The organism is Klebsiella sp. GB_Kp047 (assembly GCF_040065235.1).
GTDB lineage: Bacteria > Pseudomonadota > Gammaproteobacteria > Enterobacterales > Enterobacteriaceae > Klebsiella > Klebsiella quasipneumoniae.
The window spans coordinates 1-222,438 of record NZ_JBEAJG010000041.1; the positions used below are offsets into that span (position 1 = coordinate 1).

Here is a 222,438-nt window from a genome sequence, read left to right on the forward strand (position 1 = left end):
CGGCCTGCTGTTCAGCTTTGCGCGCTTTGGCGCGGGCGATAGCGGCTTCCACCGCCGCTTTGCGGGGATCGGCTGCGTCGGTCGACGGGGATTCTGCCGGCGCGGCCTGCTGCTGCGCTTTACGCGCCCGGGCTTCGGCCTTCCGCGCTTCGCGGGCGGCAATCGCCTCGCTGTTGTCCGGTCTGGCGCCGGCCTGAATCACGATAGGCTGCGCGGCGTCGCGCTGTTTATCACGTACCCGGGCCAGGGCGGCGTTAATCGCATCCTGATCTTTGGCGGCTGGCTGGACGGCGGCTTTTTTATGCCGCTCGGCGCGGGCCGCTTTCTCACGCTCCAGGCGCGCCTGTCGGGCCTCGAATCGCGCCTTGGCTTCCGCAGCGCGCTGCTCTTCCAGACGAATCGCCGCGATCTCGGCTTTCTCCTGGCGGAAGTACTGCACCAGCGGAATATTGCTTGGGCATACCCACGCGCACGCGCCGCATTCGATGCAGTCCGCCAGATTGTGAGCGGTGGCTTTATCGTGCTGCTGGCCTTTGCTGAACCAGTACAGCTGCTGCGGCAGCAGATCGGCCGGGCAGGCGTCGGCGCAGGCGCTACAGCGAATGCAGCCTTTTTCTTCCTGCGGCTCGCCCATTTCGCTGGCGGAGGGCGCTAAGAGACAGTTGGTGATCTTCACTACCGGGACGTCGAGCCCCGGCAGAGTAAAGCCCATCAGCGGGCCGCCCATGATCACCATCGGCTCAGCGCTGGCGCAGAATCCGGCGTCGTTCAACAGATGGCGCACCGGCGTGCCAAGGCGCGCCCAGACATTGCCCGGCCGGGTTACCGCCTCGCCGGTGAGGGTGACCACGCGCTCGGTTAACGGTTCGCCGTCAATTACCGCGCGTTTCACCGCGTAGGCTGTACCGACGTTCTGCATTAGCACGCCAATGTCCGAAGAACGACCGCCGTGCGGCGCCTGTTTCCCGGTGAGAATCTGGGTGAGCTGCTTGGCGCCACCGGAGGGGTATTTGGTGGGAATCACGCGCAGCGAAATGCCATGGGCGTCGCAGAGTACAGCCCGCAGCATGGAGATGGCCTGCGGCTTATTGTCTTCAATGCCGATCAGCACCTCGTCAGGCTGCAGAATGTGGGCGAGGATGCGGATCCCTTCGACAATCTGCGCCGCGCAGTCCTGCATCAGGCGGTCGTCCGCCGTGATATAGGGTTCGCACTCGGCGGCGTTAATGATCAGCGTTTTAATTTTATCGCCGCCGCCGCGCAGTTTACTGCCGGTGGGGAAGCCGGCGCCGCCGAGGCCGGCAACGCCAAACTGGTGGATGCGCTCAATCAGCGCTTCACGTGTGCGGGTCTGGTAGTCGCTCCAGCCGTCGCGTTCGATCCAGCGGTCTTCGCCGTCGGCGTCAATGATCACGCTCATCTCCGCCAGCGCGGATGGATGGGCGGTGGTGTGCGGGGCGATAGCGGCAACGGTGCCGGAGGTGGGGGCGTGAACCGGCAGCATTCTTCCCCAACCGCGGGTTAGCGGCTGGCCGCGCAGCACCCGGTCGCCTACTTTGACGCACAGTTCGCCTTCGGCGCCGATGTGCTGCTTCAGCGGGATCACAAAGCGCTGCGGCAGGGAAACCTGGCGCAGCGGGGTGCCGTTTGACTGGGTTTTCATCTCCGGCGGGTGAATACCGCCGTTAAAATCCCAGACTTTGTCTTTTCGGAAAGCGGAAAATAGCTTAAACATGTTGTTCCACAGGAATATTTCGCACCGGGATCGTGTGCAGATCCCATTTCCAGGTCTCCGGGGTGGTCGCCACCGGAACGAGTGAAATGCACTGGGTCGGGCAGGGGGCAACGCACAGGTTGCAGCCGGTGCACAGGTCGCTCATCACGGTATGCATGGCGCGGGTCGCCCCGACAATGGCATCCACGGGACACGCCTGAATACATTTGGTGCAGCCGATGCAGTTCGGCTCGTCAATCACGGCGAGCATGCGGGCCGGCTCGGCTGCCTGCTCGTCGCCATCGACAGGCTGCGGGTCGACGTTGAGCAAGGCGGCGATTTTTAACATCACCGCTTCGCCACCCGGCGCGCAGCGATTAATTTTCTCACCCTGCACGCCCACCGCTTCCGCATAGGGGCGGCAGCCAGGGTAGCCGCACTGCCCACATTGGCTCTGCGGTAACAGTTCATCAATTTTTTCCACCACCGGGTCGTCCTGCACCGCGAAACGGCGCGACGCATACCCCAGTATTAAGCCGAAAATCAGCCCTAACAGGCTGATGGCGATCACGGCTATCCAGACTGCGCTCATTACAACTTCACCAAACCACTAAAGCCCATAAAGGCCAGAGACATTAAACCGGCGGTAATCAGCGCGATGGCATTACCGCGGAACGGCGCGGGGACATCGGCCACCACCAGACGTTCGCGGATCGCCGCGAACAGCACCATCACCAGCGAGAAGCCGACGGCGGCGGCAAAGCCGTACAGCGCCGACTGCAGGAAATTGTGGCCCAGGTTGATGTTCAGCAGCGCCACCCCGAGCACCGCGCAGTTGGTGGTGATAAGGGGCAAAAAGATGCCCAGCAGGCGATAGAGCGCCGGGCTGGTTTTACGCACCACCATCTCAGTGAACTGGACCACCACGGCGATAACCAGAATAAAGGCCAGGGTACGTAAATAAACCAGATTTAGCGGGATAAGGATCCAGGTATCAATCAGCCAGGCGCAAATAGAGGCCAGGGTCATCACGAAGGTGGTGGCGAGCCCCATCCCCATTGCGGTTTCCAGCTTTTTGGAAACCCCCATAAACGGACACAGGCCAAGGAACTTCACCAAAACGAAGTTATTGACAAGGACAGTACCGATAAAGAGCAGTAAATAATCAGCCATCATGCGACCTGAAACGAAAAAAAGCCGCTTATTATCGAATAAAACGATACCGGCGACAACAGGTTAAGTGTGGGGTTATTACGGATTAACAAAGGTCCGTTTTACCCGCTGTGAACGGCGAAAATAGGGCGCCAGCAGCGCGGCGGCCAGCAGCGGAAACAGTAGCTGACGCAGTGCAAGGACATCCGAAACGGGGGAGAAGGCAAACGCCTTTATCGCCAGCAGCAGCGTAATGAGCAGCCAGATAATATAGTGTTTCGGCACCAGCGAGCGCCGCTTGAAAAAGGCGATGGTCAGCCAGAGCGTATAAAACCACATGGCGAGGGCAAACAGCAACGAGGCGACCCACAGCGCCATGTGTCCGGTGCTCATGGCGCGCAGCAGGGCCCAGGTTTGCGGCGACATGAGGGCATTGGCAAAAAACAGCAGCGATAACGAGGCGCTCAGCAGCGCCACCAGCAACCAGGCCAGCGGTGCCAGCAGCCATCCGCCGATGCGTTCCGCAGATTGAGACGTCATGGTTCTCCCCTATTTAACGCCAGTATATAAAAGCAGGCCGGGAAGTATAAGCAACTGGCGTGAAGGATGACAGTCTTACTGCACGAATCGCCAAACGGATTTAGGCACCTGGCCCACATCGAACAATTTACCGCCGGAAACCAGCTCTGCCCGGCGGTGATCGGCGGCGCGATACATATTAACGATCTCTTCGGTGTCAGTCAGGGAGTAGTTAAGGTGATCAAATAGTTTTTCAAGACTTTCCAGCGAACTGATTTTGCGGAATTTTAATAAATAGTCCAGAACGGTCATTTTCGTATCCATTTTATAATCGGAATAATTACGTTGAATATTATCAGCATTCACTAAACCTACTCTCAACCAACGGCGCCTTCTGCCGGGGCCGCGTGGAATGTTTCAGGTTATATAAACCCATGACAAGGGGCAAAGCCAGCCTTGAAGAGCAGGGAGATGTTTAAGAATATTCTAAATCAGACCGGGCGCCGAATGGCGCCCGCAGGAGAAGATTAACGCTGTTCGCCGCGACTGGCAATAACAGATTTGTACCAATAAAAACTCTTCTTTCGTTTCCGTGCCAGATTTTGCTGGTGGTCCACATAGACAAAGCCATATTGCTTTTGATATCCGTTGAGCCAGCTAAGCAGATCGATAAACGACCAGGGATAATAGCCGCGAACGTCAGCTCCCTGCGCCAGCGCCTTTTCCAGAGCGCCAATATGGCTGCTCAGGTAGTCGATTCGCGGATCGTCGACCACCTCACCGGCAATAATCGGGTCTTTCGCTCCCAGGCCATTCTCGGTGATATAGATCGGGATATCGCCATAGCGCGCCTTGATCATCATAATGCCGTCGGTTAGCCCCTGCGGCCAGATCTCCCAGCCCCATTCGGTATAAGTGCTCTGCGGATTACGCACGAAATAGAATAACCCCTCCACGCCAGGCTCGCCGCCGGTGGGGATTTCGGGCGGCTGGGCGGATACCGTTTCCCGACGATAGTAATTCAGACCGATAAAGTCACAGCGGTTGTCTCGCAGCAGCGCGTCGTCGCCTGGAGCAAAGCGCGGTACTCCCCACAGGGCTTGAGTCTGCGCCAGCAGGGCAGCAGGATAGGTGCCTTTTAGCACCGGATCGTACAGCCAGTGGGTATGGATGGCGTCAGCCAGGTCGGTAGCCTGCCTGTCCGCCTCGCTGTCGGTGAGCGGGGTATGCGGCTGCAGCACATTGACGAAACCAATCTCGCCCGCCACGGCCATCTCGCGAAACGCCTTCACCGCCAGCGCATGGGCGATAAACACGTGATGACAGGCCTGGATGGCGCGCGCCGGATCGCGAACGGCCGGCGGATGCAGGCCGTTAATGTAGCCGTGGCCGATAAAGACGATGGTCTCGTTAAAGGTAGCCCACAGCTTCACCCGCGAACCAAAGCGGGCGTAGCACAGGCGGGCGTACTCGGCGAAGGCTTCGGCGGTGCTGCGTGCTTCCCAGCCGCCCTCATCCTGCAGGGCCTGCGGCAGGTCCCAGTGATAGAGGGTAATCATCGGCTCAATATTATGCGCCAGCAGTTCATCGATCAGATCGCTATAAAACTGCACGCCTGCTTCATTAATCTCGCCGCGCCCGGTGGGCAGCAGGCGCGGCCAGGAGATGGAAAAGCGATAGCTCTGCAGGCCCATCTCGGCCATCAACGCCACGTCTTCGCGAAAACGGTGATAGTGATCGACGGCGATATCGCCGGTGGTCCCTTCAAAGGTGGTTCCCGGCAGGTGAGAGTAGATATCCCAGATTGACGGTCCTTTACCGTCAGCGTCGTGCCCACCTTCAACCTGATACGCTGCGGTAGCGGCACCCCATAAAAAATGTTGCGGAAAAGCGGCCATGAAAAAGCTCCCAGTCTGATGATAGAGGGAGTGTAATCAAAGCAAGGATAACTGTGCAACCGGTTTCTGAAACCGGTTGCACAGTTGCGAAGCGGGTCACTGTTTCACGGCGGCGCTACTTTGTCTGCACCACATCCGCTGGCGGTGGCGACTGGTAGTTATCAATATGGTGCGCGATAACCAAAAGCAGTGCGGAAATCCCAAAAACAATCCAGCCAATAAGTTCTACAATACGAGTAAAAACAGTCGTCATAACACTTCAATATCCTTTGAACACAGTGGGAAATGTTACTCTATGGTCAGCAGATCACAAGGGGTATCTGTCTGATTTTGCACGCATGCGTTAAAACCTTAAGTGAAAAAATGATAAGTTTTATTCACGTTTTGTAAGAATATTCTCATTAGTCAGATATTGACATCAGCTGAATAAGAGAGGCGGTTAAATGAGTGATGCGATCCGGGTGGGGCTGGTGGGCTATGGCTATGCCAGCAAAACGTTTCACGCGCCATTAATCAGCGGCACGCCGGGCCTGGCGCTGACGACGGTCTCCAGCAGCGACGCGGCCAAAGTTCATGCCGACTGGCCTGGCGCGAAGGTGGTTAGTGCGGCGGGTGAATTGCTGAACGACCCGGAGATCGATCTGGTGGTCATCGCCACGCCGAACGACACCCACTTCCCACTGGCGAAAGCGGCGCTGGAGGCCGGTAAGCACGTGGTGGTGGATAAACCCTTTACCGTGACACTGTCACAGGCTCGTGAGCTGGAGAGCCTGGCGAAGCACTGTGGCCGGGTGCTGTCGGTATTTCACAATCGGCGCTGGGACAGTGATTTTTTAACGGTCAGAACGTTAATCGACGAAGGCCTGCTGGGAGAGGTGTGTTACTTCGAATCCCATTTCGACCGCTTCCGCCCGCAGGTACGCCAGCGCTGGCGGGAACAGGCGGGCCCCGGGAGTGGAATTTGGTATGATCTCGGACCGCATCTGCTCGACCAGGCGGTGGTGCTGTTTGGTCTGCCGGTGAGCATCACGGTGGATCTCGCTCAACTTCGGCCCGGCGCGCAATCCACCGACTATTTTCACGCGGTGCTGGCCTATCCACAGCGGCGGGTGGTGCTGCACGGCACATTGCTCGCCGCCGCGGAGAGCGCGCGCTTTATCGTCCACGGCTCGCGGGCCAGCTTTATCAAGTACGGTCTCGACCCGCAGGAGGAGCGGCTGAAAAATGGCGAGCGTTTGCCGCAGGAGGACTGGGGGTATGATATGCGTGACGGTACCTTGACCCGCGCCGAAGGCGACGAACGTAGCGAGGAGACATGGCTGACGCTACCGGGCAATTATCCCGCTTACTATGCCGCTATCCGCGATGCGCTCAATGGGGTGGGAGAAAACCCGGTTCCGGCCAGCGAGGCGATTCAAATCATGACCCTGCTTGAGCTCGGTATCGAGTCGGCCCGGCATCGCGCCACGCTCAGCCTTGTGTAAGAGATAGCCCGGCAGCGCGGCTGCCGGGCCGGCTATCAGCCTTTAGCCACCCGCTGAATGAGCGCGGCTTTTTCCTGTTCGCTCAGAAACGCCTGGGTCAGACCATTGATCTGGGCCTGGCGGATCTGCTCCCGGCTCAGGCCCGCCGCCGGCGCCGCCACGGTGTATTCGTGGATAATATCGACCCCCTGGACCGCCGGATCGTCAGTGTTGAGGCTCGCCAGCACGCCGTGCTCAAGGAACTGCTTCAGCGGATGCTGGGCCAGAGAGGGTACGGTGCTGGTTTGCACGTTCGAGGTGAGACAGGATTCAATCCCGATGCGGTGCTCGGCCAGATAGTCCATCAGGGCGGGATCCTGTACCGCTTTTACCCCGTGGCCGATACGCTCGGCGCCCAGCTCACGAATGGCCTGCCAGATACTTTCCGGGCCGGCCGCTTCGCCAGCGTGAACGGTGATATGCCACCCGGCATCGCGGGCCTGGTTAAAATGACTGAGGAACAGCGCCCCCGGGAAGCCCAGCTCATCGCCAGCGAGGTCGAGGGCGGTGATGCCATCGCGGTGGGCGAGCAGCGCCGCCAGCTCTTCCTGACAGGCCGCTTCGCCAAAGGTGCGGCTCAAAATGCCGATCAGGCGGGCGTCGACCTGAAAATCGCGGCACCCCTCACGTACCCCGGCGATCACTGCCTCTACCACGCCGTCAACCGGCAATTGGTGGGTCATCGCCATATAGCGTGGGGAGAAGCGCAGCTCCACGTAGTGCAGGCCATTGCGCGCCGCGTCTTCGACGTTCTCATACGCCACGCGACGGCAGGCTTCCAGCGAGGCCAGGACTTTCACCCCCCAGTCGAGCTTGGCGAGAAAACTGACCAGATCGGGCTCCAGGCTGGTGACCTGGACGTGGGGACGCAGCGTGTCAAGGGTGGTAGCGGGAAGGGTGATATTAAACTCGCGGCCAAGATCGAGGATGGTTTGGGCCCGGATGTTACCGTCAAGGTGGCGGTGAATGTCGGTTAATGGCAATGAGGAATCAATCATGGTCGCACTCTTTTTTTAGTTAAAGTGCACGTCATTATACAACATGAGCATAACTGTTTAAAAGCATTGAAAAAATCTATGCGATACAAACAGCTGGGGGCAATCAGGTCATTTTTACGCGCTTTTTGACTGGCCCCTTCAAAACAGGGGCCGAATGTCATGATCGACGCGATCCTGACCAGACAAGAAAAGCACACGTGCTAACCGCGGCACCCGCAAGGCAGACCGCCTGCCATCCCCAGTGGGAATAAAGCTGTGTGGCAACGATAGCCCCTGCCGCGCTACCCAGCGAATAAAAACACATGTAAGCCCCAACCAGGCGGCTTGCCGCTGCAGGCCTGGCGGCAATGATCAGGCTCTGGTTAGAGACATGTACGGCCTGTACCGCAAAGTCCAGCGCAATGACGCCAACTAACAGCCAGAGCAAAGAGGTTTCAACATAGGCGATAGGCAGCCATGAGAGAGCCAGCAGCGCCAGCGCCAAGCCGGTAGTACGCTGAGCCCATCCCTGGTCAGCCCACTTTCCCGCTCTTGAGGCGGCCAGCACGCCAGCGAGGCCGGCTAAGCCAAACATCCCCGCCTGGGTGTGCGAGAGGGAAAGGGCGGTAAGCGGCATGACCATAGTTGTCCATAGCATGCTGAAGGCGGCAAAGATAAGAAGCGCCAGTATGCCGCGCTTTCTCAGTTGCGGTTCAGTGATATATAGCTGAAACACTGACTTCAATAAGGAAAGGTAGGTGGACTTTTGTGGCTGCGATTGCTTTGAGGGCGGAGGCATGACCTTCCAGACGACACCGGCCATCAACAGCATCATACAGGCAGCCGTGAGATAAACGGCTCGCCAGCCGGCAATATCGGCTATCGCGCCTGAGATAAACCGAGACAACAGGATGCCTGAAACAATTCCGCTGGTCAGGGTACCCACCGCCTGGCCTCGTTTCTGCGGTGTCGCCAGTATTGCCACCCACGCCACCATCAACTGCACCACAACGGCCATCAGGCCAACGATCAGCATGGCGCCAAACAGAGTGGCTATATTGGGGGATAACCCTGCTACAACTAACGCCGCCGCTGAAAGCAACAGCTGAGTCATCGCCACGTATTTACGGTTCAGCCAGTCCCCGAGCGGAACCAGGAACAGTAAGCCAATGGCATAGCCCAACTGCGTAGCGGTGATGACGCCGCCAATCATGCCTGGCGCCACCTTGAGGCTGACCGCCATCGAGTCGAGTAAAGGTTGAGCTGAATAAACGTTGGCTACCGCCAGCGCGCAGGTCAGTGAAAACAACGTCGTTATCCCTGCGGTGAGCATCGCGTCAGGGGCTGACGCGGTTTGAATTCCGTGGCCGGTACACCTGCTTGTCTTATCTTTCATAAGAGACCTTCTATCTGGTTGCTTTTTAAAACTCGTTTACCTATAGAAATAGCCATAGTGGTTTTTTTTTGCAACTGGTAAAACGAAAGATTAAGCTAGCATTAGTAGACAGATTGATGAGGAGCGCGCAGATGGCAAAACAGGAATCACTCAGAACCAGTGAATGTCCGGTGGCGAGAACGTTGGAATCAATTGGTGAACGCTGGTGCCTGATGATTATCCGCGAAGCATTTGACGATGTACGGAGATTCAGCGAGTTTCAAAAAAATTTAGGGCTGGCCAAAAATATCCTTGCCGCGCGCCTGAAGCACCTGGTCGAGATCGGTATTTTCGAGATTTTACCGGCATCGGATGGCAGCGCATATAAGGAATACGTCCTGACTGAAAAGGGGCGCTCCGTGTTTCCCATTGTTGTGGCGATGCGTCAATGGGGAGAGCGTTATATGTTTGAGCAGGGAGAAACCTACTCTGTCCTGCTGGATAACGAACACGGCCAGCCGCTTCAATATCTGGATGTGCGTTCCGCTCAGGGAGATAAATTGCAACCAGGCGACTGTCATCGCCGGCGCGTTGTATCAGATACCAGCGCCGAATAATGTCGTGAAGGGTTTGCGGAATTCTAGTGAGAATACGATCGTACCGCTAAAGGGTTGTGGAACAATCCTGACCTATTTTTTGCGCACTGCTTCTGATGCTAACTCCCCGGACGCGTAACAGTGACCCGCCGCCAGCCGCATAATCATTTACATTTATATTTTATTTGAATGTATTCATGTTACATATTAAATTCTGCTTACTTTATCGACGATGAGGCAGGGATGCGGATGTGGAAAGCGTAATCCATAATAATATTGAGGGTTTTCTGCTGTTGTTATTAAGCATGTGGCCCATTCTGCTGGTGGTATTCGTTGGCGTCGCGATCTCCTTCTATACCATGCTGTTACGCAAAACGGCGCTGGCCTGCCTGCTGTTCGCCGTCGCCATCGGCGCCGCAGGCTGGAGCTTTGCCTGACGCCAGGCCTCAGGGTTTATCCAGCAGGCTCATACTGGAGGTGGCGGCGCCATCATTCAGATTGGACGGCGAATGCCAGTCGCGACCCGCCAGGGCGCTGTCTCTCTGACCACTACTGGCGACGCTGTCCTGCTGCGTCGACAGCGTTGACCCTTCAAGCGCTTCCTCTGCCCCCGACTGGTCGGGCAGAGAACTGCTATACCCGCCATTATTCGAATACGTATCCATACCGTTGACTTCATTCGGCACCGTGTCGGTAGTGGTCCCGTCATCGTTAATGCAAAATGAGCCGCCGATGCCGTTAGGCTGACAGTCCGCGGCGAAAGTCGGGCTGGCCAGCGCGGTCAGCAGCAATAGCGGTAAGCTGATTTTCTTCATTTTCATCTCCATACGCAGCGTGGCCGACAGATGTTCTCAACTATAGAGGGGAGAGCGCGGCGGCAGGTAACAAAAATGTTTAATTTTGTAATAGCGGATGGTATCCGGCGCCCGTTTGCGTGGTCCGGGTGCAGCGGCTCAGCACAATGCGGTAATCAATTGTTAATTCAACGTAAAGGTTAATGAAAATTTAAGAGAAGGCCGCTATGTTGGCACAATCACACTTTCCATTAAGGATATTCCATGCGCGATAAATATTCCGGCCTGCAGATCGGCATCCACTGGCTGGTCTTTCTGCTGGTGGTGGTGGCCTATGCGGCGATGGAGCTGCGCGGATTTTTCCCCCGCAGCGATCGGCCGCTGATCAATATGGTTCATGTTTCCTGCGGAATCACCATTGGCGTGCTGATGGTGGCGCGTCTGCTGGTGCGGCTGAAAATGCCGACGCCGCCGATCGTGCCAAAGCCCTCACCGATGATGACTGGTTTCGCCCATCTCGGCCATCTGATTATCTATCTGCTGTTTATCGGCCTGCCGCTGATTGGCATGGTAATGATGTACTGGCGCGGGAATCCCTGGTACGCCTTTGGCCTGACGATGCCGTATGCTCCGCAGAGCGATTTTGAGCGGGTGGACACCCTGAAAGCGATCCATGAATGGTTAGCGAACGCCGGTTACTTCGTGATTGGCCTGCATGCCTTTGCTGCGCTGCTCCATCATTACTGGTGGAAAGATAATACCCTGCTGCGAATGATGCCCCGTAAGCGCTGAAGGGTTTGCTTCAACATTCAGACCCCGTCCCGAGACGGGGTTTTTTTTTGCCTTTGTGGTAAATAAAATATAGTATACCCCCCTATATGATACGGAGGCGTTATCGTGCCACATTCACCTGAAGATAAAAAACGGGCGCTCAGCCGCGTACGACGCATCCGCGGCCAGGTTGAAGCCCTTGAACGCGCGCTGGAGTCCGGCGAGCCCTGTATGACCATCCTGCAGCAGATCGCCTCGATTCGCGGGGCGGCAAACGGTCTGATGGGCGAAATGGTGGAGATCCACCTGCAGGACGAGCTGGTCAGCGGCGACACCACCCCGGACCAGCGGGCCGCGAGAATGGCAGAGGTCGGTCATCTGCTACGATCCTATTTAAAATAACATCACGACGAGGAAGAGACAGTTATGAAATCACGCGCAGCAGTGGCCTTTGGCCCCGGTCAGCCGTTAAAAATCGTAGAGATTGACGTCGCGCCGCCGAAAAAAGGCGAAGTTCTGGTGAAAATCACCCATACCGGCGTGTGCCATACCGATGCTTTCACCCTTTCCGGCGACGATCCGGAAGGGGTCTTCCCGGCGGTGCTGGGCCATGAAGGCGGCGGCGTGGTCGTGGAAGTGGGCGAGGGCGTCACCAGCCTTAAGCCGGGCGATCATGTCATCCCCCTGTATACCGCCGAATGCGGCGAGTGCAAATTTTGTAAGTCGGGTAAAACCAATCTCTGTCAGGCGGTACGCGCTACCCAGGGCAAAGGGCTGATGCCGGACGGCACCACCCGTTTCTCGTATAACGGCGAACCGATTTATCACTACATGGGCACCAGCACCTTCAGCGAATACACGGTCTGCGCTGAGATCTCGCTGGCGAAAGTCAATCCGCAGGCGCCGCTGGATAAAGTGTGTCTGCTGGGCTGCGGCGTGACCACCGGTATCGGCGCGGTGCACAACACGGCGAAGGTTAAGGCCGGGGATACCGTCGCGGTCTTTGGTCTGGGCGGCATCGGCCTGGCGGTGATCCAGGGCGCTGTGCAGGCGCAAGCCGGGCGCATTCTGGCAGTCGATACCAACCCGGATAAGTTCACTCTCGCTAAAGAGATGGGGGCTACCGACTTTATCAACCCCAACGACTACGATAAGCCGATTCAGGATGTGATTGTTGAGCTGACCGACGGCGGGGTGGATTTCAGCTTCGAGTGCATCGGTAATGTCAATGTGATGCGCGCGGCGCTGGAGTGCTGCCATAAGGGCTGGGGCGAGAGCGTCATTATCGGCGTGGCCGGCGCCGGGCAGGAGATCAAGACCCGTCCGTTCCAGCTGGTGACAGGCCGCGTGTGGCGCGGCTCCGCCTTTGGCGGCGTGAAAGGCCGTAGCCAGCTGCCGGGAATGGTGGAAGACGCGATGGCGGGTAAAATTCGCCTCGACCCGTTTATTACTCATCGCCTGCCGCTGGAGCAGATTAACGAGGCCTTTGACCTGATGCATGAAGGCAAATCGATTCGCACCGTGATCCACTTTGGCGACCAGTAATCGCTAACGCGCAAGGCGTTTCGGCAACAGCAAAAAAGGGCCCGGATGGGCCCTTTTGCTTAAGTCAATCAGTGATGGTCAGGGAGCGCGTAGGCGATAATGTAATCGCCGCGATCCGGAGACTGACGGGCGCCGCCCGCATTGATAATGATGTACTGCTTACCGGTTTTCGGCGACACGTAGGTCATCGGGCCTGACTGGCTGCCAACCGGCAGACGGGATTTCCAGATCTCCTTGCCGTTAGCGGTATCAAAGGCGCGCAGGTAGAAATCCTGAGTGCCGGCGAAGAACAGCAGCCCGGACTGCGTCGCCAGCGACGCGCCAAGGGTCGGCATACCGATTGGAATCGGCATGTGCATGCGGATCCCCAGCGGCCCGGTATCCTCTACGGTACCTACCGGCACCTGCCACACCAGTTTCCCGGTTTTCAGATCCACCGCGGACATGGTGCCGAACGGCGGCTTCTGGCACGGAATGCCCAGCGGCGACAGGAAACGTTCGCGCATGGCGCCAAACGGCGTGCCTTCCATCGGCACGATGCCCATCTCGATGCCGCTGGCGTCTTTCGCCACCTTCTCGCGCGGCACCATATAGTTGGCGAGACCCAGACGCATATCGTTAACGAACATCAGGCTGTTGTTGGGATCCACCGAGACGCTGCCCCAGTTCATGCCGCCAAGCGAGCCCGGGAACTGCAGGGAGCGGTCTTCCCCCGGCGGGGTAAAGACGCCCTGATGGCGCATTTCTTTGAACTGGATACGGCACAGCAGCAGGTCGATCGGCGTCGCTCCCCACATATCGGACTCGGTCAGAGTCTGGTTACCGATCATCGGCATTCCCACCGAGTAAGGCTGCGTCGGCGAGTAGCGCTCGCCTTTGACATTGCCCACCGGCACCGGCCGCTCTTCCACTTTCGCCACCGGCTCGCCGGTTTCGCGGTTGAGCATAAAGATCATGCCCTGCTTGCTGGTCTGCACCAGCACCGGGGTGGTGCCGCCCTTGCCGTCAGGCAGATCGTACAGCAGCGGCTGGGACGGCAGGTCAAAGTCCCACAGGTCGTGGTGGGTGGTCTGGAAGTGCCAGCGTACCTGGCCGGTAGCGGCATCCACGGCGACGATGGAAGAGCTGTATTTATCGTCCAGCGCGGTTCGTTCGCCGCCAAAGAAGTCAGGCGTAGCGTTACCGGTCGGCAGATAGATCAGGTTCAGCTTCGCGTCGTAAGACATCGCCGACCAGACGTTCGGCGTGCCGCGCGTATAGGTCTGGCCCTCCGGCGGTACGCCGGTCAGCGCCGGATTACCCGGATCCCACGCCCAGGCCAGTTTACCGGTGTGGACGTCAAACGCACGGACCACCCCCGGCGGTTCGCCGGTAGAGTAGTTATCCGCGACGCGGCCGCCGACCACCACCACATTACCCGCGACCAGCGGGGTGGAGGTCTGCTGATAGTAGCCTGCTTTGACTTCGCCCATCCCGACGCTAAGGTCGACAATACCGCGATCGCCGAAGCTCTCGCACAGTTTGCCGGTGTCGGCATCAATGGCGATCAGGCGGGCATCGATCGTTGGCAGGAACAGACGACGGGAGCAAGCGGCAGGCTGAGCGCCTGACGCTGGCGTCGTCTGCGCCTGGCTATCTTCGTAATAGCCTAAGCCGCGGCAGCGCTGCCAGTTAGGCGAAGAGGATTTGGAGTCATAGCGCCATTTCTCTTTGCCGCTGTCGACATCCAGCGCCAGCACTTTGCTGTAAGGGGTACAGACGTAGAGGGTATCGCCAATCTGCAACGGGGTATTCTGATCTTCCGCGCCGGAGCCATTGCTCTGTGGGATATCGCCAGTATGCGCCACCCAGGCTACCTGCAGCTGGTTGACGTTTTGCTTGTTGATTTGATCCAGGGCGGCGAAGCGGTCTCCGTGGGTGGTGTTGCCCCAGTGCGCCCAGTTTTTCTGCTCTTCGCCCGGCGCGACGGGTTTCACCGGCACCGCTTCCGTGGCGCTGACCAGCGGTTCGGATTTAAACATCCAGCCAAAGCTTCCCGCCAGCGCCACGGCGAGCACGGCGGCGATGGCAAAAGCCGGGCCTTTTTTCGCCGGCGAGCTGGCAAGGAAAGGCCAGACCAGGGCGGCGAGGAAGGCCAGCACGCCAAGGGCGAACAGACGCGAGAAGAGCGGCCAGAAGTTCCAGCCAGCGTCGCCGATCGCCCAGATCACCGAAGCGATAAACGCCACGGCGTACAGCAGAATACCCCCGCGGCGGCGACGGAAAATCAGCACCGCCGCGATAACCATCACCACGCCCATCAGCGCGAAGTACAGCGTGCCGCCGACGAGAGCCAGTTTTACCCCCAGAATACCGATAGCCAGACCGATGATGAGCATCAGTCCGGCGAGAAGCCACTGCAGGATCCGGGGGAATCCGCGCGGCGCGTTGCCAGTTGTCATGAAATCTCCTTAACCACACCAGCCACCTCAGTGCGAACCAAATGAAATAAAGTTATTTTGTTTTATTTTTGAATGAAGTGGTTTGTATCTTCATAAAGCCAAATTTATTGCCTGTTTTGATTTCGTATGAACCATTTGGTGAAATCGCGATATGATAGATCTGTTAAAGAAATTTGCGCAAATGTTAATAAATAATTTCGCACTAAATGATTATTTTGCTGAATGTGACGCAGTCAGCGTTGGCTCCCCGGCCGCTACGGGCCGGGGGATCATCGGATCAGGCAGGCATTGATTTACGAATAGCGCTGAGCAGGGTTTGTGTCCCGGGGGTCAGCGTCGCATCGACGCGGGTTAGAATGCCGATGGGCTCCCCGGCGCCCTGGGTGGCAATCGGCAGGGCGGTCAGTACGCCACGGCGAAGATCGTCTTTCACCGCCCCGGAAGGGACGAACCAGACATAGTCAAAATCGACCGTCAGCTGGCGCGACAGTGAAGCGGAGAGGGTCTCGATGCAGCCGGCGGGCATTTTACAGCCCTGGCTCTGGAGCAGCGCTTCGGCGTTTTGCCGCGGCACGGTGCCCTTTGGCGAGACCACCACCGGCCACTCCATCACCCGACTGAGGGTCACGGTCTCCTGCAGCAGAGGATGTCCCGGGCGTACCACCAGCTTAAGGGATTCCAGGAACAGCAGTTCGTAATGCAGCCCGCTCATCAGCTCCGGATCGGACATCCGTCCGATGCCGATGTCGATCTCCCCGGATTTTAAGCCGGCGAGCAGCATGGTGTTGTTCATGGTGGCGACCTGCAGCGTGATATCTTTTTGCTGCTTATGGAGCTGGCCGATCACCGTCGGCAGGATCCCCAGCGCGGCGGTAGGCAGCGCGCCGATGCGCACGATATCGTTATTCAGCCCCTCTTTACGGTTCAGCGCCTGGCCCGCCGAGTTAAGGGCATCAAGCACTTTCACGGCATGAGTCAGAAACTGTTCCCCGACCAGGGTCAATTGCGCCCCCAGACGTCCCCGCTCAAACAGACGGGTACCGGTCAGCTGTTCAAGCTCGTTAAGCGTTTTTGAAAGTGCTGGCTGGCTCAGATTTAAAGTTTCAGCCGCGCGCCCCAGCGTTCCCTGTTGAGCGACGGCCACGAAGGTGTGTAGATGGCGCAAGCGAATGCGCTGACTGAAGAGACCATTTTTTTCCATAGTAAGATGATGTTAAAAACACAGCGGTGAAAGAGACAAGCGGCCTTGTTTAAATTTGATAACCAGATAGCAAAATATTATTAACATTTGAGCTGATTACATTACAAGATCTTTCCCTATGGTTTAACACGCCGTCGCCCCGGCTGTACGGGGCGACGGCGGTGGTCAGCATGGCCGCTAGATATCGAAAAAGACGGTTTCGTTCTCGCCCTGCAGATAAATGTCGAAACGATAGACCACTTCCGCACCGCGAACCTCGCGCTCGGCGATTAAGGTTTTGCGTCTCACCTCCCATTCGATGAGATTCAGCACCGGGTCGCTGGCATTGGCCTCGTGCTCATCGGCGAAATACATCCGCGTATTCAGGCCAATGTTGATCCCCCGCGCCACCACCCACAGATTGACGTGCGGCGCCATCAGACGGCCGTCGCGGCCAACCACCGCGCCGGGCTTGATGGTTTCAAAGCGCCAGACGCCGGAGGTGAAGTCAGAGCAGGTGCGCCCCCAGCCGCGAAAGCCTGGGTCGACCGCTTTCTGCTGCTGACGGTCCTCAGGATGGTTATAGCGTCCCGCGGCGTTAGCCTGCCAGATCTCCAGCAGCACGTCGCGGACCGGGGTCCCGGAGCCGTCGATAACCCGGCCTTCAATGGTGATCCGTTCCCCGACCGTATCGGCGGTGGTGAGAACCGGACCAAAATTTTTTTCAAAAATATGAAAACCCGCCGCGTCCGGTGCCAGACCGATATGAACATAGGGTCCCGCAGTCTGCGAGGCAGTTTCAGGCAGATACTCTTTCATCGGGCGGCCCCCTGAGTGCGATTTTCAAACAGCGTGGCGCGATGGCCGCGCAGAACAAGGTCGAAGCGGTAGGCCAGACAATCCAGCGGCACGGCGGCGTGCATGTCCAGCTCGGCGATCAGGGTGCGCACGGCGTCGTCATTATTAATGGTCCTGACGATCGGGCACTGCTTGATCAACGGGTCGCCTTCGAAATACATCTGGGTGATCAGGCGCTGGGCCCAGGCGTCGCCTGAAAGCGAGAAATGAATATGCGCCGGACGCCAGTCGCTGGCCTGGTTGCGCCAGGGGTAGGGGCCGGGCTTGATGGTGCGAAAACAGTAATAACCGTTCTCGTCGGTCAGCACCCGACCGCAGCCGCCGAAGTTCGGGTCAATCGGTGCCAGATACTGATCTTTTTTATGTCGATAGCGACCGCCGGCATTGGCCTGCCACACTTCCACCAGGGTGTTTTTCATTGGTCGGCCGAAACCATCCCGCACATAGCCGTGCACAATGATCCGCTCGCCAATCGGCAGGCCTTCTTTGGCATAGTTAAGGATAAGGTCATTATCCAGCGGGCCCAGGTCGTCGCGGCTAAACACCGGGCCGGTGATCTCTGACAGCGAGTTCTGCAGGGAGATTAGGGCGTTTTTCGGGGAGCGCAGGACGCTGGTTTTATAGCCCGGGGCGTAAGCGGGCGGGTGACTACTGTAATCGCGATGGATAACCTCGCGCGGGGACCATTTATCGTTCATCGGGTACTCCGTATAGAGGGTAGAGAGGCATGTTGTTGTAATGTCGCCAGAAACAGTGTGTGTAAATATATTGTTAATTTAAAGTGAAATTACCGGGTGTTTTTCATAACCGTCGGTTATGCCCTGCGCCATGCCCATGACCGGAAGCAGGTTATCGCCATCACAGTTTGTAAATTCTTCCCCCCGCCGGGAGGCAGCTTTCCTACACTCCAGGAAGTATTCACTGGAGGTAACACATCATGGCGAACACCATCACGGCTGATGAGATTCGGGAGCAGTTTTCGCAGGCCATGTCGGCCATGTACCAGCAGGAAGTTCCGCAGTACGGGACGCTGCTGGAGCTGGTGGCTGACGTCAACCTGGCGGTACTGGAAAATAATCCGAAGTTGCATGAACAACTGGCCAACGCCGACGAGCTGGCTCGCCTGAACGTTGAGCGCCACGGGGCGATCCGCGTGGGCACAGCGGAGGAACTGGCGACGCTGCGTCGCATGTTTGCCATCATGGGGATGTATCCCGTCAGCTATTATGATCTTTCACAGGCCGGCGTGCCGGTTCATTCCACGGCGTTTCGTCCTGTCGACGATGCTGCGCTGGCGCGCAATCCGTTTCGGGTTTTTACCTCGCTGCTGCGTCTGGAGCTGATCGAAAACTGCGCTCTGCGTGAGCGAGCCGAGGCGATCCTCGCCCGGCGCAACATATTCACTCCCCGCTGTCTGGCGCTGATCGCCCGGCATGAGGCCGAAGGGGCGTTCACCCCTGCGGAAGCCCGCGAGTTCGTGCAGGAGGCGCTGGAGACCTTCCGCTGGCACCGGCATGCCACCGTCGATGAGGAGACCTACCACGCGCTGCATCGCGAGCATCGCTTGATAGCCGATGTGGTCTGCTTCCCGGGATGCCATATCAACCACCTCACGCCGCGAACGTTGGATATTGACCGCGCGCAGGCCCTGATGCCGGAGTGCGGCATTGAGCCAAAGGCCCTGATCGAAGGTCCGCCGCGCCGGGAGGTACCGATCCTCCTGCGACAGACCAGCTTCAAGGCGCTTGAGGAGCCAGTAATGTTCGCCGGCGAACACCGCGGCACTCACAGCGCCCGCTTCGGCGAAATTGAGCAGCGCGGCGTGGCGCTGACGCCAAAAGGACGCGCGCTATACGACCGATTGCTGCAGGCAGCAGGGACCGGCAAAGACAATCTCAGCCACCAGCTGCATCTGCAGGAGGTATTCCGCGAATTTCCCGACAGCGAATTTCTGCTGCGTCAGCAGGGGCTGGCCTGGTTTCGCTACCGCCTGACGCCGGCTGGCGAGGCCCATCGCCACGCGTTTCGCCCGGGCGACGATCCCCAGCCGCTGATCGAGCGCGGGTGGATAGTGGCCCAGCCTATCGTCTATGAGGATTTTTTACCGGTCAGCGCGGCGGGCATTTTTCAGTCCAACCTGGGTAACGAAACCCAGGCCCGCAGCCACGGGAATGCCAGCCGCGAAGCCTTTGAAGCGGCGCTGGGCTGTCCGGTGCAGGATGAATTTGAACTGTACCAGCAGGCGGAGGAGCGCAGCAAACGACGTTGCGGTCTGCTGTAAAATCAGTAACCTGCTGGCATCAGCCTTACAGGGAGCAGGTTATGCAACATCCGTCGAAACCGCTGGCGAAAACCCGGCAGGGCACGCTGGCCGGGAGTGCAGAGCAGGGGATCCATATCTGGCGCGGCATTCCGTACGCCGCGCCGCCCGTGGGGCCGCTGCGCTGGCGCGCGCCGCAGCCTCCCGCCCGCTGGCCGGGCGTGCGTCAGGCCGACGCCTTTTCCGCCGCCAGCTGGCAGGACATTGACTACTGCCGCGAACTTGGCGGCGGGGATCCCGGTCGCTTCAGCGAAGACTGTCTCTATCTCAACGTCTGGGCCCCCGCCAGCGCAGCGCAGCCGCTGCCGGTGATGGTCTGGCTGCACGGTGGCGGGTTTACCATCGGCGCCGGTAGCCTGCCGCCTTACGATGGCCTGGCGCTGGCCAGCCGCGACGTGGTGGTGGTGACGGTCAACTACCGTCTGGGCCACCTCGGCTTTTTCGCCCACCCGGCGCTGGAAGAAGAGGCGGGCGAGCGGCTGTATAACTTCGCGCTGCTCGACCAGATCGCCGCCCTGCAGTGGGTCCAGGAAAACATTCACGCCTTCGGCGGCGACGCCGCCAACGTCACGCTGTTTGGCGAATCCGCCGGGGCGCGCAGCGTGCTGTCGCTGATGGCCTCGCCGAAAGCGAAAGGGTTGTTCCATAAAGCGATTATTCAGAGCGGGTATACCTTACCCGATCTGCCGCGGGAAAAGGCGCTGGAGAAAGGCCGTCTGCTGGCGGAGCATTTCGCCTTACCACAGGCCAGCGCTGAGCAACTGCGGGCAATCCCGGCGGAGGCCTTCTGGTCGCTTTCCGCCCCGCTGAATATCGGGCCAGCGCCCATTGCAGGCGATATCGTGCTCCCGCAGCCGATGCTGGAGACCTTTTTTGCCGGGCGCCAGCATCCGATGCCGGTGATCATCGGCTCCAACAGCGATGAAGCCAGCGTGATGGCTGTGTTTGGCGTCGACATCGCCGGGCAGATCCAGAAACTGCGCCGTGAGCGCCGTCTGGGTCTGGGACTGATCAAACTCCTCTATCCCGGCGTAAAAGGCGATGAAGCGCTGGGGCGGGAAGTCTGTCGGGATATGGCGTTTACCACCCTCGGCTATGTGGTGATGCAGGCCCAGCAGCGCGTGGGCCAGCCATGCTGGCGGTACTGGTTCGATTATGTCGCGGAAGCGGAACATGACGCCTATCCGCACGGCGCCTGGCACGGCAACGAGGTGCCCTACGTGTTTGATAACCTGCGGCTCACCGACCCGGTGCGGCAGTATGCCAGTGAAGCGGATCTGGCCTTCGCCGCTCAGGTCGCTGACTACTGGGTCCAGTTTGCCCGCGTCGCCAGCGGCGAGCAGGTGCTTGCCGGCGCGGTGCGCTGGCCGGCGTGCCTGCGCGGACGGGATCGTTTGCTGCGCATTGGCCTGCATAAGCGTGCCGGGTTTAAAGTGGAGAATCGCTTTATGCGCGCCCGGCTGGCGCTGTTTCGCCGGGTGATGAAGCACCACGTGACCCTCGAATAAAGGGGATGGGGGCGGCTCAGCGGGGCACGCCCCTGCTGCAGGCCGCGGGTGGCTAAGAAACGGCCCGGCGATGAGACAGGGCGCCGGGAGAGTGCTGTCCGCTTTGTTTAAGGCGGGTTTGCGTTAGATATTGCGCTCTCCCTCCGCCGGCGATGAAAAAACAGCCTGTTCTGGTAGACAGGGCTTTTTTACCGTTTTTCTGCTGGCAACAATTGGATTATTAATCGTTTTTGTCTAGAGTGGGCGGAAATTATCACGCAGCGTGATGACGCGTTGCGAATCATTTCACCCGTGCAGAAGGACGCTTTCTCAGGCATGAACCGCAGACGTTTTCTTAAATCTTCCATGGCTGTTGCCGCCGTATGCGGAACGTCAGGAGTCGCTTCCTTATTCAGTCAGGCCGCGTTTGCTGAAGACGCGGGCATTGCCGACGGGCAGACGCGTCGGTTCGATTATGCCGTGCTGCAGGCGATGGCCCACGATCTGGCGCGCCAGCCGTGGGGCGGGGCACCGCGCGATCTGCCGCCGACGCTGGCCAATCTCACCCCGCAGGCTTATAACAGCATTCAGTATGACGCTAACCACTCGCTATGGAACAATATTGAAGAACGCAAACTGGATATCCAGTTTTTCCACGTCGGGATGGGGTTCCGTCGCCGCGTGCGCATGTTCTCTTTAGACGCCGCCACCCAGCAGGCGCGCGAGATCCACTTCCGTCCGGAGCTGTTCAAGTACAATGACGCCGGGGTAGATACCCGGCAGCTGGAAGGGCAGTCCGACCTCGGCTTCGCCGGGTTCCGGGTATTTAAAGCACCTGAGCTGGCGCGCCGGGATATCGTGGCGTTTCTCGGCGCCAGCTATTTTCGCGCGGTAGACAGCACCTACCAGTATGGCCTGTCGGCCCGTGGGCTGGCGGTGGATACCTTTACCGATACCCCGGAAGAGTTCCCCGATTTCACCTCTTTCTGGTTCGAAACGGTCAAAGGGGACGCCACGGTCTTTACCGTTTACGCCCTGCTCGACAGCCCGAGCATCACTGGCGCCTACAAGTTCACCATCCACTGCCAGGATACCCAGGTCATTATGGACGTGGAGAACCATCTCTACGCCCGCAAGGATATCAAACAGCTGGGGATCGCGCCGATGACCAGCATGTTCAGCTGCGGCAACAACGAGCGTCGGATGTGCGATACCATCCACCCGCAGATCCACGACTCCGATCGGCTGTCGATGTGGCTGGGCAACGGCGAATGGGTCTGCCGGCCGCTGAACAACCCGCAGAAGCTGCAGTTCAACGCCTTCCAGGACAAGAACCCGCGCGGCTTTGGTCTGCTGCAGCTGGACCGTGATTTCTCCCACTACCAGGACGTGATGGGCTGGTATAACAAGCGTCCCAGCCTGTGGGTTGAGCCGCGTAACCAGTGGGGCAAAGGGGCGGTCAGCCTGATGGAGATCCCGACCACCGGTGAAACGCTGGATAACATCGTCTGCTTCTGGCAGCCGGAAAAGGCAGTGAAGGCGGGCGACGAACTCGACTTCAGCTACCGTCTCTACTGGAGCGCACAGCCGCCGGTCAGCACACCGCTGGCGCGTGTGCTCGCCACCCGCACCGGGATGGGGGGCTTCCCGGAGGGGTGGGCGCCGGGCGAACACTACCCGGACAAGTGGGCGCGTCGTTTTGCCATCGACTTTGTTGGCGGCGATCTGAAAGCGGCCGCGCCGCGCGGTATTGAACCGGTGATCACCCTCTCCAGCGGCGAAGCGAAGCAGATTGAAATCCTCTACGTCGAGCCGTTCGATGGCTACCGGATCCTCTTCGACTGGTATCCGACTTCCAACTCGACCGACCCGGTGGAGATGCGTCTGTTCCTGCGCTGTCAGGGAGAAGCCATCAGCGAAACCTGGCTCTATCAGTACTTCCCGCCGGCGCCGGATAAACGTAACTACATTGACGACCGGATCATGAAATAACCCCGTGACAGCCGTGGCCCCAGGCACCCCCTGCGGGCCCGTAGAGAGCCCCATGACCACAGACATTCCAGCAGTACCGGAGTCGATCCCGGTGACCGAGGCGCTGACGCTTATCGCCATTGATGAACGCTACGTCAGCGACCTGCACCAGCTGGTGGTGAAAAACCAGCGCTGGCTACAGCAGTCGCTCAGCTGGGCCGGCGAGGTGCGCAGCGAAGAGGAGACCCGCCGCCATGTGCAGGGTAACGTGATGCTGCATCAGCGGGATTACGCCAAAATGTTTTTGCTGTTTCTCGAAAAGCGGCCGATTGGCGTTCTGTCGTTTAACCAGATCGAGCCGCAGAATAAGACGGCCTATATTGGCTACTGGATCGATGAGGATCACCAGGGGCAGGGGTATCTGTCCCGTTCCCTGCAGGCCTTTATCCACCACTATGCCCGCAGCGGGCTGGTGCGCCGGTTTGTGATCAAATGTCGGGTGGCGAATACCCGCAGCAACCAGGTGGCGTTGCGTAACGGGTTTGTTCTGGAAGGCTGTCTCCGACAGGCCGAGTATCTGAACGGCAGCTATGACGATCAGAATATCTACGCCCGTATTATTGACCGCGACGAGGCGCTACAGGGCGCCTAACAGCGGCGTTCGGGTGATCTGCTGTTGGCCGCCGAGGGTCTTCGGGCCGCGCAGGTGAATGGCTTCTCCTTCCCGTGCGGCGATTTGCACCTCGTCCCCAAGAGTGACCTGGTGCTCAACGATCACATCGCCGACGATGACAGCCCGCCCCTGGATCAGCACGTCGTCATCAAGCAGAATCGGTCCACCGCGCAGCTGCGCCTCGCCGCCCACCATCGCCCGATGCTTTAGCAGACAGTTGCCTTCAATCACCGCATTCTCCGCGACCTGCGAGCTGTAGCGCACGGTGGGAATGGCGTCCTCACCGCGTCCCGCGATCAGACGGGCATGCCCGTAAATCCGCGCGTTATCGCACACCCAGACGTCGTTCTCCTCGTTTCCCTCGAGCCTGGCATGCTCAAAGACTTCCGCCCGATGTTCGACAAAAGCGTGTTCGACGAAGGCCTCGCCATAGATCTGCGCCTGGTGGAGAATGCGCGACGCGCTGACGGTGGCTCGCTGATAAATCTGCAGCACTTTGTCGCGATCGGCGGTCAGCCCACGGGCGGCAATGACTTGACAGTGGGGCAGAAGACGCGCCTCGTCGGCGAGGCGACAGTAGCCGCGCACCAGACTCTGGCTAATCGTGACGTTGTCACCAATCTGCGCGTGATGGCTGACCTGCGAGGCGTGAATGGATGCCCGTCCGCTGATGATAGCCCCATGGCTGACCACGCAGGGGCCATTGAGTTGGGCATCGTCGAGGATGCGCGCCCCGGCGAAGACCACGCTATTGGCATCGTAGATCCAGCACTCTCCCTGCTGGCTGAGGGCGCTTTCTTCATCCACCCAGCCGCCTTCGCTGCCCGCTTTGACGTCAGCGAAATCGATAAGCGCCACGATCTGGCGCACGGTGACGCACTGTTTACCATCCTCTTCCTGGTAACAATACTGCCGGGTCTGTTCGCTGAGACGGTATTTACGCATTCCCGATCCTCATTACTTATGGTTAACATAAACATAGCAAAGATCGCCGTAGCGCGTGGTATAAGGTTCCTTTAGAATGCAACTTCAAATTTAATTGATAACATCAATAAAATGAACAAAACGTATAGGTCGCAGCAGGTGCTTAACCTGCCGGCGGGATATTTTGGCATGGTGCTTGGCACCATCGGGTTGGGCTTTGCCTGGCGTTACGCCAGCACCCTCTGGCCGGTCAGCCGCAGTATTGGTGATGGGCTGGTGACGCTGGCGATAGCGATATGGGTCCTGCTCAGTATGGCGTTTATCAGCCGGGCGATCCGCTTTCCGGCGAGTGTGCTGCAGGAGATGCGACATCCGGTCAGCAGCAGCTTCGTCAGCCTGTTTCCCGCCACCACGTTGCTGGTATCGATTGGTCTGGTGCCCTGGTGCCGACCGCTGGCCATCGGGCTGTTTGTGCCGGGCGTGGCGCTGCAGCTGGCCTATGCCGCCTGGCAAAGCGGCGGCCTGTGGCGGGGAAACCATCCTCGCGAGGCCACTACGCCGGGGCTGTATCTGCCCACGGTGGCGAATAATTTTATCAGCGCGATGGCCTGCGGCGCGCTGGGGTTTACCGACGCCGGACTGGTGTTCCTTGGCGCCGGGGTCTTCTCCTGGCTGAGCCTCGAGCCGGCTATCCTCCATCGTCTGCGCAGCGCAGGCGAACTGCCGACCGCGCTGCGCACGTCGCTGGGGATCCAGCTGGCGCCTGCGCTGGTGGCCTGCAGCGCCTGGCTCAGCGTTAACGGCGGTGAGGCCGATACCTTCGCTAAGCTGCTGTTCGGCTACGGTCTGTTGCAGCTGCTGTTTATGCTGCGTCTGATGCCCTGGTATCTTCGCCAGCCGTTCAATGCTTCTTTCTGGAGCTTCTCGTTCGGTATCTCCGCCCTGGCCACCACCGGCCTGCATCTGGGCCAGGCGAAGGCGGACGGCTTTTTTCATCATCTGGCGCTGCCGCTCTTTATTTTTAGCAATCTGGTCATCGGCCTGCTGCTGCTGCGCACAGGGCTGCTGTTGGTCAGCGGGAAACTGTTGCTACAGGTCGACCGGGAAACACTCCTGAATAAGAAGGAAGGATCATGACAACGCGAGACGCGGATTATTTTAGTGAAAAATATGGCCTGACCCGCACCCACTCTGAGGTGTTGCATGCCGCGACGATTGTGCCGCCGGGAAGGGCGCTGGATCTGGGCTGCGGCAACGGACGTAACAGTCTTTATCTGGCGGCGAATGGCTTCACGGTGACGGCGTGGGATAAAAATGCGATGAGCATCAACAATCTGGAGACTATTCGCGCCGCCGAAGGGCTGGATAATCTGCAGACCGCGGTGAAAGACCTCAACAGCCTGGCCTTTGACGGCGAGTATGATCTGATCCTCTCCACCGTGGTGATGATGTTCCTTGAGGCCGACACTATCCCTGGACTCATCGGCAATATGCAGCGCTGCACCGCCGCCGGGGGCTATAACCTGATTGTCGCGGCGATGGACACTGAGGACTATCCCTGCACCGTCGGCTTCCCGTTTGCTTTTAAACCCGATGAGCTTCGGGAGTACTACCGGGACTGGGAATTACTGAAATACAATGAGGACGTCGGTGAGTTGCATCGGACCGACGCCAGCGGCAACCGGATCAAATTGCGCTTCGCCACGCTGCTGGCGCGCAAGCCCACATAATCCTCAGCGGCGCGTGAAATTACTGAGATTGACCGCGCCGCCTCTCACGAATACACCTCGGATCAAGAAGCGCGAAAATCCTCGCTGAAAAGAAGGGTTAAAGCCGACCTGTTAACGTTTTAAGTAATTATTTAATAACGTAATGTTGATCCCATCAATATTTGTATATCTTCCTTGACGAAGCCCTCATTTTGTCACAAAACTAGTGGGTCTTATCTGCTATAACGTCTGCCGAAAAAACTGCATTTACAGGGATCTCTTTATGCGTACTCGCGTGTTATTTAAAGTCGCCGCTCTGGCGGGGATGTTAGCGTTGACGGGCTGTGCGTCCAAACTGGCGCAACCGAATCAGTATTCGGGCTTTTTAAAAGACTATTCCAACCTGAAAGAAGCCACCACTGCCTCCGGTAAGTCGGAGCTGCGTTGGATCGATCCAAACTACAATCCGGCCAACTACGATAATGTCGTCTACCATCCGGTAACGTACTATCCAGTACCGAAGCCGACGACCCAGGTGGGTGAAAAGGCGCTGCAGGATATTTTGAATTACACCAACAAACAGCTCAAACAGGCCATTTCCGAGCGTAAACCGCTGGCAACCACCGCCGGCAAGCGTAGCCTTATTTTCCGCGGGGCGATTACCGGAGTGGACTCCAGCAAAGAAGGGCTGCAGTTCTATGAAGTGGTTCCGGTAGCGATGATTGTTGCCGGTACTCAAGCCGCCACCGGCCATCGTACGATGGACACCGACCTCTATTTTGAAGCCGAACTGATTGACGCCAGCACCAACAAGCCAGTGATCAAAGTGGTTCGTAAAGGTGAGGGCAAAACCCTGGCCAATGAAAACACGCCGCTGACTATCGAAACCATGAAGCAGGTGATCGATGATATGGCGGTAGACGCCGTCAAATTCGACCCTTCCCAGCGGTAATCTCGTCAGCGCCGTCTGCCGACGGCGCTGATTTATCTTCCGCCGTTTCAGGCCAGCTTTCGGCGCAGCAGCAGCTGTTCCGGTTTGGCAAACATCACCAGATTACCCAACAGGATCAGCGCCAGTCCGATAACGGCGTTGCTGTGCCATACATACCCTTCATAGACGGTGGAGATGGACAGGGCGACCAGCGGAAACAGCAGCGTACTGTAGGCGGCTTTGCTGGCGCCGATGCGCCCTACAAGGGTGAAATAGGCGCCGAAGGCGACAACTGAGCCGAACAGCGCCAGGTAAAGCAGGGCGCCAAGATAGCTGACGGTCCACTCCGGCATGAAATTATCCCCGCGGAGCAGAGCGATAGCCCCCATCACCAGCGTGCCGTACAGCATCGCCCAGCTGTTGGTGGTCAGCGTCTCCAGCCCCCGCCGCTGGTGACGAATACTGAACATATTGCCCAGCGAAAAGCCATAGGTGCCCAGCGCGCTCAGACCGATCCCCCACAGTAGCGTAGCGTTTAGCCCGTTGGCCAGCAGGTCATCCCAGAACAGGGTGACGATACCGGCCAGACCGAGCGCGGCGGCAGCCCAGAAGCGTCCCGGCGGCTGCTGGCGGAAGAAAAGAAAGCTGTTGATGGCGTTAAACAGTACCGCCATGGAAAAGATCACCGACTCCAGACCGGTGTTGATCCAGGCGGCGGCGGTATAAAAGCACCAGAAATTGAAGCAGAAGACGCAGCAGCCCTGCAGCAGGCAGCAGAAATGGTCCTTCGCGCCCAGCGGCCGCAGACGTCGTGTGACGAGCAGAATCGTCAGCATTGTGACGCTGGCCACGGCGAAACGCCAGAATATCGATACCGGCGCCGCCACCGACCCCTGTTGTAAAAAAATAGCAATCCACGTCGTCCCCCAGATAACGACAACGAGTGCATAAAGTAATGCGTTCACCCTGGTTCTCCTCTGCTTGTTGAACGGAGGAGTATGCCGCCTGCCGCAACCTGCGGCTTTCATCCGCTTGTTGTCGGCTTGCAAATTCTTGCGCTTATTTGTCTTTTGCCGGCGGTGAGGACTGGAAACCGCATCGCAGTCTCCCTAGACTAGAGTTTTCTTGACAGAACAGATGTGTGAAGGCGATGGGTTACGGGACGTTTGAAACATTACGGCGACAGAATGCGGTGCTGAAGGGCACCGTGGAGCTGAATTCCGGTATTCAACTGGCCGCGTGGTATAACAACTGCGATACCGTGACGGTGCGCAGCGATCATCATACCTTAAGCCTGTACATCGCCGATGGTTATGAAAGCTATCAAAAGACGCCGCACGGCTGGAAGAATGGCGGCGGCCCGGATCGCTTTTGCCTGATGCCGAAAGGCGATGAAAGCGTCTGGGATATCCGCGGCGATCTGTCGTTTGTCCATCTCTATTGTACCGATGCGCATCTGCGCCGCGTTGGGGAGGAAGTGTGGGATCGCAGCCCGGCTAACTTCACCCTGCAGGAAAAAACCTTCGCCAGCGATGACAAAATCACCAGCGTGTATCGTCAGTTTTTGCTGGCTAATGACTGGCGACAGCCGGCGAACCAGCTGACACTTAGCGCCGCCAGCAGTTTGTTGCTCACCCATCTGATCCAGCACTATTCCACAGTGCAGTGGCGCTTGCCCTCGGTCACAGGAGGACTGGCGCCAGGGGTGAAGCGTCACGTGCTGGCCTGGATTGACGCTCATCTCGATCAGCCGTTGACCCTGGCCGACCTGGCGCAGCAGGCGGGACTGAGTGAATTTCATTTTGCCCGTATGTTCCGCCAGTCGCTGAATATGGCTCCGCATCAATATGTGATGCAGCAGCGAATGGCGAAGGCGCAAAACCTGATCTGCCACAGCGCGCTGCCGCTCACCGAGATCGCTCTGGCATGCGGTTTCAGCTCCGCCAGCCATTTCAGCCATCGGGTCAAAGCCGCCACCGGCCTGACGCCCTCCCAGCTACGGGCGGCGCAGCGCGGATAACACGCCGTAGCTCACTCCGCCGAGCATCACGCCCCAGAACGCCGAACCAATTCCCGCCAGCGTCACCCCGCTGGCGGTGATCAGAAAGGTCAGCACCGCCGCGTCGCGCTCACTGGCCTGGTGTACCGCCTGAAACAGGCTACCGCCGATGGTGCCGAGCAGCGCCAGGCCGGCCAGCATCTGGATCCACGCTGTCGGCAGGGCCGACATCAGCGCAGTGATCGATCCCCCGAACAGACCGGCCAGCAGATAAAAACCGCCGGCAGCCATGGCCGCCAGCCAGCGCTGCTGAGGATCCGGGTGCGCTTCCGGGCTCTGGCAGATGGCGGCAGTGATCGCCGCAATACAGATGGAGTAGACCCCAAACGGCGCCAGCAGCAGCGCCAGCCCCCCGCAGACAACGATCAGCGCGGAGACCGGTACGACATAGCCTGCTGCCTGCAGGGTAGCGAACCCGGGCGCGTTCTGTGAAGCCATGGTGACGAGGAAGAACGGCAGGCCGACGCTGAGAAGCAGCGCCGGGGTAAACTGCGGGGCGATCCATTCCGGTGCGACAAACGCCAGCGGCACAGCGGCGCTGGCTACTTCCCCGGAGACCGCGGCTATCAGCGCCCCCGCAGCCAGCGCGGCCACCACGGCGAAGCGGGGCCACAGCGCCTTACACAGAAGCCAGGCGGCGAGCATGCCGCCGCACAGCAGCAGATGATCCTGTAAGCCGGCGAAGGCTTGCAAACCGAAACGCAGCAGAATGCCGGCCAGCATTGCGGCGGCCAGCGAATGGGGAATGATTTTCATCAGCCAGGCAAACAGGCCTGTGACGCCGCAGAGGACGATCAGCGCATTGGCGAAGATAAATACCCCCACCGCCTCGGGTAGGGTCACCCCCTGCAGGCCGCTGACCAGCAGGGCGGCGCCCGGCGTTGACCAGGCGGTGAGCACCGGCACTTTTCGCCAGCCGCTCAACGCGAGGGTGCTGACGCCCATGGCGAGGCCCAGGGCCGTCATCCAGCCGGCGATCTGCCCGGGCGTGGCGCCGGCGGCCGCGGCGGCCTGCCAGATGATGGCGGCAGAACTGGCGTAGCCCACCAGCACGGCGACGAAGCCGGCGAACAGGGTGGGAAGCGGAACGGTAAACGAGCGCATAGTTTTCTCTTGTGCGTTATAACGTCCGTTTACTCTATCATTGTACGTTATAGCGTACAAGCTATCCGCGGCGTGAGGGTAGCGCCACCGAGGCGCTCGTCGCAAACGGCCCGCGATGCCGCTAATCGCCCTGTAGAATGAGGCAAATGGGGGTATACTCTGGGCTGAAAAATCAGGAGGTAGGATGAATATTGCGCAACATCTGGCGGCCACCCTCAAACATCTGCGTCAGCAGCGCGGCTGGAGCCTGTCGCGTCTGGCGGAAGAGACCGGGGTGTCGAAAGCCATGCTCGGGCAGATAGAGCGGAATGAATCGAGTCCGACGGTAGCGACGCTGTGGAAGATTGCCACCGGGCTGAACGTGCCGTTTTCGGCATTTATCGTTCCGGATGACAGCGTGGCGCCCTCCGCGTTTGACCCGCAGCAGCAGGCGATGGTGGTAACCCCGGTCTTTCCGTGGGACCCGGAGCTGCGCTTTGATCATTTCTCGATAACCCTCGCTCCCGGGGCGCTGAGTGAATCGACGCCGCATGAACAAGGGGTGATTGAGCATGTGGTGGTGATTAGCGGTACTCTGGAGCTCTGCTTACAGGGGGAATGGCACTCGCTGCAGGCGGGTGAGGGTCGGCGCTTTGCCGGCGATGCGGCGCATGCCTATCGGAACAGCGGCGTCCTGGCGGCTCATTTCCATTCGCTTATCCATTATCCAAAAGAAAAAACCGCGGGCGAACCCGCGGCCAGACAAGATGACTGATGATAACCACTCACAACGTGACGAGGAAAATCCGGAATACGTAATGACAGTACTCTGTACGGTGATTTGAAGGAAATATCTTTTCCTTCAATACTTTGCTGAAAACTGAAAATTCGTCGTCCCATGACGGCGGAAAAGGTTTTCGTCTGCGCCCGGTTCTGACTACAATAGCCGCCATTTCGACCCCCTTATACTGGATAACAACACGCGTATGCGCCTGCACAATCATCGTCTTGAACTTCTTAGTCCTGCCCGCGACGCCGGTATCGCTCGCGAAGCGATCCTTCACGGCGCTGACGCCGTTTATATCGGTGGACCTGGCTTTGGCGCCCGCCACAACGCCAGCAACAGCCTGAGTGACATCGCCGGGCTGGTGCCTTTCGCCCATCGCTTTGGCGCCAAGGTCTTTGTGACGCTGAACACCATTCTGCATGACGATGAGCTGGAGCCGGCGCAGCGGCTGATCACGGATCTCTATGACGCGGGCGTCGATGCGCTGATTGTTCAGGATATGGGGATCATGGAGCTGGATCTGCCGCCAATCGAGCTGCACGCCAGCACCCAGTGCGATATCCGTAGCGTGGAGAAAGCAAAGTTTCTCTCAGACGCCGGCTTCAGCCAGATCGTGCTGGCGCGCGAGCTGAACCTCAGTCAAATCAAAGCCATCTACGATAATACTGACGCCACCATTGAATTCTTTATCCATGGCGCACTGTGCGTGGCCTATTCCGGCCAGTGCTACATTTCCCACGCCCAGACCGGACGCAGCGCCAACCGCGGCGACTGCTCGCAGGCCTGTCGCCTGCCGTATACCCTGAAGGACGATCAGGGGCGCGTGGTGGCCTATGAAAAGCATCTCCTGTCGATGAAAGACAACGACCAGACCGCCAACCTGGCGGCGCTGATCGACGCCGGGGTACGCTCCTTCAAAATTGAAGGCCGTTACAAAGACATGAGCTACGTGAAAAACATCACCGCTCACTACCGCCAGATGCTGGACGCCATAATCGAAGACCGCGGCGACCTCGCGCGCGCTTCAGCCGGCCGCACTGAGCATTTCTTTATCCCGTCCACCGATAAAACCTTCCACCGCGGCAGCACCGACTACTTCGTTAATGCCCGTAAAGGCGATATCGGCGCCTTTGATTCGCCAAAATTTATCGGACTGCCGGTGGGCGAAGTGCTGAAGGTGGGTAAAGACCATCTCGACGTCGAGGTTAGCGAACCGTTAACCAACGGCGACGGCCTTAACGTGATGATTAAGCGCGAAGTGGTGGGTTTCCGCGCCAATACCGTGGAAAAAACTGGCGAAAATCGCTATCGAGTGTGGCCGAACGAGATGCCTGCGGATCTGCATAAAGTGCGTCCGCATCAGGCGCTTAACCGCAACCTCGACCACAACTGGCAGCAGGCGCTGCTGAAGACCTCCAGCGAACGCCGCATCGCCGTAGACGTCACCCTAAGCGGCTGGCAGGAGCAGCTGGTTCTCACCATGACCTGTGAAGATGGCGTCAGCGTGACCCATACCCTTGACGGGGTGTTTGCCGAAGCTAACCAGGCAGAGAAAGCGCTAACCAACCTGCGTGACAGTGTCACAAAACTGGGGCAAACCATTTATTATGCGCGCGATGTGCAGGTCAACCTGCCGCCGCTGTTTGTTCCCAACAGCCTGCTCAACCAGCTGCGTCGTGAAACCGCCGAAATGCTGGATGACGCGCGTCTCAACGCCTGGCAGCGCGGTACCCGCAAGCCGGTCTCCGTGCCGCCCCCGGTTTACCCGGAGACCCATCTCTCCTTCCTCGCCAACGTCTATAACCATAAGGCGCGGGCGTTCTACCAGCGCTATGGCGTGCAGCTGATTGATGCCGCCTATGAAGCGCACGAAGAGAAGGGCGATGTGCCGGTGATGATCACCAAACACTGCCTGCGCTTTGCCTTCAATCTCTGTCCGAAACAGGCGAAAGGCTCCATCAAGAGCTGGAAAGCCACGCCGATGCAGCTGATCCATGGCGATGAAGTGTTGACCCTGAAGTTTGACTGCCGTCCGTGCGAAATGCACGTGGTCGGCAAGATCAAAAACCATATCCTCAAAATGCCGCATCCGGGGAGCATCGTGGCCTCCGTTAGCCCTGACGAGCTGATGAAGACCCTGCCGAAGCGCAAAGGGGCCTGATCTGCGGCGACGCTACTGGCTGTGTGATGCCCGCGGTTTGCGGGCGTCCTGCCAGCGGTGATGCTCGCGCAGGTCGGCGGCGTTCTCTTCGCACCGGCTGCGAAGCTCATCGCTATCCGCCTCATGCAGCAGCTGCTGTTCGAGACCCTGTACCGGAAAGTAATCGTGCCCCTGACGGTGGGCCAGCAGATGCCCGGAAAATAGCGCGCACAACAACAGCAGGGCACTCGTGCTTCTTCTCAACATACCTTTTCTCTGCGAATCAATGGCGTGGGCTTACTATGCCAGGGGCTGTGCAGGTTTTTTTCCCGGTTTATCAAAGAAGGGCAAGGGTTTGTCAATGTCTACTGAAAGAGGGTGAAAAAAGCCTGGCGTAGAAGGCCAGGCCTGAGGGATTACGCTTTTGGCGGCAGTGGTTTCCCGCTGTGCTCGCCGCCTTTTGGCGGCTGCTTACCACCATGCTGCGGTTGTTTGCCGTCTCGTTGCGGCTGCTTGCCATCATGCTGCGGCTGCTTGCCGTTGTGTTGCACTTGCTTACCGTCGTGTTGGCCCTTTTTCGCCGGCAATTTACCCTGATGGTGCGCGCCTTTTTCTGGCGGCGGCGGCGGGTTGTCGGCAGCGAAAGCCCATGACGATATTCCCAGCGTCAACGCGGCGGAGAGTAAAGCTAACTTCTTCATAGCAATATCCTTTATTCTGATGTGTCCGCGTATTTCAGCAGGTAAAAGTGAAGACAAGATGGAGAAGTCCAGATCCGGAATACTCTGCATCCCGGTTCAAACTTTAAGACCTGCGGCGGTCATCAGCAGGCGAAACAGCAGGCTGATGGCGGCCAGCGTCAGCACGCTGCCTCCCCACAGCGCGATCAGCCACAGCAGACGTTTGGACCAGACGGTTTTCATCAATGATACCCCTCCCCGGGCTGGACTTTGCCGCGGAACACGTAATAGCTCCAGCAGGTATAGCCAAGAATAACCGGAATAATCAGCAGCGCGCCCACCAGCATAAAGCCCTGGCTTTGCGGCGGGGCGGCGGCCTGCCACAGGGTGATCGACGGCGGAATAATATGCGGCCAGATGCTGATCCCCAGTCCGCTAAAGCCGAGAAACACCAGGCCCAGCGTCAGGGTGAAAGGCGAGACATGGCGGTCATGCAGAGGTAGCGTGCGCCATAGCCAGGCGCTAATCAGGAGCACCAGCAGCGGCACCGGCAGCAGGAAATAGAGATTCGGCAGGCTGAACCAGCGGGCGGCGATCGCCGGGTGCGCCAGCGGCGTCCACAGGCTGATGACGGCAAATACCCCCAGCAGCGCGACCAGCATCTGCCGCGACGCCCTGCGCATCCGCTGCTGCAGCGCGCCTTCGCTCTTCATTACCAGCCAGGTGGCGCCGAGGAGCGCATAGGCCACGCACAGCCCGAGTCCGCAAAAGAGGTTGAACGGGGTCAGCCAGTCAAACATGCCGCCGCTGAAGGTGCGACCGCTGACGGTAAAACCATTAATCACCGCTCCGACCACCACGCCCTGGCTGAAGGTTGCCAGCAGGGAACCGCCGAAAAAGGCGCGATCCCAGAACGGCCGGTGCGACGGCGTGGCCTGGAAGCGAAATTCAAAGGCCACGCCGCGAAAGATCAGGCCGATCAGCATCAGGGTCAGGGGGATCGACAGGGCGTCGATAATCACCGCGTAGGCAAGAGGAAAGGCGCCAAACAGACCGGCGCCGCCCAGCACCAGCCAGGTCTCATTGCCATCCCAAACCGGGGCGACGCTGTTCACCATCACGTCGCGCTCTGTGCTGCCCTGGACCGTGCCGAACAGTATGCCAATGCCCAGATCAAAGCCGTCCATGACGATGTACATCAGCGTGGCAAAGACGATAATCACGAACCAGATCACCGATAATTCGATACCCATTAGCGGGACTCCTTCTGCAGATAACCTTCAGTAGCGGCGGACAGCGGGCGGGCTGGCGTACCGGTTGTCGCGGGTTGCACCGCCTGCGGCCCCTTGCGGATCAGGCGCAGCATATAGCTGTAGCCAACGCCGAAGACGGCGCTATAAACCACAATAAAGGTCAACAAACTGACCGACATATGCAGATCGCCGTGGGCGGAAACGGCCTCGGCGGTGCGCTGAACGCCATACACTACCCATGGCTGGCGGCCCACTTCGGTGGTCACCCAGCCGGCGAGAATGGCAATCAGTCCTGAGGGGCCCATCCACAGGGCGAAGCGCAGAAACGGCCGCGAGTGGTACAGCCGGTCGCCACGGCGCAGCCACAGGGCCAGCACCCCGAGCAGCAGCATCAGCATACCCAGACCGGCCATCAGGCGAAATGACCAGAACACCACGGTGGAGTTTGGGCGATCCTCTGGGGCGAACTCCTTCAGCGCCGGCACCTGTTTATCCAGGCTATGGGTGAGGATCAGACTGCCCAGCGCCGGGATCTCAAGCCCGTAGCGGGTGCGCTCCTGCTCCATATCTGGCCAGCCAAACAGCAATAATGGCGTAGGCTCGCCGGGCGGGTTTTCCCAGTGGCCCTCAATGGCGGCGATTTTTGCCGGCTGGTGTTTCAGGGTGTTCAGGCCATGCATATCGCCGATCAGCGCCTGGACCGGCGCGACCAGCAGCGTCATCCATAGCGCCATGGAGAACATCTTGCGGATCGCTGGCGACTGATTGCCGCGCAGCAGATGCCAGGCCGCCGAGGCGCCGACGAACAGCGCGCTGCTGAGAAATGCCGCCACCGTCATGTGCAGTAAGCGGTAGGGGAACGACGGGTTAAAAATCACCGCCAGCCAGTCGACGGGCACCACCTGGCCATCGACGATTTCAAATCCCTGCGGAGTCTGCATCCAGCTGTTGGAGGCGAGGATCCAGAAGGTTGAGATGATGGTCCCCAGGGCTACCATGCAGGTGGCGAAAAAGTGCAGCCCCGGCCCCACCCGGTTCCAGCCGAAGAGCATGACCCCGAGAAAACCGGCTTCGAGAAAGAACGCCGTCAGGACTTCATAGGTCAGCAGGGGGCCGGTGATGCTGCCCGCGAACTGCGAGAAACCGCTCCAGTTAGTGCCGAACTGATAGGCCATCACCAGCCCGGATACCACTCCCATACCGAAGTTGACGGCGAAGATCTTCGACCAGAAATGGTACAGCGAGCGCCAGGTGGGATTTTTGCTTTTCAGCCACAGGCCTTCGAGAACCGCCAGGTAGCTCGCCAGGCCAATGGTGATGGCGGGAAAGATAATATGAAACGAGACCGTAAAGGCGAATTGAATTCGCGCCAGATGGAATGCATCAAGACCGAACATGCAGGACTCCACAACAAAATTGATTCAGCGCAATTTTAGGCAGGGCGGCGGCAAGGGGGCAGAGGCAGTCGGGCCATTTTTTAGCATAACAGTTAGCGGCTGTTATGATCTTTTTGCCGGTCTCCGGGGACCGCCAACATGGAGATCCCCCGGGTGAACAGCGTCATTTTTAACGCTGAAAGCAAAGCCAGATTGTTGGCCAGGAAAATATTAATAATCTATTTCACTGTATTATCGTAGTCTTACGGATCAGCTTAGACCTATAGCTGCCCGGGAAAGCGCGGTCGTTTAATTTTTGTGAGCAATATCTTCTGATTACGACAGATATAGCATTTTATTATCTGTTCTTTATTAATGAATTTAACGTCTGCACACGTTTGCTAGTATGAGAATCAGTAAAAAGGATGAGTCAGTTAATTATGAATTAAATAATTTTAAATTTTCGTATTTAGCCGTGCTTTGTATTTTATTCTCAGGATATCAATAAAAGGGAATGGTCATGTCAGAAAAAGGATTACATAGCTTATGTATTACCATCGGTATCATGTTCATTTTTTGGTTATGCATCATATCGTTTTTTTGGACAATTTTCTCGTGAACCTTTCCTGCGGGCGTTCTGTGTGACCGGGTTGCGCTGTTTTACATAACAGTTTCTTAAAACTGTTAATTTATTACAACTGATATATGATAAAAGGAGGTTGCAGCAAGGAAAGGGTAACAATGAAAAAGTATCAACAGCTGGCGCAGCAGTTGACCGACCAGATCGCGCTGGGCGTCTGGTTGCCGGGCGATCGGCTCCCCTCGCTGCGCGAGCAGGTGGTCAGCAGCGGCATGAGCTTTATGACCGTCAGCCATGCCTATCAGCTACTGGAAAGCCAGGGGCGCATCGTCGCCCGACCACAGTCAGGGTATTACGTTGCCCCCCAGCCGGTGAAGCTTCGTCAGCCGGCGCCGCCTGCCCAGGTGACCCGCGATGAAGCGGTTGATATCAATACCTACATCTTTGAGGTGCTTCAGGCCAGCCGCCAGGCGTCAATGCTGCCCTTTGCCTCGGCCTTCCCGGATCCGCGCCTCTTTCCGCTCCAGCAGCTTAACCGTTCGCTGGCGCAGGTGAGTAAAACCGCCACCGCCATGAGCGTGATTGAGAACCTGCCGCCGGGCAACGCGGAGCTACGGCACGCCATTGCCCGGCGCTATGCTCTGCAGGGGATGAACGTCTCGCCCGACGAGATCGTCATTACCGCCGGAGCGCTGGAGGCGCTAAACCTCAGCCTGCAGGCGGTGACCGAGCCGGGGGACTGGGTGGTGGTGGAAAATCCCTGTTTTTACGGGGCCCTGCAGGCGCTGGAGCGGCTGCGCCTGAAGGCGCTGTCGGTGGCCACCGACGTCAAGGAGGGCATTGACCTGACGGCGCTGGAGGCGGCCCTGCAAAACTATCCGGTCAAGGCCTGCTGGCTGATGACCAACGGTCAGAACCCGCTCGGCTTCACCCTCCGCGCCGAAAAAAAAGCGGCGCTGGTGGCATTGTTGGCGCGCTATAACGTGATGCTGATTGAAGATGATGTTTACAGTGAGCTCTATTTTGGCCGCGAGAAGCCGTTGCCGGCGAAGTTCTGGGATCAACAGGATATGACGCTGCACTGCAGTTCGTTTTCAAAATGTCTGGTGCCCGGCTTTCGTATCGGCTGGGTGGCTGCCGGGAAACAGGCGCGACGGATCCAGCAGTTGCAGCTGATGAGTACGCTCTCCACCAGCTCGCCGATGCAATTAGCCCTGGTGGATTACCTGTCGACCAAACGCTACGACGCCCATCTGCGCCGTCTCCGTCGCCAGCTGGCGGAACGTAAACAGCAGGCCTGGCAGGCGCTGCTGCGCCATCTGCCGCCGGAGGTCACTATTCATCACAGCGACAGCGGCTATTTTCTGTGGATCGAACTACCGGAAGGGGCGGACGCCAGCGTGCTGAGCGCCAGGGCGCTGGCGTCGCACATCAGCATCGCTCCGGGAAAAATGTTTTCCACCTCTGCCAGCTGGACCTCGTTTTTCCGTTTCAATACCGCCTGGGGCTGGGGAGAACGCGAAGAGCAGGGGGTGAAGCGGTTGGGTGAACTAATTCGTGAGCAGCTTTCCTGATCGCTTTGGCTATTTTTCGCCGCGATAACCAATCGCTATAAATAAACGAAGAGTTTTTTTTATCGAGGCCGGTCATTATTTTACCGGCACTCACCATAGGAAATATGCATACCCCTCCTTTTTCTCTAACTCGTTGTCTATAATCCATAAAGTCATTCTTGTGTTGGCGATTTTTGCGTAATGCGTCCCGGGTCACAACCTGAATAAAATCCCTCGAGGGCGTTAATCCGCTGACTACCCTTATTTCAGGAGATATTTTTACGGCACGGCTGCCGCTAATTCCCTTGTGACAGGAGTAACACCTGATGAGCAAAAAATTGGCCCGTTGCAGCCTTTATGTGCTGGGGATGGCCTGCCTGACCGTACAGGCGGCTGAGCCACTCACCTCGCTGGATAAACCGGAAGGGCGCCTGGATATTATCGCCTGGCCGGGGTATATCGAACGCGGTCAGACCGACAAGCAGTACGACTGGGTCAGCCAGTTTGAAAAGGAGACCGGCTGTCAGGTCAATGTGAAAACCGCCGCCACCTCCGACGAAATGGTCAGCCTGATGGCTAAGGGGGGCTACGATCTGGTGACCGCCTCGGGCGATGCTTCGCTGCGTCTGATCATGGGTAAACGCGTTCAGCCGATTAACACAGCGCTGATTGCCGGGTGGCGCACTCTTGACCCGCGCATTGCGCAAGGGGCATGGTTTAACGTCGGGGGCAAAGTCTACGGCACGCCGTATCAGTGGGGACCGAACCTGCTGATGTACAACACCCGCGTATTCCCGACGCCGCCGGACAGCTGGAGCGTGGTCTTCGTGAAGCAGGATCTTCCGGATGGCAAAACCAATCAGGGGCGAGTGCAGGCCTATGATGGCCCGATCTATATCGCCGACGCCGCGCTGTTTGTCAAAGCCACCCAACCACAGCTCGGGATCGACGACCCCTATCAGCTAACCGAAACCCAGTACAACGCGGTGCTGAAAGTGCTGCGTGACCAGCAACCGCTGATTCACCGCTACTGGCATGACGCCACCGTGCAGATGAACGACTTCAAAAACGAAGGGGTGGCCGCCTCCAGCTCGTGGCCCTATCAGGCAAACGGCCTCAAGGCGGAAGGCCAGCCTGTCGCCACCGTATTTCCGAAGGAGGGGGTGACCGGCTGGGCGGATACCACCATGCTGCACAGCGAGGCGAAGCACCCGGTCTGCGCCTATAAATGGATGAACTGGTCGCTCACGCCGAAGGTGCAGGGCGATGTGGCGGCCTGGTTCGGCTCGTTGCCGGTGGTGCCTGAGGGCTGTAAAGCCAGCGCGCTGCTCGGAGAGAAAGGCTGTGAGACCAACGGCTATGACCAGTTTACCCGCATCCACTTCTGGAAAACGCCGATTGCCGAGGGGGGGAAATACGTTCCCTACAGCCGCTGGACGCAGGACTACATTGCGATAATGGGCGGCCGCTAAGGATCGGAGGCAAACAATGACGTACGCGGTCGAGTTTCAGAATGTATCGCGCCTGTATGGCGATGTACGGGCAGTGGACGGGGTCAGCATTGGCATCCGTGACGGCGAGTTTTTCTCGATGCTGGGTCCTTCGGGCTCGGGGAAAACCACCTGCCTGCGGCTGATTGCCGGTTTTGAGCAGCTCTCCGGCGGCACCATCCGGATCTTCGGTCAGCCGGCCAGCGAGCTGCCGCCCTGGCAGCGGGACGTCAATACCGTGTTCCAGGACTATGCGCTGTTTCCCCATATGTCGATCCTCGACAATGTTGCTTACGGCCTGATGGTCAAAGGCGTGGCGAAGAAAGCGCGCCATGCCCGCGCCCAGGAAGCGCTGGAGAAAGTGGCCCTCGGTTTTGCGCACCATCGCAAGCCCTCCCAGCTCTCCGGCGGTCAGCGGCAGCGGGTCGCCATCGCCCGGGCGCTGGTGAACCAGCCGCGGGTGCTGCTGCTCGACGAGCCGCTGGGCGCTCTGGATTTAAAGCTGCGCGAGCAGATGCAGGTGGAGCTGAAAAAGCTACAGCAGTCGCTGGGGATCACCTTCATCTTCGTTACCCACGACCAGAGCGAAGCGCTGTCGATGTCCGATCGCGTGGCGGTGTTTAACAACGGGCGCATTGAGCAGGTGGACGCCCCGCAGGATCTTTATCTGCATCCGAAGACCGCCTTTGTCGCCGGTTTTGTCGGCACCGCCAACGTCTTTGAGGCCGAGGCGGCCCGGCGGTTATGCGGCCTGGCGGGCTGCTGGTCGCTGCGCCCGGAGCATGTTCGCCTGCAGGGCGGCGGGGAGGTGCAGGTGCAGGGCGTGGTTCAGGCGGTACAGTATCAGGGGGCGGCGACGCGGATCGAGCTCCGGCTGGCGGATGGCGACAAGCTGCTGGTTAGCCAGGCCAATATCGACGGCGCGGCGGCGGCGAGCGTTCCTCGAACCGGGCAAACGGTGCAGGCGTCATGGTCGCGTGCGGCGATGACCCCGCTGGAAAGCGGAGGCTGAGATGACCATGGCGATTATTCCTGCGCAGGCCGGACGCGTATCGGGGATCTTCTGGCGCCGGCCGGCGCTGGGCCTGTTTTTGCTGCTGCTTGGGCCGTTGATGTGGTTTGGCATCGTCTATCTGGGCTCGCTGTTGACCCTGCTGTGGCAGAGTATCTACACTTTTGACGACTTCACCATGTCGGTGACCAGCGACTTTACGCTGGCCAACCTGCAGGCATTGTTCAACCCCGCCAACTACGACATTATCGTCCGCACCCTGGTGATGGCGCTGTGCGTGACCTTGGCCAGCGCCCTGCTGGCGCTGCCGATGGCCTGGTATATGGCGCGCTACACCAGCGGCAAAATGAAGGCCTTCTTTTATATCGCGGTCATGCTGCCGATGTGGGCCAGCTATATCGTCAAGGCCTACGCGTGGGTGCTGCTGCTGGCCAAAGATGGCGTAGCGCAGTGGTTCCTCGGCCATCTCGGGCTGGAAGGGGCGCTGAACGCTCTGTTGACCGTCCCGGCGGTGGGCGGCAACACCTTATCCACTTCCGGCCTCGGACGCTTTCTGGTCTTCGTCTACATCTGGCTGCCTTTTATGATCCTGCCGGTGCAGGCGGCGCTGGAGCGTATTCCGGGCTCTCTGCTGCAGGCCTCGGCCGATCTTGGCGCTGCCCCACGGCAGACCTTTCGCTACGTGGTCCTGCCGCTGGCTATTCCCGGAATTGCCGCCGGGTCGATCTTCACCTTTTCGCTGACACTGGGCGATTTTATCGTGCCGCAACTGGTCGGCCCACCGGGGTACTTTATCGGCAATATGGTCTACTCGCAGCAGGGGGCGATCGGCAATATGCCGATGGCGGCGGCGTTTACCCTCGTGCCGATCGTGCTGATTGCCCTTTATCTGGCGTTCGTGAAACGTCTGGGAGCCTTCGATGCACTCTGAACGCGCACCCTGGTACCTGAAACTGGCGACATGGGGCGGGGTTGTGTTCCTCCACTTTCCGCTGCTGATCATCGCCATCTATGCTTTTAATACCGAAGATGCTGCCTTCAGCTTTCCGCCGCAGGGGCTGACGTTGCGCTGGTTCAGTGAGGCGGCAGGGCGCAGCGATATTTTGGAAGCAGTGACGTTGTCACTTAAGATCGCCGCCCTGTCGACGGCCATTGCCTTAGTGCTTGGCACGCTTGCTGCAGGCGCCCTGTGGCGGAGCACCTTTTTTGGTAAGAACGCGGTGTCGCTACTGCTGCTGCTGCCCATCGCCCTGCCGGGGATTATAACCGGCCTGGCGCTCCTGACAGCCTTTAAAGCGGTCGGCCTGGAGCCTGGTCTGCTGACCATCGTGGTGGGGCACGCGACCTTCTGCGTGGTGGTGGTGTTTAACAACGTCATCGCTCGCTTCCGCAGGACCTCCTGGAGCCTGGTGGAGGCCTCGATGGATTTGGGGGCGACTGGCTGGCAGACCTTTCGCTACGTGGTGCTACCCAATCTGGGTTCGGCGCTGCTGGCGGGCGGGATGCTGGCATTCGCCCTGTCATTTGATGAAATCATCGTCACGACTTTTACCGCGGGGCATGAGCGAACCTTGCCGCTGTGGTTACTGAATCAGCTGGGGCGGCCGCGAGATGTGCCCGTTACCAACGTTGTCGCGCTGTTGGTGATGCTGGTAACAACGATACCAATCTTAGGGGCCTGGTGGCTCACCCGCGACGGCGATAACGTCGCCGGAAACGGGAAATAAAACCATGAAACAGGATAATGCTATGCAACACAACCTCTTAATAAACGGTAAGTTAGTGGCAGGTGAAGGCGAAAAGGTGCCGGTATACAACCCTGCGACCGGCGAAGTGATCCTGGAGATTGCCGAAGCGACAGCGGCCCAGGTGGATGCCGCCGTTGAGGCGGCGGATCGGGCGTTTGATGCCTGGAGCCAGACGACGCCGAAAACGCGCGCGGAATGTCTGCTGAAGCTGGCGGATGCCATCGCGGCGCAGGCGGAGCCCCTGGCGCAGCTGGAGTCGCTGAACTGCGGCAAGCCGCTGCACTGCGTGCTTAACGATGAGATGCCGGCCATTGCGGACGTTTTCCGCTTCTTCGCCGGCGCCGCCCGTTGCCTGCCGGGGATGGCGGCCGGAGAGTATCTGGAAGGGCATACCTCGATGATCCGTCGCGACCCGGTGGGCGTGGTAGCCTCCATCGCGCCGTGGAACTATCCCCTGATGATGGCGGCCTGGAAGCTGGCCCCGGCGCTGGCGGCAGGCAACTGTGTGGTGATAAAACCCTCCGAGATCACGCCGCTGACGGCGCTGAAGCTGGCAGAGCTGGCAAAAGATATTTTCCCGGAAGGGGTGATCAACGTACTGTTCGGCCGCGGCAAAACGGTGGGCGATCCGCTGACCGCCCACGCGAAAGTGCGGATGGTTTCCCTGACCGGGTCGATTGCCACCGGCGCCCATATCATCGGCCATACCGCCTCGTCGATTAAACGTACCCATATGGAGCTGGGCGGTAAGGCGCCGGTCATCGTCTTTGACGACGCGGATATCGACGCGGTAGTGGATGGCGTTCGGACCTTCGGGTTTTACAACGCCGGCCAGGACTGTACGGCCGCCTGCCGGATCTACGCCCAGCAGGGTATTTATGAGCAGCTGGTGGAGAAGCTCGGGGCGGCGGTGGCCAGCCTGAAAATGGGGGCGCCGGAGGATGCCGCCACCGAGCTGGGGCCGCTGAGCTCGCTGGCCCATCTTGAGCGGGTCAGCGCCGCGGTGGAAGCCGCAAAGGCGCTACCGCATATTAAAGTGGTTACCGGTGGCAATCGGGCTGACGGCGCCGGCTATTATTTCCAGCCGACGCTGCTCGCCGGAGCCCGGCAGGAGGACGCTATCGTGCAGCGCGAAGTGTTTGGCCCGGTGGTCAGCGTGACGCCTTTCAGCGATGAAGCGCAGGCCCTGAGCTGGGCAAATGACTCCCAGTATGGGCTGGCCTCTTCGGTGTGGACGAAAGATGTTGGCCGCGCCCACCGGCTCAGCGCCAGGCTGCAGTACGGCTGCACCTGGGTCAACACCCACTTTATGCTGGTGAGTGAAATGCCGCATGGCGGCCAGAAGCTGTCGGGCTACGGGAAAGACATGTCGATGTATGGCCTTGAGGATTACACCGTGGTTCGCCATGTGATGGTTAAACATGGCTAACGGATTGACCCTTAAGCGGCAAAAGATTATTACGCAATGGGTGTGTTAGTGCGCTAATAGTCACGATGGCAAAAATGGTTAAAACTCGCGGCGGGGGATGTGAGATTATTCTGATACCCCTTCAAGAGCTAAGCCATCGTGAGTGCCGGAGATAAGCGCCGGATGGGGTTCGCCAGCCACCCTGGGCGCATCGCGCCCGGCGGGTGAGGCGGCAACGTCGCGGTTTGCGACCGGATACCGGCCCCTGCCTGATGGCAGGGGCTTTTTTATGTCCACAGTAAGCCAGGAAGAGGAGGATGCCAGCGACGCTGGAGCAGGGAGGAATTTGTTTTAACCGTGTTCAGCGTTTGGTTTTTTTGCTCGGCAAGCTGGCGCTGCGACGGTCACGTATATAGGAAATAAGATTATACACCGCCGCGACCAGCAGGATCAGCGCGATGACCAGCGTGATGATTCCGGACATATCCACCTCGAAATATAAAAGCGCACTGCGCTAAAAACATTACCAATAGTTATGAATGTAAGTATTCTCTGCAGAGAAGGCAAATGATATTTGTTGTCATTTAGCGCTATTTTGGGCCCTGGCCAGCGAGGCCAGACAGGAAAAGGTTTGGTTACAATAGCTTGTAGCCGCCTGTTATCTTATTCAGATCCAGCGCCAGCGTGGTATATCGCATTTTCGGTCAACGCGCGCTAATCTTTTCATTTGCGATTGGCGAAATATTATCTTTATCAGATGAATCAGATTGCGCTGAACAGAAACTATTTCACGACTATAAATAAGGCTTTTATATTTGCAGTCAGCGGGTGATATTTATTCGCAATATTTAATCACCGACGAATCAATCCACCATACGCGCCAGCGCGGTGGCGCACGCTCCCGGGTTTGACTTTCCGCCGCCGCTCATGCGATCATTTCATGCATATTCGGTTTTAACGTTGATGTCGCTGTGAAAATTTTGGCTTTTATTCTGCTGGCAATCGGCACCGTGGCGCTGAGCTATGGTAACGCGCCGGCAAAACGTATTAAGGACTGTGAGAACGCGGGAGTGGGGCAGGCCGTCTGCGCCGCTGCCGAATGGGATAATGAGAAAGTGAATGTTCTGCCTCATTATAACCCTGAGCTGAACAAGGTTATTATCGCAGGCCATTCAGCCCGTAGCGTTTATGACCCTGATAATGGCGCCAGCCTCCGCACGTAAAAAAGCAGCCCAGTGGGCTGCTTTTTTAGGTTTCGTTGCTGAGTAAAATGATTAAAACCAGCCAAATCTCACCGACAGCAGGCTGATAAGCGCGAACGCGGCGCAGACATTAATCATAACGACGGTCTTGCTGGAGACATCCATAACGCCACCTTAATGAGTAAGTCCCTAAAGGTATAGTACGGCGGGCGCGGTTGCGCTATCGGAATAAGACGAATCAGGCTTTGTTCTGAATATTGAGCCCGATTCTGAATTTGTTATACAGGTATCTCTGAATCACGACGTCATGGCAGATAATTATCCCACCATGGAACGCTCCTCAGGGAAGGAAAACTAAGAATGACGTTATATCAAAAAATGTTGGTGTTTTACGCCATTATGGGCGTGATCTGTGCCGTAATTAGCTGGTTTTTAACCAAAGAGAGTTGGGTGATCCGCCTGCTGGCGGCCCTGTTGATCGGTGCCACCTGGCCGTTCAGCTTCCCCATGGCGCTGCTCGTCTCGCTGTTTTAACCTTCCGGCGGCGGACGACAGAAAAGGGTGGCGGCAAAGGTAAGGCTACTGTATAAAAACACAGTAACCTTATCATGGAGGCAAACAGGTGAACGGTTTCTTTTCGTCCGTCGCAGGCGCCACATTGCGCTGGCTCGATCTCCCGGGAGAGGGGCTTCCGCTGGTGTTTATCCACGGCCTCGGCTGCGCGTCCTCTTACGACTACCCCCGCGTCGCCAGCGACCCCGCGCTCAACGGGCGGCGCAAAATACTTATCGACCTCCCGGGCTTCGGCTACAGCGATAAACCGCACGACTTTAGTTACAACATACATAAGCAAGCGCAAGCTGTGGAGCAGGTCCTCAACCACCTGCGCCTGCAGCGCTTCGCGCTGTATGGGCATAGCATGGGTGGAAGCATCGCCATCGAAGCGGCAGGGCTGCTGGCGGAGCGAGTGACGACGCTGCTGGTGTCTGAACCCAACCTGTTCGCCGGAGGCGGTGAGTACAGCAGACGCATTGCGGCGCAGGCAGAGGGGGCCTTTATCGCTGAAGGTTACGCCAGGATGCTGGCGGAAGAGCGCTCGCCGTGGGCCGGCTGTTTGCAAAACAGCGCCCCCTGGGCCGTCTGGCGAGCCGCCAGCAGCCTGATAAACGGCAGCGACACGCCCTGGTTTACCCAGCTCTGCCAGCTGCGCTGTCAGAAGATGCTGATCGTCGGCGAGCAGTCGCTCCCTTATGCGGATATCGAACGGGTAGAGGCGCACGGGATCCCGGTCGGGATTGTGCCCCACGCGGGGCACTCGATGGCGTGGGAAAACCCGGAAGGGCTGGCGCAACTCATCGCCAGCCACGGCTAAGGGGAGACGGCGTCAGAAAGGCAGTTCGCGGGGCTGGGTCTGGAGCGTTATCCAGCGCAGCTCAGTGAATTCTGCAATTCCGGCCCGGCCGCCGAACCGGCCATAGCCGGAGGCTTTGCAGCCGCCAAACGGCATTTGCGCTTCATCATGAACGGTTGGACCATTGATATGGCAAATGCCGGTTTGCAGACGTTGCGCCAGGTTCCACGCTCTGGCGCTGTCGCGGCTGTAGACCGCCGCGGAAAGGCCATATTCGCTGTCGTTGGCTACCGCCAGCGCCTCTTCGTCATTATTAACCCGAATAATCGCTTTTACCGGGCCGAAGGACTCTTCGTTCCACAGCCGCATCTCGCGGGTGACGCCGTCCAGTAAGGTCGGCGCCATGTGGGTATCGCTGGCTTTACCGCCGGTCAGCAGGCGGGCGCCCTTGGCTAAGGCATCGTCGATTAACGCGTTGCAGCGGGTGACGGTATTCATGTCGACCACCGGGCCGGTCAGGCTGGCGGGGAGAGAGGCGGCGCGCCTGGCCAGCAGAGGGATAAAGCGCTCCGCCACGGCGTTGTCGACAATAATGCGCTCGGTGGACATGCAGATCTGTCCGGCGTTGGCGAAGGCGCCAAAAATGGCGCCCGCCGCCGCCTGTTCGATATCGGCATCGTCGAGGACCAGCAGCGGTGCTTTGCCACCGAGCTCCAGCACCGCTGGTTTTAGATACTGCCCGCAGGTGCGGGCGATAATCCGCCCCACCGGTGTGGAGCCGGTAAAGTTGACGCGCCGCACCGCCGGATGGGCGATCAGCGACTCCACCAGCGCCGGTGCGTCTTGCGGCGCGCAGGTAAGATAGTTCACCACACCCGGCGGGAAGCCCGCCGCGTCGAGGGCGTCGATAATCAATCCTTGTGTCGCCGGGGAGAGCTCAGCGCCCTTGAGGATCACCGTGTTGCCGCAGGCCAGCGGCGTCGCCAGCGCCCGGGTGGCAAGGATCAGCGGCGCGTTCCACGGCGCCATGCCCAGCACCACGCCAGCCCCCTGGCGGACGCCCATCGCCAGATTGCCCGGTACGTTGGATGGAATGATCTGTCCTTCAATCTGGGTGGTCAGCGCCGCCGCTTCGCGCAGGATATCAGCCGCCAGATGGACGTTAAATCCGGCCCAGTGCGCGGTCGCGCCGGTTTCCGCCGCCATGGCGGCGATAAATTTAGCCTCCCGCAACAGCATATGTTCCGCCGCGTCGAGCAGTAAGCGACGCCGTTCCGCCGGGAGCGTATCGCGCCACTGTGGGAAGGCGCTGGCCGCGGCCTCGACGCAGCGTTTGCCGTCGGCGAGACTGGCGGCAGCGGCAACAGAAGCGACATCGTCTTGGGCCGGGTGGCGCCGGGTGAAGGTCCGACGGTCTTCGGCATCATGCCACTGGCCATCAATGTACAGATTGCAGGTGATTGTCATGGGGGTAGTAACCTCTTGTTCTGCGGTCCCTCCAGTGTACCGATCGCCGCTGATGGCGAGCGTGAGCGGGGCGGTTATCGCACATTTTTTTGCCGGAATTGTGCGTAGCTCACAACATCCCAATCGTGCCTGACGCAAAAAGCAGCGCGACGCCGATTAAACCAGCAAATTCAGCGCGATTGGCATAAGGTGATAGCCATTGATTATTTGCCGGTGGCGAGGGGCTGTGCTGTTATTACTGTTCTTATAATCAATAATCAGGACTTATAACCATGTCTACAGGGAAAACTACGCTGGCGCTGCTGCTGAGCGCGCTGTTGCCGGTCAGCGCCGCATGGGCCGCGGGCAATGATACGCTGGTCTATTGCTCAGAGGCCTCCCCGGAGTCTTTCAACCCGCAGATCGCCAGCTCCGGCCCGTCGTTCGTCGCCAGCTCGCAGGTGCTGTATAACCGCCTGGTCACTTTTGACCCGGTGAAGAACACGCCGATCCCGTCGCTGGCCACCGAGTGGCACGTCTCTGAGGATGGCAAGACCTGGACCTTCACGCTGCGTCAGGGGGTGAAGTTCAACAGCAATAAATTCTTCAAACCGACCCGCGATTTTAACGCCGACGACGTCCTGTTTTCTGTGCTGCGCCAGATGGATCCTCAGCATCCTTATCACAAGGTGTCGCAGGGGAACTATGAGTACTTCCACGACGTGGGCCTCGATAAGCTGATTAAGTCGGTGAAAAAGGTCGATGACTATCACGTCCAGTTCGTACTTAACGAGCCGAACGCGGCGTTTCTTGCCGACTGGGGAATGGACTTCGCCTCTATTCTGTCGGCGGAGTATGGCGAGGCGATGCTGAAGAAAGGGACGCCGGAAAACGTTGATAACTGGCCTGTCGGTACCGGACCCTATGCCCTGCAGCAGTATAAAGTGGATTCGCAAATCCGCTATATCGCCAATCCCCACTACTGGGAAGGCGAGGTGCCGACTAAGCACTTAATCTTTTCCATCACGCCAAACGTCGAGACACGACTGGCGAAACTGCAGACTAACGAGTGCCAGATTATTCCTGCGCCTTCGCCGGTTCAGTTCCCGGTAATTAAGGGCAATAAAGATCTGGCGCTGCACGCCGTCGAGGCGCTGAACGTCGGCTACCTGGCGTTTAACACGGAGAAAAAACCGTTTGATAATGTGCTGGTGCGCCAGGCGTTAAACTATGCCACCGACAAGCAGGCGATCGTTAAGGCGGTGTTCCTCGATTCCGGTACGGTGGCGAAGTCACCGATCCCGTCCACCATGCTCGGGTATAAAAAAGACCTCCCGGACTACGACTACGATCCGCAGAAAGCGAAAGCGCTGCTCAAGCAGGCGGGTCTGGAGCAAGGGGCGGAAGTGACCCTGTGGTCGATGCCGGTTCAACGTCCGTACAACCCGAACTCAAAACGCATTGCTGAAATGATCCAAAATGACTGGGCGAAAGTCGGGGTGAAAGCGAAGATCGTCAGCTATGAGTGGGGCGAATACCTCGCCGGCATGCGTAAAGGTGAACACTATAGCGCGCTGTACGGCTGGATGTCGGACAATGGCGACCCGGACAACTTTGCCGGCACGCTGCTCAGCTGTGATAATATCCAGACCGGCTCTAACGCCGCCCGCTGGTGCGATAAGTCGTATGACGCGCTGGTGAAGAAAGCGCTGCTGGTGAGCGATCCGCAGGCGCGCGCCACACTCTATGAACAGGCGCAAGAGATCTTCTACCAGCAGGCGCCGTGGATCACCCTGGCGACCGGCAAGACCTTCTATGCCACCCGCAGTAACGTCAGCGGCTACCGCGTGAGCATGATGGGCAGCGATTTTTCCAAAGCGAAGCTGAATTAAGCGAAAGGAGAACAGGATGGCACATCTGGATGAGGTTATCGTCAAAGTCGATGACACTATTGCCGAGGGGGTTATCGCTCATATGAATGAGCTGCTGATCGCCCTGAGCGATGACGCGCAACTCAGTCGTGAGGAGCGCTATACCCAGCAGCAGCGCCTGCGCACCGCTATCGCCCACCATGGCCGACAGCATCAGGAAGAGCAGGACGCGCGCCGCGAGCAGTTGACCAAAGGCGGCGCGATCCTCTGAAGAGGTGCTCAGAACTGGCGTCTGGCCACCAGCCAGGCGCCCACTACCAGCATCACCGCGCCGCATAATGGCCCGATCAGCGCCCGCAGCGGTACGCCGTGGGCGCGAATTAAATCCATGATCAACCCGCCGACCAGCTGGCTGGCCACCAGTACCGCAATGGTAGTGGCCGCGCCGACGTTTTGATAGCCGCTGATGCTGGCAAAAACGAAAAAGGACCCCAGCAGGCCAGGGATCAGCGTCCACCACTTCACGCTCAGGGCCAGCTCCTGAAAGCCAGCGGCGCCCTGGCGCAGGAGCAACAGGGTCACGAAAATAACGATACCCACCAGCGAATTGAGCAGCATGGCGATGAGGATCGTCGACGCCGACTGGGTGATGCGCACCATCAGGGTGTTCTGTAGTACCAGGCCTACGCCGGCGGCCACCAGACAGGCGAGGGTGAGCGACGCATTCATGCCTTACCGTCCGGTTCCTGGCGCGCATCCAGCTGCAGCTGCATAAAGGTGAGATCCAGCCAGCGGCCAAATTTGGTTCCCACCTGCGGCATCTGCCCGGTGGTGATAAAGCCCAGCGTTTCATGCAGGTGCAGCGAGGCGTGGTTCTGCGACTCGATCCCGGCGACCATCACATGTTTATTCAGCCGCCGCGCTTCGGCGATCAGCGCAACCAGCAGTTTGCGGCCCAGGCCTTTCCCCTGATGGTCGGGGTGAATGTACACCGAATGCTCCACGGTGTGGCGAAAGCCGTCAAACGCGCGCCAGTCGCCAAAAGAGGAATAGCCGGTGATGACGCCGTTTTCCTCGCTCACCAGCACCGGAAAGCCGGCCAGCTGGCGGGCTTCAAACCACGCGATGCGGTTGTCGGTATCCACGGTTTTATCATTCCAGATAGCGGCGGTATGCACGACGGCGTGGTTATAGATCTCGGCGATCGCCGCGCAATCGTCTTTAATGGCAGGGCGGATGGACATAGCAAACCTCAGTTCTCGTACACTATAGTAGTACGTTATTATTACAATAATGTACGCCACGCTGTCATCCGTTTTCAGCGAAATATTGCTGATGGGCCAGGGGGGGCGCGGCCCAACGGGCGATTGTGTAATGCGTGCGCGCACACTATAGTGTTACGTTATGAATACTATAGAAGACAACCTCAATCAGCGCATCAGCGCGCGCATCCGCATCGAGCGCGAATCCCGCGGCTGGTCGCTGAACGACCTCGCCGAACGGGCTGGCGCTTCGCGGGCGATGATCCATAAGATCGAGCGCGGTGAAAGCAGCCCGACGGCCTCAATGCTGGGCCGCCTTTCCGGCGCCTTCGGGATCAGTATGTCAACGCTGATCGCCCGGGCGGAAATGCAGGAAGGCAAGCTGCTGCGTTTTGCCAGCCAGCCGGTGTGGCACGACCCGCAAAGCCACTATCTCCGTCGCCACGTCTCGCCGCGCAGCGATCTGCCCATTGACATGGTGCAGATCGAGCTGCCGCCCGGCAGCGATGTGCCGATGCCGGCCTCGTCCTACGCGCTGGCCCGCCAGCTGATCTGGCTGCAGCAGGGCGAACTGGTGTTCATGGAAGGGAATACCCGCCACGAGATGCAGACCGGGGACTGTCTGGAGCTCGGCCCGCCGAACGACTGCCGCTTTATCAATGAGTCCGCAGAGACCTGCGTCTATCTGGTGGTGCGCCTTAATCAATCGCCATCCGGCTCTTAATGTTAAAGCGCATTGCGCATAAAGCATCTAGCCTCAGTACAGTCTGCTAACAAGAGGAGTTTGCTATGACAGAACAAACGCAACGCCATCGCCGCTGGGTACTGGCTTCCCGTCCCCATGGTGAACCGACGGCAGAGCATTTCCGCCTGGAAGAGAGCGAGGTACCGACGCCAGGGCCGGGCCAGGTTCTGCTGCGTACCGTTTATTTATCGCTGGATCCCTATATGCGCGGGCGGATGAGCGACGCGCCGTCCTATTCACCGCCGGTGGCCATTGGCGCGGTGATGGTGGGCGGGACCGTGAGTCGCGTCGTGATCTCGCAGCATGATGATTTTCAACCAGGCGACTGGGTGCTGGGCTACAGCGGCTGGCAGGATTATGAGCTTTCCGACGGCAGCGGACTGGTGAAGCTGGGGGACAACCCGCAGCACCCGTCCTGGTCGCTGGGGGTTCTGGGGATGCCGGGCTTCACCGCCTACATGGGGTTGCTGGACATTGGCCAGCCGAAGGCGGGTGACACGCTGGTGGTCGCTGCGGCCACCGGGCCGGTGGGCGCCACGGTCGGACAGATCGGCAACATTAAGGGCTGCCGTACCGTCGGCATCGCCGGCGGCGCGGAGAAGTGTCGCTATGCGGTTGACACCTTAGGCTTTGATGTCTGCCTTGACCATCGCGCAGCGGACTTTGCCGAACAGCTGGCCCAGGCCTGCCCGCAGGGCATTGACGTCTACTACGAAAACGTCGGCGGCAAGGTGTTTGACGCGGTGCTGCCGCTGCTGAATACCGCGGCCCGGGTTCCGGTCTGCGGGCTGGTGAGCGGCTATAACGCCACCGGTCTGCCGGATGGGCCGGATCGTCTGCCGTTGCTGATGGCGACCATCCTCAAGAAACGCATCCGGATGCAGGGCTTTATTATCGGCCAGGATTACGGGCATCGGATCGCGGAATTCCAGCAGCAGATGGGGCGCTGGGTGCAGGAGGGGAAAATTAAATATCGCGAACAGCTGATTGACGGTCTGGAGCAGGCGCCGCAGGCGCTGATCGGCCTGTTGAAAGGCGAAAACTTTGGTAAGGTGGTGCTCCGCGTGTCGGCGGACGACTAATACGCCGGGTTTAGCCTGAATGCGCCTCTCTCCCGGCCGGGAAGAGAGGCGCTGCATGAATATCAGGCGTAAAAGGCTAACCGCTGGGCGAGCAGATCGACAAAGGCTTCGCGGTCCACATCCAGCAGCAGGGTGGTATTGGGCGGATTGCCGGTCAGATGGTAGTAATCGACCACCGTCATCCCCTGGGTATATTTTCCTTCCGTTTCCACGCCGACCCAGCGCTCGATGGTGGTAAAGAGCTCCGGCTTGAGGAGCCAGGCGATGGTGCAAGGGTCGTGCAGCGGTGCGCCGTCGAAGCCCCACTTTTCATCCTTATGGTAGGCCATAAAGAAGTCGAGCAGTTCGGCGACGATAGTGGATACCGGATTGCCAATCTTGCGGAATCGCTCAATATCCGCAGGAAGGATCTGCGCCCGGTGGGTGACATCCAGGCCCGCCATTACCACCGGGATCCCCGACTGAAAGACCATCTCCGCAGCCTGCGGATCAACGTAGATATTAAACTCCGCCGCCGGCTGCCAGTTGCCCAGCCCCATGGCGCCCCCCATGATCACGATGCGGGCGATCTTCACGTGCAGCTCCGGATGGCTGGCGAGCAGCAACGCCACGTTAGTCTGCGGCCCGGTGGCCACCAGAGTCACCGGCTCCCGGCTTTCCCGCAGCACTCTGGCCATCAGCTCGACGGCGGTGCAGTTCTGCGGGGAAAAGGCCGGCTCCGGCAGGTTCGGTCCATCCAGTCCGCTTTCCCCGTGCACGTTATCGGCGATGATCAGATCGCGCATCAATGGCTTCCACGCGCCGCCGGCGACCGGAATATCCGCTCGGTTCAGCAGGGTCAGCATACGCAGCACGTTGCGCAGGGTCTTCTCCGGCGTCTGGTTGCCTGCGGAGGCGGTGACGGCTTTCACCTCCAGCTCCGGCGAGGCGAGGGCGAGGACCAGGGCGATCGCGTCATCATGTCCCGGATCGCAATCAATCATAATCGGCAGTGCCATAGCAGCTCCTTGTTGGCGTTGTTCTGTGACCAGACTAACGCTGCGGCGCGAAGCAGACGAGATAGTGTGCAGAATAGTGTGATGATAAGCACGGTTGCAGCGGCAATCGCACGGTTAGTCGCGGCGTTCCTGCGTCATCAGGCCTCGCCTTGCGGTGGCGCAAGCTAGCGCCCGCCGCGGCGCGATAGAATAAAAATCGCTAATCCTTACGGATATTAATGGTTTGCTTTTCGGCGAGCGGATTCTTATCCTTAAGAAAACTCAAGAGGTTATGACGATGAAAGATGTAGTAGATAAATGCAGCACCAAAGGCTGCGCCATTGATGTCGGGACGATCATTGATAACGAGGACTGCGTCTACCGGGCTGAGAAATTATTCCCGAGCCGCGAGGAAGCGGAGTCAACCGTAGCCGCCGTTCGCGAGCGTGCCGCCGCGGCGGCGCCCGCCAGTGAACCGCCGCAGGTTGACTACACCCTCGCCGCCGCCGGCGACGAGGTGAAGCTCGATCTGTCCATCGCCTTCTCCTGCCAGGCGGAAAAGATCATTTTCGAATTGTCCCTGAGAAACCTGCTTTAATCAGCGTCCTGGGCGCCAGCGCCTGAGAAAAACGCCTGCGCCCGCGAATCCGCGGGCGAAGTCGAGCGTTACTCGAAGCGCCAGGCGAGGTTCAGTCCGATACCGTAGTTGCGTCCGGGCGCGGGCTCGTAGTAGCGTCCGTTGGACTCGTTAACGATGACGGACCCGACGTACTCGCGGTCGAACAGGTTGTCGACCCGGCCGAACAGATCCATATCCATCCTGCCATAGCTCCACTTATAGCCGGTCGTCAGGCCGACCACCGTCCAGGACGGGGCTTTGGCGGTGTTTTCGTCATTCGCCATGATGTCGCTCATGTAGCGAATATCGCTTCCGGCGTACCAGCCCTGCTCAGGCTGATAGCCGAAGGAGGCGTAGCCCATATTGCGCGCGATCCCCGGAATACGGTTACCGTTGCAGCTGGCGTCGCCGCAGACGTTGGTGCGATAGGTCGCGTCCAGCCAGGTCCAGGCCGCCTTCAGGCGCCAGCTCTCGCCAAACTGCTGATCCAGTCCCAGCTCCATGCCCTGACGACGGGTCTTGCCGGCGTTTTTATAGCTGGTGCGCCCGCCGCTGCTGCTGTCGACCACGATCTCATTATCGGTATCAGTCTGGAACAGGGCGGCGGTGAGCAGCCCATTGCCGATCCGCGTCTTGCTGCCGATCTCCACCGTGTCGTTGGTGGAGGGCTTCAGGCCGAAATTAAGGCCGCTCTGGTTATCGGAGCGGTATGACAGTTCGTTGATGGTCGGCGTCTCGAAGCCGCGGCCGGCGGAGAGGTAGACGTTCCACGCGTCGGTCAGGGCATACTTCAGCGAGCCTGCGGGCAGCCATTTGTGATAGCTGGCATCGCCGCTGTCATCGCCATTGCCCGGCGTGATGTAGTAGTCATTCGAATCGAACCATACCGAGCTGTAGCGCACCCCGGCATCGAGCGAAAGTTTGTCGGTGAGCTGCCACTGGGTCTGCAGGTAAGGGTCGACGTTCCACATCAGGTTGCGTTCGTTACGACGCAGCGCGCCCTGTTCGCCATACTGCGGCGCGCCGTTGACCATCACAAAGTTTTCATAGCCTTTGCGGCGCTCGCTCATGTTCTCGTAGTCAAGACCGGCGGTCAGGGTGACCGGCACCAGCAGCTCGCCGCGATGGGTCAGCCGGGTATCGATCCCCTGGTAGTGGCGGGTGAGGTCAATCACCCCGCCGGCATGGCTCGGCTTCAGCTGCGGCGCGCGCGGGATCGACTGGTACTGGGTGGTTTCGCGTTCCCCGGCGTACATCATGACGCTGAGATCGTCCTGGTCGCTCAGCTGACGCTCGTAGCGCAGGCCAGCCTGGGTCTGCCGGGTATCCTTGCGGGTATTATACTGGTCGCCGCGCGGCGACTGGCGCGGGTTATCGCGCCATTCATCGGCGGTTAAGCCGCCGGCGTCATTGGCTTTGATATCGACGCTATTCAGCAGCAGAGTCAGCTTACTGACGTCGTTGATACGCACCCCCAGCCGGGCGTTGGCCAGATTTTTGCGCGCGCCGCTGTGATCGCGATAGCCGTGGGTGGTGAAGCGGTTAGTCGACACCGTGTAATCCACATCGCCCGCGTGGCTGCCGTCGCCAACGGCGCCGGTGGCTTTCATTCCATAGTGCCAGGTGCCAAAGCTGCCATAGTAGCTGCTGGCTTCCACGGTGGGCGGCTGGGTGCCGGTCTGGCTGGTGACGTTGATCACCCCGCCGGACGAGTTACCGTAGAGGGCAGAGAAGGGGCCGCGCAGCACCTCAATGGTGTCGACGCTGCCGATATCGATATTGGACGTCTGCCCCTGGCCGTCGGGCATGGTCGCCGGAATGCCGTCCACATAGATGCGCAGCCCGCGCACGCCGTAGGTGGAGCGGGAGCCAAAGCCGCGAATCGACAGCTGCAGATCCTGGGCATAGTTTTGCCGGTTCTGCACCTGCAGGCCCGGCACGGCGCCCAGCGATTCAGAAAGGTTGACGCGCGGCGCGGCCTGGCGCATCTCATCCCCATTGACCACGCTGACGGCGGCGGGGGTATCCAGTTCAGAAACGGTGGTTGGCGCAGCGGTCACCACCATGGTTTGTTCATCGGCGGCCTGGGCGGCGGCGATGAGCGGCAGCAGCAGGGCCGGCAAGGCCGCATGTCGCACGGATAGGATTTTCATCGATAGTACTCGGGAGACGAACCAAATGGAACATATGTATATATGTTACCCCGTTTGTAAAATATTTGAAAATTATTAACTGCCGTTGGTTAACGGATAGTGCTCAAGGCTGACGAATTTACCGAACAACAACAATTAGCGCTCCACTTTAATAAGAATAATGATTACTATTCTCATTCAAAACAAGGTAGAGCCATGACTTTGCCGCCGGAAGCGATGTCGGGTCAGCACATACAGGTTTATCAAAGGGAGTCGTCATGTCATTACGTCAGTTTGCCGCGCCGCGTCTGCGCCATTCACTGTTATTCACTTCTCTGCTGCTGGCAGGCAGCTTTAGCGCCCACGCCGCGGAAGAGATGCTGCGCAAGGCCGTCGGAAAAGGGGCCTACGAAATGGCCTACAGCCAGCAGGAGAACGCGCTGTGGGTCGCCACTTCGCAAAGTCGTTCGCTGGACAAAGGGGGGATTGTTTATCGTCTTGACCCCACCACCCTCGACGTGACGCAGATTATTCACAACGATCTGAAGCCGTTTGGCGCCGCTATCAACCATGCCACCGGTACGCTGTGGTTTGGTAATACCGTCGACAGCACCGTCACCGCCATTGACGCCAAAACCGGCGCCGTGAAGGGGCGACTGGTGCTGGACGAGCGTCAGCGCAGTGAAACCGTGCGCCCGCTGCAGCCGCGCGAGCTGGCGGTCAATGAGCAGACCAACACTATCTACATTACCGGTCTGGGCAAAGAGAGCGTGATTTGGGTGGTGGACGGCGCTACCCTGAAGCTGAAAACGACGATTACCGGCACCGGGGCGATGGCCACCGGCCTGGCGATCGATCCGCAGGCGAAACGCCTTTATACCACCAATGCCGACGGCGAACTGCTGACCATCGACAGCGAGAGCAACACCATTGTGTCGCGCAAAAAATTGCTGGATGACGGCAAGGCGCATTTCTACCTTAACCTGAGCCTCGATACCGCCGGCCACCGCGCCTTTATTACCGACAGCAAGCAGCCGGAAGTGCTGGTGGTCGATACCCGCGACGGTAAGGTGCTGGAGAAAATCGCCGCGCCGGAATCGCTGGCGGTGCTGTTCAACCCCACCCGCAACGAAGCCTATGTGACGCATCGTAAAGCGGGGGAGGTGAGCGTTATCGACGGCAAGAGTTATAAGGTGGTGAAGACCTTTAAAACGCCGACCCATCCCAACAGCCTGGCGCTCTCTGATGACGGCAAAACGCTGTACGTCAGCGTGAAACAAGCTTCCAGCCGTGAGAAAGAGGCCACCGCCCCGGACGATGTGATCCGCATCGCGCTGTAAGGTCCCCGGGCGCGACGACCACTGCCACCGGTGGTCGCGCCCGGCATCTCACCCTCTGTTACAAACGCGTATTGGCCTGATAAACCAGATGGTTATACACTTACCCCTTTCCCGCCTCGCGCGGGCAGTGGTAATCAGTGGAGATAAAATGAAAAAGCCATTTATGGTGATTTGCGCCGGCGCGATGCTGGCCTTGCTGGCAGGCTGTTCGTCCAACTACGTTATGACCACCAAAAGCGGTCAGACGATCGTGACTCACGGCAAGCCGCAGCTGGATAAAGAAACGGGGATGACCAGCTATATCGATGAGTCTGGTAATAAGCGAGAAATTAACAGCAGCGACGTGTCGCAGCTGGTTGAGGATAACTAAGTCCTGACCTCCCGGTTTGCCCGCGATGGACAAACCGGGAGTCCTGCCATTTACTGCTTGAGCGTCGGCGCTGTGCTGTGAATCGCATGCACGCGCTTACGCACGCCAAACCAGCCCGCCACCAACAGCACCGCCAGCAACGGGATGGAGCCAATGGTATAGGTGCCGTTCGGATAATCGAAGGCCATCAGCACCAGCACGCTAAACAGGAACAGCAGCGTCAGCCACGAGGTGAACGGCGCCCCCGGCATTCTGAAGCTCACCTGAGCCGCTTTCCCTTCCTTAATCGCTTTGCGCAGACGCATCTGACACACCACGATAAAGCCCCAGGAAGCAATGATCCCCAGCGAAGCGACGTTGAGGACGATCTCAAACACCTGCGACGGCACCAGATAGTTGAGGAACACCCCGACCACGTACACCGCCAGCGTCGCCAGGATCCCGGCGTAAGGGACGTGGTGACGGCTCATCTTCGACATGAACTTCGGCGCGGAGCCCCCCATCGACATGGAGCGCAGAATACGTCCGGTGCTGTAGAGGCCGGAGTTAAGGCTGGAGAGGGCGGCGGTTAATACCACGATGTTCATCACGCTGCCGATGTACGGCACGCCCAGTTTTGAGAAGAAGGTAACAAACGGGCTCTGTCCCGCCTGGTAGGCGTTCCACGGCAGCAGCAGCACCAGCAGCACCACCGACCCAACGTAAAACAGGCCGATACGCCAGATCACGCTGTTGATGGCCTTCGGCACCATCGTCTCCGGATCTTTACACTCACCGGCCGCGGTGCCCACCAGCTCAATGGAGGCGAAGGCGAAGACCACGCCCTGCACCAGCACCAGCGCCGGCAGGAGGCCGTGCGGGAAGAAGCCGCCGTTATCGGTGATCAGGTGGAAGCCTGTGGCATTACCGTCCAGCGGCTTACCGGAGCCGAGGAAAATGGTACCGACCACGAGAAACGCGACGATCGCCAGTACTTTGACCAGTGCGAACCAGAACTCCATCTCGGCGAACCACTTCACGCCGATCATGTTCATGGTGCCAACGATGGCTAGCGCGCCAAGGGCGAAGACCCACTGCGGCACATCGCCAAAGGCGCCCCAATAGTGCATATACAGCGCCACGGCGGTGATATCGACGATCCCGGTCATTGCCCAGTTAACGAAGTACATCCAGCCGGCCACGTAGGCGGCTTTTTCGCCGAGGAATTCCCTGGCATAAGAGACGAAGCTGCCGCTCGAGGGGCGGTGGAGAACCAGTTCGCCGAGCGCGCGAAGAATAAAGAAAGAGAAGATGCCGCAGACCAGATAGACCAGTGCGAGCGCTGGCCCTGCCATTTGTAAACGTGCCCCGGCGCCGAGGAACAAACCGGTACCGATGGCGCCGCCGATGGCAATCATCTGTACCTGACGGTTGCCCATCGCTTTGTGATAACCCGCTTCGTGTGAGTTGAGCCAGTGGCGTTTTGCAGCATGGTGCTCCGCTGCAGTGTCGTGTTTCGTATTCATTGATGTATCAGTTTCCTGTCAATGCCCATGTTTGCAGCCGGTGTGGAGGACGGCTGGCACATTATGCTGGCTTTCTCATCATTCTGACGTAGGAGATAAGCTCAGACATGGCGCTGAATCCTACACGTAACCTAATAGTTACGCACCTAAAACATTTACCGATAGCATTTGACAGATTTATCAATGAGATCAGCGTCGCAGAGTTTCCCGCAACAGAATGAAAGCGCTGGTATGTTGGCGTCGACTGGGGTAATAGCGAGGCTGTCCGGGGACGGCGTGGGGCCAGTTCGCCTGCTGGCGCATTCGTTGGTCACAGGCGATAGCCAGCTGTTCGCCGAGTCGCAGCCCAGCGTTTAACCGGTCATCGACGACCACCGTTTGGCCATTATCATCAGTGCTTTTGATGTTAATATCCGGATATTCCAGCATAAATGGCTTCAGCGTCAGTCACGGCGGGGATGCGCAGACGGGAGAAGCATGACGCCTGCCTGCCGAAGAGCAGAATGAACAGAGCGGTTAAGCCTTAGTGTTTAATTCATTCTGGCGGCGCAGGTATTGTAAGATGCAAGATCAGACCCATAGCGCCAGGCGACCCCACACAATGACCCCCTTACAGTTTCATAAATATCACGGACTGGGTAATGATTACCTGGTATGCCATCGCGCCGTTGCCGACCAGCTGAGCAACGAGCATATTCGAATTCTGTGCCATCGCCACTATGGCGTTGGTTCCGATGGTCTGCTGATCGACAGTGGCGATCAAACCCATCCCACGCTGCGTATTATCAATCCGGACGGCTCCGAGGCGGAGAAAAGCGGTAATGGGCTACGGATCTATGCGCGCTATCTGTTTGATAGCGGTCGCGTCGGCCATGAGCCTTTTTTAGTGCACACGGCGGGCGGAGATGTCTATTGCACCGTGGAGAGTGATTTTCATCAGATTAGCGTGGATATGGGGCGGGCGAATTTCAATCCGGCGGCGTTACCCGCCTTAGTGAATTTGCCCGAGGCGGTGAATTATCCGTTGACGCTGGCGGATGAAACCCTGTCCGTCGTGCTGGTCTCCATGGGCAATCCCCACTGCGTTGTCCTCGTGGATAAGCTCGACCTGGAACAGGTTCATCGTTTAGGACCGCAAATTGAACATCATCCCTTATTCCCCAAACGCTGCAATGTGCAGTTCGTGGAAATTGTCGATCGCCATACGCTGAAGATTGGTATCTGGGAGCGGGGCGCCGGGTTTACGATGGCCTCCGGGAGCAGCAGCTGCGCGGCGGCCAGCGCCATGCGCCGGTTAGGGAAGGTGGACGATCGGGTGGATGTCAACATGCCAGGCGGCCAGCTGTGCATCACCTTCGGCGCGGATTTTCAGGTGAATATGCGCGGTCCGGTGCATAAGATCGCCAGCCTGACGCTGGATAAAGACTGCTTTGTTGGCGGCAGCGCCATCTTTACTGGCGCGGCATGACAGGTGGGGCGATCAGCCGGAAATTTTTTGCCTTTCGCTTGCTGGCGTAAGCGGCTGTACATACTGCCTTTTCCCATCCGGGCAAAGGCGGCGAACAACGGGAATGGCTACCAGGGAGAATCAGAGATGAACATCAACGTGGTCGGCACCAGCGGCTCAGGTAAATCCACCCTGGCTCGTCGCCTGGCGCACAGGCTGGGGCTGCGCTGGATCGAACTGGATCGCCTGTACTGGCGGCCAAACTGGCAGGGCACGCCGGATGAGGCGTTTTTCGCCGCCATTGCCGCCGCGACGGCCACCCCGGGCTGGGTGCTGGACGGCAACTACAATCGCAGCCGCGGGGTCAAATGGCGCGAGGTGGATCTGGTGATCTGGCTGGATTATGGCCTCTGGCGCACGCTGCGCCAGGCGGTGTGGCGGGCCGCGAGCCGGGCGTGGCGACAACAGGAGCTATGGCCGGGCACCGGCAACCGCGAGAGTTTCCGCCGTTCGTTCTGCAGCCGGGAATCCATCATCCTCTGGACGCTGAAGACCTGGCGGCAGAATCGTCGACGCTATCTGGCCGATATGCAGGATCCGCAATATCGGCATATTCGCTTCGTCCGGCTGCGCAGTCCGCGGCAGGCTGAGGCGCTGCTCCGCGAGCTGGAAGCGCAGCGGTCAGGCGGGCATATCTAATTTTCAGCAGTACACATGTGAATTAATTGTTTCTCAATAGTTAGCAGAGATTTTAATAATGCAGGCACGTACTTTCATATGAGCCTGCGAAATGTCTTATCGAATCAGTATCCTGGATAAAAGTCCGCTTGCCGCCGGGGAAACCGCCGCGCAGGCGCTGGCGCGCACATTAACGCTGGCGCAACACGCCGAAGCCTGGGGCTATCACCGCTTCTGGGTCGCCGAACACCACAATACCGATCAGCTGGCGAGCCCCTCTCCGGAGCTGGTTATCGCCTGGCTGCTGGGCCACACCCGGCGCATTCGTCTTGGGTCCGGCGGCGTCATGCTCCAGCACTACAGCCCCTATAAAGTCGCGGAAAACTTTAACCTGCTGGCCGCCCTCGCGCCGGGTCGCATCGATCTCGGGGTGGGCAAGGCGCCTGGCGGCCTGCCGCTCTCCACCCGCGCCCTGCAGCAGGGCCTGCATCAGGAGGAGAAAGGGACCTTTGCCGATCAGCTGGCGCAGCTGGATAACTGGCTGTCACTGACTGAGCCAGGGGGAGAGGAGAGCCTGCGCGCCACGCCGATCCCGCCGCGCCGGGCCGACGGATTTCTGCTCGGCGCCAGCCTGGAGAGTGCGGAACTGGCCGCCCGTCTTGACTGGAACTTTGTCTTTGCGGCCCATCTCAATGGCGACAGCGCGCTGCGCCGCACGGTGATCAACCGCTGGCGCGAGCTCAGCCCGCGTGAGGCGATCGTCGCCGTGCAGGTGGTGGTGGCTGACGATCCGGCCACCGCCGCTGCGCTGGCGCAGCAGGTCGAGGTGTGGGGCGTCGAGCTGGAGAACGGCCAGCGGGTGACCGTCGGCAGTGAGGCTCAGGCCGTCGCCTTTGCCCGCCAGGCTGGCAGCCGGCCGACACGCATCCACCGCCGCGAATCTTCACTGATCTCCGGTACTCCCGAACAGGTTAAAGCCCGGCTTGACGCGCTGCAGGCGGAAGATCAGCTGGATGAATTAATCATTGATACCCCCATTAGCGACGGGCCTGCGCGCCTGCGCTCCCTGCGCCTGCTGGCGCAGGCTCACTACGGCAAGGAGGTGCTGAATGTCCTTTGAACAACAACTGATTAGCTGGCGGCGCGAGCTGCACCAGAACCCGGAGCTCTCCCTACAGGAAGTAGCCACCACCGCGCGGATCCGCGACTGGCTGCAGAGCGGCGGGCTGACTCTGCTGCCCTTCGATCTGAAAACCGGGCTGGTCGCCGAAGTCGGCAGCGGCGACAAGGTGATTGCCCTGCGGGCGGACATCGACGCGTTGCCCATCGAGGAGGCGACCGGTCTGCCTTACCGCTCGCAAAATGAAGGGGTGATGCATGCCTGCGGCCACGATATTCACACCAGCGTGATGCTGGGGGCGGCGCTGCTGCTGAAGGATCGGGAAGCGGAACTCCCGGGGCGGGTACGGATCCTGTTTCAGCCGGCGGAAGAAAATTTTGGCGGCGCGAAAACCCTGATCCGCGCCGGGGCGCTGGAGGACGTGTCGGCGATCTTTGGTATGCACAATGAGCCCGGCCTGCCGGTGGGCGAATTTGCCACCCGCGGCGGCGCGTTCTACGCCAACGTCGATCGCTTCGTCTTCAAAGTGACCGGGAAGGGGGCGCATGCCGCCCGCCCACATGAAGGAAAGGATGCGATCCTGCTGGCCAGCCAGCTGGTGACGGTGCTGCAGAGCGTGGCCAGCCGGGAAGTGAACACCCTCGACTCAGTGGTGCTCAGCGTGACGCGGGTCCAGGGAGGCAATACCTGGAACGTGCTGCCGGAGAGCGTCGAACTGGAGGGGACGCTGCGCACCCACAGCAGTGAAGTGCAGCAGCGGGTCAAGGCCCGGGTCAGCGAGATCGCGGCCGGTTTCGCCAGCGCCTTTGGCGCACAGATTGACGTCTTCTGGTATGCCGGCCCGACGGCGCTGGTCAATGACGCCCGCTGGGCCGACTTCGCCAGCGACGTGGCGGCCCAGGCCGGGTACCGCACCCATCACGCCGATCTGCATCTCGGTGGCGAAGATTTTGCGGTCTATCTTCAGCATATTCCCGGGGCGTTCGTCAGCATCGGCAGCGCCAGCGAATATGGTCTGCACCATCCGGCATTTAATCCGGATGAACGGCTGATTGCGCCCGCGGCGCATTATTTCGCCCGGCTCGCGGAAGAAGCGTTACAACACATTTAACGGATGGCAGGGGAAGGGGTAGCTATGTCTGAAAATCGACAATTGCGTCTGGGAACCATATTACATGGTGCATCGGGAAATATGTCCGCATGGCGTCATCCGGCGGCCCAGGCCGACGCCAGTATTAATTTTGATTTTGTTACAGAGACGGCGTTAAAAGCGGAAGCGGGTAAGCTGGATTTTATTTTTGTCGCCGACGGTTTATATATTAATGAAAAATCGATTCCCCATTTTTTAAATCGCTTCGAGCCCTTAACGGTGCTTTCCGCGCTGGCCGCGGTTACCCGGCGGCTGGGGCTGGTGGGGACCTTATCCACTTCGTACAGCGAGCCGTTTACCTCCGCCCGACAGTTCGCCAGCCTTGACCATTTAAGCCAGGGGCGGGCGGGCTGGAACGTGGTCACTTCGCCGCTGGAAGGGTCGGCGAAAAACTTCTCCCGGGCCCAGCATCCGGATCATGCGCTGCGCTATCGCATTGCCGATGAATATCTGCAGGTGGTGAAAGGCTTATGGGATTCATGGGAAGAGGACGCCTTTGTGCGCAATAAGGAGACTGGCCAGTTCTTTGATAAAAATAAACTGCATACGCTCGATCACCATGGCGATTTCTTTAAAGTGGCCGGGCCGCTAAATATTGCCCGCACGCCACAGGGACGGCCGATTATTTTCCAGGCTGGCGCGTCGGACGACGGCAAGAAATTAGCCGCACGCCACGCCGATGCCATTTTTACCCATCAGGAATCGCTGGCCGAGGCGCAGGCATTTTATCAGGATGTCAAAAGCCAACTCAGCGCATATCAGCGCACCCCGGACCAACTGCATATCTTCCAGGGCGTCAGCGTCATCGTCGGGGATGACGCCCAGGATGCGGAACGTCAGTACCAGACTACCGCGGCGCTGGTTTCCATCGAGGATGCGCTGAACTATCTTGGGCGCTATTTCGAACACCATGATTTTTCGCAGTACCCGCTTGATGAACCGTTCCCGGATATTGGCGACCTGGGACAAAACAGCTTCCGCAGCACCACCGACGAGATTAAACGTCACGCCCGCGAGCGGGGATTAACCCTGCGCCAGGTGGCCCTGGAGGCCGCGAGCCCACGTCCGCGCTTTACCGGCACCGCCAGCGATGTCGCCGATGGCCTGCAATTGTGGTTCGAACAGCGCGCGGCGGACGGTTTCATCATTCAGGGCGGCACGCCGGAAACCTTCCCGCGCTTTGTTGACGAGGTGGTGCCTCTGTTACAGGCGCGCGGTCTATTCCGTCGCGACTATCCGGGCACTACCCTGCGGGAAAGTCTGGGCCTGGCGCTACCCGCTAATCAATTCCAAAAATAAGAAAAGAGAATCACGCTATGCAGAAAACAACACTCTTGCTGGCCGTCGCGTTGGCATTTAGCGCCTCGTCGTGGGCACAGGACGTCAAGATCAATGGCACCGGGGTAAGCCTGGAGGCCAACAAAACGCCGATTCACACAGCGAAAAACCCGCAGGCCATTGCCCTGTTGCCGAAAGATCTGCATCTGGCGGTGCCGGGGAAATTCACCGTCGCGGTGGCGGCCCTGAACTCACCGCCGCTGACGGTCTTCGCCGATGACAACAAAACCCTGCTCGGCAGCGAGGCGGATATCGCCCGGCTGGTGGCGGAGAGTCTCGGGCTGGAGGTGAACGTAGTTCCCACCTCCTGGGAAGACTGGCCGCTGGGAGTCACCTCCGGCAAATATGATGCCGCGATCAGCAATATTACCGTCACCAAAGAGCGAAAAGAAAAGTTCGATTTCGCCACCTACCGCAAAGATTCGCTGGGCTTCTACGTCAAAAGCACCAGTCCGCTGAACAAAATTGACAAGGCGGAGGACATCGCCGGGCTGAAGATTATCGTCGGCTCCGGTACTAACCAGGAGGCGATCCTGCTGGCGTGGAACGCGGAGAACGTCAAGAAGGGGCTGAAGCCGTTTACCCCGGTTTACACCAAGGATGATGCCGCCCAGACGCTGGCGCTGCAGACCGGGCGAGCCGACGCCTTTTTCGGCCCTAACGTAATTGGCGCATGGAAGGCGGCGCTGACCGGCAAAACCAAACTGGTGGGCAGCGTCGATGGCGGCTGGCCGAAAGCGGCGCATATCGCGGTAACGCTGAAAAAAGACAGCGGGCTGGTGAATGCCGTCCAGGCGGCGCTGAACGGCGCTATCGCCAGCGGGGACTACGCCAAAGTGCTTAACCGCTGGGGCGAAGGGGTGGAAAGCATACCGCAATCGGAAATCAACCCGCCCGGGCTGGGCGACTGACAGGAGGCGCGATGAGCGAAGCATTCCGCGATATTTCTCCGGACGCCCCGGAGCTGCAGCCGATTATTAGCGGGCTGTTTGCTGAATACGCCGCCCGCTACGGCGACTATTTTTCCCGCGATGCGGAAGTGGAGTTGAGCGAGTGGTATTTGCCGCCGCAGGGGCTGTTTATCGTCCTTGAGCGTGAGGGCGAAATTATCGCCACCGGCGCTTATAAACCTAAGGATCGCCACACCGCAGAGATCAAACGTATCTGGACGCACCGCCGTCTGCGCCAGCAGGGGCTGGCGGCGAAAGTAGTTCAGGAGCTGGAGCGGCGGGCGGTGCTGGCCGGGTACAGCCATATCTACCTGACCACCGGCTTCCGCCAGCCGGAGGCGGTAAAGCTCTATCTCAGCCAGGGGTATGAGGCGCAGTTTGACCTCGCGCGAGACCCGGAAGAGTACAGTCAGCCGCCTTACGATGGCCGGCTGCGGTTCACTAAAGCGCTGGCGGTGAGCGCCTTTAGCCACAGCGCCTGAGGAGGCATTATGCATACATCTGAAACGATAAAAGTGGTGCCGGCGCGCTATCCGCTGCGGGTGGTGGGAGCCCTGGTGGCCCTGCTGGTGCTGGCGGTAGTGATCCAGTCGGTGGCCTTCAACCCGCGCTGGGAGTGGGGCGTCTTCGCCCGCTGGTTCTTTGACCCGGTGATCCTCGAAGGGCTGGGACAAACCCTGCTTCTGACCCTGCTCGGCACGGTGCTGAGCGTGATCTTCGGCGGCCTGCTGGCGCTGGCCCGCTTGTCCTCATCCTGGCTGCTCAGCAGCCTCGCCTGGAGCTATATCTGGCTGTTTCGCTCGCTGCCGCTGATTGTAGTGCTGATCATTCTCTACAACTTCTCCTATCTTTACGACACCCTGTCGCTGGGGATCCCGTTTACCGGCGTCACCTGGGCCAGCTACCAGACGATAAACGTGCTGGGGCAATTCTCCACGGCGGTGGTGGGCCTGACCCTGGTGCAGAGCGCCTATACCGCGGAGATTATTCGCGGCGGCTTCCTCGGCGTTGACCATGGGCAGTATGAGGCCGCTGCCGCGCTGGGGCTGCCCGCCTGGCGACGCACGCTGCGCATTATTTTGCCGCAGGCGCTGCGCACCATTCTGCCATCCGGCTTCAATGAGATCATCAGTCTGGCGAAAGGAACGGCGATGGTGTATGTCCTGGCGATGCCGGAGCTGTTCTACACCATCCAGATGATCTACAACCGTACCCAGGAGGTGATCCCGCTGTTGATGGTCGGCGCCGCCTGGTATCTGGCGATCACCAGCGTTCTCTCCGCCATTCAGTACCTGGTGGAACGTGGACTGGCGCGCAGCGAGCGCCGCTCGGCGGTGAACAGCGCCCGCAGCAGCCGTCTGAATCAACCCGCACGTCAACCACAGCCCCAGGAGGCCGTCCATGCCCAGCTCTCGTAATGGCCATATCTCTATCACCGGCGTCAGCAAATACTATGGCCGCCACAAAGCGCTGGACGATGTGTCCTTGGAGATACCTCCGGGCACGGTGACGGTGATCCTCGGCCCTTCCGGTTCGGGCAAGTCCACGCTGCTGCGCACCATTAATCACCTCGAGCGCGTTGATGAAGGGTTTATTCAGATTGATGGCGACTATATCGGCTATCGCCGCAAAGGCGACAAGCTGTATGAGATGAAAGAGAAGGAGATCCTCCGCCAGCGGATCAACGTCGGTTACGTGTTTCAGAACTTTAACCTGTTTCCGCACCTGACGGTGCTGGAGAACCTGATAGAGGCGCCGATCGCCCACAAGCAGGTCACGCGCAAAGAGGCCATTGCCCGTGCCTGGGAGCTGCTGGACGTGGTCGGACTGCGCAATAAAGCCGACGCCTGGTCGCGGCATCTCTCCGGTGGCCAGCAGCAGCGTATCGCTATTGCCCGGGCGCTGGCGCTGGACCCGCGGGTGATCCTGTTTGATGAGCCCACCTCGGCGCTGGATCCGGAGCTGGTGGGCGAGGTGCTGGATGTCATCAAGAAGCTGGCGCGCTCTGGCACCACTCTGGTGGTGGTCACCCACGAGGTTGGCTTTGCCCGCGAGGTGGCCGATCAGGTGGTGTTTATGGTCGACGGCAGGATCGTCGAGCAGGGCAGCAGCGACGAGGTGCTCAACCATCCTCAGCATCCGCGTACCCGGCAGTTTTTATCCAGGGTGCTGCCGTCATGAACAGAGCGATAGCGACCCTGGTATTCAGCGCCCTGGCGCTGGACGCTCACGCGGCGCTGGATCTGCGCGCCAATGAGCAGCCATTGCCGGTCACCCGCGACCCGCAGGCGATCGCGAAAATTCCACCGGGCTATCGCTTCGTGGAACCGGGGACGCTGACGGTGGCGATCTCGGCGCTCAATTCGCCGCCGCTGGCGCTGCTTGCCAGCGACAACCGCACGCGGATCGGCAGCGACCCGGATATGGCCCGCCTGCTGGCCGGAAGCCTTGGCCTGAAACTCAGGCTGGTGCCCACCGCGTGGGAGGACTGGCCGCTGGGCATCGCCGCCGGCCGCTACGATGTGGCGCTGATTAATATCGCGGTAACCGAGAAGCGCAAAGAGAAGTTCGATTTCGCCACCTACCGGGTGGACTCCCTGGCCTTCTCGGTGAAATCCACCAGCGACATCGCCGCGGTAAACGGACCCGCAGACCTCGCCGGGCGCAAAGTGATCGTCGGGTCTGGCACCAACCAGGAGCGGATCCTGCTGGGCTGGAATGAGGACAACCGGGCCGCCGGGCGGCCGCTGGCCCAGCCGGTCTACCTGACCGATGATGCCTCCGGCAACCTCTATATCCAGTCCGGGCGGGCGGATATCTTTTTCGGCCCGCAGTCGGTGGCCGCCTATAAAGCGGCCCTTAATGGCCAGACCCGGGTGGTAGGCCTGGGGCCGAAAAAAGCGTGGGTGGCGACAACCACCAAAAAAGGCAACGGCCTGGTCTTTGCCCTGCAGGCAGCCCTCGACGGGGCGATTGCCCGCGGTGAATATCAGCAGGTGCTGGCGCGCTGGGGAGAGCAGGGCGAGGCGGTGGCGCAGTCGGTGGTCAACCCGCCGGGGATCACCTACTAACCACCCGGGCCATGGTATGCCGGTTGGGTGAGCGGTAATTTTCTGCCTACACTTAGGCTTTATCCTGGAGGCAGACCATGATTACCGTTTATGGCGTGCCGGGATGGGGCTCGACGATTAGCGAGCTGATGCTCTCCCTGGCCGATATTCCCTACGAGGTGGTTGACGTTGAGGGCTTTGACCAGCCCGGCCCGGCGCGCGAGCGCCTGCGGCAGATTAACCCGCTGTGTCAGGTGCCCACCCTGAGGCTGGCCGACGGCAACATCATGACCGAAACCGCCGCCATCGCGCTGATGATCCTCGACCAGCGTCCCGACCTGGCCCCCGCGCCGGGGACGCCGCAGCGTCAGCAGTTTCAGCGCCTGCTGGTCTGGCTGGTGGCTAATGTCTATCCTACCTTTACCTATGCCGACTATCCGGAACGCTGGGCGCCCGCCGCGGCGGAGCAGCTGGTGGAGAATTGTCGCCAGTACCGGAACAATCTCTATCTCTGGTTCGAACAGCAGCTGGCCGCCGGGCCGTGGGCGCTGGGCGCGTCGATTACCCTCCTGGACTGCTATATCGCGGCGATGTACAGCTGGGGGCCGCGGCAGGCGTGGTTTGACGACCACGCGCCAAAATTCGCCGCCGTCGCCCGGGCGGTCTACCAGCGACCGGAGCTGGCCGCGGCGCTGCGCCGTAACAAGCTGATTTAACGCACGCGATGCCAACCATAACGGCCATTCTGTGTTAGCGTTATAGCTCTGACCACAAGGAGTCTTTGCTATGCCGCATGTTGATATTAAATGCTTTCCCCGTGAACTGACTGAGGAACAAAAAACCGCGCTGGCCGCCGACATTACCGAGGTGCTGATCCGCCATCTGAACAGCAAAGAGAGCGCGGTCAGCGTCGCGCTCACCCAGGTTGAGCCGGACGCGTGGCAGGCGGTGTGGGACAGTGAGATCGCCCCGCAGATGGCGCAGCTGATAAAGAAGCCGGGTTATAGCATGTAACCCGGCGCGCCGGAGGCGATGCTGCGCATCTGTCCGGGCTACGCGTTCTCAGCGGTCTGCAGATCCGTAGCCCGGGCAAGGCGCTTTGCGCCGCCCCCGGGGAGGGCCTTCTCCTGCGACGCACTGAGACAAACATCATGTTCATCTATCATAAGCACCAGAGAGCCAACTGAGGTGTGTAAGAAAGACGAATTGTTTGCCGATCTGCTTGATGAGTTTAGACAACAAGAAAATGTCCATGGTATCGGGTTGTTTAGCTCTACATTGGGATGCAAGGGGTGACTGACTCATCCATTCAGATGTTAGCATTTATTATGGTTTTATTGTTTTATCTTCATGGCAGTTTTTCTAGTGAGCAACGAACATTGAAAAAATACATGATGATATAAAAAACTTGCTGATTTAATTCCAGAGAGACAGCAACAAGTTTTATATGAGCTTAACATCGTTGAGAAAAAGCAAATCACTCATTGAGATGATAAAAACATCTTTTATATTTATTGCCTGTTATGGTTTTTATTTTAAAAGTTTAATGCATTTCATCTTGCGCAAGTAGCCTCATAATGTCTTGTTATTTATTTAAATAACCCCGTCCAAGCGTTTGCCCCGGACGGGCTACTTTATTAAAACCAAATCTCCGTCTGCACGCCGAAGTTCCATGTCCCGCCAGCGGTGAAGCCTTTGCTGCCGAAATCATCGTTGATCGCATAACGATCCAGGTCTTTATCCCAGTTCATCCACGTGACAAAGAAACGTATCTCCGGCCGCGCTTTGATATCAAACACATCGCCCACTTTAAAGGTGGGGGCGAAGGTCAGCTTGTAGAAATCACCGCGCACCGCCTGATACTGATAAACGTTGTCATTATAGCGATAGCTGCGCCCGTTCGGATTGAGATCCATATACTGCCACGAGGCCTCATACAGCAGGGCGAAGTGAGCGGAGATCCCTTGCGATACCCGCAGGTTAAACGTCGCCCAGTCGTAGCGGTCGCCGTCGCGATAGCGGTCTTCGCTGTGCTGGGCTATCACCGACGGCGCCAGCTGCCAGTTTTTCCCCAGCGGCAGGATCCCGTACGACGCAAAGCGCAGGGAGGCCGCGTTCTCGGTCAGGTCGCCATCGCTCCCCGGCTGACGCGCTTCGGCGCCCAGCCCGACGCCGTACTGCAGGGCGCTTTCCGACACCCCCGGCGCCAGGCCGTAGAACTGCTGTTTGTCGTGGAGGGCCAGCATCGCGTAGTAGCCGTTTTTGGCGGTGTTATCGCTGCGCAGGGCATAGCTCCCGGTGGTCGAGGTATTATCTTTCAGGTCATCGTTGCCCTGGGCGGTCATCACCGTGGTCATCAGCTGCCAGTTGCCGTAAAAATGGTTTGCGGTGAACAGCAGATTCTGGATGTCATTATCCGCGTAATTATCGCTGCCAAGGTCGCCGAAGTTACGCGCATACACCGAATAATCGCCGCGCAGGCCGCTTCCCCAGTCGACATCATTGATCCCGCCGCCGGTGCCACCGAGGAACATGATGTCGCTATCGGTAAAGTGGATATCGAAGTTATCCCGATCGAAGCGCTTGCCAGCCCAGATCGAGGCGCGTTTTAACGGCCCGGTGAACTCGGCGAAGTCGCCCATCTCGACGTACAGCTGACGAATGTTCAGATGGTGGCTGTCGTTATCCTGAACCCACGGATCCGGGTTGGTGGCCCCGTCGGCGAGCATGGTCTTAAAGCGCGCCCATGAGCCATCGTTGAAGGTAAGCTTTTTGCCAAAGCTCAGCTCTGCGTAATTATCTTTTTCGTTGCCGAGACGACCGACGTGGGCATCGCCGTTGAGCGAACTGGCCGGGGAGATACCTGGCCCGCCGCGGGCGCCTTTGCCGTGGCTGTTGACTAACATTCCGGAACGGGCGTAGGCGTTAAAGGTAAAGCCATCGTCCGGGGCGCGTTTCGCCAGCTGCTCGCTCAGCTGCTGATTGGTGGCCTGCTGTTTTTGTTCGCGAGCCGTGGTCTGTTGGCTGAGCGCCTGCACCTGCTTTTCCGCTGCCGCCGCGCGCTGTTCCGCGGCGCTGGTGCGCAGCTCCGCCTGCTGCGCCCGGCGTTTAGCTTCTCCCGCCTCCTGCTCCGCATGATTTAGCCGGGCCTCCAACAGAGCCAGCCGTTGCTCGACAGTGAGTGGGGCCGCACTCGCGCCGTAAGCCGAAAAAAGGGCGCAGCAAACCGCTGCGCTTATCAAAGAGATACGCATATCAATCCTTATTTTTTCAGAGGTATGAAGGGTGTGCTGCGCCTTACAGGGCGTGGTTTTCTCCACCAACAGACGATGCGTTCGACGGCGCACGGCGTCCAGCGTCAAGGTCAGCGCGGATCTGCTCGTACTGGTCGTCGAGGCGGTAGAAGCGACCCATCCACAACATTGAGGCCACAATCAGCAGCGCGGGGATATAGAGGTAGCAGGCTTTTATCGCCAGCATCGCGCCGTCGCTTTGCGTCTGGTTAGCGATATAACCGGCGGATGAGAGCAGTACCCCGGTAATGGCTCCTGCGCCCGCCATAGCCACCTTGCCAAGAAAGCCGTTGATGGAGGTTAAAATGCCGGCGGTATTGATGCCGGTTTTCCATACCCCGTAATCCACCGGATCGGCCTGCATGGAAAAGTAAATTGCCGTGCGCTGTCCGGCGCCAAGCGATAACACGACCGCTCCGGCAACCAGACCCCAGCTATTAACGCCTGCCGCCATCATCATACCCATGCCGACCAGGTTGATCGCGCTGGCGACCAGATACACGTGGCGCTTTTTCATTCGGCTGGCGAGCAGCGGCACGGTGAGGGTGCCCAGCAGGGGAACGAAGGTGGAGATTCCGGCGACGACCGCCGTGAGTTCGTTATTGCCGACGTAATAATGGAAGAAGTAGACCAGCGCCCCGGTTTGAAAGAAAAACGCGCCCCACATCAGGAAAATGTTGATGGCGAAGACGAACCACGGTCGATTGGCGCGCAGGCTGACCCAGGCGCGTTTTAAGGTCATGCGCTCCTGAGTAATGCTGATATTTTCCTTAACGTTCCGGAAGCTCACCAGCAGAAAAAAGGTGGCAATAACGCCGAAAACTACCGCCGTATAGAAGAAGCCGTGCTCCTGATTGCCTTTCCCCAGCGCGCCAACCAGCGGCAGAGTGGCGACCGCGACAATGGTCGCCCCGAGCGAGCCGAGCAGAATACGCACTGCCGACAGCGTCGTGCGCTCTCGCGAGTCGTTCGTCAGAAACGGCAGCATGGCGCAGAATGGAATATTAACGAGGGTATAGAGAAACGACAGGCACAAATAGGTGACAAAAGCGTAGATCAGCTTACCGGTGGTGCCGAAATCGGGCACGTAGAAGGCCAGAATACACAGCAGTCCAAAGGGGATCGCGCCAATCAGCAGATACGGACGGCAGCGCCCCCAGCGAGTGGCGGTATTGTCGATCACCAGCCCCATCAGCACGTCGGCCACGCCGTCCACCAGCCGGGTGACCAGGAACATCAGCCCGACATAATAGGCCGGGAGGCCCATCACGTCGGTGTAAAAAAACATCAGATACAGAGAGATCATCTGCCACACAAGGTTGCAGGAGAGGTCGGCGATGCCATAGCCAAGGCGTTGCCGCCAAAGGGTAAAGGTTGTTTCTGCCATAAAAGTAAACTCGCTTATCGTTGTTGTTAAAGTCCGTACTGGCGAATAAACCAGGCCGGGGTGCAGCTCCACGCATGGCAATAACTGTTTATCAGCTTGCTGCCATAAGGGGAAAAATCAGGATGCGCCGGGTCGAAGATTTCCCAGAAGGTATCGGCGCCGTAGTCGACCATTGCTCCCCAGTAGGCCTTGATCTCCGCTACCGCCTCCTCGCGCAGGCCGCATTGCAGCAGGGCGACAATGTGATGATGGCGCAAGTACGGGGTATTCATGGCAATGGCGGGCGGATGTTGCTGCAGGCGGCGCATCAGCGCTTGCCGCTGCCCGGCGGTGCCAACCTCCGCCAGTACCAGCCAGATCTGCGATGCCCATGAGACCTGGCGCGCGGCGCCGCTGATAAACACCTGCCGCTCGCTGTCCCACAGGTGGCGGAGGGCGGCCTCTTTCAGCTGCGCGAGCGTAGCGGTGTAGTCGGCTACCCGCTGCGGTTCAACACGCTGCGCCAGCCAGAGGGCACGCTGCAGGCAGTAGATAAGCACCCCCTGCGCCGACGACTGTTTATTCAGTTCCGCCTGCCAGTCGATAAATACCCACCAGTCATCGCTGTCACGTACCAGGCCGCGGGTATCGCAGCGGGTCAGCGCCAGCTCGATTTGCCGTCGCGCCGTGGGCCACAGTTCACGGGCGGTTTCCATGTCGCCAGTGCTTTGCAGGTAGTGATAGAGTACGTCGACAAAAAATAATGAATAATCAAAGAGAAATGTGTCATCGGCGCGCACGTCAGGCTGAACAAAGACATTGGCGGAGACCATGCCATCTTCCCGGGTATGGCCGGCAAACAGGTACAGGCAGCGGCGGACCAGATCGTGGTGGCCGAAGGTCACGTCATTGACCAGCGCCTGCAGGCGCAGGTCGCCGAGCCACAGCCGACGGTCGCGTTTCGGCCCATCCTCAAACACCTCCTGCATGCAGTTTTGCAGGGTGCGAACCGCGACGTCATCAATGGCTTTCAGCTCCGAATCGGCGATGACCGCCGGCTGCGGGCTGCCGGCTGAGGTAACGGTTTCCAGGGCTATCTCATCGAACTGCAGACGAAATTTGCGCGACAGCGCTTTGATTTCCACCTTCAGGTAGCGCAGGCAGTAGCGACGCGGCAGGTCAACCCGGGCGGGCAGGACGTCGAGCCACAGATCCTGTTGCTGCAACCAGCTACTGCTCAGCCACCCCTGGTACTCGCTGAACGGCTCGCAGACTTCGCTCAGCGTTTCGCCGAAGGTGAAGTGCAGATGGGCCGGGGCATCCGGCGGGCTGCCGACGCTGCGGCAGCTGAACTGCAGGTAGCCAACAAAATGGCTGCCAAAGTCAATGATGATGCTGTCGCCGACGCGAAGCGGCTGCTGATAAAACTGCTCAGGCGTGCAGACGGTGTGTCCCCGCCAGCCGTTCAGCGCCGCCGGATCGGCGACGGCCTCGACGATGGCCTGCGGCGCCTGGCGCTGACGATGTAGCGCGGGCGTTAGGGCGGCCGCACGTTCTAATAAATGCGGATGGCGGGTCATCGCCACACTGGAATTGTATTGAATTGCCTGTGACATACTGCGTCCTCTCCATTAGGTTAGGCGCAGCATAGGCCGTCGTCCGGCGGCACCACCACTCTGGCAATGCCAAACCGTCAGTGAAAATGGCAGGAATAATGAGGTGGGGGCGCTGGCGATCACAAATCCGCACATCGGGCGCGTGCCGAGGGCCGGAATAGATTATCGTGCCCCTGCGCACCAGGCTGTTCAGGATTTGCTGTAATGATGACACTGACCGTTGAGTATTATTTTACCCACCCCCAGGATAAGCTCGGCATGTACGCCAGCGACCCGGAAGATAATAGCCAGGAACATGGCCACGAGTTTGCCGAGCTGGTGATCGTCGAGGAGGGGCATGGATTACACGTTATTAATGGCCGCCCGCTGTATATCCAGCAGGGCGATGTATTTTATGTCCAGGCTGGCGATGTCCACTATTATGATGAGCTGGGGACGCTGAAGTTGATTAATGTCTTAATTAATCCGGCGGTGGCCTTTCGCTATTTACAGCAGATGGAGGGATTGCTGCAGCAATTATCGGCGCAGCGCGCCGCCTGCTATGGCTGGCTGGCACCGGAGACCCGCAGCTATTGTCGGGAACTGGTGGAAAAGATATTTTCCCCGGCGCTGAGGGCGGCGGATAATACCCCGCAACGGGAGTCTCTCTTCTTCCAGCTGGTGACCACCATTCTCACAGCCGAGTCGGAAGCCGAATATAGCAGCACCCGCTATAAACTGCATAAATTACTCACCTGGCTGCAGGAGCACTGTTTCGAAGAACATAACTGGCAGCAGCTGGCAGAGCAATTTCATCTCACCACCCGCACGGCGTTTCGCCATATTAAAGAGGCCACCGGATTAACGCCGGATAATTATCTGAAACGTCTGCGACTGGTTTCCGCGCGGGTCAAATTACGCGAAACGGAGATGACCATTACCGAAGTGGCTTATCTGTGCGGCTTCGCCAACAGCAACCACTTTACCACCCTGTATAAAAAAGTGTTTGGCCTGACCCCAAGCGCCGATCGCCGCCACCCACCGGGTTAAAAGGGGGGCCGCAGGCCGGGCAGGGGAAAAATCTGCCACCCGCGGCAGGTCACGCTTATTCGTCGAGGGAGTTTGCCCGCACATGACGACCGCTGGCGACAAAATTGCCGGTGCCAAGATGATGCAGGGTATTGAGCTTATCGTCGTCGAACTGCCAGCGTCCGGTGACGAATGCGCGTTCATCGGCGGCGGCAGACACCACCTCCCCGAACAGGGTGTCGTACTGGGTCTGGGCCGCCGTCGCCGGCAGCAGGCGGCACTCCATCCATGCCAGACACTTCTCCTCGATCAACGGCAGGCCCAGCTCCGGACCGGTCACCACCGGAATTCCGTAAGCATTGAATTTGTCTTCATCGCGGCCGCTGACGCTGCCGACGGCGTAGGTCCAGCTGGCGGCGGCCACGCCGGGAACCACGATGCCGAAGGTGCCGTTGCGCTCGATGATTTCCCGCGTCCAGGTGCTTTTATCCACCACGATAGCCACCCGCGGTGGGGCGAATTCCACCGGCATCGACCAGGCGGCGGCCATGACGTTGCGCCGGTCGGACGCAGCGTCGTAGCTGGTGATCAAAATGGTCGGACCGTGGTTGAGCAGGCGGCTGGCATACTGCAGTTCCACGTGGCGAAAGCGGCTCATAGGCGTTCCTTGAGTAATGGGTCGGTTGGCGGGTAATACGTTAAGCCGCAATGAAAATGTAATCAATACGTCATCTCGTCTGACTATAGTCGCCAGCACAAAGTCCCAAAGAGGATCACAATATGTTGGCTCCCCTGATGTTATCCCAGGTGAGCGCGCCCCGTCGGATGTCGACCGCCGGGCAGGGGTTGCTTTCCCGCAAGGGAGGGCGACAATGCGCGCGCTGACCCCTATCACTCTGCAGGCGGTCTCATTCGCCTTCGCAGAGACCCCCATTCTCGATCGCTTCTCGCTGCATATCGAACCCGGCAGCATTGTGGCGCTGCTGGGCCCGTCCGGCTGCGGCAAAAGCACCTTGCTGCGCCTGCTGGCGGGGCTGAGCGTGCCGGCCAGCGGTGAAATCCGCTTTGGCGATCGACTGGTGGCCCGCGCAGGCTGGGGATTGCCCCCGGAACAACGCGATATCGGCATGGTTTTCCAGGATTACGCCCTCTGGCCGCATATGAGCGTGGCGCAGAACGTCGCCTTTCCGCTGCGCATGCGCGGCATTGCCCGCGCCGAACGCGAGCGCCGGGTGAGCGAGGCGCTGGCGCGGGTGGGCCTCGACGGCTTTGCCGAACGTAAACCTTCAGGCCTTTCCGGCGGCCAGCAGCAGCGGGTGGCGCTGGCGCGGGCGATCGTCGCCGCGCCGCGGGTGCTGCTGTTTGATGAGCCGCTCTCCAACCTGGACAGCGAACTGCGCGAATCGCTGTGTGGCGAAATGAGCCGCCTGCTGCGCCAGCTCGGCATCACCGCCGTGTATGTTACCCATGACCGCCGTGAAGCCGAGCTGTTAGCCGACCGGATAGTCCATTTATCCGCGGGCCGCGTGGCCGCTGTCCGCGCCGTTACGCCAACCTCAGGGGACGTTGTATGAACACCGTTATGACCGTTAAGAAAGGAGTGGTACTCGCGATGGCTCTCTCCGCCATGATGCTCTCAAGCGCCCATGCGCTGACCGTTTACACCGCCGGCCCTGGCTCGCTGGCGAAAAGCCTGGCCAGCGGTTTTGAACAACAGACCGGGGTGAAGGTGACCGTTTTCCAGGCCACCACCGGCAAAGTGATGGCCCGTCTGGAGGCCGAGCAGGCCAACCCACAGGCGGATGTGCTGATCTCCGCTTCATGGGATACCGCGGAGGATCTGCACCAGCGGGGTTGGTTGCTGCCTTTTCACAGCGCCAATGCCGACAAGGTACCGGCTAATCTGAAATCGGCGGACTATATCGCCCAGGGGGTCTCGGCGCTTGGCATCGTCTGGAACAGCAAAAGCGGCACTCCGGAGCCGAAAGAGTGGCGGGATCTCACCCAGCCGGCGTTTAAAGATAAGGTGACGACGCCTGACCCGGCGCTCTCCGGCGCGTCGCTGGATCTGCTGATTGGCCTGCAAAACAGCATGGGCGACCAGGCCTGGCAGCTGTTTGACGATCTGAAAAAGAACGGCATGGTGGTCAGCGGCCCCAACGCCCAGGCGGTGACGCCGGTGATGCAGGGGGCGAAAGCGGCGGTGTTCGGCGCGGTGGATTATGTCTCCTACGGCAATATTCAGCAGGGCGAGTCGCTGAAGGTGATCTTCCCGCCCAGCGGGACGGTGATTGCCCCACGCCCGATGATGATCCTCAAAACCAGCCAGCATGCCGACGACGCCAAAGCCTTTATCGATTACGTGCTGTCGCCGGAAGGTCAGGCGCGGGTCGCCGACGCCTGGCTGATGCCCGCTCGCCGCGATGTGGCCGCTAAACGCCCGCTGCTGGACGCGCTGAAGGTCTTGCCCACCAGCGGCGAGGGGAGTAGCGAGCGTAGCGCCGTCCTGACCCGCTTCAGTCAGCTGTATGCCCAATAATTGACACGGTTCTCCGGCGCTGGCCGCCGGAGAACGCTTCGTTTCAGGAACCGCTGTGAAACAAAAATTCCTTTCCGGCGTGACCCTTGCTGCCCTGACGCTGCTGGTCGCGTTACCGCTGTTGTTTATTCTGCTGCAGGCGATTTTTCCCCATTTTAGCGCCGGTTCGCTCCATGACGCCTTTGGCGGCGTCTCGCCGCTGCTGGCGGACCCTCAGCTGATGTCGATGCTCGGCGGTACGCTGTGGATCGCCGGCGGCGTGGCGCTGGCCAGCGTCCTCATTGGCCTGCCGCTCGGCATTCTGCGCGGTATGTTTTCGTTGCCGCTGCCCCGGCTATGGGACCTGCTGTTTTTGATCCCCTTTCTGACGCCGCCCTATATCTCGGCGCTCTCGTGGATGTTGGCGCTGCAACGCCAGGGCTATCTGCAGCAGCTGACCGGCTGGCAGCTAAACGATCTGCTATTCAGCCGCAGCGGGATCGTGCTGGTGATGACCTTTAATATTTTTCCCGTGGTCTACTTTGCCGTCTCCCGCAGCCTGCTGGCGAGCGGGCAACGGCTGGCGATGGTCGCCCGGGTCCATGGCGCCAGCGCCTGGCGCGCCTTCTGGCACGTGACGCTGCCGATGCTCTCCCCGGCGCTGGCGGCGGGGATGCTGCTGGCGTTTACTCTCGCCATCGAGGAGTTTGGCGTACCGGCGGCGCTGGGCAGCCGGGCGGGAGTGGTGATGCTGACGGTGGGCATTGAGAAAAAGCTGGCCGACTGGCCGGTGGATCTCACCGGCGCTGCGCTGCTGTCGCTGCTGCTGATGGCGGTAGCGCTGTTCGCCTGGTGGCTGCAAACGCGGCTGGTGGGGGAGAAGGAGGTCACCAGCGTCACCGGCAAACCGGGAGAAAACCGTGGGACATCGCTGGGCTGGATGACGCTGCCCGCGCTGCTGGCGATGGCGGCCGTCGGCGGCCTGGCGGTCGGGGTCCCCGCCGCCTCGATGATGCTCACCAGCCTGATGGGCACCCTCTCGGGCGGAGTCAGCCTGGAGAATGTCACGCTGCGTCACTTCGCGGCGCTGTTCGACCAGCAGGGCGATGCCCTGTCGGCCCTCGGCGTCAGCCTGTCGCTGGCGTTAGGTTCGGCGCTGATCGTCGGCGCGCTGGGGCTGCTGGCCGCCTGGCTGGTAATGGTGCAGAAGATCAAAGGGCGCGGGGTGGTGGATGCGCTGTCGCTGATGCCGGCGGCGCTGCCCGGCGTGGTGGTGGGGGTGGGATTGATCCTGCTGTGGAATCAGCCCTTCTGGCCGCGCTCGCCCTACAACACGCTGTGGATGCTGCTGCTCTCCTATTGCTGCCTGCTGCTGCCCTGGCCGGTGCGCTATGTCGGCAGCGCGCTGCGCCAGCTGGGCCCGAACCTTGAGCCCGCCGCCCGGGTGCACGGCGCGTCGCCGCTGCGGGCGCTGCGGTTGATTGTCCTGCCGCTGGTCTTTCCGGCGCTGCTGGCGGCGATGCTGATGGTGTTTGCGGTGGCGTCCCGGGAGCTGGTGACTTCGCTGCTGCTGTCGCCCGCCGGCACGCAGACCGTGGCGGTGTTTATCTGGCGCCAGTTTGAACAAGGATCCGTTGGTCAGGGCATGGCGATGGCCAGCCTGACGCTGTTGACCGGTCTGGTCCTGATGCTGACGGCGCTGGCGCTGATGCAGCGCAGCACGCGCGGTTAACAGCAAGCGCACAAAAAAGAGGGTCGGCGCGGAAAAATAGGCTATAAATGTCGGACACCTACAGCTGGAGACCCTGATGAGTCCCTTTTTACGCGCCTATTTTTCCCGTCTGGGCTGGACGGGCGAGCCTGATGTTTCCATTGATACCTTGCGCCAACTGCATCTGCAGCATAACAGCGCCATCCCCTTTGAAAACCTCGACGTCCTGCTGCCGCGCGAGATCCATCTTGACGACCTGGCGCTGGAAGAGAAGCTGATCGCCGGCCGCCGCGGGGGGTATTGTTTTGAACAAAATGGCCTGCTGGAGCGCGCGCTGCGCGAAATAGGCTTTAACGTTCGCAGCCTGCTTGGCCGGGTGGTGCTGGCCAATCCGCCGCAGATGCCGCCGCGCACTCACCGTTTATTGCTGGTGGAAGTGGCGGGCGAGCGCTGGGTAGCCGACGTTGGCTTCGGTGGCCAGACGCTGACCGCGCCGATTAAGCTGCTGGCCGATATCCCGCAGCAGACGCCGCACGGCAGCTATCGTCTGGTGCATGAAGGGGATGAGTGGACGCTGCAGTTCAACCATCACGAACACTGGCAGTCGATGTACCATTTCGATTTAGGCCGCCAGTATGCGTCTGATTATGTGATGGGTAACTTCTGGTCGGCGCACTGGCCGCAGTCCCACTTCCGTCACCACCTGCTGATGTGCCGTCATCTGCCTGACGGCGGCAAAATGACCCTCACCAATTTCCACTTTACCCACTGGGAGAATAACCACGTGGTGGAGAAGGTCGATTTTGCCGATGTCTCCGCGCTGTACGAAGGGCTGCAAACCCGCTTCGGCCTGGGCGTGGACGATCCTAAACATGGCTTCAGCGAAGCGGCGCTGGCGGCGGTGATGGCGGCTTTCGATACGCATCCGGAAGCCGGGAAGTAAATTTCCTCATGCCCGGCGGCGCTGCGCTGACCGGGCCAGGGGAAAGATATCGAAGGGAGATAGAAGCGTTTATGTAAGCCGGGTAAGACGTAGCCGCGATCCGGTAAACTAACGGCACAACGCGTTAAATGGCTTCCGCCAGCAGCCAATGCCTGCGATGGAACTACGCCGCGCCATAGAGGATCGTTATCGTCGTAATGTCAAAGTCAGCTAAAACAATTCCAGAGTAATCATCTTATTCAAATAACGGCTAAACGCCGTCTCGTCCAGGGTCTGGGTGCCGAGGGCGTAAATCCCGTCGAGGCCGCACACCAGGGCGATAAAACGCCAGGCGATATCCGCCGGCGGCTCGGTCGAATGAAACTCACCGCAGGCGAGGCCCTGCTCAACGATCGCCACGGTCTCGGCATGCCACATGGTCATGGTTAGCAGGTAGGCCGCTTTGATGTCCGGGTCGCTGTCGGCCAGTACCTGGCCTTCCCGCCACAGGCGGATATAGGGTTCCAGCCGGCCATCCTCGCTGCCGATCATCGAGAATAACCGCTCGCGCCAGCTGGCGTCCTCGGCCACCAGCGGCATGTCGAGCATCTCGCGGATAAGACGGATGAACACCTGGGACTTCAGCTCGCCGATGGAGGCGAAGTGGTGGTGCAGTTGCCCGGCGGCCACCTGCGCTTCGCGGGCGATCTGCCGCACGGTCATGGCGCTGAAGCCGCCGCGCAGCGCCAGGCGCATGGCGGCCTGCATAATCCCTTCCCGTCGCTCATCCCGCTGTAAATAGTGCATAGAACCCCGCTGATATCTGGCTTTGGCCGAGTGTAACAAAAAGTTGGACATGCGTTCAACAATCCGGCAGGATCGCCATCCTGGACGTGTGTCCAAGTTCTAACATTGAGGTACAAGCTATGTCACGGCAATGGATGACGCTGATGGCGATTTTGCTGGTTTATATTCCGGTGGCGATTGACGCCACGGTGTTGCATGTGGCCGCGCCGACCCTCAGCGTCGCGCTGGGCAGCAGCGGCAATGAGCTGCTGTGGATCATTGATATCTATTCATTGGTGATGGCCGGGATGGTGCTGCCGATGGGCGCCCTTGGCGATAAAATCGGCTTTAAACGTCTGCTGCTGCTCGGCAGCGCTATTTTTGGCGTCGCCTCGCTGTGCGCCGCACTGTCGCCGACGGCTCTGACGCTGATTGCCTCCCGTGCCCTGCTGGCGGTGGGGGCGGCGATGATCGTCCCGGCGACGCTGGCCGGCATCCGCAGCACCTTTGCCGAGGCCAGCCAGCGCAATATGGCGCTGGGGCTGTGGGCGGCGGTGGGCTCCGGCGGCGCGGCCTTTGGCCCGCTGGTGGGCGGCATATTATTGGAGCATTTCTACTGGGGATCGGTGTTCCTGATCAACGTGCCGATTGTGCTGGTGGTTATCGCCATTAACGCGAAAGTGGTGCCGCGCCAGCCCGCGCGCCGCGACCAGCCGCTGAACCTGCTGCAGGCGCTCATTTTGATTGCGGCGATCCTGATGCTGGTGTTTAGCGCCAAATCGGCCCTGAAGGGCCAGCTGGCGCTGTGGCTCACCGCGCTGGTGGCGATCGGCGGGGCGGCGATGCTCACCTGGTTTATCCGCAAACAGCTGTCGGCGGCCCGGCCGATGGTGGATATGCGACTGTTCACTCATCGCATTATTTTAAGCGGGGTGATGATGGCGATGACCGCCCTGATTACCCTGGTGGGTTTTGAGCTGTTGATGGCTCAGGAGCTGCAGTTTGTGCATCAGAAAACGCCGTTCGAGGCGGGGATGTTTATGCTGCCGGTGATGGTGGCCAGCGGCTTTAGCGGGCCGATTGCCGGGATGCTGGTGTCGAAGCTCGGGCTGCGCGAGGTGGCGACCGGCGGGATGTTGCTCAGCGCCTTCAGCTTTCTGGGCCTGGCGCTGACCGATTTCAGCACTCAGCAATGGTTGGCCTGGGGGCTGATGACGCTGCTGGGCTTTAGCGTCGCCAGCGCGCTGCTGGCCTCCAGCTCCGCCATTATGGCGGCGGCGCCGAAGGAGAAAGCGGCGGCGGCCGGGGCGATCGAAACCATGGCCTATGAGCTGGGCGCTGGCCTCGGCATTGCCCTGTTCGGCCTGATCCTGACCCGCAGCTACAGCGCCACCATTGTGCTACCGTCCGGGCTGAATGAGACCATGGCGCAGCGGGCGTCGTCATCGATCGGCGAGGCGGTCAGCCTGACCCAGGCGCTACCCGCCGGGGTGGCGGAGGCGCTGATGGCGGCGGCGAAGGCGGCCTTTACCCAGGCGCACAGTCTGGTGCTGGCGACAGCGGGGGTCATGCTTCTGCTGCTGGCCGCCGGGATCTGGCGCAGCCTCGCCACGGTGACGAAGCCGCAGACGGCGCTATAGCTGTAGCGACAGGTCCATCGCCGCGCGGCGTAGCGGGGCGAGGGCTTTCTCTTTTAACGCCGCGGCGCTGACCGTCGCGGCCGGCACCCCGACATTCAGCGCGGCCACCACCTGGCCATGACGCGACAGCACCGGCACCGCCAGCGAGCACAGGCCCACCTCTATCTGCCGGTCGGCGAGGGCATAGCCCTGCATGCGCACCCGATCAATCTCCGCGCGTAGCCCGGCCATATCGCACAGGGTGTGTGGGGTGTAGCGAATGAGCACGGCACGTGACAGTGTCACCTCCAGCTGCTCTTCCGGCAGCGCGCTGAGCAATACCCGACCCATCGACGTCGCCCACGCCGGCAGGCGACTGCCGCGTCCGATATCGACGCTCAATAAATTATTCACCGCCGCGCGGGCAATATAGAGCACGTTATCCCCGTCGAGTGTCGCCGCCGAACAGGATTCGCCGAGGGCTTTGCCGAGGCTGTCCAGCGCCGTCTGCGCCACTTTCGCCAGCGGGGTGCCGGCGAGATAGGCATGGCCCACCGCCAGCACCCGGGGGAGCAGCTCATAATGGCGGCCATCCGGGCTATGGACCATGCCCAGCGCGGCGAGGGTATACAGGCAGCGGCGTACCGCCGCGCGGGAAATTTGCGTTTTCTGGCTTAACTGGGAAATGGTCAGCCGCTGACGCTGTGGGGTGAAGGCGTTAAGCACCTCCAGACCGCGGGCCAGAGACAGCATAAAGTTGGGATCGTGCTCGGCCTGCCTGGCGCTCAGCGTATTGGGGATATTGTCGCTCATCGCATCCTTCTCCGTTGCAGCGTAAAGCTCACGGCAGATCACTATACATTGCGCAAAATGGGGCGCGCTGAATTGTGCCGGTTTTACCACCACGATCACATTAATAACCGTCTTTTAACAAACGCGTCGATAATCGCACAACATTTCGATTATCGCCGTTGACCATCCGCCAGGCCGAACCCTATTGTCAATGGCATAGCCCTCCCCGTTATGGATGTGGGTACAAAAAGTTATACATCTCATCAGGAAGCGAAAATGACTGCCACCGTAGAACGTATTGAGAGCTGGATTGTGGATGTCCCAACCATCCGGCCACATAAATTGTCGATGACCACCATGGGATGTCAGACGCTGGTGATCGTGCGCCTTACCCGCTCCGACGGCATCTGCGGCATTGGCGAGGCCACCACCATCGGCGGCTTGAGCTATGGCGTCGAGAGCCCGGAGACTATCTCGTCGGCGATAACGCATTACCTGACGCCGCTGCTGCTGGGGCAACCGGCTGATAACCTGAATGCGCTGACCGCCCGCATGAACAGCGCCATTAAAGGCAACACTTTTGCCAGGTCCGCCATTGAAACCGCGCTGCTGGATGCCCAGGGCAAAGCGCTGGGGCTGCCGGTGTCGGCGCTGCTCGGCGGCGCGCTGCAAACGGCGTTGCCGGTGCTGTGGACGTTAGCCAGCGGCGATACCGCGAAAGATATTGCCGAAGGGGAAAAACTGTTAGCCGAGCGGCGCCATCAGGCTTTTAAGCTGAAAATTGGCGCACGCGAATTAGCGACCGACCTGCGCCATACTCGCGCCATTGTGGAGGCGCTAGGGGATCGCGCCAGCATCCGCGTCGACGTCAATCAGGCCTGGGACGCCGCAACCGGCGCGAAAGGCTGCCGCGAGTTGGCGGCGATGGGCGTCGACCTCATCGAACAGCCGGTCAGCGCCCACGACAACGCGGCGCTGGTGCGGTTAAGCCAGCATATTGAAACCGCGATCCTCGCCGACGAAGCGGTGGCCACCGCTTACGATGGCTATCAACTGGCGCAGCAGGGCTTTACTGGCGCTTACGCGCTGAAAATCGCCAAGGCCGGCGGACCGAACAGCGTACTGGCGCTGGCCCGCGTCGCCCAGGCGGCGGGTATTGGCCTGTATGGCGGCACCATGCTGGAGGGGACCGTCGGGACTGTCGCCTCGCTACACGCCTGGTCGACGCTGCCGCTGCAGTGGGGCACCGAAATGTTCGGCCCGCTGTTGCTGAAAGACGATATCGTCAGCGTACCGCTCTCCTTTGCCGACGGCGAGGTGGTGCTCCCGCAAATCCCGGGTCTTGGCGTCGAGCTGGATGAAGACAAACTGCGTTTTTACACCCGCCAGGCGTAGCGGGAAACAGGAGAAACAGATGCTATTTAAAGTGGATATGACCGTGAATATACCGCTCGGCTTTCCCGTCGCCGAAGCGGAGGAAATAAAACAACGCGAAAAAGCCTATTCGCAACAATTACAGCGGGAAGGCAAATGGCGACATATCTGGCGCGTCGCCGGTCTTTACGCCAATGTCAGTATTTTCGATGTCAAAGATACCGAAGAGTTACATCAAATATTAATGGGATTGCCGCTGTATCCTTTTATGGATATTCGCGTCGAGGCGCTGTGCCGCCATCCCTCGTCTGTTCGTGACGATGATAGCTAATAATAACACCTGACCTCATGCCGGGGTGACCCGGTAAATACCCTACAACGATAAGAGAGAATAATAATGAGTAATGCTTTCGTACAACAAGAAGCCGTGCAGAAATTATTACGTGAAGGGGCGGGTTTACATGTCCCTGGCGGAAACGAACGTTTTAAAGCCATTATTCACCGTCTGCTGGAGAATATCTGTACGCTGATCGACGACTATAACATCACCGAAGAAGAGTTCTGGCATGCGGTGAACTATCTGCATGCGCTGGGTGGTCGTCAGGAGGCGGCGCTGCTGGCGGCAGGGCTGGGTCTGGAGCATTTCCTCGACCTGCGTCAGGATGCCATTGACGCAGCGGCGCGCCGGGAAACCGGCACCCCGCGCACCATCGAAGGGCCGCTGTATGTGGCCAATGCGCCGCTGGCCGAAGGTCACGCCCGGATGGATGATGGCGCCGACCCAGGGGAAGTGATGTGGCTGCATGGCCAGGTCAAAGATACGGAGGGCCGGCCGGTGGCCAACGCCATCGTCGATATCTGGCACGCCAATACCCTCGGCAATTACTCCTTCTTCGACCCGAGCCAGAGCGAATACAACCTGCGCCGTCGGATCCGTACCGGCGCCGATGGCCGCTATAGCGTGCGCAGCATCCTGCCTTCCGGCTACGGCTGTCCGCCGGATGGACCAACGCAGAAATTGCTGGATCAGTTAGGCCGCCACGGCAACCGTCCGGCGCATATTCACTTCTTCGTCTCCGCGCCGGGGCATAAACATCTCACCAGCCAGATCAACCTCAGCGGCGATAAATACCTGTGGGATGATTTTGCCTTCGCCACCCGCGACGGTCTGATTGCCGACCCGATTAAAGTGACGGACCGCGAGACTATCGCGCAGCGCGACCTTGAGGGAGAGCACACTGAGGTCTGTTTTGATTTCACCCTGTGTAAAGCGCTCAGCGCCGACGAAGAGCAGCGCGGCGCCCGCCTGCGCGCCAAAGCGTAATCTGCTGTAACGGCCCCGGGCACGCGGTTGCCCGGGCCAGACATTGCACCTGAAAGCTAACAATTCACCCGGTTTATTTCATCCTGAATACTGCAGGAGGGACTGACTCATGCAAAAAACGCTATCAGCGCTTAAAGACAAAATTAACAACGCCTTAATTGTCGATCGTGAAAATCATATTTACCGCTGCCATCGGTCGATATTTACCGACCCGCAGCTGTTTGAATTTGAAATGAAGCATATCTTCGAAGGTAACTGGGTATTTCTCGCCCATGAAAGCCAAATTGCCGAACCGGGTGATTATTATACCCTGACGCTGGGGCGTCAGCCGGTGATTATTACCCGCGATAAAAAGCATGAGCTGCATGCGTTAATTAACAGCTGCGCTCATCGCGGCGCCATGTTATGTCGAAGGAAAACCGGGAATAAAAACTCTTTTACCTGTCCGTTTCACGGCTGGACCTTCAGCAATAACGGCAAATTATTAAAAGCTAAAGATGAAAGCACCGGCGCTTATCCTGACACCTTCAAACAGGAAGGATCTCACGACCTGCAAAAGCTGCCGCGTTTTCAGTCCTATCGCGGTTTTTTATTCGGCAGCCTCAATGCCGACGTGCAGCCGCTGGAAGCCTATCTCGGGGAAACTTGTAAAATCATCGATCTGATCGTCGACCAGGCGCCGGAGGGGCTGGAAGTGCTCAAGGGTTCGTCGAGCTACGTTTACGAAGGCAACTGGAAGCTGGGCGCGGAGAACGGCGCTGATGGCTACCATGTCAGCGTGGTGCACTGGAACTACGCCTCCACCATGTCGCGACGCAACTATGAAGCGCAAGGCACCCATGCGGTGGACGCCAACGGCTGGTCAAAAAGCCTCGGCGGCGGCTACGGATTTGATAACGGCCATATGCTGCTGTGGACCCGGGCGCTGAATCCGGAGGTGCGCCCGGTGTATGCCCATCGCGAGCGTCTGCAGGCGGAATTCGGCGAACGGCGCGCCGACCAGATGGTCAACGAAACCCGCAACCTGTGCCTGTATCCCAACGTCTACCTGATGGATCAGTTTTCTACCCAGATCCGCGTTATCCGCCCGATTGCGGTCGACAAAACCGAAGTCACTATCTGGTGCTTTGCCCCGAAGGGGGAGTCCGACCAGGCGCGGGCCCTGCGTATCCGCCAGTATGAAGATTTCTTTAACGTTAGCGGGATGGGCACGCCGGACGACCTCGAGGAGTTCAGCGCCTGTCAGCGCGGCTATCTCGGTGAAAATCTGGCGTGGAGCGATCTCAGCCGCGGCGCGCTGCGCTGGGTCGACGGCCCGGATGAGCATGCGCAGCACGCCGGATTTAATCCGCGCTTAAGCGGCGTGAGATCGGAGGACGAAGCGCTGTACATCGCCCATCACCATCACTGGCAGACGCTGATGCTCACGGCGATTGAACAAGAGCAGCAGCGCTATGACCAGTCGATCACCCAGCGCGTGGAGGTGGCCTGATGCTGAACCTCGAACAGGTACGCCAGTTTCTCTATTACGAAGCCCGTCTGCTGGATGACCGTCAGTGGGATGAATGGCTCAGCTGCTACAGCCCGCAGGTGATCTACTGGATGCCGGCGTGGGGCGACGACGATCAGCTGACGCGCGACCCGCAAAAAGAGATTTCGCTTATCTACTATCCCAACCGGGAAGGGCTGGAGGATCGCGTTTACCGCATTAAAACCGAGCGCTCCGGGGCCAGCACGCCGGAGCCGCGGACCACCCATATCATCAGCAACGTCGAACTGCTGGGGGAGAGCGACGAGGGGCTGGAGGTGCGTTACAGCTGGGTGACCTGGAGCCACCGCTATCAGCACACCGATGCCTTTTTCGGCGCCACCTGCTGCACGCTGACCGAGCAGGACGGCCGGCCGCAGATCGTGCGCAAAACCGTGCGCCTGAATAACGACTATATCCGTCAGGTGATTGACGTTTACCACATTTAAGAGGCGCCTATGACCTTCACTATTGCTCTTAATTTTGAGGACGGTATCACCCGCTTTATTCAATGCCATGCCGGAGAGAAAGTCCTGGATGCTGCCTATCGGCAGAAGGTGAATCTGCCGATGGACTGCTCGGACGGCGTGTGCGGCACCTGCAAATGCCACTGCGCCAGCGGGGAATACGATCTCGGCGAGGAGTATCTCGACGAGGCGTTAAGCGATGAGGAAGCGCAGGCCCGCCAGGTGCTGACCTGCCAGATGGTGCCCACCAGCGACTGCGTTGTCGATGTGCCGGTGGCCGCCGCGCAGTGTAAAACCGCCCTGACGAACGCCGGGGCGCAGGTGCGACAGGTGAATTGTCTGTCCGATACCGCCATCGAGCTGGTGGTCGCCCTCGATGAGCCGCTGGACTTCCTGGCGGGGCAGTACGTCAACATTCAGGTGCCAGGCACGCCGCACGTTCGCGCCTATTCCTTCAGCTCCCGGCCAGGCTCGGCAGAAGGGCGTTTCCTGATCCGTAACGTGCCCGGCGGCATGATGAGCCAGTGGTTAACCCTGCAGGCGCGGCCCGGGGATCGTCTTACCCTCAGCGGCCCGATGGGCAGCTTCTATCTGCGCCACGGCGAACGTCCGCTGCTGATGCTGGCCGGCGGTACCGGGCTGGCGCCGCTGCTCTCCATGCTCGAGACCTTGCAGGCGCAGAACGCCGCGCGCCCGGTGACCCTGCTGTATGGCGTCACGCGCGACGCGGACCTGGTGAAGACCGAGGCGCTGGAGGCATTCCGTCAGCAGTTAACCCACTTTCGCTGGCTGCCGGTGGTGGCGGATGAAAACAGTCCTTGCCCACAGCGCGGCTTCGTCACCGACCATCTTAACGACGCCATGCTGAATAATGGCGAGGTCGATATCTACCTTTGCGGCCCGCCGCCGATGGTCAACGCGGTCGCCACGGCGCTGCGCGAGCGAGGGATCACCCCGGCGGGCTTCTGGTACGAGAAATTTATCGCCAGCCAGAGCGCGGCGGCATAAGGAGGCAGTATGCGTTTTAGCGATAAAGTGGTCGCCATCACCGGCGCGGCTCAGGGCATTGGCCGACAAACCGCGGAGCAGGCGGCTGCGGAAGGCGCGGCTCTGCTGCTCATCGATCGTTCGCCCTGGGTGCATGAGCTGGCGGCGACGCTGGCTCAGTCCGGCAGTCAGGTGCTGGCGCTGGAGGCGGACCTGGAACAGTGGCCGAGCGCCGAGCAGGCGTTTGCCGACGGGGTGGCGCATTTTGGCCGCATCGATGTGTTAATCAATAACGTCGGGGGGACCATCTGGGCGCGGCCGTTTGCCGAATACCAACCGGAGCAGATTGAGAGAGAGATCCGCCGCTCGCTGTTTCCCACCCTGTGGGGCTGCCGCGCGGCGCTGCCGTGGATGCTGAAGCAGGGCAAAGGCTGCATCGTCAATATCTCGTCGGTGGCGACGGCGGGGGTCAACCGGGTGCCTTATTCGGCGGCGAAGGGAGGTGTGAATGCGCTGACCCGGTCGATTGCCATGGAGTACAGCGGCAGCGGCATCCGCATCAATGCCGTCGCACCGGGCGGGACGGAGGCGCCGCCGCGCCTGACGCCGCGTAACGACGAGCAGCCCAGTGAGCAGGAGAAGGCGTGGTATCAGCAGGTGGTCGATCAGACGGTGGCCAGCAGTCTGATGCACCGCTACGGCACGCTGGCGGAACAGGCAAACGCGATTCTGTTTCTCGCCAGCGATGAGGCCAGCTATATCACCGGCGTCACCCTCCCGGTGGCGGGCGGCGATCTCGGCTAACGGCGGGTTGCATACCAGCAGAGCAGGGAGCCGAGACACACCATCCCGGCCCCCTGCCAGAACGACCATGATAGCGCGGCGCTAAGCAGGATCGCCGCCAGCGCGGAGGAGAGCACCGGGGTGAAGTAGGAGGCCGCCGCCAGCAGGCTGACGTTGCCGTGGAGGATCCCCACGTTCCACGCGGCGTAGGCCAGACCGAGCGCCACCGCTACCGTCAGCAGCTTGATGCTGACCGGCCAGCTGAAGACCATCGGCGGCTGCGGCGTGGCGAGAAACTTCAGCCATAGCGTCAGCGCGGTTAACAGGACGAACAGGGTAATGGCATTTTTGCCGCCGGCATATTTGGCCGTCACCGTGCAGTAGGCCGCCCAGATAAAGGCGCCGACAAAGGCCAGCAGATAGCTGAGCGGACTGGAGATGACGTTGCTGATAATCTCCTCCAGCTGCAGGCCGTGCTCACCCCCCAACACCCAGCCGACGCCAAGCAGGGCGAGAAGCAAACCGGGGATCACCAGCCAGCTGCTTTTCTGACCATTAAACAGGATGGCGAACAGGATGGTCAGGCTGGGCCACAGATAATTGACCATCCCCACCTCAATGGCCTGCTGACGGCTGGCGGCATAGCCCAGGGACAGCGCGAGGCAGATTTCATAGCTGACAAACAGCACGCTGCCGGCCAGCAGATAGCGGCGCGGGATCTGGCGCAGGTTAGGGAAACCGACGGTAAAAATCAGCAGCAGGCCGCTGAGGCTGTAAATCATCGCCGCGCCGCCGACCGGTCCCAGTCCTTCGCTGACGCCGCGAATCAATCCGACCATCGTGCTCCATAAAATAATGGCGGCGAAGCCGATGGTCGTGGCTCTCTTTTTCTCCATGCTTATCCTGAGGGTTACGCGAATGCAGCCGGCATATATATCATCTTTTGACCGCCGCGGGGTGAAATTTTCCGCCATGGGTAACCCCTGGGGATTAGTGAAAACGGCCGCGGCTGGCGATTAAGGGGGAGTGGGTTTTGCTCCTTGATTTGACGCAAATTTTCCCGGGATTTTACTGTTAGTTTCCTCCGCGCGATGAATCAACATCCTGCATGGAGGAATGCAATGGACGTCAGCCGCAGAAAGTTCTTTAAGATCTGCGCAGGCGGTATGGCCGGAACCACAGCTGCCGCCCTGGGCTTTGCCCCCAAAATGGCGCTGGCTCAGGCACGCAACTACAAATTGCTGCGTGCGAAAGAGATCCGCAACACCTGCACTTACTGCTCCGTTGGCTGCGGGCTATTAATGTATAGCCTCGGCGACGGCGCGAAAAACGCTAAAGAAGCGATTTACCATATCGAAGGAGATCCGGACCATCCGGTGAGCCGCGGCGCGTTATGCCCGAAAGGCGCCGGCCTGCTGGACTATGTCCACAGTGATAACCGCCTGCGCTACCCGGAGTACCGCGCCCCGGGATCCGATAAATGGCAGCGACTCTCCTGGGATGAAGCCTTCAGCCGCATTGCCCGGCTGATGAAAGCCGACCGCGACGCTAACTTTATGGAAAAGAACGAGCAGGGCGTAACGGTTAACCGCTGGCTTTCCACCGGCATGCTGTGCGCCTCGGCGGCGAGTAATGAGACCGGCATGCTGACGCAAAAATTTGTGCGATCGCTCGGCATGCTGGCGGTAGACAACCAGGCGCGCGTCTGACACGGACCAACGGTAGCAAGTCTTGCTCCAACATTTGGTCGCGGTGCGATGACCAACCACTGGGTGGATATCAAAAACGCGAACGTCGTGGTGGTGATGGGCGGTAACGCCGCGGAAGCCCACCCGGTGGGATTCCGCTGGGCGATGGAGGCGAAAAACAACAACGACGCCACGCTTATCGTCGTCGACCCGCGCTTTACGCGCACTGCGTCGGTGGCCGATATCTATGCGCCGATTCGCTCCGGTACCGACATTACCTTCCTGTCGGGGGTGCTGCTGTACCTGATCGAACATAACAAAATCAATGCCGAGTACGTGAAGCACTACACCAACGCCAGCCTGCTGGTGCGGGATGATTTTGCCTTCGAAGAGGGGCTGTTCAGCGGTTATGATGCGGACAAACGCCAGTATGATAAATCGTCCTGGAACTACCAGTTCGATGAAAACGGCTACGCCAAACGCGATGAGACGCTAAGCCATCCGCGCTGCGTGTGGAACCTGCTGAAGCAGCACGTTTCCCGTTACACGCCAGAGGTGGTCGAAAATATCTGCGGTACGCCGAAAGTGGACTTCCTCAAGGTGTGCGACGTGCTGGCCTCAACCAGCGCCGCCGATCGCACCACCACCTTCCTGTATGCCCTGGGCTGGACGCAGCACACCGTCGGCGCGCAGAACATTCGCACCATGGCGATGATCCAATTGCTGCTCGGCAATATGGGCATGGCCGGCGGTGGCGTGAATGCCCTGCGCGGTCACTCTAATATTCAGGGGCTGACTGACCTTGGCCTGCTGTCTACCAGCCTGCCAGGCTACCTGACCCTGCCTTCTGAAAAGCAGCCGGATCTGCAGACGTACCTGGCGGCCAACACGCCAAAAGCGACCCTGCCGGACCAGGTGAACTACTGGAGCAATTACCCGAAATTCTTTGTCAGCCTGATGAAATCCTTCTACGGCGAGGCGGCGCAAAAAGAGAACGACTGGGGCTTTGAGTGGTTACCGAAGTGGGACCAGGCTTACGACGTTATCAAATACTTCAACATGATGGATAACGGCAAAGTCACTGGCTATATCTGCCAGGGCTTTAACCCGGTCGCGTCCTTCCCGGACAAAAACAAAGTGGTTCGCAGCCTGAGCAAGCTGAAGTATATGGTGGTTATCGATCCGCTGGTCACCGAAACTTCCACTTTCTGGCAGAACCACGGCGAGTCTAATGACGTCGACCCCTCGACGATTCAGACGGAAGTCTTCCGCCTGCCATCGACCTGCTTTGCCGAAGAGGACGGTTCGATCGCTAACTCTGGCCGCTGGCTGCAGTGGCACTGGAAAGGTCAGGATGCCCCAGGTGAAGCACGTAACGACGGCGAGATCCTGGCCGGGATTTACCATCGCCTGCGCGAACTGTACCGCACCGAAGGCGGGAAAGGCGCTGAGCCGCTGCTGAAGATGAGCTGGCGCTATAAGCAGCCGGACCATCCGGAATCGGAAGAAGTCGCGAAAGAGAACAACGGCTACGCGCTGGCGGATCTTTATGACGCCAACGGCACCCTGGTGGCGAAAAAGGGCCAGCTGCTGAACAGCTTCGCGCTGCTGCGCGATGACGGCAGCACCGCGTCGTCTTGCTGGATCTACAGTGGCAGCTGGACGGAGCAGGGTAACCAGATGGCGAATCGCGATAATGCCGACCCTTCGGGTCTGGGTAATACGCTGGGCTGGGCCTGGGCATGGCCGCTTAATCGCCGGGTGCTCTATAACCGCGCGTCAGCCGACATCAACGGCAAGCCGTGGGATGCGAAGCGGATGTTGATCCAGTGGAACGGCAGCAAGTGGGTCGGGAATGATATTCCGGACTTCAATACCGCGCCGCCGGGGAGCAACACCGGGCCATTTATCATGCAGCAGGAGGGGCTGGGTCGCCTGTTCGCGCTGGATAAGCTGGCGGAAGGGCCGTTCCCGGAACACTACGAGCCGATGGAAACCCCGCTTGGCACTAACCCGCTGCACCCGAAGGTGATCTCCAGCCCGGTGGTGCGTTTGTATAAAGAGGACGCCATCCGCTTAGGTAAGAAGGATAAGTTCCCGTATGTCGGGACCACCTATCGTCTGACCGAGCATTTCCATACCTGGACCAAGCATGCGCTGCTCAATTCCATCGCGCAGCCGGAACAGTTTGTCGAAATTAGCGAAGGGCTGGCAAAAGCGAAAGGGATTGCCAACGGCGACCGGGTGAAAGTCAGCAGCCAGCGCGGCTTTATTCGCGCGGTAGCGGTGGTGACGCGCCGCCTGCAAACGCTCAACGTCAACGGCCAGCAGGTGGAGACCGTCGGGATCCCGCTGCACTGGGGTTTTGAAGGCGTGGCTCGCAAAGGCTATATCGCTAACACCCTGACGCCGAACGTTGGCGATTCCAACTCGCAAACGCCGGAGTATAAGGCGTTTCTGGTCAACATCGAGAAAGCGTAAGGAGCGATTCAATGGCGATGGAAACACAAGACATTATTAAACGCTCCGCGACCAACCCGATCACCCCCGCGCCGCGCGCGCGGGACCATAAAGCGGAAGTCGCCAAGCTTATCGATGTCTCCTCCTGCGTGGGCTGTAAAGCCTGCCAGGTGGCCTGCTCCGAATGGAATGACATCCGCGATGACGTGGGGCACTGCGTCGGGGTGTACGATAACCCGGCGGATCTTAGCGCCAAATCCTGGACGGTAATGCGCTTTAGCGAGACCGAACAGAACGGCAAGCTGGAGTGGCTTATCCGCAAGGATGGTTGTATGCACTGCGCAGAGCCGGGGTGTCTGAAGGCCTGCCCATCCGCCGGGGCGATTATTCAGTACGCCAACGGCATCGTCGATTTCCAGCAGGAAAACTGCATCGGCTGCGGCTACTGCATTGCTGGCTGTCCCTTTAACGTACCGCGTCTCAATAAAGAGGATAACCGGGTCTATAAATGCACCCTGTGCGTGGACCGGGTCAGCGTCGGTCAGGAACCGGCGTGCGTGAAAACCTGTCCTACCGGCGCGATCCACTTCGGCACGAAAAAAGAGATGCTTGAGGTGGCCGAGGAGCGGGTGGCTAAGCTGAAAAAACGCGGTTATGCCAGGGCCGGGATTTACAACCCGCAGGGCGTCGGCGGCACCCACGTGATGTACGTATTGCATCATGCCGACCAGCCCGAGCTGTATCACAAGCTGCCGAAGGAACCGCAGATCGATACCAGTATCAATCTGTGGAAGGGGGCGCTGAAGCCGCTGTCGGCGGCGGGCTTTATCGCCACCTTTGCCGGGCTTATCTATCACTACATCGGTATCGGGCCGAACAAGGAAGTTGACGACGATGAGGAGAAGCATGATGAGTAAATCGAAGATGATAGTGCGCACGACCTTTATCGATCGCGCCTGTCACTGGACGGTGGTAATCGCTTTCTTCCTCGTGGCGCTGTCGGGAATATCGTTTTTCTTCCCGACGCTGCAGTGGCTGACGGAAACCTTCGGTACCCCGCAGATGGGGCGTATTCTGCACCCCTTCTTTGGCGTGCTGATTTTTATCGCCCTGATGTTTATGTTAGTGCGTTTTGTCCACCACAACATCCCGGATAAACAGGATATTCCGTGGCTGAAAGGCATTGTGGAGGTGCTGAAAGGCAACGAGCATAAGGTGGCGCGGGTCGGTAAATATAACGCCGGGCAGAAGATGATGTTCTGGACCATTATGAGCATGATTTTCGTGCTGCTGGTGACCGGGGTGATAATCTGGAGGCCCTGGTTTGCCCAATATTTCCCGATTCCGGTGATTCGCTATAGCCTGCTGATACACGCCACTTCGGCCATTATTCTGATCCACGCCATCCTTATCCATATGTATATGGCGTTCTGGGTGAAGGGGTCGATTAAGGGGATGATTGAAGGCAAAGTCAGCCGCCGCTGGGCGAAGAAACACCACCCGCGCTGGTATCGCGATGTCGAACGCCTTGAAGCGATGAAAGAGAGTCGCGAAGGGATGAAGTAAGCCTTCACGGCGCGAAACCCGCTCCGGAGATGTCGGAGCGGGTTCCCGGCAGTCAGCAGTTCGTGATAAGTGTATCGATTGAATCGATAACGCCCTGGCGCGCATGACTCAGATTGCAGACGAAATCCTGTGGCTGGATCCGTTTATTATTTAAGTTACTGATCATTGGCGTACAAAGTAAAAAGCTGTCAAATTCAATATTTATCCTTGGTACGACATGCTGATGCCAGCGTGGTAACTGTTGTGGTCGCATTAAAGGAATAATGACTCTCGTGGCCAGGTCTGCATAATAATCATTCTGCACAATCATATAATATGGCAGGGTTTTATTTGTCTGAGCAGAACAATTTCGATAAACATTGAATTGTTCAAGCATCATAGTACCCTGAAAAATTCATCATCAGTAAGAGTGCCTCCTTTTGCAATAAATTCATTCATTGCGGCAATGAATTCCTTGTGCTGTCTCTGTTTATCTGCTTCTCGTAAATCCTTACCTGGCTGTACTGACACCTTCTGGACGGGTACGTCAGTGGGTCTTTTACGTAGCGTATTACTTTTCATCATAGGCTCCTTGCGGTTGGTTCTGTGATTATTCACTTTACTCACTAAAAGATAAATGCCAGCAGTAATTTTAATGTTTATTTTGCGAGGCAGCTTCCAGAGGAAAGTAATCGCCTGAAATATTAATGGTTATAGTAATAAACCCGGCGCTGGTATTAACCAGCGCGGCGGGAAATAATCAGAACTTCTCCGGAATAAAGCGGAAGGGAAAATTGGTCTGTTTCATTTTACCAATTTTGCGCTTCGGCAGCGTGACATGCTCCACTGGCAAGGCTTCGTAGGGGATCTGCGACAGCAGGTGGGTGATGATATTCAGACGCACCCGCTTTTTATCCTCGGAGCGGGCGACGAACCACGGCGCCCAGGCGGTGTCGGTGGCGGCGAACATGGCGTCGCGGGCGGTGGTATATTCATCCCAGCGATTGAAAGACTTGATGTCCATCGGCGAGAGCTTCCAGATCTTGCGCCCGTCGTCGATGCGATCCCGCAGGCGCCGCTCCTGCTCCTGCGGGGAGACCTCCAGCCAGTACTTGAGCAGGATAATGCCCGACTCGACCATGCCGCGCTCCACCATCGGCGCGCCGTCGAGAAATTTCTGCACCTCCTCCGGGGTACAAAAGCCCATCACGCGTTCGACGCCGGCGCGGTTGTACCAGCTGCGATCGAAAATCACGATTTCCCCAGCCGCCGGGAGATGCTTGATATAGCGCTGAAAATAGAGCTGACTTTTCTCGCGTTCGGTGGGCGAGGGTAAGGCGACGACCCGGAAGATACGCGGGCTGACGCGCTCGGTGATCGCCTTAATGGTGCCGCCTTTGCCGGCGCCGTCCCGGCCTTCAAAGACGATGCACACCTTCAACCCTTTATGCACCACCCAGCGCTGCAGTTTCACCAGCTCCACGTGGAGCTTGCGCAACGCCTTCTCATACGCTTTATTGTCAAGCGGGGCGATCTTCACCGCCGCGTCGACCGGATTACCGCTTTTCTTATTACCCATCGCCATGCTCCGTGTTGCCGAGGTATCCCTTTGAAGTGTAATCCTTCACCGGCGAGGCGGTGGAAAATATTCCGCCCGGGACGGGTTAGCGGGCGCTCCCCGCGGCGATGACTTCCAGTCCCACCCGCTGCCCCCACGACAGCTCAAGGGTGTTACCGTCCGGGTCGGCAAAGAAAGCGAAATAGCCTACCGGATCGCCCAACTGCTCCGGTTCCCGACGCAAAACGCCTTCCCGCCGCGCCTGAGCGACTTTCTCATCGATCTCCGCCTGGGTGGCGCAGGCGACGCCGAGATGGCCGAACGGACCCAGCGGCGTGTCGGCAGGGTCATCACTTTGCACCAGCACCAGGGCGAAAGGTCGGGTGCGATCGCTGAGCCACGCCACTTTACGCGCCGAGGGGAGGTCGGGTTCGCGCTGGTGAATAACGGTCATCGCCGTATAGCGGGTATAAAAATCGATGCTGCTGGCCAGACAGCGGACGGTAAAGGCGACATGGGTAAAGCCGACATCAACATTTTGCATGGATGATTCTCCCGAGGTGAACGATGTCTCGACTTTACAACCTCAAGTTAACTTGAGATCAATCCGCGATGTATCCCTGCGTGCCCACCAATTTTTACAGGGGATTATCCACCGCCAGGCGCCTCTGCCGTCGGCAGGAAAGCCAACAGTGGCGCTGGCGAGCGCATGAACGAATCAGGCCGTTATATGGAGGATACTGCCGTCGGGCGTTTTTAGCTGGTGTGGCGAGGCGGGATGGTCAATAATGCCGGCCGTCTCTCAATACCCCTATAAGATGTATGAAAAAAACGATTTTTTCACTGGCGCTGGGCACTTTCGGACTCGGCATGGCGGAATTTGGCATTATGGGCGTGCTGCCGGACATGGCGCGCGATGTCGGGATTTCAATTCCCGCCGCCGGCAATATGATTGCCTGGTATGCCTTCGGCGTGGTGATCGGCGCGCCGATCATGGCGTTGCTCTCCAGTCGGTTTTCGTTGAAATCGGTGATGCTGTTTCTCGCCGCCCTGTGCATTCTCGGCAATACCCTGTTTACCTTCTCCAGTAGCTACGCCATGCTGGCGCTAGGCCGGCTGGTTTCCGGGTTTCCCCACGGGGCGTTCTTTGGCGTCGGCGCGATTATCCTGTCGAAAATCGCGCCGCCAGGGAAGGTGACCGCCGCGGTGGCCGGGATGATTGGCGGCATGACGATCGCTAACCTGGTGGGCGTCCCCGGCGGCACCTGGCTTGGGCATCACTTTAGCTGGCGCTATACCTTCGCACTTATCGCGGTGTTTAACGTCGCGGTGTTTCTGGCCATCTGCTGCTGGGTGCCCACGCTGTATGACCGGGCCAGCACGCGGCTGCGCGAGCAGTTCCGTTTTCTGGCTTCCCCGGCGCCGTGGCTGATTTTTGCCGCCACCATGTTCGGTAACGCCGGGGTGTTCGCGTGGTTCAGCTATATCAAGCCCTTTATGCTCAACGTCTCCGGCTTTGCCGAAAGCCGGATGATGCTGATTATGATGCTGGCGGGGCTGGGTATGGTGGTTGGCAATCTGTTCAGCGGTAAAATTTCCGGGCGCTACAGTCCGCTGCGCATCGCGGCCATGACTGACGGGGCGATCGCCGTGACGCTGCTGCTGATCTTTGCCTTCGGGGAGCATAAAGTCGCTTCGCTGACGCTGGCGTTTTTCTGCTGTGCCGGGCTGTTTGCCCTGTCGGCGCCGCTGCAGATCCTGCTGCTGCAGAACGCCAAAGGCGGCGAGATGCTGGGGGCGGCAGGGGGGCAGATCGCCTTTAACCTCGGGAGCGCCATCGGCGCCTTCTGCGGCGGAATGATGATTGCCCAGGGCTTCGGCTGGAACAGCGTGGCGCTTCCCGCCGCCACGCTGTCGTTTCTGGCGATGAGCGCCTTGCTCATCTACGGTCGCCATCAGCGCCGACAGGTTTACTAACGACGCTTACTCACGCCAGGGTTCGCCGAGCGTCAGCATCAGCCGGTTGGCCCAGGCGAAAAAGGCCGCTGACTGCAGCAGATCCAGCTGGGCCAGGGTATCTAAGCCCTGCTCATCAAGCGCAGCCAGATGGCTGGCTTTCAGCGCGGGCGGCGTCACCGACAGCGCGGCGGCGGCATCGATCTCCGCCTGCCAGCGCGGCGACTGCCCGCCGCGCAGATCGTCTCCCGGCGTCACCGCCAGCAGCGTGTCGACGGCGGTCTCGTCCTTCGCCAGCTGCGCCGCTTTGCGGGCATGTACCGAGGAGCAGTAAATACAGCCGTTGATTTTACTGGCCACCGTGGCGGCCAGTTCACGTTCGGCGCGCGGCAACCCCCCTGGGGTATAGAAAATGCCTTTATCAGTCAGCGTCCGCTGCTCCAGCACCGGCTGGTTGCGCGCCAGCAGGCGGAAGTAAGGCGAATCGCTATGGCCATATTTTGCCAGGATCGCCTGTTCTTCAGGGCTAAATTCCGCAAGCGGTTTATCCGCCAGCCAGGGTTCCCAATGCAGTTCATCACGGGTGAAACGCACCGGGGCCGCTTTGCCGCTTTGAGTTTGTGGGGTGGTGTGCCAGTACCCGGCCACCACCGGCGTGTCGGCGCTGACGATGGGCTGATGGTTGAGCGCCCGCAGGCCCAGCAGCAGGCGGCTCTGGAAGCTGACAAAGGCCACCAGCTGCGCCAGGGTGACGATGCCCCGCAGGCTCCAGCCTGCTTTTGTCAGAGCCAGCAGCGCGGCGGGGGTCGCTTCGACAGGAGTGAAGGTCAGCAGGCGGGCAAAGGCCAGCGCCGGAACCAGACGGTCCGTGGTCGGGTCGGCAAGGCCGAAGCCGGCATAGTGCGCCGCCAGCGCGTCCGCCTGGTGCAGTTTCGCCACCTTCGCGGCCACGGCGAAGCGTTCATCAAGAGGAAAGTCAGTATCCTGCTGGCTGAACAGCACTTCATAACTTCCCTGGGCGTGACGGGTGGCGGCGTCGCGGACTGCGCGCGCCTGATCGAGCGGGGAGCCGATGGCGATCTCCGCCAGTTCGGCCAGAATATCCTGACTCAGCGTCATGGTGACTCCTTATCTGATGTGGGGGGCAATATGCTGAGCGATCAGCTCAATGGAACGCAGCGTATCCCGGTGCGAAGGCTCCACCGAGTGCACCTGAAACGAAATATCGGTAGCGCGGGCCAGTACGCTGTCTTGCGCCAGGGAGGCGATAACATGCTCAGGATCGCCGACGTGGGCATCCAGCTGCTGCAGATAGTCAGTGACACTGTCACCTTCTATCCGATGACCCGCTTCCCGGTGCTGTGCCGCCTGTTTGCGCAGGCCGGGTTCGGCGACCTGCAGGGCGTGGGCGTGGCTGTCAGCGACAAAGGCGGTGCGCGAGGCGAGGATCCGCGGCGCAACGCCGTCCGGCAGCGCCGACAGATAGGCGTCGATGATCGGGTTCTGAATGGCGTCCAGCGGCAGGCGCGGCTCACCGGGCGGCCGAGGCTGCGTGCGGGACAGCATCAGCCCGTGTCCCGCCTGACCGGCACGGATGGCGCCCTCCACCGAGAAGGTGGCGATCCAGATTCGCGCCGCCAGCTGCGGCGCCGGCGGATAGAGATGGTTGTCCGGGTGGCTGAGGGTGTCGCCGCGCCAGGCGCTGTGGATCAGGTGCAGATGGTCAGCAAACACCGCTCCGCGCTGCTCGCTGGTCAGGCCGAAGGGCAGAAATGAGGTTGGCGTGCCGCCGGAGCCAAACCCCACCTCCAGACGCCCGTCGGTGAGTAAATCCAGCACCGCCGCGTCTTCGGCGACGCGTAGCGGATTTTCCATCGGCAACGTGATAATCGCTGTACCGAGACGAATGCGGTCAGTCTGCGCCGCCACGTGGGCGAGAAACACCAGCGGGGAAGGCAGGCCGCCTTCCTGTTCATGAAAATGGTGTTGGGCAATCCATGCGCTGTCGAAGCCGACGCGCTCCGCGTGGCGGATCTGTTCGGCCGCCAGCCGGTACCGCGTTTGCGCAGAGCCCTGGTCGAGCAGACGGGTAAAAAAGCCGAGGCGTTTAGGCATTATGCGTTCTCCGTATAGGGCTGCGCTAAGCGGGGGGAAACCTGGGGGATAGCGGCGATCAGCTCGCGGGTGTAGGCCTGCTGCGGGGCGGCGAACAGGCGGCCAACGTCGCCATGCTCCACCACCTGGCCGGCGCGCAGCACCGTGACGCTGTCGGCAATCCGCCTCACCGTCGCCAGATCGTGGGTAATGAACAGATAGCTCAGACCAAGCTGCTGCTGTAGCTGCTCTAGCAGGGCGAGGATCTGCGCCTGAACGGTGACGTCGAGCGCCGAGGTCGCTTCGTCAAGGACCAGGATCGCCGGCTCGAGGATCAGCGCCCGGGCAATCGCCACCCGCTGCCGCTGGCCGCCGGAAAGCTCCCGCGGCGTCCGCGACAGCAGCTCCGGGGCCAGTGCCACCCGCGCGGCGACGCTCTCCACACGCTGGCGACGCGTCGCCGCGCTGAGGCGCTCAAAGTTTTTTAATGGCTCTTCGATAATCGCGAACAGCGTCTGGCGCGGGTCGAGCGAAGCGAAGGGGTTCTGATAGACGAACTGGATTTTGCGCCGCAGCTGACGCTGCGCCTCGCGGCTAAGATGCCCGGCGTCAATACCGTCGATGGTCACCTGTCCGGCGTCGGCGCGCTCGAAGCCCAGCAGGATCCTCGCCAGGGTGGTTTTCCCGGAGCCGGACTCGCCCACCAGCGCATGGGTGCTGCCGCGCCTGACCTCAAAGCTGACGCTGTCGAGCGCCTGCAGCGCCTGTTTGCCCAGCGAGAAGCGTTTGCTGATCCCGTCGACGCGAATGGCCGGCGTGGCCAGCGGACGAGGACGATCCGCCGTCAGCCTCAGCGGCGCGTCCTGCAGATCGCGGAGCAGCTGGCGGGTGTAAGGGTGCTGCGGACGCCGGACAATCGTCTCGGTGGCGCCTTGTTCCTGAATCTCGCCCTGGCGAAACACCATGATCCGGTCGGCGCGTTCGGCGGCCAGCGCCAGATCGTGGGTGACAAACAGCACGGCGGTTCCCGACTCGCGACGCAGGATATCGAGCAGGTCGAGAATGCGCTTCTGCACCGTGACGTCAAGGGCGCTGGTAGGCTCGTCGGCAATAATCAGATCCGGCTGCAGGGCAATGGCGATGGCGATCAGCACCCGCTGCTTCATCCCGCCCGACAGCTGATGCGGGTACTGGTCAAGACGCTGTTCCGGGTGGCTGAGCCCGACTTTAGCGAGCAGGTTGAGGACCTGCTGCCGGCGTTCGGCGGCGGAGAGGGATTGATGCAGTTGCAGAATCTCTTCCACCTGCTGACCAATGGTTTTTACTGGGTTAAGCGAATTGCCTGGGTCCTGCGGCACCAGGCTGATGCTCACTCCGCGCAGGCGGTTCAGGCGTTTTGCCGACCAGTCGCTAATCACTTCGCCATTGAGAATAATTCGCCCGGCGTCGCGGCGGGCATTATCCGCCAGCAGGCCGATAATCGCCTGCGCGGTAGTGGTTTTCCCCGAGCCAGATTCCCCAACGAAGGCCAGCATTTCGCCGCGCTGAATGGAAAAGCTGACGTTATGCACCACTTCGCGCCATTCGCCCCGCGAGCGGTAGCTGATGCGCAGATCTTCAACAGACAGAACGTTCATGGGCGTACTCCACTCCACTGGCGGCTAAGACGATTGGCGGCAAGGACCACCGCGACCACGGCGAGGCCGGGGAAGGTGGTCAGCCACCAGGCGGTCGACAGGTAATTACGACCTTCGGCGATCAGTAATCCCCACTCCGGGACCGGCGGCGGGGTGCCGTAGCCGAGGAAGCTGAGGGTGGCCAGAGCCAGCATCGCCTGACCAAACTGCAGCGTTGCGAAGGCGAGCACCGCGGTGAGCGAGTTGGGCAGGATATGACGCCAGAAGATGGCGAGAAAGGTGCCGCCGCTGCCCCGGGCCGCTTCGACGTAATCGCTGTGGCGCACGCGCACCACTTCCGCCCGCGCCAGGCGCGCGAAGCTGGCGATAGCCGCGACGCCGACCGCCACCGCCGCATTCACCGTGCCAAAACCCAGCAGAATGATCACCGTCAGCTGCAGCAGCAGCGAGGGGATGGCCAGCAGGACATCCACCAGGCGCATGAGGGTGGATTCCACACGTCCGGCCAGTGCCCCGGCGAGGGTGCCAAGGGCGGTGCCGACCACCAGGCCGATGGCGACGGCGATTAGCGCCGCCGACAGAGAATGTACCGCGCCGTAAACCACCCGCGTCCACAGGTCGCGGCCCAACTGGTCGGTGCCCAGCCAGTAGTGCGCCTGCGGCGCCAGGCGCTGAGCGCCGGGGATCCCTTCCAGCGGGTTAGCGGAGGTAAACCACTGTGGGGCAAGGGCCATTAACAGGGCGGTGATCATCACCGCCCACGCCAGCCACAGGCCTGGCTGCAGACGCACTCTGCGCCACTCCGGGCGGCGGCGAACCGCGATGGCATAGTCGACCAGGCTCATTTCACACCTCCGGTCTGTAATTGGAGTCGGGGATCCAGCCGCGGCATGACCAGGTCGACCAGCAGGTTGATCAGGACGAAACCGAGGGCGGAGATCATCACCACCGCCTGCAGCACAGCAATATCCTGGTTATTGACCGCCTGCTGGGTCAGCTGCCCGAGGCCGCTACGGCCGAAGACGGTCTCGGTGATCAGCGCCCCGGCAATCAGCTCGCCCAGCAGCAGCCCGGCTATGTTCAGCGCAGGCAGCAGGGCGTTACCCATCACATGGCGCCAGAGGACGCCGGTTTCGCTCATTCCCTTGGCGCGGGCGACCGCGACGAAGGGCTGAACCGCCACCTGATCCATGCTGCGCATCAGGATCTGCGCCAGCGGGGCGGAGATGGGCAGCGCGACGGCGATAACCGGTAAAATCAGCCCTTCCAGCGGACCGGGGTTGATCACCGGGATCCAGCGCAACTGAAACGAAAAGAGCTGGATCAGGGCGATACCCAGCCAGAAGGTGGGCAGCGAGATAAACAGCACCGGCAACGACTGCAGGAGGTTGCTCAGCCAGCGCAGCCCCGGCAGACGCGAGGCGAAGGCGAGGGTGAACGCCAGGATCACGGCCAGCAGGAAGGCCGGCAGGGCGAGGCTTAAGGTATCCGGCAGGTTGCTGGCAATCAGGCTACTGACCGCCAGACCCGCCTGCAGGGAATAGCCAAAGTCGCCGTGCAGCATTGCCAGCAGCGTGTGCAGGTACTGGCGCCACAGCGGGCTGTCGGCGCCGTAGGCCAGCCGCATGTCGGCGATTTGCGCCGGGCTCAGACCGAGGTCCGGGTTCTGAAACTTGATCAGCACCGCATCCCCTGGCAGCACCTGCAGCAGGAAAAAGGTGAGGGTAAAGGCCGCCCACAGGACCAGCAGCCCCTGACCGAACCGTCGCAGAAGATAAGCGCTCATATCCGGCCTCTTAATGTTTATCCAGCCAGGCGCTGTAGAACGACGGACGACCGACGGCCTCGAAGCTGACGCCTTTCACCCACGGCGCGCCGGCGAACACCTGCGGCTCTTCGAAAATCGGGATCACATAGGCGTTATCGATCAGATAGCGCTGGGCATCGCCGGTTAACTGCAGGCGCTGCTGTGGCTCCACCGCCGCGGAGATGCCGGTCAGCAGATCGTTCAGCTTATCATCGCGGAAGTGCTGTACTTTATCGCTGGAGCCGCCTTTCTGCAGCAGCGCGTCGCGGTTGTTGGGGAAAAACATGCTTTTTACCACATCCGGATCGGCGCGGCCCACTTCCGAAACGGTGAGCGGCGTTTTCTGCGGGTCGAGGTTGTCAAGCGTACGGCTGCCGGCATCCCCGGCTTTGACCGTTAACGCGACTCCCACCTGGCGCCATTGCTGGGCGATCAGCTGCAGCACCTCTTTATTCTGCGGCTGCGGGAGCGACTCATAGACCGTCAGCGCCAGCCGCTGCCCGTCTTTGCTGCGAATCCCGTCGGCGGCCGCTTTCCAGCCGGCCTCATCCAGCAACTGCCGGGCTTTGGCCTGGTCGAAGGTCAGTTTATCGCTCAGATTGACATAGCCGGCGGCAGAGCTGGCCAGCACGGAGGTGGCTTGCGGGTAGTTAGCGGAGAACAACGTCTCCACCACCTGTTTGGCGTTGGTGGCATGGAGCAGGGCCTGGCGCACCCGCAGGTCGGCGACCAGAGGGTTATCCGGGCGGAAGCTCAGGCTGTCGTTGACCCCGCGGGTAGGGGCGGCGTAGACCTTAAATCCCTGATCGGTCGCCTGCTTTTCATCGTAGGCCTGCACCTGGCGAATAAAGCCCGCCTGGCCGGCCAGCAGCGCGCCGATGCGCACGCTGTCTTCCGGGGTCACAATATAGGTGATGCCGTCGAGGTTGGCGGGCCCCTGCTGGGCGATGTTTTTCGGCCCCCACTGATAATCCTTGCGCGCCACCAGCGTCAGCTCGCGGCCCGGTTTTTCATCCTGCACCACAAAGGGACCGGAGCCGATGATATGCCGGGCATCGCCCAGCTCCTCAAAATTGCGCTGCAGGGTGCTGAGGGACACCAGACCGGAGCCGATGGTGGCGGTCCCTTGCAGGAAGCCCGGCGACGGTTTGTTGAAGTAAAATTTCACCGTCAGCGGGTCGATCACTTCGCTGCGCTGGTAGTTATTGATCACCTCCGAGACAGGCAGGCGGTGGGCTTTATCGCCCAGCCCATAGGTGTCGAAGTTTTTGGCGACGGCGGCGGCATCCAGCGGCGTACCGTCCGAGAAGGTGACCCCTTTGCGCAGGTGGAAAGTGTACTCGGTTTTATCGGCATTACTGGTCCAGCTCTCGGCGATCCACGGCTCAATCTCCAGCGTTTTCGGGTTCTGCCAGGTCAGCTTGTCGGTGATCTGATTGAGAATGCCGCCGTTTGGATAAAAGCCGCCTGCGGGTGGATAGAGATTGGTGTGCGGTTGCTGCTCCAGATAAATTAAGGTACCGCCTTTAACCGGCGTGTCGGCGGCCCAGACGGAGAAGGCGCCGGAAAGAAACAGCGCGGCCAGCGCGGGCAGGCGAAAATGACGATGCATGGTGAATTCCTTTGTTATCTATTGTGTTGCCATCATCGGGCGCGACTAAAAACAAAGGAACCAAGGAATTGCGCTAAGCATTTGCGGAAATTGCATTTACTTTTCGCGGCGGGAAGCGAGGGGAAGCGCCTCTCCCGGGCGGGAGAGGCGCTGGCGATTAGCTACGCAGATCGATAACCATACGGCCGCGGATCTGACCCTGCTCCATCTCTTTAAAAATGGCGTTGATATCTTCCAGCGGGCGCAGGGTGACTTTCGGCACCACTTTGCCTTCGGCGGCGAACTGGAAGGCTTCCACCAGATCCTGACGGGTACCGACCAGCGAGCCGACCACTTCGATGCCGTCGAGCACCAGACGTGGAATATCGAGGCTCATTGCTTCCGGCGGCAGGCCTACCGCCACCACGCGGCCGCCGGCGCGAACGGCATCCACCGCCGAGTTAAAGGCCGCTTTAGCAACCGCGGTCACCACGGCAGCATGCGCGCCGCCGGTTTTTTCCTGAATCACTTTCGCCGCATCTTCATTGCGCGAGTTGATGGTCAGATCGGCGCCCATCGAGGCCGCCAGCTCCAGCTGGCCGTCGTTGACGTCGATGGCGATCACTTTGGCGTTAAAGACATTCTTGGCATACTGCAGCGCCAGGTTGCCCAGGCCGCCGAGGCCGTAGATAGCGATCCACTGGCCCGGTTTGATGTGGGAGACCTTAACGGCTTTGTAGGTGGTGACCCCGGCGCAGGTGATGCTGCTGGCGGCGGCGGAGTCGAGGCCGTCCGGGACTTTAACCGCGTAGTTGGCGGTGACGATGCACTCTTCCGCCATGCCGCCGTCGACGGTATAACCGGCGTTTTTCACCGAGCGGCACAGCGTCTCGTTGCCGCTGTTACAGTATTCGCAGTGGCCGCAGCCTTCGAAGAACCACGCCACGCTGGCGCGATCGCCCGGCTTCAGGGAGGTGACGCCAGGGCCGACTTTTTGTACTACCCCGATCCCTTCATGACCAAGAATAACGCCGGTTTTATCGCCAAAATCGCCGTTTTTCACGTGCAGGTCAGTATGACACACGCCGCAGCATTCCATTTTCAACAGCGCTTCGCCGTATTCCAGCGGGCGCAGCGTTTTTTCCGTAACGTTAACCTGATGGTCGTGGGTAACAACAGCTGCCTTCATGCCTGTCTCCTTGTGAGGGGAATGATTAATTTTATTAATGCAATACTACCTAATAAGGATTAGACGCTATGGGGAAAAAAACAAGGCGCTTTAGTACAGGATGTGGTTTTTTGCTACAACGATAGCACAAAATTCAGACAATACCTCTAATTTTGGTAGGTAATAATAGCGTCACTGAATGGTCATGTTTTCTTCATCACTCAACACTATTGTTTTGCGCATCAATTTCTTATAACAACAGAGTGATACAACAATGCATCTGGTCAAAACGCTCCTCACTGCCGGTCTGCTTTTTTCCGCCGCCGCACAGGCTCACAATGTGCTGGAATTCCCGCAGCCGGAAAACAATCCCGAAGAGTTTTACGCGGTTACCGAGATCCCGGCTGGCGGGATCATTAAGTATGAAACCGACGCCAAAACAGGATTTATCATCGCCGACCGCTTTCAGTCGATGCCGGTGGCTTACCCGGCAAACTACGGTTCATTAACCCAGTCGCTGGCCGGGGATGGCGACCCGCTGGACGTGGTGTTTTACACCCGCGCGCCAATGGCCCCGGGCACGCTGATTAAGCTGCGGCCGATCGGCGTCCTTAAGATGGTAGACGGCGGTGAGAAAGACGACAAAATCATCGCCGTGCCGGCCAGCAAAATTGATCCCACCTATGACGATATCAAGACCATCGCCGATCTGCCGAAAATCGAGCAGCAGCGGCTGGAGGCCTTCTTCCGGGTCTATAAAGAACTGCCGGAGGGGCGGAAAAAGGTCGAGCTAGCTGGGTTTAATGATGCCGCCGCCGCGAAGCAGGAGATCAAATCGGCCTGGGAAGCCTGGAAGGGGAAGAACCCGCAATAATATTTATCGCGGGCGGAGTCCGGCGCCCGCAGCATTCCATCATCCGATACGCTACCCAGCCGTACTGGAGGGGTTATCCTCTTGACGCGTCCTGCAATAGATGGTTGTATAATACAACTATATCTTGATCTGGACGCATCGCTATGGCTGACACCTCCTTAATCCAACAGATCCGTACCGCCTCACGGTTAATGGTGCGCGAGCTCGGTTTTATGAACACCACGCTGGCCGCCACCCACTATTCGCCGTCGGCGGTGCATACCCTGCTCGAAGTGTCGGTGAGAGGGGCGATGACCGCCGCCCAGCTGGTGACTTTGCTGGGCCTGGAAAAATCGAGCGTCAGCCGGATGGTCGCCCGTCTGCTGGCGGCCGGGGAGCTGGAGGAACGTCCCTGCGCGGAGGACGCGCGGTCTAAATCGCTGGCGCTGACCGCCAAGGGGCACGATACGGTGGCGATGATCAACGCGTGGGCTACCCGCCGGGTGGTGGAGGCGTTAGGCCATCTGGATGAGCCGCAGCAGCGGACCGTCGCCAGCGGACTGGCGGCCTATGCGCAGGCGCTGGCGCAGTGTCGGGATACTGCGCTGGCGGATACGACCCCGCAGATTTCGCTGGTGACCGGCTATCAGCCGGGAATGATCGGTCGGATAGCCCAGATGCACGGGGAGTATTACGCCCGGCACCATGACTTTGGCGCTTTTTTTGAAGGCAAGGTCGCCAGCGGCGTGGCGGAATTTGCCACCCGGCTTTCCTCGCCGGCCAACCAGATCTGGCTGGCGATGCGCGAGGGGAAGATTGTCGGTTCGGTGGCGATCGATGGCGAGGATCTCGGCCAGCAGCAGGCGCATCTACGCTGGTTCATTCTCGATGACAGCTGTCGGGGAACCGGCATTGGCAGGCGGCTCCTCAGTGAGGCGATGGCTTTCTGCGATAGTCGTCAGTTCAGCGCCGTTCAGCTGTGGACGTTTAAAGGTCTGGACGCGGCCCGCAAACTGTATGAGTCCTTTGGCTTCACGTTAACCCGCGAATGGCAGGGGGATCAGTGGGGAAAGGTGATGACCGAGCAGCAGTTTACCCGGCCAGGCAACGCCGGCTAAGGGCGGGGTGCCTTAGCCGGCGGGGGGGCGAAGATTACCCCAGTTGATTTAGCAGCCGGGCGATCTCCTCTCGCCACTGCGCCTGCAGCGCAGGCTTTTGATGTTTCGGCTTACGGGCCATGTCGTCCGCCAGCCATTGCTCCAGAGCGATCAGGCGCGCCAGCAGCGCCTCTTCATCATCAGCCGCGAGTGACGGCTCCTGAGGTGAGTAGGCCACCGTCGGGGTGGAGGGCTGCGTCTGCAGACGGGCATAAACCTCTTCCAGACTGTGCCACTCCGTTAGCCCGGCGCGGTCGATCAGCCAGAAGCGGTTACAGCTTTCGCTAATAAGCTGGCGGTCATGACTAACCAGCAGCACGCCGCCGGGGTAGTCGCGGAGCGTCTGCGCCAGCGCCGCTTTGCCCTCCATATCAAGATGGTTGGTGGGTTCATCCAGCAGCAGCAGGCTGTAGCGCGCCAGCGACAGGCCGACGAACAGCAGCCGCGACCGCTCACCGCCGCTGAGAGTGCTGACCTTCTGACCATGCCTCGCCCAGCCAAATCCAGCGGCGATCAGCGCCCGTTTCCGGGTGTCCGCCGACGGGGCGAACGGCGTCAGGGCGTCGAGCAGGCTGGCATCGTCCGGCAACTGCGCCAGCGTCTGGTCGTAATACCCGGGGTGAAGCCGGGGGTGCAGACGCAGCCCCGGAAGAGGCGATGCGTCGTTCATCTGCTGCCACAGCAGGCGCAGCAAGGACGATTTACCGCCGCCGTTGCGCCCCATGATGGCCACGCGATCTCCGCTGCGCAGTCGCGCCACGCCGGTGGTAAACAGGGCCGGCAGTCCCGGCGCGGGGGCCACCGGCAGCCTGTCCATCTCCAGCAGGCGGTCCGCCGGCAGGGCGTCCCCTTGCAACACCAGGCGCCACGGCGGGCCGACGCTGAGCTCAGTCTGCTCGTCTTTCAGGCGGGCGACCTGCTTCTCCATCTGTTTGGCTTTGCGGGCGAGATCTTCGTTGTCATACACCCGACCCCAGGTGGCCAGCCGCCGGGCGCTGGCGCTGACCCGGTCGATCTCTTTTTGCTCGGCCTTATGACGTAATGCGGCGCTTTCATCCTGCTCCTGCAGTGCCTGACGGGCAGCGCTGCAGGGCAAGGCGAAGCTGTGCAGCGTCTGGTCGCGAAGGATCCAACTGGCATTAGTTACAGCATCCAGTAAGGTGTTGTCATGTGACACCAGCACGAAGCTCCCCTGCCAGGTTTGCAGGAAGCTTTCCAGCCACAACAGGGTGGGCAGATCGAGATGGTTGCCGGGCTCATCCAGCAGCAGCAGGTCAGGCTGGCGGATCAGCGCCCGGGCCAGCAGCAGGCGCGTGTGCTGCCCGCCGCTTAGGGTGCTGGTTTGCTGCGCCATCACCGCCGGCGTGAAGCCCATCTGCGCCAGCAGGCGTTCGGCCAGCCAGCGCTGTGCTTCCCGGGCGTCGGCGGGTAACGGGGCCAGCACCGCCTGCAGCAGTGACTGCGAACGCAGCGCCTCCGGCAGATGCTGTTCAACGCGGGCCATCAGACACTGACCGGCGAGCGAGACGCTGCCCGAGGTGGGCGCGAGAGTGCCATCCAGCACCTGCAGCAGGGTGCTTTTGCCGCAACCGTTATGGCCAATGAGACCGATACGGTCGCCTTTCTTCAGGGTGAAGGAGAGGGTGTTAAACAGCGGCCCAAAAGCCGTCTCCACGTGGAGCGCATGGGCAGTTAGTAATGTACTCATAGTCAACTTACTCAAGAGTTACAGGCATGCGAATGCCTCGTCAAAACTCGCTGACGATAACCCGGTAAGCCGGAGAGAAGGGATTCTGTGAAGGGTCTTCGCTCAAGCCAAAGTTATCGCAGCACGATACCGATAACGCTTGAGCTGGCGCCATTGCCTAAGGCATGTGAAACAATAAACATTTCACAATACAGCATGGGGGGCCTCCTTTTATATTCAGTTAGTGAATGGGTGATGGCAGTGTAGTGGGGAAAGGAAAAGCGCGCCAGTGACAAAACTGGCAGGGGGCGTCCCCGCCAGCTTTCGCCGGCGCCACTTTTGCCTACGAAGCCGGGTTGGCGCAGAGGACTTATGTGTTTGCTAGAACATGATAGGAAACCAGCGGGCGTGGTCGCGGGTATATTCCGTCATCGCCTGGGGATCCTTTATCGCCTGGCAGGGGGCGTCGAGAATATTCGGATACGCATCCGGATACCAATCTTCCTCGGTGGTTAAGGTAAAAAAGCGAGACTCCCGGTGGGTTTCACAGGTATAGGCGTTTTTAATATTGTCGGCTTTGCGATATCCCTTGGGATCGCGATATTCGATATACACTTTGTACTCAGAACGGGTACCCCGCCACGCGCCCGGCTCCGGTTTCTGCCAGCGGACCGTCTGGTAGTAGCGCTCCCGCTCGCCGTAGCGATAGACGGTGGTCTCCCCGCCGGGAATCACGTCGGGTCTCAGGAAGAAAAAAGCCAGTCCCGCCAGCAGCAGTAGCAATGGCGGGAGAAGGTGGGTCAGCGGCCGCGGCGCCCGACGGTTAACCAGCAGCAGCCAGAGCAGCGGCGGGATCAGGCTGACGATAACAGCGAAGAGGATTTTCGCCGGCGTGTAGAGTTCATGCACCGACACCTCGCCGGCTTTTGCCGCGTAAAGCGCCTGCTTATCGCCGAAATACCAGTACTCGCCGTGAAAGGCGCTGATGGCGCTCACCAGCAGCAGCCCGCTAAAGAGCCCCAACCAGACCCGTAATAGCGGTTGCAGAACGATTTTTTGCTGGCTCATTTAGGCTACCTCACCAGGGAGAGGGGCGATCGGGCGGGCAATCATGATTGCCGTGTCGCTGAGTGCGTTAAGATCGTTTACCGGAGCGCACTGGCGAGCCATGACCTGCGGATCGCCGTTCGGAAACCAGCCCTCATTGAATGACAGGGTGTAAAACTGGCTGTGCCGCTGCACTTCACAGCGCCAGGCGCGATGAAGATTATCCCTGTCGACAGGCCAGCGCGGATCTTTCGCTTCAACAAAAATCTCATATTTAGAGGGCTGAGTGATACGTTGGTTAGAATTTGTCTTCATCCAGAAAATGGCAGTGTAATAAACGTTGTGTTTCCCGTACTGAATACTGGCATCCCGTCCGGGGGTGACCTCCGGATGGAGGAAAATAAAGATCCCGGCGGCAATCAGTACCATCAGCGGGAATAGCGGATGCTGTATCGGCCGCCAGGGAATATTACGCACCGCCAACAGCCAGACCAGAGTCAGAAACAACACGTAGAGCAGGGCGAAGAAGAATTTACTCGGCGTATAGATGACGATGTCCACCAGATCGCCGGTAGCGGGCTGATACTGCTCAGCGCGCGGGGTGAGCATCCACATATCGCCGCCAGAGAGGCACAGGCCGGCGATGATGGCGATACTACCCGTGAGGAGTAAGACAATCCGGATCAGAATAGCCTTCGCTTTATTCGCGTCAGGGGTTAATTTTTGCATTTCACATTCCGTTGTGAGGGGGTGAGAAACAACTATTTTGCACAGCGGAGGGCGCGCGGCAAATGCTATCCGTTTTCTATTTTTACGATAAATGAATATGGGCGGAAAAGGCGTTTCTGTGGTGGGAAATATTATCCGGACGCTATTAATAACCGGGCCGATCGTTCGGCCCGGTGAGCGCGATTAAATTGAGGTGCGGCGGTAATTACGATATTCCGGCAGCCAGAAATTATCGCTGATGGACTGCAGCAGCGCTTCTGCGGAGGTTTTCACCGCCACGCCCTGCTCCTGAGCCACCTTACCGACCGCGAAGGCGATCGCCCGCGAGACGGTCTGGATATCCTTCAGCTCCGGCAGCACCGGACCTTCACCGTTGTTCACCAGCGGCGAGTGTTTCGCCAGGGTTTCGCTGGCGGCCATCAGCATCTCGTCGGTGACCCGCGACGCGCCGGAGGCGATCACCCCCAGACCAATGCCCGGGAAGATATAGGAGTTGTTGCACTGGGCGATGGGGTACTGTTTGCCTTTGACGGTAACCGGGGCAAACGGACTGCCGGTGGCGACCAGCGCCTCGCCGTCGGTCCAGCTCAGGATATTCTGCGGCGTGGCTTCCACCCGTGACGTTGGGTTGGAGAGCGGCATCACGATTGGCCGCGGGCAATGCTTGTGCATCTCGCGGATAATCTCTTCCGTGAACAGCCCCGGCTGACCGGAAACGCCGATCAGGATGTTCGGTTTCACGTTGCGCACCACGTCGAGCAGGGAGAGCACATCGTTAGTGGTATCCCAGCCCTGCAGATGTTCGCGCTTCTGCACCAGCTTGTTCTGGAACGGCAGCAGATTAGGCATGCCGTCGGTTAACAGGCCAAAGCGGTCAACCATGAACACACGCTGGCGGGCCTCTTCTTCACTGAGTCCTTCGCGGACGATCTGGGCGATAATTTGCTCGGCGATGCCGCAGCCGGCGGAGCCCGCCCCGAGGAAGACAATTTTCTGTTCGCTCAGCTGGCTGCCGGCGCCGCGGCTGGCGGCGATCAGCGTCCCGACGGTCACCGCCGCAGTGCCCTGAATATCGTCGTTAAAGGAGCAGATCTCATTGCGGTAGCGGTTGAGCAGCGGCATGGCGTTCTTCTGCGCAAAGTCTTCAAACTGCAGCAGCACGTCCGGCCAGCGGGCCTTAATCGCCTGGATCACGTCGTCAACGAACTGGTAGTACTCGTCATCGGTAATACGCGGGTGGCGCCAGCCCATATACAGCGGATCGTCCAGCAACTGCTGGTTGTTTGTTCCGACGTCCAGCACGATGGGCAGGGTGTAAGCCGGGCTGATGCCGCCGCAAGTGGTGTACAGCGACAGTTTGCCGATCGGGATCCCCATCCCGCCGATGCCCTGGTCGCCGAGGCCGAGGATACGCTCGCCATCGGTCACCACAATCACTTTGACGTTATGGTTCGGGACGTTCTGCAGAATGTCGTCAAGATTATGGCGATTCTGGTAGGAGATAAAGACGCCGCGGGCGCGACGGTAAATCTCGGAGAAACGTTCGCAGGCGGCGCCTACCGTCGGGGTATAGATAACCGGCATCATCTCTTCGAGATGGTTGCCAATCAGGCGATAGAAAAGGGTCTCGTTGGTGTCCTGGATGTTACGCAGGTAAATGTGTTTGTCGATTTCTGTTTTGAATCCCTGATACTGGATCCATGCGCGTTCCGCTTGCTCTTCGATGGTTTCAACCACTTCCGGCAGCAGGCCAAGAAGGTTGAAACTGCTGCGCTCTTCCATACTGAAGGCGCTGCCCTTGTTGAGCAGGGGGAATTCAAGCAGAACGGGACCCGCGTAGGGGATGTACAGGGAACGGTTTTTCTTATGGGTAAATTGCATCGCACTAACTCCTTGATCGTGTCCACAGTCCCGGCGCGGCGATAAGCGAAGGGCGGGTGGAAAAGCAGCGGGCAGAGTATAGAGCAGAAGGTCTTCAAGCGGGTAAACAAGCCGTCAATTGCCATAAAAAAACACCATCCTGGCAACAGGACGGTGTTATTTATCATCACTCAGGCTGAAAATTAACCACCGCGGCGTTTGCGGCCGGTAGCATGGATATGGTTGAGGGTGGTTGCTTCATCGCCTTCCAGCACCACTTTTTTCTGCTGGGAAAGCTTGTAGTTCAGACCGAGAAGATGACGTGCCTGATGGTTCGATTTCATTCTGACTCCTTTATCCTGTTCTGGTTTCAAGGGCAAACCCGGTGGTGACCGGATGAAATGTAACCCAAAGTTGGCCGCACGTTTTTTATGCGGCCACAGGTAGGGTGGTCCATTTTCAGGGCAATAGCAACCTCAGTGCGCCAGAATAAGAACAGTCTCCCTCGCGCAGCGCCGGCGTTACCACTTCATCTCGCCGGTATTAACTTTGGCGCTGAGCTCCAGCGAGCTGGTTTCCGCCAGCCCTGGCCACTGTGTCTCCATTGCCTTGATCACCCCGGCGGAATCCTTATGTGTCTGCAGCGCTTGCTCAAACTGCTGGAGGTAGGTTTTGGTAAAGCGCACCGCGCTGTCACCCTCCGGCGGCGTGCCGAGGTAATGTCCCGGGATCACCTGCTGCGGGTGCAGAGCAATCATCTGGTCCAGCGTAGTGCGCCACTGCTGTCGACTGGCCGGCGTCTGGGTGTCGGCGGTCCAGAGATGCATGCCCCAGGCCACGCCGGTGCCGCCGAGGATCGTTTTGTTCGCCCGGATCCAAACGAACGCCGCGTAGTCATGGGGCTGCATAATCGTCACTTTTTCGCCATCGATGGTAAAGCTGTTGGCTTTCAGCGCCTGCGGGACGTATACCTGCGTCGGCGCACCGTCTTTCATCTGTGGTCCCCAGTACGCCAGCTTTGCCGCTTTGGTGGCTGCAATATGTTTAACCACTTCCGGCGTGGCGACCACTTCCGCCTGCGGGAAGGCTTTCACCAGCGGCTCAAGGCCAAAATAGAAGTCAGGATCGCCGGAGGTGATCACAATCCGCGACAACGGTTTGCCGTTTTTCTTGATCATGTCTACCAGCTTTTCGCCGTCTTTGACGCTGAACTGGGCGTCAAACAGCACCGCTTCATGCGGGCCGGAAACGAGGGTGGAGTTGACGGCAAAAAGACCTTTCTCCTGAGGGTTGTAAGTCTGCAGCGTCAGCGGCGCCGCGAAGACCGCGCCGCTGAACAGGGCGGTGGCAATAGCAAGAGCAGATAATTTCATGATTCATTCTCAGTGACAGGGGAATGCGTAGCATTGTACGGATTTCGCCATTTGATAGAATTCCTGAAATAAGAGATGCTGAGTTTCATAAATCGTGCAGATGAAGGGGGCGTGATGGACAGGGTGATTGCGGCGCAGGTGTATCTGCGAATTTGCGAACTGGGAAGCCTCAGCGCCGCGGCGCGCGCGCTGGGGATGTCGCGCCCGATGGTCAGCCGCTATCTGGAACAGATGGAGAGCTGGGCCGGCGCCCGGCTGATCCATCGCTCAACCCGGCGGCTGACGCTAACCCCGGCCGGGGAGAAGGTATTGCTCAAGACCCGCGGCCTGACGCGGATCGCCGATGAAATCGCCGGCGAACGCCAGCGTGCCGACCCCAGCGGCACGCTGCGGGTGGCGTGCGCGCATTTTACCGCGATGCAGCTGATCTCCCCGCTGCTGCCGGATTTTCTTGCCCGTTATCCGCTGTTGCGTCTGGAGCTGGATATCAATAACCATCCGGTCAGCCTGATCGGCGAGCGCATCGACGTGGCTATTCGCATTACCGATAATCCGGAGGCGGGGGCTATCGCTCGCCGCCTCGGCGTGTGCCGGTCGCTACTCTGCGCTGCGCCGCGCTGGCTCCGCCAGCATGGTCCGCTGACGACCCTTGACGATCTGCAACAGCATAACTGCCTGTTATACAGTCATTTTGCCGGCCAGCGCTGGCAATTCAGCGATGCACAGGGTCAGGAGGCGTCAGTGGCAGTGAACGGTAATCTGAGCGCCGGGATCTCTTCCTTACTGCTGGAGGCGGCGGTCGCGGGGTGCGGTATCGCGATGCTCCCCGAACTGGAGGCGCGGAGCGCGATTGCCAGCGGCGCGCTGGAGGTGGTGCTTCCTGACTGGACGCCGAAGGCGCTGAGCGTTTACGGCATCTATCTTTCCCGCGACTATCAGCCCGATGGGCTGCCGCTGTTTCTGGATGCGCTGCAGCGACGGCTGGGGGAGACGCTCGCCGATGCCTGAGCAACGGCGCCGCCTTCAGCGGCAGCGCCGGCGGGCGGTTGCCCTGCCGGAAAGCCAAGGATCAACCTTACTCATTGCCCCACTGATTAAGGAAGTTGGCGATATCGTCAATACGGCGTTCGTCAATGGCCGCCTCGCGGGCCATCTCCTGCTGCGCTTCTTCATCGATCTCTTCGTTGTTGGTTAATCGCGCAATCAGCAGCTGAAAATAGCGCGCCAGCGCATCGCGTTCCTCATCCTTAACCGGGGCAGCCGCTTCGGTCTCGTATTCGTCCACGATGTCATAAAATTTCAGGGGAATGTCGTTACTCATCTGTCGTCCTCAGGATTGGCGTCAGGGCCGGGGTTAGCGCACAGCGGCGGGCGAGTATCATAGCACGCAGCCGGTAGGCTGCAGGAGAGGAAAAATCGCTGCGGCGGCGAGGCGAGAGGGCAGATATCGCTCCCCGGGGGACGGAGGGTAAAACCGGCGCGCGATGCCGCACGCCGGTCTGCCAGGAGGCTTAGACTACCCCGTCTCCACCGTCAGAGCACCACACCTGGCCGGAGGTATATGAGCAGGCATCGGATGCCAGGGTGACGTACAGCGGGGCGATCTCGACCGGCTGCCCCGGGCGCCCCATCGGCGTGTCTTTCCCGAACTGTTTCACTTTCTCGTCCGGCTGACCGCCGCTGGACTGCAGCACCGTCCAGTAAGGGCCGGGGGCTACGGCGTTAACGCGAATGCCGCGTTTTGCCACCTGTTTGGCCAGCGATTTGGTGAAGATCGCCAGGCAGGCTTTGGTCTGGGCGTAATCGAGGAGGATCGGACTGGGTTTATAGGCCTGCACCGAGGTGGTGTTGATGATCGCGCTCCCGGCCTGGAGATGGGGCAGCGCGGCGCGGGTGATCCAGAACGGCGCGTAGACATTGGTCTTAAAGGTGGCGTCAAAGTCTTCAGTGGACAGCTCCTCAAGGGTCTCACAATATTGCTGACGTCCGGCGTTATTGACCAGGATGCTCAGGCCACCCAGCTGTTGCACCGCGTCGGCCACCAGCGACTGACAGAAGGACTCGGAGCGAATATCCCCCGGCAGGGCCACCGCGGTGCGGCCTTCGGCTTTGATCAGAGCGATGACTTCATCGGCGTCCTCTTGCTCCTCCGGCAGATAGCTTATGGCGACATCGGCCCCTTCGCGGGCAAAGGCGATCGCCACCGCGCGGCCAATGCCGGAGTCGCCGCCGGTAATTAGCGCTTTCTTACCGGCCAGCCGCCCGGTGCCGGTGTAGCTGGTTTCCCCATGGTCCGGTGACGGCTCCATTTCCGCATCCAGACCCGGCGGGTTCTGTTCTTGCTCCGGGAACTCCGGACGTGGAGCCGTCTCTTCTGGCAACATGGAGGTGGGTAGTTTCTTCATGGGCGGTTTTTCATCTTGCATAGTCATCTCCTTCAGACAGAACGGGCCAGCTGTAAGGATAGGTCAGGTTCCCCCATCGCCAGACCCCGGATGACTCACCCAGGGCCAGTGAATGGCCGCGAAAAGACGCATTGTTATTCCTTAACCGACTGATCCCCGGCGTATTTAAGCAAATAGCGCTGCGTTATCATTGCCGGGGTTAAATTAGGATTATTCCATCATGACTTAATGCGGGCTGGCTATTTTATTTGCTGCGCGGCGGAGATTTTTTAAAGGCAGAGAGGGAGACAAAGTGAAAAGGGGAATAATAGGGTAATCCGCTACGCATGGATAATAATGGTATACCTCTTTGGTGTTAATTTTTGGAAGGGTGGCAGCCCGGGATTAGTAGAAACATTTATTCATCAGATTATTTTCATTAGTTTACAAACGTGAACCAATGTCCACAGTACAGTTCACAAGGTACATATAACCCAAAGCGAATAAGGGAGTTGCGTAAAAATTAATTTTTATTGCCGCTTCGCTGTGGTTAATTTATTTTGTCGATGCGCTGGGTGATGGCCAAAATTAATTTGACTCCTGCGGGTATTCCTCTAGTGTTAGATATCGAGGGCGATGATTTGTAACAGGGTCATTTTCCATTTACCAACCGATATTGATCAAACCAAAGGTGAAAATTATGGCAGAGCATAGAGGCGGTTCAGGTAATTTTGCAGAAGATCGTGAAAAAGCATCCGAAGCCGGGCGTAAAGGTGGGCAGCACAGCGGCGGGAACTTCAAAAATGATCCTGAGCGTGCATCCGAAGCCGGTAAAAAGGGTGGTAAGAACAGCCATGGCGGCGGCCGTAAATCCGGCGACAGCTGATGACTGATGACCCGTGACGCCGTTATGACGGTGTCGGGAAAGAAACCTGTGGGCCTGTGGGTCCGCAGGTTTCTGTTTATTTGCAAACGCTTCCCTCAGCTATTGTCTATTCTTCGCGACGGGAAAAGAGGTGCAGAATAATTTAATTACAGCCATCTTAACAATTAAATACTGATTACCGCAACGGCATTGTGCCGGCGAAGCGCTAAGAGTGAGTAAATAACGGTTCGGAGCAATCCGTAACAGTACTGCTTTTTATCGCTGTGCATAAGTAAGCTATTTTAAGCCTGGTGTCAATCGTCGGACGCCAGGGGCGGGTAGCAACACATCCGCTTGCTAAATATTGTTCAGATCTAAGGTAATAAAATGAAACTGACGCCGGTATTTATTAAGCGCTGTCATCTTGTGGCCGCCGTTATGTGGGTGGGCCTGGCGATACCCTCGTTAATCTGGTGGAAAGACAGCGTCCTGTGGGTCATTCTCATCAGTATTTATGCCAATATTGTTGGACATTTATCCGGATATAGCGCAGCGCGAGCTGACCAGGCGGCGGAAGAGAATGAAGATTCCCCGTCAAAATAAATAATTAACGATCAGAGGTGTATATGACGGATAGTGAAAATTACCACAACTGGCTTCGCGATGCCCATGCCATGGAAAAACAGGCCGAGTCACTGCTTATGGCCACCATCAGACGCCTCGATAATGAACCGCAACTGCGAACCCGCCTTGAACAACATCTTTATGAAACTCGTCGGCAACTGTCCGCTCTGCAGGACCTTATCGCCCGCAACCATATTTCCCGCTCGGCGCTGAAGGATGCGATGAGCCGGGTCGCAGCCCTGGGCCAGACTATCGGCATCATGCTACCCGGCGATGAGCTCATTAAACTCATTATCACCGCCTACGTTTTTGCCCATTTTGAGGTCGCCTGCTATACCGCTTTATTAACGGCGGCGAAGCGCGTGGGGGACCATAGCGCGATGCCGACTCTGGAAGGGATCCTTGCCGAAGAGAGAGGGATGGCTGACTGGCTGCTGCATCATCTGCCGGCGCTGACCGGACAATATCTGATGCATAACTCTCTGCCCGGCGTTGAGTCCGGACAATAAGCCGCCGGAGTCAATCATGGTTAAGCGCCACACCATCGCGATCCTCGCCACAGACAAAGCGGTTCCGCTGAAATTAACCGCCAGGCAGCAGGCGCTGGTGGACGCGGTGGCGAACAGGGTGCCACCTGCAGAGCACGACCCCGTATTGCCAGTCGACAAAACGCGCACGAAAACCAGCAGGGCGCGCTGAGGACGCTGACAGTGGCGGGCAGAACGCAAGGTGATAGTGATGCAACAGGAAGAGTGGTTTCACAGAGCGGTCATCTATCAGGTTGACAGTGCTCTGTTTTACGACGCCAACGGCGATGGGTTTGGCGATCTTGCCGGTATACGCCAAAAGCTGCACTACATTCGTAGCCTGGGGGCGACGGTGCTCTGGCTGACCCCTTTCTATCTTACCCCACTGCAGGATGATGGCTATGATATCAGCGACCATTTGCAGCCCGATCCCCGTTTCGGGACCATCGCCGACGTGATTGAGCTGATTGCCCGCGCCCGGGAGCTGGGGCTGCGGGTGATTGTTGAGCTGGTTATCCAGCATACTTCTGCCCAGCACCCGTGGTTTCAGGCGGCGCGACGCGATCCCCGGTCGCCGTGGCGGCCATACTATCTTTGGGCCGATCGGCCCCCGGAGAACGACGATCCTCCCATGTTTCCCGGCGTCGAGGAGAGCGTCTGGAGCTGGGACGACCAGGCCGGACAATACTATCGCCACATGTTTTATCGCCATGAGCCCGACCTGAATCTCGCTCATCCGCCGGTGATCGCTGAAATTGAAAACATCATCACCTTCTGGCTGCAGGCCGGGGTGTCAGGATTTCGCCTCGATGCGGCGTCACATCTGGTGAAGCAGGCCGGGAAGGGCGACGAGGCGCGGGGCTACCCGCTGTTGACGCATCTCCGGCAGGTCGTGCAGCGCCTCAATCCCGACGCGATACTGTTGGGTGAAGTGGACGTGGAAGTGGAAGATTATCGCCATTATTTCGGCCGCGGCGATCGGCTGCAGATGGTGCTCAATTTTTGGCTTAATAAATATCTCTATGTCAGCCTGGCGCAGCAGCGCGCCACCCCGGTAGTGAAGGCGTTGCAGGCAATGGTGGCCCCGCCGGACGGATGCTGCTTCGTCAACTGGCTGCGTAACCATGATGAACTGGATCTTGAGGGGATTGGCGAACGCAACAAACGCCAGGTTATCCGCACCTTTGCCCTTGATAAATCGATGTCGGTTTACCAGCGTGGCGTGCGCCGGCGGCTGGCGCCGATGCTGGATGGCGATACCCGACGCATCGCGCTGGCCCATGCCATCCTGCTCGCGCTGCCTGGCGTGCCGGTGATGCGCTATGGCGACGAGATTGGTATGGGCGACGATCTGCGCTTACCGGAGCGCTACGCGGTCCGAACGCCGATGCAGTGGTCGGGCGCGCCCAACGGCGGCTTTTCCCGGGCGGCGCCGGATGATTTGCCGGTGAAACCGGTGGCCAGTGGACGGTTTCTCTACCAGCGGATCAATGTCGAAGCGGCGTTGCGCCACCCCCGGTCGCTACTGCATCGGGTACGCAATATGGTGCTGGCGCGCACGGAATATACTGAACCGGGATCCATCCCTTTTACCCTTATTACGGTGAAGCCAGCCGCGGTGCTGGGCTTGTGCTATCGCAGCGAATCGCGGGAGGTGCTGATGCTGGCGAACTGCAGCCAGCAGGCGGTGGAGGTCCAGCTCCCGCCGCTGGCCGAGGGTTACTGGAGCCCGATCCTGGAAGATAAGTTCTACCAGGACGGGCTATACGGCGGAGAAAAGGCGCGGCTGGCGCTCTCCGGCTATGGTTACCGCTGGTTCAGCCGCAGCCTGCTTTAGCGCCGTCTTCCTGGTCGGCGGAAGAACGCCCGCAGGGCCATCGTCGCCACCGCCACACCGACGCCGGCAGCCACTTTACCCGGAAGATCGGCGCTGATGGTCACCGCTTTACGCCGCGCGCCATCGTTAAAGGGGCCGTGTCCGGGATGATTGCCGCGCACTGGCGTGAACAGGTCGTCCTGATGCTCTGCCGGCTTCGGCTGGCCGGTAAACTGTCCCTCCCACGCTTTTTTCACCATCAGCCGATCAAGCAGACGGGGGAAGAAGATCTGGCCGAGGATCGACTGGATGGTGCTTTTCCCCACCCACAGCTCGTTCACCGGCCGCTGGATCACGCTGTAGATGGCCTCAGCGGCGACCTCCGGCTGATAGACCGGCGGTACCGGCTGCATGGCCTGCTCCATTTTGTTGCGCGCCCAGCCAAACTGAGCAGTGTTCATCCCCGGCAGCTGGACCATGGTCAACTGGATGTGGTTTTTCTCATGCATTAGCTCGGTGCGCACGGCATCGGTGAAGCCGCGGATCGCCGCTTTCGCGCCGCAATAGGCCGACTGCAGGGGGATCGAGCGCCAGGCCAGCGCCGATCCAGCCTGAATAATCACCCCCCGATCCCGGGGCGTCATGACCTCGAGCGCCGCGCGGGTGCCGTTGACATAGCCGAGATAGGTCACCTCCGTCACCCGGCGAAATTCGTCGTCGCTCATCTGCCGAAAGGGCGCCAGCACGGTGGTCATGGCGTTATTGATCCAGACGTCGATGGCGCCGAGGGAGGCTTCCACCTCGGAGGCGGCGCGCTGCACGGCCCCGGCATCGGCGACATCGGCGCTAATCGCCAGCGTTTTGACGCCGAAACGTTCACAAGCCTGCTGCGTCTCCTGCAGACCCGTTTCATCGCGGGCGATCAGCGCCACGTGATACCCTGCGCGGGCGAAACGCAGCGCGGTGGCTTTTCCTGCCCCGGCGGTTCCGCCGGTAATAACCATCACGGACATAGTGACCTCATTAATTGTTTCGCTATCGTAAATTTAAGCTGCACGGATCGAATCATTATTAAGCATAAATAACGACGGTGAGGTGGGAAATATCCTGGAATAAGCGCAGTGTGAATCAGGCGACATATCCTGATGACTCTGGCCTGTTTCTGCATAAGCAGGCGTTAAGGTTCTATAATCTGTAAGATACTTGACAACCCGCGAGGAGGAAAAATGTTGACAGTAAACACGCGTAGCGTTGAAAAAGAAGAGGACGACGCCACCCGCGCCCCGGAATCGGGGGATAAACAACCGGAGCGCGATAAATAGCTAAGCCGGTGTTATTCCTGTTCCGGAATAATGGATATCTGGCCGTTACGTTCGAGAATAGCGAATTTTATCGCTTTCAGTTCATAAATCCCATGGTGCTGCCTGGCCGCCAGCAGGATATCATCGACAGAAATATTGACGAGCTTCATTTTCTCATCGATGACAGCACCATTTTCCACTACGATAACCGGCGTGCCATCCAGAAAATTTTCCGCCTGGGCAAATTTTTTCTTAATATAGCCGAATAAAATATCAATACTGACCAGGGTGACGATAGTCAGCATCGAACCGGTAACGGAATAGTCTGTGCTGAGCATCGCCTGCTGGGTCGCTTCACTGATAATCAGCAGCAGTATCAGGTCAAAATTGGTTAACTGCATCAGGGTTCGTCTACCGGCAATCTTGAAAATAATCAGCAGGATCAGATAGATTGCTGCGGCTCTGAGGACCATTTCCATCGCGACTCCTACGGATAGACAAACTGTTGCCAGCTGACGGCAGGGCGATCGTTGACTGCCGCCTGCAGGGAAATATTGCCTATCGTTTTGGGGGTAATAGATAACCATACCGATTGCGGCGAGCGGCTGGTTGTCCGCTGATACACCAGATGTAATTTCCCGTCGGCACTGTACATCTTATCCGGCTGCGGGCGGATATCGCCAACCTGGTAACGGGTTAATAACGTGGCGGCGAAACTGATCGTCGTGTCATTTTCCTGCGTGGGTTTGATCTGAATATTCAGTTCGGTTTCACTCATCAGTCTGGCATAACGCTGGTAATCGACGCGTAATTCACCATTAGGGCTTTCCCGGTGCGCCTCACTGAAATATCCGGAGGACCACAGGCCGCTCAATGCGGTAAGGATGATGAGGCTGAGAACAATTATCCCATAGCGCCTGAAGCGATATTCAAAGCGGAGGGCCTGGTCATTCTCGTCGACGATGTGACAAGGTTGTTGATTCTCAGTCATTATTATTTCCCCGCGTTTCGTTTCGCCATCAGCGTAACGATAAGGACATTCTTATATTAGACGATATCAGAACAATTGACTTTGTAAAAATGGCCAGCCTCAGCCAGGCTTTAATCTGTTCATCAGCAAAAACAAGGAGGCATGATGAAAAAATTAGCCTTGGCCATGGCCTGTTTGTTTGCCGCCGCGGTCGCGCAGGCGGACGATAAAGGCGGTTTTAGCCAGGATGCCGCGCCGCCGCCGCCGCACAAACTCGATGACGGCTATCGCGGCGTCGAGGAGGGGCGGATCATGACCGTTGAGCAGGCGAAAACCATGCGCGACGGCGCCACGGTTTCCCTGCGCGGCAATCTGCTCACCCGACAGGGGGATGACCGTTATCAGTTTCGCGATAAAAGCGGCACCATCACCGCCATTATTCCGGTTGCCGCGTTTAATGAACAGCACGTAGAGCCTGACGATCTGGTCAGTATTAACGGCAGCCTTGATCGCAAAATGACGCCGCCGGTAGTACGTATCGATCGCCTGCTCAAACAGTCGCCTAAGTAAGGGGAGCTTACCGGTATGAGCACAACATCCCACCCGCATGACGAGGAGCGCGGGAAGCACCCTGCGCGCGAGGCGCCTGACGAACATGGCGAAGTGCCGCGTAAACGGGACGACAGCGAGGATGACAAAACCGATCCTTACCATCCTCACGATGGCCGTTAGCGTCATCCGCAACGGGAACTTTTTGGGAACGCTGATGCGGCGGGCCGCAGAATAGAAGCAGGTTCAGCATCAGGCACTATACTTTTTGTTCGACATCATCACAGGAGGAGTCATATGGCGATTCATAAGAAAGGGCTGGCGCACTGGGAAGGCGATCTCAAGCATGGCAAAGGCACCGTGTCGACGGAGAGCGGGGCGCTGAGCCAGCAGCCCTACGGCTTTAATACCCGTTTTGAAGGGGTGAAAGGCACCAACCCCGAAGAGCTGATCGGCGCCGCACATGCCGCCTGCTTCTCGATGGCCCTATCGTTGATGCTCAGCGAAGAGGGCTATACCGCGACGTCCATCGACACCACCGCAGTGGTCACCCTTAATAAAACCGACGGTGGGTTTGCAATAACCGACATCGCGTTGCAAAGCCAGATTGTCCTGCCCGGCGTTGCGCCGGCGGCGTTCGATGAGATCATCCAGAAAGCGAAGGCCGGCTGCCCGGTATCACAGGTGCTGAAAGCCAATATCACCCTTGACTACCAGCTAAATCCATAAGCTGTTGTGCCCGCACTCTGCGGGCACCGTTCCCGCGATCTCTCTCCCTGTCACTGCCTCCGCTGCGCAATAGTGGTATCTTTGGTCCTTTGGTAAACGTAAGGGACTCCAGCATGATCGGCATTCGCGGAATGATCGAGGCGCAGGTGCTCGGCCTGACCGGCATGGCGCTAAAAGAGATTGATTTTGAACAGCCCAAAGGGGAGCCGGGGCTTTTTGGTCCGCAATCAGCCATCTGGCAGGTGCATGGCGATTTTACCTCAATGCTGTGCGGCGGCATTAGCGCGCTGTTGCTGCAGATGCTGCACCCCCTGGCGCTGGCCGGCGTCTGGGACCACTCCCGTTTCCGCGAGGATATCTTTGGCCGCCTGCGTCGCACCAGTCAGTTTATCTCCGCTACCACCTTCGCCGCCACCCCCGACGCCGAGCGGCTGATCGCCAAAGTGCAGGGGATCCATCAGCGGATCGCCGGGGTGGACAAGGACGGCACGCCGTATCAGGCAAGCGACCCGGCGCTGTTGACCTGGGTGCATGTCGCTGAGTGCAGCCGCTTTATGGCCTCCCACCTGCGCTACAAGCGGACGGTGGTCAGCGTCCAGCGCCAGGAGGACTATTTTCGCGAGTCGGCGGAGATCGCTCGTCGGCTGGGAGCCAAAGATATTCCCCAGACGCCGAATGAGGTCGCGGACTATCTTGAGGCGATGCGGCCGCAGCTGCGCTGTGACGAACGTACCCGGGAGGTAGCCGAGGTGCTGCTCACCACCCGTCTGCCGGGTCGCCTGAGTCAGCCGGTTGGCCAGGTGATGATGCGGGCCGGGATCGATCTTCTTCCGCCATGGGCGCAGGAGATGCTGGGACTGTCGCTGACGCCGCTGCAGCGGCGCACGACGCGTCTGATGGTACTGGCCATCGCCCGCGTGCTGCGCGCCTCGGTACGTAACGGCGCCTGGCATTGCGCCATGCGCCGGATGGCGGAGGCGTGATTCAGCCCGCCTTGCCCAGGTGCCGGGCAATCAGCGCCTCCAGGCTACCGTCCGCCCGCCATTCGTCCAACGCGTCATTCACCGCGTTAAAGCGGACCACATCATCCCGGGCGACGCAGATGGCCTGCTGGATCTCGGTAAAATTATCCGCTAAGACCCGCCCCCCCGGATGGTGGCGCGCTGTCGCCTCCAGCGGCTGACGGATGCCAGCGACCATATCCCCTTCACCGGCGAGGAAGGCGTCGATGGCCTCCTGCGAGGAGGGGAGACGATTCAGGCTGGCGTGCTGCAGATGGCGGGTGAGCCACAGATCGTAGGCGGCGTTTTGCCCGACGTTAATCGTGGTTGCCGGGCGATCCATATCGGCCACGCTCTGGCAGGGAGAACCGGCTCTCACCAGCGCGGTCCCCTGAATGGTGATATAGGGAGAAGTAAAGCGCAGGGTCGCCTCCCTCGCCGGGTCGATGGCCAGAAAGGCGATATCCCAGCGTTCGCCGCCGGCGTCGGCCACCACTTTACCGGCGGCAGGATAGGTGACGAACTCGGCGACGACGCCCCAGCGCTGCGCCAGTCGATGGCTGAGCTCGGGGGTAATGCCTGTCGGCTCGCCGTTTTCTCCAGGATGGGCCAGTACCGCATTGCCCAGATTAATGGCAAAACGCAGCCGGGATGGTGTGATTGCTGACATCGCTGACTCCTGTGGTGGCTAAGAGAAGGTGGCCCGACCTGTCGGTCGCCAGTGATAAGATAGTCCATCCGCGCGCGGTTGTACCTCCGGGGCCACACTTTCAGAATACAGTAATTAACGACCGCAGCGATTTCGTTAAACAGCAAGGCAATGGCTTTTATATTGTTAAGCATAAACTCAGCTTGTCAGTTTATTCTTCCCGCTCACTGAGGGAGAGAAATAATGGCACAACATAATTTTGAAAATGATAATAAATATCATCAGCGTTCTGAGCAGGCGCGAAGAAGTACCCTGGTTAGCGTGGTGGTCAATATTTTTCTCTCCGCGTTGCAGATTGCGGTGGGAATATATTCTGGTTCCCAGGGGTTAATTGCCGATGGCATGCACTCTTTTTCCGATCTGCTCGCCGATGGCGTCGTGCTGGTGGCGAATAAAAAGAGTCGCCGACCGTCTGACCACGATCACCATTATGGCCACTGGCGTTATGAGAACGGCGCCTCTCTGGTCCTCGGCGCGATCCTGGTGCTGGTCGGGGTCGGTATGCTGTGGTCTGCCGCGGGTCATCTCGCGCAACCGCAGACGATTCCGCCGGTGCACAGCGTGGCGCTGTGGATGGCGCTGACGGCGCTGGTGGTCAAAGAGGGGCTGTTTCGCTATATGCTGGCGGCCGCCAGGCGGCTGAACTCCTCGCTGCTCATCGCCAACGCCTGGCATGCCCGCTCAGACGCCGCGTCATCCCTGGTGGTGGCGTTGGGGATTATCGGTAATCTGGCCGGGTTCGCCTGGTTCGACCCGCTCGCCGCGCTGGCGGTAGGGCTGGTGATTACGCGGATGGGCTATCGTTTCGCCGCCACCGCGCTGCACGATTTAATGGACCGCGCTGTCGATGAAGAGACGCAGCGGGCAATCGCCGGCACGCTGCGGGCCACGCCGGGCGTGGCGGGTCTGCACGATTTGAAAACCCGTAAGGCGGGGGATCTGGTGCTGGTGGATGTCCATCTCGAGGTAGCCGGAGAGCTGTCGGTCGCTGAAGGGCATCAGATTGCCCGGCAGGCGCGGGAGCGGGTCATGGCGCAGCATCCGGTGCTTAATGTGATGGTGCATCTGGATCCCTGCGCGGCGGTTGCCAGTTCGCCGGAGGAGGCAAACTGCCTGACGTCATAAGCGGAAATAGACTGGCTCAGCGGTTATTTTATCCCTGAGCCATTATTCCTCGCCCCTTCCGCCCGCGCATTGATTGCCTGAACGATAAATAAGGCTCATACTGAGCCGGCCATTACCATCGCTAAATAATGGCGCAGATCTGCCCGTTGCAGTTAACGATAAAATAAACCAATCGGTTCATAGATAATCTCTATTCTTTATTTCGAGATAATGACCAGAGCGGTAATTCAGGAAGTCAGACAATGATCATTCGGCCAGAACAACACTGGTTTCTTCGCCTATTTGACTGGCACGGCTCCGTGCTGTCAAAAATCATCTTTCGTCTGCTGCTTAATGTGCTGATGTCCATCATCGCCATTATCAGCTATCAATGGTACGCGCAGCTGGGGATCCACTTAACGGTGGCGCCGTTCAGTCTGCTGGGCATCGCGATAGCGATTTTCCTCGGCTTTCGCAACAGCGCCAGCTATAGCCGCTTCGTCGAGGCGCGCAATCTGTGGGGGACGGTGCTTATCGCCGAACGTACCCTGGTGCGCCAGCTGCGCAATATCCTGCCGGCGGAACACGATGCCCATCAGCGCATCGTCAGCTATCTGGTGGCCTTCAGCTGGAGCCTGAAGCACCAGCTGCGCAAAACCGATCCGACGGCTGACCTGCGGCGGCTGCTGCCCGAGGAGAGGGTGACGGAGATCCTCGCCAGTTCGATGCCCACCAACCGGATCCTGCTGCTGGCCGGTAACGAAATTGGCCAGCTGCGCGAGGCGGGCAAGCTGAGCGACATCACCTACGGGCTGATGGACAATAAGCTCGATGAGCTGGCGCACGTGCTGGGCGGCTGCGAAAGGCTGGCCACCACCCCGGTGCCGTTCGCCTATACCCTGATCCTGCAGCGCACCGTGTACCTGTTCTGCACGCTGCTGCCGTTCGCCCTGGTCGGGGATCTGCACTACATGACGCCGTTTGTCTCGGTCTTTATCTCCTACACCTTTTTATCCTGGGATTCGCTGGCGGAAGAGCTGGAGGATCCTTTCGGCACCGCCGCCAACGACCTGCCGCTGAACGCGATGTGCAACACCATTGAGCGCAATCTGCTCGACATGACCGGTCAACATCCGCTGCCGGAGACGCTGCGTCCGGACCGTTACTTCAACCTGACCTGAACCCCTGCGCGCCGGGCAGTTTCCGCTGCCCGGTCATCACTTTTCCCGTCCCCGCGTGACCCGCCGCGCAGAGGGCGGTGATAAAGGCAAAATTTGCAAATAAGTTAAATTTAACACCCGATAGATAACATCAATTATACAGATTTGTGGCGTATGTTATTATTCGGTTAACAAACGCAGTACCTACGCTTTCCCATCGTACTATCCTTGAGAAACAGCATTCTTATCAGGTGACGCCGCGCACACCACGCCTCGTCGCCGGGGTCGTCGCACGCTTTTTTTCGGCCGGCGGCGGCCAGAACAGAGCAGCAGGAGTAAAAAGATGACCAATAAAAGACGCGCGGTTCCCGGTGTTCACCCCTATGACGGTCCGGCAGGCGGATGGGGCGCGCTGAAGGCCACGGCCATTGCCGTGCGTACCCAGATGGATGCCTTCGAGGCGCCCGCCACGCTGCTGCGAACTAACCAGCCGGATGGGTTTGACTGCCCGGGCTGCGCCTGGCCGGATAAAGAGCATAAATCCACTTTTCAGTTTTGCGAAAATGGCGCCAAAGCCGTTACCTGGGAGGCGACCACCAAACGGGTGACGCCAGCGTTCCTCGCGGCTAACACCGTGACCTCCCTGCTGGCGAAAAGCGATTTTGAACTGGAGGGCTATGGCCGCTTAACCCATCCTTTGGTCTACGACCGCGCCAGCGATACCCTGCGACCGGTGGCGTGGGAGGCGGCCTTCGCCCGTATCGGCGAGATCCTTCGCGGCCTGCAGCCAGATGAAGTTGAATTCTACACCTCCGGACGGGCCTCCAATGAAGCGGCGTGGCTGTTTCAGCTGTTTGCCCGCGAGTACGGCACCAATAACTTTCCCGACTGCTCTAACATGTGCCATGAATCTACCAGCGTGGGCCTGCCGCAGTCGATCGGCATTGGCAAAGGCACCGTCTCCCTCGACGATTTTGACCAGACCGAGCTGGTGATCTCCATCGGCCATAATCCGGGCACCAACCATCCGCGGATGATGGGCACTCTGCATGAGCTTTCCCGCCGGGGTGTGCCGATTATCGTTTTTAACCCATTGCGTGAGCGGGCGCTGGAGCGTTTTGCCGACCCGCAGAACGTGATGGAGATGGCGACATATCGCTCGACGCCGATCGCGTCGACCTACTACCAGGTACGGGCCGGCGGCGACGCGGCGGCGCTGAAAGGGATCGCCAAAGCGCTGCTGCAGCTGGAGGAGGAGCAGGGCCAGGTGCTCGACCACGCGTTTATTGCGCAACATACCCAGGGGTTCGCCGCCTTCGCCGAGGATCTGCACGCCACCCGCTGGCAGGACATTGAGCAGGAGTCCGGCCTGACGCGCGAGTCGCTAACCCAGGTCGCGGTGGCTTACGCCAAATCCACGGCCACCATCGTCACCTACGGCATGGGGATCACTCAGCATAATAAAGGCACTTCCAACGTCCGGTTGATTGCCGACCTGCTGCTGATGCGCGGCAATATCGGCAAGCCGGGAGCCGGGATCTGCCCATTACGCGGCCATTCAAACGTGCAGGGAAACCGCACCGTCGGGATCAGCGAAAAACCCACCGCGGCCTTCCTCGACAGCCTGCAGCGGGTGATGGGGATCGCGCCGCCGCGGCATCATGGTCACGATGCGGTGAAGGCGCTGGAGGCCATGATCGCTGGCGACGCCAAAGCCCTGATCTGCCTCGGGGGCAACTTCGCCGTGGCGATGCCGGATCACGAACGCGCTTTCCCGGCGATGCGCAACCTTGAGCTCAGCGTTCACGTCGGCACCAAGCTCAACCGCTCGCACCTGTTGACGGCGAAAGAGACCTTTATTCTGCCGTGTCTGGGCCGCACCGAGCTTGACCTGCAGGCCAGCGGCCGACAGTCGATCACCGTCGAGGATTCGATGTCGATGGTACATGCCTCCTCAGGCAAGCTTAAGCCCGCCTCGCCGACGTTGCGCTCGGAGCCGGCGATTGTCGCCGGTCTGGCGAAGGCCACTCTGCCGGCCAGCAAAGTCGACTGGCTGTATCTGGTGGAAGATTACGACCGCATTCGCGATCTGATCGAACAGACCATTCCGGGGTTCGAGGATTACAACCAGCGCATTCGCCACCCCGGGGGCTTTCGCATGCCGCTGCCGCCGACCGAGCGCATCTGGCCTACCGCCACCGGCAAAGCCATGTTCTCGGTTTTCAAAGGCGTGCATGAGAACGTGGTGGTGGAGGGCGAGGATGTGATGCGCTTAGTGACCCTGCGCAGCCACGACCAGTACAACACCACCATCTACGCTATGGATGACCGTTACCGCGGCGTTTTTGGCCGTCGCGACGTGCTGTTTATGAACGAGCAGGATATGGCCGCCCAGGGCCTGGAGCATGGCGATCGGGTGGATATCCACACCGCGCTGCCGGGCAGCGCGTTGACGCTAAGAGATATCACCGTGGTGGCCTACGGCATCGCGCCCGGCACCGTCGGCGCCTATTATCCGGAAGCCAACGTGCTGGTGCCCTTGAACTATCTGGATGAAGAGAGCGGTACGCCTTCCTATAAGTCAGTTCCTGTCCGCCTGACGCTGCGCTCGAAAGAGATCCGCCCGCTGGCCAGCGCGCGTTAAAGAAGCAGGGCGTTGGGCGGCGTCGCGCCGTCCTGCGCCCCGTCGCCCCTCCTGTCCTCGCTTGAATTTATCGGTGATGAAACTAACATTCTGGTAACCTGTGCGAGGCCCCGGGGGTGAACGGCGGGGTTCAAACGGGAAAGAGAATGGATATTAAGCAACTCAAGTATTTGATCGCGCTCGATCAGACGCGCCATTTTGGCCAGGCGGCGGCAGCCTGCCATATTACCCAGCCAACCCTCTCCATGCGCATTCGTAATCTGGAAGAGGAGCTGAACCTGACCCTTATCCAGCGCGGGCAGCGCTTTGAGGGTTTTACCCCGGAGGGGGAGCGGATCCTCGCGTGGGCGCGGGCGGTGCTTGCCGCCCATGACGGCCTGGCGGCGGAGGCGGCCATCTGTCGCGGGCAGATGGTCGGCCAGCTGCGGGTTGGTATGGTGCCACTGGCGAGCCTCAACCCGATGCAGCTGATTAAACCCCTCGCCGAGAAATACCCGGCGCTGCAGTTCAGCCTGCTGTCAATGACCTCGGAGCAGATTATCGATGGCGTCAGCCGCAACCAGCTGGACCTGGGGATCTGTTACCTGCAGCATCTGGATGAACGCCTGTTTAAGATCGCCCGGCTGCCGCAAACCCGGATGGGACTGCTGCACGATAAACGCCATTTCGACTTCAGCGCCGGGACGCCGGGCTGGGATACGCTGGCGGCGCTGCCCCTTGGCTTTCTGACCAAGGGAATGTACTACCGGGAATCCATTGAAATCAGCTTTAAGGCCAAAGGGCTAACCCCGACGTCTGTCTTTGAAAGCGATTCAACGTTTCAGATTATCCAGGCGGTGCAGGCGGGGATCTGCTGCGCCATTATGCCGCTTAACAACGGCCTCGAAGCGCTGAGCGATAATCTTGAAATTCTGCCGATCGCCGAAAGCCAGGTCGATTCGCAGCTGGCGCTGATTATGCGCCAGCAGGAGCCGGTCTCGTCCCTGGCGGAAAAATGCTTCGCCGAGGCGCAGGGGATTTTTGGCTGAGGCCAGCCTCAGATATTCTCCAGTCGAATGCCCCGGGTTCTCGGGCCGAAGATCCCCACCGACAGCATCACCATCAGCATACTGACGACGATAAAGCTAATCACCCCCGGCGTGCCGGCATATTGCAGAATAATGCCGATCAGGATGCTGGTCACCGCGGTCGAGAGACGACTGAACGAGTAGCAGAAGCCGACGGCGCGGGCGCGAATATGGGTCGGGAAGACCTCGGCCTGGTAGGCGTGGTAGCTGATGGTCAGCCAGGCGTTGGACCAGGTGATCATAAACCCGCAGATCACCAGCAGGATAGGATTGTTTTGCAGCGCAAACAGGGTGCCGAAGATGACGGTCATCAGCGCGGAGAGAACGATCTGCCACTTGTTCTCAAAGCGATGCACGAAGCGGGTGCAGAACAGGCAGCCCAGCGGATAGGCGAGGGTGATAAAGAAGGCGTAAAGCAGACTGTGGGTGATACTGGCCCCCTGACCGGAGAGCAGCGCCGGCAGCCAGTTGCCAAAGCCGAAGAAACCGATCGCCTGGAAGAAATTCATCACCATCAGCATCAGGGTTCGCTGCCGGTACTGCGGCGCCCAGATTTCGCGGAAGGTGCCGCGTTTGACGACGCTCTGTGCCGCCTGCGCATGCTTCGGCGACGGCGTCAGGCCGCAGCGGGCTTCCATGGCGCACATCACTGCATGCGCCTCATCATGCCGCCCTTTGCTTTCCAGCCAGCGGGCTGACTCCGGCAGCTTTTTGCGGATAAACCAGATCGCCAGCGAGAACAGCGCACCGAAGATGATCACCCAGCGCCAGCCGCTGAGGCCGAAAAGGGTGGTTGGCACCAATATCCAGGACATCAGCGCTACCGCCGGAACCGACAAGAACTGAATAAAGAAGGCAAAGGCGAAGGCTTTATTGCGCAGGTGGGTAGATACCCATTCGCTGAGGTAGGTGTCAATGGTCACCAGCTCAATGCCGAGGCCGATTCCCACCAGAAAGCGGAAGAAGATCACCCCTTCCGCACTGCTCTGGGTCGCCATCAGCAGCGAGAAAAAGCCGTACCAGGCGAGCGCCACCATAAAGGTCAGGCGGCGCCCCAGCTTGTCCGCCAGCGGCGCCAGCAGACTCGCGCCGATAAACAGCCCCATAAAGGTGGCGGAGGCAAAGGCCGCCTGATCGGCGATGCCAAAGATCCCCGCCGCGCCGGTGTGGAAAATACCCTCCGCCAGCAGGCCCGCGCTGATGTACCCGGTCTGGAACAAATCGTAGAGCTCAAAGAAGCCGCCGAGGGAGAGTAGGGTGATAAACGACCATAACCCGAAGGAGGCGGGCAGCGCGTCAATGCGTCCGGTTAAGCTGGCGTGCGGTTGTCCTGGCGAAGCATAGGGCGATTCGCCGAGAACCTGGGTGGTAGACATGGTGTTGTGTTCCTCAGGAAGAATGGTTTGCTTGCTAATGTTAAGTGATTGTTAATAGTTTTAAATTTTTAATCTTTAGGGTTAACGGCAATCTTTAGCGCAAGATCGCGCCATGCAGGGTAAAAGATGATATTCATGCTGGTTTTCGCCGCACGCTGAGGGAAGAATTGAAGTAAATCACCGTGGGGGGCAATGTTCTCCGCCAGGCGATGTCGCGCTGCGCAGGGCCAGGCCCAGGGCCAGACAGAGTAAACGAATCCTCACTGGCGGCGTTTTCCCGCTTTACCCGCTATTGCGCCGGGCTATAATGTGCCCACTTTCATACAGGAGTCATGCGTTGGACAGTCATCCTTATTGTTATTCTCCGGCAAGTTAACGCGACTATTTTCGCTGCTTGCCGAACCGGCGGGCAGCAATCTTTGATTACCGGATTGCCTCCCTGAATGTAGTGATTCGCGACCGAACGCGAGAGGCATCGTTATGTTTCTGTTTCCCACCACCTTATTTCCTCCACCATCATCCGCCCGCTAATTGCCCGGCGCGGCTGAGCGCGACATCAATACATTTTTATTGCTTTCTGTTATCTGGAGGAAGGCGCGATGGTATTTCCTTATATGACACATTTACTCGCGGCAATGCTGCTGGGAGCGCTGATCGGCGCGGAAAGACAATGGCGGCAACGTATGGCCGGTTTGCGGACCAATGCGCTGGTGGCCACCGGCGCGGCGGTGTTTATTCTTAGCGCGATGTCGGCCTCGCCGGACAGCCCGGGGCGCATTGCGGCGCAGATCGTCTCCGGTATCGGCTTCCTGGGGGCGGGAGTGATTATGCGCGATGGCATGAACGTTCGCGGCCTCAATACCGCCGCCACCCTGTGGTGCTCGGCCGGTATCGGTGTCCTTTGCGGCCTGGGGCAGTTCTGGAACGCGACGGCGGCGACGCTGATTATTCTGTGCGCCAATATCCTGCTCCGCGAAGCGGCGCAGCGTATTCATGCCTTGCCGGGCGCCGGTGACGAAGAAAAACGCTATATCTTACGCGTCACCTGTTTGCGCGAGCATGAAAAGGCCGTGCGTCAGCTGCTGCTGAATATTGCTCAGCAGCAGAGGTTCACCCTGCAGGGATTACAGTCGGCGGCAGCAGACACGGCGGATCAGCTGGAGATTTGCGCGGAGCTGATTAGCCATAAGCAGCATCAGAAAACGCTGGCGCAGATTATGGCGCAAGTGGGCGTTCAGCAGAACGTCACCTCGGTACACTGGCGCGTCGGAGAAGCGTAGAGACAGGCGGTGGGGCAGCGGAAACGGCCGCTGGCCGCGCGATTCGCCAACCCGTGGTAAAGCGGCTAGAATGGCCTCCTGCCGGAGGTTATAAGAATGTTAAATAATGGATGTGTGCCGTCGGAATCTGGCCAGACTATGACGACGGCTGATTTTCGCTTTACCCGCGTGATGGCCGAGCAGGCGGCGCGTGCCCGTCTGACGCTGGACAACGATCAGCTGTCGCTCATCGCTCGCCTGGACGCCCTGGGCCAGCAGCTGTTGTCCGCGCCCGGCACGCCGCAGGGACTGTACGTCTGGGGACGCACCGGGCGAGGGAAAAGCTATATTCTCGATCACTTTTTTGCCAGCCTGCCGCTTGCCGCCCGGCGTCGGGTCCATTTTCATCACTTCTTCCGCGAACTGCACCAGCGGCTGAATGCCCCCGGCGCGCCCGGCCTGCAGACGGTGATGATGCAGATGACCTCCGGCTGCCGCCTGCTGTGTTTCGACGAATTTCATCTTCACGACCCCGGCGACGCCATGCTGATGAAGGCGCTGCTGGAACACCTTTTTCAACGGGGCATCGTGCTGCTGGCAACCTCTAACTACCCGCCGGAGATGCTGCTGCCTAATCCGCTGTATCACGATCGCTTTTTACCGTCGATCGCGCTGATCCGCGCCCACCTGGCGGTCGTCGCGCTTAACGGCGAGGAGGATTATCGCGAACGGCATCTGAGCCAGGATAACGCCTTCTGCAGCGGGCGGCTATGGGTTAACCCGGGCGAATCACAGCGTCAGCTGTACGAGCTGCCCTCGCTGCCTGCCGAACCGGTCCCGCTGGAGGTAGGCTACCGCATGCTGCAGGCGGCCGCGGCGTCACCCGCCTTGCTCCATTTCTCTTTTGCCCAGCTCTGCCAGGCCGCCACGGCGGTGATGGACTATCTGGCGCTCAGCGAACGTTATGCCGTCTGGTTACTGGACGAGGTGCCGCCGCTAGCCACGGTAGGGCCGGCGGCCCAGCAGCGCTTTATCAACGTGATTGATGTGTTGTATGAAAAGCAGATCCGCCTGCTGCTGGTGACCCGCTGCGACCTGGAGACGCTGGTGGCCGGGGTGGAACTGGAGGATATTCAGCGAACGCGGAGCCGCCTGCAACAGCTGCCGCGGGCGGTATAAAAAAAAGCCCCGGCGGGTGCCGGGGCGAGGGGATCACAGGTCGAAACGGTCGAGGTTCATCACCTTGGTCCAGGCGGCGACAAAGTCATGCACCAGCTTCTGCTGCCCGTCGGCGCAGGCGTACACTTCCGCCAGGGCGCGAAGGACCGAGTTGGAGCCAAACACCAGATCCACGCGGGTGGCGCTGTACTTCGCTTCGCCGGTTTTACGGTCGCTGCCGGTAAACAGCTCCGCCCGATCATCGGCCGGTTTCCAGACGGTGGCCATATCCAGCAGGTTGACGAAGAAGTCATTGCTGAGCACGCCGACGCGGTCGGTAAACACCCCGTGTTTGCTGCCGTCGTAGTTGGCGCCCAGCACGCGCAGTCCACCCACCAGAACCGTCATCTCCGGAGCGGTTAAGGTCAGCTGCTGCGCTTTATCGATCAGCAGCGTTTCCGTCGACACACCGCCCTCGATGCGACGGTAGTTGCGGAAGCCATCCGCCAGCGGCTGCAGCAGGTCAAACGACTCGACGTCGGTCTGCTCAGGCAGGGCGTCGACGCGACCAGGGGTAAACGGCACGTTGACGCTGACGCCGGCCGCCGCCGCAGCCTGCTCAACGCCGACCACGCCAGCCAGCACGATGATATCGGCCAGCGACGCTTTGCCGGAAGCGCGCTGGATCGCCTGCAGGGTCGGCAGCACCCGGCTGGCGATAGCATTGACCGGCCAGTCTTTCTGCGGGGCCAGCGCCAGACGCGCGCCGTTGGCGCCGCCGCGCTTATCGCCGCCGCGGAAGGTGGAGGCAGAGGCCCAGGCCACCGATACCAGCTCACTCACTGACAGGCCGGCGCCGGCGATGGCGGTTTTCAGGCTGGCGATGTCTTCCGCGCTCGGCTGATGGGTGGCCGCCGGCAGCGGATCCTGCCAAATCAGATCTTCTTTTGGCACTTCCGGCCCGAGGTAACGGGATTTCGGCCCCATATCGCGGTGGGTCAGCTTGAACCACGCCCGGGCGAAGGCCTCGTTAAAAGCCTGCGGGTCGTTGAGGAAGCGACGGGAGATCTTCTCAAACTCCGGGTCGAAGCGCAGGGTCAGGTCGGTGACCAGCATGGTCGGTTTGCGCTTTTTCCCCGGGTTAAACGGATCCGGGATAATTTCCGGGGCGTCTTTGGCTTCGAACTGGATAGCGCCCGCCGGGCTGCGGGTCTGCACCCATTCGTATTTGAACAGGTTCTCGAAAAAGTAGTTGCTCCACTGGGTGGGCGTCTGCGTCCAGACCACTTCCAGACCGGAGGTAATGGCATCCGCGCCTGCGCCGCTGCCGTAGCTGGAGTGCCAGCCCAGGCCCTGCGCTTCCAGCGGCGCGGCTTCCGGCTCGGCGCCGACGTGGCTGGTTTCTGCGGCGCCATGGGTTTTACCCAGCGTGTGGCCGCCGGCGATCAGCGCGACTATTTCTTCATCGTCCATCGCCATATTGCCGAAGGTGGCGCGAATGGCCGCGGCGGCGGACAGCGGCTCGCCGCTGGCGTTCGGTCCTTCCGGGTTAACGTAAATCAGCCCCATTTCGGTGGCGCCGATGGCCTGTTTCGCCAGGCTTTCCGGGTGACGGTGGGCCAGCCACTCTTTCTCATCGCCCCAGTCAACGTCCAGATCCGGTTCCCAGACATCTTCACGACCGGCGCCAAAACCGAAGGTGCGGAAGCCGGCGTTTTCCAGCGCCACGTTACCCGCCAGCATGTAAAGGTCGGCCCAGGAGATTTTCTGGCCATATTTCTGTTTCACCGGCCACAGCAGACGGCGGGCCTTATCTAGGCTGACGTTGTCAGGCCAGGAGTTCAGCGGCGCAAAGCGCTGCTGCCCACGACCCGCGCCGCCGCGACCGTCAACGGTGCGGTAGGTGCCGGCACCGTGCCAGGCCATACGAATAAACAGACCGATATAGCTGCCCCAGTCTGCTGGCCACCACTCTTGCGAATCGGTCAGCAGCGCTCTGAGGTCAGCCTTCAGCGCGGAGTAATCGAGCTTTTTAAACTCTTCCCTGTAGTTAAAATCCTCACCCAACGGGTTGGAACGACTGGAGTGCTGGTTCAGCAGATCGACACGCAGCTGGTTAGGCCACCAGTCGCGGTTGCCGGTGCCGCTGCCGGCGCTCTGCTTGGGCGTCTCGGCGTGGAAAGGGCACTTTCCGGCGGATGCGTTGTTGGATGGGTCGTTAGACGTGCTCATATCAGGCTCCGTTTGCTTTTGTGAATGCCGTTACGATATACACTGCTACCAATAAGCGATATTTGAATGAGTCTACGGATTTAATAGCTAATTCCGTTCAACGAAGGGCGAAACACCCTATTATATGACCTGGCGGATCCAGGGGTAAAAAATACACCTCACCATTAACCATAGACGTAACGAGACGGCAAAGGAAACGATCTGCGTCAATCGGGCCGAAGGAATGCTAATTGTTTGAGATATGACAATTTTACTATGAGAAAAGGATGAGGGTTTTCCGCTGAGCGAGCGTAACGAATGCCCGGCGCAGGGGTTGTTGGCGGACACAGAATAAGCTAATACTTAGACACCATGTGACTGGCGCTAAAGACAGAATACTGTTGGGGAGCATGGTCGACGTCGCCGCGCGCCTGGGCATTACCGCTATCTGGAGATAAGTTATGCCTGAATTCGCTTCATTAATGGCCTTTGCCGCGGTGGCGCTGGGATTAGTGTTAACCCCCGGCCCCAATATGATGTATCTCACTTCGCGTTCGATTTGCCAGGGAAAACGCGCTGGCTTTATCTCCCTTGCCGGGGTTGCCGTGGGCTTTTTCTTCTATATGCTGTGTGCCGCTTTCGGCATTACCGCGTTGGTTTTCGCGGTCCCTTATGCCTACGATGCCTTGCGTTTATGCGGGGTCGCTTATTTGCTCTATCTGGCGTGGCAGGCGATAAAACCAGGAGGGAGGCCGATATTCGCGGTGCGTGAATTACCTGCGGACAGTGGGCGTAAGCTGTTTCTGATGGGATTTATCACCAGCCTGGCGAACCCCAAAGTTGCTATCCTCTATTTGTCCCTGCTGCCGCAGTTTGTCACCCCCGGACTCGGTAGCGTACTCAGCCAGTCGTTAATGTTAGGCTGTACTCAGGTATTAATCAGTGTGGCGGTGAACGGCCTGATTATCTTGCTGGCCGGGCAGGTGGCGTTATTTCTTAGCCGGCGGCCGGGCTGGCAACAATTTCAACGCTGGCTGATGGCGACGGTACTGGCCGGAATGGCGGTTAAGATCGCTTTTGAGGCCAGAAAATAACCGGGTTTGTCGGGAAAAGGGAGGCCAGCGATATCCGTCGCTGGCTAACCTCGCACCCTGATGCCTTTCTGCCACAGAGAAAGGCTCTCCAGGCTCTAACATGCTGAAACATTTCTGCCAGATCATTAGCAACCTTTCAGTAGGGCTAACGCCGCGATAAGGCTATGCTTCCCGGCCGTTACGCCGTTGGCTTTTCCCGTGATCCAGGTGATGTACCGCTAATGCCCCTTTTGAGAGATGAAATTCGCGACCACTCCGCGGAAGAGATGCTGTTTATCCGCCGGGCCGCAATCGCCTTTCTGCTGGTGGTGGTCTGCTTTGGCGTGCTGATTTTCAACCTCTACCATCTGCAGGTGGAGCAGCACGATTTCTACCAGACCCGCTCCAACCAAAACGATATTAAAATGCTGCCCATCGCCCCCAGCCGCGGGCTGATATTCGATCGCAACGGCATACCGCTGGTGCAGAATATTACCCTGTATCGCCTGCAGGTGATCCCGAGCAAAATTCCCGATATGGCCGCGCTGCTGCAAACCCTGACGCCGATTGTCGACCTGACGCCGGACGACATCGCCAGCTTCCGCGACGATATGCACCACAGCAGCCGCTATAAAGCGGTTACCCTCAAATCCGACCTCAGCGACGTGGAGGTGGCCCGCTTCGCGGTCAACGAATTCCGTTTCCCCGGGGTGACGGTGGAGAGCTATCAGCAGCGTGAATACCCCTACGGCGCAGAGCTGGCGCACGTGGTGGGCTATGTGTCGAAAATCAACGACAGCGACCTGCAGCGGCTGGCGAAAGATGGCGAAGAGGAGAACTATGCTGCCGACCACAATATCGGCAAGCAGGGGATCGAGGGTTATTACGAAAAAGCGCTCCACGGCACCACCGGCTACCAGGAGGTGGAAGTGGACAACCACGGCCGGGTGGTGCGTCTGTTGAAAGAAGTACCGCCGGTGGCCGGGAAAAACCTCTACCTGACCCTTGACCTGCACCTGCAGCAGTATATTGAGTCGGTACTGAAGGGGCAGCGCGCGGCGGTGGTGGTGGTCGATCCCCGGGATGGCGGGGTGCTGGCGATGGTCTCCAGCCCCAGCTATGATCCTAACCCGTTCGTCAAAGGTATCGGCTATCAGGCCTATAAATCGCTGCTGGATAACCCGGACCGGCCGCTGATCAACCGCGTCACCCAGGGGCTGTATCCCCCGGCCTCGACGGTGAAGCCCTATATGGCGCTGTCGGCGCTCTCCGCCGGTGTGATCACGCCGAACACCACCTTCTTCGGGGCGCCGACGTGGACCCTGCCGGGCACGCAGCGTCGCTACCGCGACTGGCTGAAAACCGGCCACGGCATGCTCAACGTGACCAAAGCCATTGAAGAGTCGGCGGACACCTTTTTCTACCAGGTTGCCTTCGAGATGGGCATCGACCGGATCCATGAGTGGCTGAGCAAATTCGGCTACGGCCAGTCCACCGGCATCGATCTCAATGAGGAGTATAGCGGGGTGCTGCCCAGCCGGGAGTGGAAACAGCGAGTGCATAAAAAGCCCTGGTACCAGGGGGATACCATCTCCGTCGGTATTGGCCAGGGATACTGGATCGCCACCCCCATCCAGATGGTGAAAGCGCTCACCACGCTCCTGAACAACGGTAAGGTGCAGGACCCGCATCTGCTCTATTCGATGAAGCAGGGCAATCATCTGGAACGCTATCAGCAGCCGGCGAACCTGCCGCAGGTGGGCGATCCAAAATCCCCGTACTGGGGCATTGTGCGCAACGGCATGTATGGGATGGCGAATCTGCCCAACGGCACCGGCTACAAGCTGTTCCATACCGCGCCGTACCAGATTGCGGCGAAGTCCGGGACTTCGCAGGTGTTCAGTCTGAAGCAAAACCAGACCTATAACGCCAAAATGATCCCGGTGCGTCTGCGGGATCACATCTTCTATACCCTGTTTGCCCCTTATCAGCATCCGAAGGTGGCGATGGCGCTAATCCTGGAGAACGGCGGCGGGGATGGGGTGGTGGCCGGACCGACGGCGCGCGCCATTCTGGACCATATTTTTGTCCCGCAGCAGGCGCCGGCGGCCGCAGCCGACGTGCCGCAGCGGGAGAGCGCGGACGCCCAGTAAGCGGCTGGACTTATTCCGCAGGCGCATCGTTCATAGAAATTGGTTATTTGTCCCATCATCTTCCCGGCGGCATAGTATTTTAGGGAACATGACGAACGAGGAGGAAGGGTGACACGTAACCGATTATTGCTGGTTCAGACCGGGACGCCGCCGGCAGCCATCCGTGAGGAGCATGGCGATCTGCCGCGCTGGTTCCGCACGCTGTTGGCGCCGTGGCAGGCGCAGCTCACCGCGGTACGGGTGTTTGAGGACGAGCCGCTGCCGGCGCCGGATCGCCAGACGGTGGCGGTGCTGACCGGCTCCTGGGCGATGGTGACCGACCGTCTGGCATGGAGCGAACGGACCGCCGACTGGATCCGTCAGGCGGTGGCTATCGGCATGCCGCTGTTCGGCGTTTGCTATGGCCATCAGCTGATGGCTCATGCCCTGGGGGGCGAGGTGGCGTATCATCCCGCCGGACGGGAAAGCGGCAGCCAGACCGTTTCGCTATCGCCGTGGGGTGTCGACGACCCGCTGCTGCGGGGCCTGCCGGCCGCATTTCCCGCGCATCTGAGCCATTTGCAAACCGTGACCCGTCTGCCGGAGGGGGCCACGGTGCTGGCCGCATCCTCCCACGATCCCCACCAGATCGTGCGCTACGGGCCGCACGCGGTCTCCACGCAGTTTCACCCGGAATTCACCGCGCCGATTGCCCGCTCGCTGATCCGCTACCGGGAGGCGGTGCTGCAGACGGAGGGCATCGACGCGAAGCGATTACACGATGAAGTGCAGGAGAGCCCGCAGGCCGCGGCGATCCTCTCGCGCTTCGTCAGTGCCTATCTGACCCCTGATGCCCCCGGCCATTAATCCCCGGCAGTGAACAGTACCCGCCAGCGGCGACGACGGCGGGACATCTCGTAGGCCAGGTCGTCGACCTCTTCAACGCGCAGCGCGTCAGCCGCCTGCGGCGTCAGCTCCGCTAAACCATACTTCTGACGCAGGACGGCCAGCGCTTGCGCCTCGGGCGGCGTCCGAGTGCGAACCTGTGCGGCCAGGCGCTGCTGTAGCGGCCTGAAGGTCGCTTCATCCAGCGGCGGCAGCTGGCGCAGAAAGGTGTTGCAACAGCGCAGCAGCGCCACGGCGCGGCGATCCGGGGACTGGAGCGCCATCAGCAGCCCGTCGCGATCGGCGACGCGCTGATAGCGGCAGCTCACCACATAGCCGATCTGCTGCTCCACCCGCAGGCGCTGGAAAAAGAGTGGCTCACAGCGCTGCGCCAGCACCCGCAGGGCCGCCAGCGAGGCGCCTTCCGGCAGCGGAATAAAGACCAGCAGCGCTGTATCGCCTCCGGGGAAAGTCAGCCGTTCGACGCCGCGGCGGCAGGGGCCAGAGAGGTTGCCCGGCGGGTTAACCCGGGCGCTAAGCAGGCTCAGCTGGCGCGCGATCCACTGCGCATCCTCTGCGCTGCCGCCGGTCAGGGCCGCCAGCCAACCTTCCTGATGCTCTGATGCGCCCAACCGATCGGGGAGCAAAGCCATGAGATGACGGATAGCAATATTCTCCGGCGGCGGGGCCAGCGGGGCGACCGGGAGCGCGAGCTGCCGCATAATGGCCTGCAGAATCGCCACCGGCCGTCGGCCGGACGCTGGCCACTGCAGGAGCAACTGCCAGCTGCCGTCGACGCGATGCCACTCGCCGCGGCCCCCGGCGTGGCGCAGCGCGGCGAGCAGCGGGCGCAGCTGTTCCCCGCGCGCCAGCCCTTCGGCCATATCGGGCGAGCAGTAGAAGGGCGGTCGGAGCAGGAGCCTCGGCGGCTCGCCCGGTGACGGGAGGTGGAGCAGCGGCGCGGCTTTCTCCGGGTTTTCCGCGGCGAGGCCGCCAGCGGCTTGCGGATAAAAAGCGAATTCCAGCGCCGGGTCAGAGACCGGGCGGCGCCACCACCGGCTAAGCGGCAGGCTAAAGCCCTGGGTGGCAACAGGCTCCCCTGGGGAAATGGTCTGGCAGGCCAGGCTGACCGTGGGGGCGGCCTGCAGGGCGGCGCAAAAATCGGCGAACCCGACGGGCGGCCCGCCGGGGGCAAAGCCGAATGCCCGCTGGCGCAGCTGATCGAGGGGCGACAGCGTTTGAAAACGGCGCCAGGACAGCTGATAGTAGTGTTGCTGCTGGTCTGGCGTCGTCTGCCGTAGCGCCTGCAGCCAGTGGGTTATCTGCTGGTCGACCTGTTCCGGCCGGTCGCTGGCGAAGACCAGCGCCAGCCAGCCGAGGCGCTGATCCTGATACAGCCAGCTCAGCGCCACCTCTTGCGCCTGGCCACGCTGGCGCAGCCCGGCCATCAGGCTGCCAGGGGCTTCATCAAGCAAAAACTCGCGCAATAACGTGACGTTGTCACTTAAGGCGATCAGCGGGCAGCGCCACAGCGCGGGCTGGCTGGAGACCGCCAGCTGCAGTGCAGTGGATTCGCCCAGGCGCAGCGGTGGCGCCGGCGGCGGAGCCTCGCCTGCGGCAAGCCCGGTGGCGAAACGGGCCGCCAGCTCGCCGAGCGCCTCCAGCGACTGCGGCCCTTGCAGCCAGAGCTGCATCCGCCGGGCGACGTAATGGGTGCGGTGAAAATCACGTAACGCCGCCTGCAGTGCAGGGAGATCGCCCGCCAGCGCGTCGGCACTGCCTACCTGAAAGCGGCGAAAGGCCGCGGGCGCGCTGGCGGCGTGGCGCACGGCGGCTTCCCGGCGCGACGGCTCATGCTGCTGGATCAGGCGGTACTCGGCGTCAATCACCGCCACTTCACGCTGAATATCTTCCCTGAGCAGCCGCGGCGCCTGCAGCATCTCCTGTAGACGCGCGACACCGTCAGCCAGACCATCGGCGGCGACCTCGAAAAAGAACGCGCTGTGGCGGGCCAGGGTGGTGGCATTCACGCTTCCGCCCTGGCGCTGCACCCAGCCCATCAGCCGGTCATCATCCCGGTAGCGCTCACCGCCGTAAAACAGCAGATGCTCCAGCAGGTGCGCCAGACCGGGAAAGCGCGATGGTTCGTGGTGGCTGCCGGCGGCGACCCGCGCCAGGGCCGCGGCGCGATCGGCCTGCGGCTGATGGACCAGAGTGGCCTGCAGGCCGCCCGGCAACGTGACGGTGCGTGTCGCCAGCGTCATTACAGGTCCCGGGTTTTGTAGATCAGCTGCGAGCGGGTACGGTTGCGGAACTGCAGCTGGCTGACTTTTATGTCGCTGCAGGCCGCTTCGCGCCGGGCGTCGAGGATTTTGTGATGATGCGGCGATTTGCTGCACACCGGGTCGGCGTTATCGGCGCTGCCGGTCAGCATAAAGGCCTGGCAGCGGCAGCCGCCGAAGTCTTTCTCTTTTTCATCACAGGAGCGGCACGGCTCCGGCATCCAGTCATACCCGCGGTAGCGATTGAAGCCGAACGAGTCATACCAGATCGACTCCAGGCTCTGCTCCAGCACCGACGGAAACGCCACCGGCAGCTGACGCGCGCTGTGGCACGGCAGGGCGGTGCCTTCCGGGGTAACGCTGAGGAAAATCGATCCCCAGCCGCCCATGCAGCCTTTCGGCCGCTCTTCGTAATAGTCCGGGGTGACAAACAGCAGGTTGGTGAGATTGCCGCTGGCGGCCATTTTCTGCCGGTAGTCGGCGACCACCTGCTCGGCGCGGGCGATCTGTTCCCGGGTCGGCAGCAGCCCCTCGCGATTGAGGAACGCCCAACCGTAGAACTGGCAGGTGGCCAGCTCAACGTCATCCGCTTCCAGCTCAATGCACAGCGCGATAATTTTATCCAGCTGATCGATGTTGTGCCGGTGAAGAACGAAGTTGAGCACCATCGGGTAGTCGCGCGCTTTTACCGCCCTGGCCATCGCCAGCTTCTGCTGGAAGGCTTTTTTGTTACCGGCCAGCGCAGCGTTGAGCACCTCATCGCTGGCCTGGAAGCTAATCTGGATATGGTCCAGCCCGGCCTCGCTGAAGGCGTCGAGTTTGCTCTCCGTCAGCCCTATGCCGGAGGTGATCAGGTTGGTATAGAATCCGAGGTCGCGCGCGGCGCGGATCAGCTCTGGCAGATCTTTACGGGTCAGCGGCTCGCCGCCGGAAAAGCCCAGCTGTACGCTGCCCATCGCCCGCGCCTGGCGAAAGACCTCGATCCATTGTTCGGTGGTCAGCTCCTTGTCCTGTTGGGCGAAGTCCAGCGGATTCGAACAGTAGGGGCACTGCAGCGGGCAGCGGTAGGTTAGCTCCGCCAGCAGCCACAGCGGCGGATTGACGGCGGGTTTACTCTGGCTCACGGCAGGTGATCCACTTCTGTTGACAGGCTATCTGCAGGAACTCGATGACGTCGTCATCGACGCCACCGGCTTCCGGGAAGCGTTCGTTGAGCACGGCGATAATTGCCGCGACGTCACGCCGGCCGTCCACCAGCTCGAGGATCGCCGCGGCGGTCTCATTGAGTTTAGCCATTCCCTCCGGATAGAGGATCACATGGCTCTCCTGGGCAGCTTCCCACTGCAGACGGTAGCCGCGACGAAAGGCGACGATGGAGGTTTTTTGCATGGTTACACCAGTCGGGTCGTGTGCCAGGCCGCCTTGTCGGTGACCGTATGATAGGGCGGGCGCTGCAGGGCATAGGCCATGGTCATGGCGTCGAGCATCGACCATAAAATGTCGAGCTTAAACTGCAGGATCTCCAGCATCCGGTTCTGTTTTTCAGCGCTGTCGCAGTAGGCCTTCGCCAGCGCCAGGCCATGCTCCACGTCGCGGTTGGCCTGGCTCAGACGGCTGCGGAAGTAAAAATAACCTTCCTCTTTGATCCACGGGTAGTGCTGCGGCCAGCTGTCGAGGCGCGACTGATGGATCTGCGGAGCGAACAGCTCGGTCAGAGAGCTGCAGGCCGCCTCCTGCCAGCAGGCGCGACGGGCGAAATTAAGATAGGCATCCACCGCGAAGCGCACGCCGGGCAAGACGTGGCGCTCGCTGAGCAGATCGTCGCGGCTCAGACCGACCGCTTCTCCCAGCCGCAGCCAGGCTTCAATCCCGCCGTCCTCGCCATGGCTGCCATCGTGGTCGAGGATCCGCTGCACCCATTTGCGCCGGGTCTGCGCGTCCGGGCAGTTGGCCATGATCGCCGCGTCTTTCAGCGGAATGGTGGTCTGGTAGTAAAACCGGTTCGCCACCCAGCCCTGAATTTGCTCGCGGGTCGCGTCGCCGTTATGCATGGCAATGTGGTAAGGGTGGTGAATATGGTAGAAGGCGCCTTTGGCCCGCAGGGCCTCTTCAAAGGCCTGCGGCGACAGCGTGTCGGTGATCAGCATGCGGTTTCCTGAAGGGTGATAGCCATCCCGTCCCAGCTCACTTCAATCCCCTGTTGCGTCAGCGCCTGGCGCTGGGGAGACCGCTCGTTAAGGATCGGGTTGGTGTTATTGATATGAATAAGAATTTTACGTTTTGCCGACAGGGAGGCCAGCAGGGCCATCATCCCGTGCTCATCACCGAGCGCCAGGTGGCCCATATCGCGGCCGGTATTGCGCCCAACGCCGGCGGCCTGCAGTTCGTCATCCTGCCAGACGGTGCCATCGATCAGCAGACAATCCGCTTTTTGCAGCCATGGCAGAATGGTCTTATCCGGTTCACCGAGCCCCGGTGCGTAGAACAGCGTCTGCCCGTTGCGGCGGTTTTCGATAAACAGCGCCACGTTATGGCCCGGCAGCGGCCGGTCGCGATACGGTGAATAGGGTGGCGCGTTGCTGGCGATAGGCACCGCGGTAAATTGCAAATCAGGACAGGCGTCAACGGTAAAAGGCTGCTGCGGCGCGATGGGGTGATGCACCAGGCCGCCGTTCCAGTGTCGAAGCATGGTAAACACCGGGAAACCGGTGGAGAGATCCTCATGGACCTCCGGGGTGCACCACACCTGGTGCGGGCAGCCTTCGCGCAGGCTCAGTAACCCGGTGGTGTGGTCGATCTGGCTGTCGGTGAGAATAATGCCGCCGATATGCGTTCCGCGCAGCACGCCGGCTTTATTTAACTCGGGCGTGTGGGCAATCTGCTGACTGATATCCGGCGAGGCGTTGCACAGCACCCACTCCTGACCGTTATCGCTGACGATGATCGACGACTGGGTGCGGGCGCTGGCCTGGATCGTGCCGTCGCGCAGACCCTGGCAGTTGGCGCAGTTGCAGTTCCATTGCGGGAAACCGCCGCCGGCGGCGGAACCGAGGACTTTAATGAACATGAAGACGGACCGGGTAATGTAAAAAGATGCCCGCGCGAACGGCGGGCGGGGCGATTAGCGGTTAGAAATGTACAGCGTCACTTCCAGACCGAGACGTAAATCGATAAAAGCAGGTTTCTTCCACATGTTTTGTTCCTCTTAAAAATGACCACAGGCCTCACGGATAATGCAGGATCTGTGACGGCCGCCGCATATTGCGCTTCACCGGGTGAGAGATCAACCCGGAATCTGTAAGGATTTAACTTTATGTTTACAATATAACCTATTGTTGCCAAACATGTTTTAATACCCGCAGCCAGTTACGCCACAGCAGCTTATCCAGCACCAATTGATCATAGCCGCTGTCACGCAAGGCATTGATTAGCAGCGGTAAGCCGGCCACATCCCCCAGCGCGTCCGGCAGGGTGACGCCGTCAAAATCCGAACCGAGGGCCACATGATCCTCACCCATTATGTTAATAAGATAGTCGATATGCCGGACGATGGTGGCGATGGGCGTGTCGCTATCGCGCCGTCCGTCGGCGCGCAGGAAGGCGTTGCCGAAATTGACGCCCACTACGCCGCCGCTGTCGCGGATCGCCCGCAGTTGCCGATCGGTCAGGTTGCGCGGCTGCGGGCACAGGGCGTGGGCATTGGAGTGGGTGGCCACCAGCGGGGCGGTGGAATGGTGGGCGGTATCCCAAAAAGCCTGTTCATTCATGTGCGAAACATCGATCTGCATCTTCAGGGCGTTGGCCTGGGCGATGAGCGCGATGCCCTCGCCGGTAAGACCCGGCCCGCTGTCCGGGCTGCCGGGAAAGGCGCCGGTGACCCCGCAGCCGAAGCGATTAGCGATATTCCAGAACGGACCGATGCTGCGCACCCCGGCGCGATAAAAGGCCTGCAGATCGTCGCCTTGGGCGTCGAACCCGCCGGCGCCTTCGATGTGCGCCACCATCGCCAGCGCCTTATCCTGACGACAGCGTTCGATATCCGCCGCGCTCAGGCACAGCCGCGCGCGGCTGGCGTCATGGGCGCAAATCGCCTTGAGAATAGCCAGCTGCTGCCAGAGGATCGTTAAGGGATCCCACGCCTGGCTGGCGTACTGCGGCGCCATACGGGCGATGTACTCCTGCGGCGGCACAAAGAGGGCGAACAGGCCGCCGGCCAGACCGCCCTGGAGAATACGCGGATAATCGAGGTGGCCGTTCTCTATCCCGGCAAAGAAGGCGGTCACCGGATCCTCGCGATGGTGAAGCCAGAGATTCAGCAGCAGGTCATTGTGACCATCAAAAATCGCCATAGCGGGCTCCTGGGTTATCAGGTGGTAAAAATGGCTGACACGGTAGCGGATTTATGCCCGGGGGCAAGCAGAAATTCACAAGCCCGCAACAATTGCCAACGTGAACTGTGTATCACACTGTATCCCGCGGCGGGTTCCTGACATTAAGAGATAAAAATGGCCCCGGTCGGGCACATGGCGGATACAAATTTCCGCTTAACTGGTCACGTACTCTCTTGATGAAGATAAAAGGTGAGAAAGCGATGAACAGATTATCCCTGATCCGGTATGCCAGCGCCGCGGCGCTGGGGTTATCCACCCTGTGGTCCGCCGCCGTTTGCGCCGCTGAAGACGCGGGGGCGTTCGACAAAATCCACCAGATTCACGCTGGCGATCTGAATATTGGCTACGTGGATATCGGTCCGCGGGACGGCCAGCCGGTGATTCTGCTGCACGGCTGGCCCTACGATATTCAGAGCTATGCCCAGGTGGCGCCGGCTTTAGCGCAGAAGGGTTACCGGGTGATTGTGCCGTATCTGCGCGGCTACGGCGCCACCCGTTTCCTGTCGGCGAAAACGCTGCGTAATGGTCAGCCGTCGGCGATGGCGGCCGATATTGTCCATTTGATGGACGCCCTGAACATCAGGCAGGCAGATCTGGCCGGCTTTGACTGGGGGGCGCGCACGGCGGATATCGTCGCCGCGCTGTGGCCGCAGCGGGTGAAATCCCTGGTCTCGGTGAGCGGGTATCTGATCAGCAGTCAGCAGATTGGCGAAAAACCGCTGCCGCCGCAGGCGGAGCTGTCGTGGTGGTATCAGTTCTATTTTGCCACCCCGCGCGGCGAAGCCGGTTACCGGCAGAACACCCACGACTTTGCGAAATTTATCTGGCATCAGGCGTCTCCGCAGTGGCCATTCAGCGACGCGACCTTTGCCAAAACCGCCCAGGCGCTGGATAACCCGGACCACGTGGCGATCACCATCAGCAACTACCGCTGGCGCCTGGGGCTGGAGAAGGGGGAAGCGAAGTATGCCGGCTATGAACAACGGCTGGCGGCGCTGCCGCCGATAACCGTGCCCACCATCACTCTGGAAGGGGCGAATAACGGCGCGCCGCATCCGGCTCCGGCCAGCTACCGGGCCAAATTTACCGGTAAATATGAGCACCGGGATCTGCCGGGGGCGGTAGGCCATAACCCGCCGCAGGAGGATCCGACGGCGTTTGTGCAGGCGGTGGTGGACGCCGATCGGTTGTAACCCGCGACTTGCCGGCGGCGCGACGTTGCGCTTCCGGCAACACGGCTTATGCTTGTGAAGAGTTTATTTTGCCGCAGGAGCAGCCTTTGGAGCGTATTGACCACATCCTGGTCGTCGATGACGACCGCGACATCCGGGAACTGATTGTCGACTATCTGGAAAAATCGGGATACCGCGCCAGCGGCGCGGCGAACGGCAAAGCCATGTGGTCGGTGCTCAAAAATCATCAAATTGACCTGATTGTGCTGGATATCATGATGCCGGGCGAGGATGGCTTAACGCTCTGCCGCCAGCTGCGCGCTAACCCGCAGCAGGATATTCCGGTGCTGATGCTCACCGCCCGCACCGACGACAGCGACCGGATCCTCGGCCTGGAAATGGGGGCTGACGATTATCTGATTAAACCCTTTGTGGCCCGCGAACTGCTGGCGCGCATCAAGGCCATTTTACGCCGCACCCGGGCGCTGCCGCCCAACCTGCAGATCACCGAGGCGGGCAGGCTGATCGCCTTTGGCGACTGGCTGCTCGATACCGCCGCCCGCCATCTGCTGGACGACAGCGGGGCGATTGTCGCCCTCAGCGGGGCGGAGTATCGACTGCTGCGGGTGTTTCTCGACCATCCCCAGCGGGTGCTGAACCGCGATCAGCTGCTCAATCTGACCCAGGGACGCGACGCCGAACTGTTCGAACGGTCAATCGACCTGCTGGTGAGCCGACTGCGTCAGCGCCTGCGGGAGGATGCCCGGGAGCCGGCCTATATTAAGACGGTGCGTAGCGAAGGCTATGTGCTGTCGGTCCCGGTCTCCATCCGCGAGAGGCATGAATGAGGTTCTGGCCCGTCTCGCTGCAGTCGAGGCTGATGGCGCTGCTGTTTCTGGCGCTGCTGCTGGCGAACACCTTAACCCTGTCGCTGCTGTTTTATGAGCGAATGAGCAGCGCCCGCAGTGTGATGCTGGGCAATCTGGCGTCTGATGTCGCCACCAGCGTGGCGATCCTCGACCGTCTGCCGCCCGCTGAACGCCCGCAATGGCTGCCGAAGCTGGCGCGCGGCAACTACCGCTATCAGCTGGACGCCGGCGAACGCGGCGACTACCCGGACAGCTGGCGCGCCCGGGACGCGGCGCGCTCCCTGCAGGAGGCGCTGAGCGCGCAATATCCGGTGAGTATTGTGGCGATCCCCGGTCCGCGTCAGCATATCCAGGCCCATATTACCCTCCACGATGGCGCCCCCTTGACCCTCGACCTGTGGCCGAAGCTACCGCCCATCGCCCGCTGGCTGCCGGTGGTGCTGATCGCTCAGTTTGTCCTCCTGCTGGCCTGCGCCTGGTACGCGGTTCGCCAGGTACTGCTGCCCATCACCCGTTTTACCCATGCGGTGAATGCGCTTGAGCCGGCCAGCGACACGGCGGGAACCATGGCCGAGCAGGGGCCAGAGGAGGTGCGCCGTGCCGCCCGCGCGTTTAACGCGATGCAGACCCGCATCCACGATCATCTGCAGGAGCGGGCGCGGATCCTCGCCGCCATCTCCCATGATCTGCAAACGCCGATCACCCGGATGAAGCTGCGGGTGGAGATGGCCGACCAGCCGGAACTGCGCGACAAACTGCTGCAGGATCTCGACAATATGACCCGCCTGGTGCGCGAAGGTATCGCCTTCGCCCGCACCTCGCAGCCGCTGGCGGAGGCGCGCCAGCGGCTGAACCTTGACGCCTTTCTCGACAGTATCGCCTGCGATTATGCCGACGTTGGCCGGCCGGTGCGGTTTTGCCCCGAGGAGAGCGCCGGGGTGGTGTGGATCCCACCGCAGGCCCTGCGCCGGGTGATGACTAACCTTATCGATAACGGGCTGAAATTCGGCGCCACGGTAACGGTAACCCTGACCCGCGACGCCGCCGGGGATATCACTATCCATGTGCTGGATGAGGGGCCGGGGATCCCTGAGGCGTCGCTGCAGGCGGTGCTGCAGCCCTTTTTTCGCCTGGAGGACTCGCGCAATCGCGATACCGGCGGCACCGGTCTGGGACTGGCGATCGCCGCGCAGCTGGTCAGCCAGATGAACGGCACGCTGCGCCTGTCCAACCGCCCGCAGGGCGGCCTGGACGCCAGCGTGCGTCTCGCCGCGCAGGGATTGTATCCTGCTGTATCTCCGGCGCAGTTGGAAAACTAAGCCGACAATTCTCCCGCTTTCCTGACACATCCGCCCTACATCTCCTTGCTGTAATGTCGTGGCTGCCACTCCCGGCAGCGACGACACAATGAGGAGAAGGCGATGTCGATATTAATTGCGTTTTTCGGCGGGATGTTAACCCTGCTGAGCCCCTGTACGCTGCCGGTAATCCCGCTGCTGTTCGCCAGCGTCCGGGGCCGCCGGGGGCAGCTGGCGATCATGCTGGCGGGAATGGCGCTGATGTTCGGCGCTGTCTCGTGGCTTGTGACGGTCGCCAGCGGCTGGGTGGTCAATCTGACTCTGGTTGGGCGCAGCCTGGCGCTGGCGTTCTTCGCCCTTGTCGGGCTGAGTCTGCTTTCGCAGCGCATCGCACAGCGGCTGACCTCACCGCTGGTGGCGCTGGGGAATCAGCTTAACGACGCCAGCTCACGCCAGCGCGGCTGGATCGGTTCGTTGCTGGCCGGGCTGGCGGTGGGGCTGCTGTGGGCGCCGTGCGCCGGGCCGGTACTGGGGGCGATACTGAGCCTGGGCTTTGTGCATCCGGGCCAGGCGACCACCGGCGGGTTGCTGCTGGCCTACGGCAGCGGCGGGGCGGTGATGTTATTCCTGCTCGGGTGGTGCGGCGCGGCGTTGATTGCCCGTCTGCGTCGCGGGCTGGCGTTCGGCGAACGGCTGCGCCGGCTGGCGGGGGTGGCGATGCTGGCCTCGGTGGCGCTGATCGCCAGCGGCGGCGACCGCTATTTGCAAAGCGCGGGAGGGTGGAGTCAGGCGCTGGAGCAGCGGCTGGCCGCCCGTCTGCCGCAGCCGACGCAGAAAACGGTTCTGCAACCGATCGCTATGCCCAAGCCCTGCAGCGCCATGCCTTCGCTGGTGGGGGGCAGCGCATGGCTCAATAGCCCGGCGTTAACCCCGGAGCGTCTGAAGGGCAAAGTGGTGCTGGTGGATTTCTGGACCCGGGAGTGCATCAACTGCCAGCATACCCTGCCTTACGTGCGCGACTGGGCGAACAAATACCGCGCGGCCGGGCTGGTGGTGATTGGCGTCCATACCCCTGAATATCCCTGGGAGCGTTCGCTGCCGCTGCTGCGCCAGGCGGTGAAGGAGTGGCGAATAACCTACCCGGTGGTAGCGGATAATGAGTACAGCATCTGGAACGCCTTCGGCAATCAATACTGGCCGGCGCATTACATTTTCGACGCTCGCGGGCAGCTTCGCTATACCGCCTTCGGCGAAGGGGATTATGCCCGCCAGGAGCAGGTGATCCAGCAGCTGTTGCAGGAGAGCAAAGCCTGACCCGCGGCGCAGGCCTCTGGCGGATGGATCCCTCCAGGCCTTATACCTGATGCCGGGCGGCGCTGCGCTTGCCCGGCCTACGGGGTTACGGAGCCGCGTGTAGGCCCGGTAAGGCGCAGCCGCCACCGGGCATCGAAGCGGGAACGGCGCAAAATATCCATTGCCGGTGACTGCCGAACGGTTCCCTCTCCCTCCGGGAGAGGGCTAGGGTGAGGGAAATTTACGTGACACTGTCACCTTTCAACCCACTCCTGCAGGGCCTCGGTCATCAGTTCGCCGAGCAGCGCGACCGCGGCGGAATGGGGTTCCTGACGCGGGGTTTGTTGCAGACTGACGGCCAGACTGCCAGGGGATGGCAGCAGTCCGCCGGCGGGGCGCAGATTGCCGGGCATGCCGATGCGGGTGCGAACCGTCAGCCCCAGGCCAGCCTGCACCGCCGCCCAGATGCCGCTCAGGCTGTGGCTGACGAACACCACCTGCCAGGGGATCCCAGCGGCATCGAGACAGGCAATGGCGCGGGAACGCATCAGGCACGGGCTGTCGAACATCACCAGCGGCAGCGGCTCGCCGGACGCCAGCAGCGCGCGAACGTCAAAGTCAGGATGCGCAATCCACGCCAGCGAACAGCGGCCCAGCCCCGGACCCTGATCTTCGGTTTGCCACAGCAGCGCCAGATCCAGCGTCTCCTCCGCCAGCGCCTGGCGCAGCGGGCCATTGCGATCCACCCTCGCGACTATCCGCACCTGCGGATGGTGGCGGGTAAACTGCCCAAGGATCCCCGGCATCAGCGATTCGCCAAAATCTTCCTGCATGCCAAGGTGAATTTCGCCGGTGAGCCGCTCGCCCTGCAGCGCGCGCAGGGTTTCATCATTGAGCGCCAGCAGCCGTCTGGCGTAGCTCATTAACTTTTCGCCTTCCGCAGTCAGCGCCAGGTGCCGCCCCTGCTTAACCACCAGCGCGGCGCCGCACTGGCCCTCCAGCTTTTTAAGCTGGGCGCTGACGGCGGAGGTGGAGCGCGCCAGACGCTGCGCCGCCAGGGCGAAGCTGCCGCACTCCATGCCGGTCACAAAGCTGCGCAGGGCGTCGAGATCGAGGCCGGGTAAGCGTTTCTCCATTATCATCCTTATTACCGGGACGTTAGATTCTGGCGATTGCCATTATCGGGACCATACTGTGGCATCGCGGCGGGCAGGCGTCAACGGACCTACGGCGAGAAGCGTAGAAGCGCGTCGGTAGCGCAGGCAGGAATAAAAAAAGCCGATAAGAGAACTTATCGGCTTAGTACTGGCTGGGCTGGCCGCTGAGCGGGGCGACAGGTGCCGCCTCGCTCAGGCAGATTATTGCGCCAGCAGCTCCTGTGCGGTGCGTTCCACCAGGTTAAGCAGAACCTTCACATCATCCAGCGTCACCACCGGGTTCAGCAGGGTCAGCTTCAGGCAGGTAACGCCGTTGTGCTCGGTCACGCCGACGTTAGCGCGGCCGGAAGCCAGCAGGGCGTCGCCGACGCGCTGGTTGAGCAGGGCGATTGCCGCCGCGTCGCTCTGCGCCATCTGCGCCGGACGGGAACGGAACAGCACGCTCGCCAGCTGCGGCTGCATCACCAGCTCCAGCGTCGGCTGAGACTTCACGTACTCCGCGACGTTTTTCGCCATGGTGACGCCGTGATCGATGATCGCCGCATACTGCTTCTGGCCCAGCGCTTCGAGGCCCATCCACAGCTTCAGCGCATCGAAGCGTCGGGTGGTCTGCAGCGATTTGGACACCAGGTTCGGCACGCCGTGTTCTTCATCGAACTCGGAGTTGAGATAGGCCGCCTGATAACGCATCAGCTCGTAATGGCGGGCATCCTTCAGCAGGAACGCGCCGCAGCTGATGGTCTGGAAGAACTGCTTGTGGAAGTCCAGGGTAACGGAATCCACCAGCTCCAGACCGTCAAGATAGTCGCGATACTGCTCAGACAGCAGCAGCGCGCCGCCCCATGCTGCGTCAACGTGCAGCCAGATCTGATGCTCCGCGGCGATACCGGCGATGTCGCGCAGCGGGTCGATAGCCCCCGCGTCGGTGGTCCCGGCGGTGGCAACGATCGCCATGATCTGCTCGCCGTTAGCCTGCGCTTGCGCAATCTTCGCCTGCAGATCGGCCACGTCCATCCGCGCGAATTCGTCGGTTTTCACCAGCGTGACCGAGCGGTAGCCGAGCCCCATCAGCGCCATGTTCTTCTGCACCGAGAAGTGGGCGTTTTCGGAGCACAGTACTTTGTACTTGCGGATATCCCCCGGCAGCCCATCCTGCTGGATGGAGTGTCCCTGACGGGCGAAGAAGGCGTCGCGCGCCAACATCAGGCCCATCAGGTTGCTCTGGGTGCCGCCGCTGGTGAAGACGCCGGCGTCGCCTGCCGGATAGCCGACCCGGGCGCGCAGCCACTCGATCAGCTTCATCTCAATGATGGTCGCCGACGGGCTCTGGTCCCAGGAGTCCATGCTCTGGTTGGTGGCGTTGATCAACACTTCCGCCGCCTGGCTAATCACCAGGCTCGGGCAGTGCAGGTGCGCCACGCACTGTGGGTGATGCACCGACAGGCTGTCTTTCAGGAAGTACTCGATTGCACGGTCAATCGCCGCCTGGTTACCCAAACCCTGTTCGTTAAACTCAAGGGAGATACGCTCACGCAGTTCGTCAACGCTTTTCCCCTGATACATCTCAGGTTGCTTCAGCCACTGCACAACGGCCTGACTGGTCTGCTCGATAACCTGCTGATAGGCCTCAACGCTCTGCGCCGAACCAGCAAGAATCGGATTCAATGTGGACATGGTGGTCACTTACTCCACTCAGACCGGTTTTACGCCGGCGGCCAGCAGGGCCTGTTCGAATTTGTCGAGGAACACATCCAGTTCCGCGTTGCTGATCAGCAGGGACGGCAGCAGACGCAGCACGCAGCCGTGACGGCCACCGCGCTCCAGAATCAGGCCCGCTTCGAAGCATTTCTTCTGCAGCAGGGCAGAGAGTTCGCCGTCAGCCGGGTAGCAACCCATGTGATCCTGCGCTTCGTTCGGCTTGACGATTTCGATACCGATCATCAGACCGAGACCGCGTACGTGGCCAATGACCGGGTAGCGCTTCTGCAGCTCGGCCAGTTTGCCTTTCAGCCACTCGCCCTGGGCAGCGACTTTGTCGGCAATCTTGTTGTCGCGCAGGTGACGCAGGGTAGTCAGGCCGGTAGCCATCGCCAGCTGGTTGCCGCGGAAGGTGCCGGTGTGGTGACCCGGTTCCCAGGCGTCGAACTGTTTTTTGATGCCCAGCACCGCGAGCGGCAGACCGCCGCCAACCGCTTTCGACATCACGATGATGTCCGGCTGAATACCGGCGTGTTCGAAGGCGAAGAATTTACCGGTACGGGCAAAGCCAGCCTGCACTTCATCGACGATCAGCAGAATGCCGTGCTCTTCGGTCACTTTGCGGATGCGCTGCAGCCACTCGACCGGCGCCGGGTTCACGCCGCCTTCGCCCTGAACGGCTTCGAGGATAACCGCCGCCGGTTTACGGACGCCGCTCTCCACGTCGTTGATCAGGTTTTCGAAGTAGTAGGTTAGCGCTTTGACGCCGGCTTCGCCGCCGATGCCCAGCGGGCAGCGGTACAGGTGCGGGTAAGGCATAAACTGGACTTCCGGCATCATGCCGTTGACCGCCGCTTTCGGCGACAGGTTGCCGGTGACCGACAGTGCGCCGTGGGTCATCCCGTGATAGCCGCCGGAGAAGCTGATCACCGCGGAACGGCCGGTGTATTTTTTCGCCAGCTTCAGCGCCGCTTCCACGGCGTCAGCCCCGGAAGGACCGGTGAACTGCAGGCAATACTCTTTCCCTTCGCCCGGCAGGCAAGAGAGCAGGTATTCGGAGAAACGATCTTTTAACGGGGTAGTCAGATCGAGAGTATGTAACGGCAAGCCGCTGGTAATGACACTTTGGATGCTCTGCAATACATCAGGGTGGTTGTGGCCCAGAGCGAGAGTACCGGCGCCGGCGAGGCAGTCCAGGTACTGTTTGTTATCCGCATCCGTCAGCCACACGCCTTCAGCTTTAGTGATAGCCAGCGGTAACTTACGCGGGTAACTCCTGACATTCGATTCAAATTCGGCCTGACGGGCCAAAAAGGTTTCGTTGTTTGCGTCTAATAAATCAGCACGTAAAGTATCAATACGGACTTTATCCGTCATCATATCACTCCCACAACCAGCATTGCGGTTGAACGCTGGTTGAATAATTGGTGTAAGGAATTGAATTGGCATTCATAAAGCGCGCACAATATATGGCTTTTTAAATCCGCATTCAACGTTTTATTGATTGCGTTATTTTGACGCTATTCTTACCGGGGTAAAAATTAACATAACTTGCTGAATTATAATAAAACAACCCAAGGTAACGATAACCCTTTAAAGTGTAATTATTAGTGAGAAAGTCTCTATATTTTTATTGCCGCTGCGTTAAAGCGCTGACGGAAAGCCTTCCGTCAGCGATAGCAAGAGTCAATGCAGCTCAACCGCATAATTTGTTAAAGGTGTAACTTTTTTCACCAACTTATTGTTATATAAAAACTGTTCGTAAGTGTCATAGCGCGCTTTATCCAGCGCCGCCGGATCGGTGGCGAACAGCGGCACGGTTTGCAGCCACGCCTGATGGTTAAGCTCGGTCTTCAGCTCCGGGTGGGCGGCGGCGAACGCCTCCCAGCTCTCCTGCGGATGGGCGCGCAGGTAGCTGACCCCGGCCTGCAGGGCGGTGAGGAATTTACGGATTTTCGCCTCATGAATCGCGTCGCGGTGGGCGACAATCACCAGCTCGTCATAGGCCGGCACGCCGTAATCTTCGACGTTCATCACTACCGGCGTTTTGCCCTGCAGCTTCAGCTCCTGCGCTTCTATATTACGGTAGCCGCCGATGACCGCGTCCACCTGGCCTGCCAGCAGAGCGCTGGTCAGCTGAAAATTGACGTTGACCAGCTTGATACTGGCCGGATCGATCCCCGAATGCTGCGCCATGGTCGCCAGGGTGGCCTGCTCAATGCCGCTGACCGAGTAACCCACCTTCCTGCCTTGCAGATCCGCCGGGGTTTTGATCTGCTTATCGAGGGCGATCACCGTATTCAGCGGCGAGTTGATCAGGGTGCCCACGCGCACCAGCGGTAATCCTTCGTCAGCGAAGAAGTGCACCTGCGGCTGGTAGGTGATGGCCAGGTCTGCCTGACGGGCGGCCACCATACGGGGCGGCAGCGCCGGATCCGACGGAGGGACAATCTTGACGTCCAGACCCTGGGCCTTAAAGGCGCCGATCTGCTCGGCCACCATAATCGGCGCATGGTCGGGGTTAATATACCAGTCCAGCACCAGGGTGAGCGGTTCATTGGCCAGCGCGTGACCGCTGAGCAGCGCCGTCAGGGTTGCCCCGGCGAAAAGCGACGTTTTCATCTGTTTTCCTTTATTACTTCATGATTATTCCGGCGACCAGTCGATCAGCCGGTGCAGCAGGGTGTCTACCGCCAGCCACAGGAAGAGGGTCAGCAGCACTAAAATAAACAGCGCGGCGAAGCAGATATCGGTTTGCAGCCGCGCGTTGGCATTGAGCATGACGTAGCCCAGTCCCTCGGCGGAGCCGACCCATTCGCCGATAATGGCGCCGATGGGGGCCACCGCCGCCGCCATGCGCAGGCCCGAGCCCAGCGCCGGCAGGGCGGCCATCAGGCGGACATGCTGTAGCTGAGCGCCAAAGGAGGCGTTCATGCTGCGCGCCAGATCGAGATAGTCGTGGTTGACCCGTCGCAAGCCGTCAAAGAAGGCGGAAGTGACGGGAAAGAAAATCACCAGCACCGCCATCGCCACTTTGGCGCTCATGCCAAACCCCAGCCACAGCACCAGCAGCGGGGCGAGGGCAAAGACCGGGATCGCCTGGCTGGTGAGCACCAGCGGCATCAGCCAGCGCTGCAGGCGCGGGGAGAGGATCATGCCCAGCGCCAGCGTGACGCCGAGCGCCACCCCCAGCGCCAGGCCGCTGAGGATCTCGCTGAGGGTAATCAGCGTGTGCCAGCCTAGATAGGCGCGATTGACCCACAGCGCCTCGGCGACCGCCGCCGGGGAGGGTAAAAGAAAGCGCGGAATGCCGCTGCGGCTGGCCAGCCCCCAGAGAAGCATCAGTCCGCAGAACACCATGGCGCCGCGCCAGAGACGTTCGCTCATGAGTGGGCCCTCATCAACTGCTGCAGCAGCGCCGCCTGGGCGTTCAACAGCTCGGGCGCGTCCGGCGCGCGCGGAGGCGCGCCGGTGAGGTGATGGCTGTCGTCGATCTCCCCGTCGGTGGCCGAGAGGACCAGCAGACGGTGGCTCAGCCGGCAGGCTTCCAGCGGATCGTGGGTGATCAGCACCACCGTCCGCCCCGCCAGCAGAGTGGCCGCGAGGGTCTGAATGCGCGTGCGGGTGAGGGTGTCCAGCGCCGAGAAAGGCTCATCCATGAGCACGATGGGCCGGTCCTCATACAGGGTGCGGGCCAGCGCGGCGCGCTGACGCATCCCGCCGGAGAGCGTCGCCGGCCGGGCGTCGGCGCAGGAGGCGAGCTCCACCTGTTCCAGCAGGGTGGCGACCCGGGCGTGATCCACTTTCTCACCGCGCAGCCGCGCGCCGAGGGCGACGTTCTCCCGAACGCTCAGCCAGGGGTAAAGCAGATCTTTCTGCCCCATCCACGCCAGGCGGCCGGGTATCGGCTTGCCGTCGCTGGCGACCACTTCCCCGCAGGTGGCGGGGGCCAGGCCGGCCATGACCCGCAGCAGGCTGGTTTTTCCGGCCCCGCTGGCGCCGAGCAGCGACACCCACTGGCCGCCGGGGACCGTCAGCGACAGATTGTCGAACAGGCGGCGGTCGCCGAAATGGAGGCTCAGATTGCGGACCTCGATACCTGGCGCCGTCACGCTCGGGACTCCGCCGCGGCGTTGAGCCCCATCTGCCAGAACTGCGCCTCAAGGCGGGTGGCGGTGGTGAAGATGTCGCTCAGTTCAGTGATACGGGTCTCGCTTCCACGCTGTTGCCACACGGTCTCCAGCAGCGCCAGCGCGGCGCTGACGCCCTGCAGATAGCCTTCATCGCCGTAGTTGCGGATCCACGAGGCGTAAGGATTGTCGTCCAGTCGGGTGGTGGGGTGATGCAGCAGGCCCAGACCGATTTCGGCGTAACCCGCTACGCAGGGCATCAGAGCGACCAGCAGATCCAGCGCGTCGCCTGCATGGCCGATATCCAGCACGTAGCGGGTATAGTTGATGGTTTCCGGCGCTTCAGGCTGGGCGGCCATCTCCGGTTCGCTAATGCCCCACTGGGCGCAGTAGCCGACGTGCAGCGGCACTTCGTTAAGAATGGCGTTCATGGAGGCGGCCGCGGCGCGCATCTCCGGCAGCGTGCGCAGTTTACTCACCAGCAGCGCGTAGCTGCGGGCGAAATGGATCAGAAACAGATAATCCTGGGTGAGATAGCGACGAAATGCGCTTTCAGCAAGGGTGCCTTCGGCGAGCTGCCGGACGAAAGGGTGCGCCACATAGTGCTGCCAGTCAGCGGCGGCCAGCTGGCGTAAACGGCCATAAAGACCTTGGCTAAACGCGGGAACAATCACAGGACCTCCAGTTGTGCAGGGGAGATCCGGGCGTGCAGGGGTGTGAACAGGCAATGGCGGTAATGCTGGCAAAATTGCCGACCCGTCCCTTCGCTGGCATGACCCAGATCAGGTTCAAAGGGTTCGGCTTGCGCCATCTCAGCCCTCACGGGACACCCCTCGGTAGCGCTATGTTATACGACATTCACCTTATGAATACAATCATCGCGCCGTCCGGCGGAGCGAAGGCGGCTTTCTGTGACGGCCAGCTCTTTTTTGTCCAAAAATACCCAAAAAACAGGCCACTGCGCGTTGGTGAGGGTTCTCCGGTTACGTTATATTTTCCTTATTCCGTTGTAATAATCCTGTTCGCCACGCGTGTCGTGCGCGCCCCAACGCCCTGGAGTGAGCATGAAATTCCCGCTGTCCACGCTGGCGCTTCTGTTCCTGTTGTGCCCGCCTGGCGATGCCGCCGATCTCTTCGATGCGGAAGATGGCATGCTCGACATGAGTCAGTATCTGGCGGAAAACCGTTACGGTTTTCTGCCGGTGCCGCTGGCGATAACCGAGCCGGCCATCGGCTATGGTGGCGGACTGTTTGGCCTGTTTTTACACGGCAAAGGTAGCCGGGAGGGCGGGCAGTTTATTCCTCCGCCGCTCACCGCTTTTGGCGGGGCCGCCACGCAGAATGGCACCTGGTTTATTGGCGGCGGTCATCGTCACACCTGGCAGCATGATCGCATTCGTTACCTGGCGGGCGCCGGCTACGCTAACGTCAATCTGGATATCTATTCCGGCGACACCGGCGGCTTCAGCCATGCTAAACCGGTGCAGACGCAGACCAAAGGCGTCGCCGCGCTGCAAAAGCTGCTGTTTCGCCTGGGCGACACGCCGGTGTTCCTCGGGGCCTCCCAGGTGTATGCCCGGGCGGATGTCTCTACCGATAATCCACGGCTCAACCGGGTGTGGCAGCAGGTGTTCGGGCAAAACAGCACCTCTTCGGCGCTGGGGGTGGTGGCGGAATATGACACTACCGATAATATTTTCTATCCTCAGAGTGGGTTAGCGCTGAAGGGTGAATATCGGTTTTTCCGTTCGCTGCTCGGGGGCGATTATCACTACAACACTTTTTCGCTGGACGGAAAGGTGTTTATTCCGCTCAGCCAGACGCTGACCCTGGCGGTCGCGGGCAATTATCAGTCCTTAACCCACCATGATAAGCATCTGATGCCGATGGCGCGTCCTTATATCGCGTTGCGCGGGATTTCGCGCTACCGCTATCAGGGCGACTACGTGGCCACGGCGCAAACCCAGCTGGCCTGGGCGGTTACTCCGCGCTGGATCCTGCAGGGATTCGTTGGCGCCGGGAGCGCCGCTGACGCGGCGGATACGCTATGGGAAGAGTCAGAGGTGGCATGGGGGGCCGGTTTTCGATACCTGATCGCGCGACAGTACGGTTTACGTACCGGGATTGACGTGGCGTTCAGCGAGCATGAACAGGCGGTCTATTTCAATGTCGGTTCGGGTTTATAACTACACATGAGAACAAAAATGAGATCATCCGGCGCGGTGTTAACGCTGCTGTTAGCGGCCTGGGGCACGTCGGCTGCGGAGCCGGACGAGAGCGACAGCTATTTTCCGATCTGGGGCGAGGAGGCTCGCGCCAGGGGATATTCCATTCCGTTACCTTACGGCGTCAACCTGAGCTATATGAATATCCGACAGGATATCATGGTCGACAGTATTACCTTTTCCGGGCTTAAGCTCGGCAACCATCCCATTCCCAGCGATATGTTCGCCATCGATGCCGGGCACACCCGCGAGAAGAGCAAAACCGAAAACCTGCGCCTTGATATGTGGGTCTTTCCGTTCCTCAACGTATACGGACTGGTGGGGCATACCCGCGGGTCGTCCGTCTCCCAGGTCTCAGTGGATTCAGATCCGTCGCAGTTTCGCGGTCTGGACCGGGTCATCGCCGGCGCGGTTCATCAGCTTTATCAAAGCGGAAAACTGCAGAATATTGATTTTACGCTTGATTTTGAAGGCACCACCTGGGGGACCGGCTTTACGCTCGCCGGCGGCTACGGCAACTGGTTTGGGTTGGTGGATACTAACTACACCCGCACCGACTTCGATATCCTCGACGGCAGCATTTCGGCGGTCACCGTCTCGCCGCGCGTCGGCTACCGCTTCAGTTTTCAGGGGATCGACGGGCCGTCCCATCTCAGCCTGTGGGTCGGCAGCATGTATCAGGACGTGCAGCAGGAGTTTAAGGGCGATCTCGCCGACCTGCACATGCCGCCAGAGCTGCAGCCCCTAATTGCCGCGGTCAATAAAGACGGCGAGGGCAAATTCGACGTTAAGCAAAAGCTGACCTCGCCGTGGAATATGCTGATTGGCGCCCAGTATGAAGTCACCAAAAACTTTAACGTGCTGACTGAATTCGGTTTTAACGACCGCAATAGCTTCTTTGTCTCCGGTGAATACCGCTTTTAACTAAACCTGCAGGCGCCGTCTGCCGGTAAGATGCGCGTTCTTTTGTTGCTGTGGAGAGGCTGTTGATGCGTAAAGCCTTATGGCTGTTATTCGCGCTGGCGCTGCCGGCGCTGGCGCAGGACCCGGTATTGCCCGCGGTGACGGCGATCCATCCGGTGCCCACCCTGGGCGAGCTGTCGCCGCCGGAATCGCTGCGGCCATGCTGCGCCTTTGGTTACGACCTGCACGTGCGGGCGGTGGGCATCCCCATCCCGGTGTACCAGATTGGTAACGTGCTGACTCTGGATTCTCTGGGCAAGCACCATTACAACGACAGCGCGCTCGGGGCGGTGAAAAATCTGCTGGGACTGAGCGAGGAGCAAAACGGGCTTATTTATACCCGTCGCGGCGGGTTTATCGATATTGCCCATGTGCGCGACACGGCGGATTACACCTTTTATCTGTTCAATCGCATTTCGCCGACGCTGGGCCAGGCGGGGCGCATATTCTACAGCGAAGAGCTGGGGGTGCGCCGCGTTCAGCTCAATGCCTTTACGCCGCCGCCGGGCGTCAGGCAGCGCTATCAGCTGGCGGCCTGGCTCGCCGGGCATCTGGCCTTCGAAATCGCCCAGTGGCATGAGATCGCCCAGTGGTATGGCTTCCAGTCGGTGCCGGGGTTTTCTGAGGAGATCTCCGCGTTTTCGCCGGAAGATCTCTATTCCAATTTACTGGGCGCCAGGCTGGCGATTAACGTCATCCTTAGCGGCCATGGCGGGTCAGTGGAAGCGTATAATCAGGCCATGGAGGCGGCGCTGAAAAAGGCGCTGACCCGGCTGATGGTGGCCACGCGAGGGGAGACGGAAGCGATGTTCCAGCGGATCGATGGCGACTGGTGGAACAGTCGCCGACGGGTGCCGGATAAGTTTCTGGTGCTGAAGCGTAATTACGACCTGCAGGAAAACCGGCTGCCGACGCCGGTCCCTTTCGAAACCATGCCGCCATATCGCCTGACCATGCCGTCGCAGGTGGCGGGATTCCGCTTGCGCGACCTCGGCGAGCTGCAGATCTACCCGGGGCACGATATGCAGGCTCTGCCGGCGCCCGAGCAATACTATGGCGCTGCAGCGTTTCAGGGGCTGGCCGATCGCGCCCGCGAGGCCGATAAAACCCAGCTGGCGCGCATTGAAAAGTAGCGTGGAAGGCTCAGGGCGAGGCCCTGAGCCGGCGAGTTAGCGGAAGTCGACCCAGCAGGCGCCGTTGTCGGCCGAGCGCACGCAGTTTTCCACCCAGCGGACGCCGAACGCCCCGGCGCGGGCGTCCGGATACCAGAAGTCGGCCAGCAGCGCTTCGTCGCGCCGGTCCGCAGCGTCCATAGCAATGGCGAAGCGGCGATAGAGATTCGACCAGGCCTCGAACAGCCCCTCCGGGTGACCACCGCCGATGCGATCATCCTGACGCGCCAGCGGATCAAGATAATCCATGCCGCGCTCCAGAATGCGCGCTGGTTCGCCCTGCACCTCGTAACGCAGCTGGTTGGGCTGTTCATCCCACCATTCGAGACTGGCCTTTTCTCCCACGATGCGCACCTTTTGCCCGTGCATGGAGCCGCAGTTAACGGCGGAGCTCCACAGCGAGCCGATGGCGCCGTTGTCATACTCCATCAGCACCTGCGCGTTATCCTCCAGCGGCGCGCGGCTTTTGACGAAGCTTTGTCTGGCGCACATCAGCCGGGCGATCTTCAGCTGCGGGGCCATGGTTTCGACCAGAAACAGCGGGTGGGTGGCTAAATCCCCCAGCACATAGCTGGGGCCGACGAAGCGGGGATCGACCCGCCAGCGGGTACTGGCGTTTTCCTGCTCCACCGGCTGGGCGTGGAAGCCATGAGCAAACTGCATATTGACGATACGGATGTCGCCCAGCAGTCCGTCGGCGATCATCTGCCGGGCCTGGAGGATAAGCTGATGACCGGCATAGCCGTAGGTCACGCCGATGATTTTGTGCTGCCGCTGGCTGAGGGCCACCAGGTCGTCCGCCTCTTCGCTGCTGAAGCACAGCGGCTTTTCGCACACCACGTGCAGCCCGGCCTCCAGCGCCGCCCGGCAGATGGCATAATGGGTGTTATTCGGCGTGGCAATCGACACGGCCTGAATACCGTCCGGGCGGGCAGCCTCGCCGCGAAACAGACTCTGGTAGTCGGCGTAACAGCGATCGGGATCCACCCCCAGCTGTTGGCCGAACTGGCGCCCGCGTTCGGCATCAATATCAAAGGCGCCTGCCAGCAGCGCAAAGGTGTTATCGCGCAGGGCGGCAGAGCGGTGAATATAGCCGATCTGGCTGCCGCCGCCGCCGCCGACCATGCCCCAGCGCAGGGTGCGATCGAGAGGTCTTAAACCGTTAATCATGGGGTGTCTCCTGTCAGAATCCAACGTCGCGCAGATAGCGCAGGCTCTCCGTGACCGCCTGCAGGCTGCCTGCGGCATGGCGCGGATCACGCTCTTGTTCAATGGTTATCCAGCCCTGATAGCCGCGGCGGGCAAGGAAATCGTTAATGGCCGGGTAGTCAATGGCGCCGCTGCCGAGCGGGCACATCACCCCTTCGGCGCAGGCGGTGAAAAAGTCGATGCCTTCGGCGATGGCGCGCTGGTAAACCTGCGGATCCACATCCTTGAAGTGCAGATAGTCGAGTCGCGCGTAATAGCGATCCAGCCAGGTGAGCGGATCCATTCCGGCGTAGTAGAGATGCCCGGTATCCAGACACAACCCCGCCACGTCGTGCGGGATATCGTTGGCCAGCCGCTCGATTTCATCGGCAAATTCGATGCAGCCCCCGGCGTGGGGATGGATAACCGCCCGCACACCGTACTCCCGCCAGGCGAGGGTGCTGAGGGCGGTAATGTGCGCCATCATTCGCTGCCAGTCCTGGTCATTGAGGCGCGGAGCCAGCGCGCTGCGTCCGGCAAAGCGCGCCCGCTCGGGGTTGCCGAAGTCGATAATCACCAGATAGGGCGGCTGGAAAGGGTGCCCCGGGATAGGTTCGGCGGCCTGAACCTGAGACAGATTGCGGCATATTTGATGGGTCAGCGCCTCCAGAGTGGGGTAATGGGCCTCGCTGACCAGATCGTCAAAGATCGTCCCGGCGACCAGCGACAGCTGATGCTGTTCCAGCGCCGCGCGCAGGCTGGACGGGTCGGTGGGCAGGTAGCCCCACGGGCCGAGCTCGATGCTGCGATACCCGGCCTGCGCCGCCTCCTTCAGCACGGTAGCCCAGGCGGGAAGGTCAGGGTTTTTCGGGTCATCCACACCCCAGCTGCAGGGGGCGTTGGCGATAGGATGTGTCATGTCGGCTTCCTTTTTTCACAGGGGATGCCGCAGAGTATTGAATGAAAATTTCATAGCCAACAATATTGGAATGATGATTTTATGATGGCCATCATGATTTATATTGAGGTTGTTTTTGATAGTTATTTATCAAAATGAGGCGAGGCGTGGTTCAGGCGTGAGGCAGCCCCGTTGGCGACGGGGCGAGCGTTTACATATTTTCTTTGGTGATGATATCGAAAGGCTGAGGGTGCGAAATCACGTCGCTGGGCGGCCGCGAAACGGCTTCCGTCATGGCGCGCAGGGTGGCGGCGGCCAGGTCATCCAGCCGGTGGTTGAGAATGACATCGATGGTGCCGTCGATCAGCGCCAGTTCACTGCCGCTTAGCGGGCCATGGCAGACCAGGGTGACGGCCTGCTGGCGGCCGCTGTCGCGCAGCGCCCCGACAATTCCTTCGACGCCGCCGCAGGGAGCATAGATCGCCTGCAGGGCCGGGTACTGGCTGAGCAGCTTTTCCGTTACGCTTCTGGCGACATCCGCCCGTTCGTGGCTGCGAACCGGCTCGAGGATCTGCTGCCCTTTACCCTGCTCACGCAGGCAGGAGCGGAAGCTGATCTCACAGCTTTCCTGACAGGTAAAACGATTATCGCCAATGATAATGGCTATTTCGCCTTCGCCACGGCATAAGCGGTCGATAAACCAGGCGGCGGTGCGCCCGGCTTTTTGGTTATCGAGGCCGATATAGCCGCTGCGCTGGGGAACCGACAGATCTGAAAGTAGAGTGAATACGCGAACGCCGCGGGCGGCGGCCCGGCCCACCGCATGGCGAATCAGCGGGTGATCCAGCGCCACCAGGCCGAGCACCTCCACCTCATCGCTGAGCCGGTGAATGGCCTGGGCCATTGCTTCCACCGCATCAATGGCAAAATGCAGGATCGCCGGTGTCTCGCCTGCCGGTAGCCACGGCGCGGCCTCTCTTGCCAGCGCCCTTGCCAGCGGCAGGTAGAAGGAGTGGGTCTCCTGCAGCAGAATAAAGCCCATTCTGACGGTAACCGGCGCTTTGCCGGCGGCCAGGCGATAGTGCGGCTGTTCGAGCGTAAACCCCAGCCGCCGGGCGGCCTCCAGCACGCGGTACGCGGTCGATTCCTTCACCGCCGCGCGCTTGTTGAGTACCCGGTCGACGGTGGCCACGCCGACGTTAGCTTCACGCGCAATGTCGGAAAGCGTGATTTTGCTGGTGGATTTTTTCACTGTGATGACCATTAAAAATGAGCGTTATGATAGAAACTATCACGGTAACCCTGCGCAGAACAGCGACAATCTGCGTGCCACAGGACAAGCCTGCGCTCCTGCCGCGTAAAGTTTGACGGGTATACACAGTCTGTGATCAAAAGCGACTACCTGTTCTGGCATTGCTGCTATGCTATTGAAATAAAATTAATAATAAAGGCAGTGTCGTCTTTGTCGGTTAAACCGTGCGCAAAGTCGCTCCGGATGGGCGTCGCTGGGCCTGTAACCGACTATACTTGCCGCGCACGCGCGTAATGACGTTTACTCGATGACTTTTTGCTATCACTTTATGCCAGCGTCAGGGCTGCACTGAATAATGTGCCGTTCCGCGCCGGGAGTGGGTCGGTTTGGGGCCTGTATGTTATTAAAAGAGCTGGCTGTTTTTGATGTATTAAGCACGCCGATCTGGGTAGTCCATCCTTTTACAGAGTGTGTGGTCTATGCCAATCAGGCTTCCCGGACGCTGAGCGGCGATATGTCGCTGAATGAGATGCGCAACGGTATCTATTCCACCTGCCCGGAAACGCAGCTGCAGCATTATCTGCGCTATCTCGACGCGATGACTGAGATATTTGAAGTCTGGACGCTGCAGACCGCCAAAGGGTTGCAGTCGGTATATTGTAAAACCACCCTGGTCGAGACCGAGGACTGCGGCCCCTTACTGTTGTTTGAAGCGGTGAAGCTGCTCGCGCAAAATCAGTCGATTCATACCGGCTCCCGCCGCTACCAGCGGCGTAACAATGGTTTTTTTGCCCGTTTTTTTATGACCAATACCGCGCCAATGCTGTTGATCGATCCTCAGAAAGAGGGCCTGATTGTCGATGCCAATATTGCCGCACTGCGCTTTTATCATTATTCCGATGAGGAAATGCGCAATAAACATACCTGGCAAATTAATACCCTGGGCCGGGATGTGATCCCTATTATGAATAACATTGCCAATATGCCCGGCGGGCATAAGCCGCTTAATTTTACTCATATTCTGGCTGACGGCTCGCTGCGCCATGTTCAAACCTATGCCGGGCCGGTGGTGCTATATAATATTCGGCTGATGTTATGCATCATTCACGATATCACCGAAGAAGTGCTTCTGAAAAAAGAGCTGGAATTTTCCGCCGCCCACGATCCCTTAACCGGACTGCTCAATCGCCGCGAATTTTACCGGCTCGTCGATGCGCCGTCGTTTATCGGCCATGGCTTTTGTCTGCTGTTAATCGATATCGATCATTTCAAAAGTATTAATGATATTCACGGTCATCAAAAAGGCGATGAAGTCCTGTTGGTGATCTCCCGCATTCTGGAAACCTCGGTGGACCGCGAAGATAAGATATATCGCTGGGGAGGCGAGGAGTTTCTGCTCTTTTTGCCTCATTCGCCGATCGCCCGCGCGCTGATGGTGGCGGAGGCGATCCGTCAGGCGATCAGCGAATATCAGACGCTGTCGGTCACCGTCAGCATTGGCGTTGCCGAGCATCATGATGGCGAAGCGATTGATCAGCTGTTTTACCGCGTCGATAAAGCGCTGTATGCGGCGAAAAATGACGGGCGCAACCGGGTAACGCGCTTGCCGTCGGAAAACGTAGCTGCCCATTCCGGGCGGTCAGAATAGAGGTGGCGCTATTTATCGCCGTCTGATGCGCAGGCAGACTCGCCGGCTATACTCAGGAGAGTCCTGCCTGCTGATTCGGGCGGTAATCTTGTTTGCCTGCGGCTGAGGTGGCATGCGACTCATGGTGCGTTTTCTCGTTGTCCTGTCGGTAGTTTCTCTTTCTGCGCCGGCGACGCTGGCGGCGAACGGTCACGCCATCAAGCAGCGTGCCGATGCTGTTCTGACCCTGATGAGCTATACCGTGGTCCCCGACGTGACCGCCAGCGATCTCAATATTGGCTCCGGGAGCAACGACAAACACAACCTGGCCATTACCCAGTTTGGCGGCGGGGCGACCCTGAGCGAGTCGTTTCCTCTCTATCTCGAAGGAACGATGGGCTACAGCCGTTACGACCCGCGTTTTGTGGTAAGCAATGGCGAACAGACGCGGAATGTGCCCACCAAGTGGAACAGCCTGACCACCACCGGCGGCGTCGGCTGGGATTTTTCGCTGCACCGGGATCGCTTTGGCGGCAACCTGGTGCTGCGGCCGATCGTCAATGTGATGCTCGGCACCCTGGCCAGCGATGCGCGCCTCGGCAGCTGGGTAATTGAGCGAAAAACCAACGCCGAACTGCAGTTCCTCGACGGCGGTCGGTTCAATGCATTGGGGCTCGGCGGAGCGCTGATGCTGGATTATGAACGCTTCTCCGCCACCCAGGATATTGATGCCGAGCTGCGTTACTCCTATATGCATCTGCAAAGTTTCGGCAGCAGCGCTGAGGTGGTGCAGGGGGAGGCCAGCGCGGAGAATCTCGGTCTGTATCTGCGCCGCCGCGCGCCGATCGCTGACTGGACGCTGCTGGGCAACCCGCTGCGCTACGTGCTGGAAGGGGCGCATACTGCATATCTGGGCGAACAGCGAGGGGCGCTGGGCTTCTCCGGTTTAACGTCGCTGGGGATTGGCCTCGAGCTGGACAGCAGTAAATACCCGGTCTTTATCACCCGCACCCGGCTGGTGGCGCGCTATATGTTCGGCAATAACACCACGGGCTATGGCGTTGGACTGGCGATGAGTTTTTGAAGGCCACTAACCCAGCCGCCGCCGGCCAGCGCCTTCTTACCCCCGGGAGAGACCAGGGCGAAGGGGGTCCATAACCGTCCCCGCAGCCAGACGGTTTCCTCTCCCCCCAGTGTGAGGGCCAGGGTGAGGGTTAACCCTGACACCACACCCGCTCGCCGTTCACCCACGTCTCGCTGATATTGCGCTCATCACCCAGGGTCATCAGTACGAACAGCTGCTCATAAATATCATGGCAGCGGCCCATCCGCAGACGCTGCAGCGGAGTGACCGCCGGGTCAATCACCACAAAGTCGGCCTCTTTGCCCGGCTGAAAATTGCCAATCTTCTCTTCCAGCCGCAGGGCGCGCGCGCCGCCGAGGGTGGCGTGATAGAAGGCCTCGCTGGCGCGCAGGCGATAGCTCTGCAGTTGTCCTACCTTGTAGGCCTCGCCCAGCGTCCGCAGCATGCTGAAGGTGGTCCCGGCCCCGACATCGCTGCCGATACCCATCCGCACCTGGTGCTGCCAGCAGGCGGGCAGGCGAAACAACCCGCTGCCGAGAAACAGATTCGAGGTCGGACAGAAGGCGACTGCGGAACCGGTGTCATGCAGGCACTGCCACTCGGCATCATCAAGATGGATCCCGTGAGCAAATACACTGCGCTCGCCAGTGAGCTGATAGTGATGATAGACATCCAGATAGTGCGCATGCTCCGGCCACAGCTGTTTAACCCAGGCGATCTCCTCGCGGTTTTCACTGAGATGTGTCTGCAGCCAGGTGTCGGGAAACTCGGCCCGCAGGCGCTGCACCGCCTCCAGCAACGCCGGCGTCGAGGTGGGAGCAAAGCGCGGGGTAATGGCATACCCCAGCCTGCCACGCTGATGCCAGCTGCGGATCAGCCCCCGGGTCTGCTCGTAGCTCTCCCCGGCGGTTTCGCACAGGTAGTCGGGCACATGGCGATCCATCATCACTTTCCCGGCGATCAGGCGCATATTGAGGCGCAGCGCTTCGCTGAATAACGCCTCCACCGAGGCCGGATGCAGGGTACAAAACACCAGCGCGGTGGTGGTGCCATGGCTTATCAATTGATTTACAAAAAACTGCGCTATCTCCTGGGCATACTCCGCATCGGCAAACTGGCTCTCCACCGGGAAGGTGTAAGTGGTAAGCCACTCCAGCAGCTGTTCGCCAAAGGCGCCGATCATCTCGGTCTGCGGATAGTGGACGTGGGCATCGACGAACCCCGGCAACAGCAGCTTGCCCCGCAGGTCAACATAGCCCTTCAGCGGATGCAGAAAGGCTTCACCCTCCTGCCATGGCAGCAGCGCGACAATTTTTCCGTCCTGCAAGAACAACAGGCCATCATCGAGATAGCGGGCGTGGGCGACCACCTCATCCGGGGTCTCCGCCACGCCGGCGATATCAAAAAATGCACCGCGCACCGCGGTCTGGTAATCCATCATCGAACCTGCCTTCTCTTAACACTCTGGGAATAGTGATAAACAGCAAGATTGGTGCCAGTTTGCAGCCTGCCGCGGCCAGACGCCGCGGCAGAAGGGGAAGGTTACTCTTTTTGCGCCACCGCGCCGGAGCGGAAGGCGGCTTTCGCCTGCACTTCGCGCTCGTCGCGAGCCAGCCAGCGGTAGGTGGTCGCGCCGAGGAAGACGCCGATAAACCAGCTGAAGTTCGCCACTTCATGCAGGGCCGGAATAAAGCTGATAATCAGTCCCAGGCCCACCGACGGCAGCAGGGCGGCAATGGCTTTCGGGTTAAAGCCGTTGCGGTACCAGTATTTACCCTTCGGCGTATCGTCAAACAGGTCGTCCACCGACACCCGGCCGCGTTTGATCAGATAGAAGTCGGCGATCAGGATGCCAAACAGCGGGCCAATAAAGGCACCCAGCACGTCGAGGGTATAGTGGATCAGCTCCGGTGAGTTAAACAGGTTCCACGGCGTCAGGAGTATCGAGCCCACCGCAGCGATCATCCCGCCGGCGCGGAAGCTGATTTTCTGCGGCGCGCAGTTGGAAAAATCGAAGGCCGGCGAGACAAAGTTAGCCACGATATTGATGCCGATAGTGGCGGTGATCATGGTCAGCAGGCCGATGGCCACCGCCAGATCGTTCCCAACGCGGCTGACGGTTTCAATCGGGTCGGTGATCATTTTGCCGAACAGCGACTGGGTGCCGGAGACTATCACCACGGTGACCACCGAGAACAGCAGGAAGTTGAACGGCAGCCCCCAGCGGTTGCCGCGGCGGATCTCGCCCATGCTTTTGCCGTAGCGGGAAAAGTCGCCGAAGTTGAGCAGCGGCCCGGAGAAGTAGGAGACGACCAGCGCCGTGGCGGTGATCATCTGCCAGGTCTGCTCGCCAGCGCTGAGGGATTTGCTGGCGAGGGTAAAGGAGATCCCATCCAGACCGGTCTTGTATACAATCCAGCCGGCCAGGGCCAACATCACCACATACACCGCCGGACCGGCGATATCGATAAAACGCTTGATGGCGTTCATGCCGTGCCAGAACACCATCGCCTGCAGCAGCCACATGGTGGCGAAGCACAGCCAGCCAAGGGTCGACAGCCCGAGGAAACTGCTGCTGGTCAGCGAGGAAAGGGAGGGCCAGAACTTGAGCAGGACCAGCATCAGGGCGTTCGCCGCCAGATAGGTTTGAATACCGTACCAGGCGAAGGCGATTAGCCCGCGGATCACCGCGGGGATATTGGCGCCGAAGACACCGAACGCCTGACGACAGATCACCGCGTAAGGCACCCCGGCCATCTGGCTGGGCTTCGCCACCAGGTTAGCGCACAGCTGCACAATACAGATGCCCACCAGCAGGCAGAGCAAAACCTGCCAGCTGGCCAGCCCAAGCGTAAAAAAGCTTGCCGCCACCACGTAGCCGCCCATGCTGTGCACGTCCGACATCCAGAACGAAAAGATATTGTACCAGCTCCAGTTCTGGTCGCGGGTGGGCGCCAGATCGTCATTACAAAGCCGCGGACTGTAGCCGGCGGCCGCCTCGTGAGTCTTCGTCTGCTGCGTGTGGGATGAATGTGGCATGAAACCTGCTCCTCTGAATGAAAACCCTTTGATATGGATTGCTGAGGCTATTGCAGGATCCAGGCCAGAATGATGAATCTTGTATACAAAAAATAAATTTTATGTATACGATCTGCTATCGATAAGTGAAACCGGAGTGGGTTAATGAATAATGAACATCGTCTCCAGGCCGCGCCAGCGCTGCAGGATAAGGACGAAAGCATTTACCAGGCGCTGATGACGGCTATCGTCGAACATCAGCTGCCGCCGGGCAGCAAACTGCCGGAAGAGGCGCTGGCGGAAGTGTTCGCCGTGAGCCGCACCGGCATCAGAAAAGTGCTGCAACGACTCGCCGCTGTGCAACTGGTCACATTAACGCCCAAACGTGGTGCACACGTCACCAGCCCGAGTGTGGAAGAGTCCCAGGCGATCTTTCGCACCCGGGCGCTGCTTGAGGTCGCGAATCTGCCCGATGTGATCGCGCGCTGTCAGCCGCCGCATCTGGCGGCGCTGGAGAACATTATTCAGCGTGAGCAGCAGGCTCATGAGGCGCACGACGGCCCGGCGGCCATCCGCCACTCCGCTGACTTTCACATTCAGCTGCAGGCTATCTCCGGCAACCCGGTGCTCACTGAGATGGTGACCCGCCTCAGCCAGCGCTCCTCGTTAGTGATTGCCGCCTGGGGCGCACCCTGGCGCCAGGGCTGTCGCTGCGACGATCACCAGCAGCTGGTCGGTTTGCTGCGGGATAAAGCCCTGCAGCCGCTCAGCGAGGCGCTGATGCACCATTTTGATCATATTGTCGCCAGCCTGTGCTTCGAGCGCGATGGCGTCAGCCTGCCCGATTTTTCCCGGCTGTTCGCCGGTCACAAGGAGTCGTGATGTCTTCTGTTTGTATACAAGTGATCAACCCCAACACCAGCCTGGCGATGACCGAAACGATAGGCGCCGCCGCGCGCGCGGTCGCCGCGCCGGGCACCGAGATCCTTGCGGTCTCTCCCCGCGCCGGCGTGCCGTCAATTGAGGGCCATTTTGACGAAGCCATCGCAGCGGTCGGTGTGCTGGAGCAGATCAAGGCCGGACGCGAGCAGGGGGTGGATGGACATGTGATCGCCTGCTTCGGCGACCCGGGGCTGCTGGCAGCGCGCGAACTGGCCCAGGGGCCGGTGATCGGCATTGCGGAAGCGGCGATGCATATGGCGACGATGGTCGCCACCCGTTTCTCCATTGTGACCACGCTGCCGCGCACGCTGATCATCGCCCGTCATTTACTGCACCAGTACGGATTTCATCAACACTGCGCGGCGCTGCACGCCATTGATTTGCCGGTACTGGCGCTGGAAGACGGCAGTGGCCTGGCGCAGGAGAAAGTGCGCGAGCGCTGCATTCGCGCGCTGAAAGAGGATGGCAGCGGGGCGATAGTCCTTGGCTGCGGCGGGATGGCGACCCTGGCGCAGGAGCTGACCCGCGAGCTGCGGGTGCCGGTGATCGATGGCGTCAGCGCGGCGGTGAAGATGGTGGAGTCGCTGGTCGCGCTGGGCCTGGCGACCAGCAAGCACGGGGACTTAGCGTTCCCGGAGAAAAAGGCGTTAAGCGGGCAATTTCAGTCGTTAAATCCATTTTAAAAGGGGCAGAAGATGGTTGAGAACCAGGAACACTATCCTCGCGATCTGCGAGGTTATGCAGGGCAGCCGCCGCACGCGCGCTGGCCGGGCGGGGCGCGGATCGCGGTGCAGTTCGTCCTCAACTATGAGGAAGGCGCGGAGAATCACGTCCTGCATGGCGATGCGGGTTCGGAACAGTTCCTGTCAGATATCATCGGCGCCGCCAGCTATCCGGCGCGTCATATGTCGATGGACTCGCTCTATGAGTACGGCAGTCGGGCCGGGTTCTGGCGCATCCATCGCGAATTCAGCCAGCGAGGGCTGCCGCTGACGGTTTTCGGCGTGGCGATGGCGCTGGCGCGTCATCCGGAGATTGTGGCGGCGATCAAGGCGGCGGATTACGATGTGGTCAGCCACGGCTGGCGCTGGATCCACTATCAGCACATGGATATCGCCGAGGAGCGCGAGCATCTGCACAAAGCGGTGCAGGTGCTGACAGACCTGTTCGGCAAGCCGCCCACCGGCTGGTATACCGGCCGCGACAGTCCCAACACCCGCCAGCTGGTGGTGGAGCACGGCGGCTTTGACTATGACAGTGATTATTACGGTGATGATTTACCTTTCTGGAGCGAAGTGGCCTGCAGCGACGGCAGCCAGCGGCCGCACCTGATCGTGCCTTATACCCTCGACGCCAACGACATGCGCTTTGCCACCGCCCAGGGGTTCAACACCGCGGAGCAGTTTTATACCTATCTGAAAGACAGCTTTGACGTGCTGTACGCCGAGGGAGAAACCGCGCCGAAGATGATGTCCGTGGGGATGCACTGCCGACTGCTTGGGCGTCCGGGGCGTTTCCGCGCGCTGCAGCGATTCCTCGACTATATCCAGCAGCACGACAAGGTGTGGGTCTGCACCCGGCAGCAGATCGCCGACCACTGGCGCGAGGTTCATCCGTATCGCGGGTAGCCTGCTGCCCCTTTTCCTGGCCCTCTCCCCGGGGAGAGGGCATCACCCGATCGCGACTCTTGCACCGATAAACCCTGAAAGACGCCGTGATGAATCGTGATTATTGAATCAGCATGGCGAGGAGCACCAGGAACAGTAGCAGGACATAGATACGTGCATACCATACATCCGGTACCGCAGGGATAGCCCGGCGGCTAAACGCTATCCCGGCCCAGCCGGTCAGGACGAGCAGGCCTAGAATTTTCAGGCTGATAAAACCCAGAAATCCGCTCAACGGAATGGTGTGCCAGCCAATGATGGCATAGGTCACAGCGCCGCATAGCGCCACGGGCAAAGAAAGCGGGTTGGATGCGCTAACGCACTCCTGCATCGCATACCCGTGTCGCCGTAGCAGGGGCACCGTCATGACGCTGCCGCCCACGCCCAGCAATGCGGCAATCGTACCGATAACCACACCGCCGCCGGTGACCATTGGCAGTGACAGCCGACGCCGAGCGCTGCCCGTGAAAAATCCCTTGCGCAACAAACAATCGCTGATGGTTGCCAGCATATAGAGAATAAACAGCGCGCGAACGATATTCTCGCTAAATAACCCCGCCAGACAGGAGCCTACTACTGCCCCAATGGCAATAAACCATATCAACGGAAACAGCGTCTGTGCGGCAAGCTTGCCCGCCCGCCAGTTACGATAGCTGATCCAGCCGGCGTTAAATATCATCACCGCCGTTGAGGTAGCCACCGCGACGTGCATAGCGTTTTCCGTGAGTTCCGGCTGGCGGAGCATCAGTTGATAGACAAAGGGCACCACCACAAAGCCGCCCCCGAAGCCGAACAGCACCGTGGTAATACCGGTAGTAAAGCCTGCCATTGCAATAATAACGATATCATTCAACAGAATATCCCCGCCCTGAAAATGAGCGAGCAGCTTATACCGGTCGCGTACAACTTCCCATTTGCACAGCGCTCAATTACCTTTGTAAATCGGTCAAAGGGAGACAGATGTGCGCAACGTAAAAATTGACGAGGTCGATCGGCTCGATCGCGAAGTGGTGGCGTTAGGTAATGACTATGCGCAAGGGTTTATCCTGCCCCCGCACCAGCATCGCCGCGCACAGCTGCTGTATGGCGCGACCGGACTGATGTATGTCACTACGCAGGACGGAGAATGGGTGGTTCCTCCGCAACACGCTGTCTGGATCCCCCCTGAAACCGTGCACGCCGTCAGATTTGCGGGGGTGACCACGCGCAGCTTGTATATTGAGCCAGATTGTGTGGCCGCTTGCATTAAACACCGGCGTTGCGAAGTGATCAGCGTCTCGCCGCTGTTGCGCCAGCTACTGCTGGAGGCTGTAGATTTACCACCGTTGTACGACAGCCCACGCGATCGCATGCTGATACAGTTGATGTTGCTGGAACTGGCCGCCATGCCGGTCCGCGAATTTGATATTCCGTTGCCGCAGCATCCGGCGCTGCTGGCGCTTTGTCAGGCTTTTTTGCTTAACCCCACTATCCATGATCCTGCGGCGCGCTGGGCCGGGGCGCTGTTTATGAGTCCTAGTACCTTTCGTCGCCATTTCCTGAAGCAGCTGGGCCTGTCATTTTCCGCCTGGCGACAGCGAGCCTGCGTGGTGAGCGCCCTGGCATGGTTGATAGCAGGCAAACCGGTGAACGAAGTGGCCTTATCCCTTGGATACGACAATGCGTCCTCTTTCGCCACCATGTTCCGCCGCGTGACCGGGCAACCGCCGTCGTTTTATCACCCAGCCTGATGCTCAGGGGAAGGGGGCTCCCGGCAGCATGTGTCGGCAATGAATGTCACTTTCATGGCGTTACTATGCGTTAACGTAGCCATAAGACAGACACCTGGCTTGCGTCTTCAGGTACCCCTACATTTAGTGGTGGCTACCTCCAGGCGGTTTATCTATTCTGCCTGTAACCGTGAGAAGACCGGAGTCTCTCTTTGTGAACCATTTAATCTTTGAAAAAGTCATCATCATCTTCATTCTCGTCCTGTGGGTATTCGATACATTCAGAACCAGGAAAAGAAAACGTTTTGATCCTGCCATTGAAGCGGCTGATGCCAGAGAACGTTATCAATGGCGTTATTTCAGATGGGGTTTTCGGATCATACAAGTGGTAGCGGGAGTGTATATCTTCGTACAGCTGATTCAGGTATTAATAAGATAGAGGCCCGGGCAGAGTTGCTTTTGCGTCGACAAAGGGAAGTGTTAGCTGTGTGCAAGAAGCAGACGTTAACGTCGTTAAATGCGTCACTTCTGAAGCTGAACATAACCATTCTCAGCTACACTTGTTCCTGTTTTTTCGTCGCGAGCCGAGCACTTTCCTGCATATTACAGGGGGGGTAAGTGGGGAGCATTTCAAACAACAGCATATGTGGCCCTTCAATGATGCAAGTAATACTGGTTCGACACGCGGAAACAGAGTGGAATGTAAAAGGTATTATTCAGGGACACAGTGATAGCGCCTTGACGCTCCGTGGGGAGCGTCAAACAGCAGCCTTGCTGACAGCGTTTGTAGCGAGTGATTACCGGGTAGAATGTGTTTACGCTTCTCCGCTTGGCCGGGCCTGGCAAATGGGACAGCGCCTGGCGGAGAGTTTTCATTGTTCACTGATAGCTGAACCAGCTCTGAAAGAACAGGCTTTTGGTCAGTTTGAAGGTATGACAACCATAGAGCTCCTGCAGAATAATCCAGACGCCGCAGAAGCGTTATTCAACCTTGATGCAGAGTATTGTCCGCCAGAGGGTGAGTCTCTCTCACATGCTTCGCAGCGAATTATGCATTTTTTAACCAATCTGGAAAAAAAACGTCATCATCGAACAATATGTATTGTGTCTCACGGACAGGTCATTCAGGGTGTGCTTGCGATGCTAAAAAGTGGTGCTGTGGATGATTTTCACCGGTATGCACAACCCAACGCGAGTTACTCCGTGTTCGAACTGATTAATGGAAGATGTACCGCCCTAAAATGGGGGATCGCGACGCATTTACGTCACCTGGATTAAACAGTCTGACTTACCCCAGATTCCTGCTGTTCATGTTTGCTGTTCTTCCTCAGCTTGTCGTTCCCGTCGCGGGTCCTGTCTGGTTGCAATTGCTTGTTCTGGGGAGTATTCAAAAGCGGGCTGGAATGGTTTCCCTGGGTTCAGTCGCGATGGCATCAAGGACGTTTGGAAACGGCTCTTAACACCCGGGCGATATCAAATGGCAGGAACGGTGTACAGGCGTTGTCATCCGCATGATGTTTAGCGGGCCGGCATAGTATCGACATCAGCCCGTTAAGGTATATACAACCTGTAAACCCGCTGTCCTCTTCTCGTTCAGACTGGAACTTAACCTCAGTTGGTTCGTCCGCTCTGTGCCAGAAGCGGACGTTGCATAACATCAGTTATACCCAGGGTATCAGGCACACTCTATTACCGGAATGGATTCAATCTTGCGTAAAGTTCATTCATTATGCGTAATTGATTCTGATCTGCTCTTCCCGACTGAGTACGAGCCCGGCGCCTGTATATGCCGCCAGAGATTCTCTGATATATAACCTCACATCGCACTCCTGATTAATAAACGTCAGTGATTATAAAAATGTCTGCCTGCCCCATAGGCAGGGGCAGGTTCTGCATTCTATTCCCGCGCGGAAATCGTCCTGCGGGAAGTAACCCGGAATGCCTGCCTGATGTCCCAGACGCTTTCCTCACGTCCCACGGCCAGGGCAAACAGTACTCCCCCCACGATTGAGAACAGACCCAGTACGCTCCATGCGAGCGTCATGTCAGTACCGCCCCCCAGGTGCTTCAGGTAGCCGGCAACAAGCGGTCCGCCAAACTGACCAATAAAGTTGCTGCATGCACCTACAAATGCCACCGCAGGGACCGCTTTCTTTGTCGGGAGGATTTCCGTCAACCGGACGTAAACCAACGGCACAAGCATCTTCATTGTCAGGCCGACAAACATGAACAGGGCTATCTGCACCCAGTAGTAAGACAGCGGAACAAAAGCCGCGGCTGACAACGCGATACCGCACAACACGGTGGGAATAGCGGCATGCAGCCGCCGTTCCTGGTTGTATTTATATGACCGCCGGGTGATATACCAGATGCCCACCATGGTCATCAGGAAAGGCATTCCGCTGATTAGACCGACTATGAATTCACTGAGCGTTCCATACCCCTTAAGTGCCGTCGGCAGCCAGAGCGTAAAGCCGTATGCCAGCATGCTGTGCAGGGAATAGCCGATTAACATCAGCCAGAGTGCCGGTATTTTGATAATGGTCCACCAGGGGTCAGATTTCTCCTTCACATAGTTTGACTGCTCAGCCGCAAGGTCTTTCTGGATATGATCCCGGTCCTCGGCGCTGAGCCAGCTCGCAGCCTGAATACTTTTAGGTACCAGATAAAACCAGATGATGCAGAACAGCCACGCGGGTGCCCCCTCAATGACCATCATCATGCGCCAGTCATGATGTGCCAGGATCCAGCCCGATATTGGACCGGCCAGAAACGCACCGGCCCCCAGGCTGAGGTTCCAGATACCAAATGCGCGTCCCCTTTCTGGCTTCATAAACCATTGTGCCAGAAACATCGCCGTTGCTGCCTGAATCGGCCCTTCAGCAAGTCCCAAGAAGAAACGGATGGCAACCAGTTCACCAAAGTTACGCGTCAGACCCGTGAGCATGGCGCAGGCACCAAAAAGAAACAGGCTGACGCCAATTATTCTTCGCGATCCAAAGCGAAGCGCCAGCCAGCCAGCGGTAAACTGCGTCGCCACGTAGCCCCATGCAAATGCACCGCCAAGCCAGCCAGCTTCTACCGGGCTGAGCCCCATCTCGGCCGTAATATGGGGCAGCGCCATGCCTATATTCACCCGGTCGAAGAAAGAAATGGTATACATGATAAACACTGCAGGGAGTATTATTGTCCAGCGTTTTTTCCCGATAAGCGCATTACCTTTAAGAGCATTATCACTCATGATAACTTCCTCATTTAGAGCAGATGTAGGGGAGGAAATGCTGATTTCAGGTCCTTTTAAATATCAGTCAGATAAAATATTTTTATTATTTTGAAGCAGCAACGACGTAATTAGTCAGGCGACCAACTGACTCAATTTCGACTTCAATAACATCGCCGTCATTAAGAAATACCTGCGGATTACGTGAACGACCAACACCGCCTGGTGAGCCCGTCAAAATAACATCACCCGGGGATAGCTGTGTAAAGGTACTCATATAACTGATAATTTTGCTTATTGGATGAACCATATTAGCTGTACTGTCCTGCTGAACAATTTCACCATTAAGCCAGGTTTTTAGCTGAAGCTTTTGCGGATCGGGGACCTCATCACACGTAACCAGCCAGGGACCGAACCCACCTGTTTTGCTCCAATTTTTGCCGGCAGTGAACCAGGTATGCTGCCAGTCACGCACGGAGCCATCCATATAGCAGGAATAGCCCGCTATGTATTCTGCAGCGTCCTGCTCAGCGATGTTTATGCCGGATTTTCCGATTATGATTACAAGCTCACCCTCATAATCGAGCTGATCGCTCAGCGCAGGCTTCACGATGTTGCCCAGATGAGCGGTCTGAGAATCTGAGAACCGGATGAATATGGTAGGCGCATCCGAAGTAATACTAAACTCAGTGCGTTTGGCCTGATAATTCATGCCGACGCAAAGTATTTTGCCCGGATTATCAATAACAGGAAGGAAGGTAATATCAGAAAGCTGATAATCCGGCTCATAGCTGATATATCCGTCAGCTGCTGCGATCCCTTTTTCTCTGATAAAACTTTTCAAATCGGGAGTATCAATATCTGTCCGGCTTCTCAGGTCAATAACTCCCTCACCCTGTAAAATACCGTAACTTTTATATCCATCAGGCGTCAGATAACTTAAAAGCTTCATACATTTTTCCCGCTACGCCCTTCCGCATCGCAGAAGGGCGTTATTAAATTAAGCAAGACGAGATGTCAGCAGAGACTTATACAGCCAGCGCGCGCATTTCTTTGATAAGGTCTGATTTACCCTCAAAACCGATACCCGGCAGTTCCGGCATGATGATATGGCCATCTTCCACCTTCACCGAGTCAGGGAAACCGCCGTAAGGCTGGAACAGATCGGGATAGCTTTCATTGCCACCAAGGCCAAGGCCTGCGGCAATGTTCAGGGACATCTGGTGACCCCCATGAGGGACGCAGCGTGACGGTGACCAGCCAAATTGCTCAAGCACATCAAGCGTGCGCAGATATTCAACCAGACCATAAGAGAGTGCGCAGTCAAACTGCAGATAGTCTCGATCCGGGCGCATGCCGCCATAGCGCAGCAGATTTCGCGCATCCTGATGGGAGAAAAGGTTTTCACCCGTGGCCATTGAGCCGGGATAGAACTCTGACAGCGCGGCCTGCAGGGAGTAATCCAGTGGGTCACCGACCTCTTCGTACCAGAACAGCGGGTAGTCACGCAGCATTTTCGCATAGGCAATACCGGTTTCCAGATCGAAGCGGCCATTGGCGTCAACGGCGAGACGCGCTTCGCTGCCAATTTCCTCCAGGACGGCCTCAATACGGCGACGGTCCTCTTCCAGAGACGCTCCACCGATTTTCATCTTCACAACGTTATAGCCGCGATTAAGATAACCGCGCATCTCCTGACGCAGCGCGCTCAGATCTTTACCCGGGTAATAGTAACCGCCCGCCGCGTAGACAAAAACACGCGGGTTAGCCTCAACGCCCTTCATTTCTGCCAGCAGGCGGAACAGCGGCTTGTTAGCAATTTTTGCGGTTGCATCCCAGATGGCCATGTCCAGCGTACCTACCGCAACTGAACGTTCGCCGTGACCGCCCGGTTTTTCGTTGCTCATCATGACGTCCCAGATCTTATGCGGATCCAGATTGTCGCCTTTGGCATTCAGCAGGCTTTCTGGTTCGGCTTCGAGGATACGGTTGCGGAAGCGTTCACGGATCAGGCCGCCCTGACCGTAACGGCCGTTAGAGTTGAAGCCGTATCCCACTACGCGACGTCCGTCTACCTCAACGTCTGTCACAACGGCAACCAGGCTGGCCGTCATCTTGCTGAAATCGATGTAAGCATTACGGATAGGGGAAGCAATAGGCTTGGTAATTTCTACAACGTCAAGGATACGCATGTTCTCTCCGGCAGTTTCCAGTCAAATACGATCTAACTAAATTACCTACGCTATATTTTATGTCATGCCGTATATTTATCGGCATAATGCACTAACGTAGTGTTCAGGGACCTTGTTGTCCTGTCTGATACCATCCTAAGCAGTTAACAAATTTCGTTCTAATGCCAAAGAGGCAGGCTGTAATGCAAAATCGGCATCACTTGGAGTTAACTTGGCTTGAGGACTGTGTTGCGCTGGCACAGTCCCTGAATTTCTCCCGTGCGGCAGCTTCACGATATGTGACGCAGCCAGCATTCAGCCGGAGGATTGTCTCGCTGGAAGAGTGGCTTGGAACGCCGCTTTTTGAAAGAAATCGTCGGGGCGTCAGCCTGACGCGCGCCGGGGAAGTATTCGTTACGCAGATCCCTGAACTTATTCGCGCACTTTATACCTTGAGAAGTGAATCTATAGAGGCCGCAGGAGAAACCAGACCGGATGTTATTTTTTCCGCCACGCACTCTCTGTCATTTTCTTTTTTCCCGGCACTGATGCGTAATAACGAAAAAATCGCCCGCTTCGGTTCTTTTCGCCTGTTATCTGACACACTGAGTGCCTGTGAACGCATGATCGACAAAGGTGACGCGCAGTTTTTGCTTTGTTACTACCACCCTCATATGCGCATCAATCTTGAACAGTCGAAATACTTCAGTGTTCGGCTCGGGCGGGAAACATTATTGCCTTATTCCAGATGCGATCCGGCAACCCGCGAGCCAATGTGGTATGCATCGGGCGGCAAAAAGTTTCCTTTTCTGTCCTATTCGGCTGAATCCGGCCTTGGCCGGATCCTTTCCAACACCTCGCAGGTCAACCGTGCCAGACGCGGAATGGAAATCGCATTCACTGCCGATCTGGCTGCAACATTACTGGCCATGGTCAGGGCCGGTGACGGCATCGCATGGTTGCCGGAAACGCTGGCAGCGCCGGATGTTGATGCCGGTTCCATTGCCGTTGCGGCGAAGAAAGAGAGCGCGCTCTGGGTACCCATAGACATCAGGCTTTTCCGCCCAGCAGCAAAGATGTCCCGCGCTGTAGAAGAGTTGTGGGAAATTTTCGTAGAGGACCAGATCTGACAATCGGAAAATATTCACGCATTTCTTACTGCACCATCATAAGAAAAAAGTGAGAGAACATGAAGCCCATAAGACGTGGCATTGCATGCAGAGCTAGCACTATCCGATGGCCGCTTTTCGCTCATAGCGGACCTTCAACTCAGGTAGCTTGTCTGCTCTGTGCCAGGAGCGGAGACTAAAATCAAAACCGATGACAAACTTACCGAGCATGACATTATGCTTGCGCTGCTTTGTAACGTGCCTCCAGCTTATCCAAAAAGCCAAAAAGTACTTGGTTCATTTCGCTATAATCGTGCGCCCGGAGCGCTTCAGGCGTGTCAACGAAACGATATTCTGCTGCACGGCTCAGGTCTTTCTCAGAATGAGCGATCAGCCGCTCTACAACGTCCAATGTGAGCTCCATGTGGCACTGGAAACCAAAGACGCGGTCAGAATAGGCAACGATCTGCCGCGGACAGCCTTCGCTGTAAGCAATAATTTTGGCCTCTGGCGTCAAACCCGGCATATCGTTATGCCAATGACCCACTGCCAGTGTTTTCCCAAAGTGAGAGAACATCTCATCCTTCCTGCCGTCTTCGGTCAATGTGATCGGGAATTTACCAATCTCTTTTTCCGGGCTATGAGAGAAGGGCGCGCCCAGCGCTTCACCGATTAGCTGTGAACCCAGGCAAATACCGATCACCGCCTTACCGGTTTTAACCGCAGAAGCAATCAGCGTCTGTTCCGCTTTAGCATTAAAGTGCGGGCACGCTTCAAGCGTTGTGTCCGGATCTTGCGGACCGCCCATAACGATAAGAAAATCGATGCCTTCGGCGTCAGCAGGTAGCCGATCGCCTCCATAGACGTGTGAGTAAGTTACATCATGACCCTGGTTTATTGCCCAGGTTGCATATGCGCCCGGGGCTTCAAAACTTTCATGTACGATAAAGTGTACGCGCATGAGGTTAAGCTCCTGTAATATCTTTGATGATCAGAATGATAAGTCACGCACCCATTGCCTAAGGCTCTTCTCCGGGTGGTTCCAGTTTCGATATGATAATGGCAGGGGCTAAATCTGAAATGCCAGGTAGTATAGATAAAGCGCCAAGACATGATGAGGCCACAGGCTGGTCCAGTACTGCGATAAGCTATCAACGCGGCGAGGCAGATCCTCCCCATCATCATGTTGAGGGGCAGCTACTCTTCGCCACCAGAGGGGTTATGCTGGTGCAAACAGAGAGCGACCGTTGGGTGATCCCTCCTCAGCGGGCATTATGGTTACCGCCTCTGCATATCCATAGTTACCATCTGCTTTCACAAACCGATCTCAGAGCGATCTATTTCAGCAGTAGCCTTATCGCAGAATGTACGAGCTTTACAAAGAGTCAACAGGTGCATGTGATAACGGCTACGCCGTTAGTCAAAGAACTTATCGCAGGGCTGTTCAGTGAGGACTACGCCAGACCGATTCAACGGAAGATAGTTTTGTTGCTTCTGGAAATTCTCAGCGAGGCTCCACCTTTAACGATGGCGCTTCCCATGCCGAATGATGAGCGATTATACAGCGCGGCCAGATCGCTACTGGTCACTCAGCGCTGGGAAGCATCGCTGAGCGAGCTGGCTTTTATGTCGGCCATGTCGGAACGGACCTTTTCCCGCTTGTTTATGAAGGATACAGGCTTTAGTTTTAGAACATGGAAGCAGAGAGCCAGAATTTGCGCTTCGTTGGATCTTCTTGCGAACGGCGTTCCAATCAAACAGGTCGCTTACCAGCTTGGTTTCTCATGCCCGGCGGCCTTTACCGCTGCTTTTCGCTGCATTTTGGGGGCAACGCCGCGCGATTATGTGCCTTAAACCGGGAAACCCTCAAAGCGGTCTTTGAGACTGTCATGGGCATATTACCAGACGCAGAAACCCTGCGAGGGTAGGCGTATCCCGCCTTTGCTGTTGAGAAAGGTAGTTTAATTTGCACCCGACACACTCTCATTGATTAAAGCACGGAGTGGAGATTACTGCGGTCCACAGTTCTGACAAACCGTGAAAGAGAAGGCCTGCGTCAAGAAAAAAGGTGTCGCGATACGTTATGAAATTATCTTATGACAGACCTTGCGGTGATTTACGGCACCGGGTGGATTCCGGACGCTGTGAACCGACTCATTGCTACGAAGCCTGATTCTGCTGTACCTCAGGCCATATGATAGCCTGCACAACAATCACATACCGCCCATTAATGTATCCAGGTGAGTACTCCCGGGCCCTGGACGTCCCCTGTGTGCCAAAAGCGGAAGTAGGCTGAAGATAAATTAGCATTGCTGTTAGTCGTGGGTTCTGCAGATGGGTAGAAATTGATAACTTAGGATGCAAGTTCGTCCCGCTCTTTCTGCAGTTTTCATCGAGGGGATATTCTCCGGAATAATTGTGCCCATATACAAAGATAGTTCAGAATCGGAATGAGTTAATAATCGGTACAGCAGGCGTTGCGCTCGGGCTGACAATGATCGACCACGAAAAGCAGGAAGTATTACTTTGTCAGTAATACGATATCCTCGCAGAAAAGCGATGTTTCCTTTCTGGCATATTAGCAACCCGGCGCGAACGTCGTTTTCATAGATAATATATACTTCTCTCTCAGAAATATGGTCACACAACTCTTCGTCATCAACTGCTACCAAATTGTTTGCAGAAAGTTCGCGAACTGTCTGCCATGTATGCTTATAGGCATCGCCCAGAGCCTGACAACACCAGTCAAAATCTTCGTATGTCGCCACTTGCAAAGTAAGAGATTTATCATTGAATTCAGGGGGTTCAGAAAAAGAGGTGGCGTATATATACTGGTCGGGAATACCCTGCGGGAAGGACTGGCCGGGTACAAGAATGCGAACATACTGAGCTCTGAGTTGTGACCATTCCTTACTAATGAGTTCTAATGCAGTATGATTTAGGTCAGAATCCATACCTACAATATCAATAAAAGGTTTGTTAATATTTCCGCCCTGATAACGGGGGCCAGTAAGAAATTGCTTTCCATCAATATTGAGTTTTCGTTGTAAAAAATATTCCTGACATAATCCAGTTTCTCTCCAGGGAAATCGCGCCGAGAAACTTCTGTCTGTACACCTCGATTCCTGCTCTGACAACCATTGTTTTAGCCATGAACGTAGGGTAAATTCAGGCACAGGTAGCCTGGCATATTGAGATAGCATGTAAGATAGCATAAAAAATATTTCGCCCTTGGATGTAAAAATGTTCTTTATAAACAAATCAGAATAGCTCTACTCTCATTTTATTACCAATTATAGCTGGCACGTCCGCTCCTTGCTCAATGCGGACCTTTAGCTCGATAGCTTGTCCGCTCCGCGCCAGAAGCGAACAGTGTTATCAGTGGCGATTGATAAAACGTCAGCCCGTAGACCTTGTCTCACAGCACCTCAACCACTTCAAATTCTTCTGCGATCAACTCCATATCCTCAGAAAAATGACCTTCGGAGCTGAAAAATCTCTGATGCTCTTTCTTCCAGTATTCAAGGCTTAAATCGCCTTCACCTTCTTTGCGGGCGAATGCTTCAGTCACATCACAAAAACGAACCAGCTGCATCGAAATCAGTCTGATCACGCAAACTGGAACATTCTGGCCATCAAGAATAATGTTATAACTCCCTATCCTCGGGGCAGCTTTTTCCTGCTGGTAAGAGGCAAAAGATCCGCAAGAGGCCGTTTTTATCCCTTTTTTGATCAGGTCAGCAAGCTCGTTAGCCAGCTCCGGACTGTCACCCATTTGCCAGGCATCTGCGCCGGGATACTTCTTTTTTATTTCCTCAACCTCAACCATGAAAATCCCTTCGTTATCGTCAATGAAAAGAAATGGCATACCTTTTTAACATGAGCGGTCCCAGCATTATCAGCGATATCTTTCTTTAGATAGTGTGGTCCGTTTTTCGCTCAAAACGGACCTTAAGGGCATTGAACGCGTTTGCTCTGCGCCAGAAACGGCAGTTAACTTCAAGACGAACCATAAAGTCGCCTGTCTTATTCAGACTGCCAGTAAAGCGGTGAACCGAACGCGTCGATGTAGTAATCGATAATCGCCCGCACGTTCAGCGGAGGGTGGCGGGCATTCGGATAGATTGCCGCGATATGCTGTGGCTCCGTTTTTATGGACCTATCCAGCTCCGGCAGCAGTTCGATAAGTTCGCCGCTCTTTAGCCGGTCTCCAATCAGCCAGTCAGGAAACAGCACAATCCCCATCCCTCCGAGTGCGGCAATCAGCAGGGTTTCAGCATTATTCGATGACATCAGGGGTGAGACAGGGTAGTGCACCCATTCCTCTCCGTGCCGGCGCAGCAGCCATTGGTTTGGTCCTGACGAACCGCGGTAGACCAGGCATTTATGCCGGGCGAGCTCTTCGGGCGATCCCAGCATGCCGTGCCGGCGGATATAATCCGGTGACGCGGCAAGATGATAGCACTGCTGGCCAAACACGCGCGCATGAAATGCGGAATCCATCAGCACGCCAATCCGGAAAATCACGTCAGCCGGCTCACGGTGCGGATCGATGTAATCATCAGTCAGCGTAAGCTCAATGCTGAGCTTCGGATATTGCTGCGCCAGGCTCGGTAACGCGGGTGCGACATGGCGCTGTCCAAAGAATACGGGTGCGTTTATGCGGACCATTCCGGAAGGCTCAAGCGTTCTCTCGTTGAGTTCCCGCCGTGCCTCCTCCATGCTGCCAGTCATCGCTCGCGCATAGCGGATAAAAAGATGGCCGCTTTCCGTCGGGATTATCGCCCGGGTATTGCGGTAAAAAAGCTGCTGGCCGAGCACATCCTCCATCTGATGGATGACCCGCGATACCTGAGAGGCCGATATCCCTTCCCGCCGGGCCACCACAGAGAAATTCTGCGTCTCATAGACGTCTATAAAAATCAGCAGAGCGCGAATACTGATGTTCCCAAGCTCATTCATTAATGCATATCCTGCACAGGTGTTTATCTCATTATGGCATTTTTCTCATCCATATTAAGCCGTAATCTCCTCCGCCTGGACTACTGGAGATGATTGCTATGCAGCTAATATTGATTTTTATCGTCATTGCCGGGGGCATGGGACTGTCCATAGAGGCAGGATTGCTCGGACCATTGGGTGGGGAGGTCGGTGACCTCTGGGCGACCTTCAGCATATTCGGCGTGGGCGCTGCGCTGACCTTTCTGCTGATGCTTTTTTTCAGCCCGCGCAACAGTCCGTCGTTCTTTGCACAACCAGCGTGGCAGCTGCTTGGCGGCGTGCTTGGGCCGATTTACGTCATCATCCTGACCGTGGTAACGCCGGCAATCGGCATCGCCATGACGATGATCGGCATCCTGGCAGGCCAGGTTTTCAAGAGCCTGATTATTGATCACTTCGGTCTGCTCGGTACGTCGCGCCGGAAAATTGACAGTAAACGTATCATTGCGCTGATTTTCATCAGCGCAGCGCTGGTTATGGTTGCACAGGGGTAAATTAACATTATGACTATTATCATGATTCTGCTCGCCGTTGCCGGTGGCGCCATGCTGAGTATCCAGGCGGCTATCAATGGCCAGCTGGGCAGCAAGGTTGGCGTATTCAAAAGCGCATTCCTGACATTTTCTGTCGGCGCCCTGGTGACGGGGCTGCTGATCTTTTTCTTCGAACCCAAACACACCCTGACGCTGATGGACGTGCCTAAATGGCAACTGCTGGGCGCAATGTTTGGTGTGCCTTATATCGTTATTATGGTACTGGCCGTCCAGCGTATTGGCGCGGCAGTGGCTACGGTCGCTGTCATTTTTGGTCAGTTAACCATGAGCATGCTGATCGATAACTTCGGCTGGCTGGGCAATGCGTCGATTCCATTCTCGATGAGCCGAATCGGCGCCATTGTCTGCCTGGGTATCGCGCTGTTCTTCATTTACTCCAGCAGCAGGGCAAAAGCTGCCACGGCGAAAATCCCCCGCCAGCCATCGCCGGGGGGGAGTTGACGATTATTCCCAGCGTTTCAGCAGCAGACTGGCATTAACCCCGCCGAAGCCAAAACCGTTCGACAGCGCATAGCGCATCTTCTGCGGGCGGGCCTGCAGCGCCACCAGGTTCATGCCTGCCGCCTCTTCATCGGGGTGATGCAGGTTCAGCGTCGGCGGCACCACCTGATCGCGCAGGGCCTGAATGGTGAAGATGGCCTCAATCCCGCCGGCCGCGCCTAACAGATGGCCGGTGGCGGATTTCGTCGAGGTAATGGCGACCGGATGCGCGCCAAACAGCGTTTTAATCGCCGCCAGTTCACCTTTATCACCGACCTGCGTCGAGGTGGCGTGGGCGTTGATATGGTCAATCTCGTCGACGGTCACCCCGGCCTGGCGAATAGCGGTCTCCATGGCCCGACGCGCGCCGTTCCCGTCTTCCGGGCCTGCGGTCAGGTGATAAGCATCTGCGCTGGTGCCGTAGCCGACCAGCTCGGCCAGCGGCGTGGCGCCGCGCGCCAGCGCGTGCTCGAGTGACTCGATCACGATAAGCCCCGCGCCTTCTCCCATCACAAATCCATCGCGGTCGCGGTCAAAGGGGCGGGAAGCGGCTTCCGGCTGGTCGTTGGAGGCGCTGGAGAGCGCCCTTGCCGCGGCAAACCCGGCCAGGCTAACGCGATGAATTGCCGCTTCCGCGCCGCCGCAGAGGGCGATATCCGCCTCGCCGCTGCGGATCATCCGCGCCGCATCGCCAATGGCCTGGGCGCCCGCCGCGCAGGCGGTGACCGGCGCGCCGATGGGGCCCCGGAAACCGTGGGCGATAGACACATGCCCGGCGGCCAGGTTGGCCAGAAAAGAGGGGATAGTGAACGGCGAGAGGCGACGCGGCCCGCGTTCATCGGTGGTATGTACCGCATTGGCGATCTCGCTGAAGCCGCCGATCCCGGTGGCGATCACCGTGGCGGTACGTTCCTGTTCGGCCGCAGATGCTGGCGACCAGCCGGCCTGGGTCAGCGCTTCACGGGCGGCGACCAGCGCAAACTCGATAAAGCGATCCATCTTTTTGCGCTCTTTCGCCGGGATGGTCGCCAGTGGGTCGAAGCCGTGCAGCGGATCGCTTTCAATGGACGGCACCTGGCCGGCCACTTTGCAGGGAATATCCGCGACCAGCTGCTCGCTGAGTCGGGTGATCCCTGACTTTCCTGCCAGCAGCGACTGCCAGACGTGCTGTACGCCGCAGCCCAGCGGGCTGACAATCCCCATCCCGGTGACGACAATGCGTTTAACGGAAACGCCCATAGTTTACTCTCCTGTAGTATCAGTGTGCCGGCGGCTTTTTCATCAAGGGAACCAGCATCGCGGCAAGCAAAAAACCCATCATGATGAGGTAGAAAGCATCGGAAAAGGCCTGGGTTCGCGCCTCCCGCAGCGCCAGCGCGGAAAGATTTTTCAGCGCCGCCGTCTGCGCGGCATCCGGCGAGATCCCCTGCGTGGCGAAGTTTGCTGCGCTGCGCTGAACAAAATCGCTCATCGCCAGGTTGGCGTTAGTCAGATGGTCCGCCAGGCGGCTGTAGTGCAAATTGGTTCTGTCGTTAAGCACCGTGCCGCACAGGGCGATGCCGATAGCGCCCCCGAGGTTGCGCATGAGATTAAACAGCCCGGAGGCCAGCTTCAGGCGCGCGGGCGGCAGGCTCCCCAGCGTCAGGGTCACCGTTGGCGCGACGGCAAACTGCTGCGCCAGTCCTCGAAACGCCTGCGGGAGCAGCAACTGGTCCGCCCCCCAGTCATGGGTTATCGGGACGAAGCTGTACATCGACACCGCAAAGCCGATCAGCCCGGCCATCAGCAGCCAGCGCAGATCGACGCGGTTGGCGAGCCACGAATAAAACGGAATAGACATGACCTGGAACAAGCCGGTGGAAAATACCGCCAGGCCGATCTCCAGCGCGCTGAAACCGCGCACGCTACCGAGATACAGCGGGGTTAAATAGATGGTGGCGAAGATGCCGACGCCGGCCATAAACGAGAAATAGCAGCCGAGGCTGAAAGTTCGGTCCTGCAGGGCGCGGAGGTCCATCACCGGCTGCGGATGGCGGAGGGTGCGGATAACAAAAGCCACGCCGCAGAGCAGGGCGACCCAGGCGGTGGTCGTCAGGGTCGCGTCATCAAACCAGCCCCAGCGTGGACCTTCTTCGAGGGTATATTCCAGGCAGCCGAGGGACAAGGCCAGCAGCAGAATACTGAGATAGTCGGCGCCGCGCAGCAGAGTGGGGTCGGCGCTGTCTACTTTCACCAGCAGCGGCACTGCCACCGCGATGTAAATCCCCGGAACAACGTTGATAAAGAACAGCCAGTGCCAGTTGTAGTTTTCGGTGATCCAGCCGCCCACCGTTGGGCCCAGCGTCGGGGCGAGGGAGGCCAGGCCGCCGATCGTCGCCGCGGCAATAACCCGCTGTTTGCCCTGGAAAAAGGCGAAAGCGGTGGTGAACACCAGGGGGATCATCGACCCGCCCGCCAGTCCCTGCAGGGCGCGGAAGGCGATCATACTCTGGATGTTCCATGCCCAGCCGCACAGCAGGCTCATCAGCGTGAAGCCTGCCGCGGAGGCGGCGAACAGCCAGCGGGTCGACATGACCCGGGCCAGCCAGCCGGAAAGCGGGATAATAATGATCTCGGCGATCAGGTAGCTGGTTTGTACCCAGACGGTTTCATCGTCGCCCGCCGACAGGCCGCCGCCAATATCCCGCAGCGAGGCGGAGACGATCTGGATGTCGATAAGGGCGATAAACATCCCCACGCACATGCTGGCGAAGGCAAAGATCTTCTTCGCCGTCGGCATCGAATGACCCTGCGGGGCGGAAAGCGCCTGAACGGTGCTCATCGAGGGCTCTTTTCATTCACGGTAACGATCACCGACAGTCCCGGGCGCAGGACGTCAAGCTTTGCCCCGTCACCTTCCAGCGCAATGCGAACCGGCACCCGCTGCACGATTTTAGTGAAATTCCCGGTCGCGTTCTCCGCCGGCAGAATGCTGAAGCGTGAGCCGGTCGCCGGCGCCAGGCTGGCGACATGGCCCTTAAAGGTATGGTTCGGCAGCACATCGGCGACGATGGTCACCGCCTGGCCGGCGCGCATATGCGCCAGCTGGTTTTCCTTGAAGTTGGCGTCAATCCACAGGCCGTGCGCGGGCACCAGGGAGAGCAGCTGCGTGCCGCTGCTGACGAAGGAGCCGGACCACGCGCGGCGGTTGCCAATCACCCCATCGAACGGCGCGCGAATGTCGGTATAGCTGAGGTTCAGCCTGGCCATCTCGAGGTTAGCCTGGGCCTGCGCCAGGGCAGCCAGGGTTTGCTGCTGGCGAGCATCCAGCACCGTCAGCTGACGTTCGGCCACGGTTTTATCCGCTTTGGCTTTCTCCTGCTCGGCATGCGCCCGGCGATAATCGGCGGAGGCGTTATCGCGGATCTGTGCGGAAATCGCGCTCGACGCGGCCAGGGCGTTATAGCGTCGGTTGTCGTTAGCCAGTTTTTCGGTTGCCGCCGTGGCGGCCAGTAACGAGGCCGTAGAGCCGGCAATGGTCGCCTGCTGTAGCTGGCGGGTAGCCTGGATATCGGCCAGCGCGGCCTGCTGCGCCGCCACTTCTCCGGCGGCTTTCGCGAGGGCGGCGCGATAATCGCGGTCGTCAATACGGATCAACAAGTCACCTTTTTTCACCGCCATATTGTCCTGCACCGCCAGCTGCTGGATATAGCCGGAGACTTTGCTGGAGATGGCGCTAATGTCGCCGCCAACATAGGCGTCATCGGTGGTCTGCAGAAAACGTCCGGTTTGCCACCAGTACGCGCCGTAGCTCGCTGCCGCCAGAACGGCGGAGAGGGCCGCCAGGACGAGGACGCTTTTCTTACTGGCCAGCTTCATGGTTGGCATCTCTGTAGGGTTCAGGCTGGAATTTTTGCCCGCTATCGCCTTCGCGTTTGCGCAGCAGATATTCATGACGATATTGCATCAGCGGCGAGGCGGCGGGGCCCGGCACCATGGCGTATTTACCCGGGATAATCTCTTCCCCGGTCGCTTTATCCACCATGATCGGATCCACCCGGCGCTGGGTGGCGGTTTCCACCAGCTGCATCTGACGGCCTTCGGGAGCGAAGTGGCGGTTACCCCATTCCGCCAGCGCCAGCAGCACCATGCGGAAATCGCGGCCCCGCGGGGTGAGGTGGTATTCGTAGCGCGGCGGCGTGCTGCTGTAGCACACCTTCTCCAGCAGGCCGTCGTCGACCAGCGCCTTCAGGCGGCGCGACAGAATATTGGGCGCGACGTTGCTGCTTTTCTGAAATTCGTCGAAGCGGGTAAAGCCCGCAAAGGCGTCGCGCAAGATCATGATGCTCCAGCTGTCGCCGATGCGGCCCAGGCTGCGGGCGATGGGGCAGGGAGCGTGGCAAAGCGGTTCATTTTTCATGGGCGGTCCAGGTAGCAGGTGGCTTTTGCCAGCAAATTGACATAGTCACTATCAAAATGCAAGTGACTATTCATGGCAGCCAGGGGAGAAGCCGCTGCCGTTCCGCTACGTCGTTTCTCCCTTTGAACAGTCTCCGCCGCCTTATATCTGCCTGACCGTAATAAGAGATAACTATCGCTGATGGCAGATGAAACATTTTAATAATGATAAAAATCGATGTGCTGGGTAATGACCTTTATTGGGGGATACGATATAAGGTATGGCGACACTCAAATTAACATTCTCATAACTTTTTAAGGTTAAATAAATGAAGCAGGTGGGTATTGTTGGCTGGCGGGGCATGGTTGGCTCAGTATTGTTGCAGCGCATGATCGAAGAAAATGATTTCGACGATATTTCAGCGCATTTTTTTAGTACCTCCAGTGCGGGTGCCGCTGGTCCGGTTATTAAAGGTAAAAGCGACAAACTGAAAGATGCGAATTCCCTTAGCGCCCTCGCCGAAATGGATATTATTATAACCTGTCAGGGCGGGGATTATACCAAAGCCATCTATCCTGCGTTAATTAACTCTGGCTGGCAAGGGTACTGGATTGACGCCGCTTCGGCGCTGCGGATGGATGACAACGCCTGCATTATTCTCGACCCGGTCAACCGCGATAATATCGATCGCGCGGTGAAAGCGGGAATGAAACTGTTTGTCGGCGGCAACTGCTCCATCACGCTGAGCCTGATGGGGCTGGCCGGGCTGATCAAGGCTGACCTGATTGAATGGATGAGCGTAATGACCTATCAGTCTGCCTCCGGGGCGGGCGCCAAACAGGTGCGGGAATTCATCGCGCAAAGCGCGTATATCAGTCAGCATTTATCTGCGGATGAACTGACGGCATCAGGTTCCGTGCTGCCTTTAGTCAATAAAGTGAGTGAGTTGATTAATAGCGCCGGCATGCCGGTGGAGAATTTTGGCGTCCCGCTGATGGGCAGCATCATTCCCTGGATCGACAGCGATCTTGGCGATGGAAACAGCCGCGAAGAATGGAAGGGCGAGGCGGAAACCAATAAAATTCTTGGCCTTGCGCCCGGCAGCATCCCGGTCAATGGCTTATGCATTCGGGTCGGCGTAATCCGCTGCCACAGCGCTGCCATTACCCTTAAACTGAAACGTGAGGTCAGCGAAGCGGAATTTGCTGAGTTAGTGACCCATTCCCATCCGTGGGTAAACTATATCCCCAATAATAAGCAAGAGAGTGTCAGTAAATTGACCCCGGCTGCTATTAGTGGTTCGTTGCAGGTAGGAATTGGCCGCTACAAGAAAATGTCGCTAAATAATGAACCCGTCTACTCGGTGTTAACGGTTGGCGATCAGCTATTGTGGGGCGCGGCGGAACCCCTGCGCCGCATGTTAAATATCCTGCTGGGCAAAATATAGTTAAGATTATTCGGGGAAAGCACTCGTTCGCTGGCGGTTAAGACAAATGTTTAACGAAGCGTTTGCGGACTTCCTTATAGCCGTTATTTTCATAAAATTGATGCGCTCTGATTCTTTTTTCACTGCTTGAAAGCTCAATATGAGCGCATTGTTTATCGCGGGCGAGGCGCTCTGCGGCATGGAGAAGCTGCTGGCCTATCCCTGAACCCCGTGACGATTCCTCTATCACCAGCGCGGAAATTAATGCCCACAATCGGTTTTCATGTACCGGTAAGATAAAATTGATAACGACCACGCCACACACGGTGTTTTCTGCTTCAGCCACCAGCGTATGCATCATACTTTGGGGTTCAGTAATGCGTTGCGCTAAGATCGCCGTCTCCGTCTGATAGCCCAGCTGCAGAAATAGCGTTTTCAGCGCGGGGATATCTTTTGATTCAGCAGCCCTGATTAACACCATGACCATCGTCTCCTCACGTATTGATACCGGGCGGGTGCGGGCCGGTGGATAGCCACATTCCCCCGGCCCGCGTCAGTGTATGCCTCTCAGTCCATCAGACTGACCTGGGCGGCGACAATCCGCCAGCCGTAGGGAAAGCGCACCCACGTTTGCTGCTGACGCCCAAGGCGCGCGCTGCCTTCGCGGGTAAACTCGGTGCTGCATACCGCCATGTCCGCGCCAAAGGTGGTGATGGTGGTATGGCGCAGGTCGCGGGCCAGACCGGCGGCGGGGCGGGCGGCGCGAAAGGCGCGGATCGCCTCAATGCCATACAGATTTTCGCCGGCCCCCAGCCGCACGGTGCGCGGATCGTGCCAGAACAACGCGTCCAGCGCCTCGATGTTATTGCTGACCAGCGCCTCTTCATACTGATAAAACGCCGCCGTCACCTCGGCGAGGATCGCCGGGCGGTCTACATTGTCCAGATTGATCATGCTGCACTCTCCGCCACTCGGGCATCGGTAATGCCCATCGCTTCCAGCGCCCGCGCGGCGCGAAGACAGGCTTGTTCGTTAAACGGCGCGGCTATCAGCTGCAGGCCAATCGGCTTGCCGCTGGCGGTACGCAGGGGCACGGTCACCACCGGCAGCCCGAGGAAGGAGATCGGCTGGGTCAGCATGCCCATGCTGGCGCGCACCGGCAGCGGCTGGCCGTTAATCACCATCTCCTCGGCGCCAATTGGCGTAGCGCTGCATGGGGTGGCCGGGGCGATCAGCACGTCGGCCTGACTGAACAGGGATTTGATCGCCAGACGGGCATGACGGCGGAAGCGCTGGGCCTGCAGATACCACGCCGAGGGGATCATCGCCCCGGCCAGCAGCCGCTCGCGGGAGTGGGGTTCAAAGCGCTCGGGCGACTGGCGAAGATCCGGCAGATATTGATTGCCGCCTTCGCTGGCGCTGATGATAAAAGCCGCCGAGCGTGCCAGGGCGGCATCCGCGAACTGCAGCTCGCTGTCGGCGCCCAGCGCGTGGGCGACCCGATCCACGGCCGCCCGGGCGTCGTCATCGCACCAGGTGGTGAAATAGCCCCCCAGCCGCGCGCAGCGCAGACCCTCCAGCTCCCGATCCAGCAGGTTGCCGGTGCGCTCGCTGGCTTTATCGGCCTGAAAGTCATCGGCCGGGTCGCGCCCCTGCAGGGCGTCATACACCGCGGCGAGGTCGGCCACCCGGCGGGCAAAGGGACCAATATGATCCAGACTGGCGACAAACGGATGGCTGCCGGAGCGGGAGAGGCGGCCGAAAGTGGGTTTCAGGCCAAAGATCCCGCACAGCGACGCGGGGACGCGGATCGAGCCGTTGGTGTCGCTGCCGAGGCTGAAATGGACCAGCCCGGCGGCCACCGCTGCGGCCGAACCGCCGGAGGATCCGCCGGCGATCCGCGACAGATCGTGCGGGTTGCGCGTCGCGCCATAGTGGCTGTTTTCGGTGGTGAAGCCATAGGCGTAGGCATCCATATTGAGCATCCCGCTGAGCAGGGCGCCGGCGCTGTGCAGCTGGCGCACCGCCCAGCTGTCGCTGGCGGCCGGCGGCCGGCCGCTCAGCAGCTCCGCCCCGGCGAGGGTGGTGTGCCCGGCGACATCAAACAGATTTTTCACCGCGTAGGGAATGCCCGCCAGCGGCGGCAAGGGGCGCTTTTCCCGGCGCAGGGCGTCGATGCTGTCGGCCTCCGCCAGCATGCGCTGGGCGGTGACCTCGGTCCAGGCGTTGATCTGCGGATTAACGCGGGCGATATCGTCCAGCGTCTGGCAGGCGATCTCCCGGGCGCTCAGTTCGCCATCGTGCAGCGCACGCTGGATCTCGGCGATGGTGAAATGGTGAAGTGTCATGCTTTATACACCCCCGCAATGTCGTCGCGCGGCCCGAGGGGATAGTCCATCAGCGGCTGCGCCATGGCGGCGATGCGGGAAAACTGGCGCTCCAGCTCCTCACGGCGCGGCGCCTCCAGCTCCAGGCGTAACAGGTGGGTCATCTGCGTCAGATACTCGCTCCAGTCTGGCTGTGTGGTCATGGTCTGCTCCTTAGTATCCGGCGGCGGCGCCGTTGCTGCGTGGATCGGTAGCCCCTTCAAGCAGGCCATTGGGATGGCGGACAATGGCCCCGGCGTGGCCCATCGCCTCGCTGAAATCGGCCAGCACTTCCACCTCGTGCCCCAGCTCGCGCAGACGCGCGATGCAGGCGGGGGCAAAGCGTCCCTCCAGCTTCAGTGAATCCGAGGACTGCCCCCAGGTGCGGCCCAGCAGCCAGCGTGGCCGTGAGATGCTCTCCTGCAGCGGCGCCCCCTGCAGGATATAGCGGGTAAACAGCGCGGCCTGGGTCTGTGGCTGACCGTCGCCGCCCATCGAGCCATAGACCATCACCCGGCCATCGTTCAGGCGCGCCGCGGCAGGGTTGAGGGTGTGGAATGGCTGTTTGCCAGGGGCCAGCGCCAGGAGATGCTGCGGATCGAGGCTGAAGGCCGCCCCGCGGTTTTGCCAGACGATCCCGGTGTCCGGGATCACCACGCCGCTGCCGAACTCGTGATAGATGCTCTGAATGAATGACACCGCCAGTCCGCTGTTATCCACGACGCCCATCCAGACGGTATCGCCCGGGCCTTTACCGCCGCCCCAGGGGGAAGCGCTGGCGTCGTCGATGCTGTCGGCCAGCGGCTGCAGGGCTTCCGGGGTGAGCAACTGCTGTACATCCACATCCAGATGGCGCGGATCGGTGATATGCGCATCGCGCAGGGCAAACGCCCGCTTGGTGGCTTCGACGATACGGTGCACCGTTTGCGCCTCGTCGGCGTCGGCCATCTTCAGACGGTCGGTAATGCCAAGGATCGCCAGCGACACCAGCCCCTGCGTGGGTGGGGCGAGGTTCCACAGCGTTCCCTGCTGGTGCTGGAGCGTCAGCGGCGCCGGACGCCGGGCGCGGTGGGCCTGCAGGTCGCCGAGTGTGACAGGCATCCCCAGCGCGGCCATCCCCTGGGCGAGACGTTCAGCCAGCGGACCGCGATAGAAACTGTCGAGACCGTCGCTGGCCAGCATGCGCAGGGTACCGGCGAGGGCGGGCTGGCGGAAGCGGCTGCCGGTCCGGGGGGGCTCGCCCGCGACCAGCCAGGTTTCGCTGAAGCCCGGCTGATGGCGCAGCTCTTCCAGTTTGCTGGCGGTGGCGTGGGCCTGCGAGGCGGTGACCGGAATGCCGTCTTCGGCATAGCCGATCGCATCGGCCAGCAGGCGGGCCACCGGCAGCGCGCGGCCGGTTAAGTCCCGTGAAATCCGCAGCGCCTCGTCCCAGCCGCTGACGGTGCCGGCGACGGTCAGCGCGGCCTGCGGTCCCCGGTGGGGAATATGCTGCTGTCCGGCGTAGGCCTCGAGGGTCGCCAGCGACCCGGCGGCCCCGCTGGCGTCAATGGCGATGGGGTCTCCCTCAGGCGGCACGATCAGCCAGAAACCATCCCCACCCAGGCCATTCATATGGGGATAGACGACGGCGATGGCCGCCGCGGCAGCCACCATCGCTTCAATGGCGCTGCCGCCCTCGCGCAAGATGGCCAGCGCGCTCTGGCTGGCGAGGTGGTGGGGAGCGACCGCCATGCCGTGGGTCGAAACGTTGCTACTGTGCATAAATTATCCTTTCTGAACGAATCACCCGCAGAACACTGCAAAAGCTGTTCCAGCTCTGAACGTTTCGTTTCATTGATAAAAACAATGACCGGAATTTTCCCGCTGGCACGCTATGTGTAAGGCATAGCAGATACAGTATGATGAGGGATGGACGATGAAACGAAAGTTACAGGGGCGCTATGCAACAACTCGATGAACGACTGAAAGGGCAATACGCCTCGCTGTCGCCGCAGGAACAGCGGGTGGCGGATTTCATCTTTGACCACTTTGACGACCTGATAAGCTACAACAGCGCCGAGCTGGCGCAGCTGAGCGGTGTATCGAAAGCCACCGTCAGCCGGCTGTTCAAGCGCCTGGGCTATGACAAATATAAGGACATGCGCGATGAGCTGCGAACCCTGCGCCAGAGCGGGATGCCGCTGACTGATCAGCGCGACGCGGTGCAGGGTAACACGCTGCTGGCGCGTCATTATAAGCAGGAGATGGCGAACCTCACCCAATGGGTCAACGCCCTTGACGCGCGCCAGTTCGCCGAGGCGCTGACGGCGATGGTGGCCGCGCGTCGTATTGTGGTGATTGGCATGCGCAATGCCTATCCGGCGGCGCTGCACCTGCGCCAGCAGCTGCTGCAGGCCCGCGGTCAGGTGCTGGTGCTGCCCCAGCCTGGGCAGAGCCTCAGCGAAGAGCTGGTCGATCTGACCGCCGATGATCTGGTGGTGATGATGGCATTTCGCCGGCGGCCGCGGATCGTCCGCCCGCTCCTGCAGCAGCTGCAGCGAGATGGTGTGCCGGTCCTGTTAATGTGCGAGCCGCAGGCCCACAGTCTGTTCCCGCTCTCCCGCTGGCAGCTCTGCGCGCCGTTGGACAGCGTCTCGGCTTACGACAGCTATGCCTCGGTCAACAGCCTGATCAATCTGCTGGCCAATGCCTTTCTGCACGAAACGCTCGATAGCGGTCGTCCGCGCATCCACGATATCGCTACGCTTTACCAGCAGCTGGACGAGCTGGAACAACGCTGATGGGGCGCCAGCGTGGTGCTGTGCATCAATATGGTGCATATTGTTCCGCGTTCTGGCGCCGTCGTTTTTTGTTCTTCGGCTCCTTACTGCCTGTCCTTTCTCACTTTTAGCTTAAATTCCTCGCCAACCCGCGCATCGACCGTATCTGGCACATTAGTTGCAAAAACAGATTCAAAGAATCTTTTGTTTCATGCTAACGTAACGGGTAAACATCATGAAGAAACTGTTGATCGCACTGGCCGGGGCCGCTTGTCTCCTTTCGTCTGTTTCTGCCGCGCAGGCTGACCAGCTCCAGGATATTGAAAAACGCGGCGTCATCCGCATTGCCGTGCCCCAGGATTTTCCGCCGTTCGGCTCGGTGGGGACTGACCTGCAGCCGCAGGGGTATGACATCGATATGGCGCGCTATCTGGCGAAGTCGATGAAGCTCAAGCTGCAGCTGGTCCCGGTGACCAGCGCCAACCGCGTGCCGTATCTGCAGACCGATAAGGTGGACCTGGTGATCTCCAGCCTCGGCAAGAACGCCGAGCGCGAGAAAGTGATCGACTTCAGCCGCGCCTACGCCCCGTTCTTCCTCGGGGTGTTTGGCCCGAAAGGGGCGGAGCTGAAGGACGCGGCCGCGCTGAGCGGTAAAAGCATCGGCGTGACCCGTGGGGCGGTGGAAGATATGGTGCTGACCAGCGTGGCGCCGCAGGCGGCGCAGATTAAGCGCTACGAGGACAATAACACCACGCTGTCGGCCTATCTGTCGGGCCAGGTGCAGTATGTCGCCACCGGTAACCTGGTGGTGGCGGCCATCTCCCGGCAGAACGCTGACAAAGCGCCGGTGCCGAGCTTTATGCTGAAGGACTCGCCGTGCTTTATCGGGCTGAAAAAGAACGAACCGGCGCTGAAGGCGAAAGTGGATACCCTGATCGAGCAGGGCATTAAGGACGGTACCCTCAACGGTTTGTCTGAGAAGTGGCTGAAAGCGCCGCTGCCTGCCAGCCTCGGCGCGTAAGGTCTGTGGATGACGGAGCAACTTCATTTTTCTGAGCTCTGGCCGCACTGGCCGGAGCTGCTGGCCGGTCTGTGGGTGACGGTGCAGCTGACGGTGCTGGCGACGATCGGCGGACTGGCGATTGGGATCCTCGGGGCGGCGATCCGCAGCGGCCGCCCGGGCGTCCTCAGCCGGATCTGGGGCGGATATGTGGAAATCATCCGTAACACGCCGTTCGTGGTGCAGCTCTTTTTTATCGTTTTTGGTTTACCGAACCTGGGTCTGAAGATGACCGCCGGCGAAGCGGCGCTGCTGGCGATGGTGGTTAACCTCGGGGCTTACAGCACCGAGATCGTGCGCGCCGGCATCCAGGTGACGCCGAAAGGCCAGTGGGAGGCCGGACGCGTGCTCGGGCTCAGCCGGACGCAAACTTTCGTTCGCGTGGTGCTGCCCCCGGCGCTGCAGCGGATTTATCCGGCGCTGGTTAGCCAGTGCATCATCGTGATGCTCGGCTCGTCGGTGGTGTCGCAGGTCTCCTATGAGGAGCTGACCTTCGCCGCCAACCTGATCCAGTCGCGGACGTTTTTGAGCTTTGAGGTCTATCTGGTGACCACCGGGATCTACTTAGCGTTATCGATAGCGATGCGCCAGCTGCTGATGGCGGCGGGGCGTAAATGGCTGGGGGTGCAGGCATGATGACCACCTTTACCGACTGGGACATTATCCGCAACCTGCTGCTGGCCGGTCGCTGGACGGTGCTGCTGTCGCTGGTCGCGTTCACCGGCGGGGCGCTGGTGACCTTACCGCTGCTGCTGCTGCGCCTGACCGGCGGACGGCAGGTGAAACGGCTGATCCGCGGCTACGTCGAACTGTTTCAGGGGACGCCGCTGCTGATGCAGCTGTTTCTGGCATTTTTCGGCGTGGCGCTGTTCGGCATCGACGTCTCGGCATGGACCGCGGCGTCGGTGGCTCTGACGCTTTATACCAGCGCCTTTCTGCTGGATATCTGGTTCGGCAGCATTCGCGCGCTGCCGAAAGGCCAGTGGGAAGCCTCGCGCTGTCTCGGGCTGAGCTTCGGCCAGACCCTGTACCGGGTGGTGGCGCCGCAGGCGCTGCGCATCGCCATCGCGCCAACGGTGGGGTTCGCCGTGCAGGTGATCAAAGGCACGGCGCTGGCATCGATTATCGGCTTTGTGGAGCTGACCAAGGCAGGAACCATGCTGACCAACGTCACTTACCAGCCGTTTAAAGTGTTTGCCCTGGTGGCGCTGGGCTATTTCATTCTGTGCTATCCGCTGTCCCGCTACAGCCGTTATCTGGAGAACAAATTCAATGCCTCTCATCACCATTAATCAGATGCAGAAGTACTACGGCGACAACCATGTGCTGAAGGGCGTCGATCTGGATATCGACATGGGGGAAGTGATCTCGATCATCGGCCGCAGCGGCTCGGGCAAAAGCACCCTGCTGCGCTGCATCAATGGTCTGGAGGGGTACCAGGAGGGGAGCATCAAGCTCGGGGGCATGACCATCACCGACCGCGATTCCCAGGCCCGGGAGATCAGCCGCTCCATCGGCATGGTGTTTCAGAACTTCAATCTCTTTCCGCACATGACGGCGCTGGAGAACGTCATGCTGGCCCCGCGGCGGGTGCTGAAGAAGTCCCAGGCCGAATGTCGCGAGCTGGCGCAGCGGATGCTGGAGAAGGTCGGTCTTGGCGATCGTCTGGATTACTATCCGGCCAACCTCTCCGGCGGCCAGCAGCAGCGCGTGGCCATCGCCCGGGCGCTGGCCATGTCGCCAAAAGTTTTACTCTGTGACGAAATCACTTCGGCGCTTGACCCGGAACTGGTGGGCGAAGTGCTGAAAGTACTGGAGCAGCTGGCGGCGGAAGGCATGACGCTGATCCTCGTCACCCATGAAATGAATTTTGCCCGCGAAGTGGGCGACCGCGTGGTGTTTATGCATCAGGGGCGCGTCTGGGAGCAGGGCGACAGCAAAACGCTGTTCGCCAGTCCGCAGACAACCGAACTGAAACAGTTTATCTCCTCGGTGCGCGGTCTTAACTAACGTAAGGAATGGCAGATGGATATCACTCAGTTTTCGCAAATTAACCCGCCGCAGCGCCTGCTGATGGGACCGGGGCCGATCAACGCCGACCCGCGCGTGCTGCGGGCCATGGCGAGCCAGCTGGTGGGTCAGTACGATCCGGCGATGACCCACTACATGAATGAAGTGATGGCGTTGTACCGCGGCGTATTTCGCACCGAAAACCGCTGGACGATGCTGGTGGACGGCACCTCCCGCGCCGGTATCGAAGCGATTCTGGTGTCGGCGATCCGGCCGGGTGACAAGGTGCTGGTGCCGGTGTTCGGCCGGTTTGGTCATCTGCTGTGCGAGATTGCGCGCCGCTGCCGGGCAGAAGTACACACCATCGAGGTGCCGTGGGGGGAAGTCTTTACCCCGGACCAGGTTGAAGACGCGATCAAGCGCGTGCGCCCGCGCCTGCTGCTCACCGTGCAGGGCGATACCTCGACCACTATGCTGCAACCGCTGGCGGAGCTGGGAGAGATTTGTCGTCGCCACGATGTGCTGTTCTATACCGACGCCACCGCGTCGCTCGGCGGCAACCCGCTGGAAACCGACGCCTGGCAGCTGGACGCGGTGTCCGCCGGGATGCAGAAGTGCCTGGGCGGCCCCTCCGGCACCTCGCCCATCACCCTCAGCCCACGGATGGAAGAGGTCATCCGCCGCCGCCGCTGCATTGAGCAGGGGATCCGCACCGATGCCCACCACGATGGCGTCGACGAGATGATCTACTCCAACTATTTCGATCTCGGCATGGTGATGGATTACTGGGGGCCGGAGCGCCTTAACCACCATACCGAAGCGACCTCAGCGCTGTTCGCCGCCCGGGAGTGCGCGCGCCTGATCCTTCAGGAGGGACTCGACAACGGCATCGCCCGCCACAAGCTGCACGGCGATGCGCTGCTGAAAGGGATCCAGGCGATGGGGCTCGAGACCTTTGGCGACCTGCGGCACAAAATGAATAACGTGCTGGGGGTGGTGATCCCCAACGGGATCAACGGCGATCAGGTGCGTAAGCTGATGCTGGAAGATTTCGGCATTGAGATTGGCACCTCGTTCGGCCCGCTGCACGGTAAAGTCTGGCGCATTGGCACCATGGGCTATAACGCGCGTAAAGACTGTGTGATGCAGACCCTCAGCGCGCTGGAGGCGGTCCTGAACTACCTCAAGTTCACCACCACCCAGGGCGCGGCGATGCAGGCGGCCTGGGATCACTACCGCACCGAGGCCACCCTATGAGTGATACCGTCCGCCAGCAGGCGGAGAGAGAGGCGGCCGCCAGCCGGGTGATGGCGCGCGCCGACCAGCTGGCCGCCCTCAGCGAAACCGCCGACGCCCTGACCCGGGTCTATCTGTCGCCGGAGCATCTGCAGGCCAACCAGCTGGTGGGCCAGTGGATGCAGGCCGCCGGCATGATGGTGTGGCAGGACAGCGTCGGTAATATCTGCGGTCGCTATGAAGGCGTGCAGGAGGGCGCGCCGGCGGTGCTGCTGGGCTCTCATCTCGATACCGTGCGCAACGCCGGGCGCTACGACGGCATGCTCGGCGTGCTGGCGGCGATTGAGGTGGTCCAGCGTCTGCACCAGCAGGGGCGACGGCTGGCGAAGGCTATCGAGATCGTCGGCTTTGGCGATGAAGAGGGCACCCGCTTCGGCATCACCCTGCTGGGTAGCCGCGGCGTCACCGGCACCTGGCCCGAAAGCTGGCTGTCGCAGTGCGATGCCGACGGGGTGAGCGTCGCCCAGGCGCTGGTGAATGCCGGACTCGATCCGGCGCGGATCGCCCATGCCGCCCGCAACCCGCAGGATATCGCCGCCTATCTCGAACTGCATATCGAGCAGGGGCCGTGCCTGGAGCAGGCGGGCCTGGCGCTCGGCGTGGTGGAGGCGATTAACGGCGCCCGCCGCCTGACCTGCCGCTTTACCGGCGAAGCCGGCCATGCCGGCACGGTGCCGATGCTTCATCGTAAGGACGCGCTCGCCGCGGCGGCGGAATGGATGGTGCAGGTGGAAAGCCTGACCCGGCAGCGCGGCGGCAACCTGGTGGCGACGGTCGGCACCCTGCGCTGTGCGCCGGGCGCGGTGAATGTGATTCCGGGCGAGGTGCAGCTGACGCTGGATATTCGCGGCCCGCAGGATGCACCGCTTGCGGCGCTGCTGGAAGAGCTGCTGGCGCAGGCGCAGGCCATTGCCGGGCGCCGCCAGCTGAGCTTCACCGCCGAGGAGTATTACCGTATCGCCGCCACCGCCTGCGACAGTCAACTGCAGGCGGTTCTGAGCGAGGCGGTGACGGCGGTGCAGGGGCGTTCACTGACGCTGCCGAGCGGAGCAGGGCATGACGCCATCGCCATCGCCGAGCGCTGGCCATCGGCCATGCTGTTTGTGCGCTGCCTGGGGGGCGTCAGCCATCACCCGGCGGAGTCGGTCACCGCCGCCGACGTCGGGCTGGCTATCGACGCGTTCTCCTGGGCGGTAGAGAAGGTAGCTGACGCCTGATCGCGCCGGTTACCGTGCCCCGGCTGGCGGCTTCACACCGCCAGCTGGTTGACTACCTCGGCGACGGAGGCGATGGCATGGATGTTGCCGATCCCCGCCCCCAGCGAGATATACCCCTCATCGGTATTCCCCTCCAGCATGCCCAGCCGCATTCCGCGCAGACCGCCCATCGCCTGGGCCAGCTCGGCCTTTGAGGCTCCGGCCCGGTCCATGGCCACCAGCTTGTCGCTCAGTTTGCCAGGCAGGGCGCGGTAGTAGTCCGGCAGCGTACGAAACAGCCGCAGATCCAGGCCGTTGGCGGCGAGAATTTTCGCTTTCACCGAGTCGGGAACGCGACTTTCGACGGTGCTGATGAATACCGAACCGGCGAAGACGCCTTCCGCGCCGAGGGCGTGAGCAGCGCGCGCTCCCCGGGCGTCGGTGATGCCCCCCGCGGCCATCACCGGAACCCGCTGAACAGCGTCAACGATCAGCGGGACGATAGTGAAGGTCCCCATTGCGGTAGCCGGCAGCGTGCCGCCTTCGTCAAAGCCGGTGGCGACGATGATGTCCGCTCCGGCCTGCTCCGCGCGACGGCTGTTCTCCGGCGTCGGGTTAATATCGCGGTAGATAATGGTGATCCCGGCGGTTTTCAGCTCATCGAACAGCGCCGGTTTTAACGAACCGTCTCCGTAGCCGGTGTAGACCACCACCTTAACGCCTTCCTCTTTGATCACCGGCAGGATCGCCGGCGTCCAGATGTCGTTTTCCGCCGTCGGGATCAGGTTGACGCCAAAGGGTTTCTCGGTCAGCTGTTTGGTTTTGCGGATCTCTTCGCGCATTTTCTCTGCCGTCGCCTCCGGCGTGGAGACGGCGGTTGCCGCCGTCAGGCCGGCGTTCGGGCCCAGCACCCCGAGACCACCGGCGTTGCCGACGGCCGCCACCAGACGAGCATCGGTCAGCCAGGAGAGCGGGCCCTGGACTACCGGTTTTTCAATACCCAAAATGCGGGCCACACGGTTAGTTTGCATGATATTTTTCCTTGTTCGTTAATGAGTTATCAATTTCTTCGCCCCAGCGATGCGGCAATGAGGGCAGTGTAGGCGCCTTTATTGTTTTAAAAAATGAGCAAAAACTTTCATCACTGTTATTAAATTGGTAATAATTGAGGCAGGCGAAGAGACGGGGAACGAGCCGTTATGCAGATGAATCTGTTTGAAAATATTAAAATCTTTATTGAAATCGTCGACGCCGGCAGCTTTGCCCAGGCGGCGGAAAATTTGCAGATCCACCGGCCGGCGGTGACCAAAGCGCTGCAGCAGCTGGAGCGGGAGAGCGGTGTCAGGTTGCTGCAGTGCACTACCCGCCGCCTGTATCTCACGCCGGAAGGAGAAGAGTTTTATCGGCGCAGTAAACCGCTGCTCTCCCAGGCCGACGATCTGCTGGAGTCGTTCGCGCCGGACCGGCCGATCCGCGGCCAGCTACGCGTCGATATGCCAATCGCTTTTGCGCGGCTGCTGGTGATCCCGCATCTGGCGGATTTTTATCAGGCCCATCCGGAAGTGGAAATTGTCCTCAGTAGCTCCGATGTGCGCCGGGATATGCTGCGCGATGGCCTGGATTGTCTGCTGCGGGTGGGGGATCTGGAGGATGGCGACTATGTGGCGCGCTCGCTGGGGGAGGTGGCGTTAACCACCTGCGCGAGTCCTGCGTATCTGGCTCGCTATGGAGCGCCCGCCACGCTGGAGGAACTGCAGTCGCACCTGGCGGTGAACTGGGTAAACAGCAGCAGCCGACAGATTATGCCCTGGCGATTCCAGACCCCGGAGGGCATCAGGCAGATCGCCATCCCCGGTAAACTGGTGCTGGACAACTCAGAAGTTTTTACCGCCGCCGGGCTGGCAGGGCTGGGCATGCTGCAGGGAATGCGATTCTTTCTACAACCCTATATCGACAGTGGGGAGCTGGTAGAAATTCTGCCGGACTTCCCGGCGCCGCGTCGGCCACTGTCGCTGCTCTATCCGCACCGGCATCTCTCGCATAAGGTGCGGGTGTTTGCCGAGTGGCTGCAGGGGCTGGTGGCGACGCTGGATCGACCGGTGTCGCCTTGACTCTGGTGGCTGAGCGTTTATATATAAAATGTGAATGCTATTAAGGCAATAAATCACAAGGCTGGATAATGACTCAACCTGTAAGGGAATGCTGATGAAACTCTGGAATAAAACACTGCTTGCTTCCGCCCTTTGCCTGACCCTGTTTGGCTGCGACGATGCGTCGAAAGTGGATAACAAACTGGATAAGGCCAAAGATAATGCGGAGCAGATGAAGGATGCCGCGGCGGACAAAGCCCAGGCGATTAAGCAGGATGCGGATAAGCAAATTGATACGCTGAAAAGCCAGGCCGACGCCGAGGCCGATCGTCTGAAGGATCAGGCCAGCGCCATCAAGGCGGAGGCGGACAAGAAAGCGGATGCCATCGCCCAGCAGGCGAAAGCCCAGGCCGATGCGGTGAAGCAGAACGCAAAGCAGGAAAGTGACCGCATAGTCAAAGAGGCGGGTCAGATTAAAGACAACGCCATCGGTGACGCCAATCAGCTTTCGGCGGAAGCGGCGAGCAAAACCAAAGCCATTCAGGACAGTATCGCGAAGGATAAACAGAACACCACGCCACCGCCCGCCCAGCAGTAACTCGCGGTGTTTGCCGGGCCGTCGCCCGGAAATATAGGGAGCGGAGCCTGATAGATTGCCCGGCGGCGCTGCGCTTGCGCGGGCCTACGCAGGGGGCCGGTTGGCTGCGCAATGACCGGGCATCACCCTTTTGTAGGCCGGGCAAGACGACGCCGCCCGGCATATGGACCGCAATAACATCCTGCTGAGGGGTATCTTACGATACCCCTTTTTTATGCCCGCCGCGGGTTCAACGGTTTGGCAGCAGGGTGCCTTTCAGGCCGTGTGGCTCGGAGCGCAGATATTGCGAAGGAACGCGAACCTGGGCGCCGAGGCTGGCGGCAGCGTGCCATGGCCAGTGCGGATCATAGAGCACCGCGCGGGCGAGGGCGATCAGGTCGGCATCGCCATTCTCCAGCGCCGCTTCCGCCTGCTGCGGGTCGGTGATCAGCCCTACGCCAATCACCGGGATGGCTACCTGCTCGCGAATGTCGCGGGCGAAAGGCAACTGGTAGCCCGGACCGACGGTGATGGCCTGCTGCGGCGACAAACCGCCGCTGGAGACATGGATATAGTCGCTGCCCAGCGCTTCCAGCTGCTGGCTGAACTGAATGGACTGCTCGCCGTCCCAGCCGCCTTCAACCCAGTCGGTCGCCGACAACCTGACGCCCACCGCCATGGCGTTGCCCACCGCCTCGCGGATTGCCTTAAACACTTCCAGCGGATAGCGCATTCGGTTTTCCAGCGAACCGCCATACTCGTCACGGCGCTGATTGCTGAGCGGTGAAAGAAACTGGTGCAGCAGATAGCCGTGAGCGGCGTGCAGCTCAATCAGCTCAAAGCCCAGGCGTTGGGCGCGCAACGCGCTGGCGACAAAGGCCGCTTTGATGCGTGCCAGATCGGCATGGCTCAGCTCGGCCGGGGCGCGGTCGCCGTCGTGAAACGCCACCGCGGAGGGGGCGACGGTCTGCCAGCCGCCCTGGTTGAGCGCCAGCTGATGGCCACCCTGCCAGGGGGCCGCGCAGGAGGCCTTGCGCCCGGCATGCCCCAGCTGGATCCCCAGAGGGATCGGTGACCAGGCCCGGATATCCTCCACCACGGCACGCAGGGCGTTTTCGGTTTCATCATCCCACAGCCCCAGATCCCCAGGCGAGATACGTCCCGCCGGCTCTACTGCCGTGGCTTCCAGAATTAACAGGCCGGCGCCGGAGAACGCCAGCTGCCCGAGGTGGATCCGGTGCCAGGAGGTTGCCTTCCCCTCGTCGGCAGAATACTGACACATGGGGGCGATAACGATACGGTTATCCAGCGTCAACTGACCAATACGCGTCGCGCTAAAAAGATGACTCATGAGTACCTCGTAAATGTTAGACGTGGTCTTGCACGGGGGCGAACAGCCACTGTTTATAGCACGCCTGCTGGCCCCCCTTTATTCGGATATTGCGTTTAAACGTCCTGCTATTCGATAAACCAGAGACGACGCCGCCGGCCAGTTGCCTGCTGGGAGACCGCGCGGGCCATTGCGCTGCCAATCTCGGCGCTGGCCGTCAGCCCCTGGACAAAGGGGCGATCGTGCATCAGCCAGGGAAGAGCGCCGAAGGCGACCCGGCCGCGCACGGCCTCCGGCGCCTGCAGCGTGTAGTCATCGCCAACGTCAGGAATAGCGTCGCCGCAGGCCAGCAGCTGCTGGCGCAGTGAAGGAAAGGGCAGATCCCGGGTTTTCAATGCTTTCTGTCCGCGGGCATCGATAAAGACATCGAATTCACAGCGCTGCTGATGATGGACAATCAGCGTCCGGTCAGACTCGCGCTGCAGCTCGTAATTCTCACCCAGCGCCACAATTCGCAGAATGCCCGCCTGATGCAGGGCCAGCAACCGGCGAATGGACTCCGGCGGGATCGCAGCGTAGTTATCAATAAACACGCGGGCGAGCCCCTGGCGGAAGCGACGGCTGTCCTCGTCGTTGAGCTGCGGCACCACGGTTTCAATCGCCTCGTGCAGGCGGAGAATGGCATAGCGCCAGGGCACCGTGTGGCGCTCACGCTTATTGCGCTCCACCTCCTGCAGATTGTGCTGCGCCCACTGGAAGGGGTCATGGGTGAGACGATCAGCAAACCAGGCGTCGGCGATGCTGTCAGGCGTCAGCTGGCGCAGCCCCGTCGCCTCGCACCATGCCGGGGCGGCATATTCCAGCTCATGGACGATCAGCTGGAACACCCGATCCAGCAGGCCGTCGCAGCCCTCAGCGACGGCCGCCTCAAGGGCGGCGGGGGTGGCTATCTCCAGCGGCTCCCACGGAATCGGGCAGTAAAAATCGGCCTCCGGCAGCACGCCGTTACGTGACATCAGCGTGATCTCCAGCGCGTCGCTGCCGGGATGCAGGGAAAAATGGGTGGTTTTGTCGTGCTCAGTATGGAAAACGCCGTGGCGGGCCACCACCGCCACGGCGGCATCAATCGCGCTTAAGGAGGTCCCGAGGATCCCGACCCGACAGGGGGCGATGCGGGCCTCCATCAGGCCGGTCCACGGACTGGGGAAGTACTGCCGGCTGGCGCGTTCTTCTTCAGGCCACAAATGGCCGGTGGCAATCACCACCAGATCGACCATTACCGGCTGTGCCGCGCCGTCGGTGTGGATGGCGATCCCGACGGGCTGCACCGCAATATCTGTGACCTCACAGGACTCGCAGACGCTCACCACGAAGCCGGCGTCTCTGGCCCGTTGCACAAGATATAGAAAGCGGTCGCGGTAGTACTCGCCGAGGATCACCCGCGGCAGAAACTGGCGCTCATGCAGAGCCTGCCGTTCAAGACCGCGCGCCGCCAGCCAGTCGTCGCTCTGCTGCTGCAGCCATTGCAGATAGGTCAGGTCAATAGGGGGGATCTCAATGCTGGCAATATTGGCCAGCATCTGCGCCGCGGTATTATCGTCGCTATAGGGCATACCCACCCCGGCCTGCGCCTCTTTTTCAAACAGCGCGATCGATAGCGGCTCACCACGCTTCACCAGTTCATACAAGGTGTAAATCCCCGTCGGCCCGGCGCCGACGATGGCGATTCTCTTCATGATTCTCTCCCTTCCTGTGGGTGGATGCGGCATCTGGGGCAGTGCACTGAAGCCAGCCTGTCCTTAATTCTGGTCGAAAATTAGCGAACCGGTGGGCCGTCGCACGCAATTTGAAACAAATTAGCGTGCTAATAAACTTGCCGACGGCTGGAAAAGGGGTGTAATTAACAAAAGAGCAACTTTCTATACAAACAATTTACACAAGCGGTGGCACCAGCCTGCTCTGCCGGACGCCGCGCAAGCTCCCGGCAACGCCGTCGGGATAGGGATGACAAGATGCACGGCTGGACTTCACGACAGCGCAACGCGGCGATCGCCAGTTTTTTAAGCTGGACGCTCGATGCTTTCGACTTTTTCCTGTTGGTTTTTTTACTGAGCGATATCGCCCACTCGTTTCACGTCGACCTTGAAGAGGTCACCCTGGCGATTCTGTTGACCCTGGCCGTGCGGCCCGTTGGCGCGCTGATCTTCGGCAGGGCGGCGGAAAAGTTTGGCCGCAAACCGATCCTGATGCTCAACATCGTTTTCTTCTCCGCCTTTGAGCTGCTCTCCGCCGCGGCGCCGTCGTTGATGCTGTTTTTTCTGCTGCGGGTACTGTACGGCGTGGCGATGGGCGGGATCTGGGGCGTGGCTTCGTCGCTGGCGATGGAGACGATCCCTGACCGCTCGCGCGGCCTGATGTCCGGTCTGTTCCAGGCGGGGTATCCCTTCGGCTATCTGCTGGCGGCCGTGGCCTACGGGCTGTTGTTTACACAGCTCGGCTGGCGCGGGATGTTTGTCATTGGCGCCGCCCCAGTGCTGCTGTTGCCGTTTATCTATTTCTGCGTCGAGGAGTCCCCGGTCTGGCTGGCGGCACGGCAGAGTAAAGCGAGCACGGCTCTGCTGCCGGTGTTGCGTAGCCACTGGAAGCTGTGCCTGTACCTGGTGGTGCTGATGGCGGCCTTTAACTTCTTCTCCCACGGGACGCAGGATCTCTACCCGGTCTTTTTGAAAGTCCAGCATGGCTTCGAGCCTAAAACGGTCAGCATTATCGCGGTGTGCTACAACATCGCCTCGATCATCGGCGGGGTTTTCTTCGGCTCGCTGTCGGAGAAGATTGGCCGGCGCAAAGCGATTATGAGCGCCGCCCTGCTGGCGCTGCCGGTGATCCCGCTGTGGGCTTTCGCCAGCGGCTCGCTGGCGCTGGGGGCCGGGGCGTTTCTGATGCAGTTTATGGTGCAGGGCGCCTGGGGGGTGATCCCTACCTGGCTCAACGAACTGGTTCCGGCCAACACCCGGGCAGTGCTGCCCGGCTTCGTCTATCAGTTGGGGAATCTGCTGGCCTCGGTGAATGCCACCCTGCAGGCCTCCATTGCCCAGCACCACGGGCATAACTACGGCCTGGCGATGGCCCTGGTGGCCGGGACGGTGGCGATCGTCATTACCATTCTGACCTTCTTTGGCCGTGAGGGCCGGATGACGCAACCCGCCGGGACGGCGCCTCACCAGCCGCTCTCCACCAGCCGTTAAGTGCTGACGCCGGGCGTTGTCAGACGCCCGGCAGACAAGCTAACCGCGAAGGCGAACCGTCGCCGCCTGGCGTTTCTCCAGCGAGCAGATGCCAATCCCCAGCATAATGAACAGCGCGCTGAACAGGTGCCAGGCATGCGGCTGGGTATGCAGGAAGAGGATGCTCAATACCCCGCCGGAGAGCGGGATGATATGGGTGTAAATCTCCCCCCGCGTGGCGCCAATCGTAGCGATACCTTTATTCCAGAAAAGATAGGCCAGCCACGACGGGAAAATCACCAGATAAGCCAGACCGCTAAGGAAAAACGGCTCGCGCCAGGCGGTCCAGTCCTGCGCCGGGTGGCGCATCAGCCAGAAGGCGACGATTGGCAGCAGGAGCAGGGCGCCGAGCAGCGAACTGACGGCGACAAAGCCATTCGCCGGGATGCGGCGGTCCTTCAGACGTAACAGCGAACAATAGAGAGCCCAGCTCAGCGCCGAACTCATCGCCCACAAATCGCCGACGGAAAAAGTATGCAGCGAGGCGGCATGCAGCGGATTCCCCTGGAATAAGAGGATCATCACGCCAAGAGTGCTGAAGACCACCCCCAGCCAGTTGCGGGCCGATACCGGGTCGCGAAAAATCAGCCGGTTAATCAGCAGCACCATGCTCGGCGTGGCGGACATATAGATGGCGGCGTTGAGGGCGGAGGTAGTTTGCAGACCGATATAGAGCGTGAGCGGGAAACTGACCTGACCGCACAGGGTGAGCACCAGCACCGCGGGGGCGTTTTCCCGCAGCAGGTGACGACTGTCAGCAATCTGCCGGCTGTAGAGCAGGCCCAGCAGCAGCGCCGTCAGCGCCCACCGCGCTTCGGTCATCAGGATCGGATCCACGCCCTGAACCAGCACGTGACCGACAACGTAATTCCCCCCCCAGAACAGGGCGGCCAGCGTCAGTAACAGATAGGGCATAGTGATTCCTTGTGTCGTTTGTCACTGTACTGGATGGTAACGTTATTATTTTTATAATATCAATAATATTTTAGTGGTTTTTGTTTGTTTTGTTTAAATTCTTTAACAAACAGAATGTTAGTAATATGAATGAAATTTACGTTGCCGCATTGTGAGCGGTACTATACCGTATAGTCGCCATGCATTTCACAGGGATAAATTCATGCGTAATACCGACAATGGGGTCATTGGTCGTGACCAAACCGCGGTGATGGCCAGGCTGGCGCTGGATGAGTTAATTGACCAGCTTCTGCACAGTAACGCGCTGTCGCTGAAGTTGACGGCCAATCCGCAGGTCGCCGACAGAGCCTGGCATCTGGCTGAGAATATCTGCATCCGCGCCTTCTCCGCTGACGACCCGCAGGCCAAAAAGCGCGCGCACCATGCGCTGTTCATCCTCTATCAGTCCTGGCTTGCCGACCCGCTCTCGCCGGCGGCTGCCAATCAGTTTCATCCACTGCTCTCCGGGATCCGAAATTACATTGAGTCTGAGTGGCTGCGGGCGGAAAGCAAACGTTTCCATCGCCAGAGACCGGTGCTCAATGCCGGCAATATCGTCGACGAACTGCGCGCTCTATGCCAGCAGCACCCGGCGTCTCATCATCCGCTGTTCGATTTCCTTGCCAGCGAGGCCTCCGCCGCGCAGATCGACTATTTCTTCAAAAGCGACAGCGCGCTGAATCTGCTTTTCTTCGATCTGGTGGCGATGGGGCTGGTGGGCTCGTTGCCGGAAACCCGCGCCGAGATTGCCCAGAATCTGTGGGATGAGATAGGTCAGGGCAGCACTGAGATCACCCACGTCAATCTGTATAAGGATTTACTGAAGCGGCGGAATATCGCCTTACCGGACAACCATTTTGCCCATCTGTACGAGTGGCAGGGGCTGGCCGGGTATAACGCCTTTATGGTCGGCGGCGTAAATCGTCAGCATTACTACCAATCGCTGGGAGTGATGGCGATGACCGAACTGCTCGACCCGCCGCAGTATGAAAAACTGGTGGCGGGCTGTCGGCGGATTGGGCTTTCCGATCGCGACGTGCATTACTATGCCGAACATATCACGGTCGATATCGGCCATGCGGACGGTTGGCTGAACAATGTGATTGTGCCGATTGGCAAAAAACATCCGGCGGCGATGGAGGAGGTCTACTTTGGCGCCGCGCTGCGCCTGCAAACCTGCAACGATTACTATGATGGTCTGCTGGCGGCGCTGCAGTCGCTGGACGGCAGCGCATCATCTCACAGCGTACCGCCTTCTGAGTAAATAAGCGCTTTGGCCGCGCTCCAGGCGGTCGTCCCCGGCGGGATCTCCCGGCATTCGGCGGACTCGGCCTGCTGGGCGGCGATGGCGCCATCGATGAGCATCACCATCATCATAGCGACCCGTTCGGCAGGCTCTGGTTTTAATACCAGAGTCAGGATATCGCGGAAAAACTGCCACAGGCGCGACTTGAACCGGGAGCACTGCTCCCGGATCGCCGGCGATGACGCGCCATATTCGAATAGCGCGCGGGTGAACATGCAGCCGTGGAACGTTTCGCAGGTCAACCAGCACTGATAGTAGTCGAACACGGCGAACAGCTTCTCCCGCGCGGTGGCTTTATCCGCGGTGATCTGCGTCAGATCCTGCATAAACTCGCTCTCTTTTTGCCGGAGGATAGCCAGAATGAGCGCCTCTTTATCGGCATAGTAGCGGTAGAAGGTCATTTTGGAGATGCCGGCATGCTCAGCAATCCGCTCGATGCTGGGGGACTGATATCCTTCGCGATTAAACAGCGCGCTGGCGTGGCGGAGAATGTCCGCTTGTTTTGGCTTCATGCGTTTTCCTGTCGACTGGTTCGCTGTCACGACGGCCGGAGACACGGCCGTCCTGCGACAGCGGTGCATTATGCTGGATATTGCCGCCAGGCGGGAAAAAAGTAAATCAGCCGCACCTTAGCGGCGCCGGTGTGTCTGTATAAGGTTACAAGGATGAAGAAGAACATTGCCTTTTTTGACTTCGATGGCACGATCACCCACGAAGATACGTTTACCCCTTTTATTTATCAGTCCCTCGATGCGAAAGCCATTCGTCAGGGCAAATTGCGGCTGTTGCCGTATATTCTCGCCTGGAAAATGGGCTGGCTTTCCGCCTCTGCCATCCGGCAAAAAGTATTTCATTATGCTTTTGCCGGGAAATCGCAACCTGAGATCCTGCAGCGCGGGAACGATCATAGCCAGGTATTTATTCCCTATACACTGCGGGAGAACGCGATGCAGCGCATAGCCTGGCATCAGGCGCGAGGGGACACCGTGGTGGTGGTTTCAGCCTCGCTGGATGTCTATCTTCGACCGTGGTGCCAGCAGCATAATCTTGAGTTGCTGTGCAGCGAAGTGGAATTTCAAAACGGGTCAGCGACCGGAAAGTATCAGGGGGGAGACTGCAGCGGCCTGGCCAAAAAGGCGCGTATCCTGGCGAACTACTCCCTGGCCGATTACGAGGAGATCTTCGCCTACGGCGATACGCCGGAAGATTTCGCCATGCTGGCGCTGGCCACCACCAAAATCTATCGCTGGGATGAGGCTCCGCCATGAGCCTGGCAGCGCCAGGCTACGCAGGTTAAGATGGCGCGCGATTGCCCGTCTCACCAGGAAGAAGAGAAGAGATGATGTTACCCCTGACCACGCCCCGGCTGCTGCTGCGCCGGTTCAGAACGGAAGATCTGCCGTCTTTCAGCCATTATCGCAACCTGCCGGAGGTGGCCCGCTTTCAGAGCTGGACCCACTACAGCATGGCAGAGGCGACAGCCTTCTATGAACAACAGCGTTCGCTGGCCTTTGCTGAGGATGAAAGCTGGTTCCAGCTTGCCGTAGCGATCCAGGCCAACGGTGCGCTGGCGGGAGATGTGGGGATCCACTTTTTCGATCAGGGCAGACAGGCCGAGCTGGGGATGACCTTTTCCCCGGCATATCAGCATCAGGGGTATGCCCGGGAAGCCATGCGGGCGGTGATAGCCTTACTCTTTGAGCAGTTAGCCCATCACCGGCTGATAGCGGTGGTAGACACTCGCAATACCGGGGCGATCAAACTCCTCGAAGGGCTGGGCTTTCGTCGCGAGGCGCATTACCGGCAGAATATCTTTTTTAAAGGCG

At 59.5% G+C, this 222,438-nt stretch carries 216 protein-coding genes, 7 pseudogenes and 2 riboswitches (1 of these 225 only partly in view); of the genes and pseudogenes, 117 read left to right on the forward strand and 106 right to left on the reverse strand.

Annotation, left to right across the window (positions count from 1 at the left end; all coding sequences use genetic code 11):
* The 7 genes from rsxC to blr form a co-directional block, all read right to left on the reverse strand.
* The coding region (gene rsxC, locus ABLV76_RS20510) for an electron transport complex subunit RsxC (RefSeq protein WP_348878446.1) at positions 1-1,735 on the reverse strand (1,735 nt) is incomplete at its 3' end.
* Positions 1,728-2,306, reverse strand: a complete 579-nt coding sequence (gene rsxB, locus ABLV76_RS20515; protein ID WP_004202846.1) for an electron transport complex subunit RsxB — start codon at positions 2,304-2,306, stop codon at positions 1,728-1,730. The genes rsxB and rsxC, both read right to left, overlap by 8 nt.
* On the reverse strand, positions 2,306-2,887 hold the full coding sequence (rsxA, locus tag ABLV76_RS20520) for an electron transport complex subunit RsxA (RefSeq protein ID WP_002907658.1): 582 nt from the start codon (positions 2,885-2,887) through the stop codon (positions 2,306-2,308). Before rsxA ends, rsxB begins: the two co-directional genes overlap by 1 nt.
* Before the next feature lie 78 nt (positions 2,888-2,965).
* A complete protein-coding gene (locus ABLV76_RS20525) occupies positions 2,966-3,406 on the reverse strand; it encodes a DUF2569 domain-containing protein (protein ID WP_004202845.1) in 441 nt (146 codons plus the stop codon).
* Between the two features lie 75 nt (positions 3,407-3,481).
* The gene (gene ydgT, locus ABLV76_RS20530) at positions 3,482-3,697 is read right to left on the reverse strand and encodes a transcription modulator YdgT (RefSeq protein WP_004202843.1); all 216 of its coding nucleotides are present in this window, start codon (positions 3,695-3,697) and stop codon (positions 3,482-3,484) included.
* Positions 3,698-3,912: 215 nt separating this feature from the next.
* Complete coding sequence (locus ABLV76_RS20535) at positions 3,913-5,283, reverse strand: GH1 family beta-glucosidase (RefSeq protein WP_060655927.1); 1,371 nt, start codon at positions 5,281-5,283, stop codon at positions 3,913-3,915.
* A 115-nt stretch (positions 5,284-5,398) separates the two neighbouring features.
* Positions 5,399-5,536 (reverse strand): division septum protein Blr, encoded by a 138-nt coding sequence (blr, locus tag ABLV76_RS20540; RefSeq protein WP_012541534.1) that lies wholly within the window; start codon positions 5,534-5,536, stop codon positions 5,399-5,401.
* Positions 5,537-5,726: 190 nt separating this feature from the next.
* Here blr and ABLV76_RS20545 point away from each other — a divergent pair, with 190 nt between their 5' ends.
* The gene (locus ABLV76_RS20545) at positions 5,727-6,767 is read left to right on the forward strand and encodes an oxidoreductase (protein WP_004202837.1); all 1,041 of its coding nucleotides are present in this window, start codon (positions 5,727-5,729) and stop codon (positions 6,765-6,767) included.
* Positions 6,768-6,802: 35 nt separating this feature from the next.
* Here the strand turns inward: ABLV76_RS20545 and add are convergent, their stop codons facing one another.
* Positions 6,803-7,804: an adenosine deaminase gene (add, locus tag ABLV76_RS20550; RefSeq protein WP_004202835.1), complete on the reverse strand. Its 1,002-nt coding sequence runs from the start codon at positions 7,802-7,804 to the stop codon at positions 6,803-6,805.
* Positions 7,805-7,961: 157 nt separating this feature from the next.
* A complete protein-coding gene (locus ABLV76_RS20555; RefSeq protein ID WP_348878530.1) occupies positions 7,962-9,116 on the reverse strand; it encodes an MFS transporter in 1,155 nt (384 codons plus the stop codon).
* Between the two features lie 194 nt (positions 9,117-9,310).
* On the opposite strand from ABLV76_RS20555, the gene ABLV76_RS20560 reads away from it, so the two are divergent.
* Both ABLV76_RS20560 and ABLV76_RS20565 read left to right on the forward strand, forming a co-directional pair.
* Entirely contained in the window at positions 9,311-9,775 is a 465-nt protein-coding gene (locus ABLV76_RS20560; RefSeq protein WP_023318421.1) for a helix-turn-helix domain-containing protein, read from the forward strand.
* A gap of 230 nt (positions 9,776-10,005) precedes the next feature.
* Entirely contained in the window at positions 10,006-10,191 is a 186-nt protein-coding gene (locus tag ABLV76_RS20565; protein ID WP_004202827.1) for a hypothetical protein, read from the forward strand.
* Positions 10,192-10,200: 9 nt separating this feature from the next.
* Here the strand turns inward: ABLV76_RS20565 and ABLV76_RS20570 are convergent, their stop codons facing one another.
* Positions 10,201-10,569, reverse strand: coding sequence for a hypothetical protein (locus ABLV76_RS20570; protein ID WP_048294964.1), 369 nt, complete (start codon positions 10,567-10,569; stop codon positions 10,201-10,203).
* Between the two features lie 243 nt (positions 10,570-10,812).
* On the opposite strand from ABLV76_RS20570, the gene cybB reads away from it, so the two are divergent.
* From cybB to ABLV76_RS20585, 3 genes are all read left to right on the forward strand, one after another.
* A complete protein-coding gene (cybB, locus tag ABLV76_RS20575) occupies positions 10,813-11,340 on the forward strand; it encodes a cytochrome b561 (RefSeq protein WP_049092052.1) in 528 nt (175 codons plus the stop codon).
* Between the two features lie 105 nt (positions 11,341-11,445).
* Positions 11,446-11,721: a metal/formaldehyde-sensitive transcriptional repressor gene (locus ABLV76_RS20580; RefSeq protein WP_004202822.1), complete on the forward strand. Its 276-nt coding sequence runs from the start codon at positions 11,446-11,448 to the stop codon at positions 11,719-11,721.
* 24 nt (positions 11,722-11,745) lie between these two features.
* Positions 11,746-12,864, forward strand: a complete 1,119-nt coding sequence (locus tag ABLV76_RS20585; RefSeq protein WP_004202819.1) for an S-(hydroxymethyl)glutathione dehydrogenase/class III alcohol dehydrogenase — start codon at positions 11,746-11,748, stop codon at positions 12,862-12,864.
* Positions 12,865-12,932: 68 nt separating this feature from the next.
* On the opposite strand, the gene ABLV76_RS20590 is transcribed toward ABLV76_RS20585, so the two are convergent.
* From ABLV76_RS20590 to pcaH, 4 genes are all read right to left on the reverse strand, one after another.
* A complete protein-coding gene (locus tag ABLV76_RS20590; protein ID WP_032456161.1) occupies positions 12,933-15,305 on the reverse strand; it encodes a glucose/quinate/shikimate family membrane-bound PQQ-dependent dehydrogenase in 2,373 nt (790 codons plus the stop codon).
* Between the two features lie 277 nt (positions 15,306-15,582).
* Positions 15,583-16,506: a LysR substrate-binding domain-containing protein gene (locus tag ABLV76_RS20595; RefSeq protein ID WP_274899557.1), complete on the reverse strand. Its 924-nt coding sequence runs from the start codon at positions 16,504-16,506 to the stop codon at positions 15,583-15,585.
* A 177-nt stretch (positions 16,507-16,683) separates the two neighbouring features.
* Positions 16,684-17,304 (reverse strand): protocatechuate 3,4-dioxygenase subunit alpha, encoded by a 621-nt coding sequence (gene pcaG, locus ABLV76_RS20600; protein ID WP_004202817.1) that lies wholly within the window; start codon positions 17,302-17,304, stop codon positions 16,684-16,686.
* On the reverse strand, positions 17,301-18,041 hold the full coding sequence (gene pcaH, locus ABLV76_RS20605; protein ID WP_004202816.1) for a protocatechuate 3,4-dioxygenase subunit beta: 741 nt from the start codon (positions 18,039-18,041) through the stop codon (positions 17,301-17,303). Before pcaH ends, pcaG begins: the two co-directional genes overlap by 4 nt.
* Before the next feature lie 239 nt (positions 18,042-18,280).
* Here pcaH and ABLV76_RS20610 point away from each other — a divergent pair, with 239 nt between their 5' ends.
* The 4 genes from ABLV76_RS20610 to rimL all read left to right on the forward strand — a co-directional run bounded on the left by ABLV76_RS20610 (position 18,281) and on the right by rimL (position 23,773).
* Positions 18,281-19,624, forward strand: a complete 1,344-nt coding sequence (locus tag ABLV76_RS20610; protein WP_049116175.1) for a VOC family protein — start codon at positions 18,281-18,283, stop codon at positions 19,622-19,624.
* 41 nt (positions 19,625-19,665) lie between these two features.
* Positions 19,666-21,171 carry a carboxylesterase/lipase family protein gene (locus ABLV76_RS20615; protein ID WP_023318416.1) on the forward strand — a complete coding sequence of 502 codons (1,506 nt, stop codon included), beginning with the start codon at positions 19,666-19,668 and terminating at the stop codon, positions 21,169-21,171.
* 315 nt (positions 21,172-21,486) lie between these two features.
* Positions 21,487-23,142 carry a glucan biosynthesis protein gene (locus ABLV76_RS20620; RefSeq protein WP_043519995.1) on the forward strand — a complete coding sequence of 552 codons (1,656 nt, stop codon included), beginning with the start codon at positions 21,487-21,489 and terminating at the stop codon, positions 23,140-23,142.
* Between the two features lie 52 nt (positions 23,143-23,194).
* Positions 23,195-23,773 carry a 50S ribosomal protein L7/L12-serine acetyltransferase gene (gene rimL, locus ABLV76_RS20625; RefSeq protein WP_004202802.1) on the forward strand — a complete coding sequence of 193 codons (579 nt, stop codon included), beginning with the start codon at positions 23,195-23,197 and terminating at the stop codon, positions 23,771-23,773.
* Here rimL and ydcK read toward each other — a convergent pair.
* Complete coding sequence (ydcK, locus tag ABLV76_RS20630) at positions 23,759-24,739, reverse strand: YdcK family protein (RefSeq protein ID WP_348878447.1); 981 nt, start codon at positions 24,737-24,739, stop codon at positions 23,759-23,761. The genes rimL and ydcK overlap by 15 nt on opposite strands.
* A 111-nt stretch (positions 24,740-24,850) precedes the next feature.
* Here ydcK and tehA point away from each other — a divergent pair, with 111 nt between their 5' ends.
* The 3 genes from tehA to ABLV76_RS20645 all read left to right on the forward strand — a co-directional run bounded on the left by tehA (position 24,851) and on the right by ABLV76_RS20645 (position 27,379).
* Entirely contained in the window at positions 24,851-25,855 is a 1,005-nt protein-coding gene (gene tehA, locus ABLV76_RS20635; RefSeq protein ID WP_057215596.1) for a dicarboxylate transporter/tellurite-resistance protein TehA, read from the forward strand.
* Entirely contained in the window at positions 25,852-26,448 is a 597-nt protein-coding gene (tehB, locus tag ABLV76_RS20640; protein WP_064187163.1) for a tellurite resistance methyltransferase TehB, read from the forward strand. The genes tehA and tehB overlap by 4 nt, the downstream gene beginning before the upstream one ends.
* Before the next feature lie 262 nt (positions 26,449-26,710).
* Positions 26,711-27,379: a DUF3313 domain-containing protein gene (locus tag ABLV76_RS20645; RefSeq protein WP_004202796.1), complete on the forward strand. Its 669-nt coding sequence runs from the start codon at positions 26,711-26,713 to the stop codon at positions 27,377-27,379.
* 47 nt (positions 27,380-27,426) lie between these two features.
* Here the strand turns inward: ABLV76_RS20645 and ABLV76_RS20650 are convergent, their stop codons facing one another.
* Positions 27,427-28,323, reverse strand: coding sequence for a DMT family transporter (locus ABLV76_RS20650; protein ID WP_182971952.1), 897 nt, complete (start codon positions 28,321-28,323; stop codon positions 27,427-27,429).
* Between the two features lie 185 nt (positions 28,324-28,508).
* On the opposite strand from ABLV76_RS20650, the gene ABLV76_RS20655 reads away from it, so the two are divergent.
* Positions 28,509-29,378, forward strand: a complete 870-nt coding sequence (locus ABLV76_RS20655) for an AraC family transcriptional regulator (RefSeq protein WP_004202793.1) — start codon at positions 28,509-28,511, stop codon at positions 29,376-29,378.
* On the opposite strand, the gene ABLV76_RS20660 is transcribed toward ABLV76_RS20655, so the two are convergent.
* The gene (locus tag ABLV76_RS20660) at positions 29,355-30,521 is read right to left on the reverse strand and encodes a benzoate/H(+) symporter BenE family transporter (protein WP_049003831.1); all 1,167 of its coding nucleotides are present in this window, start codon (positions 30,519-30,521) and stop codon (positions 29,355-29,357) included. The genes ABLV76_RS20655 and ABLV76_RS20660 overlap by 24 nt on opposite strands.
* 184 nt (positions 30,522-30,705) lie before the next feature.
* Here ABLV76_RS20660 and ABLV76_RS20665 point away from each other — a divergent pair, with 184 nt between their 5' ends.
* Complete coding sequence (locus ABLV76_RS20665; RefSeq protein ID WP_004202791.1) at positions 30,706-31,275, forward strand: XRE family transcriptional regulator; 570 nt, start codon at positions 30,706-30,708, stop codon at positions 31,273-31,275.
* 10 nt (positions 31,276-31,285) lie between these two features.
* Here the strand turns inward: ABLV76_RS20665 and ABLV76_RS20670 are convergent, their stop codons facing one another.
* A complete protein-coding gene (locus ABLV76_RS20670; RefSeq protein ID WP_032425876.1) occupies positions 31,286-31,453 on the reverse strand; it encodes a hypothetical protein in 168 nt (55 codons plus the stop codon).
* A 33-nt stretch (positions 31,454-31,486) separates the two neighbouring features.
* On the opposite strand from ABLV76_RS20670, the gene ABLV76_RS20675 reads away from it, so the two are divergent.
* A complete protein-coding gene (locus tag ABLV76_RS20675; RefSeq protein ID WP_064189764.1) occupies positions 31,487-33,448 on the forward strand; it encodes a U32 family peptidase in 1,962 nt (653 codons plus the stop codon).
* Positions 33,449-33,460: 12 nt separating this feature from the next.
* Here the strand turns inward: ABLV76_RS20675 and ABLV76_RS20680 are convergent, their stop codons facing one another.
* The 5 genes from ABLV76_RS20680 to ABLV76_RS20700 form a co-directional block, all read right to left on the reverse strand.
* Complete coding sequence (locus tag ABLV76_RS20680; RefSeq protein ID WP_017900476.1) at positions 33,461-33,694, reverse strand: DUF2554 family protein; 234 nt, start codon at positions 33,692-33,694, stop codon at positions 33,461-33,463.
* A 149-nt stretch (positions 33,695-33,843) separates the two neighbouring features.
* Positions 33,844-34,128 (reverse strand): hypothetical protein, encoded by a 285-nt coding sequence (locus ABLV76_RS20685; protein ID WP_004202787.1) that lies wholly within the window; start codon positions 34,126-34,128, stop codon positions 33,844-33,846.
* Between the two features lie 96 nt (positions 34,129-34,224).
* Positions 34,225-34,350: a DUF2474 domain-containing protein gene (locus tag ABLV76_RS20690; RefSeq protein WP_004202785.1), complete on the reverse strand. Its 126-nt coding sequence runs from the start codon at positions 34,348-34,350 to the stop codon at positions 34,225-34,227.
* Positions 34,350-35,360, reverse strand: coding sequence for a cytochrome d ubiquinol oxidase subunit II (gene cydB / locus ABLV76_RS20695; RefSeq protein ID WP_023318408.1), 1,011 nt, complete (start codon positions 35,358-35,360; stop codon positions 34,350-34,352). Before cydB ends, ABLV76_RS20690 begins: the two co-directional genes overlap by 1 nt.
* Positions 35,360-36,757: a cytochrome ubiquinol oxidase subunit I gene (locus ABLV76_RS20700; protein ID WP_023318407.1), complete on the reverse strand. Its 1,398-nt coding sequence runs from the start codon at positions 36,755-36,757 to the stop codon at positions 35,360-35,362. The genes cydB and ABLV76_RS20700 overlap by 1 nt, the downstream gene beginning before the upstream one ends.
* Positions 36,758-37,477: 720 nt before the next feature.
* Here ABLV76_RS20700 and ABLV76_RS20705 point away from each other — a divergent pair.
* The 6 genes from ABLV76_RS20705 (at position 37,478) to patD (ending at position 44,548) form a co-directional block, all read left to right on the forward strand.
* Positions 37,478-38,890 (forward strand): PLP-dependent aminotransferase family protein, encoded by a 1,413-nt coding sequence (locus tag ABLV76_RS20705; protein ID WP_049116181.1) that lies wholly within the window; start codon positions 37,478-37,480, stop codon positions 38,888-38,890.
* A gap of 305 nt (positions 38,891-39,195) precedes the next feature.
* Entirely contained in the window at positions 39,196-40,341 is a 1,146-nt protein-coding gene (ydcS, locus tag ABLV76_RS20710) for a putative ABC transporter substrate-binding protein YdcS (RefSeq protein WP_017900481.1), read from the forward strand.
* Positions 40,342-40,357: 16 nt separating this feature from the next.
* The gene (locus ABLV76_RS20715) at positions 40,358-41,371 is read left to right on the forward strand and encodes an ABC transporter ATP-binding protein (protein ID WP_004202778.1); all 1,014 of its coding nucleotides are present in this window, start codon (positions 40,358-40,360) and stop codon (positions 41,369-41,371) included.
* A 1-nt stretch (position 41,372) separates the two neighbouring features.
* A complete protein-coding gene (locus ABLV76_RS20720; RefSeq protein ID WP_156234975.1) occupies positions 41,373-42,302 on the forward strand; it encodes an ABC transporter permease in 930 nt (309 codons plus the stop codon).
* On the forward strand, positions 42,292-43,098 hold the full coding sequence (locus ABLV76_RS20725) for an ABC transporter permease (RefSeq protein WP_017900483.1): 807 nt from the start codon (positions 42,292-42,294) through the stop codon (positions 43,096-43,098). The genes ABLV76_RS20720 and ABLV76_RS20725 overlap by 11 nt, the downstream gene beginning before the upstream one ends.
* A gap of 22 nt (positions 43,099-43,120) precedes the next feature.
* A complete protein-coding gene (gene patD, locus ABLV76_RS20730; protein ID WP_043520012.1) occupies positions 43,121-44,548 on the forward strand; it encodes an aminobutyraldehyde dehydrogenase in 1,428 nt (475 codons plus the stop codon).
* A 340-nt stretch (positions 44,549-44,888) separates the two neighbouring features.
* On the opposite strand, the gene ABLV76_RS20735 is transcribed toward patD, so the two are convergent.
* Entirely contained in the window at positions 44,889-45,011 is a 123-nt protein-coding gene (locus ABLV76_RS20735; RefSeq protein WP_004175940.1) for a small membrane protein, read from the reverse strand.
* 487 nt (positions 45,012-45,498) lie between these two features.
* On the opposite strand from ABLV76_RS20735, the gene ABLV76_RS20740 reads away from it, so the two are divergent.
* Positions 45,499-45,750: a hypothetical protein gene (locus ABLV76_RS20740; protein ID WP_032456152.1), complete on the forward strand. Its 252-nt coding sequence runs from the start codon at positions 45,499-45,501 to the stop codon at positions 45,748-45,750.
* Positions 45,751-45,801: 51 nt separating this feature from the next.
* Here the strand turns inward: ABLV76_RS20740 and yncL are convergent, their stop codons facing one another.
* Entirely contained in the window at positions 45,802-45,894 is a 93-nt protein-coding gene (gene yncL / locus ABLV76_RS20745) for a stress response membrane protein YncL (protein ID WP_002906891.1), read from the reverse strand.
* 195 nt (positions 45,895-46,089) lie between these two features.
* On the opposite strand from yncL, the gene ABLV76_RS20750 reads away from it, so the two are divergent.
* Together ABLV76_RS20750 and ABLV76_RS20755 are read left to right on the forward strand one after the other, a co-directional pair.
* On the forward strand, positions 46,090-46,263 hold the full coding sequence (locus ABLV76_RS20750) for a GhoT/OrtT family toxin (RefSeq protein WP_004202771.1): 174 nt from the start codon (positions 46,090-46,092) through the stop codon (positions 46,261-46,263).
* An 88-nt stretch (positions 46,264-46,351) separates the two neighbouring features.
* On the forward strand, positions 46,352-47,101 hold the full coding sequence (locus ABLV76_RS20755) for an alpha/beta hydrolase (RefSeq protein WP_004202769.1): 750 nt from the start codon (positions 46,352-46,354) through the stop codon (positions 47,099-47,101).
* Between the two features lie 12 nt (positions 47,102-47,113).
* On the opposite strand, the gene ABLV76_RS20760 is transcribed toward ABLV76_RS20755, so the two are convergent.
* On the reverse strand, positions 47,114-48,547 hold the full coding sequence (locus tag ABLV76_RS20760) for an aldehyde dehydrogenase (RefSeq protein WP_017900487.1): 1,434 nt from the start codon (positions 48,545-48,547) through the stop codon (positions 47,114-47,116).
* 272 nt (positions 48,548-48,819) lie between these two features.
* Here ABLV76_RS20760 and ABLV76_RS20765 point away from each other — a divergent pair, with 272 nt between their 5' ends.
* A complete protein-coding gene (locus tag ABLV76_RS20765; RefSeq protein WP_264974048.1) occupies positions 48,820-50,418 on the forward strand; it encodes an ABC transporter substrate-binding protein in 1,599 nt (532 codons plus the stop codon).
* Positions 50,419-50,434: 16 nt separating this feature from the next.
* Positions 50,435-50,668 (forward strand): YdcY family protein, encoded by a 234-nt coding sequence (locus ABLV76_RS20770; protein ID WP_004202765.1) that lies wholly within the window; start codon positions 50,435-50,437, stop codon positions 50,666-50,668.
* 8 nt (positions 50,669-50,676) lie between these two features.
* Here ABLV76_RS20770 and ABLV76_RS20775 read toward each other — a convergent pair whose 3' ends face one another.
* A complete protein-coding gene (locus ABLV76_RS20775) occupies positions 50,677-51,126 on the reverse strand; it encodes a DMT family transporter (protein ID WP_004202763.1) in 450 nt (149 codons plus the stop codon).
* Positions 51,123-51,641 (reverse strand): GNAT family N-acetyltransferase, encoded by a 519-nt coding sequence (locus ABLV76_RS20780; protein WP_126494312.1) that lies wholly within the window; start codon positions 51,639-51,641, stop codon positions 51,123-51,125. The genes ABLV76_RS20775 and ABLV76_RS20780 overlap by 4 nt, the downstream gene beginning before the upstream one ends.
* Before the next feature lie 160 nt (positions 51,642-51,801).
* On the opposite strand from ABLV76_RS20780, the gene ABLV76_RS20785 reads away from it, so the two are divergent.
* Both ABLV76_RS20785 and ABLV76_RS20790 read left to right on the forward strand, forming a co-directional pair.
* Positions 51,802-52,383, forward strand: coding sequence for an XRE family transcriptional regulator (locus ABLV76_RS20785; protein WP_004202756.1), 582 nt, complete (start codon positions 51,802-51,804; stop codon positions 52,381-52,383).
* Positions 52,384-52,448: 65 nt separating this feature from the next.
* Positions 52,449-53,486 (forward strand): NADP-dependent oxidoreductase, encoded by a 1,038-nt coding sequence (locus ABLV76_RS20790; protein ID WP_348878448.1) that lies wholly within the window; start codon positions 52,449-52,451, stop codon positions 53,484-53,486.
* 62 nt (positions 53,487-53,548) lie between these two features.
* Here ABLV76_RS20790 and rihA read toward each other — a convergent pair whose 3' ends face one another.
* Positions 53,549-54,484, reverse strand: a complete 936-nt coding sequence (rihA, locus tag ABLV76_RS20795) for a pyrimidine-specific ribonucleoside hydrolase RihA (RefSeq protein WP_048324425.1) — start codon at positions 54,482-54,484, stop codon at positions 53,549-53,551.
* Positions 54,485-54,761: 277 nt separating this feature from the next.
* On the opposite strand from rihA, the gene ABLV76_RS20800 reads away from it, so the two are divergent.
* Entirely contained in the window at positions 54,762-55,061 is a 300-nt protein-coding gene (locus ABLV76_RS20800; protein WP_020481014.1) for a DUF406 domain-containing protein, read from the forward strand.
* 68 nt (positions 55,062-55,129) lie between these two features.
* Here the strand turns inward: ABLV76_RS20800 and pqqU are convergent, their stop codons facing one another.
* Positions 55,130-57,235: a TonB-dependent receptor PqqU gene (gene pqqU, locus ABLV76_RS20805; RefSeq protein WP_080841510.1), complete on the reverse strand. Its 2,106-nt coding sequence runs from the start codon at positions 57,233-57,235 to the stop codon at positions 55,130-55,132.
* Positions 57,236-57,492: 257 nt separating this feature from the next.
* Between pqqU and ABLV76_RS20810 the strand changes: the two genes are divergently transcribed.
* The gene (locus tag ABLV76_RS20810) at positions 57,493-58,554 is read left to right on the forward strand and encodes a YncE family protein (protein ID WP_165707680.1); all 1,062 of its coding nucleotides are present in this window, start codon (positions 57,493-57,495) and stop codon (positions 58,552-58,554) included.
* A 148-nt stretch (positions 58,555-58,702) separates the two neighbouring features.
* A complete protein-coding gene (locus ABLV76_RS20815) occupies positions 58,703-58,924 on the forward strand; it encodes a YgdI/YgdR family lipoprotein (protein ID WP_002906779.1) in 222 nt (73 codons plus the stop codon).
* A gap of 50 nt (positions 58,925-58,974) precedes the next feature.
* On the opposite strand, the gene ansP is transcribed toward ABLV76_RS20815, so the two are convergent.
* On the reverse strand, positions 58,975-60,429 hold the full coding sequence (gene ansP / locus ABLV76_RS20820; protein ID WP_032456141.1) for an L-asparagine permease: 1,455 nt from the start codon (positions 60,427-60,429) through the stop codon (positions 58,975-58,977).
* Positions 60,430-60,618: 189 nt separating this feature from the next.
* Positions 60,619-60,870: pseudogene (locus ABLV76_RS20825) on the reverse strand (hypothetical protein); the annotation flags it as partial.
* 160 nt (positions 60,871-61,030) lie between these two features.
* Between ABLV76_RS20825 and dapF the strand changes: the two are divergent.
* The 11 genes and pseudogenes from dapF (at position 61,031) to pptA (ending at position 71,176) form a co-directional block, all read left to right on the forward strand.
* Positions 61,031-61,897, forward strand: a complete 867-nt coding sequence (gene dapF / locus ABLV76_RS20830) for a diaminopimelate epimerase (RefSeq protein WP_128335416.1) — start codon at positions 61,031-61,033, stop codon at positions 61,895-61,897.
* 126 nt (positions 61,898-62,023) lie between these two features.
* Complete coding sequence (locus ABLV76_RS20835; RefSeq protein ID WP_004202736.1) at positions 62,024-62,575, forward strand: hypothetical protein; 552 nt, start codon at positions 62,024-62,026, stop codon at positions 62,573-62,575.
* Positions 62,576-62,666: 91 nt separating this feature from the next.
* On the forward strand, positions 62,667-63,674 hold the full coding sequence (locus ABLV76_RS20840; RefSeq protein WP_053810327.1) for an LLM class flavin-dependent oxidoreductase: 1,008 nt from the start codon (positions 62,667-62,669) through the stop codon (positions 63,672-63,674).
* Positions 63,664-64,785 (forward strand): M20 peptidase aminoacylase family protein, encoded by a 1,122-nt coding sequence (locus ABLV76_RS20845; RefSeq protein WP_017900497.1) that lies wholly within the window; start codon positions 63,664-63,666, stop codon positions 64,783-64,785. The genes ABLV76_RS20840 and ABLV76_RS20845 overlap by 11 nt, the downstream gene beginning before the upstream one ends.
* Before the next feature lie 24 nt (positions 64,786-64,809).
* Positions 64,810-67,073: pseudogene (locus ABLV76_RS20850) on the forward strand (NtaA/DmoA family FMN-dependent monooxygenase).
* A gap of 11 nt (positions 67,074-67,084) precedes the next feature.
* Positions 67,085-67,594 carry a GNAT family N-acetyltransferase gene (locus ABLV76_RS20855; RefSeq protein WP_004202731.1) on the forward strand — a complete coding sequence of 170 codons (510 nt, stop codon included), beginning with the start codon at positions 67,085-67,087 and terminating at the stop codon, positions 67,592-67,594.
* A gap of 9 nt (positions 67,595-67,603) precedes the next feature.
* Positions 67,604-68,530, forward strand: a complete 927-nt coding sequence (locus ABLV76_RS20860; protein WP_004202730.1) for an amino acid ABC transporter permease — start codon at positions 67,604-67,606, stop codon at positions 68,528-68,530.
* Positions 68,514-69,293, forward strand: a complete 780-nt coding sequence (locus ABLV76_RS20865; RefSeq protein ID WP_053810329.1) for an amino acid ABC transporter ATP-binding protein — start codon at positions 68,514-68,516, stop codon at positions 69,291-69,293. The genes ABLV76_RS20860 and ABLV76_RS20865 overlap by 17 nt, the downstream gene beginning before the upstream one ends.
* Positions 69,294-69,331: 38 nt before the next feature.
* Entirely contained in the window at positions 69,332-70,183 is an 852-nt protein-coding gene (locus ABLV76_RS20870) for a transporter substrate-binding domain-containing protein (protein ID WP_167875712.1), read from the forward strand.
* 77 nt (positions 70,184-70,260) lie between these two features.
* Complete coding sequence (locus ABLV76_RS20875) at positions 70,261-70,878, forward strand: glutathione S-transferase family protein (protein WP_048294935.1); 618 nt, start codon at positions 70,261-70,263, stop codon at positions 70,876-70,878.
* A 70-nt stretch (positions 70,879-70,948) separates the two neighbouring features.
* Positions 70,949-71,176 carry a tautomerase PptA gene (gene pptA / locus ABLV76_RS20880; RefSeq protein WP_032456134.1) on the forward strand — a complete coding sequence of 76 codons (228 nt, stop codon included), beginning with the start codon at positions 70,949-70,951 and terminating at the stop codon, positions 71,174-71,176.
* Between the two features lie 623 nt (positions 71,177-71,799).
* Here the strand turns inward: pptA and ABLV76_RS20885 are convergent.
* The 3 genes from ABLV76_RS20885 to ABLV76_RS20895 are packed head-to-tail and all read right to left on the reverse strand — an operon-like array spanning position 71,800 to position 76,437.
* Positions 71,800-73,416 (reverse strand): carbohydrate porin, encoded by a 1,617-nt coding sequence (locus ABLV76_RS20885; RefSeq protein WP_032425871.1) that lies wholly within the window; start codon positions 73,414-73,416, stop codon positions 71,800-71,802.
* Positions 73,417-73,459: 43 nt separating this feature from the next.
* Positions 73,460-74,842, reverse strand: a complete 1,383-nt coding sequence (locus ABLV76_RS20890; protein ID WP_043519650.1) for a glycoside-pentoside-hexuronide (GPH):cation symporter — start codon at positions 74,840-74,842, stop codon at positions 73,460-73,462.
* A gap of 26 nt (positions 74,843-74,868) precedes the next feature.
* Positions 74,869-76,437 carry a sugar hydrolase gene (locus tag ABLV76_RS20895; protein ID WP_348878449.1) on the reverse strand — a complete coding sequence of 523 codons (1,569 nt, stop codon included), beginning with the start codon at positions 76,435-76,437 and terminating at the stop codon, positions 74,869-74,871.
* A 204-nt stretch (positions 76,438-76,641) separates the two neighbouring features.
* Between ABLV76_RS20895 and ABLV76_RS20900 the strand changes: the two genes are divergently transcribed.
* On the forward strand, positions 76,642-77,466 hold the full coding sequence (locus ABLV76_RS20900; RefSeq protein WP_348878450.1) for a helix-turn-helix domain-containing protein: 825 nt from the start codon (positions 76,642-76,644) through the stop codon (positions 77,464-77,466).
* Positions 77,467-77,521: 55 nt separating this feature from the next.
* Here ABLV76_RS20900 and ABLV76_RS20905 read toward each other — a convergent pair whose 3' ends face one another.
* A complete protein-coding gene (locus ABLV76_RS20905; RefSeq protein ID WP_032456131.1) occupies positions 77,522-78,103 on the reverse strand; it encodes a flavin reductase family protein in 582 nt (193 codons plus the stop codon).
* 214 nt (positions 78,104-78,317) lie between these two features.
* Here ABLV76_RS20905 and ABLV76_RS20910 point away from each other — a divergent pair, with 214 nt between their 5' ends.
* The 4 genes from ABLV76_RS20910 to nhoA all read left to right on the forward strand — a co-directional run bounded on the left by ABLV76_RS20910 (position 78,318) and on the right by nhoA (position 82,617).
* Complete coding sequence (locus tag ABLV76_RS20910) at positions 78,318-79,019, forward strand: ABC transporter ATP-binding protein (protein WP_004202717.1); 702 nt, start codon at positions 78,318-78,320, stop codon at positions 79,017-79,019.
* Positions 79,016-79,984 (forward strand): ABC transporter substrate-binding protein, encoded by a 969-nt coding sequence (locus ABLV76_RS20915; protein ID WP_004202716.1) that lies wholly within the window; start codon positions 79,016-79,018, stop codon positions 79,982-79,984. Before ABLV76_RS20910 ends, ABLV76_RS20915 begins: the two co-directional genes overlap by 4 nt.
* A 55-nt stretch (positions 79,985-80,039) precedes the next feature.
* Complete coding sequence (locus tag ABLV76_RS20920; protein WP_127113513.1) at positions 80,040-81,695, forward strand: iron ABC transporter permease; 1,656 nt, start codon at positions 80,040-80,042, stop codon at positions 81,693-81,695.
* 76 nt (positions 81,696-81,771) lie between these two features.
* On the forward strand, positions 81,772-82,617 hold the full coding sequence (gene nhoA / locus ABLV76_RS20925; protein ID WP_017900510.1) for an N-hydroxyarylamine O-acetyltransferase: 846 nt from the start codon (positions 81,772-81,774) through the stop codon (positions 82,615-82,617).
* A gap of 210 nt (positions 82,618-82,827) precedes the next feature.
* Here nhoA and ABLV76_RS20930 read toward each other — a convergent pair whose 3' ends face one another.
* The gene (locus ABLV76_RS20930) at positions 82,828-83,403 is read right to left on the reverse strand and encodes a TetR family transcriptional regulator (protein WP_025999264.1); all 576 of its coding nucleotides are present in this window, start codon (positions 83,401-83,403) and stop codon (positions 82,828-82,830) included.
* Positions 83,404-83,522: 119 nt separating this feature from the next.
* Here ABLV76_RS20930 and kmrA point away from each other — a divergent pair, with 119 nt between their 5' ends.
* Entirely contained in the window at positions 83,523-85,022 is a 1,500-nt protein-coding gene (kmrA, locus tag ABLV76_RS20935) for an efflux MFS transporter KmrA (protein ID WP_017900512.1), read from the forward strand.
* Here the strand turns inward: kmrA and ABLV76_RS20940 are convergent.
* Positions 85,017-85,907, reverse strand: coding sequence for an IclR family transcriptional regulator C-terminal domain-containing protein (locus ABLV76_RS20940; RefSeq protein ID WP_074423806.1), 891 nt, complete (start codon positions 85,905-85,907; stop codon positions 85,017-85,019). The genes kmrA and ABLV76_RS20940 overlap by 6 nt on opposite strands.
* Before the next feature lie 117 nt (positions 85,908-86,024).
* On the opposite strand from ABLV76_RS20940, the gene ABLV76_RS20945 reads away from it, so the two are divergent.
* The 7 genes from ABLV76_RS20945 to benD all read left to right on the forward strand — a co-directional run bounded on the left by ABLV76_RS20945 (position 86,025) and on the right by benD (position 92,277).
* Complete coding sequence (locus ABLV76_RS20945; protein ID WP_072140466.1) at positions 86,025-87,188, forward strand: muconate cycloisomerase family protein; 1,164 nt, start codon at positions 86,025-86,027, stop codon at positions 87,186-87,188.
* Positions 87,189-87,207: 19 nt separating this feature from the next.
* Positions 87,208-87,498 (forward strand): muconolactone Delta-isomerase, encoded by a 291-nt coding sequence (gene catC / locus ABLV76_RS20950; protein WP_004202698.1) that lies wholly within the window; start codon positions 87,208-87,210, stop codon positions 87,496-87,498.
* Between the two features lie 66 nt (positions 87,499-87,564).
* Positions 87,565-88,491: a catechol 1,2-dioxygenase gene (gene catA, locus ABLV76_RS20955; protein ID WP_004202696.1), complete on the forward strand. Its 927-nt coding sequence runs from the start codon at positions 87,565-87,567 to the stop codon at positions 88,489-88,491.
* 109 nt (positions 88,492-88,600) lie between these two features.
* Positions 88,601-89,983, forward strand: coding sequence for a Rieske 2Fe-2S domain-containing protein (locus tag ABLV76_RS20960; RefSeq protein WP_135683662.1), 1,383 nt, complete (start codon positions 88,601-88,603; stop codon positions 89,981-89,983).
* On the forward strand, positions 89,983-90,468 hold the full coding sequence (gene benB / locus ABLV76_RS20965; RefSeq protein ID WP_023318372.1) for a benzoate 1,2-dioxygenase small subunit: 486 nt from the start codon (positions 89,983-89,985) through the stop codon (positions 90,466-90,468). The genes ABLV76_RS20960 and benB overlap by 1 nt, the downstream gene beginning before the upstream one ends.
* Positions 90,469-90,477: 9 nt before the next feature.
* On the forward strand, positions 90,478-91,494 hold the full coding sequence (benC, locus tag ABLV76_RS20970) for a benzoate 1,2-dioxygenase electron transfer component BenC (RefSeq protein ID WP_135683664.1): 1,017 nt from the start codon (positions 90,478-90,480) through the stop codon (positions 91,492-91,494).
* Between the two features lie 9 nt (positions 91,495-91,503).
* Positions 91,504-92,277 carry a benzoate diol dehydrogenase BenD gene (benD, locus tag ABLV76_RS20975; protein ID WP_064183347.1) on the forward strand — a complete coding sequence of 258 codons (774 nt, stop codon included), beginning with the start codon at positions 91,504-91,506 and terminating at the stop codon, positions 92,275-92,277.
* Here the strand turns inward: benD and yddG are convergent.
* Complete coding sequence (gene yddG, locus ABLV76_RS20980) at positions 92,274-93,152, reverse strand: aromatic amino acid DMT transporter YddG (protein ID WP_004202687.1); 879 nt, start codon at positions 93,150-93,152, stop codon at positions 92,274-92,276. The two genes, benD and yddG, sit on opposite strands and share 4 nt — an antisense overlap.
* Before the next feature lie 225 nt (positions 93,153-93,377).
* Here yddG and fdnG point away from each other — a divergent pair, with 225 nt between their 5' ends.
* From fdnG to fdnI, 3 genes are read left to right on the forward strand one after another with little or no spacing between them, the layout of a single operon-like run.
* The gene (fdnG, locus tag ABLV76_RS20985) at positions 93,378-96,425 is read left to right on the forward strand and encodes a formate dehydrogenase-N subunit alpha (RefSeq protein WP_194417710.1); all 3,048 of its coding nucleotides are present in this window, start codon (positions 93,378-93,380) and stop codon (positions 96,423-96,425) included.
* Between the two features lie 11 nt (positions 96,426-96,436).
* Complete coding sequence (fdxH, locus tag ABLV76_RS20990; protein WP_043519640.1) at positions 96,437-97,321, forward strand: formate dehydrogenase subunit beta; 885 nt, start codon at positions 96,437-96,439, stop codon at positions 97,319-97,321.
* Complete coding sequence (fdnI, locus tag ABLV76_RS20995) at positions 97,314-97,970, forward strand: formate dehydrogenase-N subunit gamma (protein ID WP_017900521.1); 657 nt, start codon at positions 97,314-97,316, stop codon at positions 97,968-97,970. The genes fdxH and fdnI overlap by 8 nt, the downstream gene beginning before the upstream one ends.
* 52 nt (positions 97,971-98,022) lie before the next feature.
* Here the strand turns inward: fdnI and ABLV76_RS21000 are convergent, their stop codons facing one another.
* From ABLV76_RS21000 to ABLV76_RS21015, 4 genes are all read right to left on the reverse strand, one after another.
* On the reverse strand, positions 98,023-98,349 hold the full coding sequence (locus ABLV76_RS21000) for a CcdB family protein (RefSeq protein WP_004202676.1): 327 nt from the start codon (positions 98,347-98,349) through the stop codon (positions 98,023-98,025).
* Complete coding sequence (locus tag ABLV76_RS21005; protein ID WP_004202675.1) at positions 98,346-98,531, reverse strand: hypothetical protein; 186 nt, start codon at positions 98,529-98,531, stop codon at positions 98,346-98,348. The genes ABLV76_RS21000 and ABLV76_RS21005 overlap by 4 nt, the downstream gene beginning before the upstream one ends.
* A 178-nt stretch (positions 98,532-98,709) precedes the next feature.
* Positions 98,710-99,528 carry a polyphosphate kinase 2 gene (ppk2, locus tag ABLV76_RS21010; RefSeq protein ID WP_053810336.1) on the reverse strand — a complete coding sequence of 273 codons (819 nt, stop codon included), beginning with the start codon at positions 99,526-99,528 and terminating at the stop codon, positions 98,710-98,712.
* Between the two features lie 85 nt (positions 99,529-99,613).
* On the reverse strand, positions 99,614-100,051 hold the full coding sequence (locus ABLV76_RS21015; RefSeq protein ID WP_004202671.1) for a VOC family protein: 438 nt from the start codon (positions 100,049-100,051) through the stop codon (positions 99,614-99,616).
* Positions 100,052-100,329: 278 nt separating this feature from the next.
* Between ABLV76_RS21015 and araJ the strand changes: the two genes are divergently transcribed.
* A complete protein-coding gene (gene araJ / locus ABLV76_RS21020) occupies positions 100,330-101,484 on the forward strand; it encodes an MFS transporter AraJ (protein WP_135683670.1) in 1,155 nt (384 codons plus the stop codon).
* Between the two features lie 6 nt (positions 101,485-101,490).
* Here the strand turns inward: araJ and ABLV76_RS21025 are convergent, their stop codons facing one another.
* The 7 genes from ABLV76_RS21025 to adhP all read right to left on the reverse strand — a co-directional run bounded on the left by ABLV76_RS21025 (position 101,491) and on the right by adhP (position 109,781).
* Complete coding sequence (locus ABLV76_RS21025; RefSeq protein WP_135683672.1) at positions 101,491-102,582, reverse strand: alkylhydroperoxidase domain protein; 1,092 nt, start codon at positions 102,580-102,582, stop codon at positions 101,491-101,493.
* 9 nt (positions 102,583-102,591) lie between these two features.
* Complete coding sequence (locus ABLV76_RS21030; protein WP_023318360.1) at positions 102,592-103,578, reverse strand: putative FMN-dependent luciferase-like monooxygenase; 987 nt, start codon at positions 103,576-103,578, stop codon at positions 102,592-102,594.
* Entirely contained in the window at positions 103,578-105,194 is a 1,617-nt protein-coding gene (locus ABLV76_RS21035; protein ID WP_017900523.1) for an ABC transporter ATP-binding protein, read from the reverse strand. The genes ABLV76_RS21030 and ABLV76_RS21035 overlap by 1 nt, the downstream gene beginning before the upstream one ends.
* Positions 105,191-106,039 carry an ABC transporter permease gene (locus ABLV76_RS21040; protein ID WP_017900524.1) on the reverse strand — a complete coding sequence of 283 codons (849 nt, stop codon included), beginning with the start codon at positions 106,037-106,039 and terminating at the stop codon, positions 105,191-105,193. The genes ABLV76_RS21035 and ABLV76_RS21040 overlap by 4 nt, the downstream gene beginning before the upstream one ends.
* Positions 106,036-106,980, reverse strand: coding sequence for an ABC transporter permease (locus ABLV76_RS21045; RefSeq protein ID WP_004202661.1), 945 nt, complete (start codon positions 106,978-106,980; stop codon positions 106,036-106,038). Before ABLV76_RS21045 ends, ABLV76_RS21040 begins: the two co-directional genes overlap by 4 nt.
* Before the next feature lie 10 nt (positions 106,981-106,990).
* The gene (locus tag ABLV76_RS21050) at positions 106,991-108,613 is read right to left on the reverse strand and encodes a TIGR04028 family ABC transporter substrate-binding protein (protein WP_048324359.1); all 1,623 of its coding nucleotides are present in this window, start codon (positions 108,611-108,613) and stop codon (positions 106,991-106,993) included.
* A gap of 157 nt (positions 108,614-108,770) precedes the next feature.
* Entirely contained in the window at positions 108,771-109,781 is a 1,011-nt protein-coding gene (gene adhP, locus ABLV76_RS21055) for an alcohol dehydrogenase AdhP (protein WP_004202657.1), read from the reverse strand.
* Between the two features lie 253 nt (positions 109,782-110,034).
* Between adhP and ABLV76_RS21060 the strand changes: the two genes are divergently transcribed.
* Both ABLV76_RS21060 and ABLV76_RS21065 read left to right on the forward strand, forming a co-directional pair.
* Positions 110,035-110,634: an inorganic diphosphatase gene (locus tag ABLV76_RS21060; protein WP_004202655.1), complete on the forward strand. Its 600-nt coding sequence runs from the start codon at positions 110,035-110,037 to the stop codon at positions 110,632-110,634.
* Between the two features lie 290 nt (positions 110,635-110,924).
* Positions 110,925-110,987 (forward strand): annotated as a pseudogene (locus ABLV76_RS21065) (hypothetical protein); the annotation flags it as partial.
* Between the two features lie 336 nt (positions 110,988-111,323).
* Here the strand turns inward: ABLV76_RS21065 and ABLV76_RS21070 are convergent.
* Positions 111,324-111,482, reverse strand: a pseudogene (locus tag ABLV76_RS21070) (hypothetical protein); the annotation flags it as partial.
* Between ABLV76_RS21070 and ABLV76_RS21075 the strand changes: the two are divergent.
* A pseudogene (locus tag ABLV76_RS21075) lies at positions 111,405-111,731 on the forward strand (GNAT family N-acetyltransferase); the annotation flags it as partial. The pseudogenes ABLV76_RS21070 and ABLV76_RS21075 overlap by 78 nt on opposite strands.
* A 34-nt stretch (positions 111,732-111,765) precedes the next feature.
* Here the strand turns inward: ABLV76_RS21075 and ABLV76_RS21080 are convergent.
* The 4 genes from ABLV76_RS21080 to ABLV76_RS21095 all read right to left on the reverse strand — a co-directional run bounded on the left by ABLV76_RS21080 (position 111,766) and on the right by ABLV76_RS21095 (position 117,114).
* Positions 111,766-113,478 (reverse strand): ABC-F family ATP-binding cassette domain-containing protein, encoded by a 1,713-nt coding sequence (locus ABLV76_RS21080; RefSeq protein ID WP_048324354.1) that lies wholly within the window; start codon positions 113,476-113,478, stop codon positions 111,766-111,768.
* A gap of 360 nt (positions 113,479-113,838) precedes the next feature.
* The gene (locus ABLV76_RS21085) at positions 113,839-114,525 is read right to left on the reverse strand and encodes a hypothetical protein (RefSeq protein WP_004202651.1); all 687 of its coding nucleotides are present in this window, start codon (positions 114,523-114,525) and stop codon (positions 113,839-113,841) included.
* Positions 114,526-115,233, reverse strand: coding sequence for a hypothetical protein (locus ABLV76_RS21090; protein ID WP_004202649.1), 708 nt, complete (start codon positions 115,231-115,233; stop codon positions 114,526-114,528).
* Positions 115,234-115,416: 183 nt separating this feature from the next.
* Positions 115,417-117,114 carry an NAD-dependent malic enzyme gene (locus tag ABLV76_RS21095; protein WP_004202648.1) on the reverse strand — a complete coding sequence of 566 codons (1,698 nt, stop codon included), beginning with the start codon at positions 117,112-117,114 and terminating at the stop codon, positions 115,417-115,419.
* Between the two features lie 78 nt (positions 117,115-117,192).
* On the opposite strand from ABLV76_RS21095, the gene ABLV76_RS21100 reads away from it, so the two are divergent.
* The gene (locus ABLV76_RS21100) at positions 117,193-117,300 is read left to right on the forward strand and encodes a hypothetical protein (RefSeq protein WP_032425875.1); all 108 of its coding nucleotides are present in this window, start codon (positions 117,193-117,195) and stop codon (positions 117,298-117,300) included.
* Here ABLV76_RS21100 and sra read toward each other — a convergent pair.
* Positions 117,297-117,437, reverse strand: coding sequence for a stationary-phase-induced ribosome-associated protein (gene sra / locus ABLV76_RS21105; RefSeq protein WP_004202647.1), 141 nt, complete (start codon positions 117,435-117,437; stop codon positions 117,297-117,299). The genes ABLV76_RS21100 and sra overlap by 4 nt on opposite strands.
* Positions 117,438-117,614: 177 nt before the next feature.
* Entirely contained in the window at positions 117,615-118,466 is an 852-nt protein-coding gene (locus tag ABLV76_RS21110; RefSeq protein WP_004202646.1) for a Vmh family MBL fold metallo-hydrolase, read from the reverse strand.
* Positions 118,467-118,580: 114 nt separating this feature from the next.
* Between ABLV76_RS21110 and ABLV76_RS21115 the strand changes: the two genes are divergently transcribed.
* Positions 118,581-119,474: a LysR family transcriptional regulator gene (locus ABLV76_RS21115; RefSeq protein WP_004202645.1), complete on the forward strand. Its 894-nt coding sequence runs from the start codon at positions 118,581-118,583 to the stop codon at positions 119,472-119,474.
* 67 nt (positions 119,475-119,541) lie between these two features.
* On the opposite strand, the gene ABLV76_RS21120 is transcribed toward ABLV76_RS21115, so the two are convergent.
* Together ABLV76_RS21120 and ABLV76_RS21125 are read right to left on the reverse strand one after the other, a co-directional pair.
* Complete coding sequence (locus tag ABLV76_RS21120) at positions 119,542-119,787, reverse strand: YmjA family protein (RefSeq protein ID WP_004202643.1); 246 nt, start codon at positions 119,785-119,787, stop codon at positions 119,542-119,544.
* A 190-nt stretch (positions 119,788-119,977) separates the two neighbouring features.
* A complete protein-coding gene (locus ABLV76_RS21125) occupies positions 119,978-120,892 on the reverse strand; it encodes an SDR family oxidoreductase (protein WP_064149959.1) in 915 nt (304 codons plus the stop codon).
* Between the two features lie 658 nt (positions 120,893-121,550).
* On the opposite strand from ABLV76_RS21125, the gene ABLV76_RS21130 reads away from it, so the two are divergent.
* From ABLV76_RS21130 to ABLV76_RS21150, 5 genes are all read left to right on the forward strand, one after another.
* Positions 121,551-121,736: a general stress protein gene (locus ABLV76_RS21130; RefSeq protein ID WP_004143718.1), complete on the forward strand. Its 186-nt coding sequence runs from the start codon at positions 121,551-121,553 to the stop codon at positions 121,734-121,736.
* Positions 121,737-122,102: 366 nt separating this feature from the next.
* Positions 122,103-122,318 carry a hypothetical protein gene (locus ABLV76_RS21135; RefSeq protein ID WP_004202641.1) on the forward strand — a complete coding sequence of 72 codons (216 nt, stop codon included), beginning with the start codon at positions 122,103-122,105 and terminating at the stop codon, positions 122,316-122,318.
* A gap of 23 nt (positions 122,319-122,341) precedes the next feature.
* Entirely contained in the window at positions 122,342-122,848 is a 507-nt protein-coding gene (locus tag ABLV76_RS21140) for a ferritin-like domain-containing protein (protein ID WP_004202639.1), read from the forward strand.
* Positions 122,849-122,864: 16 nt separating this feature from the next.
* Positions 122,865-123,038: a hypothetical protein gene (locus tag ABLV76_RS21145; RefSeq protein ID WP_004202638.1), complete on the forward strand. Its 174-nt coding sequence runs from the start codon at positions 122,865-122,867 to the stop codon at positions 123,036-123,038.
* Between the two features lie 39 nt (positions 123,039-123,077).
* Positions 123,078-124,703 carry an alpha-amylase family protein gene (locus ABLV76_RS21150; RefSeq protein ID WP_348878451.1) on the forward strand — a complete coding sequence of 542 codons (1,626 nt, stop codon included), beginning with the start codon at positions 123,078-123,080 and terminating at the stop codon, positions 124,701-124,703.
* Here the strand turns inward: ABLV76_RS21150 and ABLV76_RS21155 are convergent.
* The 3 genes from ABLV76_RS21155 to ABLV76_RS21165 form a co-directional block, all read right to left on the reverse strand.
* The gene (locus ABLV76_RS21155; protein WP_316938182.1) at positions 124,700-125,695 is read right to left on the reverse strand and encodes an SDR family oxidoreductase; all 996 of its coding nucleotides are present in this window, start codon (positions 125,693-125,695) and stop codon (positions 124,700-124,702) included. The genes ABLV76_RS21150 and ABLV76_RS21155 overlap by 4 nt on opposite strands.
* 320 nt (positions 125,696-126,015) lie before the next feature.
* Positions 126,016-126,462 (reverse strand): YetF domain-containing protein, encoded by a 447-nt coding sequence (locus ABLV76_RS21160; protein WP_004202634.1) that lies wholly within the window; start codon positions 126,460-126,462, stop codon positions 126,016-126,018.
* An 8-nt stretch (positions 126,463-126,470) separates the two neighbouring features.
* Positions 126,471-126,974: a hypothetical protein gene (locus tag ABLV76_RS21165; RefSeq protein WP_108450406.1), complete on the reverse strand. Its 504-nt coding sequence runs from the start codon at positions 126,972-126,974 to the stop codon at positions 126,471-126,473.
* Between the two features lie 144 nt (positions 126,975-127,118).
* Between ABLV76_RS21165 and ABLV76_RS21170 the strand changes: the two genes are divergently transcribed.
* The 4 genes from ABLV76_RS21170 (at position 127,119) to ABLV76_RS21185 (ending at position 129,214) form a co-directional block, all read left to right on the forward strand.
* The gene (locus tag ABLV76_RS21170) at positions 127,119-127,523 is read left to right on the forward strand and encodes a YdeI family stress tolerance OB fold protein (RefSeq protein WP_316938183.1); all 405 of its coding nucleotides are present in this window, start codon (positions 127,119-127,121) and stop codon (positions 127,521-127,523) included.
* A 15-nt stretch (positions 127,524-127,538) separates the two neighbouring features.
* On the forward strand, positions 127,539-127,685 hold the full coding sequence (locus tag ABLV76_RS21175) for a hypothetical protein (protein ID WP_017900537.1): 147 nt from the start codon (positions 127,539-127,541) through the stop codon (positions 127,683-127,685).
* 114 nt (positions 127,686-127,799) lie between these two features.
* Positions 127,800-128,231 carry an OsmC family protein gene (locus ABLV76_RS21180; RefSeq protein WP_004202630.1) on the forward strand — a complete coding sequence of 144 codons (432 nt, stop codon included), beginning with the start codon at positions 127,800-127,802 and terminating at the stop codon, positions 128,229-128,231.
* 113 nt (positions 128,232-128,344) lie between these two features.
* Complete coding sequence (locus tag ABLV76_RS21185) at positions 128,345-129,214, forward strand: oxygenase MpaB family protein (RefSeq protein WP_017900538.1); 870 nt, start codon at positions 128,345-128,347, stop codon at positions 129,212-129,214.
* A 1-nt stretch (position 129,215) separates the two neighbouring features.
* Here the strand turns inward: ABLV76_RS21185 and ABLV76_RS21190 are convergent, their stop codons facing one another.
* Entirely contained in the window at positions 129,216-129,902 is a 687-nt protein-coding gene (locus tag ABLV76_RS21190; RefSeq protein ID WP_348878452.1) for an ABC transporter substrate-binding protein, read from the reverse strand.
* Between the two features lie 222 nt (positions 129,903-130,124).
* Here ABLV76_RS21190 and ABLV76_RS21195 point away from each other — a divergent pair, with 222 nt between their 5' ends.
* From ABLV76_RS21195 to ABLV76_RS21210, 4 genes are all read left to right on the forward strand, one after another.
* A complete protein-coding gene (locus ABLV76_RS21195; RefSeq protein ID WP_017900540.1) occupies positions 130,125-131,066 on the forward strand; it encodes a cation diffusion facilitator family transporter in 942 nt (313 codons plus the stop codon).
* 242 nt (positions 131,067-131,308) lie between these two features.
* On the forward strand, positions 131,309-132,226 hold the full coding sequence (locus tag ABLV76_RS21200; RefSeq protein ID WP_023318342.1) for a bestrophin family ion channel: 918 nt from the start codon (positions 131,309-131,311) through the stop codon (positions 132,224-132,226).
* Between the two features lie 322 nt (positions 132,227-132,548).
* Complete coding sequence (locus ABLV76_RS21205; protein ID WP_048294910.1) at positions 132,549-134,849, forward strand: FdhF/YdeP family oxidoreductase; 2,301 nt, start codon at positions 132,549-132,551, stop codon at positions 134,847-134,849.
* A gap of 146 nt (positions 134,850-134,995) precedes the next feature.
* Positions 134,996-135,877: a LysR family transcriptional regulator gene (locus tag ABLV76_RS21210; protein WP_023318340.1), complete on the forward strand. Its 882-nt coding sequence runs from the start codon at positions 134,996-134,998 to the stop codon at positions 135,875-135,877.
* Positions 135,878-135,885: 8 nt separating this feature from the next.
* Here ABLV76_RS21210 and ABLV76_RS21215 read toward each other — a convergent pair whose 3' ends face one another.
* Positions 135,886-137,292: an MFS transporter gene (locus ABLV76_RS21215; RefSeq protein ID WP_348878453.1), complete on the reverse strand. Its 1,407-nt coding sequence runs from the start codon at positions 137,290-137,292 to the stop codon at positions 135,886-135,888.
* Between the two features lie 599 nt (positions 137,293-137,891).
* On the opposite strand from ABLV76_RS21215, the gene ABLV76_RS21220 reads away from it, so the two are divergent.
* Entirely contained in the window at positions 137,892-138,572 is a 681-nt protein-coding gene (locus ABLV76_RS21220; RefSeq protein ID WP_004202612.1) for an MgtC family protein, read from the forward strand.
* A gap of 96 nt (positions 138,573-138,668) precedes the next feature.
* Entirely contained in the window at positions 138,669-139,730 is a 1,062-nt protein-coding gene (zapE, locus tag ABLV76_RS21225) for a cell division protein ZapE (RefSeq protein ID WP_348878454.1), read from the forward strand.
* Between the two features lie 33 nt (positions 139,731-139,763).
* Here the strand turns inward: zapE and katG are convergent, their stop codons facing one another.
* Positions 139,764-141,941 (reverse strand): catalase/peroxidase HPI, encoded by a 2,178-nt coding sequence (gene katG / locus ABLV76_RS21230; RefSeq protein ID WP_004202604.1) that lies wholly within the window; start codon positions 141,939-141,941, stop codon positions 139,764-139,766.
* A 343-nt stretch (positions 141,942-142,284) separates the two neighbouring features.
* Positions 142,285-142,364: riboswitch (ZMP/ZTP riboswitch) on the forward strand.
* Between the two features lie 17 nt (positions 142,365-142,381).
* On the opposite strand from katG, the gene ABLV76_RS21235 reads away from it, so the two are divergent.
* The 3 genes from ABLV76_RS21235 to ABLV76_RS21245 all read left to right on the forward strand — a co-directional run bounded on the left by ABLV76_RS21235 (position 142,382) and on the right by ABLV76_RS21245 (position 145,992).
* Complete coding sequence (locus tag ABLV76_RS21235; protein ID WP_043519625.1) at positions 142,382-143,014, forward strand: LysE family translocator; 633 nt, start codon at positions 142,382-142,384, stop codon at positions 143,012-143,014.
* A 221-nt stretch (positions 143,015-143,235) separates the two neighbouring features.
* Entirely contained in the window at positions 143,236-145,146 is a 1,911-nt protein-coding gene (gene mrdA, locus ABLV76_RS21240; protein WP_231786961.1) for a penicillin-binding protein 2, read from the forward strand.
* 108 nt (positions 145,147-145,254) lie between these two features.
* Positions 145,255-145,992: a glutamine amidotransferase gene (locus ABLV76_RS21245; protein WP_117130009.1), complete on the forward strand. Its 738-nt coding sequence runs from the start codon at positions 145,255-145,257 to the stop codon at positions 145,990-145,992.
* On the opposite strand, the gene pqqF is transcribed toward ABLV76_RS21245, so the two are convergent.
* The 7 genes from pqqF to ABLV76_RS21280 form a co-directional block, all read right to left on the reverse strand.
* Positions 145,989-148,274, reverse strand: a complete 2,286-nt coding sequence (gene pqqF, locus ABLV76_RS21250; RefSeq protein WP_348878455.1) for a pyrroloquinoline quinone biosynthesis protein PqqF — start codon at positions 148,272-148,274, stop codon at positions 145,989-145,991. The two genes, ABLV76_RS21245 and pqqF, sit on opposite strands and share 4 nt — an antisense overlap.
* Positions 148,274-149,416: a pyrroloquinoline quinone biosynthesis protein PqqE gene (pqqE, locus tag ABLV76_RS21255; protein WP_023318333.1), complete on the reverse strand. Its 1,143-nt coding sequence runs from the start codon at positions 149,414-149,416 to the stop codon at positions 148,274-148,276. The genes pqqF and pqqE overlap by 1 nt, the downstream gene beginning before the upstream one ends.
* Positions 149,403-149,681 carry a pyrroloquinoline quinone biosynthesis peptide chaperone PqqD gene (gene pqqD, locus ABLV76_RS21260; RefSeq protein ID WP_004202592.1) on the reverse strand — a complete coding sequence of 93 codons (279 nt, stop codon included), beginning with the start codon at positions 149,679-149,681 and terminating at the stop codon, positions 149,403-149,405. The genes pqqE and pqqD overlap by 14 nt, the downstream gene beginning before the upstream one ends.
* Positions 149,682-149,683: 2 nt before the next feature.
* Positions 149,684-150,439: a pyrroloquinoline-quinone synthase PqqC gene (gene pqqC / locus ABLV76_RS21265; protein WP_004143685.1), complete on the reverse strand. Its 756-nt coding sequence runs from the start codon at positions 150,437-150,439 to the stop codon at positions 149,684-149,686.
* Entirely contained in the window at positions 150,433-151,359 is a 927-nt protein-coding gene (gene pqqB, locus ABLV76_RS21270; protein WP_048324310.1) for a pyrroloquinoline quinone biosynthesis protein PqqB, read from the reverse strand. Before pqqB ends, pqqC begins: the two co-directional genes overlap by 7 nt.
* 54 nt (positions 151,360-151,413) lie before the next feature.
* Complete coding sequence (gene pqqA, locus ABLV76_RS21275; RefSeq protein WP_002905689.1) at positions 151,414-151,485, reverse strand: pyrroloquinoline quinone precursor peptide PqqA; 72 nt, start codon at positions 151,483-151,485, stop codon at positions 151,414-151,416.
* Positions 151,486-151,621: 136 nt separating this feature from the next.
* Positions 151,622-152,641 (reverse strand): dipeptidase, encoded by a 1,020-nt coding sequence (locus ABLV76_RS21280; protein WP_060655872.1) that lies wholly within the window; start codon positions 152,639-152,641, stop codon positions 151,622-151,624.
* Between the two features lie 242 nt (positions 152,642-152,883).
* Between ABLV76_RS21280 and ABLV76_RS21285 the strand changes: the two genes are divergently transcribed.
* From ABLV76_RS21285 to ABLV76_RS21300, 4 genes are all read left to right on the forward strand, one after another.
* Positions 152,884-153,876 (forward strand): alpha/beta hydrolase, encoded by a 993-nt coding sequence (locus tag ABLV76_RS21285; RefSeq protein WP_348878456.1) that lies wholly within the window; start codon positions 152,884-152,886, stop codon positions 153,874-153,876.
* Positions 153,877-153,962: 86 nt separating this feature from the next.
* Positions 153,963-154,703: a response regulator gene (locus ABLV76_RS21290; RefSeq protein WP_004180014.1), complete on the forward strand. Its 741-nt coding sequence runs from the start codon at positions 153,963-153,965 to the stop codon at positions 154,701-154,703.
* Complete coding sequence (locus tag ABLV76_RS21295; protein ID WP_023318328.1) at positions 154,700-156,043, forward strand: ATP-binding protein; 1,344 nt, start codon at positions 154,700-154,702, stop codon at positions 156,041-156,043. Before ABLV76_RS21290 ends, ABLV76_RS21295 begins: the two co-directional genes overlap by 4 nt.
* Positions 156,044-156,145: 102 nt before the next feature.
* Positions 156,146-157,336, forward strand: coding sequence for a cytochrome c biogenesis protein/redoxin (locus ABLV76_RS21300; protein WP_348878457.1), 1,191 nt, complete (start codon positions 156,146-156,148; stop codon positions 157,334-157,336).
* A 233-nt stretch (positions 157,337-157,569) separates the two neighbouring features.
* On the opposite strand, the gene ABLV76_RS21305 is transcribed toward ABLV76_RS21300, so the two are convergent.
* The 7 genes from ABLV76_RS21305 to ABLV76_RS21335 all read right to left on the reverse strand — a co-directional run bounded on the left by ABLV76_RS21305 (position 157,570) and on the right by ABLV76_RS21335 (position 164,974).
* Positions 157,570-158,463 (reverse strand): LysR substrate-binding domain-containing protein, encoded by an 894-nt coding sequence (locus tag ABLV76_RS21305; protein ID WP_270037058.1) that lies wholly within the window; start codon positions 158,461-158,463, stop codon positions 157,570-157,572.
* A 210-nt stretch (positions 158,464-158,673) separates the two neighbouring features.
* Positions 158,674-160,155 (reverse strand): aspartate aminotransferase family protein, encoded by a 1,482-nt coding sequence (locus tag ABLV76_RS21310; RefSeq protein WP_074194072.1) that lies wholly within the window; start codon positions 160,153-160,155, stop codon positions 158,674-158,676.
* Between the two features lie 9 nt (positions 160,156-160,164).
* A complete protein-coding gene (locus ABLV76_RS21315; protein WP_004202575.1) occupies positions 160,165-161,550 on the reverse strand; it encodes a diaminobutyrate--2-oxoglutarate transaminase in 1,386 nt (461 codons plus the stop codon).
* A 306-nt stretch (positions 161,551-161,856) separates the two neighbouring features.
* Entirely contained in the window at positions 161,857-162,792 is a 936-nt protein-coding gene (locus tag ABLV76_RS21320; RefSeq protein WP_043519613.1) for an ABC transporter substrate-binding protein, read from the reverse strand.
* Positions 162,793-162,816: 24 nt separating this feature from the next.
* Positions 162,817-163,557 carry an ABC transporter permease gene (locus tag ABLV76_RS21325; RefSeq protein WP_153668812.1) on the reverse strand — a complete coding sequence of 247 codons (741 nt, stop codon included), beginning with the start codon at positions 163,555-163,557 and terminating at the stop codon, positions 162,817-162,819.
* Positions 163,554-164,282, reverse strand: a complete 729-nt coding sequence (locus ABLV76_RS21330) for an ABC transporter ATP-binding protein (protein WP_004202571.1) — start codon at positions 164,280-164,282, stop codon at positions 163,554-163,556. The genes ABLV76_RS21325 and ABLV76_RS21330 overlap by 4 nt, the downstream gene beginning before the upstream one ends.
* A complete protein-coding gene (locus tag ABLV76_RS21335; protein ID WP_106939058.1) occupies positions 164,279-164,974 on the reverse strand; it encodes a TenA family protein in 696 nt (231 codons plus the stop codon). The genes ABLV76_RS21330 and ABLV76_RS21335 overlap by 4 nt, the downstream gene beginning before the upstream one ends.
* A gap of 68 nt (positions 164,975-165,042) precedes the next feature.
* A riboswitch (TPP riboswitch) is annotated at positions 165,043-165,144 on the reverse strand.
* A gap of 220 nt (positions 165,145-165,364) precedes the next feature.
* Here ABLV76_RS21335 and ABLV76_RS21340 point away from each other — a divergent pair.
* From ABLV76_RS21340 to ABLV76_RS21350, 3 genes are all read left to right on the forward strand, one after another.
* Positions 165,365-166,486 carry an outer membrane protein assembly factor gene (locus ABLV76_RS21340; RefSeq protein WP_263077825.1) on the forward strand — a complete coding sequence of 374 codons (1,122 nt, stop codon included), beginning with the start codon at positions 165,365-165,367 and terminating at the stop codon, positions 166,484-166,486.
* Positions 166,487-166,504: 18 nt separating this feature from the next.
* Complete coding sequence (locus ABLV76_RS21345) at positions 166,505-167,449, forward strand: hypothetical protein (protein WP_348878458.1); 945 nt, start codon at positions 166,505-166,507, stop codon at positions 167,447-167,449.
* Positions 167,450-167,514: 65 nt separating this feature from the next.
* Positions 167,515-168,621, forward strand: coding sequence for a DUF4056 domain-containing protein (locus ABLV76_RS21350; protein ID WP_004202562.1), 1,107 nt, complete (start codon positions 167,515-167,517; stop codon positions 168,619-168,621).
* A 36-nt stretch (positions 168,622-168,657) separates the two neighbouring features.
* Here ABLV76_RS21350 and ABLV76_RS21355 read toward each other — a convergent pair whose 3' ends face one another.
* From ABLV76_RS21355 to ABLV76_RS21365, 3 genes are all read right to left on the reverse strand, one after another.
* On the reverse strand, positions 168,658-169,830 hold the full coding sequence (locus ABLV76_RS21355) for a Gfo/Idh/MocA family oxidoreductase (RefSeq protein ID WP_043519608.1): 1,173 nt from the start codon (positions 169,828-169,830) through the stop codon (positions 168,658-168,660).
* A gap of 13 nt (positions 169,831-169,843) precedes the next feature.
* Positions 169,844-170,767, reverse strand: coding sequence for a TIM barrel protein (locus tag ABLV76_RS21360; RefSeq protein ID WP_087771397.1), 924 nt, complete (start codon positions 170,765-170,767; stop codon positions 169,844-169,846).
* A gap of 190 nt (positions 170,768-170,957) precedes the next feature.
* A complete protein-coding gene (locus tag ABLV76_RS21365) occupies positions 170,958-171,998 on the reverse strand; it encodes a LacI family DNA-binding transcriptional regulator (protein WP_043519606.1) in 1,041 nt (346 codons plus the stop codon).
* Positions 171,999-172,395: 397 nt separating this feature from the next.
* On the opposite strand from ABLV76_RS21365, the gene ABLV76_RS21370 reads away from it, so the two are divergent.
* Entirely contained in the window at positions 172,396-173,646 is a 1,251-nt protein-coding gene (locus ABLV76_RS21370; RefSeq protein WP_004202549.1) for a sensor domain-containing diguanylate cyclase, read from the forward strand.
* 121 nt (positions 173,647-173,767) lie between these two features.
* A complete protein-coding gene (locus tag ABLV76_RS21375) occupies positions 173,768-174,709 on the forward strand; it encodes a hypothetical protein (protein WP_004202548.1) in 942 nt (313 codons plus the stop codon).
* A gap of 130 nt (positions 174,710-174,839) precedes the next feature.
* Here ABLV76_RS21375 and guaD read toward each other — a convergent pair whose 3' ends face one another.
* A complete protein-coding gene (guaD, locus tag ABLV76_RS21380; RefSeq protein ID WP_348878459.1) occupies positions 174,840-176,150 on the reverse strand; it encodes a guanine deaminase in 1,311 nt (436 codons plus the stop codon).
* 101 nt (positions 176,151-176,251) lie between these two features.
* Entirely contained in the window at positions 176,252-177,748 is a 1,497-nt protein-coding gene (locus ABLV76_RS21385) for an NCS1 family nucleobase:cation symporter-1 (protein WP_002905524.1), read from the reverse strand.
* A 144-nt stretch (positions 177,749-177,892) separates the two neighbouring features.
* Here ABLV76_RS21385 and ABLV76_RS21390 point away from each other — a divergent pair, with 144 nt between their 5' ends.
* The 3 genes and pseudogenes from ABLV76_RS21390 (at position 177,893) to puuE (ending at position 180,297) form a co-directional block, all read left to right on the forward strand.
* Positions 177,893-178,609 (forward strand): GntR family transcriptional regulator, encoded by a 717-nt coding sequence (locus ABLV76_RS21390; protein WP_002905523.1) that lies wholly within the window; start codon positions 177,893-177,895, stop codon positions 178,607-178,609.
* Positions 178,609-179,480, forward strand: a pseudogene (hpxA, locus tag ABLV76_RS21395) (allantoin racemase). The gene ABLV76_RS21390 and the pseudogene hpxA overlap by 1 nt, the downstream one beginning before the upstream one ends.
* Positions 179,398-180,297 carry an allantoinase PuuE gene (gene puuE, locus ABLV76_RS21400; protein ID WP_223174640.1) on the forward strand — a complete coding sequence of 300 codons (900 nt, stop codon included), beginning with the start codon at positions 179,398-179,400 and terminating at the stop codon, positions 180,295-180,297. The pseudogene hpxA and the gene puuE overlap by 83 nt, the downstream one beginning before the upstream one ends.
* 100 nt (positions 180,298-180,397) lie before the next feature.
* Here the strand turns inward: puuE and ABLV76_RS21405 are convergent, their stop codons facing one another.
* On the reverse strand, positions 180,398-181,189 hold the full coding sequence (locus ABLV76_RS21405) for a sulfite exporter TauE/SafE family protein (protein WP_002905518.1): 792 nt from the start codon (positions 181,187-181,189) through the stop codon (positions 180,398-180,400).
* A gap of 109 nt (positions 181,190-181,298) precedes the next feature.
* On the opposite strand from ABLV76_RS21405, the gene ABLV76_RS21410 reads away from it, so the two are divergent.
* The 4 genes and pseudogenes from ABLV76_RS21410 to ABLV76_RS21425 form a co-directional block, all read left to right on the forward strand.
* Complete coding sequence (locus ABLV76_RS21410) at positions 181,299-182,066, forward strand: helix-turn-helix transcriptional regulator (protein ID WP_002905516.1); 768 nt, start codon at positions 181,299-181,301, stop codon at positions 182,064-182,066.
* 193 nt (positions 182,067-182,259) lie between these two features.
* Entirely contained in the window at positions 182,260-182,484 is a 225-nt protein-coding gene (locus ABLV76_RS21415) for a hypothetical protein (RefSeq protein WP_002905514.1), read from the forward strand.
* 218 nt (positions 182,485-182,702) lie between these two features.
* Positions 182,703-183,323 carry a histidine phosphatase family protein gene (locus ABLV76_RS21420; protein ID WP_075201748.1) on the forward strand — a complete coding sequence of 207 codons (621 nt, stop codon included), beginning with the start codon at positions 182,703-182,705 and terminating at the stop codon, positions 183,321-183,323.
* A pseudogene (locus ABLV76_RS21425) lies at positions 183,320-183,600 on the forward strand (LysE family translocator); the annotation flags it as partial. The gene ABLV76_RS21420 and the pseudogene ABLV76_RS21425, both read left to right, overlap by 4 nt.
* A gap of 342 nt (positions 183,601-183,942) precedes the next feature.
* Here the strand turns inward: ABLV76_RS21425 and ABLV76_RS21430 are convergent.
* The 3 genes from ABLV76_RS21430 to ABLV76_RS21440 all read right to left on the reverse strand — a co-directional run bounded on the left by ABLV76_RS21430 (position 183,943) and on the right by ABLV76_RS21440 (position 187,457).
* Positions 183,943-185,286 carry an MFS transporter gene (locus tag ABLV76_RS21430; protein ID WP_348878460.1) on the reverse strand — a complete coding sequence of 448 codons (1,344 nt, stop codon included), beginning with the start codon at positions 185,284-185,286 and terminating at the stop codon, positions 183,943-183,945.
* An 85-nt stretch (positions 185,287-185,371) separates the two neighbouring features.
* Positions 185,372-186,217 (reverse strand): fumarylacetoacetate hydrolase family protein, encoded by an 846-nt coding sequence (locus ABLV76_RS21435; protein ID WP_004202524.1) that lies wholly within the window; start codon positions 186,215-186,217, stop codon positions 185,372-185,374.
* 76 nt (positions 186,218-186,293) lie between these two features.
* Positions 186,294-187,457, reverse strand: coding sequence for a mandelate racemase/muconate lactonizing enzyme family protein (locus ABLV76_RS21440; protein WP_004202520.1), 1,164 nt, complete (start codon positions 187,455-187,457; stop codon positions 186,294-186,296).
* A gap of 182 nt (positions 187,458-187,639) precedes the next feature.
* Between ABLV76_RS21440 and ABLV76_RS21445 the strand changes: the two genes are divergently transcribed.
* Positions 187,640-188,566, forward strand: a complete 927-nt coding sequence (locus ABLV76_RS21445) for a LysR family transcriptional regulator (protein ID WP_004202518.1) — start codon at positions 187,640-187,642, stop codon at positions 188,564-188,566.
* A gap of 214 nt (positions 188,567-188,780) precedes the next feature.
* Here ABLV76_RS21445 and ABLV76_RS21450 read toward each other — a convergent pair whose 3' ends face one another.
* A complete protein-coding gene (locus tag ABLV76_RS21450) occupies positions 188,781-189,506 on the reverse strand; it encodes a type 1 glutamine amidotransferase (RefSeq protein WP_049092439.1) in 726 nt (241 codons plus the stop codon).
* 92 nt (positions 189,507-189,598) lie between these two features.
* On the opposite strand from ABLV76_RS21450, the gene ABLV76_RS21455 reads away from it, so the two are divergent.
* Complete coding sequence (locus tag ABLV76_RS21455) at positions 189,599-190,399, forward strand: helix-turn-helix transcriptional regulator (RefSeq protein WP_348878461.1); 801 nt, start codon at positions 189,599-189,601, stop codon at positions 190,397-190,399.
* A gap of 461 nt (positions 190,400-190,860) precedes the next feature.
* Here ABLV76_RS21455 and ABLV76_RS21460 read toward each other — a convergent pair whose 3' ends face one another.
* The 3 genes from ABLV76_RS21460 to ABLV76_RS21470 all read right to left on the reverse strand — a co-directional run bounded on the left by ABLV76_RS21460 (position 190,861) and on the right by ABLV76_RS21470 (position 193,507).
* Positions 190,861-191,760 (reverse strand): hypothetical protein, encoded by a 900-nt coding sequence (locus ABLV76_RS21460; protein WP_075201749.1) that lies wholly within the window; start codon positions 191,758-191,760, stop codon positions 190,861-190,863.
* A gap of 203 nt (positions 191,761-191,963) precedes the next feature.
* Complete coding sequence (locus ABLV76_RS21465; RefSeq protein ID WP_074194074.1) at positions 191,964-192,320, reverse strand: ASCH domain-containing protein; 357 nt, start codon at positions 192,318-192,320, stop codon at positions 191,964-191,966.
* Between the two features lie 251 nt (positions 192,321-192,571).
* Positions 192,572-193,507, reverse strand: coding sequence for a LysR family transcriptional regulator (locus tag ABLV76_RS21470; RefSeq protein ID WP_243826951.1), 936 nt, complete (start codon positions 193,505-193,507; stop codon positions 192,572-192,574).
* 98 nt (positions 193,508-193,605) lie between these two features.
* On the opposite strand from ABLV76_RS21470, the gene ABLV76_RS21475 reads away from it, so the two are divergent.
* Both ABLV76_RS21475 and ABLV76_RS21480 read left to right on the forward strand, forming a co-directional pair.
* Complete coding sequence (locus ABLV76_RS21475; protein WP_017900263.1) at positions 193,606-194,040, forward strand: DMT family transporter; 435 nt, start codon at positions 193,606-193,608, stop codon at positions 194,038-194,040.
* 9 nt (positions 194,041-194,049) lie between these two features.
* Positions 194,050-194,541 carry a DMT family transporter gene (locus tag ABLV76_RS21480; protein ID WP_064177806.1) on the forward strand — a complete coding sequence of 164 codons (492 nt, stop codon included), beginning with the start codon at positions 194,050-194,052 and terminating at the stop codon, positions 194,539-194,541.
* 3 nt (positions 194,542-194,544) lie between these two features.
* Here the strand turns inward: ABLV76_RS21480 and fabF are convergent, their stop codons facing one another.
* From fabF to ABLV76_RS21500, 4 genes are read right to left on the reverse strand one after another with little or no spacing between them, the layout of a single operon-like run.
* Positions 194,545-195,819, reverse strand: coding sequence for a beta-ketoacyl-ACP synthase II (fabF, locus tag ABLV76_RS21485; protein ID WP_048324267.1), 1,275 nt, complete (start codon positions 195,817-195,819; stop codon positions 194,545-194,547).
* 19 nt (positions 195,820-195,838) lie between these two features.
* Complete coding sequence (locus tag ABLV76_RS21490) at positions 195,839-197,401, reverse strand: DHA2 family efflux MFS transporter permease subunit (protein ID WP_135715691.1); 1,563 nt, start codon at positions 197,399-197,401, stop codon at positions 195,839-195,841.
* The gene (locus ABLV76_RS21495; RefSeq protein WP_004205823.1) at positions 197,398-198,438 is read right to left on the reverse strand and encodes an HlyD family secretion protein; all 1,041 of its coding nucleotides are present in this window, start codon (positions 198,436-198,438) and stop codon (positions 197,398-197,400) included. The genes ABLV76_RS21490 and ABLV76_RS21495 overlap by 4 nt, the downstream gene beginning before the upstream one ends.
* The gene (locus ABLV76_RS21500; RefSeq protein ID WP_002905427.1) at positions 198,422-198,979 is read right to left on the reverse strand and encodes a helix-turn-helix domain-containing protein; all 558 of its coding nucleotides are present in this window, start codon (positions 198,977-198,979) and stop codon (positions 198,422-198,424) included. Before ABLV76_RS21500 ends, ABLV76_RS21495 begins: the two co-directional genes overlap by 17 nt.
* A gap of 307 nt (positions 198,980-199,286) precedes the next feature.
* Between ABLV76_RS21500 and asd the strand changes: the two genes are divergently transcribed.
* Positions 199,287-200,405 carry an aspartate-semialdehyde dehydrogenase gene (gene asd, locus ABLV76_RS21505; protein ID WP_135715692.1) on the forward strand — a complete coding sequence of 373 codons (1,119 nt, stop codon included), beginning with the start codon at positions 199,287-199,289 and terminating at the stop codon, positions 200,403-200,405.
* A 37-nt stretch (positions 200,406-200,442) separates the two neighbouring features.
* Here asd and ABLV76_RS21510 read toward each other — a convergent pair whose 3' ends face one another.
* From ABLV76_RS21510 to hpxW, 5 genes are all read right to left on the reverse strand, one after another.
* The gene (locus ABLV76_RS21510; RefSeq protein WP_002905423.1) at positions 200,443-200,865 is read right to left on the reverse strand and encodes a GNAT family N-acetyltransferase; all 423 of its coding nucleotides are present in this window, start codon (positions 200,863-200,865) and stop codon (positions 200,443-200,445) included.
* Positions 200,866-200,951: 86 nt separating this feature from the next.
* On the reverse strand, positions 200,952-201,338 hold the full coding sequence (gene hpxZ, locus ABLV76_RS21515) for an oxalurate catabolism protein HpxZ (protein ID WP_002905421.1): 387 nt from the start codon (positions 201,336-201,338) through the stop codon (positions 200,952-200,954).
* A complete protein-coding gene (locus ABLV76_RS21520; RefSeq protein WP_348878462.1) occupies positions 201,335-202,732 on the reverse strand; it encodes an AtzE family amidohydrolase in 1,398 nt (465 codons plus the stop codon). Before ABLV76_RS21520 ends, hpxZ begins: the two co-directional genes overlap by 4 nt.
* Entirely contained in the window at positions 202,729-202,914 is a 186-nt protein-coding gene (gene hpxX, locus ABLV76_RS21525; protein WP_002905357.1) for an oxalurate catabolism protein HpxX, read from the reverse strand. Before hpxX ends, ABLV76_RS21520 begins: the two co-directional genes overlap by 4 nt.
* 10 nt (positions 202,915-202,924) lie before the next feature.
* Positions 202,925-204,511, reverse strand: coding sequence for a gamma-glutamyltransferase family protein (gene hpxW, locus ABLV76_RS21530; protein WP_203558848.1), 1,587 nt, complete (start codon positions 204,509-204,511; stop codon positions 202,925-202,927).
* A gap of 179 nt (positions 204,512-204,690) precedes the next feature.
* Here hpxW and hpxU point away from each other — a divergent pair, with 179 nt between their 5' ends.
* The 7 genes from hpxU (at position 204,691) to hpxK (ending at position 211,092) form a co-directional block, all read left to right on the forward strand.
* A complete protein-coding gene (gene hpxU / locus ABLV76_RS21535) occupies positions 204,691-205,530 on the forward strand; it encodes a MurR/RpiR family transcriptional regulator HpxU (RefSeq protein ID WP_004176115.1) in 840 nt (279 codons plus the stop codon).
* A 214-nt stretch (positions 205,531-205,744) separates the two neighbouring features.
* Positions 205,745-206,530 carry a transporter substrate-binding domain-containing protein gene (locus ABLV76_RS21540; protein ID WP_004143665.1) on the forward strand — a complete coding sequence of 262 codons (786 nt, stop codon included), beginning with the start codon at positions 205,745-205,747 and terminating at the stop codon, positions 206,528-206,530.
* 9 nt (positions 206,531-206,539) lie between these two features.
* A complete protein-coding gene (locus ABLV76_RS21545; RefSeq protein ID WP_002905296.1) occupies positions 206,540-207,205 on the forward strand; it encodes an amino acid ABC transporter permease in 666 nt (221 codons plus the stop codon).
* Positions 207,205-207,861 carry an amino acid ABC transporter permease gene (locus ABLV76_RS21550; protein WP_002905295.1) on the forward strand — a complete coding sequence of 219 codons (657 nt, stop codon included), beginning with the start codon at positions 207,205-207,207 and terminating at the stop codon, positions 207,859-207,861. The genes ABLV76_RS21545 and ABLV76_RS21550 overlap by 1 nt, the downstream gene beginning before the upstream one ends.
* Complete coding sequence (locus tag ABLV76_RS21555; protein ID WP_002905293.1) at positions 207,842-208,579, forward strand: amino acid ABC transporter ATP-binding protein; 738 nt, start codon at positions 207,842-207,844, stop codon at positions 208,577-208,579. Before ABLV76_RS21550 ends, ABLV76_RS21555 begins: the two co-directional genes overlap by 20 nt.
* 15 nt (positions 208,580-208,594) lie before the next feature.
* A complete protein-coding gene (locus ABLV76_RS21560; RefSeq protein WP_004205834.1) occupies positions 208,595-209,836 on the forward strand; it encodes an alanine--glyoxylate aminotransferase family protein in 1,242 nt (413 codons plus the stop codon).
* The gene (hpxK, locus tag ABLV76_RS21565; protein ID WP_094334351.1) at positions 209,833-211,092 is read left to right on the forward strand and encodes an allantoate amidohydrolase; all 1,260 of its coding nucleotides are present in this window, start codon (positions 209,833-209,835) and stop codon (positions 211,090-211,092) included. Before ABLV76_RS21560 ends, hpxK begins: the two co-directional genes overlap by 4 nt.
* A 32-nt stretch (positions 211,093-211,124) precedes the next feature.
* Here the strand turns inward: hpxK and ABLV76_RS21570 are convergent, their stop codons facing one another.
* Positions 211,125-212,102, reverse strand: coding sequence for a nitronate monooxygenase (locus ABLV76_RS21570; protein WP_017900276.1), 978 nt, complete (start codon positions 212,100-212,102; stop codon positions 211,125-211,127).
* A 174-nt stretch (positions 212,103-212,276) separates the two neighbouring features.
* Here ABLV76_RS21570 and ABLV76_RS21575 point away from each other — a divergent pair, with 174 nt between their 5' ends.
* Together ABLV76_RS21575 and ABLV76_RS21580 are read left to right on the forward strand one after the other, a co-directional pair.
* Complete coding sequence (locus ABLV76_RS21575; protein ID WP_348878531.1) at positions 212,277-213,182, forward strand: LysR family transcriptional regulator; 906 nt, start codon at positions 212,277-212,279, stop codon at positions 213,180-213,182.
* A gap of 88 nt (positions 213,183-213,270) precedes the next feature.
* Positions 213,271-213,759, forward strand: coding sequence for a hypothetical protein (locus ABLV76_RS21580; protein ID WP_004205841.1), 489 nt, complete (start codon positions 213,271-213,273; stop codon positions 213,757-213,759).
* A 229-nt stretch (positions 213,760-213,988) separates the two neighbouring features.
* On the opposite strand, the gene ABLV76_RS21585 is transcribed toward ABLV76_RS21580, so the two are convergent.
* The gene (locus tag ABLV76_RS21585) at positions 213,989-215,089 is read right to left on the reverse strand and encodes an NADH:flavin oxidoreductase/NADH oxidase (RefSeq protein ID WP_023289748.1); all 1,101 of its coding nucleotides are present in this window, start codon (positions 215,087-215,089) and stop codon (positions 213,989-213,991) included.
* Between the two features lie 107 nt (positions 215,090-215,196).
* Positions 215,197-216,804, reverse strand: coding sequence for an FAD-NAD(P)-binding protein (locus tag ABLV76_RS21590; protein ID WP_080846716.1), 1,608 nt, complete (start codon positions 216,802-216,804; stop codon positions 215,197-215,199).
* Between the two features lie 276 nt (positions 216,805-217,080).
* Here ABLV76_RS21590 and ABLV76_RS21595 point away from each other — a divergent pair, with 276 nt between their 5' ends.
* Positions 217,081-218,313: an MFS transporter gene (locus tag ABLV76_RS21595; RefSeq protein WP_004205848.1), complete on the forward strand. Its 1,233-nt coding sequence runs from the start codon at positions 217,081-217,083 to the stop codon at positions 218,311-218,313.
* A 39-nt stretch (positions 218,314-218,352) separates the two neighbouring features.
* Here ABLV76_RS21595 and ABLV76_RS21600 read toward each other — a convergent pair whose 3' ends face one another.
* Positions 218,353-219,267 carry a DMT family transporter gene (locus tag ABLV76_RS21600; protein ID WP_348878463.1) on the reverse strand — a complete coding sequence of 305 codons (915 nt, stop codon included), beginning with the start codon at positions 219,265-219,267 and terminating at the stop codon, positions 218,353-218,355.
* A gap of 202 nt (positions 219,268-219,469) precedes the next feature.
* Between ABLV76_RS21600 and ABLV76_RS21605 the strand changes: the two genes are divergently transcribed.
* On the forward strand, positions 219,470-220,570 hold the full coding sequence (locus ABLV76_RS21605; RefSeq protein WP_348878464.1) for an iron-containing redox enzyme family protein: 1,101 nt from the start codon (positions 219,470-219,472) through the stop codon (positions 220,568-220,570).
* Here the strand turns inward: ABLV76_RS21605 and ABLV76_RS21610 are convergent.
* Positions 220,546-221,124 (reverse strand): TetR/AcrR family transcriptional regulator, encoded by a 579-nt coding sequence (locus ABLV76_RS21610; protein WP_004205853.1) that lies wholly within the window; start codon positions 221,122-221,124, stop codon positions 220,546-220,548. The two genes, ABLV76_RS21605 and ABLV76_RS21610, sit on opposite strands and share 25 nt — an antisense overlap.
* A 153-nt stretch (positions 221,125-221,277) precedes the next feature.
* Here ABLV76_RS21610 and ABLV76_RS21615 point away from each other — a divergent pair, with 153 nt between their 5' ends.
* Positions 221,278-221,880, forward strand: a complete 603-nt coding sequence (locus ABLV76_RS21615; RefSeq protein ID WP_065877642.1) for an HAD-IB family hydrolase — start codon at positions 221,278-221,280, stop codon at positions 221,878-221,880.
* A 71-nt stretch (positions 221,881-221,951) separates the two neighbouring features.
* Positions 221,952-222,438 carry the 5' portion of a GNAT family protein gene (locus ABLV76_RS21620; RefSeq protein ID WP_017900284.1) on the forward strand. It continues 50 nt past the right edge of the window, so only the first 487 of its 537 coding nucleotides appear in the window; the start codon lies at positions 221,952-221,954; its stop codon lies beyond the right edge, outside the window.

Excerpts from the sequence above, each read along its gene's own strand:
- rsxB (WP_004202846.1), bottom strand. The coding sequence starts at position 2,306 with ATGAGCGCAGTCTGGATAGCCGTGATCGCCATCAGCCTGTTAGGGCTG.
- rsxA (WP_002907658.1), bottom strand. The coding sequence starts at position 2,887 with ATGGCTGATTATTTACTGCTCTTTATCGGTACTGTCCTTGTCAATAAC.
- ABLV76_RS20525 (WP_004202845.1), bottom strand. The coding sequence starts at position 3,406 with ATGACGTCTCAATCTGCGGAACGCATCGGCGGATGGCTGCTGGCACCG.
- ydgT (WP_004202843.1), bottom strand. The coding sequence starts at position 3,697 with ATGACCGTTCTGGACTATTTATTAAAATTCCGCAAAATCAGTTCGCTG.
- ABLV76_RS20535 (WP_060655927.1), bottom strand. The coding sequence starts at position 5,283 with ATGGCCGCTTTTCCGCAACATTTTTTATGGGGTGCCGCTACCGCAGCG.
- blr (WP_012541534.1), bottom strand. The coding sequence starts at position 5,536 with ATGACGACTGTTTTTACTCGTATTGTAGAACTTATTGGCTGGATTGTT.
- ABLV76_RS20545 (WP_004202837.1), top strand. The coding sequence starts at position 5,727 with ATGAGTGATGCGATCCGGGTGGGGCTGGTGGGCTATGGCTATGCCAGC.
- add (WP_004202835.1), bottom strand. The coding sequence starts at position 7,804 with ATGATTGATTCCTCATTGCCATTAACCGACATTCACCGCCACCTTGAC.
- ABLV76_RS20555 (WP_348878530.1), bottom strand. The coding sequence starts at position 9,116 with ATGCTCACCGCAGGGATAACGACGTTGTTTTCACTGACCTGCGCGCTG.
- ABLV76_RS20560 (WP_023318421.1), top strand. The coding sequence starts at position 9,311 with ATGGCAAAACAGGAATCACTCAGAACCAGTGAATGTCCGGTGGCGAGA.
- ABLV76_RS20570 (WP_048294964.1), bottom strand. The coding sequence starts at position 10,569 with ATGAAGAAAATCAGCTTACCGCTATTGCTGCTGACCGCGCTGGCCAGC.
- cybB (WP_049092052.1), top strand. The coding sequence starts at position 10,813 with ATGCGCGATAAATATTCCGGCCTGCAGATCGGCATCCACTGGCTGGTC.
- ABLV76_RS20585 (WP_004202819.1), top strand. The coding sequence starts at position 11,746 with ATGAAATCACGCGCAGCAGTGGCCTTTGGCCCCGGTCAGCCGTTAAAA.
- ABLV76_RS20590 (WP_032456161.1), bottom strand. The coding sequence starts at position 15,305 with ATGACAACTGGCAACGCGCCGCGCGGATTCCCCCGGATCCTGCAGTGG.
- ABLV76_RS20595 (WP_274899557.1), bottom strand. The coding sequence starts at position 16,506 with ATGGAAAAAAATGGTCTCTTCAGTCAGCGCATTCGCTTGCGCCATCTA.
- pcaG (WP_004202817.1), bottom strand. The coding sequence starts at position 17,304 with ATGAAAGAGTATCTGCCTGAAACTGCCTCGCAGACTGCGGGACCCTAT.
- pcaH (WP_004202816.1), bottom strand. The coding sequence starts at position 18,041 with ATGAACGATAAATGGTCCCCGCGCGAGGTTATCCATCGCGATTACAGT.
- ABLV76_RS20610 (WP_049116175.1), top strand. The coding sequence starts at position 18,281 with ATGGCGAACACCATCACGGCTGATGAGATTCGGGAGCAGTTTTCGCAG.
- ABLV76_RS20615 (WP_023318416.1), top strand. The coding sequence starts at position 19,666 with ATGCAACATCCGTCGAAACCGCTGGCGAAAACCCGGCAGGGCACGCTG.
- ABLV76_RS20620 (WP_043519995.1), top strand. The coding sequence starts at position 21,487 with ATGAACCGCAGACGTTTTCTTAAATCTTCCATGGCTGTTGCCGCCGTA.
- rimL (WP_004202802.1), top strand. The coding sequence starts at position 23,195 with ATGACCACAGACATTCCAGCAGTACCGGAGTCGATCCCGGTGACCGAG.
- ydcK (WP_348878447.1), bottom strand. The coding sequence starts at position 24,739 with ATGCGTAAATACCGTCTCAGCGAACAGACCCGGCAGTATTGTTACCAG.
- tehA (WP_057215596.1), top strand. The coding sequence starts at position 24,851 with ATGAACAAAACGTATAGGTCGCAGCAGGTGCTTAACCTGCCGGCGGGA.
- tehB (WP_064187163.1), top strand. The coding sequence starts at position 25,852 with ATGACAACGCGAGACGCGGATTATTTTAGTGAAAAATATGGCCTGACC.
- ABLV76_RS20645 (WP_004202796.1), top strand. The coding sequence starts at position 26,711 with ATGCGTACTCGCGTGTTATTTAAAGTCGCCGCTCTGGCGGGGATGTTA.
- ABLV76_RS20655 (WP_004202793.1), top strand. The coding sequence starts at position 28,509 with ATGGGTTACGGGACGTTTGAAACATTACGGCGACAGAATGCGGTGCTG.
- ABLV76_RS20660 (WP_049003831.1), bottom strand. The coding sequence starts at position 30,521 with ATGCGCTCGTTTACCGTTCCGCTTCCCACCCTGTTCGCCGGCTTCGTC.
- ABLV76_RS20665 (WP_004202791.1), top strand. The coding sequence starts at position 30,706 with ATGAATATTGCGCAACATCTGGCGGCCACCCTCAAACATCTGCGTCAG.
- ABLV76_RS20670 (WP_032425876.1), bottom strand. The coding sequence starts at position 31,453 with ATGGCGGCTATTGTAGTCAGAACCGGGCGCAGACGAAAACCTTTTCCG.
- ABLV76_RS20675 (WP_064189764.1), top strand. The coding sequence starts at position 31,487 with ATGCGCCTGCACAATCATCGTCTTGAACTTCTTAGTCCTGCCCGCGAC.
- ABLV76_RS20680 (WP_017900476.1), bottom strand. The coding sequence starts at position 33,694 with ATGTTGAGAAGAAGCACGAGTGCCCTGCTGTTGTTGTGCGCGCTATTT.
- ABLV76_RS20685 (WP_004202787.1), bottom strand. The coding sequence starts at position 34,128 with ATGAAGAAGTTAGCTTTACTCTCCGCCGCGTTGACGCTGGGAATATCG.
- ABLV76_RS20690 (WP_004202785.1), bottom strand. The coding sequence starts at position 34,350 with ATGAAAACCGTCTGGTCCAAACGTCTGCTGTGGCTGATCGCGCTGTGG.
- cydB (WP_023318408.1), bottom strand. The coding sequence starts at position 35,360 with ATGGGTATCGAATTATCGGTGATCTGGTTCGTGATTATCGTCTTTGCC.
- ABLV76_RS20700 (WP_023318407.1), bottom strand. The coding sequence starts at position 36,757 with ATGTTCGGTCTTGATGCATTCCATCTGGCGCGAATTCAATTCGCCTTT.
- ABLV76_RS20705 (WP_049116181.1), top strand. The coding sequence starts at position 37,478 with ATGAAAAAGTATCAACAGCTGGCGCAGCAGTTGACCGACCAGATCGCG.
- ydcS (WP_017900481.1), top strand. The coding sequence starts at position 39,196 with ATGAGCAAAAAATTGGCCCGTTGCAGCCTTTATGTGCTGGGGATGGCC.
- ABLV76_RS20715 (WP_004202778.1), top strand. The coding sequence starts at position 40,358 with ATGACGTACGCGGTCGAGTTTCAGAATGTATCGCGCCTGTATGGCGAT.
- ABLV76_RS20720 (WP_156234975.1), top strand. The coding sequence starts at position 41,373 with ATGACCATGGCGATTATTCCTGCGCAGGCCGGACGCGTATCGGGGATC.
- ABLV76_RS20725 (WP_017900483.1), top strand. The coding sequence starts at position 42,292 with ATGCACTCTGAACGCGCACCCTGGTACCTGAAACTGGCGACATGGGGC.
- patD (WP_043520012.1), top strand. The coding sequence starts at position 43,121 with ATGCAACACAACCTCTTAATAAACGGTAAGTTAGTGGCAGGTGAAGGC.
- ABLV76_RS20735 (WP_004175940.1), bottom strand. The coding sequence starts at position 45,011 with ATGTCCGGAATCATCACGCTGGTCATCGCGCTGATCCTGCTGGTCGCG.
- yncL (WP_002906891.1), bottom strand. The coding sequence starts at position 45,894 with ATGGATGTCTCCAGCAAGACCGTCGTTATGATTAATGTCTGCGCCGCG.
- ABLV76_RS20750 (WP_004202771.1), top strand. The coding sequence starts at position 46,090 with ATGACGTTATATCAAAAAATGTTGGTGTTTTACGCCATTATGGGCGTG.
- ABLV76_RS20760 (WP_017900487.1), bottom strand. The coding sequence starts at position 48,547 with ATGACAATCACCTGCAATCTGTACATTGATGGCCAGTGGCATGATGCC.
- ABLV76_RS20765 (WP_264974048.1), top strand. The coding sequence starts at position 48,820 with ATGTCTACAGGGAAAACTACGCTGGCGCTGCTGCTGAGCGCGCTGTTG.
- ABLV76_RS20770 (WP_004202765.1), top strand. The coding sequence starts at position 50,435 with ATGGCACATCTGGATGAGGTTATCGTCAAAGTCGATGACACTATTGCC.
- ABLV76_RS20775 (WP_004202763.1), bottom strand. The coding sequence starts at position 51,126 with ATGAATGCGTCGCTCACCCTCGCCTGTCTGGTGGCCGCCGGCGTAGGC.
- ABLV76_RS20780 (WP_126494312.1), bottom strand. The coding sequence starts at position 51,641 with ATGTCCATCCGCCCTGCCATTAAAGACGATTGCGCGGCGATCGCCGAG.
- ABLV76_RS20785 (WP_004202756.1), top strand. The coding sequence starts at position 51,802 with ATGAATACTATAGAAGACAACCTCAATCAGCGCATCAGCGCGCGCATC.
- ABLV76_RS20790 (WP_348878448.1), top strand. The coding sequence starts at position 52,449 with ATGACAGAACAAACGCAACGCCATCGCCGCTGGGTACTGGCTTCCCGT.
- rihA (WP_048324425.1), bottom strand. The coding sequence starts at position 54,484 with ATGGCACTGCCGATTATGATTGATTGCGATCCGGGACATGATGACGCG.
- ABLV76_RS20800 (WP_020481014.1), top strand. The coding sequence starts at position 54,762 with ATGAAAGATGTAGTAGATAAATGCAGCACCAAAGGCTGCGCCATTGAT.
- pqqU (WP_080841510.1), bottom strand. The coding sequence starts at position 57,235 with ATGAAAATCCTATCCGTGCGACATGCGGCCTTGCCGGCCCTGCTGCTG.
- ABLV76_RS20810 (WP_165707680.1), top strand. The coding sequence starts at position 57,493 with ATGTCATTACGTCAGTTTGCCGCGCCGCGTCTGCGCCATTCACTGTTA.
- ABLV76_RS20815 (WP_002906779.1), top strand. The coding sequence starts at position 58,703 with ATGAAAAAGCCATTTATGGTGATTTGCGCCGGCGCGATGCTGGCCTTG.
- ansP (WP_032456141.1), bottom strand. The coding sequence starts at position 60,429 with ATGAATACGAAACACGACACTGCAGCGGAGCACCATGCTGCAAAACGC.
- dapF (WP_128335416.1), top strand. The coding sequence starts at position 61,031 with ATGACCCCCTTACAGTTTCATAAATATCACGGACTGGGTAATGATTAC.
- ABLV76_RS20835 (WP_004202736.1), top strand. The coding sequence starts at position 62,024 with ATGAACATCAACGTGGTCGGCACCAGCGGCTCAGGTAAATCCACCCTG.
- ABLV76_RS20840 (WP_053810327.1), top strand. The coding sequence starts at position 62,667 with ATGTCTTATCGAATCAGTATCCTGGATAAAAGTCCGCTTGCCGCCGGG.
- ABLV76_RS20845 (WP_017900497.1), top strand. The coding sequence starts at position 63,664 with ATGTCCTTTGAACAACAACTGATTAGCTGGCGGCGCGAGCTGCACCAG.
- ABLV76_RS20855 (WP_004202731.1), top strand. The coding sequence starts at position 67,085 with ATGAGCGAAGCATTCCGCGATATTTCTCCGGACGCCCCGGAGCTGCAG.
- ABLV76_RS20860 (WP_004202730.1), top strand. The coding sequence starts at position 67,604 with ATGCATACATCTGAAACGATAAAAGTGGTGCCGGCGCGCTATCCGCTG.
- ABLV76_RS20865 (WP_053810329.1), top strand. The coding sequence starts at position 68,514 with ATGCCCAGCTCTCGTAATGGCCATATCTCTATCACCGGCGTCAGCAAA.
- ABLV76_RS20875 (WP_048294935.1), top strand. The coding sequence starts at position 70,261 with ATGATTACCGTTTATGGCGTGCCGGGATGGGGCTCGACGATTAGCGAG.
- pptA (WP_032456134.1), top strand. The coding sequence starts at position 70,949 with ATGCCGCATGTTGATATTAAATGCTTTCCCCGTGAACTGACTGAGGAA.
- ABLV76_RS20885 (WP_032425871.1), bottom strand. The coding sequence starts at position 73,416 with ATGCGTATCTCTTTGATAAGCGCAGCGGTTTGCTGCGCCCTTTTTTCG.
- ABLV76_RS20890 (WP_043519650.1), bottom strand. The coding sequence starts at position 74,842 with ATGGCAGAAACAACCTTTACCCTTTGGCGGCAACGCCTTGGCTATGGC.
- ABLV76_RS20895 (WP_348878449.1), bottom strand. The coding sequence starts at position 76,437 with ATGTCACAGGCAATTCAATACAATTCCAGTGTGGCGATGACCCGCCAT.
- ABLV76_RS20900 (WP_348878450.1), top strand. The coding sequence starts at position 76,642 with ATGATGACACTGACCGTTGAGTATTATTTTACCCACCCCCAGGATAAG.
- ABLV76_RS20905 (WP_032456131.1), bottom strand. The coding sequence starts at position 78,103 with ATGAGCCGCTTTCGCCACGTGGAACTGCAGTATGCCAGCCGCCTGCTC.
- ABLV76_RS20910 (WP_004202717.1), top strand. The coding sequence starts at position 78,318 with ATGCGCGCGCTGACCCCTATCACTCTGCAGGCGGTCTCATTCGCCTTC.
- ABLV76_RS20915 (WP_004202716.1), top strand. The coding sequence starts at position 79,016 with ATGAACACCGTTATGACCGTTAAGAAAGGAGTGGTACTCGCGATGGCT.
- nhoA (WP_017900510.1), top strand. The coding sequence starts at position 81,772 with ATGAGTCCCTTTTTACGCGCCTATTTTTCCCGTCTGGGCTGGACGGGC.
- ABLV76_RS20930 (WP_025999264.1), bottom strand. The coding sequence starts at position 83,403 with ATGCACTATTTACAGCGGGATGAGCGACGGGAAGGGATTATGCAGGCC.
- kmrA (WP_017900512.1), top strand. The coding sequence starts at position 83,523 with ATGTCACGGCAATGGATGACGCTGATGGCGATTTTGCTGGTTTATATT.
- ABLV76_RS20945 (WP_072140466.1), top strand. The coding sequence starts at position 86,025 with ATGGATGTGGGTACAAAAAGTTATACATCTCATCAGGAAGCGAAAATG.
- catC (WP_004202698.1), top strand. The coding sequence starts at position 87,208 with ATGCTATTTAAAGTGGATATGACCGTGAATATACCGCTCGGCTTTCCC.
- catA (WP_004202696.1), top strand. The coding sequence starts at position 87,565 with ATGAGTAATGCTTTCGTACAACAAGAAGCCGTGCAGAAATTATTACGT.
- ABLV76_RS20960 (WP_135683662.1), top strand. The coding sequence starts at position 88,601 with ATGCAAAAAACGCTATCAGCGCTTAAAGACAAAATTAACAACGCCTTA.
- benB (WP_023318372.1), top strand. The coding sequence starts at position 89,983 with ATGCTGAACCTCGAACAGGTACGCCAGTTTCTCTATTACGAAGCCCGT.
- benC (WP_135683664.1), top strand. The coding sequence starts at position 90,478 with ATGACCTTCACTATTGCTCTTAATTTTGAGGACGGTATCACCCGCTTT.
- benD (WP_064183347.1), top strand. The coding sequence starts at position 91,504 with ATGCGTTTTAGCGATAAAGTGGTCGCCATCACCGGCGCGGCTCAGGGC.
- yddG (WP_004202687.1), bottom strand. The coding sequence starts at position 93,152 with ATGGAGAAAAAGAGAGCCACGACCATCGGCTTCGCCGCCATTATTTTA.
- fdxH (WP_043519640.1), top strand. The coding sequence starts at position 96,437 with ATGGCGATGGAAACACAAGACATTATTAAACGCTCCGCGACCAACCCG.
- fdnI (WP_017900521.1), top strand. The coding sequence starts at position 97,314 with ATGAGTAAATCGAAGATGATAGTGCGCACGACCTTTATCGATCGCGCC.
- ABLV76_RS21000 (WP_004202676.1), bottom strand. The coding sequence starts at position 98,349 with ATGATGCTTGAACAATTCAATGTTTATCGAAATTGTTCTGCTCAGACA.
- ABLV76_RS21005 (WP_004202675.1), bottom strand. The coding sequence starts at position 98,531 with ATGAAAAGTAATACGCTACGTAAAAGACCCACTGACGTACCCGTCCAG.
- ppk2 (WP_053810336.1), bottom strand. The coding sequence starts at position 99,528 with ATGGGTAATAAGAAAAGCGGTAATCCGGTCGACGCGGCGGTGAAGATC.
- ABLV76_RS21015 (WP_004202671.1), bottom strand. The coding sequence starts at position 100,051 with ATGCAAAATGTTGATGTCGGCTTTACCCATGTCGCCTTTACCGTCCGC.
- araJ (WP_135683670.1), top strand. The coding sequence starts at position 100,330 with ATGAAAAAAACGATTTTTTCACTGGCGCTGGGCACTTTCGGACTCGGC.
- ABLV76_RS21025 (WP_135683672.1), bottom strand. The coding sequence starts at position 102,582 with ATGACGCTGAGTCAGGATATTCTGGCCGAACTGGCGGAGATCGCCATC.
- ABLV76_RS21030 (WP_023318360.1), bottom strand. The coding sequence starts at position 103,578 with ATGCCTAAACGCCTCGGCTTTTTTACCCGTCTGCTCGACCAGGGCTCT.
- ABLV76_RS21035 (WP_017900523.1), bottom strand. The coding sequence starts at position 105,194 with ATGAACGTTCTGTCTGTTGAAGATCTGCGCATCAGCTACCGCTCGCGG.
- ABLV76_RS21040 (WP_017900524.1), bottom strand. The coding sequence starts at position 106,039 with ATGAGCCTGGTCGACTATGCCATCGCGGTTCGCCGCCGCCCGGAGTGG.
- ABLV76_RS21045 (WP_004202661.1), bottom strand. The coding sequence starts at position 106,980 with ATGAGCGCTTATCTTCTGCGACGGTTCGGTCAGGGGCTGCTGGTCCTG.
- ABLV76_RS21050 (WP_048324359.1), bottom strand. The coding sequence starts at position 108,613 with ATGCATCGTCATTTTCGCCTGCCCGCGCTGGCCGCGCTGTTTCTTTCC.
- adhP (WP_004202657.1), bottom strand. The coding sequence starts at position 109,781 with ATGAAGGCAGCTGTTGTTACCCACGACCATCAGGTTAACGTTACGGAA.
- ABLV76_RS21060 (WP_004202655.1), top strand. The coding sequence starts at position 110,035 with ATGCATCTGGTCAAAACGCTCCTCACTGCCGGTCTGCTTTTTTCCGCC.
- ABLV76_RS21080 (WP_048324354.1), bottom strand. The coding sequence starts at position 113,478 with ATGAGTACATTACTAACTGCCCATGCGCTCCACGTGGAGACGGCTTTT.
- ABLV76_RS21085 (WP_004202651.1), bottom strand. The coding sequence starts at position 114,525 with ATGAGCCAGCAAAAAATCGTTCTGCAACCGCTATTACGGGTCTGGTTG.
- ABLV76_RS21090 (WP_004202649.1), bottom strand. The coding sequence starts at position 115,233 with ATGCAAAAATTAACCCCTGACGCGAATAAAGCGAAGGCTATTCTGATC.
- ABLV76_RS21095 (WP_004202648.1), bottom strand. The coding sequence starts at position 117,114 with ATGCAATTTACCCATAAGAAAAACCGTTCCCTGTACATCCCCTACGCG.
- sra (WP_004202647.1), bottom strand. The coding sequence starts at position 117,437 with ATGAAATCGAACCATCAGGCACGTCATCTTCTCGGTCTGAACTACAAG.
- ABLV76_RS21110 (WP_004202646.1), bottom strand. The coding sequence starts at position 118,466 with ATGAAATTATCTGCTCTTGCTATTGCCACCGCCCTGTTCAGCGGCGCG.
- ABLV76_RS21115 (WP_004202645.1), top strand. The coding sequence starts at position 118,581 with ATGGACAGGGTGATTGCGGCGCAGGTGTATCTGCGAATTTGCGAACTG.
- ABLV76_RS21120 (WP_004202643.1), bottom strand. The coding sequence starts at position 119,787 with ATGAGTAACGACATTCCCCTGAAATTTTATGACATCGTGGACGAATAC.
- ABLV76_RS21125 (WP_064149959.1), bottom strand. The coding sequence starts at position 120,892 with ATGCAAGATGAAAAACCGCCCATGAAGAAACTACCCACCTCCATGTTG.
- ABLV76_RS21130 (WP_004143718.1), top strand. The coding sequence starts at position 121,551 with ATGGCAGAGCATAGAGGCGGTTCAGGTAATTTTGCAGAAGATCGTGAA.
- ABLV76_RS21135 (WP_004202641.1), top strand. The coding sequence starts at position 122,103 with ATGAAACTGACGCCGGTATTTATTAAGCGCTGTCATCTTGTGGCCGCC.
- ABLV76_RS21140 (WP_004202639.1), top strand. The coding sequence starts at position 122,342 with ATGACGGATAGTGAAAATTACCACAACTGGCTTCGCGATGCCCATGCC.
- ABLV76_RS21145 (WP_004202638.1), top strand. The coding sequence starts at position 122,865 with ATGGTTAAGCGCCACACCATCGCGATCCTCGCCACAGACAAAGCGGTT.
- ABLV76_RS21150 (WP_348878451.1), top strand. The coding sequence starts at position 123,078 with ATGCAACAGGAAGAGTGGTTTCACAGAGCGGTCATCTATCAGGTTGAC.
- ABLV76_RS21155 (WP_316938182.1), bottom strand. The coding sequence starts at position 125,695 with ATGTCCGTGATGGTTATTACCGGCGGAACCGCCGGGGCAGGAAAAGCC.
- ABLV76_RS21160 (WP_004202634.1), bottom strand. The coding sequence starts at position 126,462 with ATGGAAATGGTCCTCAGAGCCGCAGCAATCTATCTGATCCTGCTGATT.
- ABLV76_RS21165 (WP_108450406.1), bottom strand. The coding sequence starts at position 126,974 with ATGACTGAGAATCAACAACCTTGTCACATCGTCGACGAGAATGACCAG.
- ABLV76_RS21170 (WP_316938183.1), top strand. The coding sequence starts at position 127,119 with ATGAAAAAATTAGCCTTGGCCATGGCCTGTTTGTTTGCCGCCGCGGTC.
- ABLV76_RS21175 (WP_017900537.1), top strand. The coding sequence starts at position 127,539 with ATGAGCACAACATCCCACCCGCATGACGAGGAGCGCGGGAAGCACCCT.
- ABLV76_RS21180 (WP_004202630.1), top strand. The coding sequence starts at position 127,800 with ATGGCGATTCATAAGAAAGGGCTGGCGCACTGGGAAGGCGATCTCAAG.
- ABLV76_RS21185 (WP_017900538.1), top strand. The coding sequence starts at position 128,345 with ATGATCGGCATTCGCGGAATGATCGAGGCGCAGGTGCTCGGCCTGACC.
- ABLV76_RS21190 (WP_348878452.1), bottom strand. The coding sequence starts at position 129,902 with ATGTCAGCAATCACACCATCCCGGCTGCGTTTTGCCATTAATCTGGGC.
- ABLV76_RS21195 (WP_017900540.1), top strand. The coding sequence starts at position 130,125 with ATGGCACAACATAATTTTGAAAATGATAATAAATATCATCAGCGTTCT.
- ABLV76_RS21200 (WP_023318342.1), top strand. The coding sequence starts at position 131,309 with ATGATCATTCGGCCAGAACAACACTGGTTTCTTCGCCTATTTGACTGG.
- ABLV76_RS21205 (WP_048294910.1), top strand. The coding sequence starts at position 132,549 with ATGACCAATAAAAGACGCGCGGTTCCCGGTGTTCACCCCTATGACGGT.
- ABLV76_RS21210 (WP_023318340.1), top strand. The coding sequence starts at position 134,996 with ATGGATATTAAGCAACTCAAGTATTTGATCGCGCTCGATCAGACGCGC.
- ABLV76_RS21215 (WP_348878453.1), bottom strand. The coding sequence starts at position 137,292 with ATGTCTACCACCCAGGTTCTCGGCGAATCGCCCTATGCTTCGCCAGGA.
- ABLV76_RS21220 (WP_004202612.1), top strand. The coding sequence starts at position 137,892 with ATGGTATTTCCTTATATGACACATTTACTCGCGGCAATGCTGCTGGGA.
- zapE (WP_348878454.1), top strand. The coding sequence starts at position 138,669 with ATGTTAAATAATGGATGTGTGCCGTCGGAATCTGGCCAGACTATGACG.
- katG (WP_004202604.1), bottom strand. The coding sequence starts at position 141,941 with ATGAGCACGTCTAACGACCCATCCAACAACGCATCCGCCGGAAAGTGC.
- ABLV76_RS21235 (WP_043519625.1), top strand. The coding sequence starts at position 142,382 with ATGCCTGAATTCGCTTCATTAATGGCCTTTGCCGCGGTGGCGCTGGGA.
- mrdA (WP_231786961.1), top strand. The coding sequence starts at position 143,236 with ATGCCCCTTTTGAGAGATGAAATTCGCGACCACTCCGCGGAAGAGATG.
- pqqF (WP_348878455.1), bottom strand. The coding sequence starts at position 148,274 with ATGACGCTGGCGACACGCACCGTCACGTTGCCGGGCGGCCTGCAGGCC.
- pqqD (WP_004202592.1), bottom strand. The coding sequence starts at position 149,681 with ATGCAAAAAACCTCCATCGTCGCCTTTCGTCGCGGCTACCGTCTGCAG.
- pqqC (WP_004143685.1), bottom strand. The coding sequence starts at position 150,439 with ATGCTGATCACCGACACGCTGTCGCCGCAGGCCTTTGAAGAGGCCCTG.
- pqqB (WP_048324310.1), bottom strand. The coding sequence starts at position 151,359 with ATGTTCATTAAAGTCCTCGGTTCCGCCGCCGGCGGCGGTTTCCCGCAA.
- ABLV76_RS21280 (WP_060655872.1), bottom strand. The coding sequence starts at position 152,641 with ATGGCGATTTTTGATGGTCACAATGACCTGCTGCTGAATCTCTGGCTT.
- ABLV76_RS21285 (WP_348878456.1), top strand. The coding sequence starts at position 152,884 with ATGAACAGATTATCCCTGATCCGGTATGCCAGCGCCGCGGCGCTGGGG.
- ABLV76_RS21295 (WP_023318328.1), top strand. The coding sequence starts at position 154,700 with ATGAGGTTCTGGCCCGTCTCGCTGCAGTCGAGGCTGATGGCGCTGCTG.
- ABLV76_RS21300 (WP_348878457.1), top strand. The coding sequence starts at position 156,146 with ATGTCGATATTAATTGCGTTTTTCGGCGGGATGTTAACCCTGCTGAGC.
- ABLV76_RS21315 (WP_004202575.1), bottom strand. The coding sequence starts at position 161,550 with ATGATGACGGATAAAGTCCGTATTGATACTTTACGTGCTGATTTATTA.
- ABLV76_RS21320 (WP_043519613.1), bottom strand. The coding sequence starts at position 162,792 with ATGAAAACGTCGCTTTTCGCCGGGGCAACCCTGACGGCGCTGCTCAGC.
- ABLV76_RS21325 (WP_153668812.1), bottom strand. The coding sequence starts at position 163,557 with ATGAGCGAACGTCTCTGGCGCGGCGCCATGGTGTTCTGCGGACTGATG.
- ABLV76_RS21340 (WP_263077825.1), top strand. The coding sequence starts at position 165,365 with ATGAAATTCCCGCTGTCCACGCTGGCGCTTCTGTTCCTGTTGTGCCCG.
- ABLV76_RS21345 (WP_348878458.1), top strand. The coding sequence starts at position 166,505 with ATGAGATCATCCGGCGCGGTGTTAACGCTGCTGTTAGCGGCCTGGGGC.
- ABLV76_RS21350 (WP_004202562.1), top strand. The coding sequence starts at position 167,515 with ATGCGTAAAGCCTTATGGCTGTTATTCGCGCTGGCGCTGCCGGCGCTG.
- ABLV76_RS21355 (WP_043519608.1), bottom strand. The coding sequence starts at position 169,830 with ATGATTAACGGTTTAAGACCTCTCGATCGCACCCTGCGCTGGGGCATG.
- ABLV76_RS21360 (WP_087771397.1), bottom strand. The coding sequence starts at position 170,767 with ATGACACATCCTATCGCCAACGCCCCCTGCAGCTGGGGTGTGGATGAC.
- ABLV76_RS21370 (WP_004202549.1), top strand. The coding sequence starts at position 172,396 with ATGTTATTAAAAGAGCTGGCTGTTTTTGATGTATTAAGCACGCCGATC.
- ABLV76_RS21375 (WP_004202548.1), top strand. The coding sequence starts at position 173,768 with ATGGTGCGTTTTCTCGTTGTCCTGTCGGTAGTTTCTCTTTCTGCGCCG.
- guaD (WP_348878459.1), bottom strand. The coding sequence starts at position 176,150 with ATGATGGATTACCAGACCGCGGTGCGCGGTGCATTTTTTGATATCGCC.
- ABLV76_RS21385 (WP_002905524.1), bottom strand. The coding sequence starts at position 177,748 with ATGCCACATTCATCCCACACGCAGCAGACGAAGACTCACGAGGCGGCC.
- ABLV76_RS21390 (WP_002905523.1), top strand. The coding sequence starts at position 177,893 with ATGAATAATGAACATCGTCTCCAGGCCGCGCCAGCGCTGCAGGATAAG.
- ABLV76_RS21420 (WP_075201748.1), top strand. The coding sequence starts at position 182,703 with ATGATGCAAGTAATACTGGTTCGACACGCGGAAACAGAGTGGAATGTA.
- ABLV76_RS21430 (WP_348878460.1), bottom strand. The coding sequence starts at position 185,286 with ATGAGTGATAATGCTCTTAAAGGTAATGCGCTTATCGGGAAAAAACGC.
- ABLV76_RS21435 (WP_004202524.1), bottom strand. The coding sequence starts at position 186,217 with ATGAAGCTTTTAAGTTATCTGACGCCTGATGGATATAAAAGTTACGGT.
- ABLV76_RS21440 (WP_004202520.1), bottom strand. The coding sequence starts at position 187,457 with ATGCGTATCCTTGACGTTGTAGAAATTACCAAGCCTATTGCTTCCCCT.
- ABLV76_RS21445 (WP_004202518.1), top strand. The coding sequence starts at position 187,640 with ATGCAAAATCGGCATCACTTGGAGTTAACTTGGCTTGAGGACTGTGTT.
- ABLV76_RS21450 (WP_049092439.1), bottom strand. The coding sequence starts at position 189,506 with ATGCGCGTACACTTTATCGTACATGAAAGTTTTGAAGCCCCGGGCGCA.
- ABLV76_RS21455 (WP_348878461.1), top strand. The coding sequence starts at position 189,599 with ATGATAATGGCAGGGGCTAAATCTGAAATGCCAGGTAGTATAGATAAA.
- ABLV76_RS21460 (WP_075201749.1), bottom strand. The coding sequence starts at position 191,760 with ATGCTATCTTACATGCTATCTCAATATGCCAGGCTACCTGTGCCTGAA.
- ABLV76_RS21465 (WP_074194074.1), bottom strand. The coding sequence starts at position 192,320 with ATGGGTGACAGTCCGGAGCTGGCTAACGAGCTTGCTGACCTGATCAAA.
- ABLV76_RS21470 (WP_243826951.1), bottom strand. The coding sequence starts at position 193,507 with ATGAATGAGCTTGGGAACATCAGTATTCGCGCTCTGCTGATTTTTATA.
- ABLV76_RS21475 (WP_017900263.1), top strand. The coding sequence starts at position 193,606 with ATGCAGCTAATATTGATTTTTATCGTCATTGCCGGGGGCATGGGACTG.
- ABLV76_RS21480 (WP_064177806.1), top strand. The coding sequence starts at position 194,050 with ATGACTATTATCATGATTCTGCTCGCCGTTGCCGGTGGCGCCATGCTG.
- fabF (WP_048324267.1), bottom strand. The coding sequence starts at position 195,819 with ATGGGCGTTTCCGTTAAACGCATTGTCGTCACCGGGATGGGGATTGTC.
- ABLV76_RS21490 (WP_135715691.1), bottom strand. The coding sequence starts at position 197,401 with ATGAGCACCGTTCAGGCGCTTTCCGCCCCGCAGGGTCATTCGATGCCG.
- ABLV76_RS21495 (WP_004205823.1), bottom strand. The coding sequence starts at position 198,438 with ATGAAGCTGGCCAGTAAGAAAAGCGTCCTCGTCCTGGCGGCCCTCTCC.
- ABLV76_RS21500 (WP_002905427.1), bottom strand. The coding sequence starts at position 198,979 with ATGAAAAATGAACCGCTTTGCCACGCTCCCTGCCCCATCGCCCGCAGC.
- asd (WP_135715692.1), top strand. The coding sequence starts at position 199,287 with ATGAAGCAGGTGGGTATTGTTGGCTGGCGGGGCATGGTTGGCTCAGTA.
- ABLV76_RS21510 (WP_002905423.1), bottom strand. The coding sequence starts at position 200,865 with ATGGTGTTAATCAGGGCTGCTGAATCAAAAGATATCCCCGCGCTGAAA.
- hpxZ (WP_002905421.1), bottom strand. The coding sequence starts at position 201,338 with ATGATCAATCTGGACAATGTAGACCGCCCGGCGATCCTCGCCGAGGTG.
- ABLV76_RS21520 (WP_348878462.1), bottom strand. The coding sequence starts at position 202,732 with ATGACACTTCACCATTTCACCATCGCCGAGATCCAGCGTGCGCTGCAC.
- hpxX (WP_002905357.1), bottom strand. The coding sequence starts at position 202,914 with ATGACCACACAGCCAGACTGGAGCGAGTATCTGACGCAGATGACCCAC.
- hpxW (WP_203558848.1), bottom strand. The coding sequence starts at position 204,511 with ATGCACAGTAGCAACGTTTCGACCCACGGCATGGCGGTCGCTCCCCAC.
- hpxU (WP_004176115.1), top strand. The coding sequence starts at position 204,691 with ATGCAACAACTCGATGAACGACTGAAAGGGCAATACGCCTCGCTGTCG.
- ABLV76_RS21540 (WP_004143665.1), top strand. The coding sequence starts at position 205,745 with ATGAAGAAACTGTTGATCGCACTGGCCGGGGCCGCTTGTCTCCTTTCG.
- ABLV76_RS21545 (WP_002905296.1), top strand. The coding sequence starts at position 206,540 with ATGACGGAGCAACTTCATTTTTCTGAGCTCTGGCCGCACTGGCCGGAG.
- ABLV76_RS21550 (WP_002905295.1), top strand. The coding sequence starts at position 207,205 with ATGACCACCTTTACCGACTGGGACATTATCCGCAACCTGCTGCTGGCC.
- ABLV76_RS21555 (WP_002905293.1), top strand. The coding sequence starts at position 207,842 with ATGCCTCTCATCACCATTAATCAGATGCAGAAGTACTACGGCGACAAC.
- ABLV76_RS21560 (WP_004205834.1), top strand. The coding sequence starts at position 208,595 with ATGGATATCACTCAGTTTTCGCAAATTAACCCGCCGCAGCGCCTGCTG.
- hpxK (WP_094334351.1), top strand. The coding sequence starts at position 209,833 with ATGAGTGATACCGTCCGCCAGCAGGCGGAGAGAGAGGCGGCCGCCAGC.
- ABLV76_RS21570 (WP_017900276.1), bottom strand. The coding sequence starts at position 212,102 with ATGCAAACTAACCGTGTGGCCCGCATTTTGGGTATTGAAAAACCGGTA.
- ABLV76_RS21575 (WP_348878531.1), top strand. The coding sequence starts at position 212,277 with ATGAATCTGTTTGAAAATATTAAAATCTTTATTGAAATCGTCGACGCC.
- ABLV76_RS21580 (WP_004205841.1), top strand. The coding sequence starts at position 213,271 with ATGCTGATGAAACTCTGGAATAAAACACTGCTTGCTTCCGCCCTTTGC.
- ABLV76_RS21585 (WP_023289748.1), bottom strand. The coding sequence starts at position 215,089 with ATGAGTCATCTTTTTAGCGCGACGCGTATTGGTCAGTTGACGCTGGAT.
- ABLV76_RS21590 (WP_080846716.1), bottom strand. The coding sequence starts at position 216,804 with ATGAAGAGAATCGCCATCGTCGGCGCCGGGCCGACGGGGATTTACACC.
- ABLV76_RS21595 (WP_004205848.1), top strand. The coding sequence starts at position 217,081 with ATGCACGGCTGGACTTCACGACAGCGCAACGCGGCGATCGCCAGTTTT.
- ABLV76_RS21600 (WP_348878463.1), bottom strand. The coding sequence starts at position 219,267 with ATGCCCTATCTGTTACTGACGCTGGCCGCCCTGTTCTGGGGGGGGAAT.
- ABLV76_RS21605 (WP_348878464.1), top strand. The coding sequence starts at position 219,470 with ATGCGTAATACCGACAATGGGGTCATTGGTCGTGACCAAACCGCGGTG.
- ABLV76_RS21610 (WP_004205853.1), bottom strand. The coding sequence starts at position 221,124 with ATGAAGCCAAAACAAGCGGACATTCTCCGCCACGCCAGCGCGCTGTTT.
- ABLV76_RS21615 (WP_065877642.1), top strand. The coding sequence starts at position 221,278 with ATGAAGAAGAACATTGCCTTTTTTGACTTCGATGGCACGATCACCCAC.